The 230,686-nt window shown below is 50.4% G+C and carries 225 protein-coding genes, 1 other RNA gene and 1 CRISPR repeat array (1 of these 227 cut by a window edge); of the genes, 118 read left to right on the top strand and 108 right to left on the bottom strand.

Features of this window, described 5'->3' with window-relative positions; all coding sequences use genetic code 11:
* From ACMGDE_RS13565 to ACMGDE_RS13535, 7 genes are all read left to right on the top strand, one after another.
* Positions 1–1,648, top strand: partial view of a RagB/SusD family nutrient uptake outer membrane protein gene (locus ACMGDE_RS13565; RefSeq protein ID WP_436833347.1) — the 3' portion only. It extends 35 nt beyond the left edge of the window; the window shows 1,648 of its 1,683 coding nt (coding positions 36–1,683); the start codon falls outside the window, past its left edge; its stop codon occupies positions 1,646–1,648.
* 139 nt (positions 1,649–1,787) lie between these two features.
* Entirely contained in the window at positions 1,788–2,984 is a 1,197-nt protein-coding gene (locus ACMGDE_RS13560) for a glycoside hydrolase family 88/105 protein (protein ID WP_436833346.1), read from the top strand.
* 69 nt (positions 2,985–3,053) lie between these two features.
* Complete coding sequence (locus tag ACMGDE_RS13555; RefSeq protein WP_436833345.1) at positions 3,054–4,397, top strand: Gfo/Idh/MocA family protein; 1,344 nt, start codon at positions 3,054–3,056, stop codon at positions 4,395–4,397.
* 10 nt (positions 4,398–4,407) lie between these two features.
* A complete protein-coding gene (locus ACMGDE_RS13550) occupies positions 4,408–5,481 on the top strand; it encodes a DUF6807 domain-containing protein (protein WP_436833344.1) in 1,074 nt (357 codons plus the stop codon).
* A gap of 27 nt (positions 5,482–5,508) precedes the next feature.
* Positions 5,509–6,876: a tagaturonate reductase gene (locus ACMGDE_RS13545; RefSeq protein ID WP_436833343.1), complete on the top strand. Its 1,368-nt coding sequence runs from the start codon at positions 5,509–5,511 to the stop codon at positions 6,874–6,876.
* Between the two features lie 14 nt (positions 6,877–6,890).
* Complete coding sequence (uxaC, locus tag ACMGDE_RS13540; RefSeq protein ID WP_436833342.1) at positions 6,891–8,297, top strand: glucuronate isomerase; 1,407 nt, start codon at positions 6,891–6,893, stop codon at positions 8,295–8,297.
* Between the two features lie 136 nt (positions 8,298–8,433).
* A complete protein-coding gene (locus ACMGDE_RS13535; RefSeq protein WP_436833457.1) occupies positions 8,434–9,810 on the top strand; it encodes an MFS transporter in 1,377 nt (458 codons plus the stop codon).
* A 95-nt stretch (positions 9,811–9,905) separates the two neighbouring features.
* Here ACMGDE_RS13535 and ACMGDE_RS13530 read toward each other — a convergent pair whose 3' ends face one another.
* From ACMGDE_RS13530 to ACMGDE_RS13515, 4 genes are all read right to left on the bottom strand, one after another.
* Positions 9,906–11,663: a DEAD/DEAH box helicase gene (locus ACMGDE_RS13530; protein ID WP_436833341.1), complete on the bottom strand. Its 1,758-nt coding sequence runs from the start codon at positions 11,661–11,663 to the stop codon at positions 9,906–9,908.
* A 186-nt stretch (positions 11,664–11,849) separates the two neighbouring features.
* Positions 11,850–13,166 carry an OmpA family protein gene (locus tag ACMGDE_RS13525; protein WP_436833340.1) on the bottom strand — a complete coding sequence of 439 codons (1,317 nt, stop codon included), beginning with the start codon at positions 13,164–13,166 and terminating at the stop codon, positions 11,850–11,852.
* A 73-nt stretch (positions 13,167–13,239) separates the two neighbouring features.
* Positions 13,240–13,974 (bottom strand): DUF3307 domain-containing protein, encoded by a 735-nt coding sequence (locus ACMGDE_RS13520; RefSeq protein ID WP_436833339.1) that lies wholly within the window; start codon positions 13,972–13,974, stop codon positions 13,240–13,242.
* Positions 13,971–14,585 (bottom strand): sigma factor-like helix-turn-helix DNA-binding protein, encoded by a 615-nt coding sequence (locus ACMGDE_RS13515; RefSeq protein ID WP_436833338.1) that lies wholly within the window; start codon positions 14,583–14,585, stop codon positions 13,971–13,973. The genes ACMGDE_RS13520 and ACMGDE_RS13515 overlap by 4 nt, the downstream gene beginning before the upstream one ends.
* 228 nt (positions 14,586–14,813) lie before the next feature.
* On the opposite strand from ACMGDE_RS13515, the gene alaS reads away from it, so the two are divergent.
* The 3 genes from alaS to ACMGDE_RS13500 all read left to right on the top strand — a co-directional run bounded on the left by alaS (position 14,814) and on the right by ACMGDE_RS13500 (position 19,363).
* Positions 14,814–17,432, top strand: coding sequence for an alanine--tRNA ligase (gene alaS / locus ACMGDE_RS13510; RefSeq protein WP_436833337.1), 2,619 nt, complete (start codon positions 14,814–14,816; stop codon positions 17,430–17,432).
* A 15-nt stretch (positions 17,433–17,447) separates the two neighbouring features.
* Entirely contained in the window at positions 17,448–18,548 is a 1,101-nt protein-coding gene (locus ACMGDE_RS13505; RefSeq protein WP_436833336.1) for a redoxin domain-containing protein, read from the top strand.
* A 101-nt stretch (positions 18,549–18,649) separates the two neighbouring features.
* Positions 18,650–19,363, top strand: coding sequence for a response regulator transcription factor (locus tag ACMGDE_RS13500; protein ID WP_436833335.1), 714 nt, complete (start codon positions 18,650–18,652; stop codon positions 19,361–19,363).
* Here the strand turns inward: ACMGDE_RS13500 and hutH are convergent.
* A complete protein-coding gene (gene hutH, locus ACMGDE_RS13495; RefSeq protein WP_436833334.1) occupies positions 19,339–20,904 on the bottom strand; it encodes a histidine ammonia-lyase in 1,566 nt (521 codons plus the stop codon). The two genes, ACMGDE_RS13500 and hutH, sit on opposite strands and share 25 nt — an antisense overlap.
* A gap of 96 nt (positions 20,905–21,000) precedes the next feature.
* Here hutH and ACMGDE_RS13490 point away from each other — a divergent pair, with 96 nt between their 5' ends.
* The 3 genes from ACMGDE_RS13490 (at position 21,001) to fbp (ending at position 23,387) form a co-directional block, all read left to right on the top strand.
* A complete protein-coding gene (locus ACMGDE_RS13490) occupies positions 21,001–21,711 on the top strand; it encodes a tRNA1(Val) (adenine(37)-N6)-methyltransferase (RefSeq protein WP_436833333.1) in 711 nt (236 codons plus the stop codon).
* 23 nt (positions 21,712–21,734) lie between these two features.
* The gene (locus ACMGDE_RS13485) at positions 21,735–22,229 is read left to right on the top strand and encodes a metallophosphoesterase family protein (RefSeq protein WP_436833332.1); all 495 of its coding nucleotides are present in this window, start codon (positions 21,735–21,737) and stop codon (positions 22,227–22,229) included.
* 108 nt (positions 22,230–22,337) lie between these two features.
* The gene (gene fbp, locus ACMGDE_RS13480; protein ID WP_436833331.1) at positions 22,338–23,387 is read left to right on the top strand and encodes a class 1 fructose-bisphosphatase; all 1,050 of its coding nucleotides are present in this window, start codon (positions 22,338–22,340) and stop codon (positions 23,385–23,387) included.
* Here the strand turns inward: fbp and ACMGDE_RS13475 are convergent.
* Positions 23,361–23,696 carry a MerR family transcriptional regulator gene (locus ACMGDE_RS13475; RefSeq protein ID WP_436833330.1) on the bottom strand — a complete coding sequence of 112 codons (336 nt, stop codon included), beginning with the start codon at positions 23,694–23,696 and terminating at the stop codon, positions 23,361–23,363. The two genes, fbp and ACMGDE_RS13475, sit on opposite strands and share 27 nt — an antisense overlap.
* Before the next feature lie 74 nt (positions 23,697–23,770).
* Positions 23,771–24,739 carry a M23 family metallopeptidase gene (locus ACMGDE_RS13470; RefSeq protein ID WP_436833329.1) on the bottom strand — a complete coding sequence of 323 codons (969 nt, stop codon included), beginning with the start codon at positions 24,737–24,739 and terminating at the stop codon, positions 23,771–23,773.
* 126 nt (positions 24,740–24,865) lie between these two features.
* On the opposite strand from ACMGDE_RS13470, the gene ACMGDE_RS13465 reads away from it, so the two are divergent.
* Positions 24,866–25,216: a hypothetical protein gene (locus ACMGDE_RS13465; RefSeq protein WP_436833328.1), complete on the top strand. Its 351-nt coding sequence runs from the start codon at positions 24,866–24,868 to the stop codon at positions 25,214–25,216.
* Here the strand turns inward: ACMGDE_RS13465 and accD are convergent.
* From accD to dprA, 3 genes are all read right to left on the bottom strand, one after another.
* Complete coding sequence (gene accD / locus ACMGDE_RS13460; RefSeq protein ID WP_436833327.1) at positions 25,209–26,051, bottom strand: acetyl-CoA carboxylase, carboxyltransferase subunit beta; 843 nt, start codon at positions 26,049–26,051, stop codon at positions 25,209–25,211. The two genes, ACMGDE_RS13465 and accD, sit on opposite strands and share 8 nt — an antisense overlap.
* Before the next feature lie 88 nt (positions 26,052–26,139).
* Positions 26,140–26,238: signal recognition particle sRNA small type (gene ffs / locus ACMGDE_RS13455), an RNA gene on the bottom strand.
* Positions 26,239–26,316: 78 nt separating this feature from the next.
* Entirely contained in the window at positions 26,317–27,411 is a 1,095-nt protein-coding gene (gene dprA / locus ACMGDE_RS13450) for a DNA-processing protein DprA (protein ID WP_436833326.1), read from the bottom strand.
* 109 nt (positions 27,412–27,520) lie between these two features.
* Between dprA and ACMGDE_RS13445 the strand changes: the two genes are divergently transcribed.
* Positions 27,521–28,030, top strand: a complete 510-nt coding sequence (locus ACMGDE_RS13445; RefSeq protein ID WP_436833325.1) for a DinB family protein — start codon at positions 27,521–27,523, stop codon at positions 28,028–28,030.
* A gap of 17 nt (positions 28,031–28,047) precedes the next feature.
* On the opposite strand, the gene rsmG is transcribed toward ACMGDE_RS13445, so the two are convergent.
* Entirely contained in the window at positions 28,048–28,692 is a 645-nt protein-coding gene (rsmG, locus tag ACMGDE_RS13440; protein ID WP_436833324.1) for a 16S rRNA (guanine(527)-N(7))-methyltransferase RsmG, read from the bottom strand.
* Positions 28,683–29,825, bottom strand: coding sequence for a glycosyltransferase (locus ACMGDE_RS13435; protein WP_436833323.1), 1,143 nt, complete (start codon positions 29,823–29,825; stop codon positions 28,683–28,685). The genes rsmG and ACMGDE_RS13435 overlap by 10 nt, the downstream gene beginning before the upstream one ends.
* A gap of 54 nt (positions 29,826–29,879) precedes the next feature.
* Between ACMGDE_RS13435 and tgt the strand changes: the two genes are divergently transcribed.
* From tgt to ACMGDE_RS13420, 3 genes are read left to right on the top strand one after another with little or no spacing between them, the layout of a single operon-like run.
* On the top strand, positions 29,880–31,010 hold the full coding sequence (gene tgt / locus ACMGDE_RS13430; protein WP_436833322.1) for a tRNA guanosine(34) transglycosylase Tgt: 1,131 nt from the start codon (positions 29,880–29,882) through the stop codon (positions 31,008–31,010).
* 3 nt (positions 31,011–31,013) lie between these two features.
* Positions 31,014–32,114, top strand: a complete 1,101-nt coding sequence (locus tag ACMGDE_RS13425; protein ID WP_436833321.1) for an LptF/LptG family permease — start codon at positions 31,014–31,016, stop codon at positions 32,112–32,114.
* 13 nt (positions 32,115–32,127) lie between these two features.
* Complete coding sequence (locus ACMGDE_RS13420) at positions 32,128–33,030, top strand: DMT family transporter (protein ID WP_436833320.1); 903 nt, start codon at positions 32,128–32,130, stop codon at positions 33,028–33,030.
* 4 nt (positions 33,031–33,034) lie between these two features.
* On the opposite strand, the gene ACMGDE_RS13415 is transcribed toward ACMGDE_RS13420, so the two are convergent.
* Together ACMGDE_RS13415 and gltB are read right to left on the bottom strand one after the other, a co-directional pair.
* Positions 33,035–34,501, bottom strand: a complete 1,467-nt coding sequence (locus ACMGDE_RS13415; protein ID WP_436833319.1) for a glutamate synthase subunit beta — start codon at positions 34,499–34,501, stop codon at positions 33,035–33,037.
* A 20-nt stretch (positions 34,502–34,521) separates the two neighbouring features.
* Positions 34,522–39,036, bottom strand: a complete 4,515-nt coding sequence (gene gltB / locus ACMGDE_RS13410; RefSeq protein WP_436833318.1) for a glutamate synthase large subunit — start codon at positions 39,034–39,036, stop codon at positions 34,522–34,524.
* Between the two features lie 242 nt (positions 39,037–39,278).
* Here gltB and ACMGDE_RS13405 point away from each other — a divergent pair, with 242 nt between their 5' ends.
* The 4 genes from ACMGDE_RS13405 (at position 39,279) to rdgB (ending at position 42,532) form a co-directional block, all read left to right on the top strand.
* Positions 39,279–40,376 carry a mandelate racemase/muconate lactonizing enzyme family protein gene (locus tag ACMGDE_RS13405; protein WP_436833317.1) on the top strand — a complete coding sequence of 366 codons (1,098 nt, stop codon included), beginning with the start codon at positions 39,279–39,281 and terminating at the stop codon, positions 40,374–40,376.
* Between the two features lie 82 nt (positions 40,377–40,458).
* Complete coding sequence (locus ACMGDE_RS13400; RefSeq protein WP_436833316.1) at positions 40,459–41,439, top strand: deoxyhypusine synthase family protein; 981 nt, start codon at positions 40,459–40,461, stop codon at positions 41,437–41,439.
* Positions 41,440–41,441: 2 nt separating this feature from the next.
* Positions 41,442–41,957, top strand: coding sequence for a hypothetical protein (locus tag ACMGDE_RS13395; protein WP_436833315.1), 516 nt, complete (start codon positions 41,442–41,444; stop codon positions 41,955–41,957).
* A complete protein-coding gene (gene rdgB, locus ACMGDE_RS13390) occupies positions 41,954–42,532 on the top strand; it encodes an RdgB/HAM1 family non-canonical purine NTP pyrophosphatase (protein ID WP_436833314.1) in 579 nt (192 codons plus the stop codon). The genes ACMGDE_RS13395 and rdgB overlap by 4 nt, the downstream gene beginning before the upstream one ends.
* On the opposite strand, the gene ACMGDE_RS13385 is transcribed toward rdgB, so the two are convergent.
* Positions 42,529–43,137 (bottom strand): alpha-ketoglutarate-dependent dioxygenase AlkB family protein, encoded by a 609-nt coding sequence (locus tag ACMGDE_RS13385; protein ID WP_436833313.1) that lies wholly within the window; start codon positions 43,135–43,137, stop codon positions 42,529–42,531. The two genes, rdgB and ACMGDE_RS13385, sit on opposite strands and share 4 nt — an antisense overlap.
* Positions 43,124–43,981 (bottom strand): methylated-DNA--[protein]-cysteine S-methyltransferase, encoded by an 858-nt coding sequence (locus ACMGDE_RS13380; RefSeq protein WP_436833312.1) that lies wholly within the window; start codon positions 43,979–43,981, stop codon positions 43,124–43,126. The genes ACMGDE_RS13385 and ACMGDE_RS13380 overlap by 14 nt, the downstream gene beginning before the upstream one ends.
* A gap of 449 nt (positions 43,982–44,430) precedes the next feature.
* Here ACMGDE_RS13380 and ACMGDE_RS13375 point away from each other — a divergent pair, with 449 nt between their 5' ends.
* Positions 44,431–46,167 (top strand): GMC family oxidoreductase, encoded by a 1,737-nt coding sequence (locus tag ACMGDE_RS13375; protein ID WP_436833311.1) that lies wholly within the window; start codon positions 44,431–44,433, stop codon positions 46,165–46,167.
* Positions 46,168–46,187: 20 nt separating this feature from the next.
* Positions 46,188–46,817 carry a gluconate 2-dehydrogenase subunit 3 family protein gene (locus ACMGDE_RS13370; protein ID WP_436833310.1) on the top strand — a complete coding sequence of 210 codons (630 nt, stop codon included), beginning with the start codon at positions 46,188–46,190 and terminating at the stop codon, positions 46,815–46,817.
* Here ACMGDE_RS13370 and ACMGDE_RS13365 read toward each other — a convergent pair.
* A complete protein-coding gene (locus ACMGDE_RS13365) occupies positions 46,814–47,278 on the bottom strand; it encodes a GNAT family N-acetyltransferase (protein WP_436833309.1) in 465 nt (154 codons plus the stop codon). The genes ACMGDE_RS13370 and ACMGDE_RS13365 overlap by 4 nt on opposite strands.
* Positions 47,279–47,396: 118 nt before the next feature.
* Here ACMGDE_RS13365 and ACMGDE_RS13360 point away from each other — a divergent pair, with 118 nt between their 5' ends.
* Positions 47,397–48,500, top strand: coding sequence for an L-dopachrome tautomerase-related protein (locus ACMGDE_RS13360; protein ID WP_436833308.1), 1,104 nt, complete (start codon positions 47,397–47,399; stop codon positions 48,498–48,500).
* Here the strand turns inward: ACMGDE_RS13360 and ACMGDE_RS13355 are convergent.
* Positions 48,497–48,670, bottom strand: a complete 174-nt coding sequence (locus tag ACMGDE_RS13355; protein ID WP_436833307.1) for a type II toxin-antitoxin system antitoxin — start codon at positions 48,668–48,670, stop codon at positions 48,497–48,499. The two genes, ACMGDE_RS13360 and ACMGDE_RS13355, sit on opposite strands and share 4 nt — an antisense overlap.
* Before the next feature lie 64 nt (positions 48,671–48,734).
* On the opposite strand from ACMGDE_RS13355, the gene dinB reads away from it, so the two are divergent.
* The gene (dinB, locus tag ACMGDE_RS13350; protein WP_436833306.1) at positions 48,735–49,817 is read left to right on the top strand and encodes a DNA polymerase IV; all 1,083 of its coding nucleotides are present in this window, start codon (positions 48,735–48,737) and stop codon (positions 49,815–49,817) included.
* On the opposite strand, the gene ACMGDE_RS13345 is transcribed toward dinB, so the two are convergent.
* The 10 genes from ACMGDE_RS13345 to ACMGDE_RS13300 form a co-directional block, all read right to left on the bottom strand.
* Complete coding sequence (locus tag ACMGDE_RS13345; protein ID WP_436833305.1) at positions 49,814–50,182, bottom strand: hypothetical protein; 369 nt, start codon at positions 50,180–50,182, stop codon at positions 49,814–49,816. The two genes, dinB and ACMGDE_RS13345, sit on opposite strands and share 4 nt — an antisense overlap.
* Before the next feature lie 66 nt (positions 50,183–50,248).
* Entirely contained in the window at positions 50,249–51,469 is a 1,221-nt protein-coding gene (locus ACMGDE_RS13340; RefSeq protein ID WP_436833304.1) for a serine hydrolase domain-containing protein, read from the bottom strand.
* A 49-nt stretch (positions 51,470–51,518) separates the two neighbouring features.
* Positions 51,519–52,415, bottom strand: a complete 897-nt coding sequence (locus ACMGDE_RS13335) for a DMT family transporter (protein WP_436833303.1) — start codon at positions 52,413–52,415, stop codon at positions 51,519–51,521.
* 195 nt (positions 52,416–52,610) lie between these two features.
* A complete protein-coding gene (locus ACMGDE_RS13330; RefSeq protein ID WP_436833302.1) occupies positions 52,611–53,654 on the bottom strand; it encodes an ATP-binding protein in 1,044 nt (347 codons plus the stop codon).
* Between the two features lie 17 nt (positions 53,655–53,671).
* On the bottom strand, positions 53,672–54,013 hold the full coding sequence (locus ACMGDE_RS13325; RefSeq protein WP_436833301.1) for a hypothetical protein: 342 nt from the start codon (positions 54,011–54,013) through the stop codon (positions 53,672–53,674).
* Between the two features lie 16 nt (positions 54,014–54,029).
* Positions 54,030–54,428, bottom strand: a complete 399-nt coding sequence (locus ACMGDE_RS13320; RefSeq protein ID WP_436833300.1) for a response regulator — start codon at positions 54,426–54,428, stop codon at positions 54,030–54,032.
* Positions 54,429–54,666: 238 nt separating this feature from the next.
* The gene (locus tag ACMGDE_RS13315) at positions 54,667–54,828 is read right to left on the bottom strand and encodes a hypothetical protein (RefSeq protein WP_436833299.1); all 162 of its coding nucleotides are present in this window, start codon (positions 54,826–54,828) and stop codon (positions 54,667–54,669) included.
* Between the two features lie 118 nt (positions 54,829–54,946).
* Entirely contained in the window at positions 54,947–57,601 is a 2,655-nt protein-coding gene (locus tag ACMGDE_RS13310; RefSeq protein WP_436833298.1) for a DUF7133 domain-containing protein, read from the bottom strand.
* A gap of 107 nt (positions 57,602–57,708) precedes the next feature.
* Entirely contained in the window at positions 57,709–58,647 is a 939-nt protein-coding gene (locus ACMGDE_RS13305) for an SMP-30/gluconolactonase/LRE family protein (protein WP_436833297.1), read from the bottom strand.
* A gap of 127 nt (positions 58,648–58,774) precedes the next feature.
* Positions 58,775–58,909, bottom strand: coding sequence for a hypothetical protein (locus tag ACMGDE_RS13300; RefSeq protein WP_436833296.1), 135 nt, complete (start codon positions 58,907–58,909; stop codon positions 58,775–58,777).
* A 128-nt stretch (positions 58,910–59,037) separates the two neighbouring features.
* Between ACMGDE_RS13300 and ACMGDE_RS13295 the strand changes: the two genes are divergently transcribed.
* Both ACMGDE_RS13295 and ACMGDE_RS13290 read left to right on the top strand, forming a co-directional pair.
* Positions 59,038–59,346: a hypothetical protein gene (locus tag ACMGDE_RS13295; protein WP_436833295.1), complete on the top strand. Its 309-nt coding sequence runs from the start codon at positions 59,038–59,040 to the stop codon at positions 59,344–59,346.
* A 39-nt stretch (positions 59,347–59,385) separates the two neighbouring features.
* Entirely contained in the window at positions 59,386–59,766 is a 381-nt protein-coding gene (locus tag ACMGDE_RS13290; RefSeq protein ID WP_436833294.1) for a hypothetical protein, read from the top strand.
* Positions 59,767–59,811: 45 nt separating this feature from the next.
* On the opposite strand, the gene ACMGDE_RS13285 is transcribed toward ACMGDE_RS13290, so the two are convergent.
* From ACMGDE_RS13285 to ACMGDE_RS13275, 3 genes are read right to left on the bottom strand one after another with little or no spacing between them, the layout of a single operon-like run.
* Positions 59,812–60,234 (bottom strand): tellurite resistance TerB family protein, encoded by a 423-nt coding sequence (locus ACMGDE_RS13285; RefSeq protein WP_436833293.1) that lies wholly within the window; start codon positions 60,232–60,234, stop codon positions 59,812–59,814.
* Positions 60,235–60,275: 41 nt separating this feature from the next.
* Positions 60,276–60,743, bottom strand: a complete 468-nt coding sequence (locus ACMGDE_RS13280; RefSeq protein WP_436833292.1) for an SRPBCC family protein — start codon at positions 60,741–60,743, stop codon at positions 60,276–60,278.
* Positions 60,740–61,039: an RNA polymerase alpha subunit C-terminal domain-containing protein gene (locus ACMGDE_RS13275; protein WP_436833291.1), complete on the bottom strand. Its 300-nt coding sequence runs from the start codon at positions 61,037–61,039 to the stop codon at positions 60,740–60,742. Before ACMGDE_RS13275 ends, ACMGDE_RS13280 begins: the two co-directional genes overlap by 4 nt.
* A 264-nt stretch (positions 61,040–61,303) precedes the next feature.
* On the opposite strand from ACMGDE_RS13275, the gene ACMGDE_RS13270 reads away from it, so the two are divergent.
* On the top strand, positions 61,304–62,260 hold the full coding sequence (locus tag ACMGDE_RS13270) for a hypothetical protein (protein WP_436833290.1): 957 nt from the start codon (positions 61,304–61,306) through the stop codon (positions 62,258–62,260).
* Positions 62,261–62,264: 4 nt separating this feature from the next.
* On the top strand, positions 62,265–62,777 hold the full coding sequence (locus ACMGDE_RS13265; RefSeq protein WP_436833289.1) for a putative glycolipid-binding domain-containing protein: 513 nt from the start codon (positions 62,265–62,267) through the stop codon (positions 62,775–62,777).
* A gap of 12 nt (positions 62,778–62,789) precedes the next feature.
* Here ACMGDE_RS13265 and ACMGDE_RS13260 read toward each other — a convergent pair whose 3' ends face one another.
* Complete coding sequence (locus ACMGDE_RS13260) at positions 62,790–63,140, bottom strand: DUF6249 domain-containing protein (RefSeq protein ID WP_436833288.1); 351 nt, start codon at positions 63,138–63,140, stop codon at positions 62,790–62,792.
* A 118-nt stretch (positions 63,141–63,258) separates the two neighbouring features.
* Between ACMGDE_RS13260 and ACMGDE_RS13255 the strand changes: the two genes are divergently transcribed.
* The 3 genes from ACMGDE_RS13255 to ACMGDE_RS13245 are packed head-to-tail and all read left to right on the top strand — an operon-like array spanning position 63,259 to position 66,381.
* Complete coding sequence (locus ACMGDE_RS13255; RefSeq protein WP_436833287.1) at positions 63,259–63,807, top strand: RNA polymerase sigma factor; 549 nt, start codon at positions 63,259–63,261, stop codon at positions 63,805–63,807.
* Positions 63,808–63,816: 9 nt separating this feature from the next.
* The gene (locus tag ACMGDE_RS13250) at positions 63,817–64,221 is read left to right on the top strand and encodes a hypothetical protein (RefSeq protein WP_436833286.1); all 405 of its coding nucleotides are present in this window, start codon (positions 63,817–63,819) and stop codon (positions 64,219–64,221) included.
* Between the two features lie 9 nt (positions 64,222–64,230).
* On the top strand, positions 64,231–66,381 hold the full coding sequence (locus tag ACMGDE_RS13245) for a phosphocholine-specific phospholipase C (RefSeq protein WP_436833285.1): 2,151 nt from the start codon (positions 64,231–64,233) through the stop codon (positions 66,379–66,381).
* Positions 66,382–66,479: 98 nt separating this feature from the next.
* Here ACMGDE_RS13245 and ACMGDE_RS13240 read toward each other — a convergent pair whose 3' ends face one another.
* The gene (locus ACMGDE_RS13240) at positions 66,480–67,229 is read right to left on the bottom strand and encodes a hypothetical protein (protein WP_436833284.1); all 750 of its coding nucleotides are present in this window, start codon (positions 67,227–67,229) and stop codon (positions 66,480–66,482) included.
* A 321-nt stretch (positions 67,230–67,550) separates the two neighbouring features.
* Here ACMGDE_RS13240 and ACMGDE_RS13235 point away from each other — a divergent pair, with 321 nt between their 5' ends.
* Genes ACMGDE_RS13235 through ACMGDE_RS13225 form a run of 3 tightly spaced genes read left to right on the top strand, consistent with a single transcriptional unit; the run spans position 67,551 to position 73,496 of the window.
* Positions 67,551–70,706, top strand: a complete 3,156-nt coding sequence (locus tag ACMGDE_RS13235; protein WP_436833283.1) for a SusC/RagA family TonB-linked outer membrane protein — start codon at positions 67,551–67,553, stop codon at positions 70,704–70,706.
* A gap of 12 nt (positions 70,707–70,718) precedes the next feature.
* Positions 70,719–72,239: a RagB/SusD family nutrient uptake outer membrane protein gene (locus tag ACMGDE_RS13230; protein ID WP_436833282.1), complete on the top strand. Its 1,521-nt coding sequence runs from the start codon at positions 70,719–70,721 to the stop codon at positions 72,237–72,239.
* 15 nt (positions 72,240–72,254) lie between these two features.
* The gene (locus ACMGDE_RS13225) at positions 72,255–73,496 is read left to right on the top strand and encodes a YdcF family protein (RefSeq protein WP_436833281.1); all 1,242 of its coding nucleotides are present in this window, start codon (positions 72,255–72,257) and stop codon (positions 73,494–73,496) included.
* Here the strand turns inward: ACMGDE_RS13225 and ACMGDE_RS13220 are convergent.
* Positions 73,493–73,738, bottom strand: a complete 246-nt coding sequence (locus tag ACMGDE_RS13220; RefSeq protein ID WP_436833280.1) for a hypothetical protein — start codon at positions 73,736–73,738, stop codon at positions 73,493–73,495. The two genes, ACMGDE_RS13225 and ACMGDE_RS13220, sit on opposite strands and share 4 nt — an antisense overlap.
* Before the next feature lie 201 nt (positions 73,739–73,939).
* Here ACMGDE_RS13220 and ACMGDE_RS13215 point away from each other — a divergent pair, with 201 nt between their 5' ends.
* Positions 73,940–74,695, top strand: coding sequence for a hypothetical protein (locus ACMGDE_RS13215; protein ID WP_436833279.1), 756 nt, complete (start codon positions 73,940–73,942; stop codon positions 74,693–74,695).
* A 27-nt stretch (positions 74,696–74,722) separates the two neighbouring features.
* Here the strand turns inward: ACMGDE_RS13215 and ACMGDE_RS13210 are convergent, their stop codons facing one another.
* Entirely contained in the window at positions 74,723–75,304 is a 582-nt protein-coding gene (locus ACMGDE_RS13210) for a YdeI/OmpD-associated family protein (protein WP_436833278.1), read from the bottom strand.
* Positions 75,305–75,377: 73 nt separating this feature from the next.
* Positions 75,378–75,740, bottom strand: coding sequence for a VOC family protein (locus ACMGDE_RS13205; protein WP_436833277.1), 363 nt, complete (start codon positions 75,738–75,740; stop codon positions 75,378–75,380).
* A gap of 253 nt (positions 75,741–75,993) precedes the next feature.
* Between ACMGDE_RS13205 and ACMGDE_RS13200 the strand changes: the two genes are divergently transcribed.
* From ACMGDE_RS13200 to ACMGDE_RS13190, 3 genes are all read left to right on the top strand, one after another.
* A complete protein-coding gene (locus tag ACMGDE_RS13200; RefSeq protein WP_436833276.1) occupies positions 75,994–76,836 on the top strand; it encodes a CvfB family protein in 843 nt (280 codons plus the stop codon).
* A gap of 95 nt (positions 76,837–76,931) precedes the next feature.
* Positions 76,932–78,293, top strand: a complete 1,362-nt coding sequence (locus ACMGDE_RS13195; RefSeq protein ID WP_436833275.1) for a Gfo/Idh/MocA family protein — start codon at positions 76,932–76,934, stop codon at positions 78,291–78,293.
* A gap of 25 nt (positions 78,294–78,318) precedes the next feature.
* A complete protein-coding gene (locus tag ACMGDE_RS13190) occupies positions 78,319–78,729 on the top strand; it encodes a DUF6841 family protein (protein ID WP_436833274.1) in 411 nt (136 codons plus the stop codon).
* Positions 78,730–78,780: 51 nt separating this feature from the next.
* Here the strand turns inward: ACMGDE_RS13190 and ACMGDE_RS13185 are convergent, their stop codons facing one another.
* From ACMGDE_RS13185 to ACMGDE_RS13175, 3 genes are all read right to left on the bottom strand, one after another.
* Positions 78,781–79,695, bottom strand: a complete 915-nt coding sequence (locus tag ACMGDE_RS13185) for a helix-turn-helix domain-containing protein (protein WP_436833273.1) — start codon at positions 79,693–79,695, stop codon at positions 78,781–78,783.
* Positions 79,696–79,749: 54 nt separating this feature from the next.
* Positions 79,750–80,493: an SDR family oxidoreductase gene (locus ACMGDE_RS13180; protein WP_436833272.1), complete on the bottom strand. Its 744-nt coding sequence runs from the start codon at positions 80,491–80,493 to the stop codon at positions 79,750–79,752.
* A gap of 162 nt (positions 80,494–80,655) precedes the next feature.
* Positions 80,656–81,633 (bottom strand): GlxA family transcriptional regulator, encoded by a 978-nt coding sequence (locus tag ACMGDE_RS13175; RefSeq protein ID WP_436833271.1) that lies wholly within the window; start codon positions 81,631–81,633, stop codon positions 80,656–80,658.
* Positions 81,634–81,775: 142 nt separating this feature from the next.
* Here ACMGDE_RS13175 and ACMGDE_RS13170 point away from each other — a divergent pair, with 142 nt between their 5' ends.
* From ACMGDE_RS13170 to ACMGDE_RS13155, 4 genes are read left to right on the top strand one after another with little or no spacing between them, the layout of a single operon-like run.
* Positions 81,776–82,195: an SRPBCC family protein gene (locus tag ACMGDE_RS13170; RefSeq protein WP_436833270.1), complete on the top strand. Its 420-nt coding sequence runs from the start codon at positions 81,776–81,778 to the stop codon at positions 82,193–82,195.
* A 26-nt stretch (positions 82,196–82,221) separates the two neighbouring features.
* On the top strand, positions 82,222–82,620 hold the full coding sequence (locus ACMGDE_RS13165; RefSeq protein WP_436833269.1) for a DoxX family protein: 399 nt from the start codon (positions 82,222–82,224) through the stop codon (positions 82,618–82,620).
* 22 nt (positions 82,621–82,642) lie between these two features.
* Positions 82,643–83,092, top strand: a complete 450-nt coding sequence (locus ACMGDE_RS13160) for an SRPBCC family protein (RefSeq protein WP_436833268.1) — start codon at positions 82,643–82,645, stop codon at positions 83,090–83,092.
* A 12-nt stretch (positions 83,093–83,104) separates the two neighbouring features.
* Positions 83,105–83,506, top strand: a complete 402-nt coding sequence (locus tag ACMGDE_RS13155; RefSeq protein ID WP_436833267.1) for a VOC family protein — start codon at positions 83,105–83,107, stop codon at positions 83,504–83,506.
* Between the two features lie 128 nt (positions 83,507–83,634).
* Here the strand turns inward: ACMGDE_RS13155 and ACMGDE_RS13150 are convergent, their stop codons facing one another.
* Positions 83,635–84,084 carry a VOC family protein gene (locus tag ACMGDE_RS13150; RefSeq protein ID WP_436833266.1) on the bottom strand — a complete coding sequence of 150 codons (450 nt, stop codon included), beginning with the start codon at positions 84,082–84,084 and terminating at the stop codon, positions 83,635–83,637.
* A 106-nt stretch (positions 84,085–84,190) separates the two neighbouring features.
* Positions 84,191–85,597, bottom strand: coding sequence for a Gfo/Idh/MocA family protein (locus ACMGDE_RS13145; RefSeq protein WP_436833265.1), 1,407 nt, complete (start codon positions 85,595–85,597; stop codon positions 84,191–84,193).
* 91 nt (positions 85,598–85,688) lie between these two features.
* Here ACMGDE_RS13145 and ACMGDE_RS13140 point away from each other — a divergent pair, with 91 nt between their 5' ends.
* Complete coding sequence (locus tag ACMGDE_RS13140; protein WP_436833264.1) at positions 85,689–85,946, top strand: hypothetical protein; 258 nt, start codon at positions 85,689–85,691, stop codon at positions 85,944–85,946.
* Positions 85,947–85,963: 17 nt separating this feature from the next.
* Here the strand turns inward: ACMGDE_RS13140 and ACMGDE_RS13135 are convergent, their stop codons facing one another.
* Positions 85,964–86,419, bottom strand: coding sequence for a hypothetical protein (locus ACMGDE_RS13135; protein ID WP_436833263.1), 456 nt, complete (start codon positions 86,417–86,419; stop codon positions 85,964–85,966).
* Positions 86,420–86,738: 319 nt separating this feature from the next.
* Positions 86,739–86,909: a DUF6934 family protein gene (locus tag ACMGDE_RS13130; RefSeq protein ID WP_436833262.1), complete on the bottom strand. Its 171-nt coding sequence runs from the start codon at positions 86,907–86,909 to the stop codon at positions 86,739–86,741.
* Positions 86,910–87,136: 227 nt separating this feature from the next.
* On the opposite strand from ACMGDE_RS13130, the gene ACMGDE_RS13125 reads away from it, so the two are divergent.
* From ACMGDE_RS13125 to ACMGDE_RS13090, 8 genes are all read left to right on the top strand, one after another.
* Positions 87,137–89,353: a S41 family peptidase gene (locus tag ACMGDE_RS13125; protein WP_436833261.1), complete on the top strand. Its 2,217-nt coding sequence runs from the start codon at positions 87,137–87,139 to the stop codon at positions 89,351–89,353.
* 70 nt (positions 89,354–89,423) lie between these two features.
* Complete coding sequence (locus ACMGDE_RS13120; protein WP_436833260.1) at positions 89,424–89,771, top strand: hypothetical protein; 348 nt, start codon at positions 89,424–89,426, stop codon at positions 89,769–89,771.
* A 40-nt stretch (positions 89,772–89,811) separates the two neighbouring features.
* A complete protein-coding gene (locus tag ACMGDE_RS13115; RefSeq protein ID WP_436833259.1) occupies positions 89,812–90,156 on the top strand; it encodes a helix-turn-helix domain-containing protein in 345 nt (114 codons plus the stop codon).
* 68 nt (positions 90,157–90,224) lie between these two features.
* Positions 90,225–90,803, top strand: coding sequence for a hypothetical protein (locus ACMGDE_RS13110; RefSeq protein ID WP_436833258.1), 579 nt, complete (start codon positions 90,225–90,227; stop codon positions 90,801–90,803).
* Positions 90,804–91,216: 413 nt separating this feature from the next.
* Positions 91,217–91,462, top strand: a complete 246-nt coding sequence (locus ACMGDE_RS13105; RefSeq protein ID WP_436833257.1) for a DUF2493 domain-containing protein — start codon at positions 91,217–91,219, stop codon at positions 91,460–91,462.
* 95 nt (positions 91,463–91,557) lie between these two features.
* Positions 91,558–92,160 carry an RNA polymerase sigma factor gene (locus ACMGDE_RS13100; protein WP_436833256.1) on the top strand — a complete coding sequence of 201 codons (603 nt, stop codon included), beginning with the start codon at positions 91,558–91,560 and terminating at the stop codon, positions 92,158–92,160.
* On the top strand, positions 92,157–92,600 hold the full coding sequence (locus ACMGDE_RS13095) for a hypothetical protein (RefSeq protein WP_436833255.1): 444 nt from the start codon (positions 92,157–92,159) through the stop codon (positions 92,598–92,600). The genes ACMGDE_RS13100 and ACMGDE_RS13095 overlap by 4 nt, the downstream gene beginning before the upstream one ends.
* A 46-nt stretch (positions 92,601–92,646) precedes the next feature.
* A complete protein-coding gene (locus ACMGDE_RS13090; protein ID WP_436833254.1) occupies positions 92,647–93,084 on the top strand; it encodes a hypothetical protein in 438 nt (145 codons plus the stop codon).
* Between the two features lie 56 nt (positions 93,085–93,140).
* Here the strand turns inward: ACMGDE_RS13090 and ACMGDE_RS13085 are convergent, their stop codons facing one another.
* Positions 93,141–93,377 carry a hypothetical protein gene (locus tag ACMGDE_RS13085; RefSeq protein WP_436833253.1) on the bottom strand — a complete coding sequence of 79 codons (237 nt, stop codon included), beginning with the start codon at positions 93,375–93,377 and terminating at the stop codon, positions 93,141–93,143.
* An 86-nt stretch (positions 93,378–93,463) separates the two neighbouring features.
* Here ACMGDE_RS13085 and ACMGDE_RS13080 point away from each other — a divergent pair, with 86 nt between their 5' ends.
* A complete protein-coding gene (locus ACMGDE_RS13080; RefSeq protein ID WP_436833252.1) occupies positions 93,464–93,949 on the top strand; it encodes a Panacea domain-containing protein in 486 nt (161 codons plus the stop codon).
* Between the two features lie 95 nt (positions 93,950–94,044).
* Here the strand turns inward: ACMGDE_RS13080 and ACMGDE_RS13075 are convergent, their stop codons facing one another.
* Together ACMGDE_RS13075 and ACMGDE_RS13070 are read right to left on the bottom strand one after the other, a co-directional pair.
* On the bottom strand, positions 94,045–94,956 hold the full coding sequence (locus tag ACMGDE_RS13075) for a DUF5655 domain-containing protein (protein WP_436833251.1): 912 nt from the start codon (positions 94,954–94,956) through the stop codon (positions 94,045–94,047).
* A 212-nt stretch (positions 94,957–95,168) separates the two neighbouring features.
* Positions 95,169–95,789: a master DNA invertase Mpi family serine-type recombinase gene (locus tag ACMGDE_RS13070; RefSeq protein WP_436833250.1), complete on the bottom strand. Its 621-nt coding sequence runs from the start codon at positions 95,787–95,789 to the stop codon at positions 95,169–95,171.
* A 156-nt stretch (positions 95,790–95,945) separates the two neighbouring features.
* On the opposite strand from ACMGDE_RS13070, the gene ACMGDE_RS13065 reads away from it, so the two are divergent.
* Entirely contained in the window at positions 95,946–96,743 is a 798-nt protein-coding gene (locus ACMGDE_RS13065) for a TaqI-like C-terminal specificity domain-containing protein (protein WP_436833249.1), read from the top strand.
* Here the strand turns inward: ACMGDE_RS13065 and ACMGDE_RS13060 are convergent.
* Complete coding sequence (locus ACMGDE_RS13060; RefSeq protein WP_436833248.1) at positions 96,727–100,473, bottom strand: type IIG restriction enzyme/methyltransferase; 3,747 nt, start codon at positions 100,471–100,473, stop codon at positions 96,727–96,729. The two genes, ACMGDE_RS13065 and ACMGDE_RS13060, sit on opposite strands and share 17 nt — an antisense overlap.
* A 185-nt stretch (positions 100,474–100,658) precedes the next feature.
* Here ACMGDE_RS13060 and ACMGDE_RS13055 point away from each other — a divergent pair, with 185 nt between their 5' ends.
* On the top strand, positions 100,659–101,486 hold the full coding sequence (locus tag ACMGDE_RS13055; RefSeq protein ID WP_436833247.1) for a HipA family kinase: 828 nt from the start codon (positions 100,659–100,661) through the stop codon (positions 101,484–101,486).
* Complete coding sequence (locus tag ACMGDE_RS13050) at positions 101,486–102,310, top strand: C2 domain-containing protein (RefSeq protein WP_436833246.1); 825 nt, start codon at positions 101,486–101,488, stop codon at positions 102,308–102,310. The genes ACMGDE_RS13055 and ACMGDE_RS13050 overlap by 1 nt, the downstream gene beginning before the upstream one ends.
* A 68-nt stretch (positions 102,311–102,378) precedes the next feature.
* On the opposite strand, the gene ACMGDE_RS13045 is transcribed toward ACMGDE_RS13050, so the two are convergent.
* The 3 genes from ACMGDE_RS13045 to ACMGDE_RS13035 all read right to left on the bottom strand — a co-directional run bounded on the left by ACMGDE_RS13045 (position 102,379) and on the right by ACMGDE_RS13035 (position 104,563).
* Entirely contained in the window at positions 102,379–103,068 is a 690-nt protein-coding gene (locus ACMGDE_RS13045; RefSeq protein WP_436833245.1) for a hypothetical protein, read from the bottom strand.
* A 362-nt stretch (positions 103,069–103,430) separates the two neighbouring features.
* Positions 103,431–103,874: a DUF6934 family protein gene (locus ACMGDE_RS13040; protein WP_436833244.1), complete on the bottom strand. Its 444-nt coding sequence runs from the start codon at positions 103,872–103,874 to the stop codon at positions 103,431–103,433.
* Between the two features lie 176 nt (positions 103,875–104,050).
* The gene (locus ACMGDE_RS13035; protein WP_436833243.1) at positions 104,051–104,563 is read right to left on the bottom strand and encodes a hypothetical protein; all 513 of its coding nucleotides are present in this window, start codon (positions 104,561–104,563) and stop codon (positions 104,051–104,053) included.
* Between the two features lie 813 nt (positions 104,564–105,376).
* On the opposite strand from ACMGDE_RS13035, the gene ACMGDE_RS13030 reads away from it, so the two are divergent.
* From ACMGDE_RS13030 to ACMGDE_RS13020, 3 genes are read left to right on the top strand one after another with little or no spacing between them, the layout of a single operon-like run.
* Positions 105,377–106,273, top strand: a complete 897-nt coding sequence (locus tag ACMGDE_RS13030) for a carboxypeptidase-like regulatory domain-containing protein (RefSeq protein ID WP_436833242.1) — start codon at positions 105,377–105,379, stop codon at positions 106,271–106,273.
* The gene (locus ACMGDE_RS13025) at positions 106,270–109,464 is read left to right on the top strand and encodes a SusC/RagA family TonB-linked outer membrane protein (RefSeq protein WP_436833241.1); all 3,195 of its coding nucleotides are present in this window, start codon (positions 106,270–106,272) and stop codon (positions 109,462–109,464) included. Before ACMGDE_RS13030 ends, ACMGDE_RS13025 begins: the two co-directional genes overlap by 4 nt.
* Positions 109,409–110,857 (top strand): RagB/SusD family nutrient uptake outer membrane protein, encoded by a 1,449-nt coding sequence (locus ACMGDE_RS13020; protein WP_436833240.1) that lies wholly within the window; start codon positions 109,409–109,411, stop codon positions 110,855–110,857. Before ACMGDE_RS13025 ends, ACMGDE_RS13020 begins: the two co-directional genes overlap by 56 nt.
* A gap of 50 nt (positions 110,858–110,907) precedes the next feature.
* On the opposite strand, the gene ACMGDE_RS13015 is transcribed toward ACMGDE_RS13020, so the two are convergent.
* Entirely contained in the window at positions 110,908–111,306 is a 399-nt protein-coding gene (locus ACMGDE_RS13015) for a hypothetical protein (protein WP_436833239.1), read from the bottom strand.
* A 152-nt stretch (positions 111,307–111,458) separates the two neighbouring features.
* On the bottom strand, positions 111,459–112,037 hold the full coding sequence (locus ACMGDE_RS13010) for a MauE/DoxX family redox-associated membrane protein (RefSeq protein WP_436833238.1): 579 nt from the start codon (positions 112,035–112,037) through the stop codon (positions 111,459–111,461).
* A 121-nt stretch (positions 112,038–112,158) separates the two neighbouring features.
* On the opposite strand from ACMGDE_RS13010, the gene ACMGDE_RS13005 reads away from it, so the two are divergent.
* Entirely contained in the window at positions 112,159–113,730 is a 1,572-nt protein-coding gene (locus ACMGDE_RS13005; RefSeq protein WP_436833237.1) for a hypothetical protein, read from the top strand.
* Between the two features lie 96 nt (positions 113,731–113,826).
* Positions 113,827–116,058, top strand: coding sequence for a S41 family peptidase (locus ACMGDE_RS13000; protein WP_436833236.1), 2,232 nt, complete (start codon positions 113,827–113,829; stop codon positions 116,056–116,058).
* Between the two features lie 198 nt (positions 116,059–116,256).
* Here ACMGDE_RS13000 and ACMGDE_RS12995 read toward each other — a convergent pair whose 3' ends face one another.
* Positions 116,257–116,853: a dihydrofolate reductase family protein gene (locus tag ACMGDE_RS12995; RefSeq protein WP_436833235.1), complete on the bottom strand. Its 597-nt coding sequence runs from the start codon at positions 116,851–116,853 to the stop codon at positions 116,257–116,259.
* An 85-nt stretch (positions 116,854–116,938) separates the two neighbouring features.
* Positions 116,939–117,517: a Crp/Fnr family transcriptional regulator gene (locus ACMGDE_RS12990; RefSeq protein WP_436833234.1), complete on the bottom strand. Its 579-nt coding sequence runs from the start codon at positions 117,515–117,517 to the stop codon at positions 116,939–116,941.
* A gap of 286 nt (positions 117,518–117,803) precedes the next feature.
* Here ACMGDE_RS12990 and ACMGDE_RS12985 point away from each other — a divergent pair, with 286 nt between their 5' ends.
* The 5 genes from ACMGDE_RS12985 to ACMGDE_RS12965 all read left to right on the top strand — a co-directional run bounded on the left by ACMGDE_RS12985 (position 117,804) and on the right by ACMGDE_RS12965 (position 121,328).
* Positions 117,804–117,944 carry a hypothetical protein gene (locus ACMGDE_RS12985; RefSeq protein ID WP_436833233.1) on the top strand — a complete coding sequence of 47 codons (141 nt, stop codon included), beginning with the start codon at positions 117,804–117,806 and terminating at the stop codon, positions 117,942–117,944.
* 73 nt (positions 117,945–118,017) lie between these two features.
* Entirely contained in the window at positions 118,018–119,073 is a 1,056-nt protein-coding gene (locus tag ACMGDE_RS12980) for a hypothetical protein (protein ID WP_436833232.1), read from the top strand.
* Positions 119,074–119,144: 71 nt separating this feature from the next.
* Complete coding sequence (locus ACMGDE_RS12975) at positions 119,145–120,230, top strand: histidine kinase (RefSeq protein ID WP_436833231.1); 1,086 nt, start codon at positions 119,145–119,147, stop codon at positions 120,228–120,230.
* Complete coding sequence (locus tag ACMGDE_RS12970; protein ID WP_436833230.1) at positions 120,214–120,939, top strand: LytR/AlgR family response regulator transcription factor; 726 nt, start codon at positions 120,214–120,216, stop codon at positions 120,937–120,939. The genes ACMGDE_RS12975 and ACMGDE_RS12970 overlap by 17 nt, the downstream gene beginning before the upstream one ends.
* A gap of 68 nt (positions 120,940–121,007) precedes the next feature.
* Positions 121,008–121,328 carry a MerR family transcriptional regulator gene (locus tag ACMGDE_RS12965; RefSeq protein WP_436833229.1) on the top strand — a complete coding sequence of 107 codons (321 nt, stop codon included), beginning with the start codon at positions 121,008–121,010 and terminating at the stop codon, positions 121,326–121,328.
* A gap of 198 nt (positions 121,329–121,526) precedes the next feature.
* Here the strand turns inward: ACMGDE_RS12965 and ACMGDE_RS12960 are convergent, their stop codons facing one another.
* Positions 121,527–121,850, bottom strand: a complete 324-nt coding sequence (locus tag ACMGDE_RS12960) for a type II toxin-antitoxin system RelE/ParE family toxin (RefSeq protein ID WP_436833228.1) — start codon at positions 121,848–121,850, stop codon at positions 121,527–121,529.
* A 2-nt stretch (positions 121,851–121,852) separates the two neighbouring features.
* Positions 121,853–122,062, bottom strand: coding sequence for an addiction module protein (locus ACMGDE_RS12955; RefSeq protein ID WP_436833227.1), 210 nt, complete (start codon positions 122,060–122,062; stop codon positions 121,853–121,855).
* Between the two features lie 180 nt (positions 122,063–122,242).
* On the opposite strand from ACMGDE_RS12955, the gene ACMGDE_RS12950 reads away from it, so the two are divergent.
* Together ACMGDE_RS12950 and ACMGDE_RS12945 are read left to right on the top strand one after the other, a co-directional pair.
* Positions 122,243–122,875 (top strand): N-acetylmuramoyl-L-alanine amidase, encoded by a 633-nt coding sequence (locus ACMGDE_RS12950; protein WP_436833226.1) that lies wholly within the window; start codon positions 122,243–122,245, stop codon positions 122,873–122,875.
* Between the two features lie 264 nt (positions 122,876–123,139).
* Positions 123,140–123,496, top strand: coding sequence for a DUF6266 family protein (locus ACMGDE_RS12945; RefSeq protein ID WP_436833225.1), 357 nt, complete (start codon positions 123,140–123,142; stop codon positions 123,494–123,496).
* Here the strand turns inward: ACMGDE_RS12945 and ACMGDE_RS12940 are convergent.
* The 5 genes from ACMGDE_RS12940 to ACMGDE_RS12920 form a co-directional block, all read right to left on the bottom strand.
* Complete coding sequence (locus ACMGDE_RS12940; RefSeq protein WP_436833224.1) at positions 123,430–124,356, bottom strand: hypothetical protein; 927 nt, start codon at positions 124,354–124,356, stop codon at positions 123,430–123,432. The genes ACMGDE_RS12945 and ACMGDE_RS12940 overlap by 67 nt on opposite strands.
* Positions 124,338–125,003 (bottom strand): hypothetical protein, encoded by a 666-nt coding sequence (locus tag ACMGDE_RS12935; RefSeq protein ID WP_436833223.1) that lies wholly within the window; start codon positions 125,001–125,003, stop codon positions 124,338–124,340. Before ACMGDE_RS12935 ends, ACMGDE_RS12940 begins: the two co-directional genes overlap by 19 nt.
* A gap of 84 nt (positions 125,004–125,087) precedes the next feature.
* A complete protein-coding gene (locus ACMGDE_RS12930; RefSeq protein WP_436833222.1) occupies positions 125,088–126,203 on the bottom strand; it encodes an AraC family transcriptional regulator in 1,116 nt (371 codons plus the stop codon).
* 54 nt (positions 126,204–126,257) lie between these two features.
* Positions 126,258–128,153, bottom strand: coding sequence for a serine hydrolase domain-containing protein (locus ACMGDE_RS12925; RefSeq protein ID WP_436833221.1), 1,896 nt, complete (start codon positions 128,151–128,153; stop codon positions 126,258–126,260).
* Between the two features lie 166 nt (positions 128,154–128,319).
* Positions 128,320–128,682 (bottom strand): DUF2200 domain-containing protein, encoded by a 363-nt coding sequence (locus tag ACMGDE_RS12920; RefSeq protein WP_436833456.1) that lies wholly within the window; start codon positions 128,680–128,682, stop codon positions 128,320–128,322.
* Positions 128,683–128,800: 118 nt separating this feature from the next.
* On the opposite strand from ACMGDE_RS12920, the gene ACMGDE_RS12915 reads away from it, so the two are divergent.
* Genes ACMGDE_RS12915 through ACMGDE_RS12905 form a run of 3 tightly spaced genes read left to right on the top strand, consistent with a single transcriptional unit; the run spans position 128,801 to position 131,391 of the window.
* Positions 128,801–129,187 (top strand): RidA family protein, encoded by a 387-nt coding sequence (locus tag ACMGDE_RS12915; RefSeq protein ID WP_436833220.1) that lies wholly within the window; start codon positions 128,801–128,803, stop codon positions 129,185–129,187.
* A gap of 12 nt (positions 129,188–129,199) precedes the next feature.
* Positions 129,200–130,306, top strand: a complete 1,107-nt coding sequence (locus tag ACMGDE_RS12910) for a D-TA family PLP-dependent enzyme (RefSeq protein ID WP_436833219.1) — start codon at positions 129,200–129,202, stop codon at positions 130,304–130,306.
* Positions 130,307–130,311: 5 nt separating this feature from the next.
* Entirely contained in the window at positions 130,312–131,391 is a 1,080-nt protein-coding gene (locus ACMGDE_RS12905; RefSeq protein WP_436833218.1) for a dipeptidase, read from the top strand.
* On the opposite strand, the gene ACMGDE_RS12900 is transcribed toward ACMGDE_RS12905, so the two are convergent.
* Positions 131,371–132,639 carry a metallophosphoesterase gene (locus ACMGDE_RS12900; RefSeq protein WP_436833217.1) on the bottom strand — a complete coding sequence of 423 codons (1,269 nt, stop codon included), beginning with the start codon at positions 132,637–132,639 and terminating at the stop codon, positions 131,371–131,373. The genes ACMGDE_RS12905 and ACMGDE_RS12900 overlap by 21 nt on opposite strands.
* Positions 132,640–132,891: 252 nt before the next feature.
* Between ACMGDE_RS12900 and ACMGDE_RS12895 the strand changes: the two genes are divergently transcribed.
* Positions 132,892–134,184, top strand: a complete 1,293-nt coding sequence (locus ACMGDE_RS12895) for a DoxX family protein (protein WP_436833216.1) — start codon at positions 132,892–132,894, stop codon at positions 134,182–134,184.
* Between the two features lie 76 nt (positions 134,185–134,260).
* Here the strand turns inward: ACMGDE_RS12895 and ACMGDE_RS12890 are convergent, their stop codons facing one another.
* Positions 134,261–134,977: a GntR family transcriptional regulator gene (locus tag ACMGDE_RS12890; protein ID WP_436833215.1), complete on the bottom strand. Its 717-nt coding sequence runs from the start codon at positions 134,975–134,977 to the stop codon at positions 134,261–134,263.
* 510 nt (positions 134,978–135,487) lie between these two features.
* Here ACMGDE_RS12890 and ACMGDE_RS12885 point away from each other — a divergent pair.
* The 8 genes from ACMGDE_RS12885 (at position 135,488) to ACMGDE_RS12850 (ending at position 148,111) form a co-directional block, all read left to right on the top strand.
* Positions 135,488–138,643: a SusC/RagA family TonB-linked outer membrane protein gene (locus ACMGDE_RS12885; protein WP_436833214.1), complete on the top strand. Its 3,156-nt coding sequence runs from the start codon at positions 135,488–135,490 to the stop codon at positions 138,641–138,643.
* Between the two features lie 11 nt (positions 138,644–138,654).
* The gene (locus tag ACMGDE_RS12880) at positions 138,655–140,547 is read left to right on the top strand and encodes a RagB/SusD family nutrient uptake outer membrane protein (RefSeq protein WP_436833213.1); all 1,893 of its coding nucleotides are present in this window, start codon (positions 138,655–138,657) and stop codon (positions 140,545–140,547) included.
* A 12-nt stretch (positions 140,548–140,559) separates the two neighbouring features.
* Positions 140,560–141,258 (top strand): DUF3823 domain-containing protein, encoded by a 699-nt coding sequence (locus tag ACMGDE_RS12875; RefSeq protein WP_436833212.1) that lies wholly within the window; start codon positions 140,560–140,562, stop codon positions 141,256–141,258.
* A 10-nt stretch (positions 141,259–141,268) separates the two neighbouring features.
* Positions 141,269–143,182, top strand: a complete 1,914-nt coding sequence (locus ACMGDE_RS12870; protein WP_436833211.1) for a GxGYxYP domain-containing protein — start codon at positions 141,269–141,271, stop codon at positions 143,180–143,182.
* 23 nt (positions 143,183–143,205) lie between these two features.
* Positions 143,206–144,942 carry a GxGYxYP domain-containing protein gene (locus tag ACMGDE_RS12865; protein WP_436833210.1) on the top strand — a complete coding sequence of 579 codons (1,737 nt, stop codon included), beginning with the start codon at positions 143,206–143,208 and terminating at the stop codon, positions 144,940–144,942.
* Between the two features lie 116 nt (positions 144,943–145,058).
* Entirely contained in the window at positions 145,059–145,889 is an 831-nt protein-coding gene (locus ACMGDE_RS12860; protein ID WP_436833209.1) for a class I fructose-bisphosphate aldolase, read from the top strand.
* 10 nt (positions 145,890–145,899) lie between these two features.
* Positions 145,900–147,048 carry a Gfo/Idh/MocA family protein gene (locus ACMGDE_RS12855; RefSeq protein ID WP_436833208.1) on the top strand — a complete coding sequence of 383 codons (1,149 nt, stop codon included), beginning with the start codon at positions 145,900–145,902 and terminating at the stop codon, positions 147,046–147,048.
* 25 nt (positions 147,049–147,073) lie between these two features.
* Complete coding sequence (locus ACMGDE_RS12850) at positions 147,074–148,111, top strand: carbohydrate kinase family protein (protein WP_436833207.1); 1,038 nt, start codon at positions 147,074–147,076, stop codon at positions 148,109–148,111.
* Between the two features lie 99 nt (positions 148,112–148,210).
* Here the strand turns inward: ACMGDE_RS12850 and ACMGDE_RS12845 are convergent, their stop codons facing one another.
* The 4 genes from ACMGDE_RS12845 to ACMGDE_RS12830 form a co-directional block, all read right to left on the bottom strand.
* Positions 148,211–148,669, bottom strand: a complete 459-nt coding sequence (locus tag ACMGDE_RS12845; RefSeq protein ID WP_436833206.1) for a hypothetical protein — start codon at positions 148,667–148,669, stop codon at positions 148,211–148,213.
* A 111-nt stretch (positions 148,670–148,780) separates the two neighbouring features.
* The gene (locus ACMGDE_RS12840) at positions 148,781–149,482 is read right to left on the bottom strand and encodes a LytR/AlgR family response regulator transcription factor (RefSeq protein WP_436833205.1); all 702 of its coding nucleotides are present in this window, start codon (positions 149,480–149,482) and stop codon (positions 148,781–148,783) included.
* On the bottom strand, positions 149,476–150,519 hold the full coding sequence (locus ACMGDE_RS12835) for a sensor histidine kinase (protein WP_436833204.1): 1,044 nt from the start codon (positions 150,517–150,519) through the stop codon (positions 149,476–149,478). Before ACMGDE_RS12835 ends, ACMGDE_RS12840 begins: the two co-directional genes overlap by 7 nt.
* A gap of 85 nt (positions 150,520–150,604) precedes the next feature.
* Positions 150,605–151,231, bottom strand: a complete 627-nt coding sequence (locus ACMGDE_RS12830; RefSeq protein ID WP_436833203.1) for a response regulator — start codon at positions 151,229–151,231, stop codon at positions 150,605–150,607.
* 88 nt (positions 151,232–151,319) lie between these two features.
* Here ACMGDE_RS12830 and ACMGDE_RS12825 point away from each other — a divergent pair, with 88 nt between their 5' ends.
* Positions 151,320–153,311 (top strand): sensor histidine kinase, encoded by a 1,992-nt coding sequence (locus ACMGDE_RS12825; RefSeq protein WP_436833202.1) that lies wholly within the window; start codon positions 151,320–151,322, stop codon positions 153,309–153,311.
* A gap of 17 nt (positions 153,312–153,328) precedes the next feature.
* Here ACMGDE_RS12825 and ACMGDE_RS12820 read toward each other — a convergent pair whose 3' ends face one another.
* The 7 genes from ACMGDE_RS12820 to ACMGDE_RS12790 all read right to left on the bottom strand — a co-directional run bounded on the left by ACMGDE_RS12820 (position 153,329) and on the right by ACMGDE_RS12790 (position 158,328).
* The gene (locus tag ACMGDE_RS12820) at positions 153,329–153,952 is read right to left on the bottom strand and encodes a hypothetical protein (RefSeq protein ID WP_436833201.1); all 624 of its coding nucleotides are present in this window, start codon (positions 153,950–153,952) and stop codon (positions 153,329–153,331) included.
* A gap of 91 nt (positions 153,953–154,043) precedes the next feature.
* On the bottom strand, positions 154,044–154,511 hold the full coding sequence (locus ACMGDE_RS12815; RefSeq protein WP_436833200.1) for a YdeI/OmpD-associated family protein: 468 nt from the start codon (positions 154,509–154,511) through the stop codon (positions 154,044–154,046).
* A gap of 84 nt (positions 154,512–154,595) precedes the next feature.
* Positions 154,596–155,093, bottom strand: a complete 498-nt coding sequence (locus ACMGDE_RS12810; RefSeq protein ID WP_436833199.1) for a DinB family protein — start codon at positions 155,091–155,093, stop codon at positions 154,596–154,598.
* A 16-nt stretch (positions 155,094–155,109) separates the two neighbouring features.
* Positions 155,110–155,778: a DUF4386 domain-containing protein gene (locus tag ACMGDE_RS12805; RefSeq protein ID WP_436833198.1), complete on the bottom strand. Its 669-nt coding sequence runs from the start codon at positions 155,776–155,778 to the stop codon at positions 155,110–155,112.
* A gap of 94 nt (positions 155,779–155,872) precedes the next feature.
* Positions 155,873–156,433 carry a DUF1579 family protein gene (locus tag ACMGDE_RS12800; protein WP_436833197.1) on the bottom strand — a complete coding sequence of 187 codons (561 nt, stop codon included), beginning with the start codon at positions 156,431–156,433 and terminating at the stop codon, positions 155,873–155,875.
* A gap of 154 nt (positions 156,434–156,587) precedes the next feature.
* Entirely contained in the window at positions 156,588–157,643 is a 1,056-nt protein-coding gene (locus tag ACMGDE_RS12795; protein ID WP_436833196.1) for a phosphotriesterase family protein, read from the bottom strand.
* 223 nt (positions 157,644–157,866) lie between these two features.
* Complete coding sequence (locus ACMGDE_RS12790; RefSeq protein ID WP_436833195.1) at positions 157,867–158,328, bottom strand: cold-shock protein; 462 nt, start codon at positions 158,326–158,328, stop codon at positions 157,867–157,869.
* A gap of 244 nt (positions 158,329–158,572) precedes the next feature.
* Here ACMGDE_RS12790 and ACMGDE_RS12785 point away from each other — a divergent pair, with 244 nt between their 5' ends.
* The 3 genes from ACMGDE_RS12785 to ACMGDE_RS12775 all read left to right on the top strand — a co-directional run bounded on the left by ACMGDE_RS12785 (position 158,573) and on the right by ACMGDE_RS12775 (position 160,751).
* Entirely contained in the window at positions 158,573–159,640 is a 1,068-nt protein-coding gene (locus tag ACMGDE_RS12785) for a fatty acid desaturase family protein (protein WP_436833194.1), read from the top strand.
* A gap of 103 nt (positions 159,641–159,743) precedes the next feature.
* Complete coding sequence (locus tag ACMGDE_RS12780) at positions 159,744–159,935, top strand: cold-shock protein (protein ID WP_436833193.1); 192 nt, start codon at positions 159,744–159,746, stop codon at positions 159,933–159,935.
* Positions 159,936–160,028: 93 nt separating this feature from the next.
* On the top strand, positions 160,029–160,751 hold the full coding sequence (locus tag ACMGDE_RS12775) for an SDR family NAD(P)-dependent oxidoreductase (RefSeq protein WP_436833192.1): 723 nt from the start codon (positions 160,029–160,031) through the stop codon (positions 160,749–160,751).
* A gap of 4 nt (positions 160,752–160,755) precedes the next feature.
* On the opposite strand, the gene ACMGDE_RS12770 is transcribed toward ACMGDE_RS12775, so the two are convergent.
* Together ACMGDE_RS12770 and ACMGDE_RS12765 are read right to left on the bottom strand one after the other, a co-directional pair.
* Positions 160,756–162,585: a CocE/NonD family hydrolase gene (locus tag ACMGDE_RS12770; RefSeq protein ID WP_436833191.1), complete on the bottom strand. Its 1,830-nt coding sequence runs from the start codon at positions 162,583–162,585 to the stop codon at positions 160,756–160,758.
* Positions 162,586–162,611: 26 nt separating this feature from the next.
* Positions 162,612–165,173, bottom strand: coding sequence for an OstA-like protein (locus tag ACMGDE_RS12765; protein ID WP_436833190.1), 2,562 nt, complete (start codon positions 165,171–165,173; stop codon positions 162,612–162,614).
* A 98-nt stretch (positions 165,174–165,271) separates the two neighbouring features.
* Between ACMGDE_RS12765 and tilS the strand changes: the two genes are divergently transcribed.
* Genes tilS through ACMGDE_RS12740 form a run of 5 tightly spaced genes read left to right on the top strand, consistent with a single transcriptional unit; the run spans position 165,272 to position 168,882 of the window.
* Positions 165,272–166,600, top strand: coding sequence for a tRNA lysidine(34) synthetase TilS (tilS, locus tag ACMGDE_RS12760; protein WP_436833189.1), 1,329 nt, complete (start codon positions 165,272–165,274; stop codon positions 166,598–166,600).
* A 7-nt stretch (positions 166,601–166,607) separates the two neighbouring features.
* Complete coding sequence (locus tag ACMGDE_RS12755; RefSeq protein WP_436833188.1) at positions 166,608–167,114, top strand: hypothetical protein; 507 nt, start codon at positions 166,608–166,610, stop codon at positions 167,112–167,114.
* Positions 167,115–167,152: 38 nt separating this feature from the next.
* Positions 167,153–167,449: a DUF4834 family protein gene (locus ACMGDE_RS12750; RefSeq protein WP_436833187.1), complete on the top strand. Its 297-nt coding sequence runs from the start codon at positions 167,153–167,155 to the stop codon at positions 167,447–167,449.
* Positions 167,450–167,476: 27 nt separating this feature from the next.
* Positions 167,477–168,592, top strand: coding sequence for a DNA replication/repair protein RecF (gene recF, locus ACMGDE_RS12745; protein ID WP_436833186.1), 1,116 nt, complete (start codon positions 167,477–167,479; stop codon positions 168,590–168,592).
* The gene (locus ACMGDE_RS12740) at positions 168,589–168,882 is read left to right on the top strand and encodes a DciA family protein (RefSeq protein WP_436833185.1); all 294 of its coding nucleotides are present in this window, start codon (positions 168,589–168,591) and stop codon (positions 168,880–168,882) included. Before recF ends, ACMGDE_RS12740 begins: the two co-directional genes overlap by 4 nt.
* A 4-nt stretch (positions 168,883–168,886) precedes the next feature.
* Here the strand turns inward: ACMGDE_RS12740 and ACMGDE_RS12735 are convergent, their stop codons facing one another.
* Positions 168,887–169,588 carry a response regulator transcription factor gene (locus ACMGDE_RS12735; protein WP_436833184.1) on the bottom strand — a complete coding sequence of 234 codons (702 nt, stop codon included), beginning with the start codon at positions 169,586–169,588 and terminating at the stop codon, positions 168,887–168,889.
* A gap of 43 nt (positions 169,589–169,631) precedes the next feature.
* Positions 169,632–171,023 carry a sensor histidine kinase gene (locus ACMGDE_RS12730; protein ID WP_436833183.1) on the bottom strand — a complete coding sequence of 464 codons (1,392 nt, stop codon included), beginning with the start codon at positions 171,021–171,023 and terminating at the stop codon, positions 169,632–169,634.
* Positions 171,024–171,378: 355 nt separating this feature from the next.
* Here ACMGDE_RS12730 and ACMGDE_RS12725 point away from each other — a divergent pair, with 355 nt between their 5' ends.
* Genes ACMGDE_RS12725 through ACMGDE_RS12715 form a run of 3 tightly spaced genes read left to right on the top strand, consistent with a single transcriptional unit; the run spans position 171,379 to position 176,770 of the window.
* Positions 171,379–172,101, top strand: a complete 723-nt coding sequence (locus ACMGDE_RS12725; RefSeq protein ID WP_436833182.1) for a basic secretory protein-like protein — start codon at positions 171,379–171,381, stop codon at positions 172,099–172,101.
* A gap of 33 nt (positions 172,102–172,134) precedes the next feature.
* Positions 172,135–174,438, top strand: a complete 2,304-nt coding sequence (locus ACMGDE_RS12720) for a GH92 family glycosyl hydrolase (RefSeq protein WP_436833181.1) — start codon at positions 172,135–172,137, stop codon at positions 174,436–174,438.
* A gap of 28 nt (positions 174,439–174,466) precedes the next feature.
* Complete coding sequence (locus ACMGDE_RS12715) at positions 174,467–176,770, top strand: GH92 family glycosyl hydrolase (RefSeq protein ID WP_436833180.1); 2,304 nt, start codon at positions 174,467–174,469, stop codon at positions 176,768–176,770.
* Between the two features lie 14 nt (positions 176,771–176,784).
* Here the strand turns inward: ACMGDE_RS12715 and nhaA are convergent, their stop codons facing one another.
* The 5 genes from nhaA to sucC all read right to left on the bottom strand — a co-directional run bounded on the left by nhaA (position 176,785) and on the right by sucC (position 182,285).
* Positions 176,785–177,945, bottom strand: coding sequence for a Na+/H+ antiporter NhaA (gene nhaA, locus ACMGDE_RS12710; RefSeq protein WP_436833179.1), 1,161 nt, complete (start codon positions 177,943–177,945; stop codon positions 176,785–176,787).
* A gap of 74 nt (positions 177,946–178,019) precedes the next feature.
* The gene (locus ACMGDE_RS12705; RefSeq protein WP_436833178.1) at positions 178,020–178,640 is read right to left on the bottom strand and encodes an L-threonylcarbamoyladenylate synthase; all 621 of its coding nucleotides are present in this window, start codon (positions 178,638–178,640) and stop codon (positions 178,020–178,022) included.
* 65 nt (positions 178,641–178,705) lie between these two features.
* The gene (gene asnS, locus ACMGDE_RS12700; protein ID WP_436833177.1) at positions 178,706–180,151 is read right to left on the bottom strand and encodes an asparagine--tRNA ligase; all 1,446 of its coding nucleotides are present in this window, start codon (positions 180,149–180,151) and stop codon (positions 178,706–178,708) included.
* A 34-nt stretch (positions 180,152–180,185) separates the two neighbouring features.
* Entirely contained in the window at positions 180,186–181,010 is an 825-nt protein-coding gene (lgt, locus tag ACMGDE_RS12695; protein WP_436833176.1) for a prolipoprotein diacylglyceryl transferase, read from the bottom strand.
* 84 nt (positions 181,011–181,094) lie between these two features.
* On the bottom strand, positions 181,095–182,285 hold the full coding sequence (gene sucC / locus ACMGDE_RS12690; protein WP_436833175.1) for an ADP-forming succinate--CoA ligase subunit beta: 1,191 nt from the start codon (positions 182,283–182,285) through the stop codon (positions 181,095–181,097).
* A 182-nt stretch (positions 182,286–182,467) separates the two neighbouring features.
* Between sucC and ACMGDE_RS12685 the strand changes: the two genes are divergently transcribed.
* From ACMGDE_RS12685 to ACMGDE_RS12605, 17 genes are all read left to right on the top strand, one after another.
* On the top strand, positions 182,468–183,814 hold the full coding sequence (locus ACMGDE_RS12685; protein ID WP_436833174.1) for a sigma-54-dependent transcriptional regulator: 1,347 nt from the start codon (positions 182,468–182,470) through the stop codon (positions 183,812–183,814).
* 164 nt (positions 183,815–183,978) lie between these two features.
* Entirely contained in the window at positions 183,979–184,347 is a 369-nt protein-coding gene (locus tag ACMGDE_RS12680) for a DUF7674 family protein (RefSeq protein ID WP_436833173.1), read from the top strand.
* A gap of 3 nt (positions 184,348–184,350) precedes the next feature.
* The gene (locus ACMGDE_RS12675) at positions 184,351–184,584 is read left to right on the top strand and encodes a hypothetical protein (RefSeq protein ID WP_436833172.1); all 234 of its coding nucleotides are present in this window, start codon (positions 184,351–184,353) and stop codon (positions 184,582–184,584) included.
* Between the two features lie 4 nt (positions 184,585–184,588).
* Positions 184,589–184,924 carry a DUF7674 family protein gene (locus ACMGDE_RS12670; protein WP_436833171.1) on the top strand — a complete coding sequence of 112 codons (336 nt, stop codon included), beginning with the start codon at positions 184,589–184,591 and terminating at the stop codon, positions 184,922–184,924.
* Between the two features lie 10 nt (positions 184,925–184,934).
* Positions 184,935–185,012, top strand: a complete 78-nt coding sequence (locus ACMGDE_RS12665; RefSeq protein WP_436833455.1) for a potassium-transporting ATPase subunit F — start codon at positions 184,935–184,937, stop codon at positions 185,010–185,012.
* 5 nt (positions 185,013–185,017) lie between these two features.
* On the top strand, positions 185,018–186,706 hold the full coding sequence (kdpA, locus tag ACMGDE_RS12660) for a potassium-transporting ATPase subunit KdpA (protein ID WP_436833170.1): 1,689 nt from the start codon (positions 185,018–185,020) through the stop codon (positions 186,704–186,706).
* Positions 186,707–186,718: 12 nt separating this feature from the next.
* Positions 186,719–188,731 (top strand): potassium-transporting ATPase subunit KdpB, encoded by a 2,013-nt coding sequence (gene kdpB, locus ACMGDE_RS12655; protein ID WP_436833169.1) that lies wholly within the window; start codon positions 186,719–186,721, stop codon positions 188,729–188,731.
* A gap of 11 nt (positions 188,732–188,742) precedes the next feature.
* On the top strand, positions 188,743–189,303 hold the full coding sequence (locus ACMGDE_RS12650) for a K(+)-transporting ATPase subunit C (RefSeq protein WP_436833168.1): 561 nt from the start codon (positions 188,743–188,745) through the stop codon (positions 189,301–189,303).
* 31 nt (positions 189,304–189,334) lie between these two features.
* A complete protein-coding gene (locus ACMGDE_RS12645) occupies positions 189,335–190,429 on the top strand; it encodes a porin (RefSeq protein ID WP_436833167.1) in 1,095 nt (364 codons plus the stop codon).
* A gap of 105 nt (positions 190,430–190,534) precedes the next feature.
* Complete coding sequence (locus ACMGDE_RS12640) at positions 190,535–191,659, top strand: sensor protein KdpD (RefSeq protein WP_436833166.1); 1,125 nt, start codon at positions 190,535–190,537, stop codon at positions 191,657–191,659.
* The gene (locus tag ACMGDE_RS12635; protein ID WP_436833165.1) at positions 191,656–193,383 is read left to right on the top strand and encodes a HAMP domain-containing sensor histidine kinase; all 1,728 of its coding nucleotides are present in this window, start codon (positions 191,656–191,658) and stop codon (positions 193,381–193,383) included. The genes ACMGDE_RS12640 and ACMGDE_RS12635 overlap by 4 nt, the downstream gene beginning before the upstream one ends.
* Positions 193,384–193,408: 25 nt before the next feature.
* Positions 193,409–194,059: an ABC transporter ATP-binding protein gene (locus tag ACMGDE_RS12630; RefSeq protein ID WP_436833164.1), complete on the top strand. Its 651-nt coding sequence runs from the start codon at positions 193,409–193,411 to the stop codon at positions 194,057–194,059.
* Positions 194,056–194,508 carry a hypothetical protein gene (locus ACMGDE_RS12625; RefSeq protein WP_436833163.1) on the top strand — a complete coding sequence of 151 codons (453 nt, stop codon included), beginning with the start codon at positions 194,056–194,058 and terminating at the stop codon, positions 194,506–194,508. The genes ACMGDE_RS12630 and ACMGDE_RS12625 overlap by 4 nt, the downstream gene beginning before the upstream one ends.
* Positions 194,509–194,572: 64 nt before the next feature.
* Positions 194,573–195,205, top strand: a complete 633-nt coding sequence (locus ACMGDE_RS12620) for an HAD family hydrolase (RefSeq protein WP_436833162.1) — start codon at positions 194,573–194,575, stop codon at positions 195,203–195,205.
* Between the two features lie 29 nt (positions 195,206–195,234).
* Positions 195,235–196,659, top strand: coding sequence for a S41 family peptidase (locus ACMGDE_RS12615; RefSeq protein ID WP_436833161.1), 1,425 nt, complete (start codon positions 195,235–195,237; stop codon positions 196,657–196,659).
* Positions 196,660–196,967: 308 nt separating this feature from the next.
* The gene (locus ACMGDE_RS12610) at positions 196,968–197,195 is read left to right on the top strand and encodes a hypothetical protein (protein ID WP_436833160.1); all 228 of its coding nucleotides are present in this window, start codon (positions 196,968–196,970) and stop codon (positions 197,193–197,195) included.
* Positions 197,196–197,359: 164 nt separating this feature from the next.
* A complete protein-coding gene (locus ACMGDE_RS12605) occupies positions 197,360–198,370 on the top strand; it encodes a LacI family DNA-binding transcriptional regulator (protein ID WP_436833159.1) in 1,011 nt (336 codons plus the stop codon).
* A 2-nt stretch (positions 198,371–198,372) separates the two neighbouring features.
* On the opposite strand, the gene ACMGDE_RS12600 is transcribed toward ACMGDE_RS12605, so the two are convergent.
* Together ACMGDE_RS12600 and lpdA (ACMGDE_RS12595) are read right to left on the bottom strand one after the other, a co-directional pair.
* Complete coding sequence (locus tag ACMGDE_RS12600) at positions 198,373–199,452, bottom strand: ParM/StbA family protein (protein WP_436833158.1); 1,080 nt, start codon at positions 199,450–199,452, stop codon at positions 198,373–198,375.
* Between the two features lie 105 nt (positions 199,453–199,557).
* Positions 199,558–200,946 carry a dihydrolipoyl dehydrogenase gene (gene lpdA / locus ACMGDE_RS12595; RefSeq protein WP_436833157.1) on the bottom strand — a complete coding sequence of 463 codons (1,389 nt, stop codon included), beginning with the start codon at positions 200,944–200,946 and terminating at the stop codon, positions 199,558–199,560.
* 209 nt (positions 200,947–201,155) lie between these two features.
* On the opposite strand from lpdA (ACMGDE_RS12595), the gene ACMGDE_RS12590 reads away from it, so the two are divergent.
* A complete protein-coding gene (locus ACMGDE_RS12590; RefSeq protein ID WP_436833156.1) occupies positions 201,156–201,461 on the top strand; it encodes a DUF3817 domain-containing protein in 306 nt (101 codons plus the stop codon).
* On the opposite strand, the gene ACMGDE_RS12585 is transcribed toward ACMGDE_RS12590, so the two are convergent.
* From ACMGDE_RS12585 to ACMGDE_RS12560, 6 genes are all read right to left on the bottom strand, one after another.
* On the bottom strand, positions 201,458–201,847 hold the full coding sequence (locus ACMGDE_RS12585; RefSeq protein ID WP_436833155.1) for an acyl-CoA thioesterase: 390 nt from the start codon (positions 201,845–201,847) through the stop codon (positions 201,458–201,460). The two genes, ACMGDE_RS12590 and ACMGDE_RS12585, sit on opposite strands and share 4 nt — an antisense overlap.
* Before the next feature lie 50 nt (positions 201,848–201,897).
* Entirely contained in the window at positions 201,898–203,304 is a 1,407-nt protein-coding gene (gene lpdA, locus ACMGDE_RS12580; protein WP_436833154.1) for a dihydrolipoyl dehydrogenase, read from the bottom strand.
* 122 nt (positions 203,305–203,426) lie between these two features.
* Positions 203,427–203,969, bottom strand: coding sequence for a plastocyanin/azurin family copper-binding protein (locus ACMGDE_RS12575; RefSeq protein WP_436833153.1), 543 nt, complete (start codon positions 203,967–203,969; stop codon positions 203,427–203,429).
* 102 nt (positions 203,970–204,071) lie between these two features.
* Positions 204,072–205,667, bottom strand: a complete 1,596-nt coding sequence (locus ACMGDE_RS12570; RefSeq protein WP_436833152.1) for a hybrid sensor histidine kinase/response regulator — start codon at positions 205,665–205,667, stop codon at positions 204,072–204,074.
* Positions 205,655–206,590 (bottom strand): sensor histidine kinase, encoded by a 936-nt coding sequence (locus ACMGDE_RS12565; protein ID WP_436833151.1) that lies wholly within the window; start codon positions 206,588–206,590, stop codon positions 205,655–205,657. The genes ACMGDE_RS12570 and ACMGDE_RS12565 overlap by 13 nt, the downstream gene beginning before the upstream one ends.
* Positions 206,591–206,650: 60 nt before the next feature.
* Positions 206,651–207,814 (bottom strand): hypothetical protein, encoded by a 1,164-nt coding sequence (locus ACMGDE_RS12560; RefSeq protein ID WP_436833150.1) that lies wholly within the window; start codon positions 207,812–207,814, stop codon positions 206,651–206,653.
* Positions 207,815–207,996: 182 nt separating this feature from the next.
* Here ACMGDE_RS12560 and ACMGDE_RS12555 point away from each other — a divergent pair, with 182 nt between their 5' ends.
* The 4 genes from ACMGDE_RS12555 to ACMGDE_RS12540 all read left to right on the top strand — a co-directional run bounded on the left by ACMGDE_RS12555 (position 207,997) and on the right by ACMGDE_RS12540 (position 211,326).
* A complete protein-coding gene (locus tag ACMGDE_RS12555; protein ID WP_436833149.1) occupies positions 207,997–208,710 on the top strand; it encodes a head GIN domain-containing protein in 714 nt (237 codons plus the stop codon).
* Between the two features lie 99 nt (positions 208,711–208,809).
* A complete protein-coding gene (floA, locus tag ACMGDE_RS12550; RefSeq protein WP_436833148.1) occupies positions 208,810–209,808 on the top strand; it encodes a flotillin-like protein FloA in 999 nt (332 codons plus the stop codon).
* 446 nt (positions 209,809–210,254) lie between these two features.
* Positions 210,255–210,758: a KdsC family phosphatase gene (locus ACMGDE_RS12545; RefSeq protein WP_436833147.1), complete on the top strand. Its 504-nt coding sequence runs from the start codon at positions 210,255–210,257 to the stop codon at positions 210,756–210,758.
* Position 210,759: 1 nt separating this feature from the next.
* Positions 210,760–211,326: a Maf family nucleotide pyrophosphatase gene (locus ACMGDE_RS12540; protein ID WP_436833146.1), complete on the top strand. Its 567-nt coding sequence runs from the start codon at positions 210,760–210,762 to the stop codon at positions 211,324–211,326.
* Here the strand turns inward: ACMGDE_RS12540 and ACMGDE_RS12535 are convergent.
* Both ACMGDE_RS12535 and ACMGDE_RS12530 read right to left on the bottom strand, forming a co-directional pair.
* Positions 211,313–213,886 (bottom strand): TonB-dependent receptor domain-containing protein, encoded by a 2,574-nt coding sequence (locus ACMGDE_RS12535; RefSeq protein ID WP_436833145.1) that lies wholly within the window; start codon positions 213,884–213,886, stop codon positions 211,313–211,315. The two genes, ACMGDE_RS12540 and ACMGDE_RS12535, sit on opposite strands and share 14 nt — an antisense overlap.
* Positions 213,887–213,997: 111 nt before the next feature.
* Positions 213,998–214,450: an HYC_CC_PP family protein gene (locus ACMGDE_RS12530; RefSeq protein WP_436833144.1), complete on the bottom strand. Its 453-nt coding sequence runs from the start codon at positions 214,448–214,450 to the stop codon at positions 213,998–214,000.
* Between the two features lie 114 nt (positions 214,451–214,564).
* Here ACMGDE_RS12530 and ACMGDE_RS12525 point away from each other — a divergent pair, with 114 nt between their 5' ends.
* The gene (locus ACMGDE_RS12525) at positions 214,565–215,014 is read left to right on the top strand and encodes a PepSY-like domain-containing protein (protein WP_436833143.1); all 450 of its coding nucleotides are present in this window, start codon (positions 214,565–214,567) and stop codon (positions 215,012–215,014) included.
* An 11-nt stretch (positions 215,015–215,025) separates the two neighbouring features.
* Here ACMGDE_RS12525 and trpA read toward each other — a convergent pair whose 3' ends face one another.
* The 8 genes from trpA to ACMGDE_RS12485 all read right to left on the bottom strand — a co-directional run bounded on the left by trpA (position 215,026) and on the right by ACMGDE_RS12485 (position 222,383).
* The gene (gene trpA / locus ACMGDE_RS12520) at positions 215,026–215,799 is read right to left on the bottom strand and encodes a tryptophan synthase subunit alpha (protein WP_436833142.1); all 774 of its coding nucleotides are present in this window, start codon (positions 215,797–215,799) and stop codon (positions 215,026–215,028) included.
* A 3-nt stretch (positions 215,800–215,802) separates the two neighbouring features.
* Positions 215,803–216,987, bottom strand: coding sequence for a tryptophan synthase subunit beta (gene trpB / locus ACMGDE_RS12515; protein WP_436833141.1), 1,185 nt, complete (start codon positions 216,985–216,987; stop codon positions 215,803–215,805).
* Positions 216,980–217,606, bottom strand: a complete 627-nt coding sequence (locus ACMGDE_RS12510; RefSeq protein ID WP_436833140.1) for a phosphoribosylanthranilate isomerase — start codon at positions 217,604–217,606, stop codon at positions 216,980–216,982. The genes trpB and ACMGDE_RS12510 overlap by 8 nt, the downstream gene beginning before the upstream one ends.
* Positions 217,607–217,801: 195 nt before the next feature.
* Positions 217,802–218,797 carry an anthranilate phosphoribosyltransferase gene (trpD, locus tag ACMGDE_RS12505; RefSeq protein WP_436833139.1) on the bottom strand — a complete coding sequence of 332 codons (996 nt, stop codon included), beginning with the start codon at positions 218,795–218,797 and terminating at the stop codon, positions 217,802–217,804.
* Positions 218,798–219,066: 269 nt separating this feature from the next.
* Positions 219,067–219,288, bottom strand: coding sequence for a DUF2795 domain-containing protein (locus ACMGDE_RS12500; protein ID WP_002996718.1), 222 nt, complete (start codon positions 219,286–219,288; stop codon positions 219,067–219,069).
* A 164-nt stretch (positions 219,289–219,452) separates the two neighbouring features.
* Positions 219,453–220,211 (bottom strand): ABC transporter ATP-binding protein, encoded by a 759-nt coding sequence (locus tag ACMGDE_RS12495; RefSeq protein WP_436833138.1) that lies wholly within the window; start codon positions 220,209–220,211, stop codon positions 219,453–219,455.
* 41 nt (positions 220,212–220,252) lie between these two features.
* Positions 220,253–220,987 carry a lysophospholipid acyltransferase family protein gene (locus ACMGDE_RS12490; RefSeq protein WP_436833137.1) on the bottom strand — a complete coding sequence of 245 codons (735 nt, stop codon included), beginning with the start codon at positions 220,985–220,987 and terminating at the stop codon, positions 220,253–220,255.
* Positions 220,988–221,015: 28 nt separating this feature from the next.
* Positions 221,016–222,383, bottom strand: a complete 1,368-nt coding sequence (locus ACMGDE_RS12485) for a dipeptidase (RefSeq protein WP_436833136.1) — start codon at positions 222,381–222,383, stop codon at positions 221,016–221,018.
* Positions 222,384–222,664: 281 nt separating this feature from the next.
* Between ACMGDE_RS12485 and ACMGDE_RS12480 the strand changes: the two genes are divergently transcribed.
* Both ACMGDE_RS12480 and ACMGDE_RS12475 read left to right on the top strand, forming a co-directional pair.
* Positions 222,665–225,460 (top strand): outer membrane beta-barrel protein, encoded by a 2,796-nt coding sequence (locus ACMGDE_RS12480; RefSeq protein WP_436833135.1) that lies wholly within the window; start codon positions 222,665–222,667, stop codon positions 225,458–225,460.
* A gap of 5 nt (positions 225,461–225,465) precedes the next feature.
* Positions 225,466–226,245, top strand: coding sequence for a GLPGLI family protein (locus tag ACMGDE_RS12475; protein ID WP_436833134.1), 780 nt, complete (start codon positions 225,466–225,468; stop codon positions 226,243–226,245).
* On the opposite strand, the gene ACMGDE_RS12470 is transcribed toward ACMGDE_RS12475, so the two are convergent.
* The 7 genes from ACMGDE_RS12470 to ACMGDE_RS12440 form a co-directional block, all read right to left on the bottom strand.
* On the bottom strand, positions 226,220–226,903 hold the full coding sequence (locus ACMGDE_RS12470; protein ID WP_436833133.1) for a DUF6266 family protein: 684 nt from the start codon (positions 226,901–226,903) through the stop codon (positions 226,220–226,222). The two genes, ACMGDE_RS12475 and ACMGDE_RS12470, sit on opposite strands and share 26 nt — an antisense overlap.
* A 390-nt stretch (positions 226,904–227,293) precedes the next feature.
* Entirely contained in the window at positions 227,294–227,680 is a 387-nt protein-coding gene (locus ACMGDE_RS12465) for a type II toxin-antitoxin system VapC family toxin (RefSeq protein ID WP_436833132.1), read from the bottom strand.
* On the bottom strand, positions 227,680–227,892 hold the full coding sequence (vapB, locus tag ACMGDE_RS12460) for a type II toxin-antitoxin system VapB family antitoxin (RefSeq protein ID WP_436833131.1): 213 nt from the start codon (positions 227,890–227,892) through the stop codon (positions 227,680–227,682). The genes ACMGDE_RS12465 and vapB overlap by 1 nt, the downstream gene beginning before the upstream one ends.
* Before the next feature lie 281 nt (positions 227,893–228,173).
* Positions 228,174–228,903: a CRISPR direct-repeat array (repeat unit 46 nt; unit sequence GTTGTGATTTGCTTTCATTCTTTGATTTACTGATATTAGCCACAAC).
* Between the two features lie 197 nt (positions 228,904–229,100).
* The gene (locus ACMGDE_RS12455; RefSeq protein ID WP_436833130.1) at positions 229,101–229,544 is read right to left on the bottom strand and encodes a helix-turn-helix domain-containing protein; all 444 of its coding nucleotides are present in this window, start codon (positions 229,542–229,544) and stop codon (positions 229,101–229,103) included.
* A gap of 15 nt (positions 229,545–229,559) precedes the next feature.
* Positions 229,560–229,892, bottom strand: a complete 333-nt coding sequence (locus ACMGDE_RS12450) for a type II toxin-antitoxin system HigB family toxin (protein WP_436833129.1) — start codon at positions 229,890–229,892, stop codon at positions 229,560–229,562.
* A gap of 70 nt (positions 229,893–229,962) precedes the next feature.
* Entirely contained in the window at positions 229,963–230,295 is a 333-nt protein-coding gene (gene cas2 / locus ACMGDE_RS12445; RefSeq protein WP_436833128.1) for a CRISPR-associated endonuclease Cas2, read from the bottom strand.
* A 15-nt stretch (positions 230,296–230,310) separates the two neighbouring features.
* Entirely contained in the window at positions 230,311–230,634 is a 324-nt protein-coding gene (locus ACMGDE_RS12440) for a CRISPR-associated endonuclease Cas1 (RefSeq protein ID WP_436833127.1), read from the bottom strand.
* Between the last annotated feature and the right edge of the window lie 52 nt (positions 230,635–230,686).

The raw sequence follows: 230,686 nt of genomic DNA, 5'->3' as shown, positions 1-230,686 counted from the left end.
TTTATCACTTGGCCTTTCTTCCTGCGAAAAATTCTTAGAAGAGCAGAATAAAAGCGGATTGACGGAAGATGCATTCTACGGTACGGAACAGGGCATGATCAGTGTCGTAAACGCCAGTTATTCCGGCTTGCGTACCTGGTACGGCAAGGAATTTCCGCTGGCGATGACGGAGACCGGCACTGATCTGTTTCTCCGGGGTGGAGACAACAAGGCCAACCAGCTATCGGATTACACGGTGGATCTGAACGGCGGACAGACGAACATAACCGATGCGTGGAATAATCTGTACCGGAGCTTAAACGTGTGTAATACTGCGTTGGCCGGACTACCGCAATCTCCGCTGGATGATGCCGCCAAGGCGCAATACGAGGGAGAAGTCCGTTTCCTGCGCGCACAATACCTGTTTCTGATCGTGGAAACATGGGGTGATGTGGTGCTGAATACGGAGCCTACGCAGGGTATTGTCACGACGGCTACGCGATCAGCGGTAGACGATTTTTACAATGTGATCTTCGGTGACCTGGATGTCGCAATCGCTAATCTGAATCCAGCGAAATCAACAGATGGCCGCATCACACAAGACGTGGCGAAAGCGTTCAAAGCCCGCGCATGCCTGACCCGTGCCAGTGCAACCAATGATGCCTCTTTGTATAGCGAAGCGGCTGCACTGGCTAAAGAACTGATCGCCAGCGGTCGCTACCAACTGTTTGACGATTACAAAGCGATGTGGGACATGGCCAATGCTGATGGAGGGGGCAATAGCGAAGTGCTCTATTATGTGAACTACACGAACGATGACTTGCTGAATGGCGACTTTGATGCCGTGGGCGGCCGGGGTAATAATAATCACCTGCATTTCATCATGGTGTATGACCGGGAAGTGGGGATGGAACGCACCATCGGATATGGGCGCCCATTCCAGCGCTACATGCCATCGGTGCATTTGCTGGACCTGTATAATGAGGGCATCGATCAGCGCTATCACGGCAGTTTCCAGACGGTTTGGCTGGCCACAAAATCGGGTATGGTGCCCGGTGAAAGTCCGATTTATCCGGAAATGGGCTTCGGTGATACTGCCATCGTGACGCTGAAAACCGTGGCCACTCCGGCACAGGTGGAGCGGGCCAGAAACCGTTATCGGCTGATCGACCGGAATAATATGTATCGGGCGGACGGTACGCCAGCTTTGCGTTCGCAGTTTATCCAACTCTCGAAATTCATGGATCCTACCCGCCTCACCGTGGCGCAAGAGTGGAGTTCGCGTGACGTGTTTGTGATCCGTTTGGCAGAACTGTATCTGATCGTGGCGGAAGCTGAGTTGAACACGAATCCAGGCGAGGCCCTTGAATACATCAATGAACTGCGCAGCACAAGAGCGATTCCGGGCAAAGAAATCGACATGGAGATCACTGCGGCCGAGCTGAGCCTGGATTTTATTTTGGAAGAACGGGCACGGGAGCTGGCAGGTGAGTTCACCCGTTGGTACGATCTGAAACGGACCGGAAAGTTGGTCGAATACGTGCAGACCTATAACCCGGACGGTAAGAGCAACATCAAGGATTTTCACACGGTGAGGCCGATTCCGCAAACACAGCTGGATGCGATCATGAACAAGGACGAATTTAAGCAAAATCCGGGATATAATTGACAATTGATCCGGTAGCTGCGTCTTGATGCTGGTCGGCATCATGTCCTCTTTTCCGGTAACGATTGCGGAAATAAAACCGATGGAATCTTTCGTTGATATGAAAGATTACGGTAACATTGTAATTGAACGCTAACGGATTATGGTCATTAAAGTCAACATATTATTCTTGCTGCTTGCATTGGTTATCGGAACGGAATGCCCGGCACAGCAACAAGAAAACTATAGCGTACGGATGGCAGAGACTGCGATGAAACTTTGGCCCGATTCGTTCAATTTGGACGGGGTAGGCAAGCCTGCGAAATGGAGCTATGACCTGGGCGTGATTCTCAAAGGAGTTGAGAGCGTGTGGAAAGCCACGGGTGACCGTAAATGGTTTGCCTATATCCAGAAGATGATGGATCACTACGTGCAGGAGGACGGTACTATCCGGAGGTATCAGCAGCAAGCGTACAATATCGACTACATCAATAATGGTAAACTGCTGCTGCTGTTGTATCAGGTAACCGGCAAAAGCAAGTATCGCCAAGCCGCTAACGTATTGCGCGATCAACTGCGTACACATCCGAGGACCTCTGAAGGTGGATTCTGGCACAAAAAGATCTATCCACACCAGATGTGGTTGGATGGCCTCTATATGGGACAGCCCTTCTATGCTGAATATGCCAAGTTGTTTGATGAGCCGGAAGCGTTTGACGACATCACCCGCCAGTTCGTGCTGATGGAGCGGCACAGCCGGGACGAAAAAACCGGATTGCTTTATCATGGTTGGGATGAATCGCGCGAGCAAGCATGGGCCGATGAGGCAACCGGACAATCCCCCAATTTCTGGGGCCGTTCATTGGGATGGTTCGGGATGGCGTTGGTTGATGCGCTCGACCATTTTCCGGAAGACCACGCAGGGCGTGATTCACTGGTGGGAATTCTGAACCGTTTTGCCGATGCTGTTACCGATTTTCAAGATGGAAAATCGGGTGTGTGGTATGACGTGGTCGACCAGGGGCAGCGCGAGGGCAACTACCTGGAGGCATCCGCGTCCTGCATGTTGGTCTATACGTTGGCAAAGGGGATGCGTATGGGATATCTCCCCGAACGGTATCGCGCTGATGTAACACGTGGATACGAAGGAATTTTGCGGGCGTTTATCAGTGCCCGTGAGGACGGGGGGATAAACTTGGAAAAGACGGTACAGGTATCCGGTCTTGGGGGCACGGGCAGGTATCGGGATGGGACGTTTGCGTATTACATCAGCGAACCGGTTATTCAGAATGACCCCAAAGGTATCGGGGCATTTATTAAATGCGCCGCAGAAATGGAAAAAATTCTTTCAATTAGTTGATTTGCACGGAATGATTGTGCGTTTTTATCGTTATTATTACAGTAGTCACCATTATAAAATTAAATGAAGATGAAATCAACAAACTCTCGTCGAGAATTTATCAAGAACGCTTCGGTAGGAGCCGGTGTCTTCGGGCTATCCGCCATGGGATTCAGCGCGAAAAGTTATGCACGGATTATGGGCGCCAATGACCGCGTACGGGTAGGCATCGTTGGGTTTTCCAATCGTTTTAAAAGCTCGTTGCTTCCCAGTTTTATGAACCATGCGAAAGCCCAGAATTTTGAATTTGTGGCTGTGTCCGATATCTGGAGCAGACGGCGGGATGAGGCCTATGCCTATCTAAAGGAAAAGGCAGGCGTGGAAATCGCGAAATATCGGAACAACGACGAGCTTTTCCCGCGGACCGACGTGGATGCGGTGATCATCAGTACTGCTGATTTTCAGCATGCGCTGATTGCCGCGGATGCCGTGCGCCATGGGAAAGATGTGTATGTCGAAAAACCGTTGGCCGAGACATTGGAAGATGCCAAAGTAGTGCGGAAAGCGGTGGAAGAAACCGGCAAGATTTTGCAGGTTGGTTCCCAGCGGCGCAGCGCCCCCAACTATATCGCTGCAAACGAATACATCCGCTCAGGCAAATTCGGAGATATCAAGATGGTCGAGATGACGTGGAATGTGAACCAGCCCGGCCGCTGGCGCCTGCCGCAACTGACCAAGGAGATCCGCCAGCAGGATACCGACTGGGACCGTTTCCTGATGAACCGTCCCAAAGTGGCGTGGGATCCCCGGAAATACCTGGAGTACCGGTTGTTCTGGCCATACTCATCCGGCATTTTTGGCCAGTGGATGGCTCATCAGATTGATACGGTACACTGGTTTACCGACCTGCCGCATCCGCGCAGCGTGGTGGCCAACGGCGGGATTTACCTGTGGAATGATGGACGGACCAACCCAGATACGCTCACGGCGGTGATGGACTACGGCCCGGCGGATGATCCGACAACGGGTTTTCAGGTACTGTACTCATCGCGGTTCACCAACTCGGCCGGCGATGTAAAAGAGCTGTATTTTTCAAATGCGGGTTCACTGAACCTGGATACCAACGAGGTGACTTCCGAAGGCGGACTGACCAAACGGATGGCAGCTGAAATGGACATGAAGGAGAATTTGCTCGAACCGTTTACCCTTCCGAATGCGGCCAAAATAGAGACCTCAGCCAACACGGGTGGCGATCCGATGACCTCATTGCACATGCTGAACTGGATGGAGTGCGTGCGGAATAGGAAAACGCCTAATGCTGATGTGGTCGCTGGCTATAACCATTCGGTTGCCAATATCATGGGCCGTACGGCCTATGAAACCGGCAAGCGCGTGACGTTCGATGATAGCAAGCAAGAAGTAGTGGTATCTTAACCGATCGGCGATGAACAGGACACTTGTAAGTTTGATGGGCGTACTCATCACGGCCGCTGTTTTTACCGGCTGCGGACAATCACCTTCGGGACAGGCCCAACAGGAGCCGACCAACCGGTTTTCATTCGTCGAACACCCAGAGCGCAGCAGCATTGATATCCTGCTCGATGGCCAACCGTATACGGCGTATTGCTATGCCGATAGCTTGAAAAAGCCAGTTTTGTTTCCCCTGCGCACAAAAGGCGGACATTTTGTTACCCGGGGTTGGCCTGTACAGCCCCGTGCAAACGAGCGGACAGACCACCCGCATCACATCGGGTTGTGGTTCAACTACGGCGATGTGAACGGGCTTGACTTTTGGAATAACTCAACAGCTATCCCCGCTGAAAGGCGGGCGGGATACGGAAGCATCCTCCATGCTGCTGTCAACAAGACGGAAAGCAACGGCAACACCGGTGTGCTCGACGTGAGCAAATATTGGGTGGGGCCGCAGGGCGATAGCCTCCTGCGGGAAGAAACCCAATATATTTTTCGTGTGGAAGCAGACAGTACCACTTCCGTTGAACTGGACATCAAACTGACGGCGCTGAAAGACATCTCTTTTAAGGACAACAAGGAAGGTGTACTGGGGATCCGCCTCGCGAGAGCGCTTGAGCACCCAACTGATGAGCCAGCTACCTTTACCGATGCCAATGGCATCGTCACGGAAGTCGCCCAAACGAATAATGACGGCGTGACGGGGCGTTATGTGAGCAGTGAAGGGGTAGAAGGAGATGACGTATGGGGTACAAGGGGGAAATGGGTGACCCTCAATGGCACGATTGAGGGGGAAGAGGTGTCGCTCGTAATGCTTGATCACCCCGGCAATCCCGGATACCCTACCTATTGGCATGCCCGGGGCTACGGATTGTTTGCCGCCAATCCACTAGGGCAGAAAGAACTGAGTGGGGGCAAGGATGAATTGAATTTCAAGTTGGATCAAAACGCATCGACCCGGTTCAGATATAAGATCCTGATCCATGGCGGAAGCAAACTGGACGCCGCTGCCATCAATGAACGATTTGCGGATTTCAGTGGACAATAGTACGTCGATCGTTATAGGATTCATCAAATGAGTGTATTGAATAGGCAGTTGGTCACTGTGGTGCCCTATCCGGAAAAAGTGCTTCAATTCGGTACGGGCGTACTGCTCCGCGGATTGCCGGATTATTTCATTGAAAAAGCCAACCGGGCGGGCATATTCGGCGGACGTATCCTGGTGGTTAAATCTACCGACACCGGAGGTACGGACAAGTTTGATAGACAGGATAATTTATATACGCTTCACATCAAAGGGGTTGAAAAGGGCGCCGATGTGCAGGAAGCGCTGTTGATTTCCGCGATCAGCCGCGTCGTGTCTGCCGCGGGTGATTGGGCGACTGTTCTGAACGGTGCCAAAAGTCCCGAACTGGAAATTGTCATTTCGAACACCACGGAGGTGGGGATTGCGCTCGACGAGCAGGATGATCCATTTGCGTCGCCACCGGCATCGTTCCCCGGCAAGCTGACCGCAATTTTATATGAGCGGTTCCGGGCATTCAGTGGGGCGGAAGACAAGGGAATGGTGATCCTCCCTACAGAGCTCATTGACAAAAATGGGGAAGCATTGCAACGGATCGTGATCGCGCTGGCCGAGCGCCATCAAATGGGGTCGGATTTCATCGGCTGGGTACGCACATCCAATCATTTTTGTAATACATTGGTTGATCGGATTGTGCCGGGTAGTTTGGGAGAAGCCGAGCGGAAACAGGCTGAAAGTCGCTTAGGATACCAAGATGAGTTGGCCATTATGGCCGAGCCTTTTTGCCTTTGGGCCATCGAGTCGTCCCATGTGCGTGTGTCGGAGGCGCTTTCTTTTGCCCGGATTGATAAACGGGTAGTGATCACCCGGGATATTCAAACGTTCAAAGAACTGAAGCTGCGCTTGCTCAACGGGAGCCACACGTTTGCATGCGGACTGGCCATGCTAGCAGGTTTTGGTACGGTAAGGGAAGCGATGGTCAATCCAGTGTTTTTGACCTATGTAAAGCAACTGATGAATAGGGAGATCGTCCCCACTTTGGTAGCTGAAGGAATCAGTGAAGAAGCGGCCTCGGAATTTGCCGAACATGTGGTTGATCGGTTCAGTAACCCTTACCTCCATCATCAATGGTTAAGCATTGGCACGAATTACACATTGAAAATGCACGTTCGGAACATGGCCACCTTGAAAAGGTATGCCCGCCAGTTTGACAAGATACCTCATTATATGGCATTGGGCTTTGCAGGATATTTGCAATTCATGGAAACAGCGCAGGCTGATCAACTACCCACGGATTGGGCAGCTGATTTGCAGTGGTTTGCTGGTTTTTTAACGATGGTCAAGCAATATTTGGATCAGTTGCGCACGCAAAATGCGTTGGAGGTAATTGATCTTTTGAACGAAAAGGAGGCGGTTTAGCATTTACGATTATCATGAAAAAATTTTTAGACGAACACTTTTTGTTGCATTCAAAGACGGCGCAGCACTTGTATCATGAATACGCCGCCGATATGCCCATTATCGACTACCACTGTCATTTGCCGCCCCAGCAGATCGCTGAAAACACGCAATTTGAAAACATGACCCAGGTATGGCTCAATGGGGATCACTACAAATGGCGCGCCATGCGCACCAATGGGGTGGATGAAAGCTATATTACAGGCGATCGGTCCGATCGGGAGAAATTCCGTAAATGGGCCGAAACCGTGCCTTATACCATGCGGAACCCTTTGTATCACTGGACCCATCTTGAATTGCAGCGCTATTTTGGAATAACCGACCTGCTGAGCCCGCAGACCGCCGACCGGATTTTTGACGAGACACGGGAAAAGCTGCAAACACCGGAGTACCGGGTGAGGGGCTTGCTGCGGAAAATGAACGTGAAGGTCATCTGCACGACAGATGATCCTGTGGACACGCTTAATTTTCATCGGCAGTTGCAGCAGGAGGGGTACGAAATCCCGGTTTTCCCAGCCTTTCGGCCCGATGCGGCCATGAACCTAAGTGACTTAGCGAAGTTCGGTCATTATGTGGTCGCTTTAGGCGCTGCTGCGGGACGTTCAATCGCCACCTTTGATGACTTCGTAGGTGCATTGCAGCAACGGCATGATTTCTTCGGCGCTATGGGTTGCCGGGTATCTGACCATGGATTGGAGGAGATCTATGCAGAAGACTATACCGATGACGAAATCAACCGTATTTTCGAAAAGGCGCTGACAGGCGAGGCGGTGTCAGCGATGGAGCACCGGAAATTCAGGTCGGCCATGCTGCTGCTGTTTGCGCAGTGGGATGCCGCGAACGGCTGGGTACAACAATACCATTTGGGGGCCTTGCGAAACAACAATTCGCGCATGATGAGCACGCTCGGACCGGATACCGGCTGGGATTCCATCGGTGATTTCAGTCAGGGCCGGGCGCTCTCAACATTTTTGAATCGACTGGATAGCCGTGATCAATTAGCCAAGACCATTCTCTACAACGTCAATCCTACCGACAATGAATTGATGGCCACAATGATCGGTAACTTCAATGACGGGTCTTTTCCAGGAAAGATCCAGTTTGGCTCGGCCTGGTGGTTCCTGGATCAAAAGGACGGGATGACTAAGCAACTCAATGCCTTGTCCAATATGGGCTTATTGAGCCGGTTTGTCGGTATGCTCACCGATTCGCGGAGCTTTCTCTCGTTTCCGAGGCATGAATATTTCAGAAGGCTGCTATGTGACCTGTTCGGTACGGAAGTCGAAAATGGCGAGCTGCCGGATGACCGGGAGTGGATCGGACAGCTCATACAAGATATTTGTTATCACAATGCCAGCCGATATTTCGGTTGGGACGGATAACAGTGCTTCGGCCGTTACGAAAACGATTTCGCAAAATTTCCATCGGGAAAGGCAGGCAATTAATCAAGTCTTTCTATATTTGGAAGGCGTAAACGTTTACGCGGTATAAATCTAATCATCTTTAATACGTATTATGATGACATCACTACAGCCAGTAGGCAAGTACCGATGGACGATATGTGCATTGTTGTTTTTTGCTACGACCGTCAATTATTTAGATCGGCAGGTACTTAGCCTGCTTCAACCTACACTCGAAGAAGAGTTCAATTGGACGAATACCGACTATGCTAACATTACTGCCGCATTTCAGTTCATCTACGCGATATCCATGCTGTTTGCCGGGCGCATCATTGACCGCCTGGGTACCAAATGGGGGTTTGCGCTGGCTATTATTATTTGGTCTGTTGCCGCAATCCTCCACGCCATCGCCATTCCCCTTGGAGAAGGCACGGTAGCTATTCTCGGTGTCATTGGTGTTTCGGGTTTATCCGTATCCGTGGTAGGCTTCATCGTGGCCAGGGCGTTTCTCGGCTTTGGCGAATCGGGAAACTTCCCCGCAGCCATCAAGGCTACGGCTGAGTATTTCCCGAAGAAAGACCGTTCGTTTGCCACGGGGATATTCAATTCAGGTTCCAATGTAGGCGCCATCCTTGCCCCGCTGACGGTGCCGTGGATGGCCTATCATTGGGGATGGCAGAGCACCTTCATCGCCATCGGTGCCGTCGGCTTTCTTTGGCTCATCTTCTGGTTTTGGTTTTACGAAAAGCCGGAGAAACAAAAAAGACTGTCGGCTGCCGAGCTCGCATACATCCAAAGCGATGTAGAAGCGGTGGAAGTACCTGCTGACCAGGAAGCGGAAAAAGCCGAGCGGGTGCCCTGGATCCGGTTGTTGAGCTACCGGCAAACCTGGGCATTTGCCATCGGCAAATTCATGACGGATGGGGTTTGGTGGTTTTTCCTGTTCTGGTTGCCCGCGTATTTGAAGGCACAGTATGGTATGGAAGGGGTAGCCATCATGCTGCCGCTTGCCGTGCTTTACAGCATGACCATGTTCGGCAGTATCGGCGGCGGATGGTTTCCCAAGTATTACATCAACAAGGGATATACCCCCTATGACGGGCGCATGAAGGCGATGCTGATCATCGCATTGTTCCCGTTGGTCGTGTTTGCCGCGCAGCCATTGGGTGGCATTAGTTACTGGATTCCCGTGGTATTGATCGGTATCGGCGCATCTGCTCACCAAGCATGGTCGGCTAATATCTTCACCACCGTATCCGATATGTTTCCCAAGATTACCGTGGCCTCTGTAACCGGTATCGGCGGCATGGCAGGTGGCCTGGGCGGTGTGGTGATGAGTAAGCTAGGAGGCGCCGTATTCGACCACTACGCTGCTTTGAACGATATCCACACAGGGTATACCATCATGTTTTCCATCTGTGCGGTCGCCTATTTGATCGCGTGGGCCATCATGAAGTCGCTCGTGCCAAAGATGAAGCTGGTTGACCTGAAGTAACCGGTAAACGCATACGATACAAAAAGGGCTTGCGGTATCACCGGCAAGCCCTTCTTTTTTGAAACCATGAGAAATAGTACCTCAGGCGTTATGGTCTACCAACGGCTTTTTTCCCGTCGTTTTCCTGAAAAATTACGGGAACTTCCCCCTTCATCACGCCGTTTGCGGCCGCCGTCACCATTGCGGAACGATCGGTTGCGTTGCTCTCCTCGGCTGTCGCCGCGATCTTCGCCCGCATTTTCCACACGTACGCTCCGTCCGTTGAAATCGACGTTTTGAAAACCCTTGAACACTTTATCCACGGATGAATGCTCGACTTCAAAAAATGTGAATACGCCTTTGAGGTCAATTTTGCCGATCGCCTTTCCACTGATGTTCGTGGCGTTGCAGATGTAGCCCAGGATATCCCCACGGGTGAAATCGTCTACCGCGCCAACGTTGATAAACAGGCGGGTATAGTCTGACCGGTATGCATCGCGGCCGCTGCGCTCGCTTCTTCCGGTGCGCTCGCCTCGTGCCTCATGAGCATCCACGTTGAGGTCAGGTGCGTTTTGATAATATTCCAAAAACCGGCTGAATTCAAGAGAAGCAAACCGTTTAACGATTTCTTCTTTGCTCAATTCGGCGAAGCTTTCCATGATTTTAGGCAAGTACCGATCGATATGATCATCCTTTACAGCCACTTGGTTCACCTTATTGATCAGGGCAAAGAGTTGCTTTTCAACGACAGCCTCACCTTTAGGCACATCCATTTTGACAAATGGCTTGCCGATTACCCGCTCAATTTGGCGGATCTTGCCCAGTTCTTTCAGGTTGACCAACGATATGGAAATACCTGTTTTTCCGGCACGGGCCGTACGGCCGCTTCGGTGGGTGTAATTTTCGAGTTCGTCGGGCAGGGAGAAGTTGATCACGTGCGTTACGTTGTTTACGTCGATGCCGCGCGCGGCTACGTCTGTGGCAATGAGCAACTGCAAGCTGCGGTCACGGTAGCGTTTCATCACCTTGTCTCGCTGTTGCTGCGACAGGTCGCCGTGCAGTGCATCGGCATTGTAGCCGTCTTTAATCAGCGTCTCAGCAATTTCCTGTGTCTCGATTTTGGTGCGGCAAAATACAATGCCGAAAATCTCGGGATTGGAATCGACGATGCGTTTGAATGCATCGTACTTGTCACGGGCACGCACCACATAATAGTGGTGCTCGATGTTTTCGTTGCCGGTGTTTTTGGTACCCATGGTGAGCTCATGCGGATCGGTCATGTATTTTTTGGCAATCCGCCGCACTTCAGCAGGCATGGTGGCTGAAAACAGCCATGTTTTCTTCTCTTCTGGAGTAGTAGACAGGATATTGTTGATGTCCTCCTGAAAGCCCATGTTGAGCATTTCATCGGCTTCATCCAGCACTACATAACGCACATTAGAAAAGTCAATGGCTTTTCGGCCAATGATATCGAGCATACGTCCGGGAGTGGCAACTACAATTTGCACCCCACGCCGTATCTGACGCAGTTGGTCGCTGATGTTTGCACCGCCGTATACGGCGACGACATGTACATCAGGAAGATTTTTTGCGTATTTCTCAATGTCTTTGGAAATTTGCAAACACAATTCACGCGTGGGGCACAAAATGAGTGCCTGCGGGTGTTTCTGCGAAAAGTCCAACAATTCTAACAATGGCAGGCCGAAAGCTGCGGTTTTGCCGGTACCGGTTTGGGCTAATCCGACAAAATCGTTGCTGCCTGTCAAAAGTACGGGAACGGCTTGTTCCTGAATGGGAGTAGGTTTTTCAAATCCTAACTCTGTGATGGCATTAACAATATCATGACGGATCCCCAGTTCAATAAATGGGTTCATGAATATTTTATATACAATAGGCACTATTGCCTAAGGCGGTGCAAAGGTAGGGTTAATTTATTGAAAATCAAAATTTAAAAGTGAAAAGCAAAAAATGATAGAAAGCGATACTCATCATAAAAAAAGCCGGTCTGATTATTCAGGACCGACTTTTCGATTTTTTATTTTTGGTTTTTAACTTTTTGCTTAATAAAGCGTAAACTCTACCCGGCGGTTTTTCTGGCGGCCTGACGCCGTATTGTTGCCGGCGATGGGTTGCGTTGGGCCGTACCCGGTGGCTTCGATACGCGAAGCATTGGCGCCCTTGCTCACCAAATAAGCCTTTACTGCCTCAGCACGTTCTTTAGAAAGGCGCATATTGGTTTGCATCGAACCTGTGTTGTCAGTATGGCCGGCCAGTTTAAGGCTGAAGTTCTTTTCGATCAGCAGGGCCGCAACCTTATTGAGGCTGGGGTATGAATTAGGACGTATGGTAGATTTCCCTAAATCGAACTCCAGGTTTTGAATGGCCTCGTCTACCACACGGCGATCTTCGTCGGTAACCACCACCTGCTGCACCACGGGCTTAGGTGCGGGTAGAGGACAGCCTGCACCGTCCACGCTGGTTTTTTCAGGCGTTCCCGGGCATTTGTCATATCGGTTGGCTACGCCATCCCCGTCATCATCTGCGAGGTCTGCATATAGCCGCTCAACTTCCGCTTGCAGTTTTTCGTTAGCCCCTTTCTGCGCTTCAAAAGCCTCCTTCTGCGCCAACAGTTCGTCGTATTTCGCCAGGTATTCGGCTTGCATGCCAGATACCGGATTGCTGTTTCCTAGAAACGGTTTGGTCTTGTCACCCAGTGCGAATTCAACACCAAGATGGGTATAAGAGAAGATGTCCTTCGATCCGCCCGTAGTTACCCCATCGAAGTTGGCCGATTGTACCAAGCTCATCCGGTACCCCAGGTCGATGCTGATATCCGGGGCTACGGCAAATTTCAGTCCCAATCCTGCCGGAACGAAAAGCTCGGTAGTCGGTTCGCTGGTCGTAGTGGTTCCGTTTATCTCAGCGGTCGGCTCAAAGCCCAGCGCACCCAGGCCCACATTCAGGTAAGGCTTGATGATGCCGTGATGATGCCGCCAGTTAATGTTGGCCAACGTGACGTTTGCCGATAGGGCTACCGACCAAGGCAGCTTGGTTTCAAAGGCATTGTCATTGTCTTTATAAGCGCCTGCGACGGTACCGCCGGTATATTCGGCTTGGACACCAAAGCCGGGTAGGATCTGCCGTTTTACGTACAGGCCGTATCCAAGATTATGTTCTACCTGATCAAACCTGCGGCGTATGCCGATCAGGTTAGACTGGTTGAGCAGTCCCACATGGGCGCCGATGGACCATGTCCGGTATTCGGATTCAGGCGCAAATGGTTTAACCTCGTTGGGGGTGGTTTGCGCGGTAAGCTGCGTGGTGGCGAGTATACCTGCTGCTGCAAGCATTCCTGCTTTCATTACGTTCATGTTCATGTTTTGTAATTATGTTATACGATAGTTTTGATGTTTTCGACGTGACAAAGTAAATTAATTTATCCGTTTTGGGCTAACCATACGAGAAGTACAGATAACCTAGCCCGATCAGGATGGCGCTGCCAAAACTGAGCAACGTGCCGATCAAGACATATTCCGTAAGTTTCCGGTCTTTTCCCTGCCGTAAATCACCAAACCGGAAAATAGATTTGGCAGTCAACAGGAAGCCAACGGCTTCCCAGTGATCGATGACGATAAATAGGAAGACAAAGAGACGCTCCAGTATGCCGATAAACCGCCCCGCTTTGATCAGTGATTCGTCATCCGAGAACAAGGCGTCCTGTTGGATATCCTGTGTTTGGGGGCGCCATTGGGCGATCATCATTTTAACAAGTATGGCGGGTACAAAAATGACCAATGCCAATGCGGTTATAAAGCCCAGATGATCGGCGAAAAAATGGGTTGCCCAAGCAAGGTCGAACGGTTGATACCAATGCGTTACGAGGGCAAGTACCGCGATGTGGAGCGCTTGATCCAGCAAAAAATAATATAGCGCATTTTTGCTATTCTCTGCATAGAGTTTGGCCACATCGAATACATAGTGTGAGATGATGATGAAGATAAAACCTGCCCAATAGGCGGTATTGAAACCAAGAAACACGGCCAATAACGCTGCATGGACCAGGAGGTGAATGTAAAGCCTGCTCGATTGGTATTTGTGCCGTCGTTTGTCGGCCACCCAACTATCGGGTTGAAGGCAGAAATCGCCGATGATATGTGCCAGCAGCAGCGTTAAAAATAAATTCATCCGGTTGTCTTTTGTTTTACCAGTTCCCTGAAATAAGCTTCCATTTTCATGATCTCTTCATACCCGGCGCGTTGCTGCCGCTCGCTTACCCGGCCTTGGCTGATTCCGATCATGCTGCCCAATTCCGATTGGGTCTTGTCCGGGTTTTGCATGGAAAGCACGACAATTTCAGCAGAGTTGGGTGTCCAACGGTCCATGGTCAGCAACGCCAGTTCCAAGCAGGTGTTGATGGCTTTGTCGACTTCCTGCCAAGGCGATTTGAGGGCCAATGTGTTTTTTTTCAATTGATCAAATAACCGGCCAGAGTGCACAAACGCTTCACCGTTTGCCTCACTGATTTTCGGTGCATCGTAGGTCTTGCTGCCAACACCGATGGCCATCCGTACGTCTAAGCCGGCGATACATTTGACCAAGGCTTTGATATATAAGGCTTCTCTGAGCGCGGTTTGAGCTTGGACGATTTCCGCCTGAAAACTGTCGCCGCGAATGATTTCCCATGTTTTTGGGGGCGATCCGAGATTGGAAAAAGCTGTTTTTAGCTTTGATAACCATTCATCCGGATTGGCAACCTTTCTGGAATTTACAATATCTCCGGTTATGACACCTATCATCGTATCGCAATTGGTCTGTGCAAAGGTAATGCAACGAAGCGACAAAATCCAAAATATCTGTCTAAAAGCATATTTTTTTATTTATCTGCCTATAAACAGATAATTATATTTATCTGCCTTGGACTGGATATTTTGCTGATCGTCCCGCGCCGCAGCACCTGTTGGGATAATTGCATAAGCAGGCAATTTTGACTAAGTTTGCGCAAAAAGATCAAGCATTTTTATTCAATGACAAGCAGGGAAATCCGCGAAGCCTTTTTGGCTTTCTTTAACGATAAAGGTCATCAAATTGTACCATCGGCTCCCGTAGTGATCAAAAACGATCCTACGTTGATGTTTACCAACGCCGGTATGAATCAGTTTAAGGATATTTTTTTAGGAGAAGCGCGTGCGCAATATTCCCGTGTGGCCGATACCCAACGCTGCCTCCGCGTATCGGGCAAGCACAACGACCTGGAGGAAGTGGGGATCGATACCTACCACCACACGCTGTTCGAAATGCTGGGCAATTGGAGTTTCGGCGACTATTTCAAAAAAGAAGCCATCGCCTGGAGTTGGGAACTTCTCACCGAGGTATACCAGCTCGATAAAGACCGGTTGTATGTGACTGTTTTCGAGGGCGATGCGGCCGATGGCTTGCCCAAAGATGAGGAGGCCTTTGGTTTTTGGAAAGGGTTTATCAACGAAGACCGTATCCTATTAGGCAATAAAAAAGATAATTTTTGGGAAATGGGCGACATGGGTCCCTGCGGCCCCTGTTCGGAAATCCACGTGGATTGCCGTTCCGATGCCGAGCGCCAAGCAATAGACGGTAAAACCTTAGTCAATGCAGACCATCCACAGGTTATTGAGGTATGGAACTTAGTATTCATGCAGTTCAACCGGCAAAAGGATGGCTCATTGAAGCCGCTGCCGGCCAAGCACGTGGATACCGGTATGGGGTTCGAACGGTTGGTGCGTGTCATCCAGCACAAGGGTTCCAACTATGACACGGACGTGTTTCAGCCCATTATCGGATACATCGCCGACCGGGCAGGTGTGCCATATGGCGGCAATGAACAAACAGATATCGCCATGCGGGTATTGGCAGACCATATCCGCGCGATCAGCTTCGCGATCGCCGATGGTCAGCTGCCCTCAAACAACAAGGCCGGATATGTCATCCGCCGTATCCTGCGGCGCGCGGTCCGGTATGCGTACACCTTCCTCCATTTCAAAGAACCCTTTTTACACGAGCTGGTGCCCTTGCTGGCGAAGCAATTCGACGGTGTTTTTAATGAATTGATCGCCCAACAGGAATTTGTGCAGAAGGTCGTGTTGGAAGAAGAGCAGGCTTTCCTGCGTACCTTGGTCATCGGTGTACAGCGGTTTGAGGCTTACGCTGCCGAAAACCAATCGATAACAGGCGATTTCGCCTTTGAACTATACGACACATTCGGCTTCCCCATTGATTTGACCGAGCTGCTCGCACGGGAAAAGCAGATGGAAGTAGATATGCCCGGATTCCAGCGGGCACTGGAAACGCAGAAAACCCGGTCACGGGCGGCTACGGCCATCGACACGGGTGACTGGGTGGTGCTACAGGAGGGCGACAAGGTGGCGTTCGTCGGGTATGATCAATTGGAATGTGAAACCGAAATCCTCAAGTATCGGAAGGTGAGTGCCAAGGGTAAAGACCAATACCAGTTGGTGCTGGCGGCAACGCCATTCTATGCCGAAGGTGGCGGACAGGTGGGCGATACGGGTATGTTGGTGACCCCGGAGGGTAATGCGCAGCTCATCATCACGGATACCAAGAAAGAAAATGGACTCATTGTGCATTATACACCGGCGCTGCCTCAGGAACTGCGTGGTACCTTCGTGGCCACGGTAGACATCGCCAAACGGCTTGAAACGGAACGTAACCATTCTGCTACCCACTTGCTGCACGCGGCGCTCAAACAGGTGCTGGGCAGCCATGTTAACCAAAAAGGATCGCTGGTCAATGCTGATTATCTGCGGTTTGACTTTTCGCACTTCGCCAAGGTGAGCGACGATGAGCTTTTGCAAATCGAGCGCCTCGTAAATGCCAAAATACGCGAAAACATTCCGCTCAAGGAAGAACGGGACGTACCCTTCCAACAGGCCATTGATGCCGGTGTAACGGCGTTGTTTGGTGAAAAATATGGCGATCGGGTACGTGTGATCACGTTCGGCGAACAATTTTCAAAAGAATTATGCGGGGGTACGCACGTCCGTGCCACCGGGCAAATCGGTTTTTTTAAGCTGGTTGCCGAAAGCGCAGTGGCGGCAGGGGTGCGGCGCATAGAGGCCATTACGGGCAGCCATGCAGCGCAGTTCGTATACGAGCAGACAGAAGTGATGGGCAAGCTGAGGGGACTGCTCAACAACCCCAAGGATGTGGTGTCAGCTGTTGATCGGCTGCTGGAGGAAAACAGTGCCCTGAAGAAAGAGGTTGAGCGCGCTACCGCCGATAAAGCGCTCCAATTAACGGGCAAACTCGCCGCTGAGGCCGAGATCATCGATGGGGTGGCGTTTGTCATTGCGCGCGTAGACCTACCAAATGCCGATGCCGTAAAGACGCTTGCTTACGGGCTAAAAGGACAATTGGAACGCCTCTTTCTCGTACTGGGCAACGAAGTAGACGGGAAGCCCGGGCTCACTGTGGTGATCTCGGACAGCCTGGTGACAGAACGTGGTTGGAATGCGGGCACCATCGTGCGGGAATTGGCCAAAGAAATACAGGGCGGCGGCGGGGGGCAGCCGTTCTACGCGACCGCGGGCGGCAAAGATGTGCAGGGTTTGGAGGGAGCGCTAGCGAAGGCAAGAACATATATACACCAGTAAGAAAGGGTATTGAACATGAGGAATAGAGCTGTCATCCTGTTGGGATGGATCGTGTTGGTTTTCGCGGCTTGCACGAGCAATGAAACGTTTACGATTGATGGTCAGGTGGCCAATGCCGGTGGCACGAACACCGTATTGTTGTACGAGGGCGATCGAAAACTGGATTCGGTGTTTCTCAACGAAAGGGGCGAGTTCAAGTTGAGCCGTGCGGCATCCCATCCGCGGCTGCTCACCTTGGAGGCTGGAAAGAACAGGTATCATCTCATCTTGCAAAACGGCGATCAGGTGACCTTCAGGGCCGATCTGATGCAAGCGAGTCATACGTATGAGGTGACGGGCTCCCCACTGTCTGAAAAAATAAAAAGCTTCGCGGGCACGCTTGCGGAAAAGGAAGGTTTTGAAGCGTCGCTGGAGGAGTCATTTGCACGTGAGGCAGTAGGGCTGGACGATACGGCGCTGATGAACCTCCGGCAGCAATTCCTAGAAACGTACCGCAAGCGCGTACAGGAATATACAGACGCTACCTTACAGTTTGCCAATCAACACGATGATTTGGCCGGCTTTTACGCCATGACAACGCTCGACCCGGAGCAGGCCGAAGCCGCGTTGATCGCCTATGCCGACCGTATTGCGGGCCGGTGGGATGACAATGCGCGCGTGCGGCAGTTTTTGGAAGAGATGGCCCGGTTGAAGCGGCTTGCTGTCGGCCAGCCTGCGCCTGATTTTGAGTCGCTCACACCTAATAACCAGCCCGTCAAGCTCTCCGACTTCAAAGGCAAGTATACCCTCGTGGATTTCTGGGCGTCGTGGTGCGTGCCCTGCCGGCAGGAAAATCCCAATATCGTCAAGCAGTACCATGCATTCAAGGATAAAGGGTTTACGGTCTTAGGGGTATCGTTGGATGGTAATCCCGGCGCGTGGATGCGCGCCATCCAAGATGATCGGCTCGAGTGGACACAGGTTTCCGATTTGCAGCAATGGGGCAGTGCGGTGGTAGGTCTGTACCGTATCCAAGCCATTCCGACGTCATACCTGTTGGACCCGCAGGGCCTGATCACCGCAAAGAACCTGAGGGGACCGGAGCTGGAAGCCTTCTTGAAGAAAACGTTGGATTAGTGCTTCCTTTATGTTAAAGGTTGATTGTTGTTTAACGATTTATTAATATTGGGTTAACCAATATTTGTCATTAAGTACATACTTTAGCAAAAAATAACACCATGAGCACTGCAAAACAAAAGATATTGGTGGTAGACGATGAGCCGGATATCGTCGAGTTGATCGCCTACAATCTCAAACGCGAGGGCTATCAAGTGTACACCGCATCCAATGGGCAGGAAGCCGTATCCACCGCCAAGAAGATCATGCCGGATTTGATCATCCTCGATGTGATGATGCCCAAGATGGATGGGATAGAAGCTTGCCGCATTATGCGTGCGATGCCAGAGTTTAAAAGCACATTCATGGTATTCCTAACTGCCCGCAGCGAAGAATATTCCGAAATTGCCGGGTTCAACGTCGGTGCCGACGACTATATTGCCAAACCCATCAAGCCGCGTGCACTGCTAAGCCGCATCAACGCCATCCTCCGCCGCAACGCGCAGAGCGAGGAGCTGCCCAATGACAAGCTGGAGATTTCTAACCTGGTCATCGACAGAGAAGCCTTCTTGGTATTCAAAAACGGCGAAAAGATCGTCTTAGCAAAAAAAGAATTCGAATTGCTTTACCTATTGGCATCCAAGCCCGGCAAGGTATATACCCGTGAGGTTATTCTCAAAAATATCTGGGAAGACTCCGTCGTGGTGACCAACCGCACGATCGATGTCCACATCCGCAAGCTTCGTGAAAAGATTGGCGAAACCTACGTCTCTACGGTGAAGGGGGTGGGATATAAGTTCGAAGCTGACCATCAGGAAATGTTGAAGTCTTCATAAACTGTTTTGCGGAGCGGGCAGTCAGTAGCATCGGCGACTTGGTTGGCCTCATTTACCAGGCGCCCACTGCTGATCAGTTGGTGGAGTTTTTTGATGTCATAAGCAAAGATGTGATCCTGTTCGGTAAAGGGCACTTCGGTTCTTACCAGCGCATGACAGGCCTCCAATACCGCTGATGATTTGAGTGGCCGACGGAAATCCAGGGCCTGTGCGGCATATAACAGCTCGATAGCCAAAATATATTCCAGGTTATCAATTACCTTATTCAGTTTGCGTCCGCTGATCGCGCCCATGGATACGTGGTCTTCCTGCCCCAGGGAGGTTGGGATACTGTCGGCGCTCGACGGAAAGCATAAGGCTTTATTTTCAGAAGCCAGCGCCGCTGTGGTATACTGTGGTATCATGAATCCGGAGTTTAATCCGGCATCCTGAATGAGTAGCTTTGGAAGGCCATACCGGCCCTCGATGATCAGGTAGCACCTGCGGTCAGAAATGTTGCCCAGCTCTGCAGCCGCTACCGTGGCATAGTCGAGGGCAAGCGCCAGGGGTTGCCCGTGAAAATTTCCGCCACTGATGGTATCTTGCGCGCCCAATATGATCGGATTATCGGTGACCGCATTGATTTCAATCTCGGTAAGCGTCTTGAGGTGAAGCCATGCGGTGCGCGAAGCCCCATGTACCTGTGGCATACAACGCAGCGAATAGGGGTCCTGTACCCGTCCGCAATCCGGATGGGAGTTGGCGATTTCCGATCGATGCAGCAGTTCCCATAGGCGGTGCGCCACCATTTGATTGCCCGGAAAGGGACGGATTTGATGCAATCGGGCGTCAAAAGGCTTATAGGAGCCCATCAATCCTTCGAGTGACATGGCACCGATGATGTCCGCGGCGTCAAGCGCATTATGGAGGCGATACAGGGCATGTACGGCATGCGCTGCTATAAATTGCGTACCATTTATCAACGCCAGCCCTTCCTTGGGAGCCAGCTGAAGCGGTAGCATCCCTTCGGCACGCAGCGCGTCCTCAGCAGGCAGAATGCTACCCTGATAATAGACTTCGCCAAGTCCAATAAGCGGCAAGAAGAGGTGAGAAAGAGGGGCGAGGTCGCCAGAGGCACCTACTGAACCTTGCTCAGGCACCACCGGGATAATATGCTGCTCGGCCATTCGGATGATGCGTTCAAGCGTGCGCAGCCGGACACCGGAGTACCCTTGAGCCAAAGACTGCACCTTCATGATCATCATGGTTTTGGCAATGGCCATCGGAATAGGGTTGCCTACACCCACCGCATGGCTTTTGAGCAGGTTATGCTGCAAGTTGGCCGTATCCGCCGCTGAAATGATGGTGTCGCACAGCGGACCAAACCCCGTATTGATGCCATATACAACCGTGTCTTGGGATAGGATCTCGTCCACAAAGCTTGCAGATTCGTCTACCTTGTGGCGGGTTTTTGCAGATAATGCGCCGCGTAGTTGACCGTGGGTAAGCGCCATCGCTGCTCCGACGGTTAACTTATCGGTGCCGTATCGAAAATGTTTCATCCAAGCCAATATTCGGAACTATCCACGACTTTATCAAATCAAATCAGAAATATCCACTGCCGACCTTGAAATATTCCATTAACTTTGGGGAGCGCTATGTCAGTATTCCGATTCAAGCAGTTTGATATCGATCAGGAAGGTTGCCCGATGAAGATCAATACGGACGGGGTGTTGCTGGGTGCCATGGCGGCGGTTACCGCTCCTCAACGCATCCTCGATATCGGGACCGGTACAGGGGTCATTGCGCTGATGTTGGCACAGCGGTTCCCGCTTGCTGCTGTCGATGCGATCGAAATCGACGCCATCGCTGCTCATGCCGCCAGCAAAAATGTTGAAGCCTCGCCATTTGCAAGACGGGTAGACACCCATGCTACCGCGTTGGCGGATTTTACACCCCGGCAATCCTACGAGTTGATGGTGTCGAATCCACCCTATTTTTTGGACTCACTCAAAAACCATGATGCACGCAAGCGAGTCGCCCGGCATACGGATAGAACCTTTTTTATGCAGTTATTAGCCTGTTCGGTCCAATGGCTGACACCACAAGGGAGTTTGCAGGTGATCCTTCCGGTGTCGCTGGCTGATACGGTGCGCCTGCTGGCCGAAAATCAATACGGCATGACCGTGCAGGGGGCGGTGGATATCCGTTCATTTGGTACCACCCCAGTCATACGGCGCATGCTGGCCATCGGAAAGGCACCGTTGGCCAGCCCATGGGACGATCAAGAATTGGTGATCTACGAAGAGAAGGGGGTTTATAGCCAGGCATACCGCAAGCTGCTCAGCGATTTTTTTCTGGCGTTTTAATAACGTGATAGTAATAGCATAAGATGATCAAGATCGGATTGCTTTCGGATACACACGGATACGTTGACGAGGCTGTCTTCAGGCATTTCGAATCCTGTGATGAAATATGGCATGCGGGCGATTTCGGAGATGTTGCCGTGGCCGATACGCTGGCCGCTTTTAAGCCGCTGAAAGGGGTTTATGGGAATATCGACGGCGCGGACATCCGCAAAACATACCCGGAGCACCTCCGTTTTACCTGTGAGGCGGTGGATGTATGGATGACCCATATCGGAGGCTATCCCGGTCGCTATAGTCCGCAGGTAAGGCCGGAGATCCTTCATCACCCCCCTAAACTGTTCATTTGCGGGCATTCGCATATCCTCAAGGTGATGTATGATCAAAAGTTACAATGTCTTCATCTCAACCCCGGCGCAGCCGGAAAACAAGGGTGGCATCAGGTTCGTACGCTTTTACGATTTAGCATTCACGACAGTCGCATCGAACATCTTGAAGTCATCGAGCTAGCAGGACGGTAAAGGATGGTTTTACACTAAGTTTTTTTAAAATCATTGTCGATATGGTTTAGTATAGGTATTTTTGACTTGTTAAAGAAATAGATAAAATACACTAACCCAATTTTTACCATGACAAAGGTGACTACCCTTGGCCAGTTCATTATCGAGAAACAGGCCGATTTTCCATATGCAAAAGGCGAATTGTCGAGACTTTTGCGCGATATCGGCATTGCTGCCAAGATCGTTCATCGGGCGGTCAACAAGGCCGGGCTTGTCGACATTCTTGGTGACAATGGTACGGTAAACATCCAAGGCGAGGGACAGAAAAAACTGGATGTATATGCCGATGAGCAGTTTGTCTCTGCGTTGCGTAGTGGGGGAGAGTGTTGTGTGGTAGCGTCCGAAGAACATGATGAGTGTGTGTTTATCCATTCTGAAATATCAAAAAACGCCAAATATATCGTGTGCATCGATCCGTTGGATGGGTCATCAAACATCGATGTCAATGTGTCCGTAGGCACGATCTTTTCAATTTACCGCCGTATTGCCACTACGGGACCGGTACAGCTGGAGGAGGTCCTCCAAAAGGGTACTCATCAAGTGGCCGCGGGCTATGTTGTCTACGGCGCGTCCACCATGTTGGTGTATACCACCGGCAGGGGGGTAAACGGCTTTACGCTCGACCCGTCAATCGGCGAATTTTGCTTGTCCCATCCGGATATGCAGATACCCAGCAATGGGACGATTTATTCGATTAACGAAGGTAACTACGTCAAATTCCCACAGGGAGTAAAAGATTATATTAAATATTGCCAGGTAAACGACGAAGCTACGCAACGACCGTTTATCTCGCGCTATATCGGATCTATGGTCGCCGATATTCATCGCAACCTCATCAAAGGCGGGGTTTTCCTCTATCCAACCACGTTGTCCCACCCGGAGGGAAAATTAAGGCTGATGTATGAATGCAATCCATTGGCATTCATCGTGGAGCAAGCCGGGGGCAAGGCTACTGACGGTTGCCGCCGGATACTGGATATTCAACCTCAACACTTGCATCAGCGCACACCGATCTTTATCGGCAATGCCGAAATGGTCGAAAAGGTGGAAGAATTCGTAGGGAGTATCGGGCGAACAGCAGGCGCTGGCGGGTTAGAGGCTGTCGCGCACTTCGAGTAAAAAGGTCTTGAGGCGCTCCAAGGAGTCGATCACACGCTGGTTTTCACGGGCCTCGCTTTTGTTGTTCCGCAGGTAGTCGCGGGCACCTTGCAGCGTGTATCCCTTGTCTTTGACCAAGTGGAAGATGATTTTCAAGTTGGCAATATCATCAGGGGTAAATAGGCGATTGCCTTTTTTGTTCTTTTTGGGTTGGATGATGTCAAATTCGCGCTCGTAAAACCGTATTTGCGACGCATTGACGCTAAACATGGCCGTCACCTCGCCCATGGTGTAGTAGAGTTTGTTTATTTCGCGCTCTTTGTATGGCATGCTACGCAAAGATACAATTCCCGGTCAATTATCATACAAAAACCTTATCGCAGTTTTAAGCGCGGTGTCGCCGCTTAGTCAAACGACTGATTTTCTTGAGAAGCAGCCTTCAGGATCGCGACGTATTCAGCAGGCGTAAGGTCATTGTAAATGAAATTGATGGGATTTATGGGTTTATTATTTTTGTGTACTTCATAATGCAGGTGCGGCCCTGTCGATGTGCCCGTACTTCCGACATAGCCGATGAGGTCGCCACGCCGTACCTGCTGGCCTGCTTTGACCGTAAACCTGCTCATGTGGCCATAGAGCGTTTTATAACTATACCCGTGGTCAATGATCACCCGGCGACCATAGCCACTATCCGGGCCTGCGGCCTCCACCTTGCCATTTCCGGTCGCATAGATAGGCGTACCTACAGGAGCCGTAAAATCGATCCCCGCATGCATCTTCCGTATCTTATAAATCGGATGGATCCGTATTCCAAAGCCTGAGATGCCTCCACGTATCTTTCGGCTGTCTACTGGTTGGATAGCCGGTATGCTGGCCATCATTTCCGTTTTCGATTTTGCCATCTCGGTCAGGTCGTCGTAAGATTTCGATTGCACATATAGTGCTTTGGAGATATAGTCGAGTTTTTTGGCGGTTTCGATCATCAGATCCGAATTGCTGAATTGCTCCAAGTCTTTGTAGCGGTTGACACCGCCGAAGCCTGCCTTACGGATGTCCGCATCGATGGGCTCCGCCTCAAAGATGACTCGGTAGATATGGTCGTCTCGATGCTGCATATTTTCTAGCGCCGCTTCGATCTGTTTCAGGCGTTCTTGCGTGATGTTATACTGCAGCGCCATTTGATCAAGTTCTCGCTGAAGCAGTTTTTCCCCAGGCGAATCAATAAATGTGAAACTCAGATAGAAAAAGAAGACGGCGCAGGCGAAAGAGCTGGTGAGAAACCCAAGTATACGCAAAGCCCAGGTCCTCGCGCTTGTTTTGACTTTCTCATACTTCAGTGTATGCGAATTGTAATGGTACTTCGTTTTCGCCATTCGCGTGGGTTCCGATCAGTTTAACATGGGGTTATACGGAGTTCGATGCAAAGGTACTCAGTTTGGACAAACGAAATATGTAAAAAAATGTTAAAAATCAAAACATGATACCGACTTTTGTGTTTGATGATCGTAATAAGCCGCTTGTTGACTTCACTTTTTGGTTTCGGTTTTGCGCAAGGGGTATTGGTGTTTCCCTTTATTTTCTTGAAAAGTAAGCGTTTACGGGCTGATGTTTACCTGATCAACCACGAGCGGATCCATTTCCGGCAGGCAGTCGAGTTATTGGTGGTCGGATTCTACCTGCTGTACCTTTTTGAATTCCTGTTGAGACTTATCCAATATAGGCAGCTTGATCGCGCCTACCGCGGGATTTCGTTTGAGCGCGAGGCCTATATCCATGATAAAGACTTGCAATACCTACGGTATCGCAGGCCCTGGTCATTCAGGCATTATTTCCGGTTCCGCATTAATTGAGCATGCTGAGAAACAAGGCCACCTTTTGCTTGAGCTGACGCCGATCAACGATAAAATCGAGAAACCCGTGCTCGAGTAAAAATTCAGATGTCTGAAATCCTTTCGGCAAGTCCTTTTTAATTGTTTCCTTGATGACCCGTGGACCCGCAAAGCCGATGAGCGCACCGGGTTCGGCGATATTGATGTCGCCCAACATGGCGTAAGATGCGGTCACGCCACCGGTGGTAGGGTCGGTCAAGAGACATATATACGGGATTTTCGCTTCGGCTAGTAGGGCTAATTTGGCAGACGTCTTGGCCATCTGCATCAAGGAAAAGGCCGCTTCCATCATGCGCGCACCCCCTGATTTGGAGATCAGCATGAACGGTATGCGATGTTGTATGCAGTAGTCTATGGAGCGGGCAATTTTTTCTCCGACCACCGAGCCCATGGAGCCTCCGATAAACGTGAAGTCCATACAAGCCAATACGAGGTCTTGCCCATCTATTTTGCCGTGTGCGCAGCGGATAGCGTCGTTCAACCCCGTTTTGGCATAGCTTTCTTCCAGCCGTTCGGTATATTTCTTCGTATCTTCAAACTGGAGCGGATCGCCGGACCGCAAGTTGGCGAATAGCTCGGTAAACTGATTGTCGTCAAACAAAATGGCGAAGTAGGCGGCGGAGCCGATGCGAAGGTGGTAGCCACAGTAGTGGCACACATACTTATTCTCGATCTGTTCGATGTTCAGCAACGGTTTTTTGCAGGAAGGGCACTTATTCCAAAGACCATCTGGCGCTTCCTTTTTGTGCTCGGTAGCCGTACTGATTCCGGCCTTTTCACGTCTAAACCAACTCATGCCAATCGTTATATATGGGGTGCAAACTTAGGTAAACTTGTGTGAAGATGCAAGAATAGTTGCGCGAATGCAATGATGAAAAATAAAAAATGGGTAAGCTACTTTTATCGCACCGCTACAACCCGACACCCTTGCTGCGTTCCCACCCTGGGGGATTCTCGGGGAGCTGGTCGTAAAAGACTTACCCACGGCAAAAGTAGCAAAAATTGCGGTAATGACCAATAAAAAAATGATTGCTTTCCAGATGGCTGATATACAACACTATTTATTGTATCCGGTACACCTTGCCCGGCAACGCCACGATAACGCCTTTCAGCTCCATTTCAAGCAAGGTGATGGCGAGTTTACTTTGCGGCCATCGAAGGTGCAGCGATAGGTCGTCTATCGCCAACGTCCCTGCCGCTTGGATGGTCTCATAGACTTGCTGCTCTGATGCATCAAGCGATATCGGCAATTGAAGCTGCTTGGATTCCGGAGGTGAGACCTCCACTTCCCAATTCATGAGGTATTCCAAATCTTTTGCACTGGTGATCATGTGTGCGCGGTGCGTTTTGATGAGGTAGTTGCACCCCGCTGAAAAATCCTGATTCAGGTTTCCCGGAAAGGCACATACGTCGCGGTTGTAGGTGTTGGCGATTTCGGCGGTAATGAGTGCCCCTCCTTTGGCCGCAGCCTCCACCACGATGGTCACATCGGCCAATCCCGCAATGATCCGATTGCGCATCGGAAAGTTCTGCTTATCCGGATTAGTGCCCGAAGGAAACTCCGTGAGCAGGCCCCCGCGGTCGAGCATTTTTGCCGCCATCTCCCGGTTTGTGGCCGGGTAGATGCGATCGAGACCATGTCCCAGCACGCCGACAGTCGGTATTCCATGGCCAAGGGCGTTCCGGTGGGCGTGGCTATCTATACCATGGGCAAGACCACTGATGATGGTGACGTTGTAAGGCAGGAGCGCCTCAATAAATGCGGTGCAGATGGATTTCCCATAAGAGGTGGCGTTGCGTGTGCCCACGATGCTGATGATGCGCGGTGCATTCAAGTCGGTATTTCCTTTGAAATAAAGCAGCAGTGGGGCATCGGGGCAGTCCGCCAGCCGCTTTGGGTAGCCTTTGTCATCCCATGAAAGTATTTGGATGTGGTGTTTTTCCACAAAACAGAGCTCCTTCTCTGCCTCGTGGAAGACATCGGCTTCTCCGATAGCATCCGCCAGCCGATGGCCGATGCCCGGGATTGCCATGCGTTCCTTTTTGGAGGCGGCAAACACCGCCTCCGCACTCCCAAAGTGGGAGATCAGGTGCCGGCCCAGCACAGGGCCAATTCCCGTTACCTTGGTCAATGCAATTTGGTGTAGTAGGCTCATTCGATATGCGAAGATAAAAAAAATGGATTTGATTGCGATTGAAATAAGCAAATTAATATTTTATGTTGTCAAATCATATGTTGTTAAGTTTGTCGTATTTTTGACGTTAATGAACGAATTCCAACACCCCGAAGTCTGGATGCGGGGTCCCATTGCCGACGTGCCACCGTTGTTACAGCCCGTCGCGCATGCCCTGCTGCAAGCAAGCGAGGAAGTAGCACACTATCTGGAAGGCTTTGACGATAGCCGACTATGGGACAAGCCCGCAGGGATGGCTTCTGTGGGTTTTCATGTGCAGCATATCACCGGAGTGATCGATCGGATGTTTACCTACGCCTTAGATAAATCATTGTCCGAGGAGCAGTTTGCATACCTCCGGGCGGAAGGGCAGGATGCACCCGGTACTACCGCTGCTGATCTGGTCGCCGCTTTTCAGCGACAAGTAGGTACGGCGATCACCCAATTGAAAGAAACGGACGAAGCTGTATTGCCCGATACCCGATACCTGGGCCGGAAACGCATACCGACCACGCTCATCGACCTGTTGTTCCATGCAGCGGAACATACGCAACGGCACGTTGGGCAGCTATTGGTTACGGTCCGGATTCTCTCGCAATAATCGTTTGGATAGTTGTTTTAAACCGGGATATATACCAAGTGCTTTGTTTCGAAAAACGCTTCTTCGAAATAATCGGACAGCGGGTATACCTCGGCGGGTAGCCGGGTTTCACGGATTTCTTCCCGCAGGTCGCCGCCCTTGAGGTAGAGGATGCCATTGGGAATGGCATTCTTGTCTTTTTTCAGGAATTTATTGCTCACCCAAGGATAAAAATCAATCAGCCGGGTGACCGCGCGCGATACCACGAAATCATACCGCTCGTCTAATTGCTCCGCGCGGATATGATCGGCCTCCACATTTTCCAGTCCGATGGTTGCCGCCACCTCTCGCACCACTTTGATTTTCTTGCCGATGGAATCCACCAGGTGGAAGTGCACATCCGGAAAGGCTATCGCCAACGGAATGCCCGGAAAGCCGCCGCCTGTACCTACGTCCAATATCCGCGTGCCGGCTACAAAGTTGGTAAACTTGGCGATACCCAGTGAATGCAGCACATGATGTAGGTATAAGCTATCGATATCCTTACGGGAGACGACGTTGATCTGCGCATTCCAATCCGGGTATAACTCGCCCAGCTGCCGGAACTGCTCGCGCTGTTTGCTGGATAGCTTCGGGAAATAGCGGTAGATGATGTCAACAGGTGGGTTGAGGGTTACTTCCATTTCACTTCTTTTTTAAATAATGCAAAAAAGCCATTGAAACAGATATATGCATAATACATCACATCCAGCAGCGGCAGCATCCAGATTAGTCTGCTTACTTGGAGTTTCTTCATGATCGGATAATAGATGATGAGCTGCACCAATAACCTGAAAAGGTAGATTCCTGCTACTGCATACCAATATTGCGGGAATACGATTACGGTGGCGATGGAAAATAGATAGAACAAAAGTGCGGTGATGACCTGCGTGGCCAGCATCCTTCGGTGTGAAGCTTTGTACGCTTTCGAGGCTCCTGCATGTCGTGTCTTCTGCCGGGAGTAGGCCGCAAAGGTGGCCTTCGGTTCGCTCCATACCTGTGCCTCGGGATGGATGCAGATGGCGGTGTTATGGGGCGTGGCGTTTTCGTTTACAAAGAGGTCGTCGTCGCCCGAGGCAATGTGCATGTGCGAGGCAAATCCCTTTCCCCTGAAAAATAAGCTTTTGGTGTATGCGAGGTTGCGCCCCACGCCCATATAGGCCCTTCCTTTGCGTGCGTAGGAGAGGTAGCTCATGGCGGTATGAAACGTTTCGAAGCGGATCAATGTATTCAATAGGCCGGGCTTTTTGACATAGGGCGAATAACCGAGCACGATTTCCTCGCCGCCGATAAATCCGTCGGCCATGTGCCGCAGCCATTGGTCTGACTGCGGTACGCAATCGGCATCGGTAAACACCAGCAGTTCGTGTTGGGCGGCTTTGATACCTAAGGTAACGGCAAACTTTTTCCCGTGTTTGAGACGCACATGCTCGGCGATTTCTACTACCTTCAGGTGTTTATGCTGCGTGCACAGTTCCTTCAAAAGCCATTTCGTGTCGTCTTCCGAAAAGTCGTTCACCAGTATGACTTCAAAATTCGGATAGTCCTGGGCAAGGATGCTCGGTAGGTTTTGCCGCAGGTTTTGCTCCTCATTGCGGGCGCAGATAATGACGGACAGGGGAGGTGTGGCGGTATCATTTCTTTTCGCCAGTATTTTGTAGATGGTCAGCTTGCCATAAACAAACAGCAGAAAGTACAGTTGGAAGACCAGGAGCAGCCCACATATCCCGAATAAGGATAAAAAAGCAACGTCGGTGAAGGGGTCGAACATATCCATAGCTGTCGCCAAAGATAGCTTTTTATCCCGTTGTTTTTCCTATTTTTGCGCAGAATGAAGTTTACCCTCAAGACAAAAGATACCCAATCTAAGGCTCGTGCAGGCACCATAGAGACCGCCCATGGCACCATCGAAACCCCCATTTTTATGCCGGTGGGTACTGCGGGTACGGTCAAGGCCGTGCACCAGCACGAATTGGTAAACGAAATCGATGCGCAGGTTATCCTTGGCAACACCTATCACCTCTACCTGCGGCCGGGTTTGGATGTCTTACAACAGGCCGGTGGCCTCCACCGGTTCAACGGATGGGATCGGCCGATACTGACCGACAGTGGGGGATATCAGGTATATTCGCTTACCGAGGTCCGCAAGATCAACGAAGAAGGAGTGACCTTCCGCTCACATATCGACGGCTCAAAACATCTTTTTACACCAGAAAATGTGATGGATACACAGCGCATTATAGGCGCCGATATCGTGATGGCGTTTGACGAATGCACACCTTATCCCTGTGACTATCGGTATGCCAAGCAGTCGGCGGATATGACGCACCGCTGGCTCAAACGCTGTTGCGAGCGGTTTGATACGACCGAGCCGTTATATGGCTATGAGCAGACCCTGTTTCCCATCGTGCAGGGTTCGGTATATCGGGACCTTCGCGAAAAATCGGCCGAAGCCATCGCCTCCTTCGGCCGCGATGGCAATGCCATTGGTGGACTCTCCGTGGGCGAGCCGGCGGAAGAGATGTATGCCATGACCGAAGTGGTGTGTGATATACTGCCGCCCGAAAAGCCGCGTTATCTGATGGGCGTGGGCACGCCAGTCAATATTTTGGAGAATATCGCATTGGGCATTGATATGTTTGATTGTGTAATGCCTACACGTAACGCACGTAACGGTATGCTGTTTACGCGGCAGGGCATCATCAACATCAAAAATAAAAAATGGGAGAGCGATTTCTCGCCCATCGACACCGAGAGCGACCTGCTTGCCGATCGGGCATACAGCAAAGCCTACCTGCGGCATCTCATCCGTTCGCAGGAAATCCTCGGCGCGCAGATCGCATCGCTGCACAACCTGCACTTTTACCTGTGGTTGGTCAAGGAAGCCCGTAAGCACATCATCGCGGGCGATTTTCGCGAATGGAAAAATAGCATGGTCAAGCAATTGGACGTAAGATTATAGCGTATGGTCAAGTGGCTGCAGTCGTCGTTTAATATCATCGATCAGTACATCATCAAGAAGTACCTCAGTACCTTCGTGTTTACCATGGCCATCTTTACGGTGGTCGCGGTGGTGTTTGATGTATCCGAACGGCTGGACGACTTCATGAAGCACAAGGCACCGGTTTCCAAGATCGTGTTGGAGTATTACGCCGGCTTTGTGCCGTTTTACCTCAATATGCTATCGCCATTGATCAATTTCATCGCGGTGATCTTTTTCACCGCGAAGATGGCAGATCAAACCGAGATCGTGCCGATTTTGAGCGGCGGCATGAGCTTCAATCGCTTACTGCGGCCCTACATGATTGCGGCAACCGTCATCTTCTGCCTCAATTTTATATTCAGCGTATACATCATTCCACGTACTAATAAATTGAAGGTGGGGTTTGAGCGGGTTTACATTAAACCGGTAGAAAACAATACCAAAAGTTCTACCCATATGCAGATCGATGGGGACAGCTATGTCTACATCGATAATTTTGACAACAGGACCAAGGTAGGTTACAAATTCGTGCTTGAAAAGTTTGACGAAGGCGAGATGAAAGAGAAGCTCATTGCTGAGCGCATCACCTGGGATTCGATCAAAAATAATTGGCGTATCGAAGATTATACTATCCGGAAGATCGATTCTTTAAACGAGGAGATGATCAAGGGCACGCGGCTTGACACCACACTGGACATGACGCCCCGCGATTTCGAGGTGTATGATAATATCTTCACCGCGATGAGCATGATCGAGCTCAACGACCGTATTGAAAAGGAGGAAATCCGGGGCACAGGAATGATGACCGATCTGCTGCTGGAAAAATACAGGCGTTTCGTGACCCCTTTGGCAGCCTATGTGCTCACTTTGATGGGGGTGGCCCTGTCTTCCAAGAAAGTGCGGGGCGGCATCGGCCTGAGTTTAGGTATTGGCATCGGCCTGAGTTTCACGTATATTGTATTCATCCAGTTTTCGACCATGTTTTCACTTAAAGGGGGGCTTCCGCCGATTATCGCGGTATTTATTCCCAACATCGTTTTCGGGGCATTGGCCTTTTATCTGTTATATAAGGCGCCAAAATAACCAGCATTACGCCATGGCAAATTTCACGGTCAGCCGCAACCTGCTCATCCTCCACGTCACCGTGATCGTGTGGGGGTTCACGGGGATATTGGGCAACCTCATCTCCATCTCGGCCATTCACCTGGTATGGTACCGGGTGCTTATTGCCTTTCTTTCGTTGGCCGTTTACTTTTGGTACAGGGGGCAGTCCTTTGCCGTCAAACGCAGGGATTTTATGCAGTTTTTTCTTACTGGCGGACTAGTAGGGTTGCATTGGGTGCTTTTTTTTGAATCGATCAAGGTCTCCACGGTATCGGTCACCCTGGTATGCCTGTCGTCGGTCACCCTGTTTACGGCCATCATTGAGCCCTTATTCTATAAGCGGCGCACCGCGAAGACCGAAGTGTTGGTGGGGCTGCTTATCATCGCCGGCATATACCTGATCTTTAAATTTGAGGGGCAGTATGTGCGGGGTATTGTGCTGGGGCTGCTGGCAGCCTTAGCGGCGGCGTTGTTCGGTACGATCAATTCTAAGCTCATCAAAAAGAGCGAAGCCACCATGATCAGTTTGTATGAGATGTTCGGTGCATGGGTTTGGATTTCGCTGTTTATGCTGGTTTCGGGCGGCTTCGGCCGAGAAATGCAACCAACGGGAGCTGATACGCTATACTTGTTGTTATTGGGTACGGTATGCACTTCGGGGGCCTATGTGGCCGCCGTCTCAGTGATGCGCGAGATCAGCGCATTCCGTGTGGCGCTGGCCAGCAACCTGGAGCCGATATATGGGATTCTGCTGGCGTGGTTGTTTTTCGGTCAGCGCGAAAAAATGAGCGCCGGCTTCTATGCCGGCGCAATTATCATCCTGGGTGCTGTATTCGTGTATCCGGTAATCCGGTATCAGATCGCTAAAAAGAAATCAAGCGCGATAGTTACTTAGGCGGTTACGCATAGTCAAACACCGCATCCTTGCTTTCCAATTCGGAGTGGCCGATCAGGTATTCGTCTACCTTGCGCGCACATTCACGACCCTCTGAAATGGCCCATACGACGAGGGACTGTCCGCGACGCATGTCACCCGCTACGAAAATCCGTTCCGCCGAGGTTTGGTATTCACCTTCTTTCGCTTTCACGTTGCCCCGCTCGTCCAGTTCCACACCTAACTGCTGCAATAAACCATCGTGTTGCGGGTGTACGAAACCCATAGCCAGGAGTACCAGTTCGCACGGGATTTCCCGTTCGGAACCCGCTACTTCGGCAAACTTGGTGGGGCGGCCCAAGGCATCGCGCTCCCACTCCAGGTCGACTATCCGAGCACCCTTGAGATTGCCCTTGCTGTTGCCGATAAATTCCTTGGTGCTGATGCTCCAGAAGCGCTCGCAGCCTTCTTCATGTGATGTGGTGGTCTTGAGCAGCATGGGATACGTGGGCCATGGCATCGCTTCCGTACGGTTTTTGGGTGGCTGGGGCATCAGTTCAAATTGCGTGACCGACTTAGCGCCATGGCGGTTCGAGGTGCCTACGCAGTCCGATCCCGTGTCACCCCCACCAATGACCAATACATTTTTGCCGGTGGCTAAGAGCGCCTCTTGCTCGAAGGGGGCGTCACTTACGCGCTTGTTTTGCTGTTTGAGAAATTCCATGGCAAAATGCACCCCTTTGAGCTCCCGTCCCGGTATGTTCAGGTTACGCGGAATCGTCGATCCGCCGGCCAGTACCACGGCGTCATAGCCTTGTAACTCACTGGCAGGCACGTTTTTCCCCACCTCGGCGTTGCAACGGAACACTACGCCCTCTTCTTCCATCACCTTTATGCGACGGTCTATCACCCATTTTTCCAGTTTGAAATCAGGAATGCCGTAGCGAAGCAGTCCGCCGGGTTTGTCATCCCGTTCATATACCGTTACCTCATGCCCCACTTTGATCAGTTGCGCTGCAGCAGCAAGACCCGCTGGTCCGCTGCCCACCACGGCCACACGTTTTCCGGTCTTCAGATGTGTCGGCCGGGCTTTCACAAATTCCCGCTTAAAGGCGATCTCGATGATGTGCTTTTCAATCTCTTCAATCGCTACCGGTGGGCGGTTGATGCCCAGCACACAGGCCGATTCGCATGGCGCGGGGCATATCCTACCCGTGAATTCGGGGAAGTTGTTAGTCGATGCCAGAATCCGGTACGCTTCTTCCCATTTGCCATCATATACCGCATCGTTAAATTCGGGTATCACATTGCCTAGTGGGCAGCCCGAATGGCAAAAAGGTATGCCGCAATTCATGCACCGCGCCGCCTGGTTGTTCAATTCATCGTCACTGTAAGCGTGCACAAATTCCTGGTAGTTTTTCTTCCGGCTTGCAATGGCGTCCTTCTTCGGAAGCGCCCGTTCAAATTCTTTAAATCCGGTTGGTTTTCCCATCTTTCTGTCTATATCGTTCGTTATGCTTCTATTAATTTTGCCCGTAGCACCTGCTTGTATTCCCTTGGGAACACTTTGATGAAACAAGCCCGCTCGGTTTTCCAGTTTTGGAGGATATGGGTGGCGCGTTTACTTCCCGTCAGGTGGATGTGCCGCTTGAGCAGGGCCATGATAGCCGTTTCATCTTCAGTCTCCAGCGGATCAAGGTCTACCATCTCCGTGTTGCAATTGTCTCTGAAAGTGCCTTCTACGTCGTACACCCAAGCGATGCCCCCGCTCATGCCCGCGGCGAAATTGCGGCCTGTAGCACCGAGGATCAGCGCCCGTCCAGCGGTCATGTACTCACACCCGTGGTCGCCTACACCCTCTGCCACTGCCGTGGCGCCGGAGTTGCGCACGGCAAATCGTTCGCCCGCTTGTCCGCATACAAAGAGGTGGCCGGAGGTGGCTCCATATAGGGCCACGTTGCCGATGATAATATGCTCATGCGCAATACGTTCGTTATCCCGCGGAGGATAGATGGCCAGCTGTGCTCCCGATAGCCCCTTGCCCACGTAGTCGTTGGCTTCACCTTCCAATTCAAATGACAACCCTTTGGCCGCGAAGGCGCCGAAGCTCTGGCCTGCCGAGCCCGTAAATTTGTAGTTGATGGTGTTGTCCGGCAGTCCCTCGCCGCCGTATATTTTCGATACCTCATTCGATAATAAGGTGCCCACGGTGCGGTCGGTATTTTTCACGTTGAATGTGCCAAAAACCGGCGTTTTGCTTTCCAGCGCCTTGCGGGCCTGGGTGACTAGTCCCCAGTCGAGAATCATATCCAGCCCATGGTCTTGCTGTTCCGTCTGGTAGAGGGTGTCGCCGTTGCGGCTGTGGGCCACATAGAGGACACCTGAGAGGTCGAGCTTATTGACTTTCCAATGGTTCACATTTTCCCGTTTCTTGAGAAACTGGGCGCGGCCGACCATCTCATTGATGGTACGAAAGCCAAGCTGCGCCATGATTTCACGCAGTTCTTCGGCAAGGAATCTAAACAAGTTCACAATATCTTCCGGCTTGCCTGTAAACAGTTTGCGCAACTCGGGGTCCTGTGTAGCCACACCTACGGGACAGGTATTCAGGTGGCACTTGCGCATCATGATGCAGCCTCCGGCCACGAGCGCTGCCGTTGCCACGCCCCACTCTTCGGCACCCAGCAGGGTGGCGATCGCGATGTCCCTTCCAGTTTTAAGCTGCCCATCCGTTTGCAGCACGACGCGGCTGCGCAAGCCATTTTTGACCAAGGTTTGATGCGACTCAGCCAGACCCAGTTCCCAAGGCAGACCGGCATGTTTGATGGAGCTGATCGGCGAGGCGCCCGTGCCTCCATCATATCCGGCAATGAGGATCACATCGGCATGTGCTTTGGCCACCCCAGCCGCGATGGTGCCCACCCCCGCTTTGGACACCAGTTTTACGTTTATCCGCGCATCGCGGTTGGCGTTTTTCAGGTCAAAGATCAACTGGGCCAAATCCTCAATGGAATAGATATCGTGATGTGGGGGAGGGGAGATCAGTCCGACACCCGGTGTGGAGTGCCTTACTTTAGCGATCCACTCATCCACCTTATGGCCTGGCAGTTGTCCGCCTTCACCCGGTTTTGCGCCCTGCGCCATCTTGATTTGCAATTCATCAGCCTGCGTGAGGTAATGGGAGGTCACCCCGAAGCGGCCGGAGGCCACTTGCTTGATGGCAGACCGCATCGAGTCGCCATTCGGCAGCGGTTTATAGCGCATTTCGTCTTCACCGCCCTCTCCTGTATTGCTTTTGCCGCCGATACGGTTCATCGCGATGGCCAACGTGCTGTGTGCCTCATGCGATATCGACCCGAATGACATGGCACCCGTGGCAAAGCGCTTCATAATGTTCTCCGCTGGCTCCACCTCATAAACGGAAATCGGCGTGCGATGCCTTGCGAAATCAAGTAATCCACGCAAGGTATACATGCGCTCCTGTTGGTTGTTGATGAGCGCCGCATATTTCCTATAGATCTCATAGTCGCCCGTGCGGCAAGCCTGTTGCAGTAGATGTACCGTCTGCGGATTGAAAAGGTGCGCTTCGCCCCTTCTTTTCCATTGATATATGCCACCCTCGGGCAGCAGGTCCTTGGCGTTGCGTGAGCTGGTAAATCCACGGTTATGCTTACTCAATACCTCGCGTGCAATATCATCGAGGTTCAAGCCGCCGATGCGGGAAACCGCACCACAGAAATACTGGTCTACTACATCCTTATTGATGCCGAGCACTTCAAAAATCTGAGCGCCATGATACGATTGCAGTGTAGAGATGCCCATCTTCGAAAAGATCTTGAGCAAGCCGCCGGACACCGCCTTTACATAGTTTTTTGCCAGTTGCGGCCAGGTCAGCTCGGTATCCAATATTTTTTGCTCCTTGAGCGTACGGATGGTGGCCAGCGCCATGTACGGGTTGATGGCCGTGGCACCGAACGCCAATAAACAAGCAAAATGATGCACTTCCCATACGTCTCCGCCTTCCACGACCAAGCCCACGGCGCCGCGGTGACCCGTTTTGATCAGGTGGTGGTGCACGGCAGATACGGCCAGTAGCGACGGGATAGCGGCATGCTGCGAGTCGATGGCGCGGTCGGAGAGAATGATCACCTCAAACCCATCCCGTACCGCATCTTCCGCGTAGCGGCAGAGGCGGTTCAGCCCGTCTTCAAGGGCGCCGGGCTGACCAGTGGCGTTGAAATAACATTGCAGTGTCTTGGCCTGGAAAATACCAGTATCAATGCTGCGGAGCTTTTCGAGCTCCCTGCTGGTCAATATCGGGTGTTCGAGCGCCACGCAGTGGCAATGCATCTTGTCTTCATCGAGAATATTGCCTGCATTGCCGATAAAGGTGGCCAGGCTCATCACCAATCGCTCCCGTATCGGGTCGATGGGCGGGTTGGTCACCTGTGCAAAGAACTGCTTGAAATAGCTGGACAAGTGTTGCGGATGATCAGAGAGCACCGCCAGCGGCACGTCGGTGCCCATGGAGCCTACCGGTTCCTTGGCGTCCAAGGCCATCGGTGTGATGATGCCTTCGACATCCTCCCGGGAGTAACCGAATATCTGCTGGTATTTGAAAACCGATTCCTTAGAGAGATAAGTGAAGCTTACCCGCGGCTCAGCGAGCTCCTCCATGCGGATTTTATATTGATTCAGCCAGTCGCCATAAGGCTGTTTGCTGGCGAGTTCGTTCTTCACCTGCTCGTCCGAGAGGATCTCGCCTCGCTCCATATCAATGAGCAGAATTTTGCCTGGCTGCTGGCGCCCTTTTCTGATGATCATGTTTTCGTCTACCGGCAGCGCTCCCGCTTCGGAAGCGACGATGACACGGTCATCCGAGGTCACCGCAAAGCGCAACGGCCGTAGGCCATTCCGGTCCAGCATGGCGCCGATGATGGAGCCATCGGTGAAGCAGAGCGCCGCTGGCCCATCCCAGGGTTCCATCAGCGTGGCGTGGTATTCATAGAATGCTTTTTTGAGCGGGTCCATGTGGGTGTTTCCATCCCAAGCCTCAGGCACCATCATCAGCATTGCATGTGCAATGCTGCGGCCACTGTGCAACAGCAATTCCGCCACGTTATCCAAGCAGGCCGAGTCAGACTGGTGTCCATCCACCACGGGCAGCAATATTTCCATCTCTTCTTCGGTAAAATAGGGAGAAGATAGGGAGCGCAAGCCCGCATAAAACCAGTTGAGGTTGCCCGTCAATGTATTGATCTCTCCATTGTGAGCCAACATGCGGAAAGGCTGCGCCAATTGCCATGAAGGGAATGTATTGGTAGAGAAACGGGAGTGGATCAGGCCAAAGGCCGATACCACACGCTCATCCGATAGGTCCGGAAAATACGTGCTGACCTGATAGGTGGTCAGCTGCCCTTTATAGACGATCACCTTGCAAGATAGCGAGGCGATGTATAGCTCTTCGGTCAATGCTTCCGTTTCTCTCACTTTCTTGGCGATGAGTCGCCTCAGTACGAAGAGCTTCCGCTCAAAATCCGTTACATTAGTCACACCCGCCGGCCGTGCAACGAAAAACTGTACGATTTCCGGCTCCACGCTCAATGCGGTGCTGCCAATTCCTTCCGGGTTTACAGGCACCCGCCTGAATCCCAAGAATTCCATTCCCCTATCTTCCGCCGCGTCTTGTATGATTTGCCGGCACATCTGATTGGCCTCCTCATTTTTGGGTAAGAAAGCCATGCCCGTTCCATAATAGCCAGGCTCATTCAGTTGGATGCCCAGCGTGATGCATTCCTCCCAAAGAAACTCGTGAGGTAGGTGAATCATAATGCCTGCACCATCGCCGCTTTCCGGGTCGCAACCACAGGCACCGCGGTGCTCCATATTTTCCAGCATCGTCAGCGAATCCCGCACCAGGTTGTGCGTTTTGTTGCCCTTCACGTTTGCAATGAATCCAACTCCGCAAGCATCACGCTCGAAATCAGACAGATAGAGCCCCTCCTGTTGTCTCAATTTACCAGTCATTCTGTTTAGTTAGCTGTATTTAATTTGCTAAAATAGTCATTATTTCGGAGATAATTTAATTATTTTCAAATTTTTATTTTATTTATTGATAATTACCTATTATTTATATCGATTTTTGATAAACTGTTAATAAAACCGCGACTGCGTTACCGACTTTGTAAACGTCATTTTTCCCCATTGGTCATAAAAAAACAGTAATTTCGGCCCGAAAAAAACACCAAACAACGAGAAAATAGCCAAAAATGAAAATCACCCATACCGAGATTTACCGCTTCAGCATCCCGATGGAGCCTTTTGTCATCGCTACCGGCACGATGGATTATGCACAAAATACCTTTATCAAAATACATACGGATGCAGGCATTTTCGGCGTGGGCGAGTGCTCGGCCTTTCCGATGATTGTGGGGGAGACGCAGGACACCTGTTTGGTACTTGCCCGGGAGTTTGCACGGTTGTGGAAAGGCAAGGATCCACTGGCTATTGAAGAGCGGCTGGCCGAGTTGGATGCCTTCATTGCCAAAAATAGCACCATCAAAAGTGCATTTGATATGGCCTTGTACGATTTAACCGCCAAACATGCCGGGGTGCCCTTGTACCGCTATCTGGATGGCACTGTTCGGGACATCGTTACCGACATCACGGTGGGTATCGGCAGTGCCGAAGAGATGGCTGCCAAGGCGCTGACATTCAAAGCGCAGGGCGCCGAAGTGCTCAAGGTGAAGCTGGGCAAGGAACCCCAAGCGGATATCGCACGCATCAAGGCAATCCGCGATGCCGTTGACGATGCACTTCCCATTCGGATCGACGCCAATCAAGGATGGCGTTATGAGGAAGCCGTCATGGCCTTACAGGGGTTGGAGGCATTTGGTATTGAGTTTTGCGAGCAGCCCATGCGCAGCTATAACGACCACTTGTTGCCGCAACTGCGCAAGGAGACTACGATCCCCATCATGGCCGACGAAAGCTGCTACGACCACCACGATGCTATCCGGCTGGGCGATCAGCGTGCCTGCGACTACATCAATATCAAATTTTCCAAATCCGGCGGTATCGCCGAAGCCCTCCGCATCCAAGAGGCGGCCAACGCATACGGGATTCCCTGTATGATCGGTGGCATGCTGGAAAGCCGCCTGGCCTTGTCAGCTAAAGTGCATTTTGCGTATGCCGCTGCTAATGTGCAGTTCTTTGATATGGATACCTGCATGATCGGGCATTTGGAAGACCCCATCGTTGGTGGGGTGCAATTTGACGGGTATCGCATTTCCTTGCCCGAGGTCCCCGGCATCGGTGCGGATGTCGATGAGACGTTTTTGCGCGGGTGCGAGCGCTGGCAGGTGTGATGAGGGGTACTTCGTATTTCATGCTTCTAACTTCGTCTATAAAACCGTACTTTTGCAGGCACAGAATCAAGCACAAAAAGCGATGAGTAACGTAAGGGGACCTATATCCCAATTTATCGAACAGCATTACCTGCATTTCAATGCGGCAGCATTGGTAGATGCTGCCAAAGGCTATGAGGCGCACTTGGATGCCGGCGGGAAGATGATGATCACGTTAGCCGGCGCGATGAGTACCGCCGAGCTGGGCATTTCCCTCGCCGAAATGATCCGCCAAGACAAGGTGGCCATCATCAGTTGCACGGGGGCTAACCTCGAAGAGGACGTCATGAATTTGGTGGCCCACTCGTATTACAAGCGGGTGCCGAATTACCGCGATCTCAGTCCGCAAGATGAATGGGACCTGCTGGAAAACCATTACAATCGGGTTACCGATACCTGTATCCCCGAAGAAGAGGCTTTCCGCCGTCTCCAACAGCACATCCATCAGATATGGAAGGAAGCGGAAACAGCTGGGGAGCGTTATTTCCCGCATGAATACATGTATAAAATGCTCAACAGCGGTGTGTTGGAGCAATATTACGAGATCGACCCGAAAAACTCCTGGATGCTGGCAGCTGCCGAGAAAAACCTGCCCATCGTCGTTCCCGGTTGGGAAGATAGCACCATGGGCAATATCTTCGCATCGTATGTCATCAAGGGCGAGCTGAAGGCTTCCACCATGAAAAGCGGTATCGAATACATGACCTTCTTGTCGGATTGGTACATCAACAACTCTGCTGGCAAAGGCGTAGGATTTTTCCAAATCGGGGGCGGCATCGCCGGCGATTTTCCGATCTGTGTGGTGCCCATGCTTTACCAGGACATGGAAATGGAAAATATCCCATTCTGGAGTTACTTCTGCCAGATTTCGGATTCCACGACTTCCTATGGATCCTATTCAGGAGCCGTACCCAATGAGAAGATTACCTGGGGCAAATTGGATATTCACACGCCAAAATACATCGTCGAATCCGATGCGACCATTGTGGCTCCGTTGATATTCGCATGGGTGTTGGGACAGTAGGTATGCATACAACGGATCCCATAGCACTCCGCTACCTGATGACGGAAACCATTTTCGATGTAGGTGAACCGGTCGAATCCGCCACAGGCCGTGAGCAAGCTGTGCGTGCGCCTGAGCAGCTCTCGGCCCCTCTTTTTCCGTTTTATGGCGAAAACAAGCGCCGCTACCTGTTTTTGACGCAAGAGCAGCAATACGAATGGATGTCGGACGCCGCATTGGATGCGTTTATCAAGACCTTGGCCGCATTGAAGTTGACCGCGGCCGACGTTGCGGTATTGAATGTAGGTGCGTTGACGGCGCTTCCTTCGAAGGAAGACCTGCTGTCTTTTTTTGAGCCGAAGGTGATGGTTTGCCTCGGGCTTCCCCCGCAATCTTTGGGATTCGAAATTCCCTTATCACCGCTCGTCGCCGACTATCGGGGCATCACGGTGTTCCATACCTATGCATTTGACGAGATGCTGATAGACGCCGAGAAGAAACGTCATTTTTGGACAACCATCAAGACCTTGCTAATATGATTCAATTGGTATTTGCTACCAACAATGCCCATAAGCTGGAAGAGGTGCAAGCCGTAGTTGGCAACCAATTCCCCCTCCTCACGCTGGCCGACATCGGCTGTCATGAGGAGATCCCCGAGACGGGAGATACCTTTGAGGCCAATGCGTCGCAGAAAAGCACGTTCCTGCGTACCCGATATGGATACGATTGCTTCGCGGATGATTCCGGCCTAGAGGTAGCGGCATTGGATAACGCGCCTGGGGTGTATTCTGCCCGTTATTCGGGCACGAGGGATATGGAAAAAAACATCGAGTTGCTGCTTGAGCGGCTGGGTGGCCAGGCCAATCGCCGTGCGCGTTTCCGCACGGTCATTTCTTTGCAGATCGGAGAGGAGGAACATTTTTTCGAGGGGATTGTCGAAGGCGAAATCGGCTACGAACGCCAGGGTACCGGTGGTTTCGGCTATGACCCGTTGTTTACCCCCCTGGGGTATGACCGGACATTTGCCCAGATGACTCCCGCTGAGAAAAATGCCATTAGTCATCGCTCCATTGCGGTATCCAAATTAGCGGACTTTCTCAACGCGCGTTATTAACCCAACATCATCCGGAAGGTCAGGTTCACCCGCGGCTGCTTGACCTTTGTCGTCGGTGGCAGGCGATGCAGCCAGTGGGTCTGGGTAGTGTCCTTCATGACCAACAGGCTGCCGTGGGGCAGCACCATGGATACCGTTTCCTTCGTCTGCTTATGGCGAAAGGCAAACTTTCGCTCGGCCCCCAGGCTTAAGGAGGCGATGGCTCCGTTTTTCTTCAGGTCTTTCTCGTCGTCGCTATGCCACGCCATGCCCTCATCACCAGCGTGGTAGAGGTTCAGTAGGCATGAGTTGAAGCGCTCACCCGTTTTTGCCTCTACCAGCGTTTTTAGTTTCAGCAATTCGGCTGTCCACATCAGTGCCCGCTTGGTGGTATTCGAATAGGTATATTCATAAGGTACGTCGGCATACCAGGCCACCTTTCGTTTGGTGAGGTAGTGCTTGCCGAAGATTACGGCTTCGTCAGGCCTCCATGGGATGGTGGATAGTAAACGCTCGAGGTAGTAGTCCGCCGCCCGGGGCGGAAGCAGTTGACCATAGTACTGTACCGTACCATCCCGGGGCAGCAGGTTCCGTGTTTCGTCGATCACGTCTTCAAATAACTTCATCTTGTCGTTCCATTTGTGCGCTTTCCCAGCCGATAATGGCTGTTTTTCGTGTGCTGCCCCACATATAGCCCCCGATGTGGCCGGTCGATTGGATGACCCGGTGGCAAGGGATCAGGTAGGCCACGGGGTTGCTGCCGATGGCGGTTCCCACGGCCCTCGAAGCGGCGGGACTGCCGATTCCTTCGGCAATAAGGCCATAGGTAGCGAGTTTGCCCATTGGGATTTTGAGTAGCGCCTCCCAGACTTTCAATTGAAAGTCTGTACCTTTCAGGTGCAGCTTGATTTCGGAAAGTTTGCTCCAGTCGTTTCGGAAAATGATTAAGGCATTTTCCTGTATCGCGTCCCGCTCGTTCTCAAACGCCGCATGGGGAAAACTGCGCTTCAACCCCTCCACGGCCATCCATTCGTCTTCGTAGAAGGCCATATAGCAGATCCCCTTACTGGTCGCAGCTACGATGAGATTTCCAAAAGGGCTTTCGGCAAAGCTGTATCGGATGACCAGCTGCTGCCCCCCGTTTCGGTATTCCGCTGGTGTCATCCCCTCGATATTGACGAATAGGTCATGCAGGCGGCTCGTGCCCGATAGACCGGTTTCGAAGGCGGTTTCAAATAGGGTCGCCTGCCGCTCTTTCAAGAGGTGCTTCGCGTGTTGCATGCTGATATACTGGAGGAATTTTTTGGGACTGGTGCCCGCCCATTCGGTAAAAAGCCGCTGGAAATAGTAGGGACTTAGGTGTACTTGTTCGGCTACCTCCTCGAGGGAAGGTTGCTCCTTAAAATGTTGTTTGATATAATCAATCGCTACTGCGATCCGATTATAGTTGATGGTCTCTTGTTCGTTCATGACATGGAGTGATGGTACCTGACAAAGATCGTGACCTTGGTCGTCCTGCACAATCCGAAACTTGCTCAAAGTTCCAACGAAAGTACTACTTTTATCGGATTAGGTGAACGCCGTAGGGTTCATTCGTTCGGTGATTCTTTTGAAGATTATGGTCAATATCTAAATATCTATTATATTTCCTCTATAAAAGTTGTTTTTTCACTTGAACAATTTCTTTTTCAATGGTGTTCAAGAGGGCTTCGCCGTTCTCAATGGCAGAGGAGAGATCGATAAATGCGTAGCATTCATGAGCACCTATGGAAGCAGGCCGCAGCGAATAACGTTGCTTTTTTATTTCACGTGATTAAGTTTGCATTTCGAAGCAACTTTATCTAAGTTTGAAGCAGATGGGCTTCGTCTGCCATGGCGGAGCCGATCAAACTAAACATTATGAAGATAAACCAACGATTATGATTTCTTATCAAATCAAAGAAAATCCTACAGTATACGATGCTGTCGTAGTGGGCTCGGGTGCAGGGGGCGGTATGGCAGGTTATGTCTTGGCCAACGCAGGCCTGAAGGTGCTGATGTTGGAAGCGGGACCTTTTTTCGATCCGGCAAAAGATACCTTGCAACTGCGCTGGCCGTGGGAGTCGCCCCGTCGCGGTGCGAGCACCACGCGGCCATTTGGCGACTTCGATGCGGCCTATGGCGGGTGGGAGCTCGATGGGGAGCCGTACACCAGGGCAACGGGTACGGCATTTGAATGGTTTAGGGCAAGGATGCTGGGTGGCCGTACCAATCACTGGGGGCGTATCTCGTTGCGCATGGGTCCCGATGATTTCAAACCTACAGACGGGGTTACGGCCGAGTGGCCGATCACGTACGATGAGGTCAAACCTTACTATGACCGCGTAGATCGCATGATCGGCATCTATGGCACGGTAGAAGGCATCCACAACGAACCTGACGGCATCTTTTTAAAACCGCCTAAACCCCGGCTCAATGAACTATACATCAAGCGCGGTGCAACGAAAGCGGGTGTTCCCGTCATCACGGGTAGGGGGTCGGTCCTTACGGAGGCGCTACCCGGATCGGAAGGGCGCGGCACATGTTTCTACTGCGGGCAATGCGGAAGGGCGTGCCGAGTGTATGCCGATTTCTCTTCCTCTTCTTGTCTGGTGATACCCGCAATGAAGACCGGCAACCTTACGGTTATCGACCATGCGATGGTGCGCGAGGTGTTGACCAATGACGAAGGGCAGGCCACCGGTGTTTCCTATGTGGATACGCGAGATCTGCAAGAGCATACCGTAAGGGGCAAGCTGGTGGTGCTCGGCGCCAGTGCCTGCGAGAGCGCACGCCTGTTGCTCAACTCCAAATCGGCGGCACACCCGGGCGGCCTGGGCAATAGTAGTGGGCTGGTGGGGCGCTATCTGCATGATTCTACCGGTGCCAGCGCTGGCGGGTTCCTTCCGCAACTGCTTGATCGCAAGCGCTACAACGAAGATGGTGTAGGCAGCGTGCACATCTATTCCCCATGGTGGCTGGACAATAGCAAGTTGAGTTTTCCCCGCGGGTATCATATCGAATATGGTGGCGGCTTGCACATGCCTTCGTATGGCTTCCTCGACTGGGTGCCGGGAGTAAACCACCTCGTGCCCACCAAAGACGGGCAGCAACGCGAACAGGGCGGATACGGGGCGTCATTGAAGGCAGACTATCGACGGTTTTATGGAGCGGGCGTAGGCATGGCCGGTAGGGGCACAGCCCTCGCGCGGCATGATAACTATTGTGAAATAGATCCGGCACGTGTGGATAAGTACGGCATTCCCGTGCTGCGCTTCCATTATAAGTGGGCCGCCGAGGAGGTGGCACAGGCCAAGCACATGCAGGAGACTTTCCAAAGTGTGCTACATGAGATGGGCGCCGTTGTCACGTCGCCCATGCCCGGACCCGAAACGCTGTATGGCTTGGAAGCCCCAGGGAAAATCATCCACGAGGGGGGCACCACGCGCATGGGTGATGATCCGAAGACATCGGTGCTCAACAAGTGGAGCCAAGCGCATGATTGCCGCAACCTATTCGTGGTAGATGCAGGGCCGTTTGTGCAGCAGGGCGACAAAAACCTGACGTGGACGATCCTGGCGCTGTCGATGCGCACAGCTGACTATATTTTGGATCAACGTGCGAAATTAAACATCTAAAAAATCAAATCATTACGATTATGAATAGAAGAGATTCCATCAAAGCGCTGGGGCTTGCGGCAGCAGGAAGTGCCCTGCTGGTAAATGCCTGCGGACCGGCGACCAAAGAACAGGACGCGGCATCCGCCGTGGGGGAGCAACTTCCGGGCGTGCAGGACGTGGAGCACGCGCGCAACCAACGCCTAGCGGCCGAGCAGTTCTTCAATGCACATGAACTGGCTACGTTAGCCGTACTGGCTGATATCATCATCCCCGCGGATGATGTTTCGGGCAGTGCTACTGATGCCGGCGTCCCGGCGTTTATCGAATTTATGGTCAAGGATATCCCCACCTATCAGACCCCCATGCGGGGCGGACTCAAATGGCTGGATCTGCAGAGCCAGCGCCGGTATGGCACCGTGTTTGTCGATTGCAGCGAAGCACAACAGCTCGAGCTGGTAGATGACATCGCTTACCCAGCCAAGGCACGGCCGGAGATGGCGCAGGGTGTAGCGTTTTTTGGTCTCACGCGCAACCTCACGGCCTCTGGCTTTTTCACCAGCGAGATCGGCGTGAAGGACATCGGTTACATGGGTAATCGACCCGGCGTGTGGGATGGTGTACCGCAAGACCTGCTCGATATGCATGGGTTCAAAGACGGGTGGGGCTAAGTCTTGGATGAAGTTTCTCGTCTAAACGCAAGCTTCAACACGGCGACGCTCACCTCCCCCGTGTATTTACCGATGAACTCTTCCAGCACGACGAACCCCAATTTGGTATACAGGTTTATCGCAGGCTGGTTCGATTTCAGGACAAGCAACCACGCTCGGCCATCAATTCGCCGGAGGATGTGCTTCAAAAGGCCCGAGCCGATACCTTGGCGGTAATGGTGGGGGTCTACAAATAAAAATGAAATCAACTGCCCGCTATACCCTACGAACCCGACCACGCGGTGATCTTTTTCGGCCACATAAACATCGCTGTCCTCGAATGCATTCATGAGATCCTGGTCATCCTCCAGTGGCACAATATCCATGATGGCCGTTTCTCCCCTGAACTCGTCGGGTTTAGCTTTCGAGAAGATGGCCAGGATGGAATCCCAGTCTTTTTTTTCATATGCGCGTATGTTCATGCTGATGATGCAGTCTACCGATCAAACATAGGCAACTCGTTTTTCATATGCAAATGACAACGATCCCCTAAAAATCCTTATCTTTAACCAGCACGTCTACATAAACAGTGAAACAGACATGACTAAAACAATGTTATTCCTGCTCGCGATGGCCGTTCAGGGGAGCGTCGTCGCCCAACCCCGCTTCCACAGCGAAGAGCTGATTCCAGTAGCTTCTTTCGGCGAATACCGAGCGATCGGCGTGGGCGTTTCATCAGCCAACCGTGTTTTTGTCTCGTTCCCCAATCGCGGCGGGGCATATAAGCATGCGCTTACCGAGGTGGTAGACGGTAAGGCCATTCCTTATCCCGACGAGACGTGGAATACACCTGGCGACCCTGATACCCACTTCGCCAGTGTTCAGGATTTATTTGTGGATGCCGAAGATTACCTTTGGGTGCTCGATACCAAGCCTGCTCCCGGTGGGTCTATCTTTGGCGGACAGTCCACCGATAAAGCGCCCGAAGGCCAATTCAAGCTGGTCAAGATCAGCACCAAAACCAATCAGGTCGATCGGATTTTTACATTTGATGACCTCGATAAAAGCCAAGCCGCGTTAAACGACGTTCGCGTGGATACCGAAAAGCGCTTGGCCTATCTGTCCGATCCGGGGCAGGCAGCGATCGTCGTCCTGGATTTACAGACGGGCAAGTCGCGGACGGTATTGAAAGGAACGCCCTTTACACTGGCTGATCCAAACGTCGTCCTCGCATATGATGGGAAAGAAATGCGCAGTGTAGATGGGAAACCTTTTTCATCCCATGTAAATAGCATAGCACTCACCAAGGATTTCCGTTATTTCTATTTCAAACCCATTAATCAAACCCATCTCTTTCGTATCGAGACCCAGTATTTGGCGGATAGTTCGTTGACTGACGGCGAACTGGCCGGCCATGTGGAAGATGTGGGAACGGTGGGCGTCACCCACGGATTGGAAGCCGATGCCGATGGCAATATTTTCTTGACGACCTCGATGGACTACAGCATCTCCTTTTTGAGTCCGGATGGCAAGCTGCACACGTTGGTCAAAGATTCGCGGCTGCTTTGGCCGGACTCCTTTGGTATCGGTACCGACGGTTGCCTATACGTCTCCTGTGCCCAATTGCAACGGGACCCGCAGTGGAACGATGGCGAAAGCAAGGTGGAGTTCCCTTATACGCTTTACAAGGTTAAGCTACCTTAGTCTGTATCCTTTTTTTTCGCGCGTTTGCGCTGTGCTAAGGCTTGGGCCAGCAGGAATTCAATTTGGCCATTGGTGCTTCTGAATTCTTCCGCCGCCCATTCCTCCAGTGCTTTCAGCATGTCTGCATTGATGCGAAGTGCAAATGCCTTTTTATCTGCTTTGTCAGTCATTAAAAAGTTTCAATGTGGATTTATCTCTTATTGTTGTTAACATTGTATAGGTAGTTCGGTAGTTATGGAACAACGCAAAATCATTCATATCGATATGGATGCATTTTATGCTTCCGTAGAGCAGCGCGACTTCCCCGAATACCGGGGCAAGCCGCTTATCGTCGGGGGTCTTCCCGAAGGCCGCGGTGGAGTAGTCGCCACCGCGAGCTACGAGGCCAGGAAATATGGGGTGCGCTCGGCCATGCCGTCTAAGACCGCGCAGCGCCTGTGTCCCGATGCGATTTTCGTCTTGCCCCGTTTTGATGCTTACAAGGCCGCATCCCGTCAGTTGGGCGAGATTTTCCGCCGGTTTACAGACCTCATCGAGCCGCTGTCATTGGATGAAGCGTATTTAGATGTTACCCATGACAAGGCGGGCGTGGGTTCCGCCATCGACATTGCCAAACAGATCAAGCAAGCCGTCCGGGATGAATTGCAGCTTACGGCCTCTGCGGGCGTTTCCATCAATAAGTTTGTCGCCAAGATCGCATCGGATATGCACAAGCCTGATGGGTTGACGTTCATTGGTCCATCCAAGATCGAGGCCTTCATGGCGCAGCTGCCTGTAGAGAAGTTTTACGGCGTTGGCAATGTCACTGCCACGAAGATGAAATCCATGGGGTTCCATACCGGGGCCGATCTCAAGCGGCTATCCGAAGCGGCGATGGTACAGCATTTCGGCAAGCTCGGCAAGTTTTATTATCAGATCGTGCGAGGCATTGATCGCCGGGAGGTGCAGCCCCACCGCGAAACCAAGTCCGTAAGCGTAGAAGACACCTATCAACAGGACCTCACCACTGTCGATGATATGTTGGTCGAGTTAGCGCGGCTCACGGCCAAGCTGGCGGTCAGGCTGCAGCGCGCGCAATTGAAAGGGCGGACAGTCACCATCAAGTTCAAGTTTCATGACTTTACCATCATGACCCGCAGTCATTCGCTTCCAGCATTGATCAATGACGAGGCTGCCCTTTTCCAAACCGTCAGGTCCATCATCGAGAAGGCCGATCTGGAAGATAAAAAAGTACGCCTGCTCGGCGTGGGCGTTTCCAATTTTGAGCTACCTACTGCAAAAGCCGGCGAAGCAGGAGTTCAGTTGCGTTTGTTTTAATTAGGCAGATCGTCGGAGCCTTTTTCCCGATCGTTCAAAAAGTCGTCGAGCGAATCGCTGTTGTCATCCATCCAATCCATCATGTTTTGGTACCATATCTTCGCTTTTTCGAATACGTCGGTGAGGTCGTCCGTAATAAACCGGTGTACGAAAAACGTATAATTGCTGATTTCGCCGTATTTATTTATCCGTTCCCATTCATAGCGGGGACTAACATAATTAACCAGCATATTACTCGATTCGACCAATTCCAAAATCGTATTCGTCGGAAAATGAAAAATTACTACCCTGCCCTTTAGCGAAGCATTATTGGGTATCAACGCTGTCAGTAAGGTAAAATCCGGAATTTCAAATCGCATATCCACCTCCTATCCCTATTTTTCGCTAACAGATAACGGAGCGATTTGTTGTATCAAAGCTTGCCAGTACGTTTACCGAAGCGCTTCGCCTGCGGGGAAGGCATTCAGCACACGCTTGATCAAGCCGTCCATTTCCGCGCTTGCGATCCATCGGGCTACCACGACCAGGTCATGTTGCGGATCGCAATAGATCATATTTGTGCCATTACCGATATGCACCCATGCATGCTCGGGAGCCGAGGGGAGCATTTTCTTACCCGTATTCAAAAACCAATTCATGTACCCGTATCCGGTATTGGCCGTCGTGGGTGTCAACGCCTGTTTCACCCATTGCTCGCTGATAAGCTGCTTGCCATTCCAGTTGCCCCGGTGCAGGGTCAGCAAGCCGAAGCGCCCCATGTCATATGCGTTGATAAACATGCCGCCGCCCCAGTGTCCGCCGCCGCTCACTGCCTGGATCGGCTGCCCGTTGAGTACGATCCACGAGTTGCTATAGCCCGCCCAGTGCCAGGTATTGGATGCGCCGATCGGGTCCATGATCCGCGCTTTCAGCACCTCGGGCAGCGGCTTCCGCCAGACCACCGTCGCCGCCAATGCCAGCGCATTCACCCGCACATCGTTATATTTCCACACCGTACCGGGGTCGTTGCGCGGCCGAGTCTTCCATTGATCCGCATCGCCCTGCGGCCTATCCGCCCAGTCCGGTTTATCCCACAAGGTGCCCTCCCAATCGCTGGTTTGCCTAAGCATTACCTCCCAAGTCAGCTTGCGGTTGTGCGCAGATTCAAAAGGGTAGATCAATTCGGGCTGCTCATCACCGTTTGGGCGATAGATCTCGATTGGTGGCATGGCGTTAGCGATGGTGTCTGCTGTGCTACCGATCAGCTGACTATCCACCGTCAGACCTACCACCGTAGACAAGAAGCTTTTCGTGACACTATGGGTTATATCCACACGGGAAGGATTGCCCCATTCCGCTACAAGATATCCCTTATAGATGATGAGGCCAGTAGCCCCCCCGCGATCCTTCAGCGGCCCGATCGGGTCGCTCAGGGGTTCCTTGCCAAAGCTATGAAACTGTGCCAGCGGACCCTCGCGCACGGTCTTCGCTTCGTGGCTCTCAGCAAAATCAACAGCCTGCGCAATCGCCTGCGCATCCAGGTCCAGCTGTGCCGGACTCCGGTATTCCCATGCCGCGGCGGGAGGAAAATAACTGACCTGCCGGTGTTGCTCTTGGCCGTATGCCACCGAAGCGGTCATCAGCGACAGTGTCCAATAAACCCATGCTTTCATGGACGAAAGATAGCAGATTTTTGCAAAAATCTCACACCATTCACCCGTTTTATCGCTTCATCCGCTGTACCAGATACAGGCCTACCATCACCAGCAATACACCACCGAAGGTGTGCCAGGAGATCGGTTCGTTCATGAGGACAGCGGCAATGGCAAAGCCCGCGATGGGGCATAGGAATAGCCACGTCGACGCTTTGACGGGATTATCGCGGAGCAGATACAGCCACAGGAGTACCGCAACGATGGATACGGGTATCGCCAGCCATGCCACGGCACCCCACCAACGCCCGTCAAACGTATTTGCCGAAGCATCGAAGAAGAAGAGCATAAACGGGAGCAGGCAGGTCCCGCCGATCAGCGTCTGCCAACCATTGATGGTGAGGATATGCAGGTCGCCCCACGTCCGCCGGGCGAAATAAATCGCCCCTGCTGAATAGGAGAGCATACTTAGAAAAAGAATACCGATGCCCTGCCAACTGGCATAGCTATTTAGGAATAGAGGATAGGCCGCCAGCAGCATGCCTGCGATGCATAAAACGAAACTGAGGATACTGCCCCAGCTGACCCGTTGTTTATACCACAGCGCACTGATCAGCAGGATGAGCACCGGGTTGGCTGCTACAAACAAAGTGCCCAGACCGGCCGATACCTCTTGCATGGCCAGCACATACAGGCCGAGGTACAGTCCTACATTCAATAGCCCGTAAATGAAGAGTTGGCGCCAAATCTGTTTACCCGAAGGAATGGGCTGGCGCAGGATCAGGTGAGTAACCCCCAGCATGATCGCCGCCGCCAGTGCAAAACGCGCGAGGGCAATGACAAACGGTTGAGCCGATTGTAAGCCGATTTTAGTTGCCGCCGATGCCGATGCCCATAAGATGGCGAAGAGGACGCCTGCCGAGAAATATGCAAATCGTTGGAGCGAGCTTTTCGACGGTGTTGTCATTTCGGGACGAAGCTAATCAAAAGAATTGTCATTGTTTGCAAGTGGCAAGCCTGTTGAGAGCAGTAAATTTTTCCGCCTGATCCAGATTTTTTTCTTACCTTTGTGATAGGTTTAGGTTGATAGCCCCTAATCCCATTGGGGCGAGTCCCTGTTTCAGCGATGAGACAGGGATTTTTTGTTTATCGACCCCGCAGATCAGAAAAGTGATCCATTGATTGGTTTGGAGCGGTTTTCAATCGGCAGCGAAACCGTAAAGCTGGTACCCGTTTCTCCATCGCTTTCCATCTCGATTGTCCCCCCATGAGATTCAATGATGGTTTTGGTCAGATATAGCCCCAATCCAGTAGTCGGTTCACCCGCAGTACCTGGCCGCCTGGCTTCCGTAAACTGGTCGAATATCCGTTCCCGCATCGCTTCTGGAATACCGATGCCGGTATCCCGGACAATAAGTGATACCCGATTTCCGGCTGCCTCCCGAGTAGACAGGCTGATCATCCCACCCGGCTGCGTAAACTTGATGCTGTTCCAGAGGATGTTGCTGATTGCACGCGTGAGCTTCAGGCGGTCAGCCTTGATGGTTTTGTTGCCATACAGTTGTTTCGATAAAACGAGCCGTTTACTTTCCAGTTTGTCAGTTAAAGAATCAATGCATGCGCCAACCAGATCATCCAGATTTTCATCCTGAAGCGTGAGGGTTTCGCTTTGAGATTGTTCGGTGGCGAGTATATCCTGAATGAGCACATGCGCGTATTCACAGGTTTGACTTAGCTTATCGATCAAGTATTGATGTTTGTTCAGTGCTGGGTCGGCTTTCAGGAGGGTTCCGACCATGCTGATCGTCGCTATCGGGCTATATAGATCATGCGCTGCCGCCAGCAATGCAATCTTCTGCTTTTCATGGTTAGTATACAGGTAAGAAAGTATGTCCGCCTGTTTAATAATACCATAAAAACGGTCTTCATGGGTGACGGGGAGCGCCGTATTTCCGCTTGTTTCCATCAGATCCAGTACACCCCCCAACGATTCAGTAGCGATTACCATTGGTTTGCTAGTCATACAATCAATCAGTAACCGATGCTGTTTCATGGCTAGGTCAACCGCCGTGAGTATGCCGATGGGTTGGTTATTTTCCAGCAAGACGATGGCATCTTGTGTTCGCAACAGCTCCTTAGCAGCACTGGTTCCGGTATACGCATCAAGTGTCACATATTGCTTGGTTACCAGTGTCTTTATGTTCATAAATCAGGTACCTCCGCTTATCCATTAATATTGTTTATCGAGATCCGCACCTTCACATCTACCTGCATTAATTCACCATCTGCAACGTGGTCAAAAACATGCCGTTGTAATACCCACATCATGCGTTCAATCGGAATTTTGGCAAGGAGATTTCGGTTTATAAAAACAGCGGCTATGCGTTCATGTCCTATATTCGTATCCACCGTCTGAAACGTTCCCGGCGTCAGCAGGTCCAATGACTTGCCCAGCCCACGCCTGCCCTGTGCCGCATTTTTTGCGAGAATCAGCACATCATGGTGTAGCGGTAACTTGAGCTCCTCAAAACTGATGTCAATTCCATATGTTTTACCGGCATCCAATGGTATATTCCTTTCCTTAGCAAAACAAGACCAGTGGTTTCTGTGTCATTAACTTACGCAGTGTTTCACTTGTCAGTGGCTTTTTACTGAAAGCAATCACTTGCGTATATGATTTTGACCTGATTTCGTCCGCGGCTTCTTCAGATGAGGTATTGACGATTACCCACACATCCTTGCAGTACGGTTTGCCACGCAAAAGATCTAGGACCCCCCAGCCATCCATTTCAGGCATATTGAGATCAAGCAGTATCAATATCTTTTTGTTCGAGGCTGCTTCCCGATCGATAAGCTCAAGCGCACTGATGCCGTCATAGCATACAATGGGTTCGTCAAATGGCCACACCGATTTTACCAATGCTTTTTGTATCTTACCTAACATGACGTCATCGTCGACGATAAATACCCTTAAATCCATATACCGCCTTGGTAGTAAGTAGGGCTAATATTTAGTTGGAGGATCTGTTCCATAAGTGGGTCAAAGGTATGAACGTGTAGTTGCTATACAAACATAAACCACGTGATAATCAGATAATGTAGCGGATTTCTGACAGGATAGGAACCGATAGGGGGGATGCTCCGCCTTGACGCGATGTGCGCACAAAAAAAACCGCTCGTTGATGAGCGGTTTATGATACCCTTGAAAGCATGTTTTATTACAATGTATCGTTTGTCAGGGTATCCGTCCCCATCGTATCTACTGGAGGCACGGTTTCCATCGTATCCTGATCTTGGTGGTCATCACGCCCGGTATTGTTGCAAGCGGTCAAAAAGGCTGTCGATACTAAAGCGATTGCTAGTGATTTAATTGCTTTCATCTCATGTTGTGTTTAGTGAAAATCTCTACAGCAATTTCTGCTGATTGTTTATTCGTTCATGGTGCCAACATTTGACTGCTCAAATAGTTTGATATGCTCAACCGTTTTTTTTAAATCGTCATTTTTGTCCTTCTAAATAAGCGATCAGCGAAGCCAGCTCCTGATAGCTCAGCGCATTGGCTAGTCCAGCGGGCATCATCGAGTATTCCAGTTCCTGCCGGTTTGCGATTTCTGATTTCGCGATCGTCGTCGCCGCTCCAGTGATGCTTCGGATGGTCAGTTTGTCTGCCGATTCCCCAGTCACAAATCCCACATATGCATTTCCGCCTTTGCTCTGGATCTGTACCGTTGAAAAACCCTGTGATATCGAGGCATTGGGCTTCAAAATCGATTCGGCAATTTGCTGTCGGTTCATGATCGAACCGATTTGCCCCATGAATGGCCCTTTCATCACTTCGCTTCGCTCGGTACTGTGGCAGGTCTTACATCCCTGGCGGACAAAAAGCGCTGCCCCTTCCTTGGGGTCGCCGTTGATTTTATCCAAGGCAAGCATGACATCCTCGATAGAAGATTCTCCTACCTGCCCCTTCTTGTTTTTGATTTTCTCCAAGTCCACCTGTGGTGCATCCTCTTTGGGCGGTTGAATATCGATAATGCCAAATTGATCAATTCCCAGTCGGTATTTGGTGTTGAGCATTTTAAAGAAATCCTTTCCCGTGCTTCCAGCTTGTTTCCATTGTTCCAGTAAAAATGTCCGGATGGTCGGCGTGGCATCCCATTCGATCGCTTTATAGTACGGTCCGTGGGTATCTGGCCGGGTGCTCCACCACCACGATGCGTCATAAGGTGCTTCTTGGTGGTAGATACGCGCTAAGGTGTTCATGAGCTGTGTTTTCAGCCGGTCGTCGTCCGCCTTTTCATAAGCAGCAATCAATGCTTGCACTACGCGGTCATCATGCATATACCGCATCGCCCATAAGGCCAGCTCTCGGTTGCCGGTATTCAGTGCGCCGATAGACTCGTCCACCGCATCCAGGGCCACCAGCGCTTTCACGGCCAGGTGTGGAATAATGATTTCCGTATTGGGTGTTGCATGCGGACCCTCCGTTCCCAAGTCGGGTGCTTTGAAGGATTCCGGCACCTTGATTTCCAGCAGGGCATTGATCGCTTCTTTTTTCCCCAATCGTCCAATGCCGATGATGGCTGCCGCGCTGACTCGGGGAGAGGCGGAGTGTAATCCGGTTAAGAAAGGCTCCAGCGGAACTTCTCCTGCCCATTCCTTGCGATCGGCCAGCGCCCTCAGGGCAAACTCCTGTAGGTCCGCATCAGCCGCAGCCTCCACCAATTGACTGATCCCGTCTTTGCCCGTCAACTGGGCATAGGTAAACAATGCTGCTACGCGTGATTCCATCGGAAGGGAAGTCTGTTCAACCAGTTTCCAAACCCGAGACGCCGCATCCGCCTTGTCCGGTCTGGCCAGCAGTTCGTATTGCGCGGCCTGCCTGGCCTTCGCATGCGCTGACTTGAGCATGTTGACCAGCTTCCGTTCAGATAGCCCCTGTACCGTTGCAAACGATTCATAGTCCAACCCTTTGGGTACAGCGCGTACCACATATCCGATATCCGGGCTTCCGGAGTACCCTGCGCCATCCCAGGCAGATAAGTACATGATCCCCGAGGCATCCATATCCACGTCCGTGATTTGCGGCAGCTGGATGAACTGTTCCTCTTGCTGCGTAAACGATGCGCCATCTTTTTCCACAGGGTGCCGGTAGAGGTAACTCCGGCCCCAATCGGCCATCAGCGGGGTATTGTTATATTCTTCCGGCCAGCGGTGGTCATTGAGGTACAGGGCGCCGGTTCCCGAGCCGCCTCCTAAATCGATCAATGCAGGAATAATTTCCTCGGTAAAATGTTTGAACAAAATAGGGTATCCGTATTCCCCCGTTTGGATTTGATTCGAAAAGCGGATATTCCAGCCACCGCCATCATTCGTATTGCCCCGCGCAAAAATATTCATAAACGGGTCGATCGCCACATCGTAGATATTTCGCAGGCCATGTGTATACACTTCCATCTCCGTGCCATCGGGTCGTACACGTATAATCCCACCGCCAAGCATGGTCAATTTCGTTCCATCGCGGTCCGTCGCATTGTGGAAACCAAAGTCACCCACGGCGATGTATATCCAGCCATCGATGCCTATTTGGATACCATTGGTAGCGTGGTCCGTACCGCGCTCGGCGAGAAAGGTCGGGTTGCTGATATCCGTAATCAGCGGTTTAGGTTCGCCATCCGCTATACCATCGCCATCTTGGTCTTCGTAGACAATGAGGTCCATATTGGCTGCCTTTTTGGTTTCATCCGAAAAGCGGGTGTGCAACACGAATACCTGATCGCCCAACGCGAGTACTCCCCTGGGATTATCCATGCGAGCAAATACCGTATGTGTATCCAAGATGCCGTCCCCATTACAATCGACCAATTTGACGACCGCCCCATGTCCCATTTCTTTTCCGAGGGAACCCATTTTGTCCACACCCACGAACACCTCGCCCGAAGCCGCCACCGCCAGGCACGCCGGACTGGGCACCAAGTCAGCACCCGCAAAAACCTTCATATCCAGATTTTCGGGCCATTTCAGGCTCGCGGCGAGCGAGTCAGTCAACGCCGTATACCGGTCTTCAGTTGCAGGGGTACAGTTTTTAGTTTCAGAATCACATGCCGAAGCCAAAAGCGCGGAAGCCGTTATTATCCAAAAAAAATTTCTCATTTGTCTTTGATACGTTTTTACGAGCGGTAAAGATAAACATGTTTGTGAAAAGTCAAAGGGACGCGTATAAGGTGATGACGAGGTCAAATGCTACCCCGGCGCAGCGATCACCTCAGTTTGATTCGCAGCACTTGGCTGTCATTCGTTACATACAAAGTCTTTTCATCGGCAGATAACGCCACGTTTGATACAGCCTCATCCAGTCGGATCTTTCCCAGCACCTTGCCATCACGGTTGAATATCCATACACCTCCAGGGCCGCTGGCAAATACAATTCCGTTTTTGTCGATTTTCAATCCATCAGGTAGCCCTTTTAGTCCATTTCGTTCATGGGTGGCGCTGTAAAACAGTACAGGGGTCGTCGTCGTATCCCCAGCATCAAGCAGGTACCAGTTGGCCGCATCCGGATCGGACGAGGCTACCAGCAATTTCGTCTCACCCGGGAAAAATGCAATGCCGTTCGGCCTTGTAATACTATCCGCCAATAGGGTCACCTCACCGTTCGACTTTACTTTATATACCCCATTAAATGCCGTTTCTTTTGCCGGGTCATCGTCATTTTGGGCGGGCAGGCCATAGGGTGGGTCTGTAAAAAACAGCTCACCTGCGCGGTTATACACGGCATCATTAGGACTGCTGAAACGCTTGCCGTCATATTGATCGGCCAAGGTGATGAATGTCGCTTCCGGCTTCTTCAATGGTGCGTCCATTTTAGCCATCTGCCGGTTGCCATGCTGGCATAGCACCAGACTACCACCGCTATCCAGCAACAAGCCGTTACTGCCCGGCTCCTTGCTTTGTGTGGGTTCGGTGCCCGTATAGCCGCTCGGGTTCAAGTAGACCTCCGTGCCGTTTGCTTCCGTCCATTTGTAGACCGTGTTCGCCGGTACATCCGAAAACAACAACATTTGTTCATTTTCTACCCACAGCGGTCCTTCGCTCCAGTCAAAGCCTTCGGCTATAATTTCAGCCGTTGCGTTTGTGTCGATAATGGCATCCAATGCCGGGTCAAGGCGTTCAATTCGGCCAGTTGTCTTATACGTCATTTGTGTTGGTTGTTGTGCATTGTTGCAGGCTATTGCCATGGTCAAAGCAATTGGGATAAGCGTCAGTTTCATAGGTAACAAACTTAAATAAAATGCTTTGCATTCACGAATACCTATTAAAGGCAACTTAAACAGGAGTAGTCGGCGGGGTCGGCTGCCTCTCTATGGCGCGGACGATACGTCCGGTTACCGAGCGAGGTGCCACCTGTATCCCGATTGAATACGCCTTGGATGCCGGAGGCCAACTTGATGCCAGCTTCATGCTAATTTGATGCCGATTGGAAGGCAATCATTGCTATCAAGTCCGCTTTGGTGTGCCTTTAACGCGCATGGTTCCACCGAAGCCGGGGACAAGCCGAATAGGGAACGTTACTGTACGTGATTTAGATGATGGCTTGGCCGGAACAGATGATTGCCGGAAAATATCAAGAACACCGTTTTAAAACTAATTGTGTAACTTTGAGTGGAATAACTTATTCACCGATTAAATCTTACGTTATGAAAGCTTTCTGTTTCGTATACTTTATATTCCCAATGGTGGTCTTGGGACAGCAAACAGATTTCCCGCTTGGCATAAAGCGGCAACCCGATTTAAATTTCCCAGCTGGCGTAAAACAGCAACCCGATACCACGTTCAAAGTCATCCGTGTTCAGGAGAACGAGAAGAAAGGCGGTCCGGCATATCTCATCAACGGTTAACGTGTCCACCCATCGGTACTGAAAACATTGACCCCAAAAATGATTGAGCACCTCGAAGTGATGAAGGAGTCGGCTGTGGCCAGCAACCCTGCTTACCGCGGTGAAATTCATATCACCACCAAGGCGCAGTATTCTCCTAAGTTCATTTCCCTGACGGCGCTGCAATCGAAATACGCGCCCGAAGCAAAGGGATTTGTCATTTTCATGGTTGATGATGAGCTGGTCAAGGAAGATTATGATTTATTTTGTGTAGACGAAACCAACCTCCTAACCATTTACATCGACAAGGTTTCAAATGCGGCTGAAGGTATCGATATCCCACTGATCAAGGTGCTCACGAAATCGGAGAAAAACATCAACGATCGCAACACCATCTGGATTAGGGGCACTGCCTATCATAAGCCGTCAGGCACTCCATAGGTTCCGAGGGCAAATGGACCAATTCATTCGTTACTCGTTTGATGATTACGACGCTGTTTTGTTGAATAGCTGGCTGAGTTGGGAGAGTATGGATAGTTCCGCTTTGTTTTTGTTCCGGAAGGAGGCCGCAACATGGTCTGCGGTTTCCATGATGCGTTTTTTAAGAGCGGCATTGAAGAAATCAGGATGTTCCTTGACAAATGCTTCGAACCGTTCGTAGGCTTTAGCGGCACGGGGCATCTCCTCTTGCAACCAGTCAAATACCGCTTCTACCTGAAAAGCAGCATCGCTATCAAATTCATCGGTGCTCTCATCGAACGTCAGCCATTTGTCCTTGACTTCTTTTTTTAATGTGCCGATCTCTTCTGCTGTGATCTCCCTGTCGGCAGCAGCGATGGCATATAGCAAATAACCTAGTTTCCTATAGAACTCCAACCATTTTTGATTTGAATGCTTGGCATGTGTCATGTAGTCTATTAATAAAAATCCATTATTCCAGTTAGTAGGTATTATTTTTGCGTTAGATGCGGAAATTTATCCCGCACCAGGTTTAGCTCAATTCCAAACTCCAAATACGCCTTTAGTCCGTCCAGTACAGTCGTAAAGCCGCCCGTATTGTCATTGATTGCTTCAATGAGTTCGTCTCCCGTTTGGTGGAAGCCATAATTTTTGATAACCACGTAGGTGGTATCGTCGGTCAGCGCCGTAAACGCAAAATCAACCGTGGTGGCGGGATCGCCCCATTCAAACACTATTTTGTTGTCCGGTATGATTTCCGTTACCCGCACATCACTCGACACGTGATACATTTCCCATTCCCAAGTAATGGTTTTGCCCGTTTCAAGCCGGCCACTTGATTTGGTAAACCAAAATTTGGTCGTCACAGCAGGGTCAATGAATGCCTCAAAAACCGTCGCAACAGGTTTCCTGATCATCATTTGGGTTTCTACCGTCGGTGTTTTTTTTGCTGCCGTCATCTCCTGTTTTTAAATGTTAGCCCTTTTTCAGCTAATGCTGCAAGGAGTCTTGGTATTGAGCCTTGTCCAAATCCATGAAGTTTCAATAGCTCCTGTTCGCTGTAATTGGCAAGGTCTTGAAGTGTTGCAATATTTTCTCGTTCCAAAGCCCTCCTGGCGGGTGCGGAAAGCACCGAAAGAAAGCCCTCCTGCGGTTTCCGTTCCTGTTCACAAATCGGGCAAGCCGGGCAATCACTACTTTTATAGTATTGATGCCCTTTATCACAGGTTCTCAACGTTTTTCTACTTGTCTGCATGTTGTCGGTCGAATTATTCGTCGTCTTGTTCCCGAGTTGTTTATCCAATGTTCAGCTTTCTACCAAAGTTAGTAAAAAGCACCAATGAAACCATCATGATTTTTAAAATCACACAGTGGAATGACTAAATCATGACAGCTTCATCACCATTAAAAAACAAATTTAGACAGATGAAAAAAACACAGGCATTGTACGGAAACCAATGCTAGAGCCATATCGGATAATCACTTCGTTTCGTAACTTTACTAAAAGAAAACCTTCGGCATGAAAATTAAGTTCATCACCTGTTTGACGGCCCTGGCTGGTTTGATCGGTTTCAGGCCGCAATACAATCATGCCCCCATCAGTTTGGCCCGCTCGCTTGCAGAACGATACCCCTACGATATCGGCATAGAACAAGATCCTGATGTCCTTTACGCAGAGAAATTCAGTGATGGCCTGGCCAATATCTTGGCCAGGTATACAGACGTGCTCAACGGCGACGGAATGAGCCTCGATACCCTAGACGTTCCCGCCAAGGGCTCCGTTGCCATTAAAATGACCAATCAGGGGGGTAAAAACGACGGAGGGCATTTATTCAAACGCTTCAATCCGGGATTTGACAGCACCGTTTATGTGCGGTATTACGTAAAATACCCACGAAGCTCAGAAGGGTACATCCATCACGAAGCGGTTTGGATTGGCGGCTATAACCCCTCAACAGGTTATCCAAGCCCCCAAGCAGGTACCTGCGGACTGGGAGATAAACGTATCGCAATCGCGTATGAACCTGTCAATGCGCCCAATATGGACACGTATCTTTATTGGGGCGACATGCGGGCTGGCGCCCGCGGAAAATGCTATGGCAATGATATGATCAACGGTGGTCCACAGGCACAGCAATTGGAGTGGGACCGGTGGATGTGCATTGAACTGATGATCAAGCTCAACCATCCGGCAACGGCATACAACGGAGCGTTAACGATTTGGCAAGACGGCATTGAAGTGGGGCATTGGGGTCCCGGTTTTCCAAATGGAAATTGGGACCTCGATTCTTGGTTCAACGATCCGGCAGGGAAGCCATTTGAAGGGTTTCGTTGGCGGACAGATGGAAAACTGAATCTCAATTACCTCTGGATTGAATTCTATGACGATACCACACCGGAGGGGCAGTCCCATCACATCAAATTTTCTAACCTGATCGTTGCCAGAACGTACATCGGACCGATCAAAAAGTCATAATGGAATGAACGCACAACATGTGATCTGGCAGGGCCTTTATTACCGCACCATGGAACACCTCATCGTGCAGCAGCATGACACCGGCTACCAAATCCAAGGCCATATCATCGGCGAGACAAAAGGCCATCCGCTTGACATGCACTATATGATACTTACAGACACTGCATGGACCACCCAGCGGGTGTCCGTCACGGTAGAGACCGAACCGGTATTCGTGTTGGACTTACATGAAGAAGCGTTTGCTGCCTGCATAGATGTGGATATTTCCATGAGTCCTTTTACCAATACATTGACCATCAACCGCACCAAGCTGCCAGTCGGTGGGTCCACTGATAACACCGTGTTGTACGTTGATATCGAAAACCGGTTGCATAAGCCCGTTCGTCAACGGTATACCCGTGTCGATCACGACTGGTACCGCTATGAAAACCTAGAAAGCGGTTTTGTCTCCATGGTCCAATGTGATGAAAACGGCTTCATTATCCATTATCCCGGTATCTGGGAACGGATTTACTAAGGGGTGTCCAGCTCATTCCGGACGCTGCCCGGCGGGCTTGCCGTTTACCATGAAATAATACACCAGAAATCCAAGCGCGATAAACGTACCTTCGATACCATAGGGTAGCGGTGAGTCATATTCATATGGCACATACTCCAACACGATCAGGCCAATGCCGGCGAATAAGAGGAGAATCCCCCACTTCAATGCGCTGTACCGGTTGTCCACCTTGCTGGCAAACAATCCTTTGATCAACTTCTCATCGGTGAGTCCGGAGGAGACAATCCGCGAACGGAGCCGGTACTTCAGGATGGTTTCGATAATGTAAGCGATCGTGAAAAAGACCGTGCCGACGATAAATATTGGTTCTACATGATTCATATCTGTTGTTTTTGATGTTAACTGCCCCATGTGACTGTCGCGGCGATGCAAAAGTTGCAAGAATTTAATTTTCTTTTTTGAAACCTATATCGCACCGCCGTCGTCTAACAAGGCAACGATGTGTCCGGACCATGAACTGATAGCAAAAATAACTGCGGGAAACCTCCATGCATTTCGGCTATTGGTAAGCCGGTATGAAAGGCTCGTGCAGCGCATGGTGCAACGGGTAGTAAAAGATGAGGATCATGTAAAAGACGTGTCTCAGGAGGTCTTCATTAAAGTATATAAAAATCTCAGCCGTTTCAAGCACGAGAGCAAGCTATCTACTTGGATAGCCCAGATTGCTTATACGACAAGCTTGGATTACTTGAAAAGCACCCAACGGAGACGTCGTCTGACAGATGAGGTGGATGACCGCCATCACCACATTGAAGGCGGTCCCGACCCGGAGCAGGTGCTAAACCAAAAAGAATTGCATACCTTTATGGTGCAACTGATTGATCAGTTGCCTGAAAATTATCGGCTGGTGGTTAACCTTTTCCACATGGATGATTATTCCTACCAGGAAATCGTGGATATCACGGGGCTGTCGGCGGGCACCATTAAAAGCCACCTCTTTAGGGCAAGGCAGCTATTGAAAGACAAATTGGCTAAACTAATAAAATAGGAGGGACCGATGAAACCAACCGACGAACAGCTGAAGCAGCTATTGCGGGAGCAGGAGGAGATCGAGCAGCGGCCATTGACGGAGCGAGACATCGAGGCGTACAGCTTGCTGCTGGAATCGATGAACCATGAACGTAAAACGCAGACGGATACATCCGTTGCGGTGGTGGATGCCGTGATGGCCGAGATTGCCCTGCTTGAAGAGCGGAAAGACCGCAGGCGGGATGCCATTACACTCGTTTCAGCGGTATGTGTTGGCCTGTTGGCCACAGCAATATGTTATTATTTCGTAGATTACGCGTTGCTAACAGCAGGATTATCCTGGCTCAAGGCGCATGCTCCGGTTGTTGCCTTTATCATCATCGCCGTTGGCATCATTCAATTCGCTGACAAAAAATTGATTTCCCGAAATTAAAGCCCGAATATGTCCAAACTACACCGCAGAGAGTTCATTAAATTATCCGCGACCGCAGGCCTTGGGGCTTCCATATGGGAGCCGCTCTTGCAAAGAGCATTGGCCGTGGAAGCACACAATGCGACCCGTTCGATAAAAGATGTAGAGCACATCGTCATCCTCATGCAGGAAAACAGATCCTTCGATCATTATTTCGGAGCGATGAAAGGTGTCCGCGGGTTTGGAGATCGCTTTCCGATACCACTTGAAAGCGGCCAGCGGGTGTTTCATCAGTCAGACGGCGAGAAGATCGTGCCCCCTTACCGGGCCGATAGAAAAAAATCAAATGCAGCACTCATCAACGGCACCCCGCATAATTTTCCGGATACCCAAGCCGCCTGGAACCAAGGGAAGTACGGATTTTGGCCGCTGTTCAAGACACCTTATTCCATGGCGTACTACACAAGGGAAGAGATTCCTTTTCAATATGCCATGGCAGAATATTTTACGATTTGTGATGCCTATTATTGTTCCATTGCCACCGGTACCGACCCTAACCGGATCGTGTTTTGGTCAGGATCGGTACTCAACCCCGACAAACGAGCTGCTGGCATTAATTGTACCGACGCAGATTCCGAGCCGGTCAACCTGCGCTGCTGGATCAAAGGGGAGATGCCCGAACCGGGCTATACGTACCAGGGGAGTGCCTTCACATGGCCCACCATACCAGACGTGTTGCAGGAAGCCGGTATCAGTTGGCGCATTTACCAGGATCCCAATGATAACTGGACAGGAGCCATGCACGGTTGCTTGGCGTTTGAAAGCTTCCGGAATGCCAAACCCGGCGACCCGATTTATGAAAACGGCATGCGGCATTGGTCGCTTCAAGACCTTGCGAATGACGTTAAAAACAACACCTTGCCCCAAGTAAGTTGGATACTGCCATCGCAAAGCAATTCAGAACACCCCGGAGCGCCCTCCAGTCCGTACCGGGCATCCAATTTCACGCACGAGGTATTGTCTGCCATTACCTCCAATCCGGACGTATGGAGCAAGACGGTTTTTTTCCTGACCTTTGATGAAAACGACGGCCTTTTCGATCACCTGCCGGCGCCCGCAGTGCCTTCTTACAACCTGGATAATACCCTCGCCGGCAAATCGACACTGGACGTCGCCGGCATGTATTTTCATAACGACAAGGATAACCTCGAAGACACCGCGACCAAGCGGGTCTATATCGACCAACGAGACACCATTTCAGGCAACCTACGGCCATGGGGCATGGGTCCCCGTGTACCGATGTATATCCTTTCTCCCTGGAGCAAGGGGGGGTGGGTGGATTCCGCCGTGGCGGACCATACATCGGTAGCGCAGTTCATTGAAAAAAGGTTCGGTGTGACCGTCCCCGCTATCTCGCCATGGCATCGTGCCATCAGTAGCGACCTTACTTCAGCATTTGATTTCGTCACGCCCAATGATCCGAAATTCCCGGTCATGCCGGATACTTCCGGATTTGAAAAAATAGACGCCGCATCAAAAGAACTGCCCAAAGCTGCCGCCCCCGTGCAACCGTCGAAATTATACCAAGAAAAAGGAACCCGTTTTTCGAGAGCGCTTCCGTACCAGCTGCACTGCACGCTGCAATACCGGAAAGACGATGGTCAGGTGCAGCTTGTTTTTGAGAATAAAGGCCATAAAGGTGCTGTATACCATGTGTACGACATGAAGCGGCTGCACCTGATTCCACGGCGATACACGGTAGAAGCAACCAAATCGCTGACCGATGAATGGGATGTAAAAGACACTGCAGGTGCCTACGACCTAGAAGTATATGGTCCCAATGGTTATTTCCACAAAATCACCGGTAATATCAAGGATATTGAACCCGAAATCCAATTGGAGTACGATCATGCCAAAAGCGGCATTTCTATCCTGCTGCGACATCATTCGGCCACTCCTTTAAGCATCGAAATCATGGCCAATGCATACGATTACCCGAAATCAGACCCCATTGTCTTACACCCTAAGAAAGCACTCAGAAGATATATAAACCTTAAAAAAAGCGACAATTGGTACGATTTTACCATCAAAACAGCAAGTGGTTTTTTGCACCGTTTTGCCGGAAGAGTAGAAACGGGCAAACACAGCGTCAGTGATCCCGCAATGGCGGCAGAACTATAGAACCCATATCATATTCACGTTGGGTAAGGCCGGTATTTTCTGGGACGGTGAGGTTTACAGGCCATTTGCCACGGAAGGCGGGCATAGTGATTTTGCCCTCATCGGGGCAGCCTACTATGGCGCTTATGGGCAACATTAGGCGGACCTGCGTTCTTATATTCGGCTAAACAACTGTCAAGTGGTTTACCTTCATGATAGATGCAATCGCAAAAGTCTTCACACGCCTCCGGGTTGCTATTAGCAGCACACCCATTTCTGCATTCAACTAAAGAGTTACCGGGCCGGATATCGTAGATAAACCGGTTTATTACGATTACCGAAACCACGGTGGCAATAACAACGCAAAAAAACGTAAACGGAAACCTGTTGCTCAACGTTTTCTTCTTTGTTGCATAACCGTCGGCATTGGCTTGTTTGATGGGCAAAACATGTTTTAATCGATCATAATCCCAACACAGCAAATACAAGCTTGCCATTGCCATCAGCGTAGTGATACGGGTGCCTTCAAACCGAACGGCATAAGCCAGGATACAGATGTTCAAGATAATGGGAAAATATATAAGCGCACCAAGAAGCGCCGTTCTCGGAATGAGCAATAAAAGCGCAGCCGTCACCTGTAAAACCCCGATAAACGTATAATAGAAACCTGTCAGATGCAGCGCCTCAAAATAATGACCCAATGGATGATTAACCGGTAACGCAGTGAACCGTTCTCCCATGATTTTTACGATGCCCGATGGGATAAATCCGAGTGCCAAAACGATGCGACAAAAAATGGAGAAATAATGAAACCACCTATTTCCTTTAGCTTCATAATACCGCTCTCCGAACTTGTTCAATGTATTCATAAAATAAAGGTTTAAATGACTAATCCCTTTTTTTGCCTAAAGTACTTTGCAAAACAAAGTTAAAGAAAACACTTTGTATTTCAAAGTAATTACGTGATATTTTCTGCTATGGCAGGGGAATCCTGGTATGGGACAGCTTCAAACTAATTGATGATTTGTTAACCTTTTATCAACCTTACCCTAACACGGACCGGGTAGTTTTGCCGCTGGTCATCAATTAGCGGCGAAAACATGTGTTACAGGTCTCTCAAACTAGTATTGCTTTTATTATTAGCTTCTTTTTCTTCATCAATAGAAGCGCGCAACTTACCCCTAGCGCCCTTGGGATTAGAAATCAGGCATCGTCAAACCACGATTTCCGGAAAAGTAACCGACGAAGACGGTAATCCGATTGCAGGTGCAACGGTCACGAATAAGTCCAATCAATCGGCTACCCAAACCAATACTGATGGGACATTCACCCTTAGCGGTGCCGTCGGCGATCAACTGAGTGTCCGGTATCTTGGGTACACCGAAGTCGATCGGGAAGTCACCTCCCAAGACAACAACACCATCATCCTGACGCTTGCTGAAAACATGATGGAAGAGGTCATGGTGTCTATCGGCTACCAGCAGGTCCGCAAGTCGGATGTCACCGGGGCGATCGCGAATGTCAAATCCGAGGAGCTGAACTTAACTTCGCCCAAATTGTCTCAAGCCTTGGTTGGCAAGCTGGCCGGTGTGCAGGTATCGCAAACCAGCGGAGCGCCTTATGAAGGCACTAAGATCCGCGTCCGCGGTATGGGGTCTATCAATGCCAGTTCCGAGCCCCTGTATGTGATAGACGGCTACCCGGCAAGCAACTTGAATATCAATCCGAATGACATTGAGTCTATCGACGTGTTGAAAGACGCGGCATCAGCGGCCATTTATGGTTCGCGTGCATCGGGCGGTGTGGTGCTGATCACCACCAAGAGAGGCAAGGAAGGACGGAGCACGGTAGATTACGAAGTACTCGGTGGTTTCGGTCAGCTGTCCAAGAAAGTCGACTTATTGAATGCAGCCGAATTCATCGATTTAATCATCGACGGTCGAAATAATAGTTACAAAGACCTGGTCATTACCAGGGGGTTGACCTGGACGGATGAGATGCTTCGAGATGACAATGCCGCCCGTGTTGCCCGTGTCGGCAACGCTGGCTCTGTCAGCATCCCCGAAGATTACTATGATTTTGCTACCGGCCTTGCCAAGCAGTCGCCCTATGATACCGATTGGCAGGATGCATTATACCGCAATGCGCCATTTCAGCGACATAACCTGTCTATTTATGGGGGCGGCGAAAAAACCCGGTATTTCGTGAGTGGATCGTACCAAAATCAAGACGGGGTCATGTTGGGCACGGACCAGCAGGTATATAATTTCAGGGTAAATGTAGACTCCAAAGTGAGCGAGCGCTTTACGGTCGGTGCCAATGTTGCCTTCACCTATAACGATAATAACGAAGTCACCACCGGCCGGTACGATAGAAGTCCGTCCATGGCGGCATTGATTTATTTGCCCACCTTGCCGGTCTATAACGAAGACGGGACCTACGCCCAATACCTGATGGGCGATTTGTCGGCCAATAATTACGGCATCCAGAACCCCGAAAATCCCCTGGCCTATGTGACCCAAATCAAAAACAATCGTCGCGGCAAACGGGGCTTTTATAATGCGTTCGCCGATTTTAAAATTATCGACGGTTTAAACCTAAAGGCAAACGGAGGGATCACCACGTATGACGAAAAATATGACTATTACCGCCCCACGAGCATTTCGGATGGCAACAATCCGCCATTTTCAAGCAATGCTAAAACAGCCGCTTACGCCGATGCCAACACGCGGGGCGAGGTGGATAAACTGATCGAAACGACATTAAATTATAACAAGACTTTTAACGAAATACACCAAATAAATGCATTGTTGGGCTATTCGGCACAGCGGACGGACGTAGACTATATGGCTGTCCGCGCCAACGGATTCCAGAGCGATGCGATCGGGGAGATCACCGACAAAGGGGCCGACCCTTCCAATTTCCAATTGCGGGATGCATTTAAACGGGCCACTACGCTGCAGTCTTATTTCAGCCGGGTGATGTATACCTATGACTCGAAGTATTTCTTATCCGCTTCGTTCCGGACGGATGGATCGTCACGTTTCGGTCCCGAAAGTAAGTGGGGCACGTTCCCCTCCGTTTCGGCAGGCTGGACCTTATCCAATGAAAACTTTTACCACGATTGGTTAGGTGAGCAATCCTCCGTAAAACTGCGTGCCAGTTGGGGGCTTAGTGGCAATAATAACATCGGCGACTATCGAGCCATCACTGTGTATAACGCTCCGGGCGGGGTGATCATCGGCGACAATGTGGCTACGGCCTATTGGCCGGGCGACCTATACGACCCGAACCTGGGGTGGGAGTCCACTTCACAGTTTAACGGTGGGTTGGATTTCGGCTTGCTACGCGGACGGTTAAACATCTTTACCAACCTTTACCTAAGCCGTTCATTTAATTTATTGTTCAACCAACCCATCACCGCTGTATCCGGAGCGACCACCATCCTGACCAACCTACCGGACAGCAAAGTCGAAAACAAGGGCTTCGATGTGCAGGTAGATGCTGCGATCGTGAGAAACAGTGATTTTGATCTTGGGCTCAGCGGCAATATCATGGTCAACCGTAATAAGGTGCTCGATCTGGGCGGGGCATCGACCATCATCACCAATGGAGCTGAGCGTTCCTACCTGACGCATATCACGCAAGAGGGAAGTCCGATCGGCATGTTTTATGGCTTTAAGGTGTTGGGCGTCGCCACGGAAGAAAACTATCAGGAAGTAGCGCCCTCTGCCGCATCGACCAATCCCATGCAACCCGGTGATCTATACTTTGAAGATGTCGATGGCAATGGCGTAGTGAATGACGACGATAAACGCATCATTGGCAATCCGCATCCGAAATTCACCTATGGGTTTGCGCTGAACGCGCGTTATAAAAGCATTGACCTGCGCGCGTCCTTTAATGGGTCGCATGGCAACCAGATGCTGGATGGTTACGATTATTACCTTTATAATATGGAGGGTTCGGGCAATCAATATGCCGACGTTGCACAGCGGTGGCGGTCGCCAGCAGAACCCGGCAACGGCAAGGTATACCGCGCTTCCAGGGGCGGTACCCAAAGCAACAGCACGCGCTTGTCTACGTTCTACCTGCAAGATGCCTCCTATTTTCGGATGACCAATATCCTTTTAGGTTACACCTTGCCGCAGACAACGGCCAATAAGTTGCTGCTAAGTGGGCTGCGCATTTATGGCAGTGTGGATAACCCCTTCACCATATCCAAATACAAAGGCTATAATCCCGAGTCCGACTACGATCAGCGCGGCAACTTGACACCGGGTGTAGACTATGGGTTATATCCCCTGGTACGGTCGTTTAATGTAGGTTTGAAAGTGACATTCTAACGTAGACAAATCATGAAAAAGAGATATTTAATGCCGTTTGTTCTTTTCGCATTGGCGGCATGCGAGCAAGATTTTTTGAATCAGCAAGATCCCAATGCGGTGTCTGTAGAGGGCTATTTCAAGACCGAAAATGACGTGCTGCTTGCGGTGAATGGCATTTACCAAGTCTTACGTTCCGGCAGCACCTTGGGTGAGACCAGTACGTTATACAGTGAAGAGCGATCAGACAATGCAGGCAGGGATGATAACCAATCCAATGCCGGGGAACCCTTTCAATTTAATGACTTTTCGTTGCTGGCGGGCAATACCTATCTGCGGACACACTGGTCAGCGATGTACGACGGTATTGCACGGTGCAACACGCTATTATCCCGCATTGACCAGGTGACCTTCAGCGATGAAGCGCTGAAGCAACGTTACATGGCCGAGACGAAGTTCGTCCGTGCATTACTTTACTTTCACATGGTCAGAAAGTTCGGCGCCATCCCATTGTCCATTCAAGAGATCAAAACCAAGGAAGAAGCAGACGAAATCGCCTTCAGGCAGGAAGAATCAGTCGTTTATCAGCAGATCGTGGCAGACCTGTCCGATGCGTTGGCGAGCGATCTGCCCAACACACAAGGGGAGTATGCGGTGGGTCGCACCTCCAAAGCTGCCATCAACGCCCTGCTGGGACAGGTTTACCTGACCATGGGTGCTACACTGGCCGACGGCAAAGCGGAAAACTTCCAGCAGGCCGAGCAATACTTGGCCGCAGCCTATGGCATGCGCACATTTGGCCGGCTCAGCGAAATCCCCTATGCTGATGTGTTTGATGTAACCAAAAAGAACACCTGCCCGGAACTGATTTTTCAGGTACAGTATCTACAGGGCGATCAAAACTACAGCTCCAGTATTGCCAGAAATAACCAGGCACGCGGCGAAACCATCAACTCGCAGTTCAATTCCACCGGCAGTGGCGGCAACGTAAAATTGGACCTGGTGAAAGATTACGAGGCAGGCGATATCCGCAAGGAGTTTTCCATCAAATTTGCAGCCAACCCCCAAGTCAACGATTGGTTTGTTACCAAGTTCAGGGATAAAAGCGACGCTGCCGGCACGGCAGGCTGGGGCGGCAACGATTGGATCCTCATCCGTTATGCAGACGTGATGCTGCTCCTGGCCGAGGCAAAAATGCAGTTGAACAAAACCGACGAAGCCATTGCCTTGCTAGATGAGGTTCGCGAACGGGCAGGCTTGCCCGCCTACGCCCAAGCACGTACAGATGCTACTTACAATGCGAAGTATCCAACCTTAAAAGATGCCATCCTGCATGAGCGTCGCGTAGAACTGGCTTTTGAAAACCACCGGTGGTTTGACCTGATCCGCAATTACGACGCAGACGAATTGGAAGCTTACTTTAGGGCCAAAAGCCAGGCCGATTATGGCAATGCGCAGCTATCGAACATTTCCACCAAAGACCGGTACTATCCGATTCCATTTGATGAGTATAAGCTAGACCCCGAGCGCATGTACCAAAATCCTGGCTATTAATTCTTCATGATCCGTATGAAATACCGCATAAGCATCATTATCCTGACGCTGGCAATGGGCACCAGCTATGTCTCCCGGTGTCAGGATTATTCCGACTACAGCACGCCCCAGGACTGGGTCATCGCAAAAAACTATTTTGCCACCTTTCTCTTATACCAAGATAGCACACTAACCGGACGGATTTTAGAATCGCCCGGTTTTCAGCAAGTACTGTCCCAGCGCCACGAACGGTACCTAAACAGCCGGGATTGCCGGGATATGGCGTGTTTCCTGGATGCATTCAAGTGGCGGGACGCAGAAGTCGATACCTTGGTGGCACTATTTGCCAGGCAATCGGAGGAAGACGAAGGGTTTAAAAAAAAGCTTTCCGATCGGCTGCTTCCCTCCCAAACGTATGGCCTTTCTAATCATACCACCACAGGCCATTATTTAAAAAAAGCACTGCGGCAAGATTTACTCGCCATGAATTACGTGATCGATGTATATGCGGGTGGCAAAAAGCCGAACTATCCGCTCATTGATTCCATTTCTTTTGATATCACCAAAAAGTCATTCTTACCGCTATTGTTAGATATCCGGCAGGATATACTCCGTGACATTCGGCAACCCCATCACGCCTTTTATGAGACACTGCTCACTGCCGTACGGTTATTGGAGATAAACGAACGGTGGGATGCCGCACAGCTGGAGCCCCTGATTGCATTGGAAAATAAAAAGGCATTCGAAGCCATCCAGAAAACAGATTTCAAAAAGTATCCCTACTCGCTGCTGCTGACGCTAGGGGCGGGACCATCAATCTATGATCAGCCGATCAGTCCGGGAGGCATGCTTCGAAGCCGGATGGCTGCACGCAGTTATTTTGAGGGGTTAGCGCCATTTATCGTGGTTTCAGGAGGACGGGTCCATCCCTACAAAACTCCCTATATTGAAGCCATCGAAATGAAAAAATACCTCATGAACGTATTAAACGTCCCCGAGGAAGCCATTTTGATCGATCCACATGCGCGGCACACCACCACCAATTTACGCAATACGGCCAGGATCATGCTCACCTACGGATTCCCCCCAGATCAGTTTGCCATAGTCAATAGCAGCGTACCGCATATCGATGCCGTCGAAAAAATGGCAGATCGCTGCATGAAAGAGCTTGGGTATGTCCCCTATGAGTTGGGCAAACGGATAAGTGACGTGATTATCGAGTTCAAACCCAAGCGGGAAGCGTTGACCATCGATCCGGATGAACCGTTAGATCCTTAACCCCCTTCGTCCCAATAGCGGTCGGTCACCGCTTGCCATGCAGCTTCCAGGATGACGTCATCGTGTTGTTCGGATAATGTTTCTCCGATCCACATACCGCCCAGGTCGTCATACAGCAGTACCTGTTGGTCCGTTAAGTCAACCGGAGCGACATCTGTCGGATAGAATTTGAATTTCATGCCCGTAGGCAGGTGGGTGGCTATCTTTTCCAGCACATCCACATTAATTTTGAAGTCTTTCATGTTTCATAGGTGTGCTACTAAGGTCTGTTTTTTGCCGGTCAATTGCAAATCAAAATGAGGTCTATCGGCATATCTGTTAGTTACCGCTTTTAGCGTATTTTGGATTGTTCTTGTTTTCTCCTATTTTAGCCGTTGAATAGTCGGGCGGTTAAACTTTATAAAAAGAAGAATATGCGGAGCGGTTTGTTGACCATGGTATGTATGGCTTTGTCAGTTTGGACCGCCTTTGCGCAAGATCAAGCGGATCAAGCCAAGTACGAGCTCATCCGGGAAACCATTAATTTTCTGGCAACCGATAAAGCGGTATCCAAGGACACCACGTTCAGGATATCCTGCGAAACGCTGGACTACGATTGCTTTGGCCAACAGTTGTCCAGCAACCCCGTCGCGGGAATCGAGCGTTGGTACAACAGTTGGCGGTCTATGACAGTTGCTAACGAAACACAGCTGGTCGCCTTACGGGATCAGGTAGCGGCTGATATCTTCGACCGGCCAGGCAAAGGATATCGAAAGCAACTTGCCGGTTACGAGGAGTACGTCTCCCGCATCGATGGTCTGATTGATCAATACGCCAATGGAGGGCCGGTAGCGGACACCGCTGTCGATACCGCCCAAGCACCGCTCCTCAGCCCTGACGAATCAAATCCAACCGATCCTGAACAACTAACGGATCGAAACGACAACGCTCAAAAAAACGACATCATGATCGCATATCTCGCACTTGCCATCGGCATCATTGCATTAATCATTGCCGCCCTGCCCATCCTCCGGAAAAAAGAGCAGCAGCTGCCTGCTGAACTACAAGGATTGCCGTATCGGCTGGAAGAATTAACCGTGTGGATAAAACGCTTGGAACAGCAAAAGGCAGATCCCCAGGTGAAAGATGCCATCGCCAGTCTAACGGATATCATGGAGTCGATCGAAAAGCGGGTGGTCGAATTGGAAAACAAAGAGTAATACCAAGGCTTCCTGTTCAGCTTTTTTTCAAGAGAACGGTTTCGGTTTCTTGCTTTGACTCGCTAACGCCGCTATTTCATTAATGCGTTTTTGACGTGTTTCAGGACGTCTCGCAAGAACGAGCCATTGCAAGAGGGCTTTTCGTGTAGACTTACTCAAGCTTTCAAAATAGTGCTTTGAACCGTTATAACGCTCGAATGCTGCATCCAAATCCGGCGGAATTTTTAATTCTTCAACCTCATCTAAGCGTGTCCAACTTCCGTGTTGTTTGGCTATTTCAATACTTTCAAAGCCGGCTTGTGTCATCAACCCATTTTCGATCAAGCGATTCACTTTTTCTTTGTTGATTTTTGACCACATGCTCGTCGGTTTTCGTTTGCTGAAAAATTGCACCGTACAAGCTTCGTTCAATTTCTTTTTAATGCTATCTATCCATCCAAAACACAGGGCTTCGTCCACGGCGTCACTCCAGGTCAGGGTGGGCTTCCCTGTATTTTTCTTATATTGAATCAACCACACACCTCGCTGCTTAGCATGGTTTTCAGTTAACCATTTCCGCCATTCTTCTCTGGTAGCCGCATATAAGTTATCGTAATCTGCTATTGTCATATATGTTATAACGTTTCCGCAAAATTAGCTTGGGGTCATGACAACCTTATGGCAGGGGGCAGCCTGTTTGCTGTTACTCTGACCAAACAGCGAGTTCGTTCCCGTCGGGATCTAGAAACTGGAAACGCTTGCCACCGGGAAAACTGAAAATATCCTTGGTTATGATACCACCAGCCTTTATCACCTTTTGTTTACTTGTTTCAATAGCTTCCGAGTAGATAACCACTAATATGCTTCCTTTAACCGGTTCTCCCACGGTAAAGCCACCATCAACATAGTCCCCGGCAAAAGCGGTGTATTCCGGTCCATAGTCTGTAAACGTCCAACCGAAACTTTTGGTATAGAATTCTTTGGCTTGGTTAATATCTTTAGAAAGGAACTCGAGGTATTGGATCTGTTCGTGCTTCAGTTTTTCTTGTGAATTAGTTGTTGCCATAATGTCCTGAGGTTATGGTGCAAATGTAATTGATAATGCCTATTCAAGCCTTGGAAAAATCCGACAAAATTATAGTTGAGTTGGGATAACTCCTGTATATCGACCTAATGTCGCATCAACACAAACATACTAAGTTTTTTGTTATGGATGATGGTATTAACTTCAATCGTTCAGCATCGCCGATTATGGTCAGGATTGCGTAGCTTTGTCCCTTTGGGCAATCACGATCAGCACATGGTGCAATTTATAAACGATGGCAGAAATAGGAAGATATAACATCCTCAGGGTAGCGGGAAAAAACAGCGACGGCTTAAGCCTGTCCGATGGGGAAAGCGAAATCTTACTGCCATCCGCCGATGTGCCCCCAAAGACCGAAGTCAACGACACGATTACTGCTTTTGTGTTTCTAAATAAAGCGGGGCAGCTGCTAGCCACTACCAAACGAGCGTTTTCGGAGGTTGGCGATTTTGCCTATTTAACGGTTGTCGATGCCGGTGAAGACGGCGCTTTTTTAGATCTGGGCATCAGTAAAGACGTATATGTGCCGATCAAAGAGCAGCGCAGACCAATGCGCCAGGGCGAAAAGCATATCGTTTACCTCTACCTGGACAGGCAGAACCAGCGTATGTTAGCATCGTCGCGGCTGCATAAATTTATCGAAGAGGACGATTTCGATTTTGAAGTAGGGGATGAAGTGCAGCTGCTTATCAGTGAAGAGACCGATCTGGGCTTCAATGCGATTATCAACAATCGCCATATCGGACTCTTGTACCGCAATGAATTATTTACCGATGTCGCCATTGGCGACCACCTCAAAGGCTGGATTAAAAACATACGTGTGGAGGGTAAGATAGACCTCAGTCTGCGTCCCCAGGGTTTCGGGCATGTGCTTGATACCAAAGAGGTCATCCTGCGCGCGCTGAAGGACGATGGAGGAACGATAGCCCTGGGCGACAAAAGTGCACCCGAAGACATTCAAGCGCGTTTCCAGATTAGCAAAAGCGCTTTTAAGAAAGCCATCGGCGGACTATATAAAGAACGGCTCATCACCCTTAGTGATTACGAGATCAGACTCGTGACCGACCAGTCGCCATAGATTCCATCCACGCTTGCTTATTTCTTGGATGCGAAATTAGTTAATAAGCATTATCTTCGTTTTTATTTTCCCCATGAAAGATAATAAACCGATAGATGATGACAGACTTTAATCCGAATCGTAGAACATTTATTCAAGGTGCCAGCGCAGCGTTGGCGCTATCTGCACTGCAGGCCAAGGGATTGACGTTTTCGGACACGGCCAATTCCCTGCGCGTTGGTTTAATTGGGGCGGGCTGGTATGGCAAAAGTGATCTTTTCAAACTCATTCAGGTCAGCGACGTCGACGTTGTCGCCGTGTGCGATGTCGACAGGAACCATCTGGAGGAAGCCGGAAAGCTGATCACTGAGCGCCAAGCCTCCAAGAAGGTTCCAGCGCTGTACGGAGATTACCGGAAGATGTTGGCCGAACATCAATTGGATCTGGTGCTCATCGGTACGCCAGACCACTGGCATGCACGGCAGGCTATTGACGCCATGGCATCAGGCGCACATCTTTATTTACAGAAGCCCGTTAGCGTTGATGTTCTGGAAGGAGAAGCCATACTCAGCGCAGCGCGCAAATACAATAAAAAGGTGCAGATCGGCACACAAAGGAGAAGCACCCCTCACCTGATCGATGCTAAAGAAAACGTAATCGATAAAGGCTTGCTCGGTAAGATATCGCATGTGGAGATGTGCTGCTATTATCATATGCGGAAAGATGGGAACCCGCCAGTGGAGCCTGTTCCCGATTTTCTTGATTATGAAATGTGGACCGGTCCAGCCCCCTTACGTCCATACGATGGGTTGCCGCATGGAAGCTGGTGGCGTACCTTTATGGAATATGGCAACGGAATTCCAGGAGATATGTGTGTTCACATGTTCGATACGGTGCGCTGGTTGTTGCAGCTCAAATGGCCGAAGCAGGTCAGCGCCACCGGTGGGATCTACGTTCAAAAAGGGGGGAAGTCAACCATTGCCGACACACAGACCGCTATTTTTGAATACGATGAGCTGAACTGCATCTGGCAACATCGGACGTGGGGGACCCCGGCCGATCCCGAATATCCATGGGCGTTCATTATTTATGGTGATAAAGGTACCCTAAAGGGGAGTGTTATGAAATATGAGTTTATTCCAACCGGCAAAGGCGACCGTATTGCGAAAGATGTCGTTTATGAAAAGGAAGAATATCCGGAAGATTTAAACGAATCCCGAATTGAACTGCATACGGCACCCGCTACGCGGCGGCACATGCTGAATCTCCTATCGGCGATCAAAAATAACCATTTACCCGTTGCCGATATTGAAGAGGGGCACATATCAACCGCCAGTTGCATACTTGCCAACCTTTCCATGCAGTTGAATCGGCCGCTTATCTATGATCCGCAAAAAAAGATATGCATTGACGATCCAGAAGCGACAATGCTGTTGAGGAGACCCTATCGGAAGCCTTGGCAACATCCTTATATTTAAGCCGCTTAATAAAAGCTAAAACGATATGTCAAACATCAGAGAATTCTTCAATGCCTATGCAGTTGCATCAACAGGCGGAAATGCAGAAAAAATCGCAGCCTTTTACGGCGACAGTTTCGTCGTTGTGGCTCCTGGGGAATCGCGTGCTTTCCGTAATGATGAGGAATTTCTGAAATGGCTACAGTCTGTCCATGAATTTAACCGGCAAACCGGTCTCCGGCAAATGCTCGTCCAGCATGTCACCGAGGAACCATTTGGAGGGCATGCGATACACGCTTCCGTAACCTGGGGAGCCTTATATGAAAAAACTGGAGATGAAGCCATCGCATTTACAATCCACTATATCCTCCAACAGCAGGCATCTTCATTACGGATTATCCTTTATTCCAGTGAGGAAGATCAGGAGAAAGCCATGAAGGAAAAGGGCCTGTTATAGCAGACTATCTTTCACGGTCTGGGAAACGAATGTATTTGACGACCGTGTATCTCAATTAAACGTCGCCCGAAATTCCAATGGCGTCAAATTAGTTTTGCTTTTGAACCGTTTACTGAATGACTGTGGGTGTTCAAAACCGAGTTCATAGGCAATTTCGCTGACCGATAAGTTCGTCGTGGTCAAACGTTCTTTGGCATACTCAATCAGCTTATTTTGTATGTGCTGTTGCGTGTTCTGCTGGGTGTAAATGCGAAGCATACTTCCCAAATAATTTGCTGAAATATTCATTTGATCCGCCATGGTCGCAACCGTTGGAATACCTTTTTTCAAGGAGTTCCCACTTTCAAAATATTGTGTAAGGAGCTGCTCAAATCGCTCCAGCAGCTCGTGACTGGCTTTTTTCCGCGTGATGAACTGGCGCTCGTAGAAGCGTTCGGAGTAGATGAGCAGCATTTCGAGCTGTGCGACGATCAGCTTCTGACTGAATTTATCGATGTTGGATCGGTATTCCCGTTCGATGTTTTGCAGGATATCCACGATCACCTTTTCTTCTTTGTCCGAAAGGAAAAGCGCTTCGTTTGCGGCATATTGGAAAAACTCATAGGACTTGATCTTCTTTGCCAAGGCCGTATTCCACAAAAAATCGGGATGGATAAGCAGCAGCCAGCCCGTAGGTTCGACTATCGCCTCCGGATTGATCTCTATTTTCAGGAATTGAAGCGGGGATATAAAAGTAAGTACCCCCGAGTCAAAGTCATATTGCTGCTGGCCGTAATTGAATCTGGCATTGACATTCCGCTTTAATCCGACCGAATAGAATTCCTGTATCCATTTCATTTCGCTGTCATCCACCGGATACGAAATCTTGCTGTAATCGATCAGGCTGATCAACGGATGCTCGGGTCTCGGAAGGTTGCAGAAGTCGTGAAACGCAGCTATCGAACGAAAGCGGAGTACCCTTTCCATATAGGCCAATTTACGCAATTAATTTTCCTTTTAAAAAAACAATTCCGCCGTTTGTTATAACGCTTTTTGCGCCGTAGGTCGTACAACGATTTCATTGACATCCACGTCAGCTGGCTGTGATACGGCATATGCGACCGCCCGGGCAATAGCGGCCGCAGGCAGTAGATCCATTCGGAATTTTTCAATGGCCAATTTCTTCAAATCCGGATCCGAAATACTTTCTGCCAATTCCGATTCCGTTGCCCCGGGCGCTATAAGGGTCACCCTGATGTTGCCGCTTACTTCTTGGCGTAACCCATCTGAAATAGCCCGTACAGCAAATTTTGTAGCGCTGTAAACGGAAGAGGTAGGCCCGACCCAGCGGTCGCCCACCGATGTGATATTGACAAACTGGCCGCTGTCCTTGGCTTCAAAAACGGGCAGCGCCGCCGCGATGCCGTGCAGCACCCCCTTGACGTTCACATCGATCATCCGGTGCCATTCGTCGATTTTGTAACTGTTGATCATCGAAAGCGGCATCAGGCCGGCATTGTTCACCCATACATCCAGCGTGCCGAAATGCTCCACCGCGTGGTTTGCAAATGCACGCACATCTTCCGTATCGGTTACATCCAGTTTTCTGTACACCGCATCACCATTACTTGAGGAGATAGACTCCACGATCGTTTTTAGGTTGTCCACTCGTCTGGCTCCCAATACGACTTTGGCACCCAATGCCGCCAAATGACGGGCGATTGCTTCACCAATACCGCTGCTTGCTCCGGTAACGGCTACTACTTTTCCTTTGATACCTTCCATTTTCTTTACATTTTATGTTTAAAGTAATGGTACAAAGGTGGGGAAGGATGAGCGGTGTTATGTAGCCTGATCGGTTGAAGGTGTGTTCAAATCGTGTCATGTTTAATCATGATAACCGCATCCAAGGCCATCCAATAAACGTTAAAACATCATACACCTAGCTTACACCTCATTGGCCACCCGTGCAAACTTATTCCGGTACTCAATCGGCGTAAGCCCCGTAATCTTTTTGAAGATATCCCTAAAAGCTTTCGTATCCGTATAGCCCACATCAAACATGATTTCGGTTATATTCTTTCTTGATGCTTCAAAGAAATTTTTGGCAGCCTCTATTCTTACGCGTTGTATATACTCGATGGGTGTATTGTTCGTTGCCTCTTTGAATCTCCTTTCAAATGTTCTACGGCCCGAATTAATTAACGTTGCCAGCGTTTCTATTGTTATTTTATCACAATAGTGTTTTTCAATGTAATCCTGTACTTTTTTGATATCATCATCACCATGATTCCGTTGACCTTTGAATATCGCGAATTGAGATTGGCTATCCCTCCCAATATCCAATGCAAAATATTTCGAGATCATGATAGCCGTTTCCCGGTCAGCAAACTTTTCAACCAGGTATAGTATTAAATTCCATAAACTGCTTGCCCCGCCACTGCTGTAAATATTGTCGTGTTCTGTTATGATCGCGCCATCCTCTACTTCCACATCGGGGTATCGTTCCCTAAACTCGTTGACATGGGCCCAATGTGTCGAGCATTTTTTACCCTTGAGCAAACCGGTTTCGGCCAAAAGAAAAGCACCGATACACAAACTGGCAAGACTTGCACCCCTGTCGTGCAACTTTTTGAAATGAGGTATCGCTTCGGCATTGGCTTGAACCCCCTTGGCGGTATCACCATATGCAGGGGGAATGATCAGTAAATCCGTTGCAGTCACGTCTTTGAGCAACCTATCGGTTTTGATCATGTACTCACCATTATTAGCAGGCACATATTCGTTTAAGCCCACATACTCAACCTTGAAAATGGGTTTTTTGCCAAATGTGCTTAGAAACTCATTGGCGGTATGGAAGGTCCTGAACGCCGGTGTCACGGCTTCAATTACCCCATACTCAGGCACAAAGACAGAAATCTGCATAGCAATCAAACGTATTTAGCTGCAAGGTAGAAAAGTTTTGTCATAATCTACCCCTAAAGTTGTCGTTTTCACAACAGCCGGGATTCCATATCCCATCGTACTTTTGAATTGTATAATTTAACACAGCAAAAACAACAAAAAAATGGCACAAGTAACACGAATCACGGTAGAAGCAACAGTAAATGCTCCCGTAGCAAACGTTTGGAAAGCTTGGAACACACCAAGCGACATTATGCAATGGAACACTCCCGACCCAAGTTGGCATACCCCAAGCAGCGAAAACGACCTGCGCGTAGGTGGTAAGTTCAAGAACCGGATGGAAGCCAAAGACGGCAGCTTCGGTTTTGACTTCGAAGGCATTTACGATACGGTAGAGCTGCATAAGGAAATTTCCTACACCATGCCCGATGGGAGAAAGGCTACCACGTTGTTTACCGCGCAAGACGGTAAAACCAACATCGCAACCACCTTTGATGCTGAAACAGAAAATGATCCCGAATTTCAGAAACAAGGATGGCAAGCCATCTTGGACAACTTTGTGAAACATGTTGAATCAAACTAGTTTATAAACCACTAATAATTAGTAAAATGAAAAAGAATAAAATAATCTTTTGGGTGGCCACGACCATCATCATCCTTTGGGAGGGTGTCATGCCACTTACCACCCTGCTGTTTGCCCCGCAGCAAGCAACCGTCGGCACAAAACCGTTGGGCTATCCCGATTACTTTGCCTATACGCTTATCATCTGTAAAGCACTTGGTGTAATAGCGATCTCCTTTCCAAAAATACCAAGCAAGCTAAAGGAATGGGCATATGCAGGGCTCACGTTTAATTTAATCTTTGCATTCATCAGTCATGCCTGTGTAGATCAAAACATCGGGTTTATGCTGCTGCCATTGGTGGTGCTGGGTATTCTCGCGGTTTCTTATGTTTATCAGCATAAAATCCAGCGCAGCGTTAAGACAAATTATCAAACAAATTATTAATCACCATTAAATATCAATAGCAATGGAAAACAACACCGTTTCATTACATCGCGTAATTAAGGCAAGCCCCGAAAAGGTATTCCGGGCATTTGCCGACCCACTAGCCTATTCAAATTGGCTGCCACCTTATGGCTTTGTGTGCACCGTGCAGCAGATGGATTTTAAGGTAGGGGGGAAGTACCACATGACGTTCATTAATTTCAGTACAGGGAATGGACATTCCTTCGGTGGCGAATACCTGGAGATCAAACCGAATGAATATATTAAGTATACGGATGTGTTTGACGACCCTAATATGCCCGGAAAAATGACCAACACGATCTGGCTGAAAGCGGTTTCGTGCGGCACCGAACTCAAAGTGCTACAGGAAGGACTTCCTGAAGTCATCCCGGCAGAAATGTGTTATTTAGGTTGGCAGGAATCGCTGGAGAAATTGATGAAGCTTGTAGAGCCTCAAATTCCTGATGCCTAATTTAACCTTACGATGACTAATCCTAATAATGGTAAATTAGTGAGTGCGATCTTCATTACCTTTTCTGGTAATTGCAGGAAAGCACTCACCTATTACCAAAGCTGCTTTGGTGGCATGCTGCAATTTGAAACGTTCGAGAAAGCATTGCCCGGTTATACAGAAATGCCTGTCGTCAGCGGGTCGCTTGTCGCTGATCGCATCACTATTCACGGTTCAGACCTGGTACACAACGAAGGAAGAACCCTCGGGAACTACATGTCTATTTTTTTGCCATGTAAACATACCGATGATCGAAAAGCGCTTATTGAAAAACTGGTCTATCATCACCAGGATCTTTTGGTCGAGCATGATGATGACCAAAAACTAATTGAAGTAATTGATGCTTTTGATGTAAGGTGGATATTGGGCGTTTAGCAGCAGAAGATTTGAAAAATTTATTAAGCGGCAGTGTTGACGGTATGCCAATCACACAAGAGTTCCGTGATAACCCCGGCACATGATTGAAGGAGAGTTCCCACCGGTTTTAGCGTGGTATCAGTCCACTACTCAAAGAGTTGTTCTGCAAGCCCGATAAGCAACCCTTCGGGGCCGCGGATATAGCAGAGCCGATACGAGTCTTCGTACTGAACCACTTCTCCGACGAGCTGTGCACCGAATTTACTGAGCCTGTCGAGTGTTTCTTCGATATGTTCTACAGCGAACATGATACGGAGGTAGCCGAGCGCATTCACCGGCGTATTCCGATGATCGGCAACAACAGGCGGAGAGAGAAACCGCGAGATTTCTAATCGGCTATGGCCGTCGGGCGTGACCATCATGGCGATTTCGACACGCTGGTTGCTCAGTCCGGTGACCCGACCTGCCCATTCCCCTTCTACGACGGCTTGCCCTTCGAGCTTCAAGCCAAGCTCGGTAAAGAAGGAAATGGTCTCATCGAGGGATTCTACCACGATGCCGACATTGTCCATTCGCAATAATTTACTTTTTGTCATAGTCTTATCTCCTGATGCTGTTTCTTAAACATTCTCCGTAATATCGGCAACAGCTTTCCAGTTGGCGCACAAGTTCGATGGCCATTGGTTAAAGCTCCTGGATGTACTAAGCCATTTCCCATCCTGGTCGAACCGGCTCCCGGAGATATTGATCTGCTTCAGATAGGCCCTTCACCTGCATGTTTTCACTATCCCACTCGATCTTCTTTCCACCCAGCCGGAGTGAAAGCACGCCAAGAAGTGTTATCTCGGTAAGACGGGCCCCATATTCAAAGTTTGAACTCGCGGCCGGTCCGCCCTTTATTGCGTCAATCCAGTCTCGAAAATGTCCATTTGAACGGGGAATAGTAGGCTTTGGCGGATGATATCTTTCGCGGCGCTGTTCAGGGAAAATCTGTGGATTTGAACCACCTGCCCCTGTTACGATAATACCCTTTTTTCCGATAAAAACGGAACCGCGGTCAGGCAACTCCACACCATCGGGCAGTATCTCTGGTCGGGCAGGCCGTAACCCGCCGGAATACCAAACCTGCTTAAACTCAGGCTGATTATCTTTCTTTGCAAAATAGTAATACCCTATCTCCCCATAAGGTGCGATATCAGCATCGCTATATCCTGCAGGCTGTACTTCAACACTTTCTGGAGCATGAAGGTCAAAGGCCCAGGTTGAAGCATCCAGATCGTGGCAACCAAAGTCGCCCAATGCACCGCAACCGAGCGCCCAGAAATCCCGCCAGGTTACCGGGGTATATTCCTTATGGCAGGGCATATAAGGCGTAGGCCCCAGCCATAAATCCCATCCCATCGCTTGTTCATCCATCGCAGAACCCGAGGGCAGCCCCTTTAAACCCGGATTCCACCGCGAAGCAGGCACCCAGGTATGCGCTTCCTTAACTTTCCCGATCGCACCGTCACGGAGGTACTCAACAGTTTGCCGTATCCCATCCCCGCTATGGAGCGCATTTCCCATTTGCGTGGCCAAACCGGTTTCCAATGCAACCTCCCTTACTTTCCGCGCCTCCCAGATGTTATGCGTCAGCGGTTTTTCACAATACACGTGTTTACCGGCCCGCATTGCTTTTATCGACACATAAGCATGCGTATTGTCGGGTGTGGAGCACATGATAGCATCGAGAGAAGATTCTTTCTCAAGCATTTCCCTAAAATCAATGTATTCGTTGATTTTGGAGGCAGCATTCACCGACTTATAATGACTTTCGATCATTTCCTTTACCGGTTCACGACCTGCTATAGACTGATAATAAAAATCTTTTAAATCCCAGTACTTTACAGGATCTGCAATCGCCGTGATTTGTACATCCTTTAATTTCAAAAGCTCTGCGGCGTTTTGTCTGCCTTTGCCACCCGCCCCCACGATACCTACCGTGATCTTATCGCTAGGTGCTAAAAACCCTTTTCCGCCCAACACGTGCCGAGGAACGATCATAAATCCAGCAGCCGCGATAGCCATTCCTTTTACGAATTCTTTGCGCGAATATTCTTTTTGCTTCATATCGCTGTTTCTATTGGTAAAGCGTTGTGCTTTTCAAACTTACGTAAAAAGTGAGAATTACAGACAGGCAACACATTAAATTCCGACATTCTTGGACAAGCGGGTTTCCCAGCTTATCTTTGAGGTATCGGAAGTCGCAAAACTAAGGAAGGAGGAACGTATGGCATACGAAGCAACTTTAAAGGCCAAGTGGGATACGCAAAACGCATTTGATTCGGTTAAAAGGGAGACTACGGCGCAAATTGTGAGAAATTTGCTGCTCAACACAAATTTTTCAGTAGAATCCGTCAAGTCCGTACGGATTTGGACAAAAAGAAGAAATAAATATCGTCCCGATGAAAAAGTATAAATTAATACCGTTTTATACTACGGAATCGTTTCAAAGCCACTTATCTTTAATTCACCATTTTCCCTTTTTAGGTAAATCCCTAGCAGCGCGCCCTCGTGTCCTTTTGCCATTTCATCCTTTTTGTGTGTCGTGAAGAAGACGATATAGTCACTTCTTTTGGCTGGGTCATTAGGTGTTTCTTCTATAAAGACATTGTCTGAAACCTTGGCTCTTTGCAACCAATCTGAGGATAATATATCTGCCAGGTTCTCAGCTATAAACTCTTCATTCTTCCTGTTGTACGGCTTCTCATGAATAATAGGGTCCTCCACCTCACAAAGCATGCAATAGATATCCGACGCGAATAACGGACCGCTGCTCTTTGCATTCTCCGGTTTCAAATTAAATAGGTTCTTTAGTACCTGTCCGATCTCTTTATTCTCTAACGCCTCATATTGCTGTCCGATGGTGATTTTGACCGACAGTAAGAGCATTATAATTAAGATGGATTTCGTTAAGTACATTTTAAAATGTTTGTGCCTTCTAAAAACTAGACAGACATATTTTTACTCTTGTTAGGCAATTGCATAGCGAATTGCTGAAGCAGAGGCTGATATCGGGTATATGTTGGTTCATAATTAGTGATGTTGGGTAAATGTACGGAAAATTGCCTTTTTTTTTATAAATTTCATCTTGAGTGTGATTATTTCTTTCCAGGAAAAGTAGGTTGCATCTTCTATGTAAGAACAAGAAATAATATACCTCACCAAGACAGGGGAGAAGTACCACCGGACGGGGTGCAGAAAGAAGCGATCAAGAATGGGTATGGAATGTGAGGGCTCTAAGAGGCAAAAGCAGTTGCCAATTGCCACCCACATAACCATAAACATCCATAATAGGCTCTATCTCGCCCCAATTTGCCGAGATACCCATTTGATACAGTCTCGTTCTTGACGAAACGCACAACCTTATAGATTTTCCCATTTGGTCCAATGCTGTCGAATTCGAAATCGAGATGACTGCTGCCCGTGGCTTCGGCAGCGTCGCATCACCGGGCGCCCACCGCTGCTACGCAGCAAAGGAGTGATCGTGTGCGTCACCAAAACAGGGGAGAAGTATCACCGGGCGGGATGTCGGTATTTGGCGAAAAGTAAGATGAATTTAGCTCGATGTTCTTATATTGCATTATAAAAACTGACACAACCTGTTTTATGAAAAAAATAGCTTCCCTCTTTTTAGTGATGGCTATGGCCATATCGGCAATGTGCCAACCGCCCGATCCTAAGGCTTCGTTTAATTTGGATTTTGAAAATGCGGCAAACGGTATGCCTATTGGATGGAGTGGCTATGGAGGTGGCGAGGGCTATACATTGTCACTGGATTCTGGCCAGGCCAGGAGCGGTAAATACGCGGCAGTGATTGAGTTTGCCGGTGAAAAGGCGGAGTTTAGGGCATGGCAGCTCATCATTCCGGGCAGTTATCCGGGCAGGAAGATCACGCTTTCGGGCTATATGAAAACGGAGCATGTGGAAGGCTTTGCCGGCTTGTGGATGCGCATTGATCCGCAGGTGGCCTTCAATAATATGCAGCAGGAAGGTATCGCGGGCACCACCGATTGGACCCGATACGAGTTTACGCTGGATATGGATCCGGAGAAAACGGAGCGGATCGTGTTGGGCGGTCTGTTGGCCGGTAAGGGCAAGGTTTGGATTGATGGGCTGGTGCTAACGATTGACGGCAAAGATATCTCCACATTGAAACCGCTGGAAGAGAGAAAGCTGCCAGCCCAGCTGGATACCGCGTTTGACAGCGGCTCGCAGATCAGTCTGCCGGTGCTGAATGAGATGCATAAGGAAAACCTGAAGGTGCTGGGTCTGGTATGGGGATTCGTTAAATACTATCATCCGAACGTCGCCAAAGGTGATTTCAATTGGGATTATGAGCTGTTCCGCGTATTGCCTTCGGTAGTGGACGCGGGCAGCGAGACGAAACGGGATGACGCACTGGTGAGTTGGATCAATAAGCTGGGGCCTTTTGAAAAAGGCGCCGTGCAGCGTCCTGCTTCGGCAAAGGTGAAACATGAACCGGACCTGGCATGGATCTCCAACAGTGATTTTTCGGACGAGTTGACTGCTTTGCTGTTGGATGTAAAGGATGCGAAGCGCGACGGCAAGCACTTCTACATTGGCACCCGTCCGGGCGTAGGTAATCCGGATTTTGGAAGCGAGCATGCGTACCCAACCATGCGTGCTGATGACGACGGGATGCGCCTGTTGGCACTGTATCGGTACTGGAACATTATCCAGTACTTCTTTCCGTATAAACACCTGATCGAAGAAGACTGGAAGGATGTGTTGGGCGAGTTTGTACCAAGATTTGCCGAAGCGGATGACCCACAGGCTTATGTGCTTACGGTATTGGAGCTGATCGGCCGGGTGCATGACACCCATGCCAATGTGTGGGGCAACAACCCCTTGCTGAACCGGTTTTTCGGGGAAAAGCATGCGCCGGTGGAAGTGCAGTTTGTGGAGGAGCGGGCCGTAGTAACCGGATACCGGCATGAAGAGTGGGGCAGAGCCACGGGCCTGGAGGTAGGAGATGTCATCACCGCGATAAATGGTAAGGCGGTTGAACAGGTGGTGAAGGATCTGCTCAAATACACGCCAGCCTCCAACTATCCGACGCAGCTGCGCGACATCGCCCCTAAACTCCTGCGCTCAAATGACTCGACCATCCAGGTGGAATTTGTTAGGGAGGGCGGCACGAAAACAGCTATGTTGAAAACGTTCCGCCCTGATCAGCTCACCATGCTCAACCGGTTTGTTAGCAAGGATACGAGCTTCAAGATGATTTCAGATGATATTGCTTACGTGAATAATGGTACGTTGAATGCAGATGACCTGCCAAAGTTCTGGGATAAGGTCAAGCAAAGCAAAGGGCTGATCATCGATAACCGGAACTATCCAATGCATTTTCCGGTCCATGCATTCAGTAAGTACCTGATACCGAAAGCCACCCCATTTGTGATGTTCAGTTATGGAAATCTGCAGCAGCCGGGACTGTTCGTGCTCGGGGCATCAACAACGGCAGGTGCCCTTAACGGAGGATATCAGGGCAAAGTGGTGATCCTTGTCAACGAAGTGACGCAAAGCTCGGCAGAATTTCACGCCATGGCGTACCGGGTGCATCCGAACGCGACGGTAATCGGCTCTACGACTGCCGGCGCCGACGGCGACATTTCACCCATTGCTTTGCCGGGGGACATACGGACCACCATCAGCGGGCTCGGCGTATACTATCCCAATGGTACCGAAACCCAGCGAGTGGGCATTGTCCCTGATGTCGAAGTGAAGCCGACCATCAAAGGCGTCAAGGCTGGCCGCGATGAGGCGCTGGAAAAGGCAGTCGAGTTTATCAACGGGGGATAAACTTAAGGAACCACGTAAGCTGTGTACCATTTGTGGGGATTATATAACACTAAACCTATAGGTTGATTTCATGAAGATCATTCATACCTTTGCGGAAAGGTTGTATGCTATTCATTTTGAAAATGAAGACGAGAACGAATGGCAAAAGCTGATTGAAGTATGGACTGATATAGGATGGTTAGAGGCTTTTTTTGAAGCGCATCGACATGATTTAAGGTATTTTGACCGCATCTCGGTGGAAGAAGCCGTGTTGGAAACCTTGGATGATGCAGATGACTTGTTTGAGCATATTCAAGAGTTAACTAACCATAGCGGGGGATTAGACCATGTATTTAAAAACTTAGACAACGACGAATACCGAGCCACAGAACTCTCAAAAAAAAAGCGAAAGGTTCTTGGAAGAAAACGGCATTATTGATGAGGATACATTCAGGGAATTAGGTATTTAGAATTAGAACATGAATAACGATAACTTAAGTAAATTTCAGCAGCTGGTTTCGGGTGAAGACCTACGTTGGGTTGAAAAAACGAAATGGCGTAAGGAGAATAAGGAATGGTTAAAAAAGTCTGCCTTAATAGCTTTAACGGTTTTAAGGAAATTACGGCATATCGGGATGACCCAAAAGGAATTTGCCGAGCAGCTGGGGGTATCTGCACAACACATCAGTAAAATATTGAAAGGGCGTGAGAATCTTACCTTGGAGACCATTTGTAAAATGGAGGCCGTTTTGGGGGTTGAATTAGCAAGCGTACTTCAATATGTTACTACCGCACAGGTCGGAAAGAAGGAACCAATCAGGTAAGCCGCCTTGTGTCATAAACCATGTTTGGAATCCAGTCCATGCGCTTCCTCACCAAATTGATTTGCAGTATGAGACCGTTGTTTTTGTTTTTTTTCTCGATCACAACAGCATTAGCTCAACAACCTGATTCGGTTGACCGGCAAATTCCCGAAGGCTATCGGATTTTTTATGTCAATGACTCGGTTGAATATATTGTTATAGGAAAAAAAGACAACCGGTTGTTTGGTACTCCAAGGAACGATGGCAGTGCCGAAGCAATGTCTGCCAATGAAAATTTTCTTAAGAACAATGCTATAGAGATTGTTTGGATGTTGGATCGGTCAATTAGTCTCGAGAGGGTGAAGGAACTGTATAGGCAAAATCCCAAGGGACGATTGGGAGTAATCCTCTATTTTACGCCCGAGCCCAAACTCAAAGAGATCTATTTTAACTTCAGGGGCTTTGGGGGTAAAGTTCCACTCGCGTTTGACGAAATAGACATGCTTAATGTTTTTATAAGCAACAACATCGGTGCATGGTATCAAGAGCATGATCGCGTATTCGAGCAATTGGTGCAACGTCAATATTACATTGAGTGGCCTTGGGATCTTATGGTTCAGAAATTATTGGAATATAAAAAGGGGGCATTTCGTTTGGATGTCTTATGAATTTTGATATCGTTGATTTCCTTTCAAAAAAGCGGTAAAATATTAGATGGCATCGGTACGGAACCTGACATTACCATCGAACGAGATTTAAATCAAGTACTTTTTAAAGAAGATTATCAACTCGAAAAAGTAAAGGGTTCATGCCCTTTACTCGTTTGATCTACTTTGTTATTTTTCATCGACAAAAAGCAGGTCTTAAATTCACCTATTTCAATTTTCTGGACAGCATAATCGCTGATGTAAGTTTTATTAAAGGATAAAGTTTTACGCGATATTTGGTAAAGTCCAGCGTAACCTAATAATCTGCTGAGCCTGCCGAATGTCCTTAACTAGCTTATTAAAGATTCACCGAATTTTTTGGCCAACCGCAAATTGGCTGCGTTGTATCCATCTTACTTTGCAAAAAAGTAACGATGAAAACAGCTATTATTGGAAGCCGCACGTTTACGGACTACGAATTTTTAAAGGAAAAACTTCAACACATCGAAGGTATAACGCAAATCATTTCAGGGGGCGCTATGGGAGCTGATCGTCTTGCCGAACGTTATGCTGCCGAATATGGTATCGATATTGTCCTGATTAAGCCCGATTGGAAGACCTATGGAAAGGCCGCGGGGCTACGAAGAAATGATGTGCTGCAGGCATCGTGTTTTTCATGAGAATAATAAGAAGAAAAAGAAAAAAAACAAAAGCCCGGAAATAACCCATTACATTATGTTGCAACTTTTTTCCAGAGTTGCCGTCCAATCCATTAGTGAACGCAACAGCAACAGGTAGCCTCTCCGATAAGGACTGGGTCAAAAAGATCATGGATGGGGACCGCGATGCCGCGAGCTTGCTGATCCGGCACACCGATAAGCTCGTGGCCCAGATCGTCTACAAAATGGTCGGCAACCACCCCGAGCGAAAAGATCTCATCCAGGATGTCTACCTGAAAACGTTCAAGAACCTGCCGCGATTCCGCTTCCAGTGCAAACTGTCCACCTGGGTGGCCCAAATCAGTTACAACACCTGCCTAGACCATTTGCAGAAATCCAGGCCGCAACCGGCCCGGCTACCTTTGGACCAGGACGAGCAGGAAAGCAATCAAGCAGCAGTAGAAACCAGCCAGGATAGCCTGGACGCCAGCCAGCTGCTGTCCCATAAACAACGGGTAGAGATCCTGGAAGCCACCAGCGCCAGCCTACCGCCCATCTACCACACGCTCATCACACTATTTCATAAGCAGGAGCTTAGTATCGAAGAGATTTCCGAGATCACCGAGCTGCCTGCCGGAACCATAAAAAATTACCTGTTCCGGGCAAGAAAAGTGCTCAAGGAACGCTTACTCAATCAATACAAAAAGGAGGATTTATGACAAGCGAACACGTAACCGAGCAGGAACTCCAAGATTACGCATACTTGGGTATAACAGATGAAAAAAACTGGGCACACCTCTCCACTTGCACTTTCTGTAAAGCGCAAATCAGCGCCTACCAGTCCCTATATCGCCAGATCCAGCAAACTGAAACGCCGCAAATCGACCTCGAAACCGAACTTTTCATCCTTGACCGGCTGCCTGAATACAGCAGGACTGACAAAAAAGAAAATTGGTACTTCTACGGCTCGCTAGTTACAGCAGTTACCCTAATCACCGGAACCACCATCGCATTATGGGGAACCCTGCGCTGGGCATTTACAGGCATCACCCTTCTTGCAATTGCAGCGGCTCTGGTGCTCGCCACGGGGGTGCTGTTCATGCAGCTGGCAGCTATCCTAAACACCTACCGCAAACGATTAAAAGCTATCGGCGAATAAACTGCAACTTGAATTAAGCATAACCGTCTCATCAAATAACAGACATATGAAACCGACACTATTCATAAATATCGTAAACCAGCAGCCATACTCAGCTTACAAAGATGGAAGTGGCTTTACGCTAGCCGATGGGATGTATATCCCAGAGGTATTCGTACGTACTATCATCATCATCATCTTATTTTACATCTTTGCTAGCTTTCTGCTGACCCTGGTCCGCATACTGCTTAACTACCGCCTGAAAAGCAAAATGATCCGGATGGGCATCACAAGTGATGAAGCTAAAAAAATGCTTAATTTAGGCATTGAACAAAAGGATCATGCCGTTAAGTGGTGCCTGCTGTTACTGAGCGCAGCTATCGCCTTTGCCTTGATCAGCCGCTTGCCATTTGGCTGGCTATCAGTAGCCACCATTACCCTCAGTTTATCACTGGGTTATGTGGCGTATTATATCTACTTGAAGAATAAAAAAGACAAACCATAAATAAGAACGGTTGATCGGCTTATCGTTAATCCCCTTTTGCCTGGTCTCCCCCTTACCTATTTATCGACGGTTATCAATTCCAGTAATTGATTGTATGATAATATTACCGTCTCCAATTCAAAGTTAGGGATCACGTCTATAGAAATCGTTACGCCGTCGGCAGATTTTGACACCGGTTTTTGCGAACCATGCAATGGCTTGGACACCACGTAGGGCGCTGCGTCTTTGTTGAAGAAAAGCACAATATGCTGCAACGTATTTTCTTCAATGCGGCTTACCGATGATGTCTTCAAAATAGTCTACCGGGTCGAAGTTGATTGATATAGGTATACTAACCTGTGCAGATACACTGCACATTCGTACCCTATTGTTGCAGACTATGCTTAAAACGTATGCTGAACAGAAGGTAGAAAATACCCTTATATATTTAGCTGAGCGAATCCAGCCCCTGAGTGTGCAGAAAGTAACTATATTGTTGTGCCTGGCTGATGAACGGGCGGTTAGAAGAACAGGAGCTCCGATATTGTGGCTATCTTACAGGGCCGAGATAAACGGCCCTACATTGGTGCGTTCACTCCGATGGCAATTGTTAAAGCCACCTATCAGAACGTTTATTGACGATGAATTTTCAGACTGCGACATCGATATTTTACAGGATATTGTCAATGACTATGGACGATATCTTGACGAGGAACTGATTGAAGTTCTGATAAATGAAGACACACTTTGGAGCCGAAGAAGGAAAACTTCAGGAGCGCTGATTGATTTCACCGAGCTCTTAGATACCGATTATAAAAAGGCTGTGTTTGAAATGGCATATCAATCCAATGTGATGGAATCCAACCTGCGAACCATTCATATCTAAAAGAGGACAACATTTTTTATCACGTATCTTGTCGCGCTTCGGCTGTTTGGATACTAAAAAATCCTTTTGGGTCATCTTGGCTTCTTCGTTGCTCATCACCCTTTTATGCTTTGCTTCACCAAACTCATGATATACTCCAAGTGCTTATCATCCGACACCTGGATTTGATAATCACCATTACCCCAGTGTCCGGTTGAGGAAACGTCGACGACAATTTTCCGAGGATCATCGAGCTGGCCTCGCTTGAGGTTAATCCAGATTTTGAGTGAACCTTTAAGTAAGCAGATATCGCTAAATATTTTACCGTTATGTGTAAATCCTATCTCTAGCTTTTTCGGTTTGATATCGATATTGTCAGCAAGGTTTAGTATGGCTTCTTTAAAGCGCTGATATAGCTCAACCATTTCCTCCGAGCTGCGTTCGTAGTGGTCTTTTTCGGTGTATTCCTTAATTTCCTTGCTTACCTGTGCCAGCGAATCGCTTTGCGGAGCCAGCTGTTTGATGCTCGGAGCAGAAGCCGATTTACGGACCACATTGACTAGTAGCGTACTGTTTTCAAAACGCTTCACTTCCCATAGCTCTATGGCCAGGTCTTTAAAGTTAGTGGCCTGTTTCTGATTTTCTGTAAATGAGGACGCGACAAAGGCCACCCGCGTTTGGCTCCAATCAATCTCGCTGCGAGTCATATTGGCCTTTAGGCTCTCGTTGTATTCAACGATAAATTCCGCTTTGTTTTCCAACATCAGGTTCAGGTAGGCGATGCCCTGGTCCACCACGCTGTTGCTCTTATCTCGTTTATACTCGATAATGATAAATGCGCAAGCGTCCGGGTCAAAAGCCAGCGTGTCGATACGTCGGTTTTTGACCGAAAACTCCGACTTTACAAGCCTTAATCCCATAAACGTGTCGAGATTATCCTCAAACACCTGTTGGATATCTTTTTCCAGTTTGAATGGCTTTTCTCCGAGCTCTTCGGCTTTCCCTTGGTTAATGGTGAATAATGGCATGGTGTTCTAATGATTGATCAAAGCTAAGGAATTTGCATCTTTATGGAATTAAAAAAACATAACGAATGGTAAGATAGCACATTTTGGATAAAATTATTAGAGCATTGAGTGAAAGTTGCCGATTCTGCATAATCAGCGAGAACCCGGGGCTGACAGTCACTCAGTGTTCAATGGAGCCGTAGGGCGATTTGCTTATGTTTACCGATAAGCTATCAGTTGAAAAGTCTTACCCGTAATGAGTTAGGATTACTTTTGACAAAGTTGGATACCGTCAGACGATGAACCCCTAGGATACGTCCGATGGCGGAATATGACACTTGCTTGTCGAGCAATTCTTGAATTTTCTTTTCTTGGCCCGTCAACTTCAATTTGGTGTTTTTTCGGCCTATTGGGCGGCCAAGCACGACGCCTTCAGCACGTTTCCGGGCTAATGCTTCCTTGGTTCTTTGAGAAATAAGATTACGTTCAATTTCTGCGGATAGACCAAAGGCGAATGCCAGTACCTTGGAATTGATATCGCTGCCAAGTCTATAGTTGTCCTTGATTGTCCAAACGAGAATATCACGGTTCATGCATTCATTTAAGACACCCATTATCATCAATAGATTCCTGCCCAAGCGCGACAATTCGGAGCAGATCAATATGTCTCCCTTTTTCATGCGTTTTAGCAGCCGTCCAAGCTTTCGATCTTCTACATTTTTTGAGCCTGAGATGGTTTCCTCAATCCATCGGTTGACCACTACCTTGCTTCGTCCACAAAAATCATTGATTTCAAATCGCTGGTTTTCTACTGTTTGCTTGTCTGTGCTTACCCGAATGTAACCGTAAATCATAGCTAAATCTGTCTAAAAATGTTATACAATACTGGTTTAAATTATACGTGAGTGGACTAAAATAAAACAAAGCTTTTTTGTGGCACAAAAACGAGCATTTTTTTTAGGCAATCGGCTTCTATTTGCCAGTTTCCAATCGATTCGAGCTGGGTAATTTTGAGTGGGATAGAGCAATGTATCAAAGCAAAAATTGAAGCTATCGGAACGCCACTTAAAGACTGGGATATCAACATTTACAGGGGTATTTTAACAGGGTACAATGAAGCATTTATCATCGATGGAAAGAAGCGGCAGGAACTTATAGACAAGGATCCTAAATCAGATGAAATTATACGACCCTTATTGAGGGGACGCGATATCAAACGATATTCATATGAATTTGCTGATTTACATCTGATTACGACGTTTCCAAGTCTAAGGGTAGATATTGAGCGGTATCCTGCTATAAAACAACACCTTATGTCGTTCGGATACGATAGACTTAAGCAGAATGGCGATAAAGGTGCTCGAAAAAAGACTAATAATCAGTGGTTTGAAACACAAGATAGTATAAATTATTGGGAGGATTTTTATCGTCAAAAAATAGTTTGGGGAGAAATTTCCGATAATGCGAATTTTGCTTTAGATGATAACGACAAGTATTTTGTAAACAATAAATGTTACCTACTAACTGGCCCCAAACTTGAATATTTAGTATCTTTTCTGAATTCTCGCTTGGCCGAGTACTTATTTTCTAAAATTGCTACGACTACTGGGGTTGGAACTCTCCAATGGTCTAAATTCACAATAGAGCAGTTACCTGTTCCGGTTATAGAAGAAGGGCCAGAGCAAGAATTCATACAGCTATTGCCCCAACTAATAGAAGGATCGATAGATAAAACTAAAATCGATACCTTAGTTTACGAAGTTTGCGGGCTTACAGTAGAAGAAATCAAATTCATTGAAGCTCAATAAATTTTATCTCATCCGAACTAAGCTGAAATTCCTTGTAAATTAAGTGGTCAATTTCACTAGAAAGATCTTTATAGCTACGTTTATTTTCAATGCAGTCAATGATTTTTAAGACTATACTTTCATATTCTAACTGTTTTTCTAAACTCAGTCTGGGCACAATAAGTTGCTCAATAGTAAATTTTTTCCATCGTACTGTACCGACTCCTGTTGTCGTGCCAATTTTGGAAAAGAAATATTCCGAAAGTTTCGAATTCAAATAGCCTACCAAATAGAGTATGGATTCACCAACCATGAGAAAAGTGGTAGCTTCATTGAAATATTTTCCCTCCAATTCTATTGAAAATTTCGTGCGATCAGAAATTTCACCCCATATAATTTTCTGTTTATAAAAATCCTCCGTATAAGCACAATTCCTCAGATTGTATGGAGTATCTCCTCTGTCAGTCCGTTTTTCTAATTTCAGGTAGAATTGGTCAAGGTGTCTTTTAATTGCTGGATAACTCGTTATATCTATTGGTTTTACACCTTTGTCCTTAATGCCATTATGGGCATTTATTAACCACAAATCCGCAAAGTCATACCCATATCTTTTTATATCCCTGCCACGTAAAATGGGTCGTATAATTTCATCACTTTTAGGGTCTTGTTCGATCAGTTCTTTACGTTTTGCACCGTCAATGATAAAGGCTTCGTTATAACCTGTTTTTATGCCGTAATTGATTTGGATGTTCCAATCTTTTAACGGTGTTCCGATACGCTCGATTTTTTCCTTTATACTCTTCTCAATAGAAGAGAAGATCACCCAACTATCTGAATTGTTGAACTCGGCCAATGTCAGGTGTTGCCTAAAAAAAACGCTCAAATTATTTAACACCTTTTCTTTGATAATGCAAGCTTGTGTTTGTTGTCTATTTTTATCCTTGGCAAACATCAATATGTTCGTGTCAACGGTGGCAGTATCAAAGATTTGCGCACCACCAAAATCAATCAAGATCATTGGGTTTGTTTTCTCCGCAAAGAATCTGCGGAGACTTTCTCCATAGGCGGCGCGCATCCATTTGCTCGACGTAATGAAAGTAAGTAATCCTTTAGAGCGTAGAATACGAAAACCAAGCTCATAAAACAAGCTATAGATGTCTCCGGTCTTGGCATAAGTTTCATAGTTCATCTTTAGCAACACTTCGCTCTCGGAGCCCATCTTTTGCAATTGGATATACGGGGGATTGCCGATCAATGCATCGAAGCCGATGTAATTCCCCTCGTCGTCAAGTACTTCTGGAAACTCAAAACGCCATTCAAATGCATTCTTGAAACTGGCATTATTCAAGATTTCGTCTTTTGTTTTCTGGGCTTTTTCTGCCTTTGTTTTAAGCTTTTTAAGATTTTCTTTATCGGCTTTGCTTAGCTTTTCGCCAAATAGCAGCAGGTTTTGTTGTCGTAGTTCCTCCTGCTCAAATTTGCCTTTGCTTTTCTGTATTTCCTCAATGACTTTTTTATCGAGGGTAGATTGGAAATTGTTCTTGATGGAGTCAATAATATCTTGTATTGCCCGTTTCTTGTTTTTTGAGTTTGTCTCTTTATATTCGTTGACCGCTAATTTATATTCCTCTATGGAATGGTTGATTTCCTTATTCTTAAAAGCGGCCTTCAGGCTATCCTCGAGTGCGAATCGATGGACCAAAGAGTTGCCATGCTTAATGTTGATATCGATGTTGGGTAAGGTCTGCAGCTCGCCATCGCCGGTATAATAGGCATGCTTAAGGAGTTCGATCCATAGGCGCAATCGACAGATATTAACCGAGTTCGGATTGATATCCACACCAAAAAGGCAGTTTTCAATTATAGTCTGTTTTTCGTGGAAGATTGCTTTTTGCAGACGCAGACTATTAGGGTATTCTCGTTGATATTCAAACAGTTCTCCGTGCGCATCCAGGATGTACAGTTCGTCGTTTTCGATAGTTACTTCGCAGGGTAGCTGCCGACCCTGCTCATCAATCAATATTCCGAGTTCGCTTTTAATGGCGATCAATTCATTCAATGCGGAAACCAGGAAATGCCCCGAACCCACGGAAGGATCGCACACCTTGATGGAGTTTATGATTTCGTTGAAGCGGCGAACGTCTTCTTTTTTGAAGAAACGTGCGCAGTACGATTTCACATCATCAAAATCGTTGATGTTTTCGTTTTCAGATTCTTTGAATTTCTGGACAACGATTTTACGTAGCGTCTCCCGACACATAAACATGGTGATGGCGCCCGGTGTATAGAATGACCCATCCTTGTAACCGTTTATTTTTTCGAAGATTAGCCCCAGGACTGATGCGTTGATCAGGGTCTTTCTATCCTGTTTGTCATCGATCTCCGCGCCCGCTTCGGTCGAGAAATCATAGGCGTCCAAGAATCGAAAAAGGTATTCAAGCGTGTTGAGTTTGCCTTTGAATTTGCGGTCGGAGCTATCTTTGAGAATTGTAGAAGCGTACACCTCCATTTGCTCGTCCTTCAAGGCTGTGATGTCAAATGTAATGCTCTCCAAGTTAGTATGCTCGAATAGGCTACTATTCAGGTAGGGGATATGGTTAAATTTTCCAGCATACTTTTGGTGTCGCTCGCTAGCAGGCTTCGCCAGAGCCGAGAAAAACAAGTCGTTGAGCTCGTCAAATCCTTTTATGAAATCGACATTCAAAAATTTGAAGTCGGTAAGGTTATTGTTGTAAGTCAGCAATTGCGACTCCAATAGTTTGAGAAACAGGATACGGTTTACCCAAGTGAGGCATAATTCTAAGCCTATTGTGAATGACTTGTTTTCGTCATTCTGGACATCCCTAACGCGGTTCAAATAGTCCTTGTCTTCCAGTGTGAAAATTGTATTTTCAATTAAAGAACCATAATCCCTTTCTTCATTTTTCTTTCGTTGGATAACGCGCTTAGAATTCTCTTTAACCTCTTCAAGGCCGATAATATGCAGTAGCTCGTTGTAGAACTCTTTGTTGAGCTGGTTGCTATCGTTTCCAAAGCTTTTGCCCAATAGGTGTACATCTGAGAATAGTTTGTAAATATTCACCAATTCCCGCTCCCGGATTTCAATGATATTTCTATTCCGGAAATCTACGTGTACGAAGGGAAGCTTATCTTTTACTATCTCGATATATTTCGAGGCTATCTCTTTGTAAAAAAGCTCATTCTTCGAGGTATCTTTTAAGCCATCACGAAATCGTTCATATTCTTTTACCAAGGATTTATTCTTGTAGAACAACTCGTAAAAATCTTCGCCTTTGAAAAAGAACCATTCCATCCCATTGGTAATAATAAGATGCTTAATATTGTTGTTTTTCAGGTTGATGCGTTCGCGTAGGTAATACAAAAGTAATTCCTGTAAACCTTTTCTATTCAGGTTATTTGGGGTCGGAAATTCAGCTCTATTACTTGGACGCTTTGCTTCGATGACAACCCCTGCATCGGTATTGGCATCTTTGCCCAGGTAGATGGCTAGGTCGATGCGACCTTTAGTGTTGATTTCATGTTTACCGTAAAACGTATCTTCCAGAAACCGCTTGATTGGCGACTTAAGGTGTTCTTCGCTTTCGTTTTTCTCGTCGATGATTTTGATGGCGGTAATGCATTTATCGAGTTTGATAATGAAGTCCTCGATGGCTCTCCGCAGTGGTTTGAATTTTTTGTATGCCGGGTTTATAGCTTTGCGTAGGTCAATTTGGTTTATGGTTTTGGTCATCTTTTATATTTTAATATTCCTCAACGAGTTTCAAAAAGCCAATATACTACAATTCTATTAATTCAATAAAATAGGGTCGCTTCCGATTCGATGAAGTTGTTGTTTATTTTGATTGTGCTTTTCACTCAGTTGTTGTTCCTTCTCATTCAAATACATATATTTACCGCAACTAACTGCTTTTACCTTTGCTACCCTCAAGAGTATCCGTATCATCCATAAGCCGAGCAATAGAAACCGGCGGAAGCAGGCCCGTTGTGGTAATGGCGGACGATTTTGAAGAATACCTCTGTAAATACGATTCCAATAGCAAACTAATTAACGAATACTGTGCCCTCTGTTTTCTTGGTGCTTGGGGAATACCCCACTTGCCGGGAGCATTCGTAAAAATATTGCCGGAACATATAAATCCGGAAATCATTTCAAATCGGACCCAACCCCACCATTTCAATAAGCCGATTTTTGGGCTGCGTTATCAGAATGAGGTGATAGATGTTTCCAATTTGATGGTCGGGCTCAAGGGGAATTACCGCGAGCTCGGCAAGTATCAAAGCAGAACGATTTTTTTGAAGATCGCTTTGTTTGACCTGTGGCTTGCAAATACCGATAGAAGTGTAAATAATTATAATTTGTTGGTGCAGCCTAAGAGCGACCGTTTTGAGATTGTGCCTATAGACCACACTGAAATTTTCGATGGTTGCCGGTTAGGGCAGCAAATCGCCCAGCTTACCCCAGAAGACAGCATCTTATACGCTGATTTGGCGCACGTTTTGTTATATAACCCCAAGAAAATAGCAAAGGAAGCCAATACGATATTGGATAACTTTCCTACCTTTGTATCAAATTGCGGTGGTATGTTGTCCACAATCATCGCAGCGATGCCGGTTGCATGGTGCGCTGATAAAAAGCAATTAGAATACCAAATCCGCAGCGCCGTCATCGAAAGCAAGACTTGGTTGGCTGATACCAAAGCCAATTTCAGGGAGCTGGTGGCAGCACTAACAAAAGGAGCATGATGAAAACGTTTTATTCCATCTTGTATTGCAGTATTCGTCCTAATCAGGACGAACGCATCACTATTGGCCTGTTCATGGCTGACGGTGTCCGATGTTATTTTGCGTATGCTGCTGATAAATTGAATGTGATCAAAGACTTGTTGCCCGATGGAGTATACCAGCTTGTTAAGTCAAACCTACGGTCTATTGAGCAACTTGCATCGTCGTGCCAGGCTGACGTACTTAAGGGACACACGGGCCATCGCTTTTTGAGCGAAAGCTATTTGGATTACCTCTCGGTATATGCAAACAATTTAATCACTTTCTCCAAGCCGGTACCGCTCAATACGGAGCTTAGCGAGGAGACGTTCAATAAATTGTTTGAAAAGTTTGTGTTTGCCTTACCTAAGCAGCAAGTAAAGGGGCATGACCCCATTGCATATGTGAAGAAGCGTTTGATAAAGACAATCGGTGGATATGTCAATTTTGATGTGGAGCTTACTGAAAAAGACATAACCGGGTTAATCGTTCCATCGAAGGTAGCGTTTATTGGCAAGAATGATGTAAAAGTAGTAGGGGAGATAAGTGATTTCAATAAAGCGCTACACGTGCTCAAGCTTCAAATTGGCGCACATCTATTTTTGGTCGATACCATCAAGCAGAAAGATAAGGACGCCAAATTTTTCTTCGTAGGTGATGAACCCCCCAAAAAGCTGAAAGACCACCACGACATCTGGAAAAATCTAAAGTCGTTTAAGCCGATTCAATTGGTGCCAACCAAAGAGATGCAGCAAATTGAGGAGTACGTGACCGAGCACGGTGTGTCTCCGTATTTTGAATCCTGAAGGATTGAATTTAAATCACACGAAACGGTTGTCCTTCGTTGACAAAACGAACCAGTTTGTTCCCAGTTCTAAAAAACGGCTGGTTCTGCGTCACTGTTAAATGCCTTGTATCTTAAATTCAAATGTGCGTCTGTCCTTCCAATATAACATAAATTGGATAAATCGCCAATCTCGAAGTTTAGCGGCTTGTTATTGTTATTCTCCACATAGATACGAAACTCGTTTTGACCTTCGTATTTTTTACGTTTGCAAAATTGGTCGAGCTTTCCTTCATACTTGTCATAATCCAAATATCTAACCGGGAAGTATGTCGGGTTGAACCCAGCCATTTCAAGATGCGTGACCAGTCTTCTAATAAACTCCCGGGGGTTGTTGATTACAGCCATATATTCTGTAGACGCAAACGTGTCTCCCAAGGGTAAAATTCCGTGATCATCTTTATAGTGTTTCTCTAATAGATTTTCATCTCCACCATACAGACAGTAGATGTTGCCCTCAATTTTTTCTGTTGGATAAGCATGAGCAATGCCTTTCATAGCAAAAGAAAACTTCTTGTTGCCCTGTTTTCCAGAAATAATAGCGTCTTTTAAATGCTTTAAGAACACTATGCCTTCGTATTTATCTCCGATTAATGTCTCCTGCGGAAGCTTACGGATGGAGTCTAATGTATTCATGTAAATCTGTCCTTTTTCCCGCAGAGATTCGATATGTTCGTGTTTGCCAAATTTTAAGAAAAACCTATACTTGTATTCTGCCATGTTATCTTATTTATAAATAAATATAAGAAAATTGACAAGTAATATCAGCGATTGGGACACGTAATATGTCGAAATCTAGTGGTAATCTCATAGGCCAAATTTTATCTTAGGCTTAGGTCCAAAAATAGAAAAATTACTGAATGGCAGTAAGGCCCCTCACTTATGGGTTACACGGCAAAAATGGTGAAGACTACCACTCTTTGGGTAATCCCACTGTCTTCAGGATGTGGTTAGCCTTGTCAACCTTATCCTTAAACAAATCTATGTTACGATATTTGTTTAAATCCTTGTTGACAGTGAAATCTGCTTTTTCCTTTTTGCTCTTCGATTTGTTATTCTTAAGCACGCTCATATTTACAAAGTTACAAATTTTTTCGTTTTACAATAAAGGCTTCGTAAGTTGTTTTTTTATTAAAGCGTTCCCATTTTTTTGATTTTAAGCCATATATTTGAAAATCCTTTTCTATATCGTCCAGATTATTGGAAATACCCATTTGATAAAGTCGGGTTCTGGCTTTAGTGCTCCTCGTTGCAATGATTGATACTCCAGGATAATGGTTTGTAAAATGGTAGACCGTCGCGGTAACTGTTGCCAATACTTTTTGGCTATTGCCATTATTAGTTACAACCAAATCGTCTACTTCATTCGTTTCTAGATTTTTGTCACCGAAACCCAAATTGAAGAGATTTTTCAGGTTGGTTTCGGAATACTTCACAATTTTGTGGACACCTCTTGGTCCAACGCTAGTAAACTCATATACAGTATGTTTGTCATCAATTTCGATATGGTATCGGTCGTCAAACATAACTTACTCACCCTCTTTCCAACAACCGCACAATCTTCTCATTCATTGCAATTATATCTTGATGAGCTTGATAACGAACCAGTGCTTTTTGCTAGTATATTTTGGTTCTGTAAAGATAAAATTTTTAGCAATTCAAATCAAGAAAATTTTGGAAAATTATTAACAGCGAGGATCCACTACTTCCTCCTATACACATACCTTCTCGGCTTCGAGGGGTGAGGTTGTCTGGCAATCCGCTCTGCATTACGGTTCATCGCCAAGGATATGTAAGAGCTCGAATATTCCCAACCACGTTCTTCAAAAATATGACTGATACTACTAACGTCAAGCCCACTGGTTTTAAATGACTCATTTTCCAGTAGTTCAAAATTGATGGCATAGGTAATAGAGGGCCTTTCTTCAAGAATTTTGCTATATTCGGTGTTGCCTTTGTGCTTGGCGATCAGCTTGTCCCTGAACCTTCGGTCTACTTCTACTTCCTTGTTGTTAATGCTGGACAGCGATTTCCCGAAGAAATCACACGATTTATTGATATTATCAAAGCTGAACGCTGCCTCACTCTTCTTTATACGCTTGATTTGTTTGTCGGAAACATCTAACAGATTGGCAAAGCTGACGTCCGTCAATCCTGAATAATCCAGCAATTTGAAGATATTCTGCCGGATCATTTCCTTGTTTAAATTAGCCATATGGCTAATGTCATATAGCATGTAATTACAAAAAGTGACATAATTTTCTTTTTTTGAATCCTAATCGTTATATTTGCTGCGTTGAGACACAAATGATTGCATAGAGATTGCCATTTGTATTTCAATGAGGTATTGACAAAGAGTCTTGCGGCTACACTTCTGACGCCGTGACGCAAGGCAGCAGGATATACCCATGTCTATTCTTGGATATGTTATCTTTGCATATCAAGATAGATGTGGGGCTGCTGTAAATCCGCGTTACGTAAGGCGTCAGAAACTTTAGTGTAGCCGTGGTGTGCAGCCCCACATTTATTTTGGATTGCTCGCATATAAGACTCGTTACTAACCATAACGAGTAGTGAAACTAAAGAAAAGAACCATCGGATCTAAACCCATCCAGCCTATCCAAGATAGGAGGGACGATGGTCTTTTGGTGTCTAACAAAACGTGGATGATCTCCACGAGTAACCTCTTTAAAAGCATAGCGAAAAATCCTGTTTGATTTGGTGTAAGAACCTGAATTAACCCATTTTTCTTACACCTAAAATCAAACAACAAATGAAGCAAAAATTACGCTTAGGGGATAGCTATGCCCTTTTTGCAACCAACCAAATAAAAAAACATAAACGAAAGTTAACAGTTCATCGATTGTTCGCAACGCGGGGCCTCCTTCGGGTATGCTTGCGGTCAGCCCAGGGTATGCTTGGGGTATGTCTGCGGTGCGGATGGATATGCGTGTCCGGCCAGCGCCCCGCCCGTACAGTTCGGATATCGCGGGGATATACCCTCCGGATAAAGCCAGTAAGATCTTTCATGTGTGCAGACCCCAGCCAGGCTCCAGCCCTCCCCGGGCTGGGCCTCGCAATGGGGGTGATGATACTGCTTTCTGTGATAAGCATCAGCGCTTCTGCCCAGCAGAAAGAAGTGTGCGATGCTGACTCCGCATCTCATAACAGGCTGCTGAAAGGAACGGTTATAACCGCAGTCACAAATCTTCCATTGGAGGGGGTTGCGATCAGGGTCAAGGGGTCAGATAAGGTGTCGTTTACCGACACAAACGGCACGTTCGAAATTGTATCTCATGCTGACACCGTATTGTTGGTCAGTTATATGGGATATGAATCCCAACGCGTACCTATCCAAGATGGCCGTTTGAAAAATAATCATATCCGTTTAACGAGAGACTTATCCAAGGTAACGCCGCTGATTATAGGTGACAGTATCCCTGATTACCTATGGGATTTGCCTGTTTCGGTAGTCAACCATCCGCAAGGGAGGACCGTGATCACGCTGCGGGAGTACCAAAGCAAGAAATTGCTGATACTGGATTTCTGGGCGAGATGGTGTGCGCCCTGCGTCAAATCGGTAGATCAGTGGGAAGTTATCCAAAAAGAATTTCCCGACGAACTGGCAGTATTGACCGTACATATGGATGTTGCAGACCGGGCATTGCCATTCATACAGCAACGAAGTTGGTCGCTGCCCGCACTGGTCGGGGAGAACTACCATATCGTAAATCGGCATTTCTTCAACCGCTACCAAGTGGGTGGGGTGGTGATGATTTGCCAGGGGAAACTTTTCGCCATACCCGACGACAAGGGGCACGACATCGTGAAGCTGAGAAAACTACTGGATGGCGAACCCGTTGAGTACACCTCCATGATCCGCCTCACCAATAGCGAAACGCTGGAAGAAGGGAGGGCAAAATGAATATAAAAAGCTTTTCCTTTCTATTGCTGTTACTGGTTTCCGTTGGATTTGCATCGGGTCAGTCAACCATCCGGGTCAGGGTCTTCGATGCCGAAAGTAAACAGCCGATTTCCGGGGCATCACTTAAACTGTCTGCCTCCGAACGTACAGTCTCAAGCGATGGGAACGGTCACTTTTCATTAAGAGTGATCGGTGCCGATACCCTGGTGATTACGCACGTGGGTTATGTAAGCCAACGGATAGCGGTTCAGGGTTCTATGGCGGTACTGGATGTATACCTAACTCATGAAGGGTATATGCTGGATGCCGTGGAGGTAAGCACCGGATACTATACCGTGCCCAAGGAACGGGCTACGGGTTCATTTGTACAGGTAGACAGCGCATTGCTCCAACGGGCCATCGGCGGCAATATACTGGAGCGGTTGGAAGGCATTGCTCCCGGTTTGCAGTTCGTGAATCCCAATGGCACGTCCGCAGCCGATATCCGCGTGAGGGGATTATCCACCATTGAATCGGATGAAACGCCCCTGATCGTGTTGGATAATTTCCCGTATGAAGGAAGCATCGACAACATCGATCCCAACGACATCGAGAGCATTAACGTGTTGAAAGATGCGGCGGCGGCCAGCATCTGGGGAGCAAGGGCCGGCAACGGTGTCATCGTGATTACCAGTAAAAAGGCGAGAAACGACGGCAAGGTGAGGGTTGCATTTAATGCGAACACGAATATTACGGAAAAACCGGATCTATTCTATTCACAGGAATGGCTGCCTTCGGCAACCGTGATGGAGATTGAGAAAGCTCGCTACGAGTTGGGCCACTATTCGTTTGCAGATAACGTCACGAATCCCTATTACGTGGAACTATTGCATGCACTGGATGAAGGCACGCTCGATGCGGAAGCATTCACTGCGCAGGAAAAGGTCCTGCGCCAAACGGATACCCGCCAACAAGCATTGGAATACCTTTACCGCAAAGCGTCTTTCAGCCAGTATGCGCTAAATATAAATGGCGGTACTGAACGATATGGATATAACCTTACATCAGGGTACCATGGCACGAAGGGCGGATTGATAGGTGATGAGGGCCGCCGATTGAACCTGGGCATGCGTAACCGTTTCAAACCTTATGATGGAATGGAAATCAATGTCGGCGTGGCCTATGTAAACCAGCGAAACCGTAATAACGGTGTTGATCTTCAAAATCTGGGTCAATCTAATATCGGGATCTCACCTTATCTTAGGTTAGTTGATGAAGATGGAAACAGCTTAGCCGTAACCAAGGATCTGGCATTTCCGTATACAGCAGCGGCTCAGGAAAATGGGTTGCTGGATTGGGGCTATCGGCCAGTGGAAGAGCCACACCTGTCAGACCGCATCAACGGTTATAAGGAATTGCGGTTGAATGCAAGTGTCAACGCCAAAATATGGCAGGGACTCAGTGCGGCATTCACCTATCAGTACATAAACGGCAACAACACATCACAATCTTTCTATTCAAAAGATAGCTATTACGTAAGGAATTTAGTCAATGGATTTACGCAGCCCGATGGTTCGCAAATCATCCCCTACAATGGCATCCTGCAAATCGGATCTCCTACCGTGTCCAACATACAACAGGGAAGGGCGCAGATCAACTACCAGAACAGGTGGGATGGAGGCCACGAACTGACCGGCCTGGCAGGCGTGGAAGTAAGGCAAAGTATAAGCGACCGTTTTGGGGGTTCGATATTGTACAATTACGATGAAGAACACATGACCGGGAACGGTAACTATAACTTTAACCAGTCATACCCCAAGCTACCCAGTGGAAGTGGCCGGATACCGGATGCTTCGGTTATCAGAGGTAGGTTTACCAATAGGGATCTTTCTTATTTTTCAAATGCCAGCTATACCTATCGCAACCGATACATTGTAAGTGGCAGCCTGCGTTGGGATGGGAGCAACCTGTTCGGTGTGAAGGCCAACCAGAAAGGCGTGCCGCTCTGGTCGATTGGTGGGAGTTGGGATATCTCAAAAGAAAATTTCTATCATCTGGCTGCATATGTGCCTTATTTGCGGTTGCGGTCTACGTACGGGATTTCGGGAAATGTGAACAAGTCTGTAACCCATTTCCCCACGATTCGGTATTCATCTGCGTCTACAATATTGAATATGGCTACGCTGACCAGCGTAGGAAACCCGTCGTTGCGCTGGGAAAAGGTAAGCACGCTTAACCTGGGTTTGGATTGGCGGGCATTCGGGAACCGGGTGAGCGGAAGCGTGGAGACGTACTTCAAAAAAGGGTCTGACCTGATTGGTGACGATTATATGGACCCCACCACGGGCATTATCGGGGAGTATAAGATCAATTATGCTAACATCGAAACACAGGGTTGGGATGTTCAGGTAACTACGAAGAATGTAACGGGGCAATTTAATTGGACGACTACCATTCTGTCCAGTTGGGTGAGGAATAAGGTCACCCATTTTAATACCAATGAGGTGACGAGTATTTCCCGTTTCCTAACGGGGAGTACTCCGCCACCAATCGTAGGGGCGTCTCGGGACGTAGTTTATACACTGCCCTGGCATGGATTGTCGCCAACAGACGGGCTGCCCATTGTGTTCATGGACGGTGAGCAGACCACGGAGTATTCAACGTACTTCAGCGAATATATGGACTACACCAAATTGCTAACAGCAGGTACATCTATTCCGGTAAACTACGGGTCTATCCGTAATGTGTTCGCGTGGCAAGGATTGGAGTTGAGTGCCTTGCTTACATGGAAAGCTGGCTACGTATTCCGACGGGCTTCCATAGGCCCATTTGATGATTTTAACAGGATTTACCACGAAGATTATTTCAGGCGTTGGCAGAAACCCGGCGACGAACGGATAACAGACGTACCGGCTGCGATCCCGATTGAACAACAAACCGCGCAAAACACGGGAGCGGGATCGATATATCGGAATTCTGCAGCGTTGATTACAAAAGGGGATCATATTCGCCTCCAAGAAGTTAGTCTTGGGTATACGATGCCTTATAGCTTATTCAGAAAATTACCTTTCCAGTCCATCCGATTTTCCATCTACGCGCGCAACCTCGGCGTGGTGTGGAAGGCAAATAAACAGGGTATCGATCCGGATTATTCGGATGCCACCTTTCCGGCGCCACGATCATTCTCTTTTGGAGTGCAATGTAATTTTTGATGTTAAATACGGAACTATGAAGTGTTATAGGTTTATATTTTTTGTAGTAGTACTCTCGTCCTGCGGGAAAAACTTTCTTGAAGTAAAAACAACTTCAAACATTGTGACACCGCATACTGCGGCGGACTTTCAGGCGATATTGGATAATGGCGCCTCATTGATGAACGGAAGCCAAAGTTACTTGTTGAGCATAGTGGGAAGCGACGAATACTACCTGTCGAGCAGTACATGGCATGCACTGCCGTTGCGTGCGGTCATACAGAAAAATGCCTATGTATGGGCCGATAATGTGTATGAAGGAAATACGCTGGATGATTGGAATAGGGCGTATATGCGTATTCTCAATGCCAATGTCGCATTGGACGGAGCGTCTAACAGCCAACCGGAGCCATCACTGGCGGACGAATGGAACAATGTCAAAGGATCGGCATTGTTCTTTCGGGCATATAATTTTTATCAATTGGCTCAACTGTTTTGTAAGCCGTTTGACAGAAATGCAGCCAGTCGGGATTTGGGCATCCCTCTACGGCTCGAAGCAGACGTGACACTCAAAACAAAACGGGCAACATTAGCTGAAACATACGATCGGATAGTAACCGACCTGGAAGAGGCGGTAAGTTTGCTGCCTGATCGCGGATTGGTCAAAATGCGGCCGTCCAAGGCGGCGGCATTTGGGTTGTTAGCACGGGTCCACCTTCAATTGGAAGATTATCAAGAGGCTGGGAGATACGCAGATCAGGCATTACAGATTCAAAATGAACTGATAGACTACAGTACGTTACCAACGGATATTTCCTATCCATTTGATCAGGACTATGGAGAAAGCAATATAGAAGTGGTGTTTTTCAGTGCGTCACCAACAGTTACCGTGTTGCACAATTCGCGTATGGAAGTGGATACAAACCTTTTGGCTCTTTATAACAAGCGTGATTTAAGACGTCGCATATATTACGATACGGGGAGCGATGGCAATATCTTTTATAGAGGATCCTATTTCGGGGGAACGGTTCCGTTTACAGGGATTACAACCGGAGAACTCTTGTTGATCCGTGCCGAATGCAGTGCAAGGTTAGGTGCTACAGACCAGGCATTGGCAGATGTGAATCGGCTGAATGAGATGCGTTTTGAACCTGGCATCTTCCAGCCATACAATCAATTGGATGCGGATCAAGTGTTGGCGCTTGTCTTGGATGAACGAAAGAGGGAGTTAGCATTTCGTGGCCTGAGGTGGGAGGATCTGAGACGTTTGAATAAAGATCCGAAGTGGGCGGAAACAATCCGACGGAAAATTGATGATACCATGTATACACTGGAGCCGAATAGTGCCAAATATGTATGGCCCATCCCCGAGGATGTGATCGAGCTGGGTGGTTTGGAGCAAAACACTAGGTAAAAGGGAGGCTAATGCCTCCCTTTTTAATTGGGCAACCTATATATTTTGGATTACTGATCCCTCCGGGAATAGCCGTCGCTATTACCAGCGGAAGAAGGCGAAATCTCAGCGCCAGGTTCATCCGCAATTTCCTCAACGGTCATATTCTCAATGTCCGTTGGTCCGGTATACGTCAACTCATCGAATTCAAGAAAAACCGCACACGGCTTTTCCTCATTGGTCGGATTGCAATCCCCGCTGGGATCACTTTCCAAATGACTTCCAATGGTTTGGTTTTCAGGATTGTCATATTCTGAAGGAACATCTCCTGTAGCCTCTACTTCATACCACCCGCTTTGAGGAGCAGCAAACCGTTCAGCATACTTGAACGCCGAAAACCCAACGAACGTGGCCGCCAGGGCCAACATGAAAAAATACTGCTTAATGAATGTTATTGCTTTATTAGCCATAACGGGAACTTTTTTCTAACACATCGAAAAAAGGGTACCAAAAATGTTTAAGTGAAAATGAAATAAACTACTTTCCGGTCACTGACGTGGAGATTCCGGTCACGGCTGCGGCTGCTCCGCTTCCTGCGGGAGGGCCGTAGCGGGTAGGTAAGTTAATCGGCCCTGCGCCGGAATACCGCGAATTTCCGCGGGAATCGCATGCGTAGCATCACCAACCGATATAACCGGCGGAAGCTAACCGCGCGTTGTTCGAAGAAAAGGCGTACAGGCTTTCGGTACGAGCGACGCCGACCCGCGCGGGCGCGTGTAAACCAAATACCGACAATAGAAAGAAGGAGAAAGACGGCATTGAACCAAAGATGGTCCTCCCAGCTTAAGCCGCTGATAACCGACCCGCAGCCACAGGGGCGCTTTTCGTACCAGCCCAGTACGCCAAAAAGGATAAAGAGGGTAAAGCCGAGCATGAGCACACCCGAAAGCCATAGCCCTTGGTAATTTCGCTTCCGATGATGTGGCCAGGCAATCAGCACGGCGGCCAACAATTCCAACAGCGGCAGCAGCCAGAACAGGATATCGGCCCACCAATCGGGGATTGGCTGCCGCAGCAGGGTGCTGTGGAACCTCGAAAGATCCCACAGCTTGTCCGCTGCGACCGGAACCCACAACCCAACCAACGCTAACCGGACGATAAACACCAAACCTTTTTCGATATGTTTTTGCGTAATCTTCATATCACAAAGGTCGGGCAGTGGGAGAACGTACACCTGCTTCTGGAGAAGCAAGTTTAGCATCATTCAGCTGATCTCCGCCATTACGTTGCAATTTAAAAACTAAAATATTAGTTTTGTAGCCATGAGCCGGAATACGTTTTTATGCTTGGCTGTTCTCGGCGGTTTGGCAGGTCTGTTTTCAGCTTGCCGGTCCGCGCGGATTAGCAGCCATTTTGCACAGAATGGCTATTTGCCATTGTACGACAACGTGGTATACAATGACGCACTTTCGCTGTTAGTGCCATCCTTTGGAGATGTTGCTTTTGAACGCGACGTCAAAACGCTGCGTCGATTGGTGCGGAATATCCCGTTGGCTACGGGCGACAGCCTGGTACTATGGGGCAGTACCCAAGCCCCTCCCTTTTATTCCTTTGCACTCACCGTAAATGATGCTTGTGCCGACGGAAGCCCAAACAGCGGAACCGCTGTTTTGCGCCGGGATACCTGCATCAACGGACGACGATTCGGTTTTTTTGGATTTGCCGGAAGCGAAGAGGATGTTCCGTCTGTGGAAAAAGACTTGATTAGTATCTGGAATAGGCTCACATTTGATTCGCTCTGGGGCGAGCGGTTAGCGCCAATGTTTTCCATTACGGAGATAAAGACCAATAAACTGTACGAAGTGCTGAACAATGTGCAGCAATATCCAACCCACTCGGATCAGGATTGGTGGACAAAAACGCAATTGATCCTCACTTATGCCTCGTTTTTGGGAGACAATGCGCCGTACCGGCAGGCGTTGGAAGCACTAGAGCAACGCATGATGAGCGATTCGGTGGTTCGGCAGGTGCTGGACCATACACCGGCCGTGACGGGCAATGCAGTGCTGGATGTCATCGCCACCGAGGCTCGGAACCGCCAGCTGGTCATGATTAACGAAAACCACTTTTATCCCAACCACCGGCTGCTGGTGGCTGATCTACTGGATTCGCTGCACGCCGTGGGGTACCGGTACCTTGCGCTGGAAGCGCTTGACTCAGATCAGGAGGAAGCTGTCAACACCTCTCGCCAAATCAATCTGAAAACCGGGTTTTATACACAGGAACAGCAATATGCACGGCTAATACGCAAGGCTTTGGTACTTGGATTCACGCTGGTGGCCTATGAGAATACCGACCCGGCGAAAGACCGTGAAGAAGGGCAAGCCGAAAACCTATTCAATAAAACCTTCGCTCAGGACCCAACAGCAAAGGTGCTGGTATTGGCTGGTATGGACCATATCCTGGAAACGCCCGCACCCAATGGAAAGAAGTGGATGGCGGCGCTGTTTAAGGAACGATATGGCATCGACCCGCTGACGATCAGCCAGAACGACTTTAAACACTTACGGCATCTGGCTCCCAAAGGCTACCTGATGCTCAAATCAGAAGCCTTTGACGGCGATAGACTGCGGGCTGTAGATTATCAAATAATCAACAGCCGACCGGTAGCGACCATAGACCCGTCACAAACATTGGTATACCGCAACCGGAGTCGAGACAGCGTACAGGTGCTGCTGTTCCTCTCCGACAAGCCGGTGAGCACCGTGATGGCTACCGAATTGCCGTATGTAACCGCGATCGTGCCGGGTAAATCAAAAACACGCCTCCCGGTGGTGCCCGGAAAACCGGCGTTGATCGTGGTGTATGACAGCCAGGGCCGCCGGGTGAAATGAGTGCCTAATAGCGTCATTCAGATTTTTTTGGTACTTCTCACCGATGTTTCTTATCTTGCATAGTAAAGCTAACCAGCGCAACCTGGGAACCGTACAATGACAACTAAAATCATGAAAAAGACCTTCCTATTTCTTTTACTGCTCGCCATGACCTTATCGGCCATTTGCCAGCCAGCCGAAAAGCGTACCCTATTTAATTTTGACTTTGAAATAGCCGCCAACGGCGCGGCTGCCGGGTGGAGCCACTTCGGCGATACGACGTACTCGGTGTCACTCGATTCGCTTCATGCGAAAGATGGGAAATATGCGGCAGTCATTGAGTTTAATGAAGGGAAACCGGGCTTCAAAGCTTGGGGAATTACCATCCCGAGTTATCCGGGCAAAAAGATAACGCTTTCGGGCTACATCAAAACGGAAAATGTGACCGATGGGTATGCAGGTTTGTGGATGCGCATCGATCCGCAAATCGCCTTCGATAACATGCAGCAGCGTGGGATAACCGGCACCAGCGACTGGACGAAGTACGAAGTGATCCTTGATATGAACGCTGAAAAAACGGAGCAGATCGCCTTGGGTGGATTGTTGGTGGGCAAAGGCAAAATGTGGATCGATGGGCTGACAGTAAGTGTCGATGGCCAAGATATCGCTGCGTTGAAGCCTATCGAGATGAAGAGGGTGCCCGCAGAGTTGGATAAGGAGTTTGATAACGGCTCAGGGATAAGTCTGCCCACGCTCGACCAGAAGCGTACCGAAAACCTGAAAGTGCTTGGCTTGGTATGGGGATTCCTGAAGTATTATCACCCCAATATCGCCAAGGGGGATTTCAATTGGGATTATGAACTCTTCCGGGTGATGCCCGCGATAGTGAGCGCCGAAACTACACGGCAACGAGACGATGCACTGACGGCATGGATCAACCGGCTTGGCGCGTTTGAAATGAGACCGCAACAGCGCCCCGATGCGCCAGTGAAAATGGAGCCTGACCTGGAGTGGATTACCTCTAGTGTATTTTCGGATACGCTTACGTCGTTGCTGCTCCGTGTCAAAGACGCCGCACGCACAGCAGAGCACTTCTACATCGGCATGCATCCCATCGTCGGCAATCCGGATTTCAAGAACGAAAATGCCTATCCGAGGATGCGGCCAGAGGATGACGGGATGCGCATGCTGGCCCTATTCCGGTACTGGAACATGATCCAGTATTTTTTCCCTTACAAAAACCTGATCGAAGAAGACTGGAAAAATGTTTTGGAGGAGTTTGTCCCCAAATTTGCGGTAGTAAAGGATTCCACGACTTATACACTGGCTTTGCTGGAATTGATAGCCCGGATACACGATACGCACGCCAACATTTGGGGCGCACCTGCGCTGAATACCTATTTTGGCGCACGGTACGCGCCCGTGGAGCTGACCTTCGTGGAAGAAAAGGCCATGGTAAGCGGCTACCTGCACCCCGAATGGGGCAAGGAAACCGGCCTGGAGGTTGGCGATGTGATCGCCACCATTGGCGGTATGCCTGTTGAGGATTTCATCGCTGAACGCCTGCAGGTTGCGCCTGCATCCAACTACCCGACACAGCTGCGTAATATGGCTTCCAACCTGTTGCGAACGAATGATTCAACCATCGCTATCGGATTTATGCGGGATGGGCAGACGCATCGCGCCGAATTGAAGACTTTTGGAGCCAGCACGCTCAAGTTTAATAATAAGTTCATCGTGCAGGACACGAGTTTTAAACTGCTCACGGATGACATCGCGTACATCAACAACGGGTCGCTGAATACGAAGTACGTGCCCGGGTTTTGGGATAAGATCCGGCAAACAAAAGGGCTGATTATTGATATCCGGAATTATCCATCGCATTTCCCGATCCATGTGTTTAGTAGCTACCTCATGCCCAAACCGACCCCCTTTGTGGTGTTCAGCGGAGGGGATGTGCAGCACCCGGGTTTATTCACACTGGGACCGCCGATGAGTGTCGGCACCGACGGTGGCAACCGCTACGATGGCAAAGTGGTCATTTTGGTCAACGAGATTTCTCAAAGCCAAGCCGAATTCCATGCGATGGCGTACCGGGCGCATCCAAACGCGACGGTGATCGGATCAACCACGGCCGGAGCCGATGGCAACGTATCGCCGATTATGCTGCCGGGCGGTATTCGCACGGGAATCAGCGGCATCGGGGTGTACTATCCCGATGGCGGCGAAACCCAGCGTGTGGGCATCGTGCCCGATATCGAGGTGAAACCCACCATCGAAGGGATTAAAGCCGGCCGCGACGAAGTGCTGGAAAAGGCGATTGAAACCATTAACCTAGTGAGGCAGTAGGGGCTGTCATCCTTGATGAGTATCAGCCTGCTTCAGTGGCATTGTCCGCCAATTACAAAATCGTATCGTACACGATACGATTTTTGGTTATTTTCGTATCGTGTACGATACGATGGAACCATTAGTCAATAAATACAGGGCACAGTACCGCGCGGAAAATTCCCTTATGGCTGTTCGGGTCTTGTATTGAGGGTATTCTTAAACCTCAACAGCACCGGTCTGGACTTGTCCGGCCCGCTTGTAACTAGCCAGAATAACGCCACTTGTGGTGATGGTGCTCTCGATCAAGGTAAACGCGGCCGGAATCGCGCCGGTGTCAAACAACTTTTTCCCCTCACCGAGCGTCAGCGGATGAATTTTGAGCCGGAGTTCGTCTACCAGATCATGCTGAAGCAGCAGCTGAATGAGCTTGCTGCTACCCCAAACCTGAATATCTGGCCCTGTTGAATGCTTGAGCTTTTCGATAGCGGCCACGCTGTTGATAAACACGGAGTTTTTCCAATCAGATTTTTTTCTGGTCTTGGACAGGATGTACTTGGTCCCATCATTGATACCCGGCCAAAAGTCTGCATGTGCAGGCCAGTAGCCCTCCCAAATCTCAAATGTTTTTCTGCCCAAAAGATAATCTGCAGGTTGTTGCAGCTCGTTGCGCACAGCCTGATCATAAGCTTCGTCACTAAACGGAGCGGTCCAGCCGCCATAATTGAAACCGCCCGAGGTATCTTCCTCAGGTCCACCGGGTGCCTGCATGATTCCATCCAATGTAATCATGGACAAGACGATTATTTTTCTCATACCACAAATCTCGCCAACAAAGACCGTCTATTGCAGTGTAAATGCGACAATCTTAGGGGCTGAATACGCAAACCGGCCGCTAAGGTCAAAACCCCCGCCTGGCCCGCGTGATCGTAACCCGCGAGATATTCAAATAATCCGCCTGCTCCTGCTGGGAGGTGAGGAGGCGGATGGGCCGCATGTAGTCATCCGCGGCGAAGGCCGCATAGCGCTCCCGCTCATCCTTGATGAGCATCAGCCTGCTTTTGGCCCGGTATTGCTTGAGCTTTTTCTGCTCCAGCACATCCACCAGGGTATCCGCCTCCTCGCACGCTTCTTTGTAGGCCCGCAGCGCATCCGCCGGAATGCGGATGACGGTGCTCGGGCGCAGGGCCACCACATCATGATATACCTGATGATGGGCATAGAGGTTGTTTTTGGTGAGTACACTGTGCAGGGGTGGCAGCAGGCGGTCGATACGGCGGCTGCCGCGCGTATCCCACCACACCGTGGCGAGCAATCCTTCGCATCCGAAATACACATAATCGCCCCGGTCGCCGGGCGCGAACAGCCACGTGCCGCGGTTGACTTTCGTCACCGCGGCGTGGGTGTGCAGCCACTGGCGGTGCGATTGATTGAGCGGGCAGTACTGCGCCCAGTAGGTGAGGAGGGGAGAGATATCCATAGTTTAAGCCTTTGCCGCAAAACTATTGCTTTGAAGGTACATGAGCAGCTTTTTGGGGTAGATAACACCCCCGTCTTGGACGAAAGGGCCGTTTTTTGGGCTGAACCGGTTCAGCACGGGATTTGGCTATTTCGCCACTCCTTATAAGCATTATCTACCCCAAAAATCGTTCTACGTGTAGGTTTTCCCTGAAGTTGGTTGCATTGTCGACAAGCAAAATCCCCTACCGGAGGGGTCAGGGACATGCCCATCTCTGTAATGTATGGGCAACCAAAATGCTAACATCATGGATTTTTTGCAATTAGTAAATGACTTATGGACGTCTGCCACCCAGATGGGGGCGCAGCCGCTTGACTTAGATCAGCTGATAAACCTGCTCGAAGACGATGGGCCGCGGACACCGAAGTGCCCGTATGAACCATTTTAGTTGAATTCAGGGGGACTGCAGCCCCCTGATTTGTTTACCGACCTTTTTAGACAATTTTTAACAACAACAAGTTATGGATAAGAACGATTACTTAAATCGCGCTGATCGCCTGTACGCTAGATGGGAGGGGGTAGACTTGTGGAATGATGTGGATAAACAGCGACACTTTACGATTTTTTGTGCCAATATGCGCCGGTTCAGGCCTGATATTCCTTGGATAGCGATGCCGGATTTGTTCAGGAAGTTGAATGTACGCATGGCACTGGCCGCGATGGACCAAACGCATCCGGCGGTATGGACGGCCAATACCGTCACCGGCTGGACGGCCGAATGGGTCCGCGGATTGCTGGACAGACCGGGGATTGTGTGCACCTACCACACGGGATCGTACCGGCTGCTGTGCCGGAAGCTGATCGCCGAACGGGTGCCTTTTGCACTGCTGGTGTCCGATGCAGTGCTCAAGCAGCAGGGCGCCGCCTTCGGCGATCAATACAGCGCGGGATTTGGAACGGACGGTGCCGCAGAAACGCTGATGCTCATCAATGCACAGCGCCCGAATGCCCTCTTTGCCATACGGGACGCGCTGCGAGCGGGCCGCCAGCTGGTGGCCTATATCGATGGCAACACCGGCAGCGGAGCGTCGGTGGGGACCAGGGGCTTAGTGGAAGTGGACTTTTTCCGGTCGACAATGCCGGTGCGGAGTGGTCTGGCTTATGTAGCGCAGCTGATGGACGTGCCGGTGTATCCGGTGGTGTGTACACGGCCGCTCACAGCACATATCCGCTTTGAATTTCCGGAGGCCTGCTGGACGGACCGCCGACTGGACAGGACCGCTGGTGCGGCGCGCACGACACGCTACCTATACCGTGTGCTGGAGCGCGCGATACGAACACAACCAGAAGAGTGGGAGGGGTGGCTGTACCTGCATAAGTTGCCCGCAAATCGGCTGAAGAGCGCTGGAGTTGCTCGGCACGGACGACCTTGGACACGCGGATCGGGCAGTCTACCTTTGCCGATAGATGGCCATTACTATGCCTTGGATGTAAGCACTTGGCGGTCCTATCCCATCGGTGAAAAGGAATTCGGGCAGCTGCTGAACATACACCGCCGGCGCACAGGATTTGGATAAATCGGTATTACATTGTATTTTTAGGCCTCGTAGTTTCAACAAGGCATCCTTTGCCTAAACACTTTCTGCACGTGAAAGCAAATTTACAGGTACCTACACCGCGTAAAAGGACGTTATTGTCTTGGTCGGTCTTGCGCTGGCATCTCATAGGCTGGGGCATATATGCAGTTTTGACATACTCGCATAATCACTACCGCTATAGCGAACCGGCCGATTGGTTTATGGTATCTATGGTGGTCGCGATGGTGCTGCCGGTATACTATACCCTTGCGTATATCTTGCACAGGCACATCCGAAAACGCTCATGGCCGCGGGGAGTGGCCATGCTGCTGGGGCTTTTCCCGATGGTGTGCTGCTATGCTTACCTCTGCCTATATCCCGGGCTTCGGGCGCTGGAAATCCACTGGCCCATCCACGAAATGGCAGTTGACCTACCGGTGTTTGCCATGGCAATCGGTGTTTACTACGCACGTGTGTTGTCCTATGCGGTGCTGGTTGAGGCCGTGAAACGCGCCTTTGAATATTTTCAGGAAAAACTGCATATAGCCAATGCTCATGCGGCAATGCTAAATGGTTTGCTGCGTTTTCAGATCAATGGACATTTTCAATATGGCGTATTGGGTTTCGTAGCGGCTGCCGCCGCAAATAGGGGAGATATGCAGCAGCACCGGATGATGATGTTATTGAGCCGTCTGCAACATTACAGTGTGGAGATGGCTGAAAGCCGCCTGGCCCTGGTGGACGTCAGCCGGGAAATCGAGGCATTGAAGAACCTGGTAAATCTCGTAGTGACCCGATACGGCGACAGACCGGTCATGACGCTGGATATCACTGGGGAATACCGGGGGCAATATGTCCCGCCGGTATTGCTGCTCACTGCGGCGGACAATACGATCAAGCACGGACGGCTCTCGGAGATTGAACCTGCTAAACTATCGCTCAAGCTCCTGTCTGATGGTTTTTCGTTCACTACCCATAACCGGATCGAACCGGGCCCACAGGCGTCAAAAAGTTCATCAGGCATGGGCCTGCAAAATCTTGAGAAACGCCTAAGTTTACTGCTGCCGAACCAATATCGACTAACCTATGGGGCACACGACGGGTGTTATACACTGTCACTCTCGGTAAAATATGCAAGCCATGGAAAGGATGCGTAAACTGACCGTGATGGTCGTGGACGACGAGCGGGAATCGATCAACTACCTATGCGGCCTGCTGGGCCAGCTGGGGCTCAGTACGGAGACCATTATCACCGAAACGGACGCCCTGCGTGCCTTCCGGTATATACGCGATCATCGGGTTGATCTGCTCTTTTTGGATGTCGAAATGCCCGGGCTCAACGGCCTGTCACTTCTGGAGGCGCTGGAGGAAAGGCCTCCGGTGATCCTGACTACTGCTCATCCGGAATATGCGATGGAAGCTTACAGGTTGAGCCTGCCCGAATGCATACCGAAGCCGGTAGCGTTGCCTCGGTTGATCAAAGCCGTCGATCGTACAGTAGGACTGGGCAATACCAAGAAGACTGCTGGGGACGATTATGTATTTTTGCGTGACAAGGAAGATGGTGTGCAACTGAAGATTTATTTTAACGACATCATTTATGTAGAATGCCACCACAATGAGATCACGCTACACTTGCCTTACGATAAGCTGGTAAGTCGCATGACGATGAAAGATTTCTTGGCCCTGTTACCCCCGGAAGACTTTATGCAAGTACACCGAAGCTACTCAGTATCGATGGATAAAATTATCAAGTTTTTTAGGAAAACTAGCAAGATGTATATGATCGGCAACCGTGGCCCCATCCCCTTGAGCGACACCTATCGGGAGGAGTTTCTGCGGGTATTCGATCCAGAACCGGACTAACCGGATATAGCCGATTCATTGACTACGTATCGCCGCTAGGCTGATGCGCACATAAACCATTTAACATGATGAAAAACAAGCCTAACACCCCCAGGCCGCATCCCTGCTGTGCCTGCGGACGCATCATCCCCATCCTCTACCCCGAACTGAAACGCCTACGAGAAGACCACGAAGCGATCATGCGCTTCATCCTGGAGAAGGAGGAAGCCGAAACCCGGTACCTCACCGCCGAGGAAACGTGGAACCACGTGGGCATCAGCGAAAGCACCCTGTTGCGCTGCCAGCGCCGCGGCGAAATCACCGTAGCTAAAATGAAAAAAGGCAAGAAGTACTTCCGAGACCGCGACGTGGAGCGTCTGCGCCGGGCGTATTGGGGTCGAGAATTGTAAGCGGCCACTAGATAGCCTACGTGCTTATTCCTCCCTTTTTCCACCCTTTCTTTTGCCGTTGTTCTACCGTATCGCGGGCCGTGCGCGTCCTGGATGCGGTATGGATGTGACCTTTTCACGCATACGCCCCGCATCAGCCCCGCATACCGCACGCGAGATGGCGGGAAATGGGCAGGAGGAGGGGAGGGATTAAGGTGATCACTTAGCGGAACCGGATTCGGAGCGCTGTCGTTTTTGCCACCTCTTGGGATTTCGGCTCGTATGGAAAAAGCCAATGACTCTTATGGTAGTACCCTCAAGAAAATAGTGAATACCGTAAGGGAATCGTTTGATGAAATGAATTCTGATTTTCTTATACCGCTTTTGAAATAAATTTGGGTTGTGCTGTATGGTAGTTAAGCCGGCTTCGATATACATTTCTAATGAATCAGCCAAATGGCTGTCAATTTCGTTATACCAATCGAAGGCTTCAATGATATCCAGTCGGGCAGCATCGGCAATGAAGAGGTTGAATTGAATCATTACTATCTTCTGTTCCGTAATTCGGCCTTTACATCATCCCAACTGACGTAAGGCATCTCCCCGCTATCATGGAGCGCCATACGGAAATCCAGCTCATCAAGCTGAGCTGCGGATAACGAAACTTCTTCTTTTTTGATACTATCCCATATGGCTTCTGCCATGGCAATCCGCTCAGCAACACTCAGTCCTAATATATCTGCAAGTTGTACCATAATGAATAATATCAATAACACACAAATTTAGATAAATTAACGCTTTTATCCAACTCTAGCTTCACGTTACCGTCTGCCGATATGTTTTTGAGCGTATTTTTTCCTCTAGTGGGTTTTTAGGCGTCTGTGCGGAGTTGTACAAAACTTCATGTACATTTAAGTTCATCAATAAAACGAACCATGACACGCCTGGAAATATGTGCTACATCGATCATACTGAAATTGATCCTGCTGGGAACGGTTGCTGGTTTGCCCGAACAGGGCATGGCATGCGCGGCAGCTTATCGGGATACGATAGCGATTGTACCCAAGAGCAGCTGGCAGGCACAGCCGGCCAGACCGTATAAGCGGCACACACCGGTGCAGATCACAGTTCACCATGAAGGGGGCAAAGTGCTGACCCCTTCGGATGACGCGAAGCAGCGACTAAAGAACATACAACACTGGTGCATGGGGCCAGATCGCAACTGGTCAGACATTCCATACCACCTGTTGATTGCGCCGGATGGAACGGTGTACGAGGGGAGAGACCCGCTCACCGTGGGAGAAACCAATACGGAATATGACCCTACCGGACACCTGTTGATCTGCTTTTTGGGTAATTACAATGAGCAAAAACTCGACGAGAAGCTTTTGCAGGTATTGATAGGCTTACTGGCCGATTCCTGTAAGAAGTACGGGATATCACCCTCGGATATCTCCACCCACCGCGACCATAGCGAGCAAACCGCCTGCCCGGGAGAGGATATTTACGGCTACTTCAAAAGTGGTTATATCGTTGATCAGGTGAGCGAATTGGTTGAAAGGGAATAGGTCATTGCTCATCCTTATCCCGTTACCCATCGTTGAATTTCTTATATAGTATAGTAACCGGGGTTACAGTAACCCCGGTTACTATACTTCACCTTCCCGTCAATTTACCGGAGACGCCCCGTCAATTCCCCGTCAACCGTTACTTGCCCATATAATTTTGATTTTCAGTACACTATGTTTGCCTTCATGAAGAAACGCATACCGGTATTGCAATGTTTTGGATGGAGTAATTAATGAATGTAAAACGTAATGTAAAAACAAAAAATGGGAGTAATCAGAAGGGGAGCCAACGGAGGCTTCAAAGGAAAAGCAGGTAGTGTGGTAGGCAGCAGCTGGAAGAGCATCGACTACATCAAGGGGCTGTACAAGAAACGCACCAAGCCGGCTACGGAAGAACAGTTGATGCAGCAGACAAAATTTACGCTGTTGATGCGTTTCTTGCTGCCGCTGAAGGTGTTTGTGCGCGTTGGCTACGGCCAGCGCAAAACGGATACGCACACGCCGATGAACGTGGCATTTCAGGACAACAACATGCATGGGCCGAAGGTTTTTTATCATTTATCATCCAACCAATGTATGATATTGAGGAGAAACTGGGCATTTTGCGTAGCCCCAGGATGATTCATGCCTCTTTTCTCGCTTTTAATGCCTTGCAGCTGGGCGGAAAATGGGGCGCCATCCCCGAAAATGACGACTCTCCCGTTGCCATGTTTCAGGTATGCCCCGTTGACGATACCCCTGCCTGCGATATAGGGGACCGCTTTGGGCATGGGTCTTTTTATTTGGGAGACGTCGCTTGGAAGATAGATATGATAGTCGTCTCCTAATGCGGAAATAACGTGGGCTGATGAAGGGACGATAAAACCTGTTCCACCCCAGCACATTATACTGTCTATCTCCCTGCCCGGAGCGCTGGTGATTTCGTTTGAATACAGGTTTTTCCGCTGCTTGGAAAAGACTTCGGGAGCGCCGTCTTTGCGTAGTGCGAATCCGTTGATGACGTTAATTCCGAATTTTTGCGCGATATCATTGACCGAAGCCCCGCAGGGCATATGGTCCGTCACCAGGAATAGGCTGCCCCCGTTTTCGACCCATGTCGACAAGGCTTCTACCTCCTGTTTGGAAAATGCTGATCTTGCAGGCAGGTTCCAATCTTCGAGGTCATACATGGCATTGACGGTCACATAGATCTTGGCGGCTTTTAAAAGTGCATAACTGATCGTGTCTTTGGTGCTTTGGATGGTGTAACCGTCGCTAAGCAGCAGTTTGTGAAACGCAGCATAGGCTCCCTTGAGTGTAGAGCCGTTATGATGTGCCTCATCAAACACGATCAGCGGACCATTCCCGACCGCGTACATCGGGTCGGGAATGGGATAGCTGAAATGCTCGTCGGCCACCTGTTGTGCTGGTGACGGGAGGGTACAAACAACCAGGATGCAGCAGAGGAGAAAAGGCCGGTTCATTATTTCTCTTTCAGCCATACGTCATTTTCAAAACAGGTAACTTGGGTTGCGCTGCCATTTTCCAATAAAAATGAAAGGGGAAACGTGCCATCGTCATTGAGAAAGAATGTCTCCGATCGAGGCGTGAAAGCAATGTCTTTTTTATCCCATAGTTGCGTGAGTGACAATCCGCCTCCGGAAGATTGGATGGATATTTTGAGGCTGCTGTCATCTCGCAAGGTATAGACGCCTGCTAACCGTTCAAGCTGTTGGGCAGACAATTGCTTAACCTGCGTGGGGTCAAAGTCAACTCTAGTGCTCATGATCCGGCCCAGTATCTTGGCTTGATTAAACTGACCGGAGCTGTCTTTGATGAACTCGATTTGATAGCCTTCGGCTTTTGATTCGAAGTGGGTCTCGTCGATCTGAATGAGTGGGTATGTTTTGTTGTTGTCCCACAGCTGCTTGGCGAAAAGGGTATCACCTTGCAGCTCAAACGCAATAAAGGCGACCTTATTGGGGAGTTGATAATACCCCTGCAACTGCGCAAGGGAACCGGCATGAGCATGGGCCTCCTGGGCATAAACGCCAGTTGAAAACGGCACGCTGCCTGCTAATAAGATACTCCATACGGCAACACGGATGCTGTGGCCGATCGACAAGTTGAATGATTTCATTGTTTTCATAATAATCGTTGTTATGTATGATGCAATGATAACCCCTTGTCGATGATGATGAGTTCGGATGGATGCATCTGAACGAAAAATAGGCTATCTGGAAGGTTTTGAATGGGCTTCTAAGTATGCCCGGGGTGTCAGGCCCGTGGCTTTCTTAAAGGTGGTATAGAATGTCGTTTTGGAGTTGAAACCGGCCCGTGTCGCAACGCCTAGCATATCAAGATGGCTGGTTTCTTTTGACAGCAAGAGCGATTTTGCTTCCTCTGTCCGCAACTCGTTGATGAATTGGTAAAAATTTTTATCCAATCCGTTATTCAGTACATAAGAAAGTTCGTGCGCACTGATCCCGGTTTTATTCGAAAGCACCGAAAGGGTGAGACTTGGATCGAGGTGTAGTTTTTCTGCCGTTGTTTTTTTTAATACCGTATTTTTTAGTTCGTCCACCTGTTGCGGTGTAAGCCGTTCGTGCAATGGTTTTTTCTGAAAAACCGCATCGGTTGCCACCGGTTGATAGGGTTCTATGGCGTAGATCGAACGCTGTGTCAGGGTAAGATAGGCGAGCGCAATCACCCCTAAAAAATAAAGCGCCGAGGAAAGATAGACTACCTGCATGCTGAACAACCCCAATATCCGGACGAGGATTAAAAACAACACCGCGATCAATACATATTTTACCCACGCCAGGTTGACTTTTTCCTTGAACGACGATACCATTTGTAGATTGGCCATGTGCCGTCGGAGCAGGGCAAAGCAGGCGAACCAATAAAACACCGCCTGACCAGAGAAGAAGTACCGGACAACAAACCGTATCCACGGAGGCAATTCAGGCAGGTGATTTTGTGCATTGAAAAAAGTGGGCAGCAGGTATACGAGCGAAAAAACGAGGAAAAGCAGAAAGGGGACGAAGTGTAGGAACCAACCTTTTTTGGGTGCAGTGGGAGCCACAAAATAGGCGATAGCCAGATAAAAACAGGGAAACATAGCCCACCTAGGCAGCTCAAGCAGGTGGAGCAGCAGATGCTCGCCAATGTGCAAATTTTCCAGAAAAAGCTGGGAAAACGTGCAGGCAAGGATGCAGTAGAATACACCAAGCCATCGATTGCCGGCCACGTTTACGCCGTTTACGTTGAGCAAAAATAAAACGCCGAGCAACCACAGGGCGCCCGCGGTAAACGCGTTAAAGAAGGTTAGCAAATTGATGTCAAGCATTGGACGGCGTCTAATGTTTCTGCTAATGTACTGTGTTTGCTCGAAACATACCACTTAGTGCGCCCAGATCGGCACACCGATCCATCCATGGATGGAAAACAATGCCGTCAGATACAGCAAGAAGATGATATTGAAGGCCAGGGGGATTCTCATCCATTGATGGCTTAGTTGATCCCAGCGCTTATACAATAAATAGGCGCCGATCATGACACTGATGCCGAAAAACAGCATCCCCGCAAAAATGGAAAAGGTGGCGCCATTCATGGACGTAAACAGCTCTTTGTGTACCTCATCCGTAATGCCTAATATGCGATAGGCGACCAGAAAAGAAACAATGCCTAACGTGGGCCAGAGGGTCAACCAGAGGTCTTTTATGTTTATTTTTTTCAGAAGAACCATGGGGATTCCGGCGATGGTATAGATGATGGACAACAACGCGGCAGTCAGCCCCAGGTAGATGAGCGCCTGTTGAAGCAGGACCGGAGCATAAGCTGTTTTCCTGAAAAATCCGTTGCCGTAGCCCTGGAAGAAAGGGTGTCCCTCATGATCCCTACCAACGATAAACGATGGGATGATATCTCCCTTTGATCGGAAAATGCCGTTTCCGATGTGGACCAGGGAGTCCGGGCGTCCACGTCCTTTTTCAACGATAAGTTTGTCCTTATCGATGGCCACAAGCTTGATCCCCCCGAATATCTTGCGGTGGAACTCCCATCGTTCGTTTTTGGGATTCATAAATTGGTAATAGCCGAGCAACGGTTCTATTGTTGATCGATCAATAGGCTGTGAACGTAATGCCGGTGCACCCAGATCCTTCGTCAGGAATTCCTCGATCAGTTGGGATACGGACCCTAACTTTGCATTGCAATTCGTCGAAATGGAATAAGCCAAGCCGGCCGCCCTATTAAAGAATATCCATGAGCTGAATCCTTCGCCCTTACCATTGTGCCCTCTGAATGTTATTTTTTTGTTGTTGGGAAACAGGTCGTTGCCCAATGCGTACCCGGTCTGCAGCCCGTTTTGGCCGGCCAGGGTGCTGTGTATCGTTTCCATGTCATGAAAATCTTGCTCATTCAGTGGATGCGCATCGCCGCTTGATGGGGCATTCAGTAGGTAAAACATCAATCGGGACATATCGGATGCGTTGGATACCAGCGCGCTAGACGCCCCGTTGCTACCTGGCATGTAAAAGGGTAACCGGTGATACGCGCCGTCTTGATGGTAATATCCCTTTGCATAATCGGGCCGCGCTTTGCCATCCAGATCGAACAGCGTATGGTCCATGTGCAAGGGGCCCAGCAATGCTTTTTGTATGTATTCATCCCACGGCATACCGGATACTTTCTCGATGATATATCCCAATACATTGTATCCCGGGTTGGCATAAGACATTCTTTCGCCGGGTTTCCAACGCGAAGTCAGGGAGTGCCCTATAGCATTCACGGCTTCCAGTCCCGTCAATGGTTTGCCGGTCATGTTTACCATCCTGTTGAGTTGGATATCTTCAAAACCCGCTGTATGTTCGAGCAAGTGGACAATTCTAACGGGATGGCTAGCTTCCCATTGGTTGGTATAAGGGATTTCGGGTGCGATTGATTTCAATCGGTCATTCAAACCTAGCTTGCCATCGGCGATCAGCTTTTGCACCCCCATTGCCAACAAAAATTTGGTAATAGACGCCAAATGAAATTGTGTCGTACGATCCACCTGGACTTTTTGTTCCCAATCGGCATAGCCCAATCCGCCGGAAAACAGTATGCTATCCTTTTTGACCAGGGAAATCATCAATCCGGGCATCTGCTCCCTTTGCATAACGCGGTGGATTTTATCCAGTAATTCGTTTATTTCAGGTGCGGGATTGAAGGGTTGTAGCTGCTGGTTTTGAGCCATACTATTGCCCCACGATAGCATCAAAAATGCGGGTAAAAACCATGTTCGAAGGTTTGCCATATTGTACTTTTTTTGCCAAAGTACAGGCGTCTCTGTTGGTTTTAGTTCGATGCGATCCAAACGAACTCATTGGGGGCCGATGGCTCATCGGGGTTTTGGTAAGCTTTGTGTTGGCCATCCTGAACGGCGGGCGTCAGCTCTGTGAAACCATCGAGGATGGAGAAACCTAGCCCCGCAGAATCTTTTCCATTTTTCTGCCCTTGGCCAGCTCATCCACCAACTTATCCAGGTATCGGGCCTGCCGTGTCAGGGGATTCTCGATTTCCTCGATGCGATACCCGCAGATCATGCCGGTGATGAGGTGCGCGTGGGGGTTTAGCGAAGCCCGTTGGAAAAAGGTTTCAAACGTTACCCTTTCTGTGATGAGTTCCTGCAGCTTCTGGTCATCGAAGCCTGTTAACCACGCGATGACCTGATGCAACTCTTCTTTGGTCCGGCCTTTCTTCTCCACTTTTTCGAGATACATGGGATAGACCGAGGCAAAGATCATCTTTGCGATACGCTGATGGTGGGTGTCGGAGATATTCATAGCCATAAATATACGCAATAGTCTTTTAGCTGCAAAGAAAAGATAGGTATGCGACATTTATGTCGATTGAAAAAGAATAAACTATATTTAGCTGAAATTTAATAACACATTACTTCGTATGGAAAAACAGCAAATTATACATCCGGACAGGGATGCAAACTTTGTGACAGGTGCCTATTCGGACGGCATCGTAGCTGGCGGCTTCCTTTTTGTAAGCGGACAGGCATCGGTCGATTTCAAAACCTCGCAGTTTGTATTGGGAACCATTGAGGAAGAGACGCGCCGAACCCTGGATAACATCAAAGCGATCGTGGAAGCCGCAGGGGCCACCATGGACGATGTGGTGAAGTGTACCGTGCATCTGACGGATATTGCTGAATTCGATCGTTTCAACGCGGTATATGCTGCTTATTTTGCGGGTATGCGGCCTGCCCGCACCACGGTGCAATCGGTACTTGGGCAGGGCATCCGGGTAGAAATCGACTGCATGGTTAAACTTCCATGAAAAACGCAAGCGATGAAAGACCCTGATGTTTGGTATAAAGTAAAGAATGCCGACGAAATTGATTCGCCGGCGCTGCTCGTTTATCCGGAGCGGATCCAGCGGAACATCTCATCCCTCAAAGCGCTTGTCGGGGATGTGTCGCGCTTCCGATCGCATGTGAAAACGCATAAGACCAAGGAGTTGGTCCGTTTTCAGCTGGAGGCGGGAATCTGCAAATTCAAATGTGCAACCATCGCCGAAGCGAAGCTGCTGGGGGAGTGCATGGCACCGGATGTACTGTTTGCCTATCCGCTATTGGGACCTAAAACAGGCCGGTTCATGGCGTTGGTGAAGGCGTATCCCAAGACCAGTTTTTCGGCCATCGTGGATGATCCGGCTGCGGCGAAAGCGCTCTCGGCGATGGCAATTGCTGCCGGTACGGTGGTGGATGTGTATGTAGACCTGGATATCGGCATGGGGCGGACGGGGATCTATCCCGGGGATGAAGCAATCGCGCTATATCAGGAATGCGCGGCGTTGGAAGGGGTGGATATCCAAGGGTTTCATGCATACGACGGGCACGTGCGCGAGCCGGATGTGCAAAAGCGGAAGACGATTTGCGCCGGCAACGTTGAAACCATCGCCGCTTTGGTGGAGCAGCTGCGCCTATCGGGCTACCCGAAGCCGCGTATCATCATGGGCGGGTCGCCGACGCTAGCGATCTATGCGCAGTACCCCGAGGTGGAATGCAGCTCGGGTACGTTTATCCTATGGGATAAGGGGTACGCGGATTTGCTGCCGGAGCAGCCGTTCGTGGCGGCGGCAGTCGTGTTGGCGCGGGTGGTTTCACTACCGGGCGACCAGCGGATCTGTGTGGATATGGGGCATAAGGCGGTGGCGTCGGAAGGTGAATTGGCCCGGCGTGTGTATTTTCTCAATGCACCGGAGCTGAAGCCGGTAGGCCATAGTGAAGAGCATCTGGTATTGGAGGCGCCGATAGGCCATGGCTGGAAAGTGGGGGATGTCTTGTATGGATTGCCGAACCACATCTGCCCGACCGTGGCCTTATATGATCGTTTACAAGTGGTAGAAGGGCAGCGGGCGACCGGGAGCTGGGCAGTAGTGGCTAGAAATCGATGAATAGGATGGGAGAATTGATCATTGATGCCCACCTCGATCTGGCGATGAACGCGGTGGAATGGAATCGCGACCTGAAAAAGCCGGTATTGGCGATCCGGCAACTGGAGGAGGGGATGCAGGACAAGCCGGACCGGGGGAGGAATACCGTAGCATTGCCTGAACTGCGCAAAGCGAATATCGGATTGGTGGTGGCTACGCAGATCGCCCGGTTTGTGGAGCCGGGAGCGAGTTTGCCCGGTTGGCATTCGCCGGAAATTGCGTGGGCCATTACCCAGGCGCAATTGGCCTGGTACCGGGCGATGGAAGCGCAAGGGGAGATGGTGCAGATTACGAACTTGGCGGACCTTGATGCTCATTTGAAGGTTTGGGCAGACGATACCATCCCTGCGGATCGTAAGCCCGTGGGCTATGTGCTTAGTCTGGAAGGTGCGGATTCGTTGGTCGACATTTCTTACCTTGAAAAAGCCTATGGTGATGGGTTGCGTGCTCTTGGGCCGGCCCATTACGGGCCGGGTAGGTACGCGCCCGGAACGGGAATGGAAGGCGGGCTCACCCGGATGGGCAAAGCGCTGCTCAAGGAAATGGAACAGTACCGGCTGATCCTCGATGTCACGCACCTGACGGATGAGGGCTTCCGTGAGGCCACCGACCTATACACAGGTCCCATCTGGGCCAGCCATCATAATTGCCGGGCACTCGTGCAGCTCCAGCGTCAGCTAACGGACGAGCAATTGCAGGTGCTGGTGGAGCGGGACGCGGTGATTGGTGGCGTTTTGGACGCATGGATGCTGGTAAACGACTGGCAACGCGGGGTAGATACGCCGCTAGGAAGGGGGGTATACCTCGAGCGGCTCATCGACCACTATGATCACATATGCCAGCTCGCGGGCAATAGCCTGCATGTGGCCATCGGCAGTGATCTGGATGGAGCGTTTGGAAAAGAGCAGTCGCCTTACGACCTGGATACCATCGGCGACCTTCCGCGGCTGGGCGAATTGCTGGCAGCGCGGGGGTATACGCCAGCGGATATCGAAAATATTTTTTACAAAAACTGGTTGCGTTTTTTACGCCATGCGTGGCGTTGAATCGCCGTTAAAGGCCTCGACCAATTCTAATAAGGCAATTTCCGGTGGCATTCCCACCCGGCCGAGATAGCCGAGAAAACCAAATCCACGATTGACATAGAGGTACTGGCGCCCCCGCTGATAAAGGCCTGCCCATTGCTTGTAGAAATATTGTATGGGGCTCCACCTGAACCACCGCAATTCGATACCGAACTGCATGCCATGCGTATGCCCGCTCAGCGTCAGCGCGATCTGCGGATAGGTACCGACGACTTCGGCCTCCCAATGGGAGGGATCATGGCTGATGAGGATGGCCGGGCGATCGGCCGGTATATCCGAAAGGGCTTTGGCGAGGTCGCCGTACCTGGAGAACGTGGCACGGCCACTCCAATTTTCTACCCCGATGAGGGTGAGCGCATCGCCGTTTTTTTGGAGGGACACCGATTCGTTCAGGAGCAGGCGCCACCCGGCCTGATGCTGGTGATGCATCAAGGTATGAAGGTTTTCCTGCTTGGCGCTAAGCGACGGCCAGCGGACGTAGTCGCCATAGTCATGGTTGCCCAATACGGAATAGACACCCAGCGGCGCCTGGAGCCGGGCGAAAATATCCAGGTAGGGCTTGAATTCATCCGCACGGTTGTTGACGAGGTCGCCCGAGAAGAGGATCAGATCCGGCTGGAGGGCCATGGCCATGTCGACACCCTTGCTCACGGCGCCGGGATTGTCAAAACTGCCGGCGTGGATATCCGAAAGCTGGACGATCCGCAGCCCATGGAACGCTTTCGGTAGGCCGCTGATGGGTATTTGTACGGTTCGTACCTGGTAACGGTAGCGCCGGAATACGCCATAGAGCAGGCCGAGGGTGAGCATGCCGCCCGAAAACATGGCCAGCTGGCCGATCGCTGGACTGCGTGAAACCACGCCGCTATTGGGAGTAGCGGCCCAAGCGGCTTGCACCGCCAGCAGCACGGCACGGACACCGACGAGCAGGTCGCCCGCAAACATGACGACCGCCATGACGATCTGCCCCAGCAGTATGGCGATAAACGTGTGTACGGTATACTTCACGACGGCATTGGGCCAGCCCGCGGACGACCAGCGGCTGTATAGGAGGGGACTGGCCAATGCCCCTGCGCTGATAAACCCATAAGCGGCCAACAGCACTTGCCTGGCAGGCGCATCCATATCGCGCAATCCGGTATGCATGGCTACGAAGGCATAGTAGGCAGCTCCAGCAAGGAATAATAAAAAGAAGAACAATGTCTTCATACAGGCATGCGAAAGCTGCTAATCCTTCCGCTGTTTCTCCGCCTGTTTGACCTTCTTGTCTGCTCTTTTTTCCTTTAGGCTCTTTACAGCAGTCTTCTTGTTGTTTTCTTTGACCCCTTTATCTTTTGCCATGATCGTAAATTAATTTTTGATTAAAAATAGCATATTAATCCGAGATAAGCAAGCATTTACTTTGCCTGTCCGCAAGTCAAGTATTTTTTCTACCTTAGGCATTGCTTAAACACCGATACCATGGAACGACTGACCGATGGCCCGAAACCCTGGACCTTTCTGCAACTGCTGGCATTCCGATACTTCGCCGTAGTATTCGTATTGTTTATTTTCCCGTTTCCGCTGACGATGATCCCGTTGGTATCATCGCTGATGCAATGGTACGCCAAAGGGTGTCAGGCCGTGGCGGTGTGGGTAGGTGAGCACGTGCTGCACCTGCCGGAGCCCATCACGTTATTCCGGGGCGGCAGCGGCGACAAGACCTATGACTTCGTGTTTCTCCTGATGGTGGCGGTGCTGTCGCTGCTGGCTACCGTGGTGTGGAGCGCGGTAGACCGCCGCCGACGTGAATACAACCGCCTGCACGACTGGCTCAGGGTGCTGGTGCGCTACTACCTGGCCATGATCATGATGTCCTATGGGACGAGCAAGGTATTTCACCTGCAGATGCCCTCGCCGAGTTTGTGGCAGCTGGTGCAGCCATTCGGTGATAAATCGCCCATGGGGCTGGCTTGGTCTTATGTGGGATATTCCAGTGCCTTCAGTATGTTTACCGGCTTGACAGAGGTGATCGGTGGCTTGCTGCTCTTCTTCAGGCGCACCACCACATTGGGGGCGCTGCTCGTTGCGGCCGTGATGCTCAACGTGGCGGTGATGAATTTCTGCTTCCACATCCCGGTGAAGCTCTATTCGACGCAGCTGTTGGTGATGGCGGTGTTCCTGCTGCTCGGCGACGGCGACCGCCTCTTGCGGGTGCTGGTGCTGAATAAAGCCACCGAGGCAGCGCCAGACATGCGCTACCGCCCGCGCAAGCGATGGATGCGGATCGCCGGGGTGTTCGTGAAGGTGGGATTTATCGCCATGGTGGTCATCGGTCAGACGCTCAGCAGCGTGCGGTCGATGAAGCTATATGGCGATAGACGACCGAAATCCCCGTTGTACGGCATCTACGACACCGAATTATTTGTGTTAGGAGGCGATACATTGCCCCCGCTGACCACGGATGATGTCCGCTGGCGGCAGTTGCTTTTGGATCGTCCGGATTATGTGCACGTGAAGATGATGAATGACTCGATGCGGTATTTCAATGCGCGCGTGGATACCGCTGCAAAGACGTTGACGCTCACCACGCCGCAGGGCAACGAGTCGGACAAGGGGATTCTCCACTATGAGGAAACCCCGGATGCACTGCTCCTGCACGGCGTGTGGCAGCGCGAGTCGGTGACGGTGCGCCTCCGGAGGCGTGACCTGGATAGCTTTCGCCTGATCGGCACGAAATTCCGCTGGATACATGAATATCCATATAACCGGTAATGGTCGATTCTGGAATACCATGGGATTGCTGTGTATTGAGCATTCAAAGGCAGGAGTCCGATGAAAGGACAGCGTACTAGAAATAATCCTGAATAAAATACTCTTCAGTGTTGCAATAGAGCAATGAATAGATGACCAGGTTGGGCCTGTTGGTATGCATGCTGCGCTTCATGTGGAGGATGGGGCTTCCCGGGCGGACAGTAAGCAATTCAGATAGCGTCTGGTCGGCTGAAATGGCCCATATCTTCTGCTCCCCTTCCTTGATTTCTACATGGTGGTATTTATTTAGTGTTTCAAAAAGGGAATTTTTCTCAAGATTGTGCATCGAAAAGCGGGGCAGGTCGATATCGGTAATGTACGTCTCTTCGTATAAGGTGGGCAATCCATTGACATGCCGTAGGCGCGATAGATAGAGGCAACCTGCTTCTTGTTGTACCGAGGATAGTTCATATGGAAAATCGGATGGCCAGGGGATTTTATGCGCTTTGACCAATATCTGCGTACGGAGATTCTTTTTGCCCACACCTGCAGTGGATCCTTTGATGGATAGAATGCCCAGCCCGTTCTTCGGTTCGGATACGATACTCCCTTTGCCGTGATGACGTACGATATATCCCATCCTGATCAATTCGCTGAGTGCTTGACGCACCGTCGGGCGGGTTGTATTATAGGTCTTGCACAACTCATTTTCTGAAGGTAAGAGGTCTCCCTTTTTGTAGTAGGCCTCGTCGATCTGCTTTTTTAGATCACTGATCAAGGTTTTGTAGATGGGGGTATTCGGTTCTTTAGCCATAAGCGGTTGCATCAGCAGGAGCAAATTTAACTAAATTATCGATGTTGTGTATACAAGCGTCCCGGTGCTGGTGCCCATTTCCCTGATTTTAGAAAATGCTAGTATGTTGCTGCATTACTTGTATATACAAATAAGGTAAATTTAAGATGTAGTTTTTTGATGTTTTAATTTATGTAAAATGCTATTTATAAATATTTTAAATGCATTTTATAGAAGGCAGTAGCTGTTGTTTGCGATATTTATTTGTTTTTTTCTTGTATATACAAGTTTGATTTGTATATTTGTTTTTGAGTTAGAAAAGCCAATTTTTTAAACCTGTCAATACACGTATGCAAACGTATGTGATAAGCGTGATTGTCGGCCTGCTTTTTTTTGGTTGTATGTATACCGACCGAAAAGGCGTTATTGCGGGTGCGGTCTGCTGGAGCCGGCAATGGGGGATAAACCGAAGCAGTAGACCGCGTGCTACAAGACGACCAATATGAACTGATTTGATATACACTAACCAAGATGAACAAGGCAATAAAACCAATTACCCAATCGATCACTAAAGGTATTTTGGTGCTCTTGGGGTGCGTTTTCTTAGTCAACCAAGTGATGGCTTCGGAATATGCAAAAAGCCGGCGACAGGAACCGATCGTCGTGACCGGAATGGTACGATCCGGCGGCGAACCGCTGGCCGGTGTATCGGTCTCCGCTGTGGCGGCGCTTACGCGGGGTGCTTCTACCGACGACAATGGGCGCTACTCCATCTCGGTGGATGTGAATGATACGTTGGTTTTTTCGTTCGTGGGCTATGTGTCACAGCGAATTGGAGTCAATGGTAGAACGCGGATCGACGTTGAACTGTTGCCGTTGGACAATCAGCTGGATGAAATCGTAGTGGTGGGTTATGGTACGCAGAAAAGGGCAAATCTGACAGGTGCGATCAGTACCATTCAGGCGGCAGAGATCCAAACGACGACCCACTCCAGCCTTGCGCAAAAACTACAGGGAAAGGTGCCGGGACTGCAGATCCGCCAGAATACGGGTGGCCCCGGCGATTTCGATGCGATGATCAATATCCGCGGCTTTGGGTCGCCGCTTTATGTGATCGATGGCATTGTGCGGGACGGGGGGAATGAGTTTCAGCGATTGAATCCAGAAGATATCGAAAGCATTTCGGTGCTAAAAGATGCGTCGGCGGCTATTTACGGTGTAAACGCCGCCAATGGGGTGATCATCGTGACGACGAAAAAAGGAAAGAAAGGCAAAGCACAGTTTCTATATAATGTGGTGGTAGGCACGCAGTCGCCGACGGAGATGCCCGAGATTGCCAATGCCGCGCAATGGATGGAAATGCGGAATGATGCGGCCATCAATGCCGGACTTGCGCCCTATATTTCAAGGGAGGAACTTGAAAAGTACCAGCAAGGGCTTCCAGGATACGAAAGCACCAACTGGTATGATGAAACCATGAAGCCCTGGGCGGGCCAACAGCAGCATACGCTGTCTGCACAGGGCGGGTCTGACAACATAAATTATTTCTCCAGCTTCGGATTTTTGAGGGAAAATGGATTGCTCCAATCGGACGCGATCAATTACGACCGGTATACCTTTCGCACCAACCTGACCGCTAACTTAACGGATAACTTGACCGCGACCGTTGAACTGTCGGGTAGGTATGACCGGAAAGATGGTGCGGGGTACAGCATCTTTGACATCATCCGTGGCACGATATCGGCCTTGCCGACCAACAAACCGTATTTGAACGGTAATCTGGACTATCCTACACACATCACGGATGGGCAGAGCTCCAACCCGGTGGCGATTTCTGACCCCACTATTTCGGGGTATACGCAGGATGTCAACAAAGCATTTCAGTCGGCCGTGACGCTGACGTATAAGGTCCCTTTCGTGCCGGGGCTACAGGTGAAGGGTCTGGCTTCTTACGATGGAAACAATTACTTGAACAAAGCGCTCACCAAAAGTTATAAGCTGTATGCGTACGACGCGGCTGCCGATCAATACAACGCGGCAACCCTGCGGCACCCCACGGTGTTGGGTAATGGCTATTCGGACATGAACCGCATTAGCCTGCAAGCGCACCTGATCTACAACAAGGTGCTGGTCGAGCGCCACAACCTGGGGGCGACCGTCGTGTATGAAGAACGCAACGGCTGGACCCGTTCATCGGGCCTTTCGCGGGAATTTCAGTTCTTCACGAATGACCAGATTGACATGGGCGACCAAAACAATCAGCGCACCAGTGGCATGGAAAGCCAATGGGGCAACCGGTCGGTCATCGGACGGTTTACGTATGATTACGTAGGGAAATACCTGTTGGAACTGGCCGCCAGGTATGACGGTTCATACCGTTATCACCCTGACCGGCGCTGGGGGCTATTCCCCGTTGTGTCAGCGGGATGGCGGATTTCAGAAGAACCGTTTTTCAAGGATAACGTGCCGTTTGTCTCGAATTTGAAATTGCGCGGATCGTATGGGTTGGTGGGCGAAGATGCGGGCAATCCATTCCAATACGTACCGGGTTTCTCTACAATCGGTGGCGGCGGGTATGAGTTTTCGAATGGCAGCTATGTGTCGGGCGTTGCCGCACCGGGCATCGTGAATGAACAGCTGACGTGGTTCGAATCGAACATCAAGGATATCGGTATCGACCTTGGTCTTTTTGACGGCCAGCTGAACCTGGAGTTTGATGTGTACCAGCGGGACCGCACGGGATTGCTGGCCATCCGCAACGTATCCCTACCCAATACGTTCGGCGGAAGCCTTCCGCAGGAAAACCTGAACAGCGATCGGGTGCGCGGACTGGAATTTTCGTTTGGCTATGCGCAGGCCATCGGTGACTTCCGCTTCAACATCAACGGGAATTTCAACTTTGCGCGGACCATGAACGTATATGTGGAGCGGGGACCGTTTGTCAACAGCATGGACAGGTGGCGCAATGGACAGGCGGGCCGATGGAGCGACGTGGTGTGGATGTATGACAAAATCGGGCAGTTCCAATCGGACGATGAGGTATTGTATGCGCCTATCCAAAATGGCGAACTGGGAAACAGCCGCGAAATGGTCGGTGATTTTCAGTACCGCGATGCGAATGGTGATGGGATAATCGATGGGGAGGATACGCTGCCGCTCGCCTGGGGCGGCAATCCGAAGATGTTCTATGGGCTTACGCTGAGCGCTAACTGGAAAGGGTTTGATTTCAATATGCTGTGGCAGGGGTCTGGCAACTACTCGGTACGGTTTACGCACGCCTATGCGGAAACGTTTTGGGGGGATGGCAATCTGCCGGCTTATTTCTACGATCGCTGGCACCTATCAGACCCCTATAATCCGGACAGTGAGTGGATACCGGGAGAATGGCCCGCCACGCGCCGGATATCCGATATCGGGGCGATGTATAATGAGAGCTCGGTGTGGCGCCGGGATGCGTCGTACCTCCGGTTGAAGAGCCTCGAACTGGGCTATTCCATCAACCGGCAAGTGCTGCAACGGATCGGATTGCAGGGGATACGGGTCTATGCAAACGGGTATAACCTGTGGACGATTACGGATCCGTTTGTAAAATCGTTCGATCCGGAACGGATTGAGGGGGCCCTCAACACGGGTTGGGTATATCCATTGAGCAGGAGTTTTAATCTAGGAGTCAACTTGACTTTTTAATTTGCGGTAAGATGAAAGCGAGCATTTTTAAATTAGTGGTTTTATTCGTGTTGGTGTCGGGCTGCAGGAACGTGCTGGATCTGAAACCATTGGATAAACTGGATAGCGAAAGTCTGTTTGCGACGCCGGAGGGGGTAAGGGTATACCTGGCCAATCTGTATGGACAGTTGCCGATCGAAGATTTTTCATTTGGGCGGTTGGGTTTCAATACGGCCAATCAGAATACGGCGGGTATCGCACCGGCTACGCAAACCGATGATGCGGCAAACTCGGAATTCAGCCATTTGCTGGATGGCGGTGGTAACTTCCAATGGTGGGACCCGGGGTATAAGTTGATCCGGGATATCAATCTGCTATTGGAAACCATCCCTACGGTGACCTCACTAAATGACGACGATAAAGCCACACTCCTTAGCGAAGGGCACTTCCTGCGGGCGTACACTTATTTTGCACTGGTGAAACGGTATGGCGGTGTTCCGTTGATTACAAGCGTACAGCAATATACGCCCGATGTGGAAAGCCTGAAGGTGCCCAGGAGTACGGAAAAGGAAACCTGGGATTTTGTGCTGGCTGAATGCGACGCTGCGATTGATCACTTACCCCCTTCAAGAACGGCGGATAATAGAAGAGCGACGAAATGGGTTGCTTATGCGCTGAAATCGCGGGCAGCCCTCCATGCCGCATCACTGGCTAAATACTGGTCAAAGGCACCGCTTTCCGGTGCCGCTGTATCACAGGGGCTGGTCGGACTGGATGCCTCGCTGGCCGGTCATTACTATGAAGTATGCATCGAAGCGTCGCAAACCATCATGGAAGAGGGCGGGTTTGCGCTGCACAAGCCAACGCCGGGCTCGACAGAAGAGGCGACTGCTAATTACATGGAGTTGTTCCAGAACCCCAATGGCGCAGTCAGTGAAGTGCTGTTTACCAAGGGGTATACCAACCCGGGGTCATCGGGACATAGTTATGATTTTTGGTTCAACCCGAACCAGACATCTGACGGCGCACCGCATCCGGGTAGGATGAATCCCACACTCGATTTTGTGGACCTGTTTGAACGTTACAGCAATCCGGGGCAGCGTGCACCAATAGTGACTACCGCAGATGGCAATGTAAATGATTATAACGGGTTTAATCCCAATAAAACCTACCTGCGGTTTGATACGCCTTATGATATCTTTAAAGACAAGGACGCCCGGCTATGGGCGACAGTGGTGCTGCCGGGTACGGAGTGGAAAGGGAAAACGATCGTCATCCAAGGGGGATATATCCTGCCCGATGGAACGCCGAAAATTGAAACCAAAGAATCGACAGTGGTCAATGGTGTGACCTACTATACGTATGGCGCGGCGGATTGGACCAACTACTCGGGATTTGAGGTGTACTTGGGAAATATGACGCGCACGGGATTCAGCTTCAAGAAATTTCTATCGCCAAATCCTGTGCCACCCAATCTGACATATTCGACAACCGATTGGATTGAATTCCGCTATGCGGAAATCTTGCTGAATTATGCGGAAGCGGTCCTGGAAAGCAATTATACCGCTAATGACGCCCAAGTGAAAGCCAAAAATGCCATCAATGCGATCAGACGTCGGGGTGGCCATACGGTAGACATCGACTTGACACTGGAAAATGTATTGCGTGAACGCCGGGTTGAACTGGCATTCGAAAATAAACGGTATTGGGACTTGATCCGTAGGCGGGAGTACCACGAGAAATTCAACAATACCATCCGCAAGGCGTTGGTGCCCGTACTGGATCTCCGTGTCAGTCCGGCGAAATACATCTTTATCCGGAAGAATCTATCCAGAGAAAATCCACTGACATTTCCAACGAATTTTTACTACGTGCATATTCCGGGAGTTGGCGCCAATGGATTAGTTCAGAATCCGCAATACTAAGCAGTAAAGAATATGAAGAAGATAAATATGAATCGGTTTTTGGCCATGATAACCACCGTTGTATTGACCAGCGGCTGTGAATTGGATAATTATGATGCGCCATCGGCGCAGCTTTCTGGAAATATTATTGATGCGCAAACCGATGAGCTGGTGCAGCAAGACATCATCAGGGGGACAACCATCAAAATCATTGAACATGGCTATGACCCCGTACAGCCGCAGTACCTGCGTGTGAAAAATGAAGGTACCTATGCCAATAACCTGCTGTTTGCCAATACCTATACCGTGCAACCCGACCAGCGCAATTTTGTGCAGGTGGAGGAGCAGGAAATCCAGATCGGCAGCGATACGAAACTTGATTTTCGTGTGCAGCCGTATATCCGGGTAAAGGACGCTTCGATCACGAAGGAAGGAACGAAGATCGTTGCGACCTTTAGGCTTGAACAGACCGTGCCGGAAGTGGTGAGCCGCATCGGGCTATATGCACACGTAGAGCCGATCGTAGGCGAGCCCATACGGGCCGTGGCCAACGAAGTGCAGCTCGGCAGGACGGTTGAGGACGACGAAACGTTTACCTTGGAGATCGATGCCGCGGAAAACCGGGCTGCGCTTAAAGCGGGAGACCAGTATTTCTTCCGCATAGGGGCCGTGATCAGTGTGCCGGAAGCGAAGTTTAACTATGCGCCCGCCGTGCGGCTGACCGTTGATTAATCGACCTGTTATGCGTTTTATCTATTTAATTGGATTGGCATTGGGGCTGGTTGCTTGCGGTGCCCAACGAGGGCATATCATCGCTGGCTCCGAACCGATCGCCTTATTTGACCTCGGGTACACGTTGGACGGGGATTGGAGCGATGTGGGGCAAGTGAAGCTGGCTTGGGACCACGCGCATACGTTGGCTACGCTGCAGGGACTGGTCAACAGGGAATCTCCCCGCTTGTATACGTATTTCGTTAAGAACGGTGAACACGATGTCGACCGCTATTGGTGGGATAAATACCGAGCCGAAGGAACGTGGCTGGCCGGGAGGGATACACTGGTGTATCCGGATATCGGTTCGTTGATCAGCGCATTCAGAAACAAGATTGAAGGTGTGGTGGTATATGACCCGGCCGTGCCGGCCACGAGTAATGTAGCATCGGCCGTTGCCGGTGCCGATCGGCTGATCGCGGTGCGTTATGATCCCGACGATGGGAGCCTCTACCATCAACTGGTAAAGACCGGGTTGCGGTTACCGGTAAAAGTTTGGCTGGTGAAGAAAGACGGAAAGCCGCTTTTTACGGGGTCGGGAATGATACCGGGCACATCCCGCCCATCCAGTGGATCGGCGAAGAATGATGCTTACCGATGGTTCATTGAACATTACCTGAAAAAAGGCAAATGCAATACGGCATTTGGTGCGTATTACATCGACCAGCATTGGATGGCCGACCCCACGCGGATAAACCGCAATCACCACACGCTGTCTAACCACGACTACTTTGTCAGCAAAAATGCTTTTTTCTTCGATCTCAGTCCGTGGGCGGATGAGCCCGCTACCGACGATCCCCAACAGCGGCCGGGTACCGATTTGGAAACGCTGAAGGAATTCTTGCTGCTCGCTTACCAGCAAAACGACAACGGGAATGCGTTTACCCATATTGGTGGCTTCCCGCCATGGGCATTCAAGTACACCCGGCATGCGGGGGGGAAGCACGACGACGTGCCTACGGAATGGGAATATTCGCGCATCATCAGTGCCTATAATGCGTTTAAGGATGCAGATGCCATCGGATATGGTGCATTGGCCAACGCTTCATTTTGGCAACATTATCCATTAAAGGATGTCTATCCCCAACAGCAAGTCACCGATGCGGAGTTGGTGGAGCGCGGTTACCTCACTACGGATGGTAAACTAGTGGACAATGGAAAGGAATACCTGGTGTTCTACGTAGGTGACTACGACGCCGCCTCGTGGTTGTCGCAGACCACACCGACATTGTGGGATGACCCCAATCGGGGCAAGGTGCCGCTGATGTGGTGCATCAGCCCGGTGCTCGCACAGCGTGCGCCCATGGCGATGGAATACCGTCGGCTGTCGGCCACGGCCAATGATTATTTCGCAGCGGCGGATAACGGTGCAGGATACCTGATGCCGGGCATGTTGCAGGCACCGCGCGAGGTATCCGGACTGCCCGACGCAACGGCGCAGTGGGCCGAGCACAACATCCCTTATTATAAGCAATGGGGGCTTTCCATTACGGGATTCGTCATTGACGGCGAGGCCCCAGGACTGAACAAAGCGGGCTTGGATGCCTACCAACGCTTCAGTCCGGACGGCATTGTACCGCAGAAAGTGCCCTTGACGTTATTACACGGCGAGATGCCGGTATTGCGCTCGGATGAGGATGTCAACCAGGAAGATCCTGCAGTCGCCGCACAGATCATCGTAAACAGGGTAGATAAGCGGCCACTGCGTTTCCATTGGTTTCGCAACATCTTGAAATCGCCAACCTGGTACGTGCAGGTGGTGGAAGAAGTGCACAGGCGTAATCCGGATATCGAGCTGCTGGATGGCGCTACTTTTTTTGCGCTGTATCGCAGATACCTGGAGAGTACGCCCGATGCGGCGAAAGGGATTTGGCCGGATAACTAACGACAGCGGCTAACATGAAAATCATGAATTTAAACATCTCGAAATACTTGCTGCTTATGCTGGTCTGTGGGACATTATTTGGTGCCTGCAAGCCGATAGCGGACAAAAATAAGCTCTATACCTATACGCTGAATGGCGACACCACCGCAGATGCCTATGATGAGGCCGTGATGGTGGCTTGCATCCAGGGAATAATGAATAGAGATACAACACAGCTCTATTTACTTTCTGATGCGCATGAGCGACCCGCATATTGGCTTGATACCTTATCCGCATCGGGCAGATGGTTGGAAAGCAAGGAACGCACAGCAATTGCGACCTTGGAAGAGTTGGTCGCACTGGCGGGTAAGCGGATAAAAGGAGTGATCATTTGGGATCCGGAAGTGCCGGCATCGCTGAATGTGGCCACCACCCTAGCGGGGCTGGAAGATGGAATCGTAATGAGCCCAAAACAGGCAGACCTGTACCTGGATAGGTGGGAACTGCCCGTCATCAAAGATTTCAGAGGCATGTTTACCGGACAGGAAACCGGGAGTAAAAAAAATGACGCCTACCGCTGGGCAATCCGGGAGTTTTTGGAAACAGGCCGATGCGACCCCCACTGGCTGTGCCTGTATGAGGATGCGTATATGACGCGGGAAAAAGGGGATATCAGTTATGTGGTGACCCGGGATTGGCCGGTGCGCAACAAATCGTTTGTTTATGACCTTTCGCCATGGGGCGATGAGAAGCCCCTGGATGATCCTGATCAACGGCTGGGAGCAGACCTGGAAACCTATAAGCTGATGCTGGAGGCGGTATTGAAACTGACCAAGGGTGAGCAGATGACCGAAGTTGCAGGTTTTTTCTCGTTTCCGAAATACAGCAACATCCCGGGATATGAAAGCAAGCACGACCCCGTTCCCACCGAATGGGAAACCGTATACCTCATATCGCCTTACAATTGCTACCAGAATACGGTGGCCCACCTGTGTTTTAATCAGTCGGTGCATGCCCAAGCACCGGTGCGAGAACTTCGGCAGGGGCGACCGGAATTGAAGGATCCGGAAGCTGGGAAAACCTACCTTTGCATCTTGATGGCGGACTACGACTCAGCGACGCCATTATACGATTTTTTACCCAAGCATTGGAACGATAGCGCACGGGGTGACATTCCACTGGCATGGGGTATTAATCCGAATTTGATCGAAACCTACCCGGATATCATTCAATACTTTTATAACACAAAGAGCCTCAACGATTTTTTTACAGCTGATGCAAGTGCCGCAGGTTATATGAATCCGAACCGGATCGATTCGGCGTATCTTCCGCTGTTTATTGATCATAATAAGCGGTTTTATAACCGCTTGGATATGTCGCTCTCACCGATGGTGCTGGATTGGGATGAACCAACAGCCGCAGTAAAAGATGCATTTACACAGTTTTCGCCCGACGGGTTCGCTACGATTGTGATTGACATGCACAATAATGGGGGCAAGGCACCCGAACCGCACGTGTGGATGGACATGCCAGTAATGGAATTGCTGAACAATGCTTGCAACTTCTCGACACCTCCACAGACGGCCCGGGAATTATCGGCCGCGATACCCGGTGCAGCTGATCAAAAGCCGGCATACTATTTTTTCCGGATCGTATGGACAAGCCCAGGCCAAGTGATTGCCGCGCTGGACGAATTGAAGAAATTGAGGCCTGAGCTCGATATCGAAGTGGTGGACCCGTATAACTTTTATCACCTATTTAAATCGTCTACCAAAGGTTAACGAAGGAGATACGATGATAAATGGCAAAGGATGCCCTGTAGGCTTTTCAAAAGGTTATTTTGAAATAAATCGTTATACTTGTATATACAAGTTGATTTAATGGCTATATTTGCTTCATGAAAACTTATCGATTAAACAGACTTTTCAATCGTCAATCAGGCAACTGTTTCGATGTTGCCATTGATCACGGGTTCTTCAACGAGTATTCATTTTTGCAGGGTATCGAAAGCGTCAGGAAGGCGGTAGAGGTGTTAATAGATGCAGCCCCCGATGCCATCCAACTGACCGTGGGCCAAGCACATTACTTGCAATCGATTTCCGGCAGGGAAAAGCCGTCGCTGGTATTGCGCACAGATGTGGCCAATGTATATGGTAAGCAATTGCCCCGTACACTGTTTAGCCGGATGATCGAGAACCCGGTGGAACAGGCGATCCGTCTTGATGCGGTGTGTGTGGTGGTGAACTTGTTCAGTATCCCGGATGAGCCTGAAGTAATGGATCAATGCATACAAAACATATTGAAGATCAAACCGGAAGCCGAGCGGTACGGCATACCGTTGATGGTGGAACCTTTGGTGTTTCGGCCAAACAAGGAAGCCGGGGGATATATGGTCGATGGCGATCCGCAGAAAATCATCCCGTTGGTGCGCCAAGGGGTGGAACTGGGGGCTGACATCATCAAGGCGGATCCGACAGATGACGTGAACGACTACCACCGGGTGGTGGAGACAGCAGGGGATATCCCGGTGCTGGTTCGCGGTGGTGGGAAAGCCAGTGATGAAGCGGTTTTACAACGTACCTTTGGCCTGATGCAGCAAGGGGTGAGGGGAATTGTATATGGACGGAATGTTATCCAACACGCTAATCCGAGTGGGATGACGCGGGCATTGATGGCGATTGTGCATGAGGGTGCCAAGCCAGAAGAAGTCATCGGACTATTAAAATAGCACATTGTTCATGAAAACAGTAAATATTGGCATCATCGGCGGTGGACTGATGGGGCGTGAGGCGGCCAGTGCCTTCGGAAGGTGGTTTGCACTGAAGGATTTTCCGGTAAAGGTAAAACTCACCGCGGTATGCGATTTAAACAAGGAACTGCTGGATTGGTACTCACAGATCGACAGTGTGTCCCTGCTGACCACAGACTACCATGAGTTGATCAACAGCGCATCGGTAGATGTGGTTTATATTGCTGTCCCGCATAACCTGCACCGGCAATTGTACCTTGATATCCTTCGTGCCGGGAAGGACTTGCTGGGGGAGAAGCCTTTCGGGATCGATTTGGAAGCGGCAGAAGCCATCGCAGCAGAAGCGGAGAGGTTAGGTAGGTTTGTTCGATGCAGCTCAGAGATGCCGTTCCTCCCCGGGCCGCAGCGGGTGATCGCGGAGGTGCAATCGTGCCGGCTAGGCCGGATATTTGAGATACGGTCTGGTTTTCTGCATGCGAGCGACATGAATGCTAAGAAGCCGATCAACTGGAAACGTCAATCAGCATTTTGCGGCGAAATCGGTGTGATGGGCGATTTGGGGATGCATGCGCTGCATGTGCCGCTGCGGCTGGGCTGGAAACCCAATAAAGTGCTTGCACAATTGCAGAAGATTATCACGGAGCGTCCCGACGGAAAGGGGGGCATGGCGGTATGCGACACCTGGAATAACGCTACGTTGACTACCCAAGTAGTGATTGATGGCGAGCAAATACCCATGCAGTTAGAAATGAAAAGATTAGCCCCCGGCGAGACCAACACCTGGTACATCGAGATTTTCGGTACAGAAGGTGGTGTGCGCTACAGCACCAAAGATACGAAGGCATTCTGGCAGTTTACAAACGACGCCGAACAATGGTGGAAACGCACAGACCTCGGTTTTCAAATGCCGTTTGAGACGATCACTGGAGGTATTTTTGAAGCAGGTTTTCCAGATTGCTTCATGCAGATGTTTGCCGCTTACATTGCTGAACGGGAGGGACTGCTAAACGGAAGGTTTGGCTGTGCCACGCCCGAGGAAGCGGTGGCCAGCCACCGGGTGTTCGAAGCCGCCCTGCGTTCGCAGGAAACGGGTAGCTTTGTGTCGATACCATCATCCGACGTATATGAAAAGGTCTGAAATTAATGACGCTATGTGCTAGACCATGTCAATAAATAACATCAATCGATCGGGTTTGCTTGTCGGCGGCAATTGGATATTGGATCAGGTAAAGCTGATCGATAAATTTCCCGTGGAGCAATCGCTGGTCAATATTTTGCACGAATACACGAGTAATGGCGGGTCGGCGTATAATATCCTGATGGACCTGGCGAAATTGGAGGCCCCGTTTCCATTGGAGGCCATCGGTCTGGTGGGTAATGATTTCAACGGTATGCGGATCGTGGACCACTGCCGCGAAGCAGGAATCAACGTGCAGCAGCTGCAGATGACGCCGGACCTGCCTACTTCCTACACGATTGTAACCTCGGTGAAAGATACGGGCAAGCGAACTTTTTTTCACCATCGCGGTGCCAATTCGCTGCTGGATGATACACACTTTGATTTCGGTATTTCAAGGGCGAAGATTTTCCATTTGGGATATTTGCTGTTGCTGGATCGGTTGGATGAAATCCAGCACGATGGGCGGACCAAGGCATCGCACGTGCTGGAAAGGGCGAAGGCGGCAGGTTTGACGACATCCGTTGACCTGGTGAGCGAGGATTCCGGACGTTTCAGGCAAATCATCCCGTGTTCGCTACCGTATGTTGATTTGTTGTTTCTCAATGAATATGAGGCTAGTCGGCTATCTGGCGTCGATTTGATGGGTGTTAAGGGCGTTTCCGAAATGGGCAGACGGTGTGAAGATGCGTTTGAAACGATTTTCGAGATGGGGGTAAACGAATGGATCACCATTCACTATCCGGGGGGTGTGTGGGCTGCCGGGCGGAGTGGCAGGCGCCTGTTCCAGCCCGGTCTGCTCTTGTCTGGGGAGCATGTCGTGGGGGCTAATGGCGCTGGCGATGCATTGGCCGCCGGTGTACTGTTGGGCGTTCACGAAGACTGGGATATGGAAGCGAGTCTAAACCTCGGCGTGTGTGCCGCAGCATCGAGTCTATCCCATGTGACCTGTTCAGACGGCGTGCTTCCGTATCGGGACTGTCTAACGCTGGCGGACCGGTTTGGCTATCAACGGATCGGCTAAGCCAAGACTCCGCTGCACCCACTGAAGCCCTCAAGGCATCCAGCGTGCAGCGGAGTCAAAACGTACTGTGTACGTTCGTCCGGACAACAAGCCCACGGTTCAATCGAGTTGCAGTGCGGCTAGCAGTTCCCCGTTGGGGAGCTCATCAGCAGCATAGTGTAGGCTGAGGGTACGATCGGCGTGGTCCTTTTCCAACTGTGTGAGGGCTTTTACCGAAATGACCATTCCCTCGTCTGTCCCCTTGGTGTCGGCAAAATCCCATTTTTTCAGGATGTTGCCGCGCTGATCTTTGATGGCGATGCTCCTGCCGGTACCCGCACCTTCTTGGTTGCAATGGGTGTAGAAAATCCGCAGCTGGTCTTGTTCGTTTGCCTTGTGCAGCTGCAGCTTCCTGAGATTCAGGGGCTGGTTTACATACTGCTTGAGGATGAGCTTGTTGTTGAGGTAGATCGAATAGCTGTCTAATCCTACTATTGATGTGAATCCGAATGCGATGAAGCATACGGCAACAAGCGCAAAGACCTTCAATGACGCTTGCCTGATGGTGTGGTGTTTCATAATCTTACGTTTTAATGAACATGAACTGATTACTCAGAAGCAATAGTACGGGTAAAGAAGGCAAGGCAAGAAAATAGTAGACCAGCGACTGGAATAGTAGACCAACGGGGCTCAGTAGATTTTCCGCTCCATATCTTCCCTATAGTTCCTGCCGACAGGGATCTGGTGGATGCCGATGATGATGCGGTTTCGCTCGATCCGCTTGATGTTATCTTTGGCGACGATGAATGATTTGTGTACGCGTATAAACCGGGGGTCCGGAAAAAGCTCCTGCATGGATTTAATGGAACCCTTGACGACGATTTTGCCGGTGGTGGCGTGGATGATGGCATAATCTTTCAACCCTTGTATGTGGGATACATCGGCAAAAAAGAGCTTGATCCGCTGCACGCCGCTTTTGACGAAGATAAATTCAGGTGTGTCTCGATCGATTTCTAAATCGGCATCGTTCGCTTTTAAAGAAAGGAAGTCCCCGACTTTTTCGAGCGACAGGAGGAAGCGGCTACGGGCGATGGGTTTGAGCAGGAAGTCAATCACGCCTAATTCGAAGCCCTCAAATGCGTAGTCGCGAAAGGCGGTGGTGAATACGGTGATGGGCGGGTGGGGCAGCGAACGAAGAAAGTCGATGCCGCTCATGTGGGGCATCTCAATATCGAGGAACAATACGTCTGCCGTGCGGTGTTTCAAAAACTCAAGCGCATCGAGCGCGTTGCTGAAACTGCCAATGAGGTTGATATGCGCCAAGGGCTCCATATACCCTGCGAGGACTTCCCTGGCGAGTGGCTCGTCGTCTATGATGACGCAATTCAGCATGGTACGTTGATGGTTAAAGAGACCTCGTATGTGTAGGGAGCCTCGGTAATCTGCAGTGTATGTGCATCTGGGTAGAGGAGCTCGAGCCGGTTCCGCAGGTTGAGCAGGCCGATGCCGCCATTATGCGCCGGAGGGCAGCCACCTGCTTTGCTGTTAGTGATCGTCACCTGAAGGGCGGCGGCTATGACGATGTCAATGTGCAGATAGGCATGCTGCATGGCCTTACTGACACCGTGCTTGAAAGCATTTTCGACCATCGGCAGGATCAGAAAAGGTGGAATAAGGCACTTGTCTGCTGCTCCCGTAACGGTCATCCGGATGTCGACCAGGTGATCCTGCCTGATCTTCTCGAGCTCCAGATAGTTGCTGAGGTACTGGATTTCCTTTTCGAGCGGCACAAGGGCCTCATTACTTTCATATAGCATGTATTCCATCAGTTCGGAAAGCTTCAACACCACTTCGGGGGCCTCGTTCGATTTTTTCAGTGTAAGGGCATACAGATTGTTCAGCGCATTGAACAGGAAGTGCGGATTGATCTGTGCGCGGAGGTAGTTGACCTCGGCCTGCAATTTTTCGATTTGGATGTCGTGCAGTGCTTTTTTCTGCTCATACCAGTCGATGCTGAATTTCAGCGCCACAGTTAGCAGCAGGTAGAGGGATGTATGCGTGAAATTGTAGATCAGGGCGGCGGAGAGATGGGCGTCGCTGTTTGGCCCGAGGATATATCCGAATAGGTAGTGATCATACAGGCTTTGTATCACGAGGTAGGCGATGACCAGCAGGAAGACCAATCCGAAATAATGCCCATATTTTCGGTGCAGGAGATATCGGGGTACTAGCCAGTGGATATTGGCCCAGGCGAGCGCGATGAGGAGTGAAACCCGCACCACGGAGCAGATGAAAAAATTGGGTAAACCGGCTTTTTCGATCAGGTACGTGCGGTCGTAAAGAAAAATGAGGGTGACGAGTATCCAGTAGGTCGGGTATATCCACCTGTTTCTTGGAATGAAGCCGTTTTTTACCGCTGAGCTGACCATACACGTTGCGTGTCGTCAAGATACGGTTTTGCCGGATGAAACGCAAATCCCGTCGAGCAACGACAAAAAAAATAGATGAACGGACTCACGGCTGCCGACGGCCGTATATTTTATTCAGCGCTTCGGTGCGGTTCTGCACATGTAGCTTTTCGTAGATGTGATGGATGTGCTGCCGGACCGTGCCGGTACTGATGTATAGCTTGTCGGCAATTTCTTTGTATAAGAAGCCCTTGGCCAGCAACTGGAGAATTTCCTGTTCTCTTTTGGAGAGTTTGCTCCGCTCGTCCGTGTCGCGGAAGGAGGCGACTACTTTGCGTGCGATGGAAGTGCTCATGGGTGCACCCCCAGCATGCAATTCGCGGAGTGATTCGATGATTTTGGCAGGTGATGCGTTTTTCAATAGGTAGCCGCTGGCTCCGGCGGCCAACGCATCGAATACTTGCTCGCTGTCTTCATAAATGGTGAATACTAGAAACCGGATACTGCTCCCCTGGGCGCCCAACTTCCGGATGCAGTCTATGCCGGTAACGCCCGGCAATGCGATGTCCATAATGGCGATATGGGGCGCCTGCTGTAACAGCCCTTCGTAGGCATCTTCGGCATTGCTGTAGGTAGATAGGCACTCGAATCCCTCCGATTGGTTGATGATGAAACGGAGGCCCTCCCTGATCTCGGCGATGTCTTCTACGATGCTTACCAAAATGGTTTCCATAGGATAAAGATAATATCAAATTTCCGGAGTTCCGACACTAACAAATGTTATATGTTTTTCCTATATTTATCCACCGAACCCCCCAACCATGAGGTACGCACAATCCGCGATGAGGCACCTGGCCAAGGAGACCCTGAAGCTCCAGGTGGCCGCGGCTTGTCTGTTGTACTCGCTGAGTGGGCTGGGACAGTCCACATCCGGTCTGAGCGTAGACAGCCTGAAAGCCGCGTTGCCAACCATGGCCGCCGATAGCCTGAAAGTGGATGCGTACATCACTCTTGGCCTGCACTATGAAAACAATCAGCTGGACTCCGCCACTTTTTATTACGAGGCGGCTCGTGCGCTGAGCGAAGCGCTGGGTTACTCCAAAGGAATCATCAGGTATGCAATCAATTACTCAGCTGTGCTCAACATGCAGGGACGTTCGGAGGAATCGGTGCGGCTCCTCAAGGAGGCGGAGGAGCTAAGCAGGCAACCTGCGTTGACCGCTTTCTTGCGAAAGGTACTGGCCAACATCGGTGTGGCCTACCAGTACCAAGAATTGTATGAAACGGCTGTGGACTATTACCTCCAGGCCCTGCCCTTGGCGGAGGCGACTGATGATACGGACATGCTGTCTATTCTGTATAGTAACTTGGTAGCTCTCTACCGAAGCCTCCGACAACCTGAAAAATCGATGAACTATGCGCAAAAGGCGATGACGCTGGCGGAAGCGAGCGGCGATGCATTTTCTATCGGAACGGCTGGCACCAACCTTGCCGTGGCGTTGGCCGACGCCGGGCGTCATCGGGAAGCCATTGGTCACCTCCAACGTGCCCGTGAGATCGGCAAGCAGCTGAATGACCAGTACATGCAGGAGGCAGCGCTAATCAACCTGGGCCATAACTACCTGCAGATGGATGATTTTGCCCGCTCCGTGCGGGCATTCGGAGACGCCCGGTCAATCGCTGAGGCACTTGGGGATGTATCGACAAGGGCTTATGCAATGAATGGAGTAGCGACGGGCGTGTACTGGCAGGGCGACTACCGCCGTTCGGAGCAACTGTTACGCGAAGGCATTTCCTCGGCTGAGGAAACCGGTCAAAAGGAACCCCTGCGTCGGATGTTGATGCTCATGTCAGACGTACAAATTGCCTTGGGGCAACCCCGGCGCTCCCAAGTGTACCGGGCAAAATCAGATTCGCTACGCCAGGTGTTGCTGGATTCGACCAGCATGGCGCATGTAAGGGAGCTGGAAGCCAAGTATGAGTCCGCAAAACGGGAACAGGAACTAACCGAAAAGGATCTGGCGCTGCATCAACGCGCGCAAGAGAGTAAGGTGCAGCGTATGTGGCTCACCGTCATCACCATAAGTGCCCTGTTGCTGGCCACGCTCCTGGCGCTGGGATACCGGATGTACCGACAGCGGCAGCAGCTCAGCCGGAAAGCGATCGAAGCGCTCCAGGCCGAAAAGGAGACAGCACGGTTGAGAGCGAAGCTTGAAGGTGAGCAACAGGAACGACGCCGGATCAGTCAGGAAATGCATGATGATATGGGAGCAGGCCTCACCAAAATGCTTTACTTGAGTAGGGGGCACCATGACGAGCAGGAAACGGGACAGAAGATACAGGAAACCGCGGAAGGATTGATCAGAAAAATGAATGAGATCATCTGGACAATGAATGACGAGGAGAACACGCTCGAAGGGCTGGTGGCGAGAATACACGGTACCGCGGCGGAACTGTTAAACGACGTAGCCATCGCACTGCAATTCAAGGTAGATGATGAACTTCCGGCGGTAGCGTTGCGGCAGGAGTTCCGCCGTGGTATGTACCTGGCGGTGAAGGAGGCGGTACACAATGTGGTTAAGCACGCCGGGGCGTCGGAAGTGGATATCACGGTATGCACAAACAGTGGGCTGACCATCACGGTGCGCGATAATGGAAAGGGGATGCCGCCGGAGCCGCCCGCGAAGGCACAACGCAATGGAATGAAAAACATGCAGCGTCGGCTGGCCGCCTTGGGTGGCTCGGTAGACATTGCCTCCACCGGAGGAACTTCCGTACAGTTCTGGGCACCATGGCCGGTATCCGCGGGCTGACGGCAGGCGGCATCGCCTTATTTGCGCTCCCAGCCGAAGGATAGTTCCAGCATCGCCATGGGCAGAATGGTGCGATCATCCCCAGAGCCGCCTGCACCCGACCACTCATCCTGGATGGGAAGGGACACGCCGACATAGGCACCCACGCTCAGCACGCTCCGTTTCTTTGGTGAGCGCCACCGGAACCCGCCGTTGGACATGACGGCGATATTCTGGAAGTTACTTTCCCAGCTGCCATTATCATTCCCCGTGGAGCTGCCGAACGAGTAATCCAGTACGCCACCCAGATACCATGCCCCACGCGTTACGGGAAATAGTGTCTTATAGCCGGCTCCTACGCCGAGCGCAACAGGGGATACGCTTTCGGCGTCCCAGTTGATAACATGGTAAAGCACACCGAGGTAGGGGATGCGGACGTGGGGCACGAGATAACCCTGCCGGTTCAGTTTGAACTCCCACTGGACAATAGGCCCGAACTGCAATAATCCCAGTGGGTTGAAGTTGAATGTCCGCCGCGGTAGCGGGTTGGATCCGTCTGTCGAAGCGGTGTCGAGTTGGCCAGTCGATGGCTGGGCATGGGCCGCCGAGCCCAGTAGGCAGCCGATCACGCAAAGGGAAGCTAAAATAAATGGTGTCTTCATGGCATCAATATGTTAATTGTTTGATGCCAAAAGTAGCCGATCGCCCCCTTGGGAAGCAATAGAACAAAGGTTACATTCTGCAGCCTCCAGATTACTTCTTACCCATCAGAAGGTCTGCGATGGTCTTCTCCACGCGCCTGGCCCGGGTCTCAGGAGCCTTTGCTTGGGTGATGGGCAGCACATAGCGCAGTTTGACGCTGTAGGATAAGTTCGCGAAGAAACGCTGGGCTTCGGGCGCTTGCTGCAAGGCCAGCTGCAAGTCTTCAGGCACTTCTACCTCCCTGGGCAGGGTATCGAGTGTCAGCGTGACGTCCACCTGCTCCCCACCCTTGAGACCTGTCTGCATCCGGCGCTCGGCGCTCAGGGGAATCATATACCGCCCACTCATCACGGCAACGGTGCTGCGATAGGTGAATCCGTTGAGCGCGACCACCACTGGCGGACGCTTGCCGCTGCCGAGTTGTTCGATGACTGCTTCGGGCACGATGATGCCTGTGTTGTTGCCCTCCAGCAGGATGACGGTATTGAACGTGATTGCTGCTTCCATGACTGTAATCATTGATGATACCCCAAAGGTATGGCAAAAGACGCGACATCGGGAGGGGCCAATGCGACAAATCACAAGGGCGATTGCCACCCCGCACTAGGAGAAACTCGGATGATCCGCCGTAGGGCCATAGCTATTCGGCAGGGGGATATCATTGAGCCGGTAGTAGACCCCCAATTGTGCGCGGTGGTGGGTGATCTGTGAGAGGGAATGCCGGATAGCACCGTAGCGGGTCCATTGCGCGAGTACGCGGTCGCCGAATTTCAACTGCCACATGGGCTCAAGATCGGCTTCGGTGGCATTGTCCAGCGCGGCCAAGCTGTTTTCCAAGCCTTCAGTAGCGGTATCCAGCAGGGCTTTTGTAGTAGTGCTTGCCTCGACCTCCCCACCGGCGGACAGGTCCAGACTATCGGTGACCAGCATCACGCTCGGCCAGGAAAAAATGATCGCGATATGCGTGGCTAAGTGACTCATGGTCATGTTCTTGGGATGGGGTTTATATTCGCTGAGGTCCTCGCGGTAGCGCTCAAAAAATCTCTTGGTGGTCTCAAATTCCAGCTGCAGCTCTTCTTTGAGAATGGGAATGATCTCCATGGCACACTGTTGTTGCTTATGCGATATTAACGACTTCGGGGCTATTTTGTTTGGGACGGACTCCCCAGACCAATAACCAAATGACCATGGCCAGCTCGGCAATGGACGAACTTATCCCAACGATCATATTGGTCACCGCTTGGATGGAAGGAAATAGGACAAACGCTGTTGCATCCGCTAGGTAGCTGATGCCGCCCACGATCAGGAAAATTCCGAATAGCTTGGGGATAAAGCCCGATTTGATGACCAGCTGCCCAAACGGGATGAGCCAAAGCCCCCAGAAAATGCCGATGACCGCATTGCCGTATTGATACCTATTCATAAACGACAGGATCATGGTGTCACGTTGCTCGGGTGCAAATGCGGCCATGGAGGGCTCATGGAGGACAAACAGTGCAAATAATTGGTTGAAGATGATGAAGTACGCGATGGGTACGGCGGCGGTGACCAACGTCAGCAGGGTGAGGGCTAACGATTTGCTCACCTGGACGAACAGCCGGTAGAGGGCCAGCCCTAAGAACAGGAAGACCGTCTGGGCAAGCAGGCTGCTGAATATCCCCAACCGGAACAGGAATTCTCGATCCGCGATGTTGCTGGCCGTTGCGGCGGCATCCCCCTGGACGACCAATTGGGAAGGGATGATCATGATGCCGAAGGCCCCGGCGATGGCCATGATCAGATACATTAGCCCGGCGATACGGGCGGTTTTTTTGAGCGATGAGTCTTAGTGTGTCATATTCTAGGTGTTTTTGGTATTCATGAGCTTGCCTAAAGGCAAGTTAGTCGTTCATCCGTGTCAATTTGTACTGGATGGATTTTTTCTCGGCACCATTTCCCTCCCGGTCAACGTTTTGGATCAGGATGGTGTCGTTGTCAACGAACGTCACCTGCTGCCGGACGTGGATGGGATTTTTGCTGACCGGGTTGGTGAGTTGGCCGATAAGGGTCGCTGTCCGACTTTCCGGATTCCAGGGTCCAGCCAACGATAAGATGCCCGTGCCCATATTGGTTAGTGTTGTCATCACAAATTGTTCATCGGTGTTGTTGAACCCAAGGGTCATGACCGAATGGTAATCCATCCCCATCATGTTGCCCGATTGCTTCATTTCAAGGAACCGACCTCCCAAAATGGTATCATGCACCGAAATGACCTTGACGACCATGGGCTCTTGCCCTTCGTCCATCCACATGGTGATTTCCATGTCGAAATCGCCTTTATAGATAGAAAGCAACTGATGTGTGTCAGAAGGCATCATGTAGCGGGTCCAGGCATCCATTTCTTGGGCGTGCAGGGTGATGGAAGCTAGTAACAAGATCAGGCTGATGATTGGTTTTTTCATATTTACTTGTTTATAAGTGGTTTCGTCGTATTGTATTTCTTTTTGAGGTGGTTGGTTGTTATATCCGCCTCAAAGTTAGCCCGAATAATGCAACATCATAGGGGGTAGGTGTGACAATTTTCGGGGCAATCGGGCCGCCAGCACATTGCTGAACTTACTTACCCGATCGGTTTGTCACGGTCTTTTTCACCCGTATGGCCAGTGCGGCGGCCGGATTGGTGTGGAACAGCAGGTGAAGCTCCTTTTCGGTGAATCCTGCTTTTTCCAATGCGGGGAGGAGGTCTTCAAATACCGAAACATACGGACGGAAAATGCCGCCCCTTGGCTTCCCGACTTCATACCACCCGGCATCGTGCGAGAGCAGAACCCGGTGCAGCAGCTGCTCCTTTTTCATGTCTTGCAGGAATGCCACATACCGATCGACCAGTTGCGGATACAATCCATCAAACGCAACCCAGCCGCCGGCGCGAGCGGCTTGGATATGCAAACTCCTGTCGGGTTCATTCTGTGCGTGGGTCCACACCCAGGCTTCGGCCGCCACGCCGGTGTCTTGGAAGATGCTGAGCTCTTGTAGCGCCGCCCGCCCATCTCCGGTGTGCACAAAGATGGTGAGCCCGGTTTCCAAGTGGGTGAGTGCCGCTGCACGGATCAATTTCTGTTGCATAGCTGACAGCGGGTAGCGGTCTACCCCGGTTTTGATAAATCCCGGCCTGATCGGCGTGCTGTCTATGCCATCCTTCCATTCGGCGATCCACCGCGTGGCCAGCTGTTCCGCGGATTCGGTATAGGCATGTGGAGGGAGGTATTTTTCGCCCGCGGCACCGTAGTAACCGGTATTGGTGATGATATGCAGGTCGCTGGCGGCCGATAGCCGCTGCAATAACGCCGCATCGCGGCCGAGCCATGCGGGCGTACAGTCAACCAAGGTCTGTACACCGCGGGCGTGCACCTGTTTTAGGTAAGGCAGTACGGCGTCAAATACCTCGCTTGGCGTGTACCGTGAGGGACTTACCTGATCGGCACCTATAAAGTCGACCAAGATGTGCTCGTGGGCTAATACGAAGCCTGCATCGCCGGGAGGCAGGGGACCGTTGACGGTCATCAATTGGTCGCTGGCGAGCATTCGCCCGAACTGTTGCCATGCGCCTATCAGCGGTAAACCGGCCATCAGCCCCCGGCGGATGAAATCCCTTCGCTTCAGTTGCTTCATTTCACCTTTTGTTCAATTATTAAATCCCATGCCAACGGTGTTTGAATACTCACCTGACCGGGCTTACACAAAAATACAAAAGTGTATGGGATGAAGCACCATCTCTAACGGCAATCTGCTATGAAAGGTAGAGGTGTACGGCTGCTCTTAGGGCTGGAGTATGCCCGTATAACTTCGGTTACACCGAATGCTGATGTCGGTGCCCCTCCGGGCGAAGCTGATGTTAGCTCAGCTTCTTTACCGAATTGGCCTGAAAGCCGCGTGGACTTTTGACCATGACAAATTCCACACGGTCGCCTTCGCCGATGGGTTCGGTGAGGTCATTGATGTGGACAAATATGCGTTCGCCGCTGGTGGAGTCGTTGATGAAACCGTATCCTTTGGGCTCGTTGAAATAGGCCACACGGCCGGTACGCATCCCGTTGGCATCTTCGGTGTCTTCCAATCGGGGGGTACTGATGGCGATTTCCTCAGCCGATACGACCCGTAGTTTCTTGGGATCCGGCGGTGTATTGGTGATGTTGCCATTCTCATCGACATAGGCCAACATATCATCCAAACTCTTGCCTTTGGCGGATCCTGCGGTTTGACGCTTCTCTTCCCGGCGTTGTTCTTTTTCTTTCTTCTTCTGTAATCGTTTCTTGGTGTTTTCTTTTTTACTGAATGTCTCTTGTGATCTTCCCATTGATGATTGTTAAATTAAAAAATGCATTGTACGCAGCAACGAATGACGTATTCGAGATTTGCAGACGGAGCAGGAGCAAAAACGAACGGCAAATAATTGTTGCTTTGTGCAAAGATACAAAATCGGAATGGATAAATAAAGCGGTATTAGCGGCGAGTCAGGATGTTAAAAAAACGTTAAATACATTTATTCAACCGGTTCCTTGGATTAATTGTCGTATCTTCCCGAACTATTTTATATTTTCATGACAAAGATCAGTTTTAACAACACGAATAAACAATTTTCAAGCACCCTGCGAAAACGGGTAAATGACTATTTCAAAACCCATAATATCGCTAATACGGGCAACCGGCGGCTTTATCTCAAAAGCGCGATTTTAGTGGCTACCGCAATAGCGGGTTACCTGGTATTGGTATTCTTCACACCCCCCATCTGGTTGGCTATCCTGCTATGTGTCGTCTTTGGCTGTAATCTTGCGGCCATCGGGTTCAACATCATGCATGAGGGAGGGCATCAGAGTTTTTCGAAAAAGGGCTGGCTCAATGAGATTTCGGCTTACAGCCTGAACATGCTGGGAGGGACCATTTATTTCTGGAAGCAGAAGCACAACATCAGCCACCATACGTTTACCAATGTGGATGGCCTCGACCACGATATTGACGTGAAGTTCATGCGTATACACGCCGACCAACCGCGGAAATGGTTTCACCGGTTCCAGTTTGCCTATTGGTTTGTGTTGTATGGGATATCGTATATCGCTTGGGTAGCTTATCAAGATTTTGAGAAGTACTTCAGCGGCAAAATGGGGGTAAAAGCCGACCAAAAGACGATGCCGCTGCGTGAGCACGTCATCTTTTGGGCCACCAAGCTGACTTATTTTAGCGTATACCTGGTCATCCCCATCGTGTTGGTGGGCTGGTTACCGGCGTTGCTGGGCTGGCTGATTGCCGGTGTTGCCTGCGGCTTTTGCTTGGCCGTGGTATTCCAATTGGCGCATGTGGTGGAAGCTACGCAGTTTCCGGTGCCCGATGAGGGCACGCAGAAGATCGAACAGGAGTGGATGGTACACCAGTTGAGCACCACCGCCAATTTTGCTACGGGCAGCAAGGTGGTATCGTGGCTGCTCGGCGGACTCAACTTTCAGGTGGAACACCACTTGTTCCCCCGGATCAGCCATGTGCATTATCCTGCCATCAATAAACTTGTCAAAGCGACTTGCCAGGAGTTTGATGTGGTGTACCTGGAGCATCAGACCATGGGCAAAGCCTTGGCTTCGCACTTGCGTCACATCTATCAATTGGGACGGCAATAGCCGACGCCAAACCGCATGCTAAAAATAAAAAAAGTTGGAAATCAAATAATTGTTTCTATCTTTATAGCAATTAATTGAGTTTTTTATTTTATTTTTAATTACCATGCAAGAAGGCGTAGTAAAATTTTTCAACGAAACCAAAGGTTTCGGATTCATCACCCCCAATGACGGCGGACGTGAAATTTTTGTCCATACTTCGGGGTTGAAAGACCGTATCCGTGAGAATGACGAGGTTTCGTTTGAAGTACAACAAGGCCAAAAAGGCTTGAACGCAGTAAATGTTAAGTTGATTTAATTCATTTTTCAGATATTGTACTGGCCACCCACCCCACGGTAGGTGGCTTTTTTGTGCGCTTTACGGAAGCATATAGCATGTTACAAATACGCCATGGACAATAAAAAAATCATCATTATCGGCGCAACATCGGGCATCGGCCGCGCGTTGGCAGCCGTATACCTGCGGAAGGGCTGGATCGTGGGCGCTACCGGTCGCCGACAGGCGCTGCTGGAGGCACTGGCCTCGACACATCCCGGAAGGGTATTCTTCGAGGCATTCGACGTGACCGATACCGCGGTGGGCATCGATCCCATTCAGGCATTGGTAACGGCCATGGGTGGTGTAGATATCATCGTCATTAGCGCGGGTGGGGGAGAGGTAAACGAGGCGCTGGATTTTGAGGTGGAACGCAGGATGATCGACCTGAACGTCCGCGCGTTTACCCAAGTGGCTGATTGGGCATTCAATTTCTTTAAACACCAGGGGTATGGTCACTTGGCAGCGATCAGCTCCATCGCGGGTATCCGTGGCAGCAGGCAAGCACCGGCATACAGCGCCACCAAAGCTTATCAGATCACCTACTTGCAGGGCCTGCGCCAGAAAGCCCGTAAAGAGCAGGCGGATATCGCGGTCACGGATATCTGCCCCGGCTTCGTAGATACCCCCGCGGCGAAGTCGCCGGTGCGGTTTTGGGTAGCACCCGTACCTAAGGCTGCCGAGCAGATCTATCAGGGAATCAGCCATCGCCGTCGCGTGGTATACATCACCAGACGATGGCGCCTCATCGCCTTTATCTACCGCTGGCTGCCCGGATGGCTGCACGAGCGGATGTAAATAGCTATTTCAATACCTGTACCGCGATGTGGGTCGGATGCGCGGCATCGTGATATACCTTATGCTCGGCCTTCGTATAGTCCGAGGGTTTGGCCTTATACGGGTTTTCGACGAAAGTCTGCGGATTGCGGTCGAACAGCGGAAACCACGTGCTCTGCACCTGCACTTGGATGCGGTGACCCTTCTTGAACGTGTGGTTGATCGCTTGCAACTTCACCGGCACTTCGGTGACCGTATTGGGTGTGAAGGCCTCGGGGGATTCGAAGCTATTGCGGAAGCGGCCCGGCATGATGTCGCCGCGTACCAGCATGTGGTAATTACTGAGCGTGTCATAACCGGGGAAGACGTCTACCAGCTTCACCACCCAGTCGGCATCGGTGCTGCTGGTGGATACCCATAGGTTGGCCAGCAGGTTGCCGCTTAGCGTGATGTCTTCGGTGAGCGTATCCGTCTCGAAGACGAGCACATCGGGTCGGCGCGCATTGTCGCGCTGGTCACTGGTCATGTAGCTGCGCGGCGTAAAGACTACCTGCTCCGCTTGGGCATAAGGCACGGGCTTCAGCGGGTCGCTGATGAAGCTGGAGGCTGAGGTGCTAGCCGTAGGCTTGCTGAAGGAAAGCTTCCCGTCGGGCTGCAGGTACAGCGCGGCATCGGTGGCGTCAGCCGGTGGCCATTGCTCGAAATCCTGCCACTGCTTCGTACCTGTGTCAAACATATGCGCCTCGGGGAGCCCCGTCTTCCCGTCGCCGCTCCCTTTGAGGAAGTGATCGAAAAATGTAAATTCAATATCCCGCTGGAAGTTTGCAGAAAGGCTGTCGCCGAAGAAGATATCGCCGATCTGCTGCTTGCCGCGCACCCGGGCCCAGTCGCCATGGCTCCAGGGGCCCATCACAATGGTGTTATAGTTTTTGCTGCTCTCTTCGATGCTACCGTAGATGTGCAGCGGACCATAGAGGTCTTCGGCATCGAACCAGCCACCGACTACCATGATGGCAGGTTTGACGTCCTTGAGGTGCTGGACAAGCCCCCGGGATTTCCAAAAGGCATCGTAATTCGGATGATCCAGCAACTCGCGCCAGAAGAAGTTGTCCGCGCCCTGATAGGAGGTGCCGTTCTCGATGGCGCCGAGGCGCAGGAAGAAGTCATAGGAATCCTGTGTCTGCGGGCGTGCCATCGGATACCAGGCCTTCTGTTGGGGGCCCTCCTTTTGGAAACCGAAGACGGGCACGGCAAAGAAGTAGCTGGCCAGCATGCTGCCATTATGGTGGAAATCATCGAAAAAGAAGTCGCCAATGGGCGCCTGTGGAGAGGCGGCTTTCAGGGCGGGATGGTTGGCTAATGCACCCACAGCGGTGTAGAAACCAGGATAGGAGATGCCATAGATACCCACGCGGCCGTTATTGCCCTTGAGGTTTTTCACCAGCCAGTCAATGGTGTCGTAAGTATCGGTGCTCTCATCGATGGCCTGCTTATTGCGCTTTTCTGCACCGGTGAGCTGCGGGCGCATATTGGTAAATTCGCCTTCGCTCATGTAGCGGCCGCGCACGTCCTGATAGACAAAGATATAGCCATCGCGCATAAGCAGCTCATTCGGACCGATAGCGGTGCGAAGCGTATCGCCGTAAGGTCCCGCGGAGTAGCAGGTGCGCTGCATGAGGATGGGATAGGACTGGCCTTTGTCTTTGGGCGAATAGATAACGGTGTAGAGCCGCACCCCATCGCGCATGGTGATGTAGGTCTCGGTCTTGTCAAAATGGGTGTTGACGTAGTCGTCTTGCGCGAAACTGAAGCTGAGGTATATCGCGAAGATGAGCAAAGCACATATATGTTTCATATTGTTTGGTTTTTGAGGTTACGATACTAAAGTTGCATTTTTTTGTCAATTGGCCAATCGCCACGGCCGCTTGCGCGTTGGCTAAGCGGGATCAGCAAAACCGTTTCTTTACGGCGCTTGGGTTCACTCCGCTGCTCAGCCGTTGCCTCTACAGGCGCACGGATACGTGGCCGACTGGATGCCGGAGCAGGCGGTGCAGCCGGGCGGTTCACAGGTGGCTGTTCCTGGCGCAGGGTATCAAGGGCTGTGCTGTCTACGGTCGTGCTGTCTGACGCGGGAGGTATCGTTGTGCGGGTCGTATCCGTGGTTGTCGGGCGCCCGTTTGGTGGTTGCCCAGGGGTAGCAGTGGTGTCGGTGGGTACTGCCAATTCCGATCCGGCAGGCGGACGGCGGCGCGCTAGTAGGTCTTCCTTGGACGTCGGCCGATCGCCCGGCTTCCAGACGAAGCCCTCCAATATCTCGGCATCCTGGGGGACGAGGTGCAAGGGATAGACCTTGCCGTCCACTCGACTGATGGGGACGAATGTGCTGATGCGGTTGCTGTCTACCAATATTTTGATACGGCTGCTGCGACTGTGATACATATCTTTGTATACCTTGCGCTCCTCATCTACGTTGTAGTAGATGCTTTCGGCGTTGCCATCGATAAACATCCGCTCCAGCGCATTGTCCATGAAAAAACCCGTGATTTTCCGGCCCTTGATCTGGTTGTATTTGGTTGAATCCAGTTGGGTATTTACCATGAACGCATTGCTCAACAGCAGCATGTTGTCCAGCTGCTCATTGCGGATCTGCATGTAGATGGTGTCCGCCGTCATCTGCGAGCCCTGCGCCCAGATCATCGGCCGGCCGAAGAAACGCATCATGGAGTCGGGATAGCCGTAATAAACCGAGTCAGCCACCGCCTGTAGATCTGATTTGAATAGCCGCATGTTATAGTAGGCTTTGACGATACGCGTCTTGGCGGTATCATTGGCCAGCGAGTCTTTCGGTATGCTGTCCGTGGGCGGGCGCGAGAGGGCCGTCGCCGCCTGGAGCAATAAACTATCGGCTTCGCCACCGGTGGGGATCACCGCCTGTTCGCGCAGTACGCTGTCGGCGGCAAGTTGGTGAGCCAACACCTGTGGGTCCGGTCCGGCAATCGCGGCGGCGGCCACACGTTTGAGTGGGGCTTTAGTCGCGGCAGCTTGGACGGCCGTATCGGCAGTAGCGGTCTGGCGCGCGCTGTCGGGCCGTGCCTTCGCCGTATCCGGAGGTGCCTGCAAGGTGTCTGGCGGTTGCCGCTGTAGGCTATCCCGGTGGATGGTATCGGGCGGTGCGTTGCGCGCGCTATCCAATGGCACCATAAGCGTATCCTGCGCCCCTAGGCTATCACTGGGCTGTGCCTGTAGACTATCTGACTCACCGAAATCTCCGGTAAAGTCCTCGCCGAAATCTTCATCTTCATAATCATCAAGCGCTCCGCCCTCGCGGTCGAGCTCAAACACCATGGGTATGTAGTCTTTTAACGGGATCAGCTGGGAGAACAGCGTATCGGCGGTCATGTAAATGGTGTCTGCGGCCGGTCGTTCTACGGCCGGCTGGGCCAGGCTGTCCGCAGCAAGCTCAGCACCGCTAACGCTATCCGCCGCGAGGCTATCGACGACCATGCGATCGATAGCGGCACGATCATCACCTGCTGTGCTATCTGTGCTTGTGCTGTCATTGCGCGTGACGGTCATGACCAGCGGGTTGACCGTCATGGTAATGGATTCGTCGACCCGGTGATACAGGCCGATGCCGCCATAGGCAAAAAACTGGTCGGCCGTGTCGATGAATACCACGTGGTCCACGGCGCGCCCGTTGCCGGTCAGGCCGTCGTAATAGAGGCTGTCGCCACGGAGGAGGCGGCTACCCGAAGTATACAGGTTGTTTCGGTCAAACCAAGCTTGCTCGGTATTGGTATTGTATTCGCCGCGCTCGGTATAGAGGTTTTCGCCCTCGTTGCCCTTGATGTTGGTAGGCCCCATGAAATAGGTGATCTTGCTATCCGAATTGTAGCGCATGGTATCGGTGTAGATCTTGACATCCGGCGTGCGCACGATCACATCATGACGGAAATAGGCGTCTTTGGTATTTTCGAAATAGGTGGCATTTCGGCTGGTGATCGTGTCGGTGGTGTTGACGATGCGCCCCCCGCCGGTGTATTGTCCTAGGCCCCGTTGCATGTTGTAGGTGAGGTGGTTGGTCGTCAGCACGGCGTTGCCATCGACCATGCGCACATTATTGATGAGCGTAGCCAGTTGGGTTTCGGCTACGTAATGCAGCTTATCCGCAAAGACGAGCGTACCATTAGGCTGGGTGATGATGACCTTGCCAAAGGCGTCAAAATATTGACGGTCTTCTTCGTCTGTATAGATGTAGCCGCTATCGGCAGAGAGGGTAGAGCCGTTGTGCTCGTATACGGGACGGTAATTCATCATGTTGCCCGTGGTGGCATTGAGGCGGCTGTGCGAAGACGATATGAGCTTGAGCTCATCCTGCTGCTGCGCATGCAAGAGGGTGCAAACCAGGGTGGTGAACCAAAAGAGCAACAAGGCTTTCTTCACGATCGCAAACTTAGCTAAAATGCACCATATTCGCCAATATCGGCGTATTTTATCGGTCGCTCATCCGTGCATATGCAAATATCCCGTACCTTTGGGGTATGGGCGTACAGGAGCGATTTATCCAATACCTACAGGAACAAGCATTGTGCCAGCCGGGTGAGCGTATCCTGCTCGCCGTGAGCGGGGGCAAGGATTCGGTACTGATGACGCACCTGTTTGCGGGGGCGGGCTACGCCATCGGCATTGCGCACTGCAACTTCGGCCTGCGGGGCGAGGCCTCTGATGGGGACGAGGCGCTGGTGACCCGGCTGGCTGGCGCAATGGATGTGCCTTGTTATGTTACTGCATTTGACACAGAGGAGTATGCCCGTGAGCATGGTATCTCTATCCAGATGGCTGCGCGCGAACTCCGGTATGCGTGGCTGGAAACCATCCGCGCCACGCAGGGCTATGATCACATCGCGGTAGGGCAGCACCGGAACGACCATGTGGAGACACTGCTGCTCAACTTGGTGCGGGGTACGGGCCTCGGAGGACTGCGGGGCATACAGCCCAAACGTGACCACATCATCCGGCCGCTGCTTTTCCTGGATGCGGAAGAGGTGCAGGCGTATGTGCAGGAACAAGGCCTTGCATACCGCGACGACGCGTCTAACTTTTCGACCAAATATGCGCGAAACAAGATCCGCCTGGAGGTGATCCCCAAGCTGAAGGAGCTCAACCCGGGACTGGAACGTACTATTGCGGAGAGCATGGCCCGCTTTGCGGATGCCTACACGGTGCTGCAGGCCTATATCGATGAATTGCGTGGTCGTTTGCTTGTGCAACGCGTGCCGGGGGAATGGCACCTGCCCATCGCTGAGCTGATGGTGCTGCATCCCCGACAGTTTATGTTCTACGAACTGCTCCGGCCGTTTGGGTTTACCGAGGCGGTGGTGGGCGACCTCGCACGGACGCTGCCGGGTACACCGGGCAAGTATTTTACCTCGCCTTCGCATGTGCTGCACATCGACCGAAAGGAGCTGGTGTTGACATCCCTCGAAACTGAAGACCACAGCGAGGCCATCATCGAGAACGCTGGGGATAGCGTTCGGTGGGGAACATACCGCTTTGAGTCGGGCTGGTCTACCGATACCATCATCAGCAAGGTGCCTCATGCCGTGCAGCTCGATGCGGATAAGGTGACGTTTCCCATTCGTATCCGCGCATGGCAGGAAGGTGATGCCTTCCGCCCTTTGGGGATGAAGGGCACCAAGAAATTGAGTGATTTTTTTGTGTCACTTAAAATCCCAATCTATTGGAAGCACGCGGTACCCGTGGTGGTCGACGGCCACGGCGACATCCTATGGGTGGCGCCCTTCCGGATGGATGATCGCTATAAAATTACGGACGAAACAAAAAAAGTAGTTACTTTAGCGTGTTTTTAAGACACTGATGGCAGAGCAACCGATATACGTAGAAAATCAATACATGGGTCGCGACCGCGGCTGGGTGAGTGTGCGGCTGTTGCTGGCACTCTTCTGCTTTGTGGCGTATTACATCAATATTGAGCGCGAAAACGAAAGCCAGCTGTTTCTGATTGTGGGAATCGCCATCATCTTCGTCTCTATCGTGATGATGTACATGCTGCACTACCGCATCAGGGTGGAGCAGGGCAGTGTGCAGCTGAGCGGCCTTTGGACCACCCGCCTCGTGAAAATCGACCTGAACAGCATCGTGAAGGTGGAACGCAAGCGGTACAGTAAGTTTTTCATCAACAATCCGGTATATAACCTCCACCAGCGGGGCAGAATCAAGTTTTATGCCGGAGGTAAGGATGCCGTGTGGCTCACAGACCGCGACGGACTGATCTACGTGATCGGCACCCAACGGCAGGTGGAACTCCATCAGGCGATCCTGAAAGCCGGGGCCAAGCCTAAGACGAACAACCCCGATTCGTAATTTGTGGATTATTCTTTTTTTTCCTATGTTTGTCAGATATGGGATTATTGAAGTTTTTAGTCGTTGCAATCGCCATCCTATGGATCGTGCGTGTAGTGGCCCGGCTCCTTTTCCCTTGGGCAATGCGCAAGATGGCGGAGAAGGTGATGGGCAATGCCCAGCAGCAACAGCAATATCGGAACGGCCCCTACAACAATGGGCGTAACTACCAACCGCGCACACCCGACGGCAAAGTGCGTATCGACTACGTACCCCCCCAGGACAAACCCAAGCGGGGGGCGCAACGTGCAGGTGAGTTTGTCGAGTTTGAAGAAGTCAAGTCATCCACCAAATAGCCAGCAAAAACCCTTACCTTTGTAGGTATGTGGCTGAAACAACTGTCTGTACTCCATTTCAAGAATTATACCGAGGCCACGCTCCATTTCGTTCGCGAGGTGAATGCGTTTACGGGCAGTAATGGTGCAGGTAAGACCAACCTATTAGACGCCATCCACTACCTCTCGCTATGCAAGAGTTATTTCAATCCGGTGGATTCCCAGCAAATCAAGCAGGGCGAAGACTGGTTCATGGTGCAGGGGGAATTTGACATGGATGGGCAGCCGGACGTGGTGGCCTGTAGCCTCAAACGCAATCAAAAAAAGCAATTCAAGAAGAACAAGAAGGAATATACCCGCTTGGCCGACCACATCGGCCTTTTTCCCTTGGTGATGATTTCGCCTAACGATTCGGCCATCGTGACCGAGGGCAGTGAAGAGCGGCGCCGTTTCATCGATAATGTGATCTCGCAGACCGACCTCCGCTACCTGGACACGCTGATCGCTTATAACCGCTGCCTTGCGCAGCGCAACAGCCTGCTGAAGCAGGCTGCCAGGGGTGGTGGACTGGACCGGGGACTGCTCGAGGTGCTGGATATGCAGCTGGTGGAGCTGGGTTTGCCGATCTTCGAGAAACGGCAGGCCTTCATGGCTGCGTTTATCCCGGAGTTTGACAGGCATTACCAGTTTCTCACGGAGACGGCGGAAAGCGTCTCATTGGTATACGAATCGCAACTGACGGAAGGGACGTTTGCCGACCTGCTGGGGCAAAGCCTGGAGCGCGACCGCGTGCTGGAGCGCACCACCGTGGGCATCCACAAGGACGACCTGCTGTTTGCTATCCACGGCGACATGCCGCTCAAGAAATTTGGCTCACAGGGGCAGCAGAAATCGTTTCTCATCGCGCTGAAGCTCGCGCAATACAGCTTCCTGCACGGGCAGAAGGGGTTCAAGCCGCTGCTCTTGCTGGACGATATCTTCGATAAGCTCGATGACAGGCGGACCCGCAAGCTGATGCAGATGGTGTCTGCGGATGATTTCGGACAAATATTCCTGACGGATACCGACGCGGTGCGGATAAACCGTATTTTTGAAGAAATAAACCGGAAGGTGTGCGTGTTCGAAATCAGCCAAGGTACAGTGAACCAACTGGAAACGGCATGAGCAGAAGAGGCAACGATATGACCATCAAGGAGGCCATCGATAAAATGCTCGATGTCTACCGGTTGCGCCGCAAATATGATGAGACGGCCTTACTGGCGGCATGGCCCGACCTGATGGGTAACGCGATTGCCAACCGTACCCGGCAGCTGTATATCCGCGATAAGAAGCTGTTCGTCAAGGTGGAGTCGTCGGTCATCAAAAATGAGCTCTTGCTGATGCGCTCGCAGATCATCGGCCGCATGAACGAGCATGTGGGACATGTGGTGATCGAAGATCTGGTGGTGCTGTGAGCACTTACTGAACCGATAGGATAAACCCGACCCCATAGATGTTTTCGATCTTGGCGCCCACATTCGAATGCCGTAGCAGCTTGCGCAGCCGGGAGATGAACACATCGAGGCTGCGTCCCATGAAATAATCGTTTTCGCCCCAAAACCGGATCAGCAGATCTTCCCGTTTGACGATGGCATTGCGATGGGCATAAAGGTATTCCAGTAACTCCGCCTCGCGTAGCGTAAGCGTGGTCTTGGTATGGCCGCCGATGCAGATGCTGAGTGATTCTTTATGGAGACTGAGATCGCCGATCTGAACGATGGGGTCAGCCTCAAGCTGGGCAGCGGCCGGCAAGGTCCGCCGGGTGATGTTGCGGATCCGCAGGATCAGCTCATCGATGTCAAATGGCTTGGTGATGTAATCCATCGCACCGATGTCAAGCCCCAAGAGGCGATCCTTTTTCTCTTTGCGCGCCGTGAGAAACAGGAAATAGACGTTCTTGTCGTGCACCACCATTTTGCGGGCCAAGTCAAAACCGTCGATATCGGGCAACAGAATGTCGATGATGGTGAGGCTGTACGCAAGGGGCGCCTGTTGATAGGTTTGGTAGGCTTCCTTGCCCGTCGTGCACCAGGTGACCTCGAAATCCATGGCTTCCAGGTACTGCTTGGTCACATTGCCCAGATCAATCTCGTCCTCTACGTATAATAACTTCGGTCTCATGTCACATCCGCGCGTCTAATATACGCATTTCGCGTTGCTTTGACTAGCTTTTTTGAGGAATACGGATCGTAAACCTGCTGCCGACGTGCTCCTCACTGCTCACGGAAATGGTCCATCCGTGTATCTTGATGCACTGATAGGTATAATACAACCCCAGGCCCAATCCGGAAACATGTTGACCGCCTGATCGCTGGCCGCGGTAAAACTTTTCGAAAATATGTGCGGTTTCTGCTTCGGGAATGCCCTTCCCATTGTCAGTGATTGACAGGTCGATGGTCGGGCCGCTGGTGTCGACAGCAACCGCAATCCGTTTTTGGGCATTGGTATTGTGTTTGATCGCGTTGTCAAACAAGTTGACGATCATCGTGGTGAAGAAAAATTTGTTGACCTCGATGGTGGTGGGGCTTTTATCGGCATGCAGCTCGATAACCACGTCCTGTCCGGATAGGTTGAGGTTATAATCGGTAATGATGTCATGGACGAGCGCGTAGAGGTCGTTAGGCTCCTTTTGAAGCGACGAATCTTCCATCGTGGTGATATCGATGACCTGGTCGAACAATTTCTGAAGGCGTAGTGCCTGGCGCTCAATGATCTGGGAGAGTGGCCCGATGTTGGCCGGATTGGCTAATATCGCGTCATGCTGCATGTTCTTATTAGCTACGATGATGGTAGATAGTGGGGTATTGAACTCATGGGTGATGCTGTTGACAAAATCGGACTTCATCTCGGCGAGCTTCTTCTGACGGAGCCAGTTGCGGAAGGTGATGTAGTAGATGGACACGACGCAGCCAATGGCAAAGAGCGCCAGCAAGAAGGTAGGCATCATGAGTTTGAAGATGTTCCACGTACGGTTATGGTCGGCATGCAGTGAAAAGGTAATCCAGTAATTGTAGTCGAGCGGGGCGCTGACTGTGAGGTTAGTGATGCGGTTTTGGGGCCTCGGCTTCTTGAGTGCCCCGCCGATGTATGCCCCCCAAGGATCCGCCTGATAGATCTTGACCACCTTGAGGTTACTGAAAACCAATTGTATGGTGTTGATCGTGAGCAGGTATTGCAGGTCTCGATGGAGACCGTGCTCGGCCTTGAGTTGCGCAAAAAGACTATCCATGGGGTTGGCCAAGCGGAGGTCGTGGAACATACTGTCGAGCAGTTGATCTTTTTGTCGCTTAAATGCTGCTGTGTCCCGCTGGTGGAGGGTTTCGAGGCGGCGGATGTTGCTCATCAAGTAATGGTCGATGATGGCGATCCCGCCGGGGAATACCTTGTCATTGCGTATACGCTGGGTATACCACTCGTTGATGAGCGCTTTTTCGGCCGTTTGGTACTGTTCGTCCCGGAGCTTGAAGGTATTATAGGTGAGGAAAAATAGCACGGTGAGGAGTAAGACGAAGCCTACCAATGAAATGATCTTATGGGTGCGCAGGGAAAATTTCATCTTCTATATCTCCGTAATTGCTAAACGGGAGACCAATATAGGAAGTAAAAAAGGAAAAAGAAGGAGGCAGTCCGCACGGGGCAATCACTGTTAACATTTTATTTGATTTTTATTAACACTTCAATACTAACAATGTTGTTACCTTAGCGTTTGTTATTCCTTACTGATGTAGCCTATTAAAACAAATCCGATATATAATCAATACGGATGAGGCAATCTGGGTGATTCACCTGGATTGCCTCTTTTTTGGGTGAGTGGGTGCACGTATGGTTGGTCGTTAACAGTCCGTTGGATTTTGATTAACAACAACAAAACGGGCATGCTAATACTTTTACCAGACACTAATAAGCGAAATATGAGATACAAGACAATCTTCCTGATGGGCATCTTACTAAGTGCAGCGGTTGCGGGACTGTCGGCGGCACCGAACCCAGCGCGTACCGCAGCGAAGGAGACTCCGAATGTCAAGTTGTTGGAGAAAAAAGGATATACGCTGACGCTCGTAACGCAGGATATTACATTTGACGGGGCGCTGCAACAGCGTTTGGCCGATGTTTTTTTCGAAGTTTATCCTAAATTAGCCAAGAATTTCAACAAGAAAGCCGTGAAGGAGGTGACCATCACCATTGATACCGCCTATGACGGCGTGGCCTATGCCCATGATGGCAAGGTGACCATCGCCCAGGCCTGGCTGGTGAAAAATCCGGGCGACGTGGATGTGGTGACCCACGAAGTGATGCACCTGGTACAGGCCTATCCGCCGCGCAGTGGTCCGGGCTGGCTGGTAGAGGGCATAGCTGACTACGTGCGTCACCGGTATGGGGTGGCTAATCCGGATGCCAACTGGGCGCTGCCCGAGCTGAAACCGGAGCACCATTATACCAACAGCTACCGCATCACCGCCCGATTTTTGGATTGGGTGGAGCGGACGAAAAAGAAAGGCACGGTGAAAAAACTGGACTACGCGCTACGCAACCAGCATTACGCAGAAGACCTGTGGAAGACGCTCACGGGCAACTCGCTGGACGAACTGTGGAGCGCCTATGCCGCGGCGCAAACCGAAATAATGACGAATTGAACGAAATACCGACATAGCAAAAACCAATTACGCATGAAACTATCCAAACAGTTGCTTTGCCTGTTGCTGTCCGCCACTGCGGGAACGCAGGTGCATGGCCAGCTGATCCAAACGATCGATGAACCGGAAGAGTGGGTAAACCCCTTGATGGGTACTGATTCCAAGGTTTCCTTTTCCAACGGCAATACCTATCCGGCCATCGCCGTGCCCTGGGGCATGAACTTCTGGAGTCCGCAGACCGGCAAGATGGGCGACGGCTGGATGTATTCCTATGACGAAGATAAGATCCGTGGATTCAAGCAGACCCACCAGCCTTCGCCATGGATGAATGACTATGGCCAATATGCGATCATGCCGGGTACGGGTAGGCCCACGGTAGATCAGAATGAACGGGCCAGTTGGTTTTCGCATAAGGCGGAAACGGTGAAACCTTACTATTACAGTGTATACTTGGCCGACGCGGATGTGACCACCGAGATCACGCCCACCGAACGGGCGGCGGTCTTCCGCTTCACGTTTCCGGAAAATGACAGCGCGTTCGTGACCGTCGATGCGTTTGACAAGGGGTCGGAAATCACGATCATCCCCGCCGAGCGGAAGATCATCGGCTATTCGAGCCGCTACAGCCGGGGCGAGTTGCCCAATTTCAAGAACTATTTCGTGATCGAGTTTGATAAGCCCTTTGCCTTTACAAAGGGGTGGTGCGACAGCGTCTACAACGACACGGCGCTGCACCTCAGCGGTGACCACGCCGCGGCTATCGTGGGCTTCAAGACCAGCGAGGGCGAGGAGGTCACCATGCGGATCGCGTCGTCCTTCATCAGTCATGAGCAGGCAGCGCTCAACCTGCAGCGGGAGGTGGGCAACAAGGATTTTGAACAGATCAAAGGAGAAGCAAAGGCCATTTGGAATAAAACGCTGAAGCGCGTGGCCGTTGAAGGCGGTACGCATGACCAGTTCAAGACGTTTTATTCCTGCCTGTACCGCACGGTGCTATTTCCAAACAGACTATATGAGCTGGATAAAGACGGGCAGGTGGTGCATTATAGTCCGTATAACGGCAAGGTGTTGCCGGGTTACCTCTTCGGTGGTACCGGTTTCTGGGATACATTCCGCGCGCTGTACCCGTTCCTCAACCTGGTATACCCCGAAATCAATGTAGAGATGCAAGCCGGCCTGGCCAACGCCTATAAGGAGGGAGGCTTCCTCCCGGAATGGAGCAGTCCGGGCTTTGCCAACATCATGGTGGGCAACAACTCGGCCTCCGTGGTGTCTGACGCCTATATCAAAGGGCTGCAAGGTTACGATATCGAGACGCTCTACGAAGCCTTGCTGCACGGCGCCAATAACGAAGGACCCATGACGGCCGTGGGCAGGGCAGGGGCGCCGTATTACGTCGACCTGGGGTATGTGCCTTATGATGTAGGCATCAACGAGAATGCGGCGCGCACGCTGGAGTATGCCTATGACGACTTTGCCATTTATCAGCTGGCCAAGAAGCTAGGCAAGCCGAAGGCCGATATTGATCTGTATGCTAAGCGGAGCCGTAATTACCGCCACTTGTTTGACCCCGAAACGGGCCTGATGCGCGGCAAGAATAAGGATGGCAGTTTCCAGACCCCCTTCAATCCGTTTAAATGGGGGGATGCCTTTACCGAGGGGAATAGCTGGCACTACTCATGGTCGGTATTCCACGACATCGAGGGACTTACCCGCCTGATGGGTGGCCATGAGGCGTTCGTAACGAAACTGGACTCGGTATTTTCCCTGCCGCCCATATTCGATGACAGCTACTATGGGGGTGTTATCCACGAAATACGGGAGATGCAGGTGGCCAATATGGGCCAGTATGCACATGGCAACCAGCCCATACAGCACATGATTTACCTGTATAACTATGCCGGACAGCCGTGGAAAACGCAATACTGGGTGCGGGAGACGATGAACCGCATGTATAATCCACAGGCAGACGGGTATTGTGGCGATGAAGATAACGGACAGACTTCTGCCTGGTATGTGTTTTCGGCTCTCGGATTTTATCCGGTGTGCCCGGCTACCGATGAGTATGTGCTAGGTGCACCGCTGTTTAAGAAAGCAACAGTCAACTTCAGCAATGGCAAGCAGCTGGTGATCAATGCGCCTGATAACAGCGCAGACAACCGGTATATCCAATCGTTGCAGCTAAACGGCCGGGCGTATACACCCAGTTTCCTGAAACATACCGAATTGTTGAAGGGAGCAGTGCTGGAGGTGAAGATGGCTGCCGAGCCCAACGAATCGCGGGGAACCCAACAGGCGGATTTTCCGTATTCGCTGACGAATGAATTGAAAGATTAGCGAGATGATTACAGGTGATATGCGATATATGCGTCTGGCACGTCTGGCAGCGGTACTGCTGGCACTGATGCCTTCAGGCTTTGCCGCTGCCCAGCAGGATAGCTTGGTGCAGTATGTGCAGCCGCTGATCGGCACCGCCAAGATGGGCCACACGTTTCCGGGAGCGACGGTACCCTTCGGGGCGGTGCAGCTCAGCCCGGATACGGATACCATCCCCTATGCGGTGGACGGCCAGTATAACCCCGAGGTGTATACGTACTGCGCGGGCTACCAATATCAGGATCCCACGATCGTGGGCTTCAGCCATACGCATTTCAGCGGCACGGGTCACTCCGATCTCGGCGACTTCCTCATCGTGCCTACCGCGGGAAAGCTTCGGCTCAACCCCGGCGTGGCCGACGCTCCGGAGGAGGGCTTCCGTTCGGCTTACCAACATGCCAACGAGGTGGCCGAAGCGAATTATTACCGCGTGAAGCTGGACGACGAGGATATCCTCGCGGAGTTGACTACCACCACGCGTACGGGTTTGCACCGTTATACCTTTGCCAACGAGGATAGTGCGCACATCATAATGGACTTGATGCATGGCATCTACAACTATGCGGATAAGAATGTGTGGACCGTGGTGCGGGTGCTCAACGATAGCACCGTTACAGGCTACCGGCAGACCAACGGCTGGGCACGTACGCGGACGGTCTATTTTGCCATGTCGTTTTCGAAGCCGTTCAGATCCTACGGTAGCAGGAACTTCGAGGAAACCCCTGTATATCGGGGATTTTGGCGCAAGTTTGACCAGACGGACAATTTCCCCGACATCGCGGGAAGGCAACTGCGCATGCACTTCGACTTTGATGTGACAGCAGGCGAACAAGTGCTGGTGAAGCTGGCGCTGTCTCCGGTGAGCATGAGCAATGCCTTGGCGAATATGGAAGAGGAGATACCGCATTGGGACTTCGATCGCGTCAAGCGGGAGGGGCAGGGACTGTGGGAGCAGGAGCTGCAGCGCATTGAAGCGAAGCTGCCTACGGAAGCAGACTATGTAAATTTTTATACGGCCATGTACCACGCGGCGCTGATGCCCACGGTGTACACGGATGTGAACGGGCAATACAAGGGGCTAGACTATGAGGTGCATACCGCCGATGGTTTTACGAACTACACCTCGTTTTCCCTATGGGATACCTTTCGCGCCTTCCATCCGTACCTGAATATCATCAACCCGTCACGCAACGCGGATATCGTGGCCTCGATGATGGCGCACTATGACCAGAGCACCTTGAAGATGCTGCCCATCTGGTCGCACTATGCTAATGACAATTGGTGCATGAGCGGCTACCACAGTGTGTCGGTCATCGCGGACGCCATCATCAAAGGAGTGTATAAGGGCGATGCTCAAGCAGCGTTGGAAGCCTGCGTGGCCACGGCCAATTACCGCCGGTATGAGGGCATCGGCGAATACATCGACCGGGGATATATCCCCGATGAAGCGAACGGCACGTCGGTATCCAATACCCTAGAATATGCGTATGACGACTGGTGCATCGCCCAATTAGCCAAGCACCTCGGCAAGCAGGATGTGTATGACGTCTTCGCCAAGCGCTCGGAAAACTGGCGCAATATGTACGACCCCGCGATCGGCTTCATGCGCCCGCGCCATGCCGATGGTACCTTCCGTGCGAAGTTTGACGTGCTGGAAACGCATGGGCAGGGCTTTATCGAGGGCAATACCTGGAACTATAGCCTGTATGTGCCACATAATCCCGCTGGATTGATGGAGGTGATGGGTGGCAAGAAGCGCCTGTCGCGCTACCTCGACTCGCTTTTTACCATGCACTTGCCGGATGAGTTTTTTGCCCATACAGAAGATATTACCCGCGAGGGCATCATCGGCAACTACGTACACGGCAACGAACCTGCCCACCACGTGGCATACCTGTATCACCTCACGGGCGAAGCTTGGAAGACCCAGGAAAAGGTGCGCATGATCCTCGAAAACCAATACCACAATGGGCCGGACGGCCTCGGCGGCAACGACGACTGCGGGCAGATGAGTGCGTGGTACCTCTTCAGCAGCCTAGGCTTCTATCCTGTATCCCCGGGTTCGGATGAATACTGGCTGGGCAGCCCACTGGTGCAGTCGGCCACGATAAATCTGGAAAACGGAAAGACCTTCACGGTGGAAGCGGTGAACCAAAGCACCGAGAACGTGTACGTGCAGCAGGTATCGCTCAACGGCAAGCCCGTGAAAGGCTATACGCTGAAGCATGCCGATATCATGAATGGCGGGAAGTTGGTCTTCGAGATGGGGGGTAAGGCGAAGAAAACGAGTTAATGGCGTAGCTGATGTCAAGTAACATACTTTTTTCCTTGCTTCTTCAGAATGATGTAGCCGATAGTACCCGAAAGGGCCGAGGCTACGAGAATTGCAAACTTGGCTTCTGTTTGGTGATATACATCGGTGAATGACAGGAGCGCAATGAAAATAGACATCGTGAATCCGATACCCCCCATGAGGCCGATGGACAGGATCTGCAACCACTTGGTGCCCTTGGGTAGCTCACTTAATCCAAGTTTGACGGAAATCCAGGAAAGCAGCGTAATGCCCAGAGGTTTGCCGATGAACAGCCCGGCGATGATGCCCAACCCGAGCGGACTGGCTAGTCCCTCAACCATGCCGCTTTCAAACCGGATATTGGTATTGGCCAGCGCAAATAAGGGCATGATGAGAAAATTGACGGGTCTACTGATGGCGTGTTCGACCGCCTGGATCGGCGAATGGTCGGTTTTACCTTTGATCGGAATGGCAAACGCGGTAAGCACGCCCGCAATGGTGGCATGGATACCGGAGTGGTGAATGAAATACCAGATAAACAGGCCGGGGATTAGGTAAAACCACAGGGACTTGACGCCCATCCGGTTGATGAACATCAGTAGTGCAAACAAGCCCAGAGCATACAGTAAATAGCTGGCTTCGAGATCCGTTGTATAGAATATCGCGATAACGAGAATGGCACCTAGATCATCGACAATGGCCAGTGCAGTAAGGAATACTTTCAGCGCCACGGGCACGCGCTTGCCTAGGATGGAGAGAATACCGATGGCAAAGGCGATGTCAGTGGCCATGGGGATACCCCAGCCCTCATTGGTTTCCGTGCCTGCGTTGAACAATACGTAGATGCCCGCTGGTACCATCATGCCGCCCAAAGCGGCAAAGAAAGGGAGCGACGCTTTCTTGGCAGATGAGAGTTGTCCGTGGGCAAGCTCTTGCTTGATCTCGATACCGACCATGAGGAAAAATACCGCCATCAAACCGTCGTTGATCCAGTGCAATACGCTGAAGTTGAGGTGTATCTTGTCGGTTTCAAAGCCGATATGCCGCTCTAGTAACGACTCAAAGTCCGAACCAAGGGGCGAATTGGCGATGATGAGGGAAATAATCAGAAAAATGAGCAAGGTAATACCACTTGCGGAGTCCGCCTCGAAAAACTGCTTGATTTGTTTGCGCATCTGAACTAAAAATAGGGTTTAAGGAAATGATTTACGGATAAACCGCAGTACATTCAATCAATCGAGGCGCTAAGTTACAAAAACAAGCTTAAATCCCCTTTGCCTTCGCGGATAATTTCGAAATCACCGTCAGTAGTGTCGACCACCGTTGAAGCAATATTACCCCCGTATCCGCCGTCAATAACGATATCTACCAGATCACCGTATTTTTCATAGATGAGTTCCGGGTCGGTGGAGTATTCGATGATCTCGTCTTCGTCATGGATAGACGCCGATACGATTGGATTGCCCAGTTGGTGCACGATTTCACGGGCGATCAGGTTGTCAGGCACCCGGATACCCACCGTCTTTTTCTTCGAGCTCAATAGCTTGGGTACCTGGCCGCTGGCGTTGAAGACGAACGTGAAAGGTCCTGGAAGTGCCTTTTTCAAAAGGCGGAACGTAGCGGTATCGAATGGCTTGGTATACTGGGCGATATCCGTGAGGTCATAGCAAACAAAGGAAAGATTGGCCTTTTCGGGTTTGATGCCCCGGAGTTCACACACCCGCTCGATGGCTTTGTGGTTATTGATGTCGCAGCCGAGGCCGTATACCGTGTCGGTAGGGTAGATGATCAGCCCGCCCCGGTGCAACACATCCACTACCTGCTGGATAGCCTTTGGATTCGGATTCTCTTCGTATATACGTAGTAACATGTATTTTAACTAAACACTAACCACCCATTACCGTTCACCCATCACCAACCACCGTTCACCAACACTTAAAACGCCGCGTTGTTTGGCGTCCGCGGGAAAGGGATGACATCCCGGATGTTGGTCATGCCGGTGACAAACAAGACCAAGCGCTCGAAGCCCAGGCCAAATCCGGCGTGCGGTGCCGTCCCGAACCGGCGGGTATCCAAGTACCAATCCAGCTCTTCCGCAGGTACATGCATCTCTTCCATGCGGTTGACCAGCCTGTCGAGTCGCTCCTCGCGCTGCGAGCCGCCCACCATCTCTCCGATGCCTGGAAAGAGGATGTCCATGGCACGCACCGTGCGGCGACCCAGCTCATCCGGCTCGTTCTGCCGCATGTAGAAGGCCTTGATATCGGCAGGATAGTCCGATAGGATGACGGGCTTCTTGAAGTGTTTTTCGACGAGATAACGCTCGTGTTCGGATTGCAGGTCAGCCCCCCAGCCTTCGATGAGGTATTTGAATTGTTTCTTTTGGTTGGGCTTGCTTTGGTGCAGGATGTCAATGGCTTCCGTGTACGTAAGCCGCTCAAATCGGTTATCCAGACAGAAGTGGAGCTTGGACACCAGGTCCATTTCCGAGCGTTCGTTTTGGGGTTTGCTTTTTTCTTCTTCGAGCAGCCTGTTTTTGAGGAATTCAATTTCATCCGGACAATGATCGAGGGCATAGCGGATGACGGACTTGAGAAGCTCCTCAGCGAGGTCCATGTTGTCTTCCAGCTCGTAAAAAGCCATTTCGGGCTCGATCATCCAAAATTCGGCCAGATGGCGCGTGGTGTTGGAGTTTTCCGCACGGAAAGTAGGGCCGAAGGTATAGATGTTGCCCAGGGCCATAGCGGCGAGTTCACCTTCCAGCTGCCCGGAGACCGTAAGGTTGGTCTGCTTACCGAAAAAATCTTCCCGGTAGTCTACCGAACCATCGGGATGGCGCGGTGTACCATCGAAGTCCAGGGTGGTCACCTTGAACATCTCGCCCGCACCCTCGGCATCCGAACCGGTGATGATGGGCGTGTGCATGTAAACAAAACCACGCTCGTAAAAAAACTGGTGAACAGCGAAGGAGAGCGCATTGCGCACCTTGAATATGGCATTAAACGTATTGGTGCGGAAACGTAGGTGCGCAATTTCGCGGAGAAATTCGAGGCTGTGCTTTTTGGGCTGCAGGGGGAATTTCTCGGGGTCGCTGTCGCCGAGGATCTCCAATGTTTCCACCTTGACCTCCACACGCTGCCCTTTGCCCAGGGATTCGACCAGCGGTCCGGTAATCGCCACCGCCGCGCCGGTAGTGATCCGCCTCAGCAGGGCTTCATCGGTGCGGCTGAAATCAACCACCGCCTGGATATTGCCCAGCGTGGAACCGTCGTTGATGGCGATGAACTGGTTGTTTCGAAAGGTTTTTACCCACCCTTTGACCGTCACCTGCTGGCCATATTCCGTGGCATTCAATAAGTCTTTTATACGTGTATGTTTCATGTTATCGTATTGCGTATAGCGTATAGTGATGTTGTTAGTTCGCGATTGTCGCCTGCTGTTTTTTGAGTAGTGCCAGCGCAAGGCCTGTCAGGACCAGCGGTATGCTCAGCCATTGACCCATGTTGAGCGCCATCCCTTGTTCAAAGGCAACCTGTTCTTCCTTGAAAAACTCAATGCTGAACCGGGCCGAAAACAGCAAGATTAAAAATATTCCGAAAATAAAGCCGTCGGCTTTTTTGGACGTCCGATAAAGGGCGATCATGATGGTAAAGATCAACAGGTAGGCCGCGGCTTCGTAAAGCTGCGCCGGATGGCGCGGGACGCTGTCCACCAATTGAAATACCACACCGTAGTCGGTGCCTGTGGGCTTACCGATGATTTCGGAGTTCATGAAATTGCCCATGCGGATAAACGCACCGGTAAGGGGGGCAACGACCGCCAGCCGATCGGCTACCCATAGAAAATCCAGCTTGGTTTTGCGGCAGTATAAGATCACAGCGATAAGGATGCCGATGGCCCCTCCATGGCTCGCTAAGCCCCGGTAGCCCACGAACCGGTACGATCCGTTTACCTCGTCAATCGGCAGCAAGATTTCAAGGGGAGCCTTCCAGAAGTATTCGGGCTGATAGAAGAGGAAATGACCGAGCCGTGCGCCGATGAGGGTGCCGAGCACCACGTACACCGTCAGCCGCTCAAAATGTTCGTTGGCGATATGCTCTCGACGGTAGATCCGCGACATTACATAATACGCCAAGCCGATGCCTCCGGCAAAGAGCAAGCCGTAATACGTGAGCGGAAATACACCAAAGAGTTTAGTGATCTCCGGAGAAGTACTCCAATGGATAACGGCTGCTGTCATGTCGCTGTATGGAAAGCAAAAAACCTCCAACGGACTGGAGGTTTTTTGACTGTATGTTAAATCTAAATCTAAAAATCGTCAATCCTACGATAACACTTTGCTGACCAGATCGGCGGCTTCTTTGAGCAGAATCGCGGAATATACCTCCAGTCCGGATTCGTCGATCAACCGCTTGGCCTCTTCGGCATTGGTGCCTTGCAGGCGCACGATAATGGGCACGGGGATGTTGCCGATTTCCTGATAGGCGTCGATAACCCCCTGCGCTACACGGTCGCAACGCACGATACCGCCGAAAATGTTGATCAAGATGGCCTTCACGTTGGGATCTTTCAGGATGATGTTGAACCCGGCCTTTACCGTCTGTGCATTGGCCGTGCCGCCCACATCCAGGAAGTTGGCCGGTTCGCCGCCTGCCAGCTTGATGATGTCCATCGTGGCCATGGCCAGTCCGGCGCCATTGACCATACAGCCTACGTTGCCATCGAGCTTCACGTAGTTGAGGTTGGATTCACCCGCTTCCACTTCCGTAGGGTCTTCTTCGGCCACATCGCGCATGGCTGCATAATCTGGATGGCGGAACAGACCGTTTTCATCCAGGTTCACCTTGGCATCCACCGCTAGGATCTTATCATCTGATGTTTTCAATACGGGGTTAATCTCGAACATCGAAGAATCGGTCGTCTCGTAGGCTTTGTATAAGGCAGCCACAAACTTCGTCATGTCCTTGAATGCGGCGCCGCTCAAGCCGAGGTTGAAGGCGATTTTTCGCGCCTGAAACCCTTGTAATCCCACTTTGGGGTCGATTTCTTCCTTGAAGATCAGGTGCGGCGTTTTTTCGGCCACTTCCTCGATATCCATCCCCCCTTCGGTCGAGTACATGACGATGTTGCGGCCGCGTGCGCGGTCGAGCAGCACGCTCATGTAAAATTCCTTGGTTTCGCTTTCGCCGGGGTAGTAAACATCCTGCGCAATCAATACCTTGTTGACCTTCTTGCCTTCGGGGCCGGTTTGCGGGGTGACCAGCTGCATGCCGATGATGTCCGTAGCGCGTTGCTTGACCTCATCGAGGTTCTTGGCCAGTTTGACACCGCCGCCTTTGCCGCGGCCCCCGGCATGGATCTGGGCTTTCACCACCACCCAGTCGGAATTGTAGTCTTCCTTCAGCTTTTTGGCTGCTGCTACAGCCTGTTCAGGCGTTTCGGCTACGATGCCTTCTTGCACCTGCACACCGAAACTTTTCAGTATTTGTTTGCCTTGATATTCGTGAATGTTCATTTGCGAAAAATTTGGCGTAAAAGTAGGGTTTTAATCGGGAACGGTCAAGCGAAACATCCAAAAAACGGAAGGGTACAGGTGTCGCACGCAGGCTGCGTGTGTACACGCCAGTTTTTTTTGGAAACGTGGGCATATGCATTCCGGTTATCGATACCTTTGTACGCATAATTCAATAGACCAGCATGGCAAGACGTGTGCTACTCATAGACGACGAAACGAAACTGAGAAACCTGATGGCGCGGATCATTGGGATACAGGGGGAGGGTTTCGAGGTCGAACAATCGGATAGCCTGAAAGCTGCTCGCCAAAAACTGGCCAAAGCCGAATTTGATGTCATCATCTGCGACGTAAAACTGCCAGATGGCCGCGGCATTGATTTCATCGGCGAGATTAAAGAGATGCAACCCCTGGCCGAAACGATCCTCCTGACGGCTTATGGCAATATTCCCGATGGTGTACAGGCCATCAAGAACGGCGCATTTGATTACATCACTAAAGGGGATGACAATAACAAGATCATCCCGCTGATCAATCGAGCACTGGAGAAAGTGCAGCTCGCCAAGCGGGTATACCAATTGGAACAGCAGGTAGGCAAGAAATATGCGTTTGACAATATACTAGGCAAATCAAAAAAACTCTTGGCAGCCGTCGAATTGGGAAAAAAAGTTGCCCCGACAAATACGACCGTGTTGCTACTGGGAGAAACCGGTACCGGTAAAGAGGTTTTTGCACAGGCGATCCACCATGCCAGCACGAGAAAAATAAAACCCTTTGTTGCACTGAATTGCGCTACTTTTTCAAAAGAGCTGTTGGAGAGCGAGTTATTTGGCCATCGGGAAGGGGCGTTTACCGGTGCCACGAGAGATAAAAAAGGACTTTTCGAAGAGGCGAATACCGGCACCATTTTCCTTGACGAAATAGGCGAAATGGCCATTGAACTGCAAGCCAAGTTGCTGCGCGTATTGGAAACGGGAGAATTCATGCGGGTAGGCGAGACCGTGCCCACCCGGGTGGATGTCCGTATCGTTGCCGCGACCAACCGGGGCCTGCCGGAGGAAATAGCGGAAGGTCGTTTTAGGAGCGATCTGTACTATCGGCTTTCGGTATTCACGATCTCCCTGCCCCCGCTCAGGGAACGGCCCGAGGACATTGGATTGCTAGCCGATAGTTTCGCACGCGTGTCCGCCTCCCGGATAAACAAACCATCGATTATGCTCGCCGATGGTTATATTCAGGCATTGAAACCTCATCCATGGAAAGGGAATATCCGGGAATTGAAGAACGTCATCGAGCGGAGTGTTATCCTCGCTGAGGGCAATGTACTCGACGTGAATGACCTGCCTTACGAACTACTCCACGCAATACCGTCGACCGGAAAACCCCTATCCGCTTTTTCCATGGCCAGCGCAGAAAAGCTGCACATCCAGAAAGTGCTCAACTACACGCAAGGCAATAAAGCCGAGGCCGCTCGGCTGCTTGAAATCGGTATTGCCACGCTTTACCGCAAAATAGAAGAATATAAACTTTGACGCACACCCTTCCATATTAAGAAAAAGCTTATCAAAATGATAGGCTATTTCTTTCATTTAAAACTTGCCTAAACACATAAGTTTCTAAATTTCAATAGGTTGCTATCTGTTTGGGTGGCTTTGGTATGTCTTTGGCACAAGGGATATCAAATCGTAATAGTCATATGGAAACAATAAATCAAAATGAACTTTCGTCCATCATCGAAAGTGAACTTCCTGAGGTTAAAGATGAAATCGTTCACCTTACTGCTAAGGATAACGTTGCCGGTGCTATGCAAATCGTGGCTACCTATATGCGGGATATGATGCAAGAAAAGAAACTCGCCAAGGTCGTACGTTGCATGAAACTGGTTGGGTGGTTGTACGGCCGGGGCAATGATAGGGTGAGAGATATCATCGCCAATGTATTTGTGCGCTCCTTCAATGGGTTGCGTAACGCGTGTAGCCAATGGGAATGGGTACAGCTCCGGGAACAGATGCCGGCTAATCTCTATTCCGTATATGTATACCAAAACCGGACATCAAATAGGTGAACGGTGGGTAGGAAGTATACCATGCAGGAATTGAGGAAGCTGGTAAAATTCCGTCAGCGTATCAAACCTTTCAATAGTTTAATGTATTTCTTCCTCTCCATCATTGTAATAGGTGTTTCAATCCGGATTATTAATCATTATTCAACAGATTTTATGCTTATCGCAATTTTAACACTTGTAGGGCTTGCATGTTTTGCCCTCTTTTTTAAGGCCATCGCCTTTTTTGAAAAAATTTAACATCATGGAAACAAAAATCATCAAAACCTTAAAAGAATGGATACCCTCCGTCCTGATTGGAAAAGACGGATTAAGTGATTATGAGGCATTACAGAAGGTGGCTGATTACTGCCTGGAAAAGATACATGGCAGCATTGACGAGCGGGTGAGTGCCGTCGAAGCCATTAAAGTCGTGAACCTGCTTTACATGAACGGGTCGTTGCATGACAGGAACGCCATCGAAAACGAGTTCCTCTGCGTCCTTGCTTCGGACGATACCCCAGCTAGTCTGAAAAAGCACCTGGAATTATTCCCTAAGGAAATAAAACACGCTTACCTCAAAACCATACTGGAAAATTAAAATAGCTAACATGACAGCATTATTCATCGTGGCAATTGCCGTATTCGTGTATATCGTTTACGTATTGCTGAAACCCGAAAAATTTTAAACAACATGAACACAGCACTACTTGGGGTCGTATGCATGTTTGCCGCTTCCATTGCCTTGGCAATCCCTTTCGGCAAATACATCGCTAAGGTTTACGGAGGGAACAAAACCCTGCTCGATCCGGTATTCAATCCGTTTGAACGGCTCTTTTACAAAATAAGTGGCATCGATGTTTCCAGAGAAATGAATTGGAAGGAGCACATGATAGCGCTATTGACCATCAATATGGTTTGGTTTTTACTGGGCATGGTCATCCTAATGACACAGGGCTGGCTACCGTTGAATCCCGACAATAACCCGAATATGTCGGCAGATCTCGCATTCAATACGGTCATTTCCTTCGTTGTAAACTGCAACCTGCAACATTATTCAGGCGAAACCGGTCTAAGCTATTTTGGCCAGTACTGGCTGATGTTTCTCCAGTTTGTCAGCGCCGGAACCGGTATGGCCGCGGCGGTGGTCTTATTCAGGGCTTTTCGGGATAAGACAACCGAGGCATTGGGAAATTTCTATGACTTCCTGATCAAATCTTGCACGCGCATATTATTGCCGGTTTCCGTTGTTATCGCGGTCATCCTGGTATTCCAAGGTACGCCGATGACCTTCGAGGGCAAGGACACCATAATCACATTACAGGGCGATACGGTCGACGTATCCAGGGGCCCGGCCGCAGCTTTTATCGCCATCAAGCACGTCGGTACCAATGGCGGCGGCTTCTTCGGGGTGAACTCGGCACACCCGTTCGAAAACCCTACCTACCTGACCAATATCACCGAAATGATCGGGCAGTTGATTGTCCCGCTGGCGATGATTTTTGCGTTCGGGTATTTTATCAATAGAAGGAAATTATCGTGGATGATCTTCGGCGTAATGACCGTTGGATTCTTGATCCTCGCCATTCCCAACATCCACATGGAAACAGGCGGCAACCCGGCCATCGCCGCGATGGGCATTGACAACTCACTCGGTGCAATGGAAGGGAAGGAAATACGGCTAGGAGCCCCCGCATCCGGTTTCTGGAGCATCGTCACTACGGTCATTTCCACGGGTTCGGTCAATGCCATGCACGACAGCACCATGGCCCTTTCGGGTATGAATGAGTTGCTGGCCATGATGATCAATGCCTTTTATGGTGGGTGCGGCGTGGGTCTGCTCAACTTTTTCATCTTCATTATCTTGGCGGTATTTATCAGCGGCCTGATGGTAGGCCGCACGCCCGAATTCCTAGGTAAAAAAATTGAAGCGCGCGAGATGAAGATCGCCATGATCGTGGCCCTACTTCACCCCTTTCTGATATTGGTGGGGACCGCCTTGGCCACCTGGTTTCCGGGGCAGGGCGCTTCTACGCTGAATAATCCCGGTTTCCATGGGTTCAGCGAAATCCTCTATGAATATACCTCTTCTTCTGCCAATAATGGCAGTGGGTTTGAAGGGTTGGGCGATAATAACCCGTGGTGGAACATCACGACCGGATTTGTCCTGATCCTGGGTCGGTTTCTGCCCATCATCGGTCCCGTCGCGATAGCCGGATTGCTGGCCGGTAAAAAGTACATCCCTGAAGGTGCAGGTACATTGAAGACCGATACCTCTACCTTCGGGCTGATGGTATTTGCGGTCATAGCCATCGTGGCGGCTTTGGCATTCTTCCCGGCGCTGGCCCTGGGCCCGATAGCCGAATATTTTTCCATGAAATAAATACGTAACAAAATGAAATCGAACAATAGATCACTGTTTCAGAAAGACTTGGTGAAAACCGCATTGAGACAAGCTGTGGTGAAACTCCATCCGAAACTGCTATTCCGCAACCCGGTGATGTTCACGGTGGAAATCGGAACAGCGGTGATGCTGATCGTCTCCCTGTGGACATTGGCAGGGGAAACATCACAGGGCAGTTTCGGATATAACTTCACGGTATTCCTCATCCTGCTGCTCACCCTGTTGTTTGCCAATTTTGCGGAGGCGATTGCTGAAGCAAGGGGCAAGGCACAGGCAGATAGCTTGCGGAAGACCCGGGAGGAAACCCCTGCGCGACTGCGGAACGGGCAGACCGTGCCATCATCTCAGTTGAAAAAGGGCGATGTGTTTGTCTGCGAATCCGGCGATGTGATCCCTTCGGATGGTGAGATCATCGAAGGGCTGGCAACCATTGACGAAAGCGCCATCACAGGTGAATCGGCACCAGTAATCCGGGAAGCCGGGGGTGACAAAAGTTCGGTAACGGGCGGCACGAAGGTGCTATCAGACAAGATCCTGGTACAGGTGACCACGCACCCCGGTGAAAGTTTTTTGGATAAGATGATTGCGCTGGTAGAGGGGGCAAGCCGCCAGAAAACCCCGAATGAAATCGCGCTGACCATTCTGCTGGCAGGCTTTACGCTGGTGTTCATCATTGTTTGCGTGACGCTCAAGCCCTTTGCGGACTACGCCAATACGCCCATTACCATTGCCGCTTTTATTTCCCTGTTCGTCTGCCTGATCCCAACCACCATCGGTGGCCTGCTTTCCGCCATTGGCATTGCCGGGATGGACAGGGCCCTGCGGGCCAACGTGATCACGAAATCCGGTAAGGCCGTGGAAACCGCGGGGGATATTGACGTATTGCTGCTGGACAAGACCGGGACTATTACCATCGGCAACCGGAAGGCAACGAACTTCTATCCAGTCAGCGACATCAATGAAAATCAGTTTATCCGGGCGGCGGTGCTGGGTTCCATGAGCGATGATACGCCGGAGGGGAAATCCATTATCGAACTCGCCGGGATCAACCCGTTGAGCTATGAAATAAAAGCCCCCCGGTTTGTGAAATTCTCGGCGGAAACCAGGAGTTCGGGAATCGACTTTGAAAATACCCGCATCCGCAAGGGCGCAACCGATGCCATTAAAAATATAGTTGAAAAATCAGGATATCATTTTCCGGGAGAAATCGAAGAACGGGTGAAATCAATCTCCAGCAACGGCGGTACGCCCTTGGTCGTCGCTGAAAATGGTGAGGCGTTGGGTGTCATTGAATTGCAGGACATCATCAAACCGGGTATCCACGAACGCTTTGAGCGGTTGCGCAAAATGGGCATCAAGACGGTGATGGTCACGGGTGATAATCCGCTGACCGCCAAATACATTGCCGATAAAGCGGGGGTGGATGATTTCATTGCCGAAGCCAAACCCGAGGACAAAATGAATTACATCAAAAAGGAGCAGGCTGAGGGTAGGCTGGTGGCGATGATGGGCGATGGTACGAATGATGCCCCCGCCCTTGCCCAGGCGGATGTCGGCGTGGCAATGAATAGCGGCACGCAGGCGGCCAAAGAGGCGGGCAACATGGTAGACCTGGATAATGACCCGACCAAGCTGATTGAGGTGGTCGAAATAGGCAAACAGCTCCTGATGACCCGTGGAACACTGACCACATTCAGCATCGCCAACGATGTGGCGAAATATTTTGCCATCATTCCGGCACTGTTTATCACGGCTATCCCCGCATTGCAGGGACTGAATGTCATGCACCTTGGCAGCCCTCAGAGCGCCATCCTGTCGGCGGTGATCTTCAACGCCCTTATCATTCCGCTATTGATTCCGCTGGCGCTGAAAGGCGTTGCCTACAAACCCATCGGTGCGTCCGCCTTGCTGCGGAGGAACCTGCTAATCTATGGTTTAGGCGGCGTGGCAGTTCCCTTCGTGGGAATTAAACTGATAGACATCATGGTATCCTTATTTATTTAAAACCAAAGACAATGAAAACACATCTTTTACCGGCCATCAAGCTGACCATCGTCACCATCGTGTTCTTTGCGGTGATCTATCCGCTCGTCGTTTGGGGCATCGCGCAGTTCGCACCCAATAATGGCAAAGGAGCGATCATTGAACACGGCGGCAAGACATACTATAGCAACATCGGGCAATCTTTTACGGAAGACCGTTATTTCTGGTCCCGCCCCTCAGCTGTGGGCTACAATGCCGCCGGTTCTGGAGGCAGCAATAAAGGCCCTTCTAACGAAGAATACCTTGCAGAAGTACGAGCAAGGATAGATACCTTTCTGGCTCACAATCCGGGGATCGACAAATCCGAAATTCCGGTGGATCTGGTGACGGCAAGCGGTAGTGGACTGGATCCGCACATTTCGGTACAGGCAGCAAAGGTACAGGTCAAGCGCATTGCCAACATCCGCGGTATCGATGAGTCAACACTGGACGAGCTCATTGCCCGGCACACGGAAAAACCGCTCTGGGGATTGTTCGGTCCCGAAAAGGTCCACGTCTTGCAACTCAATAAGACACTGGATGAACTGAAATAGTAAAAGATAAGTTAACCATAATAAAAAGAAGATGAAGAAGCAATTGATCCTCTCAGCCATGCTGCTGGGAGGCACAGGAATCCTATTTGCACAAGAAAAGCACCTGGAAGAAGAAAAAAATCCGTTGACCATCAGTGGTTATGCGGAGGCGTACTATCTGCAAGATTTCAACCGCCCGCTAACCAATACCCGTCCGGGATTTGTATACAGCCATAGCCGCACCAATGAGGTGAATATCAACTTGGCGTTTATGAAAGCGAATTATGGCACCGAAAACGTAAGGGCCAATCTGGCCGTTGCGGCAGGAACATATATGAATGCCAATTACGCAGCGGAACCGGGTGTGCTGAAAAACCTCTATGAGGCCAACGTGGGCGTAAAGATCTCGAGGAAGCATGATTTGTGGATCGATGCGGGTTTATTCCCTTCCCATATTGGCTTTGAAAGCGCCATAGGGAAAGACAACTGGACATTAACCCGCAGTCTGCTGGCAGATAACTCTCCGTATTTTGAGACCGGTGCCAAGATCTCCTATACCTCTCCAAGCGGAAACTGGTTCATAAGCGGTCTGGTGCTGAACGGATGGCAGCGCATCCAGCGTGTGGATGGCAATACCACGCCAGCCTTCGGTCATCAGCTCACCTACAAACCAAGCGACAAGGTGACGTTGAACAGCAGTTCGTTTATTGGCAGCGATAAACCGGATAGTGCCCGTCAGATGCGTTATTTCCATAACTTGTATGTCAGCTACCAAGTAATTGACCTGTTCGGCATCACGGCAGGGTTCGATATCGGAGCGGAGCAGCAGGAAAAGAGTAGTCGGGATTACAATACGTGGTATGCGCCCGTGCTGATTGCGCGGTATTCACCTACGGAGACATTCAGCCTGACGGCCCGGGGCGAATATTACCAGGACAAACAGGGGGTCATCATTGCCACGGGCACTGCAAACGGTTTCCGCACGTGGGGTTATTCCCTGAATGCGGATTGCCAGCTATTGCCAAACGTGGTATGGCGCGCGGAGGTACGTCACCTGAGCAGCAAAGATGAGCTGTTCATTAAGCGCGATGGTGCGCCCACCGCTAACAATGTCATGGCGGTGACAGCACTCGCCGTTGCTTTTTGATGTGTTTGGTCACGGTACAACACCATGGATTCCCAAAGGCAGAAAACGCTACCTTTGGGATAATCCATGGATGGGGTAGGCAATAAACCTTAGGATCATCATATGATGCCAGAAGACAGAAAAACGGCGGAACATTTTCTCAACCTGATCAAGCGATCGAGGTTGGGTAAATTTAAGGTTTACATCGGTATGAGCGCCGGGGTAGGCAAGACGTACCGCATGCTCCAAGAGGCGCATACCTTGCTGCGGAACGGCATCGACGTGAAAATCGGTTACATCGAAACGCACGATCGCGTGGAGACCGCCGTGCTGTTGGAGGGGTTGCCCCTCATCCCCCGGCGGGAGATTTTCTACAAAGGGAAGCAGCTGACCGAGCTGGATGTACAGGCCGTGATCAGCCTGCGGCCCGAGGTGGTCATCGTGGATGAACTGGCGCATACCAACATCGAGGGTAGCAAAAACGAAAAACGCTGGCATGATGTGCTGGAGATACTGGAAGCAGGCATCAACGTGATCAGTGCCGTCAACATCCAGCACATCGAAAGCCTCAATGAGGAGGTTCGGGCCATCACCGGCATCGAGGTCAGGGAGCGTATACCGGATAAGGTCGTCGCCATGGCAGATGAAATCGTCAATATCGACCTGACCGCGGAAGACCTGATCACCCGCCTGAAAGAGGGAAAGATCTACCGGGCGGACAAGATCCAAGCGGCTCTGGATAATTTTTTCAAGAGTGATCACATCCTGCAGCTCCGAGAGCTGGCGCTGAAGGAGGTGGCGGGCCACGTGGTGCGTAAAGTAGATACTGAGGTGCATAAAAGCGTTGCCCTGAAGCACGAACGGTTCATGGCCTGTATCGGCAGCGATGCCGCAAAGGCCAAGAATGTGATCCGGAAAACGGCAAGGCTCGCAGGTTACTACAGCGGGGAGTGGTTTGTGCTGTATGTACAGACGCCAAGGGAAAGGCTGGACAAGATCGCCCTGGATAAACAGCGCCAGCTGATCAATAACTTTAAATTGGCTACCGAATTTGGAGGTAAAGTCATTCAGCTGCAGCACAGCAGTATACCTACGGGCATCATGGAAGAGGCCGTTAAAATGAACATCACCACGGTCTGTATTGGCAAACCAAAGTTGAAGTTGTTCCGGGTGATACTTTCAACGGGCGTATTCAATACATTGCTCAAAAAACTCACATCTGCCGATATTGATTTAATCATCCTGTCATGAAGACGAAAGCGAAACTGACATTCGGTGTCGGGCTACTGTTTGCCCTCATTATTCTCCTGGCGGGGGTCAGTACGTATTATGTGAATAGCCTTAAGAAAGACACCAATAATATTCTTACGGCCAATTATAATACCTTGGAGTACGCCAGAAATATGCTGCTTGCACTGGATGAGTTGGATGCGGATCCGCGTGCCTTGTCCCGTTTTGAAACGAACCTCCAGCAACAGATGCGCAACGAAACGGAGATCGGTGAGCAAGAGATTACCCAAAAGCTGGTGGCCGACTTCAATTCCTTGAAAAGTGACCCCAAGGACAGTATCATCCGGGTGAGCCTACGTGGCGACATTGCGGAATTGATGCGGCTGAATATGGAAGCCATTGTGCGAAAAAGTGAAGTGGCCAGGGAGACAGCGGAGTCCGCCACCATTTGGATATCGGTGACGGGCACATTCTGTTTCCTTATTGCTTTTATCCTGCTTGTCAACCTGCCGGGTAACATTGCCGATCCAATTAAGGAACTGACGGAAAGCATCAAACAGATCGCTGCCCAGAATTATACACAACGGGTACACTTCGAAAGCCACAATGAATTCGGGGAATTGGCCAAATCATTCAACACAATGGCACAGAAACTGGAGGAGTACGCCAACAGCAGGCTCGCGAAACTATTGATGGAAAAGAAACGCATCGACACGCTGATCAATAACATGCATGATCCGGTGATCGGTATCGACGAAGACAAAAAAATTATATTCGTCAATGATGAAGCGCTCAAAATAAGCGGAATGAAGCGCGCCGATTTATTGGGTTGGCAGATTCAGGACATCGCCGTACATAACGACCTGATCCGAATGCTCATCAAAGATCTCGTTGGTTCAACGGGAGAAATCGATAGGACGAATGGACCCATCAAAATATTTGCAGATGCCAAACAAAGCTATTTCGAGAAAGAAGTTATCGACATCAATATCACACCCACCGGAGAATTGACCACCCAACACATCGGTTCGGTCATTTTATTGCGGAATATCACGCCATTCAAGGAGCTCGATTCGGCGAAAACCAATTTCATCGCCACCGTTTCTCATGAGCTGAAGACCCCTATTTCTTCCATTAAGATGAGTCTCGATCTGTTAGACCACCAAGCCACGGGAGGGCTGAATGACGAACAGCGGCAGCTGCTCGACAGCATCAAGGAAGATAGTGAACGGCTGCTGAAGATCACCAGCGAACTGCTCAACATGTCGCAGCTGGAAAGTGGTAATATACAACTGAATAAACAGCTAAGCGATCCGATCCGGATACTGGAATATGCCCTTGGTGCAACCAAGACCCAGGCGAGCCAACGTCAGATTGAGCTCGTCACCAGGGTCGATACGGACTTACCATGGATCACGATCGATGCGGAGAAAACCGCATGGGTACTGACCAATTTCATCACGAACGCCATACGGTACTCTCCGGATAATGGAACGGTCATTATCGCGTTGGAAAAAGCCGGCAAGTCCTTGAAATTTTCTGTGCAGGATGTCGGAAAAGGAATAGCGCCTCGGTATAAGGAGCGCATCTTTGATCGGTATTTCCAGATTCCGGGAAGCAATAAATCGGGCACGGGCCTTGGTCTGGCCATTAGCAAGGATTTTATCACCACACAGGGCGGTACCATTGGCTTGGAAAGCGAGCCGGGGCTGGGTAGTACGTTTTTCTTCCATCTTCCGTATTGATTCGAAATTCCCTACCTTAGCGACCATGTTACACGCATCGGGTATATTCAAATCGTATGGCGCATTGCCAATCCTGAAAGGGGTGGACCTGCATGTGGCCAAAGGCGAGATCGTCAGCCTCGTGGGGGCATCCGGTGCCGGTAAAAGCACGCTGCTGCATATCGTGGGTACGCTGGACCGGCCCGACCAGGGCACGGTGGTCATCAATGGCACGGACATCGGCACACTCAATGCCACGCGGCTAAGTGCTTTCCGCAATGAACATATCGGATTTGTGTTTCAATTCCACCACCTGCTGCCCGAGTTTACGGCACTGGAGAATGTATGCATCCCCGCCTTTATCAAACGGGTGAACAGGGCTGCGGCGGAACGCAGGGCCGCTGAACTGCTGGCGCTGCTGGGCGTGGATCACCGCCAGGATCACAAGCCGGGCCAGCTGTCGGGCGGTGAGCAACAGCGGGTGGCCGTAGCGCGCGCTTTGATAAACGATCCGGCTATTGTGCTGGCGGATGAACCATCGGGCAACCTGGATTCGGAAAACGCTGCCGCCCTGCACCAGCTATTCGTGGAACTGCGCAATCAGCTGAATCAAACGTTTGTGGTGGTGACGCACAATGAGGAGTTGGCCAACATCGCCGACCGCATCGTGCACATCAAAGATGGACTGATCGAATGACGGCGCCGGAAACACTTGGCAAGGTGCTGATCACTTATGGTACACGGCCGCTTGCACAGCGGGTGGCCAGGTTGCTCCCTGCCGGGCAACCGGTGGTATTTGGCTCGGCGGATGACGTGCCCGAGGTGCTGCTGCGCACGGAGACCTACCTATCGATCCCGCGGAGTGCTGCGTCCGCCTTTGTACACGAAATGCTCAAAATTTGCCTGGATAGGGGGGTGACGTTGCTGGTTCCCCTCGGCGCGGACGAATGCTACCCCTTGGCCGAAGCCAAGCCGCTCTTTGCCGAATATGGCATCGCGGTGGCGACGCCTGACCTGATCGAGCTGGAATCGCTCGTCATCATCGAAAACCCGCCACGGCAACTTCCGCTGGCGCTGTTCCCAAACGGTATTTTTACACCATCAGACGCGGGTGATGAATGGGCATTGTGCTGCATAGCCGATTAACTTAGTGAACGATCTCAATGATTCCGCTAAACGAACACGATAGCATTAAACCATCGCCGCTTTTATGATTCAAAACAATATGCTGACATACGCGGATATCGATGCAGACAAAAAAGCGGTGATATTTGGGCTGGATGGGGTGCTTTTCCCCAAAAGGGATTATTTGCTGCAAGTGTATTATCTGTTTGCCAACTTACTTGAATATACCGAGACGGTGCCTCCGGCGGGCGACTTGACCGCTTTTTTCAAGATGGCTTACGAACACCATGGTGAAGCGGGACTCTTCGAGCGGGCGGCCGATGCATTTGGCATTGACCGGAAGTACAGCGAGCAGTTTGAGCGCCTGCACTTGACAGCACAGTTGCCACTGAAGCTGTTGCTGTACAAACCCATGCTGGAATTGATGCAGACCCTGCACCGGGAGGAGAAGCTGCTGCTGATCTTGACCGATGGAAACCCGACGATGCAGCTGAACAAGTTGCGACAGGTGGAATGGAATGGGCTGGACAAGGTGATGAAGGTGTATTTCCGAGAGGAACTGCTAAAGAAGCAGCTGGAGCCGCTGGATTTTTTGTTGGCGGACAATCGGCTAACGGCGCAGGATGTACTGTATATCCATGCCAAGGGTGCCACGGCCCCGGGGATTGATTGCATCGACGCAACGTTGTTCTGGGACGCACCATCGGCCTCAACCTAAACGTTATAGATCATTAGAACATGAACAGGATGACCTTAAGATTTTTTGCTGTACTGCTGGTCGGCAGTGTGTTGGTGGGCTGCGGTCGCGACACCGTGATGCCTCAGCTCGATCGGCCCGAGCGCGCCGACACGAATGAGGACTTGTTGAAAGACTCGGTCTACCTGTATACGTATGGGTTTTACCTGTGGCAGGAGGACCTGCCCGATTGGTTTGCTGATGTGCGCGGCAATACCAGTCGCTATAATTCGGCAGATGCCGTATTGGAGGCCTTGAAGGGTTATGCGCGCGATGAACAGGGGAATCCTTTTGACCGGTTCAGTTTTCTGGACCGCTGGGGTACCGTAAACACCGAAATACAACAGGGATTGGCGGGCAGCTTTGGGTTTGATGTGCGCTATAACAACGACACAGAACTGTACGTGAAGAAGGTAGATCCCGGCTCGCCGGCGTATATCAGTGGGATCAGGAGGGGATGGCGGATTCTGCAAATCAATGGCAACGCTGATCTGGCACTGGCCTCCATGGAGCAGGATAATTTCGCGTTTCTCTACGACGCGCTGGATGGCACCAGCATAAACTTGGTTTTGCGGAAGCCGGATGGCGGGGAAGTATCGCTAAGTGTCAATAGGGGAAGCTATCAGCTGCAGCCGATCCTGGCACGGGAAATATACACAGTGGGTAGTAAAAAAGTGGGGTATTTCGCGTTTGATATGTTTGTATCGACCATTGATGAACGTGGCAACTCAACCTATATGAAGGGGCAGTTGGATCAGTTGGCGGCACAGTTTGAGGCTGCGGGCGTAGAGGAATTGATCGTAGACTTGCGCTATAACGGGGGTGGCGCGGTGGTTACGGCAGAGTATCTGTCCAATTTGCTGGCGCCGCCGTCAGCAGACGGCCGCCTGATGTATACGAACAAGATCAACCGGACACTGGCCGAATCAGACGATTGGTCTGACTTGTTTCCACCGCTCAATTTTAATAAGACCAACACACTGGATCTGGACCGGATTTATTTTTTGGTGACAGGGGGGACGGCCTCGGCCAGCGAACTGCTGATCAACAACCTGAAGCCGTATATGGACATAAAGCTGATTGGCGAACAGGCTACGTATGGCAAGCCTGTGGGCTATTTTGCGTGGAATATCCTGGGGGTAGATCTGTATGCGGTTTCATTCCAGACGTTCAACGCGGCCGGGGAGGGCGACTACTTCTCGGGCATGGAGGTGGATAAGGTGATGTTTGATGACCTCACGCGCGACTTCGGCGATACCGGGGAAGATATGCTTGCGGAGGCGCTTTACCATATGCAACATGGCAGTTTTTCGCCAGACGATACAAGCCTGCAAGCCCGAGTGGGCCGCACAGGCCACGTCGATACCCACATCAACCGGGCATTGGATAAACGTGGGGTTAGGGGCATGTTTGTTTTTGACCGGAATATGAGGTGAAAGGTGATTCAGGCGGTTGCTCCTCAGCTGGGATCCGGTTCGCTTCGCTTCCGTCTCCTAGGCTTCGTCTGCAAACCGCCTGAATCACTGAAGGAGTTAGGAAGGGATGGATGCGGCGGTTGCTCCTCAGCTGGGATCCGGTTCGCTTCGCTCCGTCTCCTAGGCTTCGTCTGCAAACCGCCTGAATCAGGTTAGGAAGGGATGGATGCGGCGGTTGCTCCTCAGCTGGGATCCGGTTCGCTTCGCTTCCGCCTCCGAGGCTTCGTCTGCAACTGCCTGAATTACGGGCCGGGTTGGAGGAGGATGGGTTGCCAAGGTGGCATTTTACGCTAAACGGAGGTTCTCTGCAGGCATTCAAGGGCGGGCTACCCGCCTTACGGGGTTTCATCGGAGCAGGACCGGCCTTGGGGGATACGGCAACAGCGAGCAGCAAAGCATGTGCAGTATCGCCCGTATTCGCGGTAAATCAGCGGATTGCCGAAGCGAAGCGGCTGCAAGACGCGCCGTGGATGCTTTGCAAATCGGCTGCAACGTAGCCTCCACAGCCTTGATTTTGGTTACTTTCATCAAGGAAAGTAACGAGCCCTTGCGGCGAATGAGCAAGCCTGTCCGGCGAGGGCAAAAGTACCATAAAAAATTCAGTTAATTTATTATATTGCGCTTGCTTAGCAGCGACACCGACATATAATACGTACTCCCGATGAAGGAAGGAAAACCGACGACGATAAAGGAGATTGCAAAACGGCTGAAGATCTCACCTTCGACCGTTTCAAGGGCATTGAACAACCATCCCAGTATCGGATTGGTGACCACGATGCGTGTCAAGAAAGTTGCAGAGGAGCTGAACTATGAACCTAACCAGACCGCCATTTTTTTTAAGCAACGCAAGACTTTTACCATAGGGGTGGTGCTGCCCAGCCTGTCGGAGCCTTTTTTTTCGGCGGCCATCAGCGAGATCGAAAATGTAGCCAGTGAGAATAATTTTACGGTCATCATGGGGCAGTCGCTGGATGATGCCGACCGCGAACTTCGCATCTTGCAGACCTTGAAGGCCCACCGGGTGGATGGTGTACTGATGTCTATCGGCAAAAACACGCAGGACTATGGGTTTATCGAACTGTTGGAAAGTGCGGGTATACCGGTTGTTTTCTTTGACTGTGTGCCGGATACGGATAACATCAATAAAGTGGTAAGCAGTCTCGAAACCGGCATGCTCGAAGCGATCGATGTTTTCGTTTCCTGCGGGCACAATGCTATTTCGCTCATCAACGGGCCGGAATTGCTGCCCGCCAGCATCGAACGGAAGAAAGCGTATATCAAGGGCCTGCTTGCATGCAATATCCCGTTTAAGGAGGAATATATCGTCAATACCGACCTCACCTCGGAAGGCAACGAAGCGGCCATTTTGCAGTTGTTGGCATTGTCCGATAGACCGTCTGCGGTGGTATCGTTCAATGATTACGTGGCGTTGGACGTGATGAAAACTGCCCGCCAAAGGGGTTTGGTGCTTAATCAGGACCTGTTTTTTATCAGCTATGCCAATTACCCGCTCTGGAAATATATGGAAAACCCGCCCATGGCTTCCATCGAGCAATTTCCCGGCGATCAAGGTAGGAAAGCGGCAGAATTGCTGTTTGAACTGATCAATGCCACCACCCGCCCGGACCCAGTCGAGGTGGTCTTTAAATCACGACTGGTTAATCAGGGATAATGTTACTCTTCTAAAAAGGCCGATTCCGGAACCACTTCTTTTTGTTTTGCCGGTTTTTCGGTATCGTGTGTGGAAACGGCGGTATAGGCATTGCCAATGTCCAGTCCCACCGCACGCTCTGCGTGGTTGGGACCACACCACAGCGCTGAGCGCAGGTAGTAACCTAAGGCGGCGAAGTTATCTGCGCCCTCGGGTACGATGACGTCCAGAATGCCGTCGAACTCTTGTTTGAAATGGCTGACCAATTCGGGATATAATGCACCGCCGCCGACCAGGTACAGGCGGTTTGCTTTTTCGAAATCCGTATCGGAGAATGCCTTCCGCATGGCTGGCGAGAGTATTTCGTTGTAATAGCTGGCTAGGTGGTTGCTCCGCGCACTCAACAGGTTCATGCGCTTGCGGCCGATGACGATGTCGCCCCGCTGGAAACTCTGGTTGACCACGTGCTCGTTTTTCATGGATAGGTAATAGCTTGCGCTGAGCTCATCGTTCAGGGTGTTGACGGCATGGCGGAGTCCCGGTACGCTCATACAGGTCCGCGCGACAAGGCCTTCCGTGGTACTCAGTGCGGTTTCGCACGTGCCGTATCCCAGACTGACGACAAAGAAACTGCCATCATCGGCAGTAGGGCCTTTGCGGATGGCATTGATGCACCCCATGATTTCGGACATCACCTCCAAGTGCGAAATGGTAAGCTGCACACGGCTGCGACCACCGCCATTGAGCGTATCGCTGTTGTACTCGATGATCACATCGCGCACGGCAAAAAACTGCTCGGCCTGCTGTTTGAATAGCTCATATACCGCAGAAGGGAAGCCCGTGGTAATGACCAATTCCCCGGACTTGGCACCGGATGCCAACAGCAACCCCGCCTTGGCCAATAATTGGTAATCCAGATCGGCGGGTGAACTGTTGATGTTGCGGTAGGGGGCGTGCCCTTGGGTCAACGCCAAATCGCCCACCAAGAATCCGGCGTTGCCTTCGAACAATTGGATGCGCTTTGCCAGCGCAGACGTAAGCTGTGTCAAGGGTTTGTCGTGCCGCTCGATAACACTGGGGATGGTTAAGAATTTCGTCTTCATAGGATCGTGCTATAAAGCAAATATACGCATTGTTTCGATTTGGAAAAACAATCCGTTGATTTTTTGGGTGTTACATTTTTGTTAAGTTAACGAACAGCCAATCCCTTACAGGTGGATCACCTCGCCGTATGCATCGGCAGCGGCTTCCATGATGGCTTCGCTCATCGTTGGATGCGGGTGCACGGACTTGATGATTTCATGGCCGGTGGTTTCCAGCTTGCGGGCGACAACCACTTCGGCGATCATCTCCGTAACATTGGCTCCGATCATGTGTGCACCAAGAAATTCACCGTACTTGGCATCGAAGATTACTTTGACAAAACCGTCTTTTGCACCGGCGGCACTGGCCTTGCCGGATGCCGAAAAGGGAAATTTGCCCACTTTAACCTCATATCCTGCCTCTTTGGCGGCTTTTTCGGTATATCCTACGGACGCGATTTCGGGAGAACAATAGGTACAGCCCGGAATATTGTTGTAATCGATGGCTGAGACCTCCAGCCCCTTGATTTTTTCTACGCAGGTGACGCCTTCGGCTGAGGCCACGTGTGCCAGGGCCTGGCCTTTTACAATGTCACCGATGGCGTAGACGCCCTCGATGTTGGTTTTGTAGAAATCATCGACGATCACGCGGCCCTTATCGGTTTTGACGCCGACGTCTTCCAGACCGATGTTTTCAATGTTTGGGGTAATGCCCACAGCGGATAACACGATTTCAGCTTCCAGGGTTTCGGTGCCCTTGGCCGTTTTGATCTGTACCTTGCTTCGTTTGCCGGAAGCATCCACGGACTGTACTTCGGCGCCGGTGAGGATGTTGATACCAGCTTTTTTGAGGCTACGCTCCAATTGTTTGGACACTTCTTCGTCTTCCACGGGGACAATGCGGTCGAGGTATTCCACGATAGTGACCTTCGTGCCGATGGCATTGTAGAAATAGGCAAATTCAACGCCGATGGCGCCGGATCCAACGACCACCAAGGATTCGGGTTGCTTATCCAGGTTCATCGCCTGGCGGTAGCCGATGATGCGCTTGCCGTCTTGTTTAAGGTTTGGTAACTCGCGCGAACGGGCGCCCGTAGCTAAAATCGTATGCTTGGCACTGTATTCTTTGGTAGCGCCGTCGGTACCTTTGACTTCTACTTTCCCGCCCTTCTTGATCTTGGCGGTGCCCATGATGACATCAATCTTGTTCTTTTTCATCAGGAACTGGATGCCTTTGCTCATCCCATCGGCCACCCCGCGGCTGCGCTTGATAACGGCACCGAAATCAACCTCGCCTCCGCTTACCTTTATGCCGTAATCTTCAGCATGGTTGAGGTATTCAAATACTTGGGCACTTTTGAGCAACGCCTTGGTGGGAATGCACCCCCAGTTGAGGCAGATGCCGCCCAAGGATTCCCGCTCTACAATAGCGGTCTTAAAACCGAGCTGGGAAGCCCTGATGGCTGCTACATAGCCACCCGGCCCGCTCCCGATTACAATGATGTCGTAGTTCATATAGCTATACTGTTTCTTGCGATTGATTCTCTTTGTCGTTGCCATGTCGGCACACGATGGCTACAAACTTACGTATTTTTTTCATTTGTGTGACTATGTTAAGCGGCAATGAATCTGGCATGATCACGTCACATTTTGGTCAAACCCTGATCGGGCATGGATATCGGCGCCGGATAAATGCCTAACTTGGCCGACCAAATAGGTGAATCATGACGAATAAACAAACATTGAACTGGTTTTGCAACATCGCCCTGATCGAGGGGCTGTCGTTGATCGTATTGCTTACGTTCTCCGTGTTGAAGCGTACAACGGATTATACGTGGGCTGTGTCGGGAGTGCAAAACGTGGGGATGGTGCATGGCCTGCTCTTTATCGCCTACGTCTATTTGCTGTGGGCGTGTACCGCTAAATATGGCTGGACATGGCGCCGCGTCGTGCTCTTTCTCGTTGCTTCGATCATTCCTTTTGCGCCGTTTTTTGTTGAGAAAAAATTAAAGCAAGAGCGGCGGGCCTAAGGCTTATCGCCCGCGTATGCATAGGTGATCTCCGTTTTTCCATGCGGTCTGGGGTTGCCCTCCTCATCGAGGTTTACAAAGACCAGCTTATCGATCGTCAGGATGCTTTTACGCGTGATCTTGTTCCGCACCTGACAGGTGAGCGTGATGGAGGTACGGCCGAAATGGGTAGCGGTGATTCCCAGCTCAATGATATCGCCTTGTTTGGCTGAACTGACAAAATTGATTTCGGAAATGAACTTGGTGACCACATGCGGATTGCCCAGCTGCACGATCGCATAAATGACCGCCTCTTCGTCGATCCAGCGGAGCAATGTACCTCCGAATAATGTCCCATTGGGGTTGAGGTCTTCAGGTTTGACCCATTTGCGTGTGTGGAAATTCATGGAAATGTATCGTATTCGTGCCGCTGCGCAAACGCAGCGGCACGATATGCTTACATGTGTATGGCCCGGTTGCCCGTCGCGGCAAGGGCAGCTTCTCTAAAGGCTTCCGTAAACGTGGGGTGTGCGTGGCAAATGCGGGCAATGTCTTCCGCAGATGCACGGTACTCCATGGCGACAGCAGCCTCGGCAATCATGTCGGCGGCACGCGGACCGATCATGTGTACGCCCAGCACTTCATCGGTGCCGGCATCGGCCAGGACTTTCACAAAACCATCGGTATCGCCGCTGGCCTTGGCACGGCCACTGGCCTTGAACGGAAATGAGCCCGATTTGTACTGGCGGCCTTCAGCCTTCAATTGCTCTTCGGTCTTGCCCACGCTCGCTACCTCCGGCCAGGTGTACACGACGCCCGGAATCAGGTTATAATCGATGTGGGGCTGCTGCCCGGCAATCCGCTCGGCAACCAAGACGCCCTCGTCTTCGGCCTTGTGGGCCAGCATGGCACCTTTGATGACGTCGCCGATGGCGTATACGCCGGCTACCGGCGTTTCAAGGTGCTCGTTTACCGGCACCTTTTTACCCCGCTCTTCAAGGGTAATGCCGATGTTTTCCAAGCCAAGGCCTTCGGTATAGGCGGTGCGGCCCACGGCAACGATGCAATAGTCGCCTTCCCATTGTACGGCTTCCCCTTTGGCGTTTTCGGCCGTGACAGTCACTTTCTTCCCTTTGGCTGTGGCGCCGGTCACCTTATGCCCCAGATAAAATTCCATCCCTACAGATTTCTTCAGCACGCGTTGCAGTTCTTTGCCCAGTGCTCCGTCCATCGTGGGGATGATGGATTTTTCATATTCAACGACCGATACCTTGGCGCCCAAGCGGGCATAGACAGAACCCAACTCTAACCCGATGACCCCGCCGCCGATGATGATGAGGTGCTTCGGTACTTCCGTGAGTGCCAGCGCTTCGGTGGAGGTGATGATCCGCTTCTTATCAACCGGGAGGAAGGGGAGTGCGGTAGGTTTCGAGCCGGTAGCGATAATGACATGCTTGCCGGTGATCTGCTCGGTCTTGCCACCCTCTTTGGTGATCTTGATGGTGTTCTTATCCACAAAAGTGCCTATGCCGATGAAGCTGTCGATCTTGTTTTTCTTAAACAGAAACTCGATGCCAGCAACATTCTGGGCGATGACATCGGCCTTGCGGGCCATCAGCTGCTTGACATCCACCTGGAGGCCGCTCAGTTTAATGCCGTGCTCCGCGAAGTGGTGGGCGGCGTTGTGGTAATGCTCGGAAGAGTCCAGCAGTGCTTTCGAAGGGATACACCCCACATTGAGGCAGGTGCCCCCAAACGTGTTATATTTTTCAATAACGGCTGTTTTTAAGCCTAATTGTGCGCATCGGATGGCGGCTACATAGCCCCCCGGTCCGCTACCAATAACGATGACGTCGTATTGCATGCGAGTAAGTTAGTCAATTTGATGGTTCAAAGGTACACATATTTGCGCGTGAGCGAAAAGACGGGCAAGAAAAAAGACAGCCTGCTGACTGTCTTTCGTATATCCTGGCACTTCCGTAAACCTTATTCTGCTACGATCTTGCCCTGCATGATACCATAATGGCCGGGAAAGCTGCAAAGGAAAAGATATACGCCTTTATCAGCCAATGTAAACTCGATGGTATCGGATTCACCCGGACCCAAAAGCTTAGTGTGCGCAATGATGGACGATGCAAATGTTGCGGGGATGTATTCCGTGTCGGCCGCTTTGATCGCTTCGCCACCGAAGGCGGGCAGATCCGTGCCGGGCTGTACAACCACGACATTGTGTCCCATGGATTCCTTGGGCATCTCACCGGCGTTTGTCAACGTGAGTTTGACCGGTTGTCCGGCGGTGACCCTGAAGAGGGTTTTGTCAAATTTCATTAAATCATTTCCCACTAACGCGATCTCGTTGCTTACGGCTACGGTATCTAAGCCGGGGATATTCGCATCAGGACTTGGTGTGGTGGCGGTCGTCTCCGTGGTGTCCGCGGAACTGGCCGATTCGTCTTTTGTTTGGTTGCCGCCACAGGCCGAGATGAATACCGCACCTGCTACTACTGGAATCAAAAATAACTGCTTCATGCTTCTATACGTTGTTTTCGCTCCAAAGGTAGTTGAATTTAGAAAGGAACAAAAGTGCATTTATCACTGAATTGTAATTTTAATGTTACGCTATGTGCCATTCTAGGCTTGGATCAGGGTGCTGATGAGTTGGTAGAGTGACACGGGATCGAAAGGCTTGCCCACCACCGCATCGGCACCCGCGGCATAGGCCGCTTGCTGCTCACGCTGTAGCACCGATGCGGAAATGGAGATGATCGGGAGTTGCCTGATGTGTGCCCGGGCATCGCTCCGGATGACCCGGATCGCATCGAATCCGCTCATCACTGGCATGTGGGCGTCCATCAGTACAAGGCTATATTGATTGGTTTCGATTTTCTCCAAGGCTTCCTTGCCATTCTTGACAACATCGACCGTGATGCCCCACGTGGTGAGCATGTGTTTCACCATGAAGCTATTCAATTCATTGTCTTCGGCAAGCAGAATGTGTACATGCTCAAGCGGCGGCAAATCGGTGTATTGCTTTTTGTCAGATTTCGGCGTGGCTTCTGAGTCTTCTTCATCAAACCAACACTGGAATACAAATTCGCTGCCCTCGCCGAGTTCGCTGTTGGCGTGGATCTGGCCCTGGTAGAGACTGACTAAGCGCTTGACGATGGCCAACCCTAATCCCGTACCGCCAAAGCGTTTCGTAATGCCTTCCTCGCCCTGCTCGAACGATTGAAAGATTTTGTCAATGGCATTCCGGCTGATGCCAATGCCGGTGTCTTTTATCGAAAACTGGATGTGTACACGCTGTTTTACCCGCTTGAGCAACGTAGTTTTGAGCGTAACGCTTCCTTTTTCGGTAAACTTGATGCCGTTTGAAATCAGGTTGCTGAGGATCTGTGTCAGCCGCAACGAATCGGCGAGGATATGTTTGGGGAGGTGATCGTCGGTGACGACGGTAAAGGCAATGCCCTTTTGTTCGGCCTTGTACGCAAAAAGGTTTGTCAGCTCCTTGATGATGTTGGGAAAAGATGTCTTGGTATAGTCCAGCCGCATCTTACCCGAATCAATTTTGGAAAGATCCAGAATATCATTGACGATCAGCAGCAGCTGCTGGGAGGCGTTTTCGAGGTAATCCAACCATTCGGATTGTTCGTTATTGAGCGGTGAATTGCGGAGCATCGTGGTGATGCCCATGATCCCATTGATGGGTGTCCGGATTTCATGGCTCATGTTGGCCAGGAAATTTTCCTTGGACCGTCGAGCAAGGTCTGCTTCCTTTTTGGCCTTGATCAATTCGATGTGCGACCGCTCGAGCTCTTCATTTTTACGCTTCAGTTCCCGCTGGATATAAACCTGCTGCATGAACGATTTGACCTTCGCCACCGTAACGTCTGGGTTGAGTGGCTTATACAGGTAATCGATCGCACCGCTGTGCAGTCCCTTGAGAAGAAATCGGTCCTCCTTGGAGATGGCCGTGACCATGATCACCAGGATCTGCCAGGTCTTGGGATTGCTCTGCAAGAGGGAGACGAACTCGAACCCGTTGATTTCGGGCATTTGTACATCGACGAGGGCGATGGCAACGTCTTGGTTCCAGCAATACCGTAGGGCCTCGTTGGGCGAGGTACTCCCCCATATTTCTAAGTTGTCGATATCCGCCAGCAATGCCTTGAGGCTGAATACATTTTCTTCTTTATCATCAACGACGACTAATTTTAGTTTTTCCATGGATGATTATTTGTCAGATTGCGGTTTTCTTTCGATTCGGTTGTCGGATCTGCGGCGATGCCGCTGGTATAGTGATAGGGGAGGAATAAACTGAATATGCTGCCGGCGCCTTCTTGGCTGACCACGCAGATCTCGCCACCCAAAGCGGTAGCTAATTCGCGACAGATGGATAAGCCAAGGCCCGTGCCACCAAATATTCGACCGGTGGATTTATCGGCCTGTCTGAAGCGCTCGAAGATGAGCTCTTGCTTATCTTCTGCAATGCCGATACCCGTGTCTATCACAGACAAGGCAATGACGCCGTCGGGTGCTGTATCGCTGAGGATGCCCGTTTTCCAGGCGGGGGACCGCTCCGCTGGGGTAAACAGCAGCTCCACGCGGCCCTGCTCTTGGGTAAACTTGAATGCGTTGGACAACAGGTTTTTTAATACCTGTTGCAGGCGCTGCTCATCGGTAGTGATGGCCAACGGCAACCCTTCGTGGATGGAAATGCGGAAATCGATGGCCTTATTGGCAGCCACACTGCTGAATAGGTCCAATAGGTCCCGGGCAATGGATGAAAGGCTGACTTGCTCGATGATGAGCTCGATGCTTCCGGATTCGATTTTAGCGAGGTCGAGGATGTTGTTGATCAGGTCGAGCAGCTCGTTACCCGCGCGGTGGATGACCGACGCAAATTTGACCTGTTCGGGCGTTAAGTTGCCCGATTTATTGTCTTCCAGCAATCTGGCTAGGATAAGGATGCTGTTGAGCGGTGTGCGGAGCTCATGGCTCATATCGGCCAGGAACGTTGATTGGTAATCGCTCGACGGCGCCGGTTCGGCTGCTTTTGGGGTGCGCTCAGTTTTTTTGTGGCGCTCAAATGGCTTGGCGATATACACCAGCAGACGGCTAATATAGGTCTTAAACTGGAGTTTTTTCATTGATCTGGTTTTTTGCGAAAGTACGAAAAGCCGGGCAACTATTTCCGAACATTCGTCGCTTCAAAGGATGGGGTGCCGCTCAAAGGGTTTGGTCCGGTCAAATAGGTACCGATAGGTATGATGGGTTTTATAGATGGTGCCCCCGATATACCGGACCACATTCATCATCTTGGGATTGAAATCGCCGATCCAATTCATCTGTAGCTCTTCGTAGTGTGACTGTGACCGGTCTTGTATCACCTTGGTGGCAGCGACTACCATCGCGGCTTCCACGCCCTTGCGCTGATGCTCGGGTACGACGCCGAATACGATGCCGAACATGGCCTTGCAGCGCTTACGCCATCGGTTCCACAAGAAACGGACCTTGCCCAACAGCGTGAGTTTTCCGTTCGTATATTTGACGATCAATTGATTGACATCGGGTATGTTTACCCAAAAACCTACCGGTCGGCCTTCATGATAGGCAAACCAGATGATCTTGGGGTCGATGATGGGCTTCATGCGCTGTAGGAGTTTACGGGCAGTTTCGGTACTCATGGGGCTCACGCCCTCGTGCTTCGCCCACGCCGCGTTGTATACGGTACGGAAGTCTTCAGCAGCCTTGTCAAGCTGATGACGGTCCATGTGACCAAAAGTGTATCCCGCATCCTGCAAGGCATGCATCGCCTTTTGGCCCACGGCGCTGGATAACTTGGCGAAGATCTCGCGCCGATAGGTGTATTGCTTGAAGTAGACCTCGAAGCCATAACGTTCAAATAACTGCTGGTAATAGGGCGGGTGGTAGTTGCAACAGTAACAGGGCGGGTGGAACCCGTCGACAAGCAGTCCCCACCAGCGCTCCCGATCGCCGAAATTGATAGGCCCGTCCATGGCTTCCATGCCGCGTTCGGCCAGCCATGATTTGGCCGTGTCGAACAACGTATTGGCAGCGCTCTGATCGTCAACGCATTCAAAAAAACCACAACCCCCAACGGGCAGGTTGGTGTCGGCACCCTGTTGCTCATAAAATGCAGCGATGCGCCCGATGGCGATACCCTGAGAATCAAGGAGCAACCAGCGCGCGCAGTCGCCCGTCTGGAACCGCGGATTTTTCAGGGGATCGAATACCGCTTCTACGTCTTCGTCAAACGGCCGAATGTAATGCGGGTCGCCCTGGTATAACGGCAATGGCATGGTCACAAACATTCGCGCTGTCCGCTGATCGGTCACTGGTATGGTGTTCATCGTAAAAGGTTAAGTAGCCAACGTGTTAAAAATATAGGTTTGTGTCGGGTTGTGCAAAAAAAATGTGCTTCCGGCTGCAACGTGTTTCATTTTTCGGCGTCTTATGATCAGGAGCCGTTCGCCGCAGCGTTTGACAGCGTGTGTGATGGCCTTATTTAAAAGACAAATAAACACTAAAAGTTATGAAACGAAAATTATCGTCCTTGGGTTGGCTGGCCTTGTTGCTGCCTTTTTTTGGTATCGGATTGGTTCATGCGGCTTCCGGCGCATCGTTCCGCGATGAGGTGCGCGACGTGAGCGGTTTCCATGCCCTGGCCAACAGCGGCAGCATCCACGTAGAAGTTGCATTTGGCAGCAGCGAATCGGTGCGGTTGGAGGGAGATGAAGCCGCTATTCGCGAAATTGAAACGATCGTGAAAGACGGCACGCTGAAAATCGGCTTTAAAAAAGATGCCTGGCGGCAAAACTTTGGAAAGGTAACGGCCTATGTGACCGCAAAGCGATTGGACGCTGTCGCACAGTCGGGATCCGGCCACATCACCATTTCGGGCACGGTTTCGGGAAAAGAATTGAGTGCCTCGGTAAGCGGTTCGGGACGGATTTCCTTTAGCGCCGCTGTCGACGCGGTGAATGCCGCCATCAGCGGCTCGGGGCATATCGTCGCCAATGGGAAAGCGTCGGAGAGCAACGTGTCCCTGAGTGGGTCCGGACGGTTTGAAGGTGCTGAATTGAACAGCCAAACAGCCAACCTGAACGTCTCCGGATCCGGCAACATCAGCATCCATGTAACGGAGCAGCTGGACGCCGCCATCAGCGGATCCGGCAACATCAATTATAGCGGCGAAGCACATACCAATGTGAGAACGTCCGGTTCAGGCAAGCTCCGGAAGTTATAACGGGGGGGAGCGGTCAAAAAGTAAGGCAATCCGTACCATAGCTGTTGAAAAAGTTGTATCTTTAGGAACTGTAAACAACGCTATAAACTTATTGACCTTATGGATCCTAGTTTCACCCCTATTTTGATTATCGTCGGAGTAATCGTAGCTTTCTTCGTATTGCTGTATTTGCTCCCCGTAAACCTTTGGTTTACTGCCCAATTATCGGGCGTCCGTGTCAACCTGTTGAACCTGCTGCTGATGCGGCTGCGCAAGGTGTCGCCGGCGTTGGTGACCAATGCCATGATCACCTCTACCAAAGCGGGATTGAACATTACCTCCAATGAAATCGAAACGCATTTTTTGGCGGGTGGCAATGTAAACAATGTCATCAAAGCCCTGATTTCGGCAGACAAGGCCAATATTCCGCTGAGTTTCAAGTTGGCCACGGCCATTGACTTGGCGGGCCGCGATGTATTTGATGCCGTGCAGCTCTCGGTAAATCCGAGGGTGATCAACACGCCGCCGGTAGCGGCGGTGGCCAAGGACGGTATCCAGCTGATTGCGAAGGCACGGGTGACCGTCAGGGCCAATATCAATCAGCTGGTGGGCGGTGCAGGCGAAGAAACCATTCTCGCTCGTGTGGGCGAGGGAATCGTTACCACCATCGGATCAGCCATGAATCATAAGGAAGTGCTGGAAAACCCCGATCGTATTTCCAAGACCGTGCTGGCAAAAGGGTTAGACAGCGGTACGGCGTTTGAAATCCTTTCCATTGATATTGCCGATATCGATATCGGTGAAAACGTGGGGGCCAAACTACAGGAGGACCAAGCCGAGGCCGACCTCAAGGTGGCAAACGCGCGAGCCGAAGAACGCCGGGCGATGGCGGTGGCTGAGGAACAGGAAATGCGCGCCAAAGCACAGGAAGCCCGGGCAAAGGTAATCGAAGCGGAGGCACAGGTGCCGTTGGCGATGGCTGAAGCATTCCGCAACGGCAATTTGGGCGTCATGGATTATTACCGGATGCAAAATATCCAGGCAGATACCGATATGCGCGAATCCATTGCCAAACCAGGAGGCAATACGGGCAATAAGGGAAACGATAAGAAGAGTTAACTAAAAACTCGATAAATAAGACAAATAAGCTGTAAAAACAAAACCCCGGTGATGGGCACCGGGGTTTGTTACTAACCAATTATAAACCTAAATTATGAAAAGACAATTTTAATGTTCCCGTCTATCCGGGATTGTTTCATAGTGCAAAAATAACACTACTTTATTATTTATCAATGAAACTTTTGTTAACAAATTGTCAAAAGAACATCGACTGAACCGGCCTGAAAATCATTAATTCAACCGTTCACATAAAAATTTTGCAAACCTCATGCCAAAATTGTAGAATCGGCCAAGGGATGCCGCTGCACGTATTCGGCGCTAGACGCTGGGTGTCAAATTGACCACAAAATGTGACATGCTGTCCACAGGCGGGACAGCATGTTTTTTGAATAGGAGTATCAGGAGTAGACGATTTTGTGTTAAGTTTGACCCAATTTATTCGATGTATGATGCTATTTGATAAATTCAAGCAGGTAAAAGCCTTCGTATTCGATGTGGATGGCGTGTTGTCTGACGGCAATGTGCTCGTAACGGAGCAGGGCGAGCAATTGCGCTCCTTCAACATTAAAGATGGGTATGCATTGCAGCTGGCCGTTAAAAAGGGGTATCCCATAGCGGTGATCACCGGTGGGAAATCGGCCGGCGTGGAAAAGCGGATGCGGGGACTGGGTATATCCGATGTATACCTGGGTGTCGATGACAAAAAGGCGGTGCTGCATGATTGGTTGGCACATGCTGGATTGACATTAGACGACATCCTCTACATGGGTGACGATCTTCCGGATCTGCATAACATGAAGTCCGTGGGGTTGCCGACCTGTCCGGCCGATGCCGTAGAGGAAATTAAAGCCGTCGCCGCGTACACCTCCTTTCGCAATGGCGGCGCCGGCGCGGTAAGGGACGTCATCGAGAAAGTGATGAAACTGCAAGGCACATGGGAGGAGGTCTGATATGAAGATCATACTTGCTTCCCAATCGCCCCGACGCAGGGAGTTGTTATCCCTCATGGGAATTGACTTTGACGTCGTGATCAAAGCAGTGGATGAGTCGTTTCCCGCCCATCTGGATCCCATAACGGCGGTGCGGTACATCGCCGAAAAGAAAGCCCGGGCTTTCCTGACGGAATTGGCCGACGAGCTGGTCATCACCGCGGATACCATCGTGACCATCGATGGACAGATCCTGGGCAAGCCCGAAGATCATGCGCATGCGACGGAGATGCTGACCCGCTTGTCGGGCAGGAAGCACGACGTCATTACGGCTGTGGCGCTGCTCCATCACGGGAGCATTGCTGTTTTCCATGAAGTGACAGAGGTATATTTCCGTGCGCTCAGCAATGAACAGATCGCACACTATATCACGCATTACTGCCCATTTGATAAAGCCGGGGCCTACGGAATACAGGAGTGGATCGGACTGGTGGGCGTCGAGAAGATCGTCGGTTCCTATACCAATGTGGTCGGCCTGCCGACGGCGCGCCTCGGCGCCGAGTTGCAAAGCCGCATCATTTCACACTAAACCGCACCCCGGCATAGAACATCCGGCCCGAGATCGGTCCCCACAGCATGGACGTATCAAAATAGTTGCTAAACGGCTGGTCTGCTGCCAACACGGGATTGGATTGAAAGAAATTAGTCAAGTTTTCGCCGCCGATGTATACATCGAAGGGGCGGACCTTTCCGAATGTCTTGCTCACTTGGGCGTTCATGGTCGTAAAAGCCTTTGAATATGCAGGCAACTGGTATTCCGTTGGATTATCAGCCGTGGAGGACAAGCGCTTCTGGCCGGTGATGTTGAGCGTATAATCAAAATGCCAGCCACCGCTGTGGGTATTGTACCCCAGGTTGACGAAGCCACGGTGGCGCGCAACCAGCGGTCGCTGTAATAACTCGTTTCCGTAGGTGGTCTTCACGTCAAAGAAACGATAGGCCATCCGTGCTTCGAAATGCGGCAAGGGCATCAATCGCAGCTCGGTCTGCACGCTGTTGGAGTACGACTCGCCCGCCAGGTTGTAGAATGTCAGTTCGCGCGGATTCTCATAGTCAACCACCACTTGGTTGATGAAATCATTCCGGAAAAACTCGGCACTGAAGGATGCTTCGCGCCGGAATAATCGAAACGACTGGTCGAAGCTGATGCCAGTGTTCCAGGCGATTTCGGGCTGGAGACCATAAGCGCCATGACCGGCATCGGCCGTGGCGATACGGACGATCCGCGCACTGGCCAGGGCGGCCGTGTTTTCGGCGAAGATATTGGCCGTGCGCTGTCCGCGACCGCTGCTGATCCGGAACGTAGTGCCCTGCACCGGTTGGTAGCGCAGGTGTGCGCGTGGGGTAGCAAACCATCCGTAGAGGTTGTTGTAATCGCCGCGAATGCCCAATACGGCATCAAATTGGTCAGACGGACTGTAGGTATATTCCAGGAAACTTCCCGGAACCACCTCGGTGCGCGCGAAGCGCTGATCGAGGTAACGCTCATCATAACGGTCGTACTGCATGCTCAAGCCCATGCGGTATTTGTGCGCCACCGTCCCGATGATATCCTGATAAATCAGGTTCGCATAGGCGTTGCGTTGTCCCGCATCATAAGTGCGCAAGCCGAAATACGATTGCTGGTCGTAGGCCGTGCCGGACAGTTGCAAGCCGATGCTGCGTTGCGTATGCTGGGGAAAGACGTACCCGATTTTAGCAAACGCTTCATACCGCTTGATATCGAACCCCAGGCCATACCGGTTTTCAGTTAACCGGTCGGTCGCGGGGTCGAAATCGATTTGCCCTCCCGTGCGCTCGTCACGGAGAAACTTAATGCCAAACTGGAGCATGAATCCTTTTCCATCTTCATATTTCCACCGGCTGATACCCGAGAATAAATTGCCCACGGGAACATCCCGAAACCCGTTGTCACTGAAATTCATGTTTTTGTTATACATGAAATTGTCATGCAGCAACAGTCCGGTTGTCCATCGCTCATTAAACCGGTGCGACAGGTCGACGTTCACATCGGATCGTCCTGTGCTATTTGTATAAGCGTTGAAGAACAGGCGCTCGGACGTTTCCGGCTTTTTCAGTTCCACGTTGATTTGTCCGGCAATGTTTTCGAAACCGTTGACCACCGAGCCGATGCCCTTGCCGATCTGGATGGATTCGATCCAGGTACCGGAGATGCTGTTGAGGCCGAGTGGCGTGGCCAATCCGCGCGGTCCGGGTAGGTTTTCCACCGTCAGCTGGGTGTAGATGCCGCTAAGTCCCAGCATTTGGATCTGCTTGCTGCCCGTGACCGCATCGCTGCTCACCACATCTACCGAGGCGTTGGTTTCAAAACTTTCGCTCAGGTCGCAGCATGCGGCCTTAAAGAGTTCCTGCCCCGTCAGTACCTCTAGCCGGGTGGGACTCAGTGCCGCAATATAGTTAGAGCTGCGCCTCGCCGATACGGTCACTTCGGCCAATACTTGGTCCTTGGCGGTGACCACCACTACTTCATGAGGGTCGGTGACCGCCAAGGTATCCGGCCGGTGCCCGGCATAGGATACGACCAGCTGCTTGAGGTGATCTTGGTGATTGATTTTAAACACCCCCGAAGCATCGGAGCGCGCATTGATGGAAGCATCTTCCAGCCAATGGATATTGGCCGCCGCTATCGGCGTGAGCTCGCCGCGATTATTTTCCTGCATCACCACGCCGGTCACCACATGGTCATCCGGATGATCATGGTCCTGCCCGGTAACGGCATGTACATTGTTTTCATCTCGATAAAGGCAGCAGTCGGGCAGCTTTTTGTAAGCTTCCTCGTCTGCGGCGCGCCCCGCTACGTCATGGCCGACGGCGAGGATGCGCGCCTTGGCGGCTCCCACGTCGTATGTTGCCGGATCGAACGTGAGGCTGAGCAGTTGCGTGCGGACATCCCAATTTGCGTTATGCAGTCCGGCGGCTTTAGCCGCTTTTTCGATACGCGCTTTGCACATCCCACACACTCCCGCAACCTCAAAGGAGGCGGTGCTGTCCTGCACGAAGGCCATGGTCGATAGCGTCGACAGCATCAATAACCATGTGATATTGGCTTTAATAATATACGTTATCATGTCTTTGATTTGTAATCCTGTATTGATCTAAACCCGGTGCAAACGCACCAAATGCCTGTTGAGTGAAGAGCGCCTAGTGCAACTCAACGGCGAATCCGCGATCGATGGAAATCAAATACGATACGTGCAGTGTTGGATGAATAACGGTATGGAAGCCTCCTGGAGGCCGGTAGCTACAAGGTGGGGAGCATGGCCGATGTCAAGCGGAGCGGGTATCAGATGAGCCAACGTGATCACCAGCAGTTCCAGCGGATAGATCTTTGCAGCAGTTTGATGGCCGCTCGGGAGGTGTTCTTCAGTCGTTTTCTTGGCTTCTAGTTTGATGTTTTTGCAATGCCCGTGTGTCGTGCCGTCCGTTTTGCAGCTGTTGTCGTCACCGCAAGTGCGATTGTCTTTTTGCTTTTCGTCGTGTTTCAAACAGAGCGGGCAATCACCGGGATCTTGCTTTTCCGCATGCGATGCCGGGTGTTGCAGTTTACCGCAGCAGTAGTGCAGGTGCACAGTCGCCCCGGTAGCCGAAAAGCTGTAGATGAAGATGAGTAATATGGACAAAATCCTCGCCATGCCGACACAAAGGTATGGAAAAAGCGCACAAGTTTCCAAGGATTAGACGATAAACCCCATTTCCCAAGTTTTTCCTGTTTTGATTATTTGCTTTGTGAATATAAACAGATAACCATGAAAAAATTGTTAATTAGTTTGGGCGTGCTCCTATTGGCCAACCTTTCGATGGTGGCACAGGATGCCGCACTTCGGGGAGTACCTGCCGTCGTGTTGAATGCCTTTCAACAGCAATTTCCGAAGGCTCGGCAAGTGGAATGGGAACGGAAAAATGACGGCAATTATGAAGCGGAGTTCAACCTCAGCTTGATCGGCCGGGATCATACCGTATTCATCAGTCCGGAAGGAAAAGTGTTGAAACATGAAGAAGAGATCAGTTCCAGTTCACTCCCCGATGCCGTTGAGCAACAAATCAAGACTGAATTTGGCGGGTATCGCATTGAAGATGCCAAACAGATCGATACGGGCGGCATCGTGACGTACCGGGTGGATTTGGAAGGCCGCAACAACGATTTAACGGTCGAATTTGACCCGAAAGGAAAGATCCTCAACGAGCGGATGGACTGATGTCCATCCGGTTAGCCCTTCAATTGACGGATAAACGGCGGTATGCGTTCCATATAATCCGCATCGCCCAATAACCGCACAAAGGCACTGCCTACAATGGCGCCATCGGCATAATCCGTGGCTTGGGCGAAGGTATCGCGGTCGGAAATGCCAAAACCGATGACAACCGGGTTTTTCAGGTTCATGGCACGGATACGCGAAAAATAAGCCGTTGTGCTTTCGGACACCGAAAGGTTCTTGCCGGTCGTGGCCGAAGAAGACAGCAGGTAGATGAAGCCCGTAGACAAGCCGTCGATCTTGCGGATGCGCTCTTCAGACGTCTGCGGTGTCACGAGAAAGATATTGCTGAGGCCGTTGGCCTCGAAGGCTCCCCGATACCGCTCCTCGTATTCATACATGGGGAGGTCAGGTACAATGACCCCATCCACGCCAACCGCCTTGCACGATTGGCAGAACCGCTCTACCCCATATTGCAGCACCGGATTGACATAACCCATCAGGAGTATGGGGATGGATACCCGTTTGCGGAGGCCGCTGAGCTGCTCGAAAAGCAGGTCGAGCGTCATGCCATTGCGCAGTGCCACTTCCGAACTGTGCTGAATGACGGGACCATCGGCCACCGGGTCGGAGTAAGGGAAGCCGATCTCCAGAAAGTCGGCACCGGCCTTTTCCAACGCTTCTGCAATATCCAAGGTGCTGTCCAGCGTGGGGTAGCCCGCGGTGAAATAAATGGAGAGTATGCGCTTGTCGCCTTTGCCGGCAAATAAATTAGTGATCCTATTCATGGTTTAAAACCCAAAATACTTCGTGTAATTGTCCAAATCCTTGTCGCCCCGGCCGGAAAGGCACACCACGACCACCTCATCTCCCTTGAATGTCATTTTTTCCAGCTGGGCCAGTGCGTGGGCGCTTTCAATTGCCGGAATGATGCCTTCCATGCGGGTCAGCAGGAGCCCGGCCTGCATGGCCTCATCGTCCGTAATGGCGGCATAAGTGGCGCGCCCGGTTTGATGCAGCCAGGCATGTTGCGGACCGATACCGGGGTAATCCAGCCCCGCGGAGATCGAATACGGTTCGATGACCTGTCCGTCGTCGGTCTGCATCAGGATGGAGCGGCTGCCATGCAGCACACCCTCGCGCCCCAGTACGGTCGTGGCGGCGGACTCACCGGAGTGGACACCCTTGCCGGCGGCTTCTACGGCCACCAGTTTGACGGTCGGCTCATCCAGAAAATGGTAGAACATGCCCGCGGCATTGCTGCCGCCTCCAACACAGGCCACCGCATAATGCGGCGTTTCCCGTCCGGTTTTCTCGAGGAGTTGCTTGCGGGTTTCCGCAGAAATGACCGACTGGAAGCGGGCCACCATGTCCGGATAGGGGTGGGGACCCACCACCGAGCCGATGATATAGTGCGTATCCACGGGATTGTTTATCCAATCGCGCAGCGCCTCGTTGGTGGCGTCTTTAAGCGTCTTGCTGCCCGAGGTGGCCGCTACCACCTCAGCACCCATCATCTTCATGCGCGCCACATTGGGTGCCTGCCGCTCGATGTCAATGGCACCCATATAAACCACGCATTGCAGTCCTTTGAGCGCACACACCGTAGCCGTGGCCACACCATGCTGCCCGGCCCCGGTCTCCGCGATGATGCGCTTCTTGCCCAGCCGTTCGGCCAGCAGGATCTGGCCGATGGTATTGTTGATCTTATGGGCTCCGGTGTGGTTGAGGTCTTCGCGCTTGAGGAAAATGTTGGCGCCGTAACGCTCGGATAGCCGAGTGGCGGGGTATAGGGGAGAAGGGCGCCCCACATAATCCCGCAACAGCGCATCAAATTCCTGCTTGAAATCCTCGCTTTGGATGATTTGCAGGTAGTGTTGCCGTAGTTCTTCCACATTCGGATACAGCATCTCGGGGATATAGGCTCCCCCGAAATGACCATAATAACCCTTTTCGTTTGCCTGGTATTCACTCATCGTTGATGGTTTGTAACGTTCGTTTCAATAATTCAATATTTTTCAAGCCGGGCTCGGTTTCAAACCTCGAGTTGAGGTCCAGCGCATAGAGGCGGCTGTCCCCCAAAAGCAGTGCCTCCCGGATGTTTTCGGCATCGAGGCCCCCGCTCAGGAAGAAGGGTTTCGCCGACCGATAGCCATCCAACAGCCCCCAGTCGAAGCGCACGCCAGTGCCGCCATGCTGGTCGCTTCGCGTGTCAAACAGGTAGTAGTCCACCACCGCTTCATAATCTCCCAATGCAGTCCAGTCAAACCCTTCGCTGATGCCAAAGGCCTTCATGATCTCCACGCCAAGATCCTTCAATTCGGCGCAATAGGACGGACTTTCCCCGCCATGTAACTGCACGGCCTGGAATTGATACCGTGCTACAGCCGTCCGCACGTCACCGATGGCGGCATCGACGAAAACACCGGTCTTTTTTGCCCCGTCCAATCCGGCCACCCACCCTGCATCCAGCGACCCCACAAACCGCTTAGAGGTAGGGTGGAAGATGAAACCGATGTAGTCCGGATGTAAGGCCAGCACCTCCCGGATGTTGTCCGGATACCGCAAGCCACATATCTTTATTTTCGGTTTCATTGTTTTTTTGGACATTAGACATTAGACATTAGACAACAGACATTAGACATTAGACAACAGACATCAGACACTGGGGCCGTTCATCACCGACCACTCGTCACTGACCACCGATCACTAACCACCCATCACCGACCACTCGTCACTGACCACCGATCACTAACCACCCATCACCGACCACCGATCACTGGCCACTCATCACCGACCACCATTCACCAGTCGGTTAAAACTTTCCAGCGCTTTTTTTCCCATCAACGACGCCTCGGCTTCGTAATAACAGTCGCCGAAGCTTTTCTCCGGATGGAAGGTCTGTATGGCGATGGCCGCGTTGGCGAGTACGACGTTGTTTTGCTCTGCGGTGCCCTGACCATTGATTACAGCTGAGAAAATCTTGGCCGCCTCTTCCACCGTTTCCCCGCCATGTATGCTTTCCGGTCCAAGCGGCTCAAAGCCCAGCTGCTGGATGTTGAAAATACGCTCTCCCGTGTTGCTGATGGTTTTGAAATCGCCTGTCAGGGAAATTTCGTCATAGCCATCCAGCGCATGAAGAATGGTATATTGCTTATCCGTCTGTTGATACAGATAACCATACAGGCGTGCCAGTTCCAGACTGAATACACCCACCGACTGATAGCGGGGGTTGGTCGGATTGACCAATGGCCCGATCATGTTGAAAAATGTTTTCACGCCCAATTCGCGACGGATCGGCGCTACCGTCTTCATCGCAGGGTGAAACAGCGGGGCGTGGAGGAAGCAGATGTTAGCGGTGTCCAGCTGCCTATGGATGGCGTCCCTGTCGTTGGTAAACTGATAACCCAAATGCTCCATCACATTGGACGATCCGCATCCAGACGAGACGCCATAGTTGCCGTGTTTGGCCACCGGGTATCCGGCCCCTGCCACCACAAAAGAAGCCAGGGTGGAGATGTTGAACGTATTTTTGCCGTCGCCGCCAGTGCCGCAAAGGTCGATGAGCGGGTAGCCCGGGAAATCCAATTGCAGACACAGGTCATACATCGCATCGCGGAAGCCCTCCAGTTCCTCCACGCGGATGCTCCGCATGCCATAGGCCGTCATGAACGCCGCGATCTGCGAGTGATTATACTTACCCGAGGCGATATTGGTCAGTATCTCATACGCCTCACCTTTGGTGAAGGTCTTAAACTCGAAGAGATGCGCTAAGATTTGTTTCATACTCTATAACCACAAAAAAAGCCTGCCGATGATGGGCAAGCCGCTATACGTATCAGTAATTATTACTTACAATAGGAGGTTGCCACAGCCTTAATTGCTATGCCACCACCAAGTAATATGTCCTGTCTGAAAAATCATTTTCTTGTGAGGCAAATATGGCTTTTTGTTTTCAAAGATGCAAGGATGTGAAAATAAATTGTTGAAATTGGCCATGGTTGCCAGCGTTAAACAAAACCGCCCCGGACGTTATCGTGCGGGGCGGCTATGCTTCAGTATTCATCTTCGTTGAAGAAGAAATCATCTTTAGTGGGATAGTCCGGCCAAATCTCTTCTATATTTTCATAAGGCTCACCATCGTCTTCCAGTGCCTGTAAGTTTTCAATTACTTCCACTGGTGCACCCGAGCGTATAGCATAGTCGATAAGCTCGTCTTTCGTTGCTGGCCAAGGTGCATCTTCCAAATGTGAGGCTAACTCTAATGTCCAATACATAACCTATCAATTTAAGTTTCATTTTTGCGCAAAAATATAATATTTCTATTATGATTTTTGAATTTTTTGTCAATATTTTTTAATAAGAAGCTAATGTCTTGTAAACTAGTATTTTGCTAATGGTTTTGGTTGTTTTTATGACAAAAAAACGGCGTTTTCGATGATTAGATGTTCTCGAAATCGGAACCCTTCTCGCGCAGCGCGGTGAGGCGGGGCGACACATTTTTAATGTCTTTATTGGGATAATCGTCTTCAATAAGACCGTCCCGCATGCGGACGATGCGGTGCGCATGCTGGGCGATATCTTCCTCGTGGGTCACGAGGATGATCGTGTTGCCATGCGAATGGATTTCTTCCAGCAGTCCCATGATCTCGATGGACGTTTTAGTATCCAGGTTACCCGTGGGTTCATCGGCTAGGATAATGGAAGGATTATTGATCAAGGCGCGGGCTACGGCCACCCGTTGGCGTTGGCCACCGGAAAGCTCATTCGGCTTGTGATCGACGCGGTTGCCCAATCCTACGCTTTCCAGTGCCTTTTGGGCCATCTCTTCCCGCGTTTTTTTGCTATATCCGGCATAGATCAGTGGCAGGGCCACGTTGTCCAACGAAGTGGATCGCGGCAGCAGGTTGAACGTTTGGAAAACGAAGCCGATCTCCTTATTGCGCACCTCGGCCAACTCGTCATCGGTCATTTCACTCACATTGATGCCGTTGAGGATATATTCCCCGCGGGTAGGGGTATCCAGGCAGCCCAAGATATTCATCAGCGTAGACTTGCCCGAGCCCGACGGCCCCATCAATGCCACAAATTCGCCTTTGTTGATTTCAAGGGTCACTGATTTCAAAGCGTGGATGGTTTCCGCACCGATGACGTATTTGCGTCCAATATCCCTGATTTGAATGAGTGACTGTGATGACATAAATTCTGTTTATTTGATAAGACGTACGAAGATAGTAAAAGTTACATACCCCCGGTTCGGTTCCAGCTTTTTTTTATCCGGTCGCGCACATCGTCCCGCAGGCGGTCTGCGTGTTCCAGCCGAAGACCAGTCATTTCAATGGGTTTTAGGATTTCGATCTCGATGATCCCGGGCCTGCTGCCCAATTTTTTGCCATCATCCCAAAAGACTTTCCATGCATTGTGGATGACCACCGGGATAACGGGCACCTGCGTTTCGATGGCCAATTTAAACGGGCCGTTTTTGAAGTCGTACAGCCGTGGCGGAAACTCCTCGCCGATATGCCCTTCCGGAAAGATGACCATGGTGCGTCCCTGCCGGAGGTTCCCTTCGGCTTTTTTGAACGCCCTGAAGGCCGATAGTTTACTTTGACGGTTCAATGGGATGTCGATGGTCTTGAAGAACAGGCCGGTGACCGGATTATCCAGCAGCTCGATTTTCCCCATGAAGGAAAAGGCCGACGGACAGAGCAATACCATGGCTGTAATGTCCAAGTTGGAGGTGTGGTTGGCGCAGATAATGTAAGGCCTCGACCAATCGATGGGGGTTTCGAATGTAAAGCGGTAAAACACGCCGACCAGTGTGGAACCCAGGAAGCCGATGATTCGGCGGCACCGCGCAATGCGATGGAAATGCCGCTCGGGGTCTCGGGCGAGGACAGCCAATACGGGAAAAAAAAGTACGAAGAAAACTAAAACAGATGCCAAATAAAGGCATCTGTGCGTTTTTCGTAACATGCGTGTCATCCCGTTCACGTCCTCGTCGTTAACTCAGTTCGGCAAAATACTTATGGAATAATGGAATGGTTTCGATGCCTTTGAAATAATTAGCGATATCGTATTTCTCGTTGGGCGAATGCAAATTGTCGCTGTCCAGCCCAAAGCCCATCAGCACCGTTTTGAGTCCCAGTTCGTTCTCGAATAACGACACAATGGGAATACTGCCCCCGCCGCGTGTCGGAATCGGCTTCCGGCCGAATGCCTCCTCGATGGCTTTCTCAGCCGCCCGGTAAGCCGCGCTGTCCGTGGGCGTCACCGCTGGCTGTCCGCCATGATGGGGCGTTACCTTCACGGTCACATAGTCGGGTGCCATGCGTTCGAAGTGCTCGGTGAACAGCGCCGTGATTGCATCCGAATCCTGATTGGGTACCAACCGCATGGAGATCTTAGCCGATGCCTTTGCGGGCAACACCGTTTTGGCCCCTTTGCCGATGTACCCGCCCCAAATGCCATTCAGCTCCAGCGTGGGACGTATGCCTGTGCGCTCAATGGTGGTATACCCCTTTTCGCCCCACAGGGCCCGTACGCCCAGGTCCGCTTTGTACACGGCTTCATCGAACGGCGCCTCATTCAGGGCCTTGCGCTCCTCACCGCTGAGTTCAGCCACCTCATCATAGAAGCCCGGTATCGTGATCCGGTTGTCCTCGTCATGCAAGGATGCGATGAGCTTCGCCAAGATGGTGATCGGATTAGCCACCGCACCGCCGTACACACCCGAATGCAGGTCGCGGTTCGGTCCGGTCACCTCCACCTCCAGGTAAGACAATCCGCGCAAGCCGGTTTCCAGTGAAGGCGTATCCAGGCTGATCATGGCGGTATCCGAGATGAGCACCACATCGGCGGCCAACCGTTCCTTGTTTGCCTTTACAAACGTGCCGAGGTTGTCCGATCCCACCTCTTCTTCGCCTTCGATCATGAATTTGATATTGCACGCCAAGGTACCTGTGGCTTGCATCAGCTCAAAGGCCTTCACATGCATGTAAAACTGCCCCTTGTCATCACACGCACCGCGGGCGAATATTTTGCCGTCGCGAACGGTAGGTTCAAATGGCGGTGTTTCCCACAGTTCCAGCGGGTCGGGCGGTTGCACATCATAATGGCCGTACACCAGCACCGTAGGTTTTGTGGCGTCGATGATCTTTTCCCCGTATACGACGGGATGACCAGCCGTGAGGCATACCTCCACACGGTCAGCACCGGCGTCCCGCAATTTTTGGGCAACGTATTCCGCGGCACTACGTACATCTGCTGCATATTTCGGATCCGCGCTCACCGATGGGAACCGGAGCAGCTCAAACAGTTCGTCCAAAAAACGTTGCTGATTCGCTGCTAAGTATTCTTTGATTTTTTGCATTGCGTAAGGCTTTGCTGCAAACTTAGCTAATTTGCCAAAGATAGGCAAGTTAGCGATCTCTCACCTGCCTTGTATAATTACTAATTATTCGTATATTTACGACATAATCGAAATAAAGCCGTTTTAGGCCGAATATCAAGAAAATGTTAAATCTTAACGAAATATACAAAAACTAATATTTTAGTTTTATATTTGCGCAACTGGAATCGGACAACTAACATAATAACCTAACATGCAGCGAAGCTTTTACCAATACGCAGCAACTGTAGCATAAAACAACTATGAAGAGACTTCTCATTGCGCTATTGATGGCGTGTTCATGCGGGTTCGTTACCAAAGCCCAAGAAAACGGCTACGCCATCAAGGGCGCCGTGGTCGATACCGCTTCCAGCATGAAGCTCGCTAAATCATCCATTGTACTCGTACATGCCCAGGACTCCATGCTTTACCGGTTTACGCGCACAGACGCCTCGGGGCGTTTCGTATTAAGCGGTTTGGATACGGGGGAGTATATTATTTTTGCCACTTTTCCGGAATATGCCGATTATGTGCAGCGTGTTAAGGTAGACAGCACCGTCAACGAGGTCGACCTTGGCAATCTGGGGTTGGTGCTCCGTTCGAAGCTACTGGAGGAAGTATTGGTAAACCGGCGGCAGGCCATTACCATCCGGGGGGATACGACGGAGTACGACGCGGCAAGCTTTACCATACAGCCCAACTCCAAAGTAGAAGACCTGCTGAAGCAATTGCCCGGTATACAGGTGGACCAGGACGGAAAAATAACCGCCCAAGGACAGACGGTCAACAAGGTGCTGGTCGATGGCGAAGAGTTTTTCGGCGACGATCCGACGTTGGTGACCCGCAACCTCCGCGGGGATATGGTCGACAAGGTGCAGCTGTATGACAAGAAAAGTGACCAGGCCGAATTTACGGGTGTGGATGACGGCGAACGCTCCAAGACCCTCAACATCACCCTGAAGGATGATAAGAAAAAGGGGTATTTCGGCAAAGTGGATGCGGGCGTCGGCACCAACGATATGTACCAGGGCCAGGCCATGTTCAACCGTTTCGATAATAAACAACGCTTCTCCGCCTTTGGTACCATTGGCAATACCGGCCGCACAGGACTGAGCTGGCAGGATGCCGACCGTTACTCGCCCTCCGGCAGCACGTCATTTACGGATGATGGAAACGTCATGATCAGTATTGGTGGGGGACAGGACGACATCGAGTCGTGGGGCGGCCGCTACGACGGCCGAGGGATCCCCTCGGCGCTGAACGGCGGGGTATTTTACAGCAATAAGTGGAATGACGGCAAGCAATCCATCAACGGTAACTATAAGATCGGTGAGTTGGGCGTAAAAGGTTCCAGCAACACGATCACCGAGAATAACCTCCCGTCCGGAACCATCAACACGGTATCCGGCCAGACCTTTGACCGGCGGATATTCCGGCAGCGGGGCGGGGCCATTTTCGAAACGCAGTTCGATTCGACATCGACGCTGAAAGTGACCGTAGACGGAACGCTCCGAAATGGGGAAACGACGGAGTTTAACCAATCGGCAGGTACCGACGGGGCAGGGGCTATGCTCAATGAGTCGACCCGCCGCACCACCAATGATACCGATGGGCAGAGTGCCTACCTCACGGCGCTGTGGACCAAAAAACTGCGCAAGAAGGGGCGCACGCTTTCCTGGGAACTCAATGAGTCGATCAACGAAAGCAAATCGAACGGATTCCTCTATTCAGAAAACTCCTTTTATGACGCAGGAGTGGTCGATAGCGTATTGGTGGTCGACCAAATGAAGATCAACGACACCAAGAGTTCGGTGTTCAATTCCAATATTACCTACTCCGAACCGTTCACCCAAACACTTACCTTGGTGCTGAATTATCGATTGACTGCCAATAATGGCACCTCCCTCAGGCAGTCTTTCAATCCAGTCGGTACCGGCGATTATTCAGATATGGATTCGCTGTATAGCAATGATTTCAAGCTGAACCAACTGTCCAACCAGTTGGGCGCCATATTCAATTTCAAGAAAGGGAGGTCCACGCTCAACGCCGGTACACGCATGAGCCGCGTGCAGTTTGATCAGACCGACCGGTACTCGGATAATCGCTTTGAACGGAGTTTTACCAATTATAACCCCCAATTGCGGTACCAGTACCGTTTTTCACAGCAGAAATCATTTACCGCATCATACAACGGGAATAATACCCAGCCATCGATCAACCAGATACAGCCGGTGCGGGTGAATGATGACCCCATGAACATTGTATTAGGCAATCCCGATCTCAAACCATCATACACCAATCGGTTTAGTATGTCATACAACTCATTTAAGGTGCTCGGCAATCAATATGTCTATTTTATGGGTAGTTTTTCAAACACCAGCAATCCGATTGTGAGCAATACCTATACGGATTCCGTCGGGCGGAATACGTTCCAGTATGCGAACCTGGATGATGAAACGCCCATGAATTATTATTTCTACTCCAACTTCAGCAAGAAAATCAAAAAATGGAATATTGACGTCGGCGCCGGACTGAATACGAACGGCAACGTTTACTATAATTTAACCAATGGCCAGCTGAACAAGACGCAGAGTTCCACCTATTCCGGCAGCCTCAACCTGCGGCAATACATCCAGAAAAAATACGATTTCAACATCGATTTCGGTCCGACCTACACCTTCGGGCAGTCGTCGTTGCAACAGCAACAGAACAACAACGGGTGGGGGTTAAGTGGTTATTACTCTTTCAATATTTACCTGCCCTGGAAATTCCAGATCAATTCGGTTGGTAGGTATACCTACACCGGTCCGACCGAAACGTTTGATGAAGATTTTGAACAGTTCATTGTTGATGCCTCCGTGAGCAAAAAGTTCCTCAAAGGAGAAACCCTTAACTTTTCCGTAGGCATGAACGACATCTTCAACCAGAATAGAGGCTTTAGCCGTTCGGCCAACAACAACATGTTCACACAAAACAGTTACACAACAATCACCCGCTTCCTGATGTTTTCCCTTACCTGGGATTTCAATAAGATGGGTGGTGTACCCGTACAAAATTAACAACCATGAAGATAAAATTTTTATACCGCCTATCCTGTTTAATCGCGCTAGTAGTAGCCTCCCAATCAGCGATGGCCCAGTACGCCCATTTCGTAGAAAGCGGTGTGATCGAATTTGAAAAACGCGTAAACATGTACGCCAAGATCAAGGCCCGGATAAGGGATAACTCGTTTATGCAACAAGCATTTGAGCAATACCAGAAGACCAATCCGCAATTCAAGGCGTTTAAGTATAACCTGGCATTTGACGCTACCAAGACCCGGTTTTGGCCAGCGGCCGAAGCCACCGCTTCCACCGGTTTTTTTGGCAATGACCCTTCCATCGACCTCGGCAATGTCATATTTACCGACTTGGTTGCCGGGCAAAGTGTCAGCCAGAAAAGTGTCTATGAAGAGACCTTCATTGTTACCGACAGTACACGGCGTATCCAATGGCGGTTTACCAATGAGACGCGCGAGATTGCGGGTTACGAATGCCGCCGGGCCAACGCGCTGGTGCTCGATTCCATTTATGTCGTTGCCTTTTACACCGACCAAATTCCGGTTACTGGTGGGCCCGAGTCGTTTACCGGACTGCCCGGCATGATCCTGGGTGTGGCCTTCCCGTATGAAAACATGACATATTTCGCGACCAAAGTAGAAGAGCGGGCGGTATCAGCGAAGGAGCTGGAAGTTCCCAAAAAAGGGAAGGCCGTCAGCTACCGCGAGCTGCGTGAAGAGCTGGAGGGCAGCTTGAAAGACTGGGGCGACTATGCGAAACCTATCCTGAAGGCGATGCTGCTGTAACATCCGTTTTTTCCATCACAATGGCCCCTGCGTATACACTGTCGGATACCTGTCCATCATCCTGTTTGATGAACGCCATGTAGGCATGGCAAGTATCTCCGGTGTGGAAACCAAACGTCCTGAGGTCCAAGGTATCTTCCCGTTTGCTTGCATCGGCCCCATAAATGCGTAGCCAGCTGTTCCCCCGCTCAGGATCAGGGTTATGTACCAGCAGGATGGTGCGTATCCAACCAGACAATTGGTCAGCCGGTTGCTCCCAGGTGAACCGCAAACCCCCATCCGTTTGCCGGGCGGAGACATTCACAGGCGGCGAAAGCGGTCCATGGCTGAATTTGAACGCCTGCGGGTTTACTTCATATTTCTCCTCGTTATAGACAATCGCATGGTTCATGTTGTACGACATGGCCGCATTATGGCCGCTGCGCGGCGAGTCCGGGTCACCAAAACCAATGCGGAATATCCCTTTCATCGGCTTCATCCAACGCTGCATCACTGCAAATTTCTCCCGCTGCAATGCCTGCAATGGGGTAGGTTTGCGTTTTTTCTTGTTCCGCCGGGGCAATGAACGCACACGCGTCTGTTTGCCCACCTGGTAGAAAACTAAGCCTCCCACCGTGCCTGATACCGGTCCGTTTATACCTTCAGATAGTTTACCCATAGTTATGTCAGTGTTTATTCCCTATCCAAATTTATCTATAATTTTCTATAATTTTAAAAATATATTTAATTATACTTTTAGTTTATTCGGTTAACAATCGAATAAACTCCGAATAAGATCAAAATAAAATATGTATATAAATAGAGTAAAAGATGAAATTGGATAGAAAATGGGAGGAGGTAGGAGTGAGGTTTACTGCTATTAGTTATACGTTTGGGGTATATTGAGAATAACCTCTTCGGGTTGTGATTTGCTTTTATTACTGTGATGGCGATGTTTTCACCCGCGTTCGTGAATTCCCTTCGATTGGGTTCCAGGTCCATATTTCCGCAAAAGCGTATGAGTACGTGGTCTACGGAAAGAAGGAAATAGAAAAACAGGAATACTGCATTACCAAATCACGTTAACCGGATATCCGGTGAAGTATTGGTCTTTTGAGATGACTTGAAATTTGTTGGTAATGGCCTGGGCAATGATCAGGCGATCGAATGGGTCTTTGTGGAAAAAAGTAAGTGCTGTAAGTTGTAACACATCTTCAAAGCCAATGGGTAGAATCTGAAATCCGTTTTTCGCGATTTCATCAGCAATCTTGGAGAATGGTTGTTTGATGTCTAATTTGCCCAGGCTGATTTTTACCGCAATTTCCCATAGACTGGCTATACTGACGTAATTTGTGTCGGGATGATTTCCAATGACTTCAAGCGCCTTCGGGGATAACGCATCGTCTCCGTTGATAAACCAGATAAATGCATGGGTATCCAATAAATTACCCACCATTACATGTAATCTTTGAAATCTTCCAGCGGCTCATCGAAATCATCATGCATTACAAACATCCCTTTAGCGCTGCCAAATTTCGGCACAGGATTATTACCCTTCTTCTTTCCTTTCTTAGCCTTTTGTTCGAGGAACTCAATAAAATCTGCAACCTCGGCCTTCATGGCATCAGGCAAATGGTTCAATTTTTTATATAACAATAAACTATCCATTGTATGACGAGTAAGCTATAAGTACAAATATAAGCTTTTTTTTGCTTGCTGAAAAAGATGTCAATGGCATATTTGCTGGGTTGCCTCGAAATGGCACAAACGTATAATTTTTTCTGAACGTGTTGTGTTCATCGGCCATCAAGAACTTTCTTGACTGTGCGTCACGAAAGTTTTGTTACCTTGTTCCAGCAAAATAGCCATAGGGACTTCACACCACTTTCATTCTTTGATTTACTGATATTAGCCACAACCTGGCAGGAGAAATTGCTCCCTGCCTACCTGTTGTGATTTGCTTTCATTCTTTGATTTACTGATATTAGCCACAACATCACAATTTTGGTGTCGTCGGCTGCACTCGTTGTGATTTGCTTTCATTCTTTGATTTACTGATATTAGCCACAACAAATTGCCCGCACGTCCGCGGTAACGTCCCGTTGTGATTTGCTTTCATTCTTTGATTTACTGATATTAGCCACAACAGCCGAGAACGAAACGGTGCTTAAGAGGGTGTTGTGATTTGCTTTCATTCTTTGATTTACTGATATTAGCCACAACCCCCGCTGAATAATGAAAGCAGTTTCATATGTTGTGATTTGCTTTCATTCTTTGATTTACTGATATTAGCCACAACGGGCTCGGGTGTCGTTTATGAAGCGGAAGCGTTGTGATTTGCTTTCATTCTTTGATTTACTGATATTAGCCACAACCCGAGGCATGTTTATTAGCCAGCCCAGCCCGTTGTGATTTGCTTTCATTCTTTGATTTACTGATATTAGCCACAACGGAGCCTGCGCCGCGGGAAAATGATGGGGCGTTGTGATTTGCTTTCATTCTTTGATTTACTGATATTAGCCACAACCAATGGCGGCGCAACGATGACGGCACCGGCGTTGTGATTTGCTTTCATTCTTTGATTTACTGATATTAGCCACAACTTTGGAGAATTAGCTGCAAAATGCAGGGCAGTTGTGATTTGCTTTCATTCTTTGATTTACTGATATTAGCCACAACATACCATCATGTATTTCAATGAAAATCAGTAAATTAATTCAAAAATTAGAAATAAAAAATCCAAGCTAACAAAGCTTGGATTTTTTATTGGTTGATCAATTTTACGCATTCTATTCGTAAGATACGGTTGCCTTTTTGTTACACAATACTGTGTTGAGAAAAAATTTTAGGATTTTTTGAATAGGGGTAGGGTTCCACTATGCTAACCTCGGCTGTGTATCTTTGGATGCATTTATCGCCCTAGTACTTTTAACGTGTCGATTTTCTGGCACATAAAGCTTATAGGGTCTGTTAAACGCTTCTTGGGATACATTAAAACGGCTGGCCAGCTTACGTATCAGCTCTTTGGAAAGTCCCTTTTTATGATGTAAAATATCAGAAACGTATCCTTTGCTTATCCCCAGATAACTGACTAAGTCTTTGGATTTCAATCCATGGTCTTTCATGAACGATTTCAGCAGCTCAATAGGATCCATTTCATTGAAATTGTTGTTTTTTGTATCGTAATGTGTTATTAATAAGGTAAGCAATTCCACCTCCTCGGTATTGGTGGAACTCTTATCTAGTAATTCTTCCAATATCTTGCAATAAGCATCATATTGTGCCTTGTCTTTAATGACGCTGTACTTCAATGCAGCCATAATCTTAAAATCTTACTAATAATCGTTTGCTGTGTATTGCATTCCGGCTGCACACAGCTTATCATATTCGGCATGCGTGCCTAGCCAACATACAAACAGGTGGATTTGCGTTGCACCGAATACATACTTGCAAATCATCCTATAATTATTGCCGCCAATATCAAACACCACCCTATTGCTGCCGTTGCCAAGCAAGTCTGCGCTTTTGAACGTCTGCTTAATTTCCGCTGGTGACTTCCAATCCGCATACTTAATTTTTTCCAGCCAATCTCTCAACGAGGTTCTGCTTCTCGCATGCATAGCCACAAAATGCTCAATGGTCTGTCGCTTTATCAAATGTATGCGCATTGCATCGCAATTACAAAGTTATGAATAAAAGTTCACAAAAAGAGAACTTTTTTGAATAAGAAACGCTCGCCTAAAATAATTCAAGTTGTTGTGGTGTATCCGGTCGCTTTCCAATTTCCTTTCCAATAAACAGCTCAATATCACCGAATTGTTTATCCGTGATGGTCAATATGCCAACATGTCCTTTTTCAGGCAACAAGCGCTTTACCCGTTTGATATGGACATCCGCATTTTCGCGACTGTTGCAATGACGCAGATAAATGGAAAATTGGAACATCGTGAAGCCATCTTGCATGATGTCTTTGCGAAACCGTGCATGTGCCGCCCGTTCTTTTTTGGTTTCTGTGGGCAAATCAAAAAAGACTAAAATCCACAAAATGCGATATTGATTTAAACGATCCACGATAATGACGCATAACTAGATAGTCGGATAGTTGATTTTACGGGAGACGCCCTCAAAACATCGGGCCAAAGAAGCAGTGGTCCGAGAGGTGCCGACTAACAACGGACTGGTCGCATCGTCAAACTTTACGTCTACTTGTGGTAGTAGCAACAACCTGGTTTTAAGTGCGGTATCCAGTTCTTGAATAGAAACGCGCTCAGCTACTATATCGTAAACGATGAGGTCTACAAAGGGCCTGTATGGCTCCATGATATCGTCTGCTAAGCAATACGCATTATACTTGTTCCGATGGAATATCCCTAACGTCGGCAACAGGTAGTGTAACGTGAACTGTGTCATCCGGATCAACCTATTCCTAAACACTATTTTGATTCAGGCGCAGCCTGTCACC

Origin of the sequence: Parapedobacter brassicae, from assembly GCF_051400755.1 — a bacterium.
GTDB lineage: Bacteria > Bacteroidota > Bacteroidia > Sphingobacteriales > Sphingobacteriaceae > Parapedobacter.
This window is presented reverse-complemented; position numbering and strand designations above follow the sequence as displayed.

Bases quoted from the DNA above. Each gene is read 5' to 3' on its own strand.
- ACMGDE_RS13560 (WP_436833346.1), top strand. From the start codon at position 1,788: ATGGTCATTAAAGTCAACATATTATTCTTGCTGCTTGCATTGGTTATC.
- ACMGDE_RS13555 (WP_436833345.1), top strand. From the start codon at position 3,054: ATGAAATCAACAAACTCTCGTCGAGAATTTATCAAGAACGCTTCGGTA.
- ACMGDE_RS13550 (WP_436833344.1), top strand. From the start codon at position 4,408: ATGAACAGGACACTTGTAAGTTTGATGGGCGTACTCATCACGGCCGCT.
- ACMGDE_RS13545 (WP_436833343.1), top strand. From the start codon at position 5,509: ATGAGTGTATTGAATAGGCAGTTGGTCACTGTGGTGCCCTATCCGGAA.
- uxaC (WP_436833342.1), top strand. From the start codon at position 6,891: ATGAAAAAATTTTTAGACGAACACTTTTTGTTGCATTCAAAGACGGCG.
- ACMGDE_RS13535 (WP_436833457.1), top strand. From the start codon at position 8,434: ATGACATCACTACAGCCAGTAGGCAAGTACCGATGGACGATATGTGCA.
- ACMGDE_RS13530 (WP_436833341.1), bottom strand. From the start codon at position 11,663: ATGAACCCATTTATTGAACTGGGGATCCGTCATGATATTGTTAATGCC.
- ACMGDE_RS13525 (WP_436833340.1), bottom strand. From the start codon at position 13,166: ATGAACATGAACGTAATGAAAGCAGGAATGCTTGCAGCAGCAGGTATA.
- ACMGDE_RS13520 (WP_436833339.1), bottom strand. From the start codon at position 13,974: ATGAATTTATTTTTAACGCTGCTGCTGGCACATATCATCGGCGATTTC.
- ACMGDE_RS13515 (WP_436833338.1), bottom strand. From the start codon at position 14,585: ATGATAGGTGTCATAACCGGAGATATTGTAAATTCCAGAAAGGTTGCC.
- alaS (WP_436833337.1), top strand. From the start codon at position 14,814: ATGACAAGCAGGGAAATCCGCGAAGCCTTTTTGGCTTTCTTTAACGAT.
- ACMGDE_RS13505 (WP_436833336.1), top strand. From the start codon at position 17,448: ATGAGGAATAGAGCTGTCATCCTGTTGGGATGGATCGTGTTGGTTTTC.
- ACMGDE_RS13500 (WP_436833335.1), top strand. From the start codon at position 18,650: ATGAGCACTGCAAAACAAAAGATATTGGTGGTAGACGATGAGCCGGAT.
- hutH (WP_436833334.1), bottom strand. From the start codon at position 20,904: ATGAAACATTTTCGATACGGCACCGATAAGTTAACCGTCGGAGCAGCG.
- ACMGDE_RS13490 (WP_436833333.1), top strand. From the start codon at position 21,001: ATGTCAGTATTCCGATTCAAGCAGTTTGATATCGATCAGGAAGGTTGC.
- ACMGDE_RS13485 (WP_436833332.1), top strand. From the start codon at position 21,735: ATGATCAAGATCGGATTGCTTTCGGATACACACGGATACGTTGACGAG.
- fbp (WP_436833331.1), top strand. From the start codon at position 22,338: ATGACAAAGGTGACTACCCTTGGCCAGTTCATTATCGAGAAACAGGCC.
- ACMGDE_RS13475 (WP_436833330.1), bottom strand. From the start codon at position 23,696: ATGCCATACAAAGAGCGCGAAATAAACAAACTCTACTACACCATGGGC.
- ACMGDE_RS13470 (WP_436833329.1), bottom strand. From the start codon at position 24,739: ATGGCGAAAACGAAGTACCATTACAATTCGCATACACTGAAGTATGAG.
- ACMGDE_RS13465 (WP_436833328.1), top strand. From the start codon at position 24,866: ATGATCGTAATAAGCCGCTTGTTGACTTCACTTTTTGGTTTCGGTTTT.
- accD (WP_436833327.1), bottom strand. From the start codon at position 26,051: ATGAGTTGGTTTAGACGTGAAAAGGCCGGAATCAGTACGGCTACCGAG.
- dprA (WP_436833326.1), bottom strand. From the start codon at position 27,411: ATGAGCCTACTACACCAAATTGCATTGACCAAGGTAACGGGAATTGGC.
- ACMGDE_RS13445 (WP_436833325.1), top strand. From the start codon at position 27,521: ATGAACGAATTCCAACACCCCGAAGTCTGGATGCGGGGTCCCATTGCC.
- rsmG (WP_436833324.1), bottom strand. From the start codon at position 28,692: ATGGAAGTAACCCTCAACCCACCTGTTGACATCATCTACCGCTATTTC.
- ACMGDE_RS13435 (WP_436833323.1), bottom strand. From the start codon at position 29,825: ATGGATATGTTCGACCCCTTCACCGACGTTGCTTTTTTATCCTTATTC.
- tgt (WP_436833322.1), top strand. From the start codon at position 29,880: ATGAAGTTTACCCTCAAGACAAAAGATACCCAATCTAAGGCTCGTGCA.
- ACMGDE_RS13425 (WP_436833321.1), top strand. From the start codon at position 31,014: ATGGTCAAGTGGCTGCAGTCGTCGTTTAATATCATCGATCAGTACATC.
- ACMGDE_RS13420 (WP_436833320.1), top strand. From the start codon at position 32,128: ATGGCAAATTTCACGGTCAGCCGCAACCTGCTCATCCTCCACGTCACC.
- ACMGDE_RS13415 (WP_436833319.1), bottom strand. From the start codon at position 34,501: ATGGGAAAACCAACCGGATTTAAAGAATTTGAACGGGCGCTTCCGAAG.
- gltB (WP_436833318.1), bottom strand. From the start codon at position 39,036: ATGACTGGTAAATTGAGACAACAGGAGGGGCTCTATCTGTCTGATTTC.
- ACMGDE_RS13405 (WP_436833317.1), top strand. From the start codon at position 39,279: ATGAAAATCACCCATACCGAGATTTACCGCTTCAGCATCCCGATGGAG.
- ACMGDE_RS13400 (WP_436833316.1), top strand. From the start codon at position 40,459: ATGAGTAACGTAAGGGGACCTATATCCCAATTTATCGAACAGCATTAC.
- ACMGDE_RS13395 (WP_436833315.1), top strand. From the start codon at position 41,442: ATGCATACAACGGATCCCATAGCACTCCGCTACCTGATGACGGAAACC.
- rdgB (WP_436833314.1), top strand. From the start codon at position 41,954: ATGATTCAATTGGTATTTGCTACCAACAATGCCCATAAGCTGGAAGAG.
- ACMGDE_RS13385 (WP_436833313.1), bottom strand. From the start codon at position 43,137: ATGAAGTTATTTGAAGACGTGATCGACGAAACACGGAACCTGCTGCCC.
- ACMGDE_RS13380 (WP_436833312.1), bottom strand. From the start codon at position 43,981: ATGAACGAACAAGAGACCATCAACTATAATCGGATCGCAGTAGCGATT.
- ACMGDE_RS13375 (WP_436833311.1), top strand. From the start codon at position 44,431: ATGATTTCTTATCAAATCAAAGAAAATCCTACAGTATACGATGCTGTC.
- ACMGDE_RS13370 (WP_436833310.1), top strand. From the start codon at position 46,188: ATGAATAGAAGAGATTCCATCAAAGCGCTGGGGCTTGCGGCAGCAGGA.
- ACMGDE_RS13365 (WP_436833309.1), bottom strand. From the start codon at position 47,278: ATGAACATACGCGCATATGAAAAAAAAGACTGGGATTCCATCCTGGCC.
- ACMGDE_RS13360 (WP_436833308.1), top strand. From the start codon at position 47,397: ATGACTAAAACAATGTTATTCCTGCTCGCGATGGCCGTTCAGGGGAGC.
- ACMGDE_RS13355 (WP_436833307.1), bottom strand. From the start codon at position 48,670: ATGACTGACAAAGCAGATAAAAAGGCATTTGCACTTCGCATCAATGCA.
- dinB (WP_436833306.1), top strand. From the start codon at position 48,735: ATGGAACAACGCAAAATCATTCATATCGATATGGATGCATTTTATGCT.
- ACMGDE_RS13340 (WP_436833304.1), bottom strand. From the start codon at position 51,469: ATGAAAGCATGGGTTTATTGGACACTGTCGCTGATGACCGCTTCGGTG.
- ACMGDE_RS13335 (WP_436833303.1), bottom strand. From the start codon at position 52,415: ATGACAACACCGTCGAAAAGCTCGCTCCAACGATTTGCATATTTCTCG.
- ACMGDE_RS13330 (WP_436833302.1), bottom strand. From the start codon at position 53,654: ATGAACATAAAGACACTGGTAACCAAGCAATATGTGACACTTGATGCG.
- ACMGDE_RS13320 (WP_436833300.1), bottom strand. From the start codon at position 54,428: ATGGATTTAAGGGTATTTATCGTCGACGATGACGTCATGTTAGGTAAG.
- ACMGDE_RS13315 (WP_436833299.1), bottom strand. From the start codon at position 54,828: ATGAAAGCAATTAAATCACTAGCAATCGCTTTAGTATCGACAGCCTTT.
- ACMGDE_RS13310 (WP_436833298.1), bottom strand. From the start codon at position 57,601: ATGAGAAATTTTTTTTGGATAATAACGGCTTCCGCGCTTTTGGCTTCG.
- ACMGDE_RS13305 (WP_436833297.1), bottom strand. From the start codon at position 58,647: ATGACGTATAAGACAACTGGCCGAATTGAACGCCTTGACCCGGCATTG.
- ACMGDE_RS13300 (WP_436833296.1), bottom strand. From the start codon at position 58,909: ATGAAGCTGGCATCAAGTTGGCCTCCGGCATCCAAGGCGTATTCAATC.
- ACMGDE_RS13295 (WP_436833295.1), top strand. From the start codon at position 59,038: ATGGCTTGGCCGGAACAGATGATTGCCGGAAAATATCAAGAACACCGT.
- ACMGDE_RS13290 (WP_436833294.1), top strand. From the start codon at position 59,386: ATGATTGAGCACCTCGAAGTGATGAAGGAGTCGGCTGTGGCCAGCAAC.
- ACMGDE_RS13285 (WP_436833293.1), bottom strand. From the start codon at position 60,234: ATGACACATGCCAAGCATTCAAATCAAAAATGGTTGGAGTTCTATAGG.
- ACMGDE_RS13280 (WP_436833292.1), bottom strand. From the start codon at position 60,743: ATGACGGCAGCAAAAAAAACACCGACGGTAGAAACCCAAATGATGATC.
- ACMGDE_RS13275 (WP_436833291.1), bottom strand. From the start codon at position 61,039: ATGCAGACAAGTAGAAAAACGTTGAGAACCTGTGATAAAGGGCATCAA.
- ACMGDE_RS13270 (WP_436833290.1), top strand. From the start codon at position 61,304: ATGAAAATTAAGTTCATCACCTGTTTGACGGCCCTGGCTGGTTTGATC.
- ACMGDE_RS13265 (WP_436833289.1), top strand. From the start codon at position 62,265: ATGAACGCACAACATGTGATCTGGCAGGGCCTTTATTACCGCACCATG.
- ACMGDE_RS13260 (WP_436833288.1), bottom strand. From the start codon at position 63,140: ATGAATCATGTAGAACCAATATTTATCGTCGGCACGGTCTTTTTCACG.
- ACMGDE_RS13255 (WP_436833287.1), top strand. From the start codon at position 63,259: ATGTGTCCGGACCATGAACTGATAGCAAAAATAACTGCGGGAAACCTC.
- ACMGDE_RS13250 (WP_436833286.1), top strand. From the start codon at position 63,817: ATGAAACCAACCGACGAACAGCTGAAGCAGCTATTGCGGGAGCAGGAG.
- ACMGDE_RS13245 (WP_436833285.1), top strand. From the start codon at position 64,231: ATGTCCAAACTACACCGCAGAGAGTTCATTAAATTATCCGCGACCGCA.
- ACMGDE_RS13240 (WP_436833284.1), bottom strand. From the start codon at position 67,229: ATGAATACATTGAACAAGTTCGGAGAGCGGTATTATGAAGCTAAAGGA.
- ACMGDE_RS13230 (WP_436833282.1), top strand. From the start codon at position 70,719: ATGAAAAAGAGATATTTAATGCCGTTTGTTCTTTTCGCATTGGCGGCA.
- ACMGDE_RS13225 (WP_436833281.1), top strand. From the start codon at position 72,255: ATGAAATACCGCATAAGCATCATTATCCTGACGCTGGCAATGGGCACC.
- ACMGDE_RS13220 (WP_436833280.1), bottom strand. From the start codon at position 73,738: ATGAAAGACTTCAAAATTAATGTGGATGTGCTGGAAAAGATAGCCACC.
- ACMGDE_RS13215 (WP_436833279.1), top strand. From the start codon at position 73,940: ATGGCTTTGTCAGTTTGGACCGCCTTTGCGCAAGATCAAGCGGATCAA.
- ACMGDE_RS13210 (WP_436833278.1), bottom strand. From the start codon at position 75,304: ATGACAATAGCAGATTACGATAACTTATATGCGGCTACCAGAGAAGAA.
- ACMGDE_RS13205 (WP_436833277.1), bottom strand. From the start codon at position 75,740: ATGGCAACAACTAATTCACAAGAAAAACTGAAGCACGAACAGATCCAA.
- ACMGDE_RS13200 (WP_436833276.1), top strand. From the start codon at position 75,994: ATGGCAGAAATAGGAAGATATAACATCCTCAGGGTAGCGGGAAAAAAC.
- ACMGDE_RS13195 (WP_436833275.1), top strand. From the start codon at position 76,932: ATGATGACAGACTTTAATCCGAATCGTAGAACATTTATTCAAGGTGCC.
- ACMGDE_RS13190 (WP_436833274.1), top strand. From the start codon at position 78,319: ATGTCAAACATCAGAGAATTCTTCAATGCCTATGCAGTTGCATCAACA.
- ACMGDE_RS13185 (WP_436833273.1), bottom strand. From the start codon at position 79,695: ATGGAAAGGGTACTCCGCTTTCGTTCGATAGCTGCGTTTCACGACTTC.
- ACMGDE_RS13180 (WP_436833272.1), bottom strand. From the start codon at position 80,493: ATGGAAGGTATCAAAGGAAAAGTAGTAGCCGTTACCGGAGCAAGCAGC.
- ACMGDE_RS13175 (WP_436833271.1), bottom strand. From the start codon at position 81,633: ATGCAGATTTCTGTCTTTGTGCCTGAGTATGGGGTAATTGAAGCCGTG.
- ACMGDE_RS13170 (WP_436833270.1), top strand. From the start codon at position 81,776: ATGGCACAAGTAACACGAATCACGGTAGAAGCAACAGTAAATGCTCCC.
- ACMGDE_RS13165 (WP_436833269.1), top strand. From the start codon at position 82,222: ATGAAAAAGAATAAAATAATCTTTTGGGTGGCCACGACCATCATCATC.
- ACMGDE_RS13160 (WP_436833268.1), top strand. From the start codon at position 82,643: ATGGAAAACAACACCGTTTCATTACATCGCGTAATTAAGGCAAGCCCC.
- ACMGDE_RS13155 (WP_436833267.1), top strand. From the start codon at position 83,105: ATGACTAATCCTAATAATGGTAAATTAGTGAGTGCGATCTTCATTACC.
- ACMGDE_RS13150 (WP_436833266.1), bottom strand. From the start codon at position 84,084: ATGACAAAAAGTAAATTATTGCGAATGGACAATGTCGGCATCGTGGTA.
- ACMGDE_RS13145 (WP_436833265.1), bottom strand. From the start codon at position 85,597: ATGAAGCAAAAAGAATATTCGCGCAAAGAATTCGTAAAAGGAATGGCT.
- ACMGDE_RS13135 (WP_436833263.1), bottom strand. From the start codon at position 86,419: ATGCTCTTACTGTCGGTCAAAATCACCATCGGACAGCAATATGAGGCG.
- ACMGDE_RS13130 (WP_436833262.1), bottom strand. From the start codon at position 86,909: ATGGGAAAATCTATAAGGTTGTGCGTTTCGTCAAGAACGAGACTGTAT.
- ACMGDE_RS13125 (WP_436833261.1), top strand. From the start codon at position 87,137: ATGAAAAAAATAGCTTCCCTCTTTTTAGTGATGGCTATGGCCATATCG.
- ACMGDE_RS13120 (WP_436833260.1), top strand. From the start codon at position 89,424: ATGAAGATCATTCATACCTTTGCGGAAAGGTTGTATGCTATTCATTTT.
- ACMGDE_RS13115 (WP_436833259.1), top strand. From the start codon at position 89,812: ATGAATAACGATAACTTAAGTAAATTTCAGCAGCTGGTTTCGGGTGAA.
- ACMGDE_RS13110 (WP_436833258.1), top strand. From the start codon at position 90,225: ATGAGACCGTTGTTTTTGTTTTTTTTCTCGATCACAACAGCATTAGCT.
- ACMGDE_RS13105 (WP_436833257.1), top strand. From the start codon at position 91,217: ATGAAAACAGCTATTATTGGAAGCCGCACGTTTACGGACTACGAATTT.
- ACMGDE_RS13095 (WP_436833255.1), top strand. From the start codon at position 92,157: ATGACAAGCGAACACGTAACCGAGCAGGAACTCCAAGATTACGCATAC.
- ACMGDE_RS13090 (WP_436833254.1), top strand. From the start codon at position 92,647: ATGAAACCGACACTATTCATAAATATCGTAAACCAGCAGCCATACTCA.
- ACMGDE_RS13080 (WP_436833252.1), top strand. From the start codon at position 93,464: ATGCTTAAAACGTATGCTGAACAGAAGGTAGAAAATACCCTTATATAT.
- ACMGDE_RS13075 (WP_436833251.1), bottom strand. From the start codon at position 94,956: ATGCCATTATTCACCATTAACCAAGGGAAAGCCGAAGAGCTCGGAGAA.
- ACMGDE_RS13070 (WP_436833250.1), bottom strand. From the start codon at position 95,789: ATGATTTACGGTTACATTCGGGTAAGCACAGACAAGCAAACAGTAGAA.
- ACMGDE_RS13060 (WP_436833248.1), bottom strand. From the start codon at position 100,473: ATGACCAAAACCATAAACCAAATTGACCTACGCAAAGCTATAAACCCG.
- ACMGDE_RS13050 (WP_436833246.1), top strand. From the start codon at position 101,486: ATGAAAACGTTTTATTCCATCTTGTATTGCAGTATTCGTCCTAATCAG.
- ACMGDE_RS13045 (WP_436833245.1), bottom strand. From the start codon at position 103,068: ATGGCAGAATACAAGTATAGGTTTTTCTTAAAATTTGGCAAACACGAA.
- ACMGDE_RS13040 (WP_436833244.1), bottom strand. From the start codon at position 103,874: ATGTTTGACGACCGATACCATATCGAAATTGATGACAAACATACTGTA.
- ACMGDE_RS13035 (WP_436833243.1), bottom strand. From the start codon at position 104,563: ATGGCTAATTTAAACAAGGAAATGATCCGGCAGAATATCTTCAAATTG.
- ACMGDE_RS13030 (WP_436833242.1), top strand. From the start codon at position 105,377: ATGTGTGCAGACCCCAGCCAGGCTCCAGCCCTCCCCGGGCTGGGCCTC.
- ACMGDE_RS13025 (WP_436833241.1), top strand. From the start codon at position 106,270: ATGAATATAAAAAGCTTTTCCTTTCTATTGCTGTTACTGGTTTCCGTT.
- ACMGDE_RS13020 (WP_436833240.1), top strand. From the start codon at position 109,409: ATGCCACCTTTCCGGCGCCACGATCATTCTCTTTTGGAGTGCAATGTA.
- ACMGDE_RS13015 (WP_436833239.1), bottom strand. From the start codon at position 111,306: ATGGCTAATAAAGCAATAACATTCATTAAGCAGTATTTTTTCATGTTG.
- ACMGDE_RS13010 (WP_436833238.1), bottom strand. From the start codon at position 112,037: ATGAAGATTACGCAAAAACATATCGAAAAAGGTTTGGTGTTTATCGTC.
- ACMGDE_RS13005 (WP_436833237.1), top strand. From the start codon at position 112,159: ATGAGCCGGAATACGTTTTTATGCTTGGCTGTTCTCGGCGGTTTGGCA.
- ACMGDE_RS13000 (WP_436833236.1), top strand. From the start codon at position 113,827: ATGACAACTAAAATCATGAAAAAGACCTTCCTATTTCTTTTACTGCTC.
- ACMGDE_RS12995 (WP_436833235.1), bottom strand. From the start codon at position 116,853: ATGAGAAAAATAATCGTCTTGTCCATGATTACATTGGATGGAATCATG.
- ACMGDE_RS12990 (WP_436833234.1), bottom strand. From the start codon at position 117,517: ATGGATATCTCTCCCCTCCTCACCTACTGGGCGCAGTACTGCCCGCTC.
- ACMGDE_RS12985 (WP_436833233.1), top strand. From the start codon at position 117,804: ATGGATTTTTTGCAATTAGTAAATGACTTATGGACGTCTGCCACCCAG.
- ACMGDE_RS12980 (WP_436833232.1), top strand. From the start codon at position 118,018: ATGGATAAGAACGATTACTTAAATCGCGCTGATCGCCTGTACGCTAGA.
- ACMGDE_RS12970 (WP_436833230.1), top strand. From the start codon at position 120,214: ATGGAAAGGATGCGTAAACTGACCGTGATGGTCGTGGACGACGAGCGG.
- ACMGDE_RS12965 (WP_436833229.1), top strand. From the start codon at position 121,008: ATGAAAAACAAGCCTAACACCCCCAGGCCGCATCCCTGCTGTGCCTGC.
- ACMGDE_RS12960 (WP_436833228.1), bottom strand. From the start codon at position 121,850: ATGATTCAATTCAACCTCTTCATTGCCGATGCTGCCCGACTGGATATC.
- ACMGDE_RS12955 (WP_436833227.1), bottom strand. From the start codon at position 122,062: ATGGTACAACTTGCAGATATATTAGGACTGAGTGTTGCTGAGCGGATT.
- ACMGDE_RS12950 (WP_436833226.1), top strand. From the start codon at position 122,243: ATGACACGCCTGGAAATATGTGCTACATCGATCATACTGAAATTGATC.
- ACMGDE_RS12945 (WP_436833225.1), top strand. From the start codon at position 123,140: ATGGGAGTAATCAGAAGGGGAGCCAACGGAGGCTTCAAAGGAAAAGCA.
- ACMGDE_RS12940 (WP_436833224.1), bottom strand. From the start codon at position 124,356: ATGGCTGAAAGAGAAATAATGAACCGGCCTTTTCTCCTCTGCTGCATC.
- ACMGDE_RS12935 (WP_436833223.1), bottom strand. From the start codon at position 125,003: ATGAAAACAATGAAATCATTCAACTTGTCGATCGGCCACAGCATCCGT.
- ACMGDE_RS12930 (WP_436833222.1), bottom strand. From the start codon at position 126,203: ATGCTTGACATCAATTTGCTAACCTTCTTTAACGCGTTTACCGCGGGC.
- ACMGDE_RS12925 (WP_436833221.1), bottom strand. From the start codon at position 128,153: ATGGCAAACCTTCGAACATGGTTTTTACCCGCATTTTTGATGCTATCG.
- ACMGDE_RS12920 (WP_436833456.1), bottom strand. From the start codon at position 128,682: ATGAATATCTCCGACACCCACCATCAGCGTATCGCAAAGATGATCTTT.
- ACMGDE_RS12915 (WP_436833220.1), top strand. From the start codon at position 128,801: ATGGAAAAACAGCAAATTATACATCCGGACAGGGATGCAAACTTTGTG.
- ACMGDE_RS12910 (WP_436833219.1), top strand. From the start codon at position 129,200: ATGAAAGACCCTGATGTTTGGTATAAAGTAAAGAATGCCGACGAAATT.
- ACMGDE_RS12905 (WP_436833218.1), top strand. From the start codon at position 130,312: ATGGGAGAATTGATCATTGATGCCCACCTCGATCTGGCGATGAACGCG.
- ACMGDE_RS12900 (WP_436833217.1), bottom strand. From the start codon at position 132,639: ATGAAGACATTGTTCTTCTTTTTATTATTCCTTGCTGGAGCTGCCTAC.
- ACMGDE_RS12895 (WP_436833216.1), top strand. From the start codon at position 132,892: ATGGAACGACTGACCGATGGCCCGAAACCCTGGACCTTTCTGCAACTG.
- ACMGDE_RS12890 (WP_436833215.1), bottom strand. From the start codon at position 134,977: ATGGCTAAAGAACCGAATACCCCCATCTACAAAACCTTGATCAGTGAT.
- ACMGDE_RS12885 (WP_436833214.1), top strand. From the start codon at position 135,488: ATGAACAAGGCAATAAAACCAATTACCCAATCGATCACTAAAGGTATT.
- ACMGDE_RS12880 (WP_436833213.1), top strand. From the start codon at position 138,655: ATGAAAGCGAGCATTTTTAAATTAGTGGTTTTATTCGTGTTGGTGTCG.
- ACMGDE_RS12875 (WP_436833212.1), top strand. From the start codon at position 140,560: ATGAAGAAGATAAATATGAATCGGTTTTTGGCCATGATAACCACCGTT.
- ACMGDE_RS12870 (WP_436833211.1), top strand. From the start codon at position 141,269: ATGCGTTTTATCTATTTAATTGGATTGGCATTGGGGCTGGTTGCTTGC.
- ACMGDE_RS12865 (WP_436833210.1), top strand. From the start codon at position 143,206: ATGAATTTAAACATCTCGAAATACTTGCTGCTTATGCTGGTCTGTGGG.
- ACMGDE_RS12860 (WP_436833209.1), top strand. From the start codon at position 145,059: ATGAAAACTTATCGATTAAACAGACTTTTCAATCGTCAATCAGGCAAC.
- ACMGDE_RS12855 (WP_436833208.1), top strand. From the start codon at position 145,900: ATGAAAACAGTAAATATTGGCATCATCGGCGGTGGACTGATGGGGCGT.
- ACMGDE_RS12850 (WP_436833207.1), top strand. From the start codon at position 147,074: ATGTCAATAAATAACATCAATCGATCGGGTTTGCTTGTCGGCGGCAAT.
- ACMGDE_RS12845 (WP_436833206.1), bottom strand. From the start codon at position 148,669: ATGAAACACCACACCATCAGGCAAGCGTCATTGAAGGTCTTTGCGCTT.
- ACMGDE_RS12840 (WP_436833205.1), bottom strand. From the start codon at position 149,482: ATGCTGAATTGCGTCATCATAGACGACGAGCCACTCGCCAGGGAAGTC.
- ACMGDE_RS12835 (WP_436833204.1), bottom strand. From the start codon at position 150,519: ATGGTCAGCTCAGCGGTAAAAAACGGCTTCATTCCAAGAAACAGGTGG.
- ACMGDE_RS12830 (WP_436833203.1), bottom strand. From the start codon at position 151,231: ATGGAAACCATTTTGGTAAGCATCGTAGAAGACATCGCCGAGATCAGG.
- ACMGDE_RS12825 (WP_436833202.1), top strand. From the start codon at position 151,320: ATGAGGTACGCACAATCCGCGATGAGGCACCTGGCCAAGGAGACCCTG.
- ACMGDE_RS12820 (WP_436833201.1), bottom strand. From the start codon at position 153,952: ATGAAGACACCATTTATTTTAGCTTCCCTTTGCGTGATCGGCTGCCTA.
- ACMGDE_RS12815 (WP_436833200.1), bottom strand. From the start codon at position 154,511: ATGATTACAGTCATGGAAGCAGCAATCACGTTCAATACCGTCATCCTG.
- ACMGDE_RS12810 (WP_436833199.1), bottom strand. From the start codon at position 155,093: ATGGAGATCATTCCCATTCTCAAAGAAGAGCTGCAGCTGGAATTTGAG.
- ACMGDE_RS12805 (WP_436833198.1), bottom strand. From the start codon at position 155,778: ATGTATCTGATCATGGCCATCGCCGGGGCCTTCGGCATCATGATCATC.
- ACMGDE_RS12800 (WP_436833197.1), bottom strand. From the start codon at position 156,433: ATGAAAAAACCAATCATCAGCCTGATCTTGTTACTAGCTTCCATCACC.
- ACMGDE_RS12795 (WP_436833196.1), bottom strand. From the start codon at position 157,643: ATGAAGCAACTGAAGCGAAGGGATTTCATCCGCCGGGGGCTGATGGCC.
- ACMGDE_RS12790 (WP_436833195.1), bottom strand. From the start codon at position 158,328: ATGGGAAGATCACAAGAGACATTCAGTAAAAAAGAAAACACCAAGAAA.
- ACMGDE_RS12785 (WP_436833194.1), top strand. From the start codon at position 158,573: ATGACAAAGATCAGTTTTAACAACACGAATAAACAATTTTCAAGCACC.
- ACMGDE_RS12780 (WP_436833193.1), top strand. From the start codon at position 159,744: ATGCAAGAAGGCGTAGTAAAATTTTTCAACGAAACCAAAGGTTTCGGA.
- ACMGDE_RS12775 (WP_436833192.1), top strand. From the start codon at position 160,029: ATGGACAATAAAAAAATCATCATTATCGGCGCAACATCGGGCATCGGC.
- ACMGDE_RS12770 (WP_436833191.1), bottom strand. From the start codon at position 162,585: ATGAAACATATATGTGCTTTGCTCATCTTCGCGATATACCTCAGCTTC.
- tilS (WP_436833189.1), top strand. From the start codon at position 165,272: ATGGGCGTACAGGAGCGATTTATCCAATACCTACAGGAACAAGCATTG.
- ACMGDE_RS12755 (WP_436833188.1), top strand. From the start codon at position 166,608: ATGGCAGAGCAACCGATATACGTAGAAAATCAATACATGGGTCGCGAC.
- ACMGDE_RS12750 (WP_436833187.1), top strand. From the start codon at position 167,153: ATGGGATTATTGAAGTTTTTAGTCGTTGCAATCGCCATCCTATGGATC.
- recF (WP_436833186.1), top strand. From the start codon at position 167,477: ATGTGGCTGAAACAACTGTCTGTACTCCATTTCAAGAATTATACCGAG.
- ACMGDE_RS12740 (WP_436833185.1), top strand. From the start codon at position 168,589: ATGAGCAGAAGAGGCAACGATATGACCATCAAGGAGGCCATCGATAAA.
- ACMGDE_RS12735 (WP_436833184.1), bottom strand. From the start codon at position 169,588: ATGAGACCGAAGTTATTATACGTAGAGGACGAGATTGATCTGGGCAAT.
- ACMGDE_RS12730 (WP_436833183.1), bottom strand. From the start codon at position 171,023: ATGAAATTTTCCCTGCGCACCCATAAGATCATTTCATTGGTAGGCTTC.
- ACMGDE_RS12725 (WP_436833182.1), top strand. From the start codon at position 171,379: ATGAGATACAAGACAATCTTCCTGATGGGCATCTTACTAAGTGCAGCG.
- ACMGDE_RS12720 (WP_436833181.1), top strand. From the start codon at position 172,135: ATGAAACTATCCAAACAGTTGCTTTGCCTGTTGCTGTCCGCCACTGCG.
- ACMGDE_RS12715 (WP_436833180.1), top strand. From the start codon at position 174,467: ATGCGTCTGGCACGTCTGGCAGCGGTACTGCTGGCACTGATGCCTTCA.
- nhaA (WP_436833179.1), bottom strand. From the start codon at position 177,945: ATGCGCAAACAAATCAAGCAGTTTTTCGAGGCGGACTCCGCAAGTGGT.
- ACMGDE_RS12705 (WP_436833178.1), bottom strand. From the start codon at position 178,640: ATGTTACTACGTATATACGAAGAGAATCCGAATCCAAAGGCTATCCAG.
- asnS (WP_436833177.1), bottom strand. From the start codon at position 180,151: ATGAAACATACACGTATAAAAGACTTATTGAATGCCACGGAATATGGC.
- lgt (WP_436833176.1), bottom strand. From the start codon at position 181,010: ATGACAGCAGCCGTTATCCATTGGAGTACTTCTCCGGAGATCACTAAA.
- sucC (WP_436833175.1), bottom strand. From the start codon at position 182,285: ATGAACATTCACGAATATCAAGGCAAACAAATACTGAAAAGTTTCGGT.
- ACMGDE_RS12685 (WP_436833174.1), top strand. From the start codon at position 182,468: ATGGCAAGACGTGTGCTACTCATAGACGACGAAACGAAACTGAGAAAC.
- ACMGDE_RS12680 (WP_436833173.1), top strand. From the start codon at position 183,979: ATGGAAACAATAAATCAAAATGAACTTTCGTCCATCATCGAAAGTGAA.
- ACMGDE_RS12670 (WP_436833171.1), top strand. From the start codon at position 184,589: ATGGAAACAAAAATCATCAAAACCTTAAAAGAATGGATACCCTCCGTC.
- ACMGDE_RS12665 (WP_436833455.1), top strand. From the start codon at position 184,935: ATGACAGCATTATTCATCGTGGCAATTGCCGTATTCGTGTATATCGTT.
- kdpA (WP_436833170.1), top strand. From the start codon at position 185,018: ATGAACACAGCACTACTTGGGGTCGTATGCATGTTTGCCGCTTCCATT.
- kdpB (WP_436833169.1), top strand. From the start codon at position 186,719: ATGAAATCGAACAATAGATCACTGTTTCAGAAAGACTTGGTGAAAACC.
- ACMGDE_RS12650 (WP_436833168.1), top strand. From the start codon at position 188,743: ATGAAAACACATCTTTTACCGGCCATCAAGCTGACCATCGTCACCATC.
- ACMGDE_RS12645 (WP_436833167.1), top strand. From the start codon at position 189,335: ATGAAGAAGCAATTGATCCTCTCAGCCATGCTGCTGGGAGGCACAGGA.
- ACMGDE_RS12640 (WP_436833166.1), top strand. From the start codon at position 190,535: ATGCCAGAAGACAGAAAAACGGCGGAACATTTTCTCAACCTGATCAAG.
- ACMGDE_RS12635 (WP_436833165.1), top strand. From the start codon at position 191,656: ATGAAGACGAAAGCGAAACTGACATTCGGTGTCGGGCTACTGTTTGCC.
- ACMGDE_RS12630 (WP_436833164.1), top strand. From the start codon at position 193,409: ATGTTACACGCATCGGGTATATTCAAATCGTATGGCGCATTGCCAATC.
- ACMGDE_RS12625 (WP_436833163.1), top strand. From the start codon at position 194,056: ATGACGGCGCCGGAAACACTTGGCAAGGTGCTGATCACTTATGGTACA.
- ACMGDE_RS12620 (WP_436833162.1), top strand. From the start codon at position 194,573: ATGATTCAAAACAATATGCTGACATACGCGGATATCGATGCAGACAAA.
- ACMGDE_RS12615 (WP_436833161.1), top strand. From the start codon at position 195,235: ATGACCTTAAGATTTTTTGCTGTACTGCTGGTCGGCAGTGTGTTGGTG.
- ACMGDE_RS12605 (WP_436833159.1), top strand. From the start codon at position 197,360: ATGAAGGAAGGAAAACCGACGACGATAAAGGAGATTGCAAAACGGCTG.
- ACMGDE_RS12600 (WP_436833158.1), bottom strand. From the start codon at position 199,452: ATGAAGACGAAATTCTTAACCATCCCCAGTGTTATCGAGCGGCACGAC.
- lpdA (WP_436833157.1), bottom strand. From the start codon at position 200,946: ATGAACTACGACATCATTGTAATCGGGAGCGGGCCGGGTGGCTATGTA.
- ACMGDE_RS12590 (WP_436833156.1), top strand. From the start codon at position 201,156: ATGACGAATAAACAAACATTGAACTGGTTTTGCAACATCGCCCTGATC.
- ACMGDE_RS12585 (WP_436833155.1), bottom strand. From the start codon at position 201,847: ATGAATTTCCACACACGCAAATGGGTCAAACCTGAAGACCTCAACCCC.
- lpdA (WP_436833154.1), bottom strand. From the start codon at position 203,304: ATGCAATACGACGTCATCGTTATTGGTAGCGGACCGGGGGGCTATGTA.
- ACMGDE_RS12575 (WP_436833153.1), bottom strand. From the start codon at position 203,969: ATGAAGCAGTTATTTTTGATTCCAGTAGTAGCAGGTGCGGTATTCATC.
- ACMGDE_RS12570 (WP_436833152.1), bottom strand. From the start codon at position 205,667: ATGGAAAAACTAAAATTAGTCGTCGTTGATGATAAAGAAGAAAATGTA.
- ACMGDE_RS12565 (WP_436833151.1), bottom strand. From the start codon at position 206,590: ATGAAAAAACTCCAGTTTAAGACCTATATTAGCCGTCTGCTGGTGTAT.
- ACMGDE_RS12560 (WP_436833150.1), bottom strand. From the start codon at position 207,814: ATGAACACCATACCAGTGACCGATCAGCGGACAGCGCGAATGTTTGTG.
- ACMGDE_RS12555 (WP_436833149.1), top strand. From the start codon at position 207,997: ATGAAACGAAAATTATCGTCCTTGGGTTGGCTGGCCTTGTTGCTGCCT.
- floA (WP_436833148.1), top strand. From the start codon at position 208,810: ATGGATCCTAGTTTCACCCCTATTTTGATTATCGTCGGAGTAATCGTA.
- ACMGDE_RS12545 (WP_436833147.1), top strand. From the start codon at position 210,255: ATGATGCTATTTGATAAATTCAAGCAGGTAAAAGCCTTCGTATTCGAT.
- ACMGDE_RS12540 (WP_436833146.1), top strand. From the start codon at position 210,760: ATGAAGATCATACTTGCTTCCCAATCGCCCCGACGCAGGGAGTTGTTA.
- ACMGDE_RS12535 (WP_436833145.1), bottom strand. From the start codon at position 213,886: ATGATAACGTATATTATTAAAGCCAATATCACATGGTTATTGATGCTG.
- ACMGDE_RS12530 (WP_436833144.1), bottom strand. From the start codon at position 214,450: ATGGCGAGGATTTTGTCCATATTACTCATCTTCATCTACAGCTTTTCG.
- ACMGDE_RS12525 (WP_436833143.1), top strand. From the start codon at position 214,565: ATGAAAAAATTGTTAATTAGTTTGGGCGTGCTCCTATTGGCCAACCTT.
- trpA (WP_436833142.1), bottom strand. From the start codon at position 215,799: ATGAATAGGATCACTAATTTATTTGCCGGCAAAGGCGACAAGCGCATA.
- trpB (WP_436833141.1), bottom strand. From the start codon at position 216,987: ATGAGTGAATACCAGGCAAACGAAAAGGGTTATTATGGTCATTTCGGG.
- ACMGDE_RS12510 (WP_436833140.1), bottom strand. From the start codon at position 217,606: ATGAAACCGAAAATAAAGATATGTGGCTTGCGGTATCCGGACAACATC.
- trpD (WP_436833139.1), bottom strand. From the start codon at position 218,797: ATGAAACAAATCTTAGCGCATCTCTTCGAGTTTAAGACCTTCACCAAA.
- ACMGDE_RS12500 (WP_002996718.1), bottom strand. From the start codon at position 219,288: ATGTATTGGACATTAGAGTTAGCCTCACATTTGGAAGATGCACCTTGG.
- ACMGDE_RS12495 (WP_436833138.1), bottom strand. From the start codon at position 220,211: ATGTCATCACAGTCACTCATTCAAATCAGGGATATTGGACGCAAATAC.
- ACMGDE_RS12490 (WP_436833137.1), bottom strand. From the start codon at position 220,987: ATGTTACGAAAAACGCACAGATGCCTTTATTTGGCATCTGTTTTAGTT.
- ACMGDE_RS12485 (WP_436833136.1), bottom strand. From the start codon at position 222,383: ATGCAAAAAATCAAAGAATACTTAGCAGCGAATCAGCAACGTTTTTTG.
- ACMGDE_RS12480 (WP_436833135.1), top strand. From the start codon at position 222,665: ATGAAGAGACTTCTCATTGCGCTATTGATGGCGTGTTCATGCGGGTTC.
- ACMGDE_RS12475 (WP_436833134.1), top strand. From the start codon at position 225,466: ATGAAGATAAAATTTTTATACCGCCTATCCTGTTTAATCGCGCTAGTA.
- ACMGDE_RS12470 (WP_436833133.1), bottom strand. From the start codon at position 226,903: ATGGGTAAACTATCTGAAGGTATAAACGGACCGGTATCAGGCACGGTG.
- ACMGDE_RS12465 (WP_436833132.1), bottom strand. From the start codon at position 227,680: ATGGTGGGTAATTTATTGGATACCCATGCATTTATCTGGTTTATCAAC.
- vapB (WP_436833131.1), bottom strand. From the start codon at position 227,892: ATGGATAGTTTATTGTTATATAAAAAATTGAACCATTTGCCTGATGCC.
- ACMGDE_RS12455 (WP_436833130.1), bottom strand. From the start codon at position 229,544: ATGGCTGCATTGAAGTACAGCGTCATTAAAGACAAGGCACAATATGAT.
- ACMGDE_RS12450 (WP_436833129.1), bottom strand. From the start codon at position 229,892: ATGCGCATACATTTGATAAAGCGACAGACCATTGAGCATTTTGTGGCT.
- ACMGDE_RS12440 (WP_436833127.1), bottom strand. From the start codon at position 230,634: ATGACACAGTTCACGTTACACTACCTGTTGCCGACGTTAGGGATATTC.